215 protein-coding genes, 7 tRNA genes, 1 other RNA gene and 4 pseudogenes (1 of these 227 cut by a window edge) are annotated in these 227,293 nt (G+C 71.5%); 134 read left to right on the forward strand and 93 right to left on the reverse strand.

Annotated features, from left to right (window positions below):
* The 6 genes from O7635_RS09845 to O7635_RS09870 all read left to right on the forward strand — a co-directional run.
* On the forward strand, positions 1 to 607 hold the 3' portion of the coding sequence (locus O7635_RS09845) for a protein kinase family protein (protein ID WP_278080111.1). The gene continues 956 nt to the left of window position 1, outside the view; 607 of the gene's 1,563 nt are visible here — the last part of the coding sequence; the start codon falls outside the window, past its left edge; its stop codon occupies positions 605 to 607.
* 44 nt (positions 608 to 651) lie between these two features.
* Positions 652 to 1,332, forward strand: a complete 681-nt coding sequence (gene sigM, locus O7635_RS09850) for an RNA polymerase sigma factor SigM (protein WP_278080112.1) — start codon at positions 652 to 654, stop codon at positions 1,330 to 1,332.
* Entirely contained in the window at positions 1,329 to 2,513 is a 1,185-nt protein-coding gene (locus O7635_RS09855) for a hypothetical protein (protein WP_278080113.1), read from the forward strand. The genes sigM and O7635_RS09855 overlap by 4 nt, the downstream gene beginning before the upstream one ends.
* A 120-nt stretch (positions 2,514 to 2,633) precedes the next feature.
* The gene (gene trxB / locus O7635_RS09860; protein ID WP_278080114.1) at positions 2,634 to 3,587 is read left to right on the forward strand and encodes a thioredoxin-disulfide reductase; all 954 of its coding nucleotides are present in this window, start codon (positions 2,634 to 2,636) and stop codon (positions 3,585 to 3,587) included.
* A 99-nt stretch (positions 3,588 to 3,686) separates the two neighbouring features.
* Positions 3,687 to 4,010 carry a thioredoxin gene (gene trxA, locus O7635_RS09865; protein ID WP_203702045.1) on the forward strand — a complete coding sequence of 108 codons (324 nt, stop codon included), beginning with the start codon at positions 3,687 to 3,689 and terminating at the stop codon, positions 4,008 to 4,010.
* A gap of 132 nt (positions 4,011 to 4,142) precedes the next feature.
* Positions 4,143 to 5,327, forward strand: coding sequence for an N-acetylmuramoyl-L-alanine amidase (locus O7635_RS09870; protein WP_278080115.1), 1,185 nt, complete (start codon positions 4,143 to 4,145; stop codon positions 5,325 to 5,327).
* Between the two features lie 226 nt (positions 5,328 to 5,553).
* Here O7635_RS09870 and O7635_RS09875 read toward each other — a convergent pair whose 3' ends face one another.
* A complete protein-coding gene (locus O7635_RS09875) occupies positions 5,554 to 6,210 on the reverse strand; it encodes a GNAT family N-acetyltransferase (RefSeq protein WP_278080116.1) in 657 nt (218 codons plus the stop codon).
* A 282-nt stretch (positions 6,211 to 6,492) separates the two neighbouring features.
* Between O7635_RS09875 and O7635_RS09880 the strand changes: the two genes are divergently transcribed.
* The gene (locus tag O7635_RS09880) at positions 6,493 to 7,809 is read left to right on the forward strand and encodes a PLP-dependent aminotransferase family protein (RefSeq protein ID WP_278080117.1); all 1,317 of its coding nucleotides are present in this window, start codon (positions 6,493 to 6,495) and stop codon (positions 7,807 to 7,809) included.
* Positions 7,810 to 7,817: 8 nt separating this feature from the next.
* Positions 7,818 to 8,786: a D-alanine--D-alanine ligase gene (locus tag O7635_RS09885; protein ID WP_278080118.1), complete on the forward strand. Its 969-nt coding sequence runs from the start codon at positions 7,818 to 7,820 to the stop codon at positions 8,784 to 8,786.
* Here O7635_RS09885 and O7635_RS09890 read toward each other — a convergent pair whose 3' ends face one another.
* The 11 genes from O7635_RS09890 to rpmH form a co-directional block, all read right to left on the reverse strand.
* Complete coding sequence (locus O7635_RS09890; RefSeq protein ID WP_278080119.1) at positions 8,787 to 9,305, reverse strand: GNAT family N-acetyltransferase; 519 nt, start codon at positions 9,303 to 9,305, stop codon at positions 8,787 to 8,789.
* A 3,202-nt stretch (positions 9,306 to 12,507) separates the two neighbouring features.
* On the reverse strand, positions 12,508 to 12,774 hold the full coding sequence (locus O7635_RS09895; RefSeq protein ID WP_278080120.1) for a hypothetical protein: 267 nt from the start codon (positions 12,772 to 12,774) through the stop codon (positions 12,508 to 12,510).
* Between the two features lie 849 nt (positions 12,775 to 13,623).
* Positions 13,624 to 14,634, reverse strand: a complete 1,011-nt coding sequence (locus O7635_RS09900) for a hypothetical protein (protein ID WP_278080121.1) — start codon at positions 14,632 to 14,634, stop codon at positions 13,624 to 13,626.
* Positions 14,635 to 15,116: 482 nt separating this feature from the next.
* Positions 15,117 to 16,235, reverse strand: a complete 1,119-nt coding sequence (locus tag O7635_RS09905) for a ParB/RepB/Spo0J family partition protein (RefSeq protein WP_278080122.1) — start codon at positions 16,233 to 16,235, stop codon at positions 15,117 to 15,119.
* Positions 16,232 to 17,533: a ParA family protein gene (locus tag O7635_RS09910; protein ID WP_278085425.1), complete on the reverse strand. Its 1,302-nt coding sequence runs from the start codon at positions 17,531 to 17,533 to the stop codon at positions 16,232 to 16,234. The genes O7635_RS09905 and O7635_RS09910 overlap by 4 nt, the downstream gene beginning before the upstream one ends.
* Positions 17,534 to 20,677: 3,144 nt before the next feature.
* Positions 20,678 to 21,406 (reverse strand): 16S rRNA (guanine(527)-N(7))-methyltransferase RsmG, encoded by a 729-nt coding sequence (rsmG, locus tag O7635_RS09915; RefSeq protein ID WP_278080123.1) that lies wholly within the window; start codon positions 21,404 to 21,406, stop codon positions 20,678 to 20,680.
* A 75-nt stretch (positions 21,407 to 21,481) separates the two neighbouring features.
* Positions 21,482 to 22,135 (reverse strand): R3H domain-containing nucleic acid-binding protein, encoded by a 654-nt coding sequence (locus tag O7635_RS09920; RefSeq protein WP_278080124.1) that lies wholly within the window; start codon positions 22,133 to 22,135, stop codon positions 21,482 to 21,484.
* Between the two features lie 118 nt (positions 22,136 to 22,253).
* Positions 22,254 to 23,399, reverse strand: a complete 1,146-nt coding sequence (yidC, locus tag O7635_RS09925) for a membrane protein insertase YidC (protein WP_278085426.1) — start codon at positions 23,397 to 23,399, stop codon at positions 22,254 to 22,256.
* Between the two features lie 18 nt (positions 23,400 to 23,417).
* Entirely contained in the window at positions 23,418 to 23,726 is a 309-nt protein-coding gene (gene yidD, locus O7635_RS09930) for a membrane protein insertion efficiency factor YidD (protein WP_278080125.1), read from the reverse strand.
* Positions 23,723 to 24,109 carry a ribonuclease P protein component gene (gene rnpA, locus O7635_RS09935; protein ID WP_278080126.1) on the reverse strand — a complete coding sequence of 129 codons (387 nt, stop codon included), beginning with the start codon at positions 24,107 to 24,109 and terminating at the stop codon, positions 23,723 to 23,725. Before rnpA ends, yidD begins: the two co-directional genes overlap by 4 nt.
* A gap of 42 nt (positions 24,110 to 24,151) precedes the next feature.
* Complete coding sequence (gene rpmH, locus O7635_RS09940; RefSeq protein WP_203702036.1) at positions 24,152 to 24,289, reverse strand: 50S ribosomal protein L34; 138 nt, start codon at positions 24,287 to 24,289, stop codon at positions 24,152 to 24,154.
* Positions 24,290 to 24,909: 620 nt separating this feature from the next.
* Here rpmH and dnaA point away from each other — a divergent pair.
* The 5 genes and pseudogenes from dnaA to O7635_RS09965 all read left to right on the forward strand — a co-directional run.
* Positions 24,910 to 26,886 (forward strand): chromosomal replication initiator protein DnaA, encoded by a 1,977-nt coding sequence (gene dnaA / locus O7635_RS09945; RefSeq protein WP_278080127.1) that lies wholly within the window; start codon positions 24,910 to 24,912, stop codon positions 26,884 to 26,886.
* 826 nt (positions 26,887 to 27,712) lie between these two features.
* Complete coding sequence (gene dnaN / locus O7635_RS09950) at positions 27,713 to 28,846, forward strand: DNA polymerase III subunit beta (RefSeq protein WP_278080128.1); 1,134 nt, start codon at positions 27,713 to 27,715, stop codon at positions 28,844 to 28,846.
* Positions 28,847 to 28,898: 52 nt separating this feature from the next.
* Positions 28,899 to 29,771: a phosphogluconate dehydrogenase (NAD(+)-dependent, decarboxylating) gene (gene gnd, locus O7635_RS09955; RefSeq protein ID WP_278080129.1), complete on the forward strand. Its 873-nt coding sequence runs from the start codon at positions 28,899 to 28,901 to the stop codon at positions 29,769 to 29,771.
* Between the two features lie 3 nt (positions 29,772 to 29,774).
* Positions 29,775 to 30,896 carry a DNA replication/repair protein RecF gene (recF, locus tag O7635_RS09960; protein ID WP_278080130.1) on the forward strand — a complete coding sequence of 374 codons (1,122 nt, stop codon included), beginning with the start codon at positions 29,775 to 29,777 and terminating at the stop codon, positions 30,894 to 30,896.
* Between the two features lie 274 nt (positions 30,897 to 31,170).
* Positions 31,171 to 31,677: pseudogene (locus tag O7635_RS09965) on the forward strand (DciA family protein); the annotation flags it as partial.
* Between the two features lie 199 nt (positions 31,678 to 31,876).
* Here the strand turns inward: O7635_RS09965 and O7635_RS09970 are convergent.
* The gene (locus tag O7635_RS09970) at positions 31,877 to 32,431 is read right to left on the reverse strand and encodes a hypothetical protein (RefSeq protein WP_278080132.1); all 555 of its coding nucleotides are present in this window, start codon (positions 32,429 to 32,431) and stop codon (positions 31,877 to 31,879) included.
* A 52-nt stretch (positions 32,432 to 32,483) separates the two neighbouring features.
* Here O7635_RS09970 and O7635_RS09975 point away from each other — a divergent pair, with 52 nt between their 5' ends.
* The 8 genes from O7635_RS09975 (at position 32,484) to O7635_RS10010 (ending at position 39,461) form a co-directional block, all read left to right on the forward strand.
* Positions 32,484 to 32,666: a hypothetical protein gene (locus O7635_RS09975; RefSeq protein ID WP_278080133.1), complete on the forward strand. Its 183-nt coding sequence runs from the start codon at positions 32,484 to 32,486 to the stop codon at positions 32,664 to 32,666.
* 371 nt (positions 32,667 to 33,037) lie between these two features.
* Complete coding sequence (gyrB, locus tag O7635_RS09980) at positions 33,038 to 34,984, forward strand: DNA topoisomerase (ATP-hydrolyzing) subunit B (RefSeq protein ID WP_278080134.1); 1,947 nt, start codon at positions 33,038 to 33,040, stop codon at positions 34,982 to 34,984.
* Positions 34,985 to 35,125: 141 nt separating this feature from the next.
* The gene (gene gyrA, locus O7635_RS09985; RefSeq protein WP_278080135.1) at positions 35,126 to 37,651 is read left to right on the forward strand and encodes a DNA gyrase subunit A; all 2,526 of its coding nucleotides are present in this window, start codon (positions 35,126 to 35,128) and stop codon (positions 37,649 to 37,651) included.
* A gap of 3 nt (positions 37,652 to 37,654) precedes the next feature.
* On the forward strand, positions 37,655 to 38,494 hold the full coding sequence (locus O7635_RS09990; RefSeq protein ID WP_278080136.1) for a DUF3566 domain-containing protein: 840 nt from the start codon (positions 37,655 to 37,657) through the stop codon (positions 38,492 to 38,494).
* Positions 38,495 to 38,592: 98 nt separating this feature from the next.
* Positions 38,593 to 38,666, forward strand: a tRNA-Ile gene (locus tag O7635_RS09995).
* A 46-nt stretch (positions 38,667 to 38,712) separates the two neighbouring features.
* The gene (locus O7635_RS10000) at positions 38,713 to 38,841 is read left to right on the forward strand and encodes a DLW-39 family protein (protein ID WP_278080137.1); all 129 of its coding nucleotides are present in this window, start codon (positions 38,713 to 38,715) and stop codon (positions 38,839 to 38,841) included.
* A 27-nt stretch (positions 38,842 to 38,868) separates the two neighbouring features.
* Positions 38,869 to 38,944, forward strand: a tRNA-Ala gene (locus O7635_RS10005).
* Positions 38,945 to 38,999: 55 nt separating this feature from the next.
* Positions 39,000 to 39,461: a hypothetical protein gene (locus O7635_RS10010; RefSeq protein ID WP_278080138.1), complete on the forward strand. Its 462-nt coding sequence runs from the start codon at positions 39,000 to 39,002 to the stop codon at positions 39,459 to 39,461.
* Here the strand turns inward: O7635_RS10010 and O7635_RS10015 are convergent.
* The gene (locus tag O7635_RS10015) at positions 39,448 to 40,140 is read right to left on the reverse strand and encodes a helix-turn-helix transcriptional regulator (protein WP_278080139.1); all 693 of its coding nucleotides are present in this window, start codon (positions 40,138 to 40,140) and stop codon (positions 39,448 to 39,450) included. The two genes, O7635_RS10010 and O7635_RS10015, sit on opposite strands and share 14 nt — an antisense overlap.
* A gap of 65 nt (positions 40,141 to 40,205) precedes the next feature.
* Here O7635_RS10015 and O7635_RS10020 point away from each other — a divergent pair, with 65 nt between their 5' ends.
* Entirely contained in the window at positions 40,206 to 40,643 is a 438-nt protein-coding gene (locus O7635_RS10020) for a DinB family protein (RefSeq protein ID WP_278080140.1), read from the forward strand.
* Between the two features lie 60 nt (positions 40,644 to 40,703).
* Here the strand turns inward: O7635_RS10020 and O7635_RS10025 are convergent, their stop codons facing one another.
* The 9 genes from O7635_RS10025 to O7635_RS10065 form a co-directional block, all read right to left on the reverse strand.
* Positions 40,704 to 41,069: a hypothetical protein gene (locus tag O7635_RS10025; protein WP_278080141.1), complete on the reverse strand. Its 366-nt coding sequence runs from the start codon at positions 41,067 to 41,069 to the stop codon at positions 40,704 to 40,706.
* A complete protein-coding gene (locus O7635_RS10030; RefSeq protein WP_278080142.1) occupies positions 41,066 to 41,935 on the reverse strand; it encodes a mechanosensitive ion channel family protein in 870 nt (289 codons plus the stop codon). Before O7635_RS10030 ends, O7635_RS10025 begins: the two co-directional genes overlap by 4 nt.
* A gap of 77 nt (positions 41,936 to 42,012) precedes the next feature.
* Positions 42,013 to 42,696: a hypothetical protein gene (locus O7635_RS10035; protein WP_278080143.1), complete on the reverse strand. Its 684-nt coding sequence runs from the start codon at positions 42,694 to 42,696 to the stop codon at positions 42,013 to 42,015.
* A complete protein-coding gene (locus tag O7635_RS10040; protein WP_278080144.1) occupies positions 42,693 to 43,532 on the reverse strand; it encodes an ATP-binding cassette domain-containing protein in 840 nt (279 codons plus the stop codon). The genes O7635_RS10035 and O7635_RS10040 overlap by 4 nt, the downstream gene beginning before the upstream one ends.
* Positions 43,529 to 43,867 (reverse strand): PadR family transcriptional regulator, encoded by a 339-nt coding sequence (locus O7635_RS10045; protein ID WP_278080145.1) that lies wholly within the window; start codon positions 43,865 to 43,867, stop codon positions 43,529 to 43,531. The genes O7635_RS10040 and O7635_RS10045 overlap by 4 nt, the downstream gene beginning before the upstream one ends.
* 45 nt (positions 43,868 to 43,912) lie before the next feature.
* Positions 43,913 to 45,088, reverse strand: coding sequence for an ABC transporter permease (locus O7635_RS10050; RefSeq protein WP_278080146.1), 1,176 nt, complete (start codon positions 45,086 to 45,088; stop codon positions 43,913 to 43,915).
* Positions 45,085 to 45,753, reverse strand: coding sequence for an ABC transporter ATP-binding protein (locus tag O7635_RS10055; RefSeq protein WP_278080147.1), 669 nt, complete (start codon positions 45,751 to 45,753; stop codon positions 45,085 to 45,087). The genes O7635_RS10050 and O7635_RS10055 overlap by 4 nt, the downstream gene beginning before the upstream one ends.
* On the reverse strand, positions 45,750 to 46,778 hold the full coding sequence (locus tag O7635_RS10060; RefSeq protein WP_278080148.1) for a peptidoglycan-binding domain-containing protein: 1,029 nt from the start codon (positions 46,776 to 46,778) through the stop codon (positions 45,750 to 45,752). The genes O7635_RS10055 and O7635_RS10060 overlap by 4 nt, the downstream gene beginning before the upstream one ends.
* Entirely contained in the window at positions 46,775 to 47,293 is a 519-nt protein-coding gene (locus O7635_RS10065; RefSeq protein ID WP_278080149.1) for a hypothetical protein, read from the reverse strand. Before O7635_RS10065 ends, O7635_RS10060 begins: the two co-directional genes overlap by 4 nt.
* A 126-nt stretch (positions 47,294 to 47,419) precedes the next feature.
* Between O7635_RS10065 and O7635_RS10070 the strand changes: the two genes are divergently transcribed.
* Together O7635_RS10070 and O7635_RS10075 are read left to right on the forward strand one after the other, a co-directional pair.
* Complete coding sequence (locus O7635_RS10070; protein ID WP_278080150.1) at positions 47,420 to 48,076, forward strand: response regulator transcription factor; 657 nt, start codon at positions 47,420 to 47,422, stop codon at positions 48,074 to 48,076.
* Positions 48,073 to 49,320: a HAMP domain-containing sensor histidine kinase gene (locus O7635_RS10075; RefSeq protein ID WP_278080151.1), complete on the forward strand. Its 1,248-nt coding sequence runs from the start codon at positions 48,073 to 48,075 to the stop codon at positions 49,318 to 49,320. The genes O7635_RS10070 and O7635_RS10075 overlap by 4 nt, the downstream gene beginning before the upstream one ends.
* Here O7635_RS10075 and O7635_RS10080 read toward each other — a convergent pair.
* Positions 49,277 to 50,104 carry a MerR family transcriptional regulator gene (locus tag O7635_RS10080; protein ID WP_278080152.1) on the reverse strand — a complete coding sequence of 276 codons (828 nt, stop codon included), beginning with the start codon at positions 50,102 to 50,104 and terminating at the stop codon, positions 49,277 to 49,279. The genes O7635_RS10075 and O7635_RS10080 overlap by 44 nt on opposite strands.
* A 47-nt stretch (positions 50,105 to 50,151) precedes the next feature.
* Between O7635_RS10080 and O7635_RS10085 the strand changes: the two genes are divergently transcribed.
* Positions 50,152 to 50,469, forward strand: a complete 318-nt coding sequence (locus O7635_RS10085) for a nuclear transport factor 2 family protein (protein ID WP_278080153.1) — start codon at positions 50,152 to 50,154, stop codon at positions 50,467 to 50,469.
* Positions 50,470 to 50,481: 12 nt separating this feature from the next.
* Here the strand turns inward: O7635_RS10085 and O7635_RS10090 are convergent, their stop codons facing one another.
* On the reverse strand, positions 50,482 to 50,838 hold the full coding sequence (locus O7635_RS10090; protein ID WP_278080154.1) for a hypothetical protein: 357 nt from the start codon (positions 50,836 to 50,838) through the stop codon (positions 50,482 to 50,484).
* Between the two features lie 894 nt (positions 50,839 to 51,732).
* Here O7635_RS10090 and O7635_RS10095 point away from each other — a divergent pair.
* Positions 51,733 to 52,275 carry a YbaK/EbsC family protein gene (locus O7635_RS10095; protein WP_278085427.1) on the forward strand — a complete coding sequence of 181 codons (543 nt, stop codon included), beginning with the start codon at positions 51,733 to 51,735 and terminating at the stop codon, positions 52,273 to 52,275.
* A 31-nt stretch (positions 52,276 to 52,306) separates the two neighbouring features.
* On the opposite strand, the gene O7635_RS10100 is transcribed toward O7635_RS10095, so the two are convergent.
* The 4 genes from O7635_RS10100 to O7635_RS10115 all read right to left on the reverse strand — a co-directional run bounded on the left by O7635_RS10100 (position 52,307) and on the right by O7635_RS10115 (position 56,294).
* Entirely contained in the window at positions 52,307 to 52,948 is a 642-nt protein-coding gene (locus O7635_RS10100) for a DsbA family oxidoreductase (RefSeq protein WP_278085428.1), read from the reverse strand.
* A 19-nt stretch (positions 52,949 to 52,967) separates the two neighbouring features.
* On the reverse strand, positions 52,968 to 53,387 hold the full coding sequence (locus O7635_RS10105) for a SufE family protein (RefSeq protein WP_278080155.1): 420 nt from the start codon (positions 53,385 to 53,387) through the stop codon (positions 52,968 to 52,970).
* A gap of 680 nt (positions 53,388 to 54,067) precedes the next feature.
* The gene (locus tag O7635_RS10110; protein WP_278085429.1) at positions 54,068 to 54,472 is read right to left on the reverse strand and encodes a CBS domain-containing protein; all 405 of its coding nucleotides are present in this window, start codon (positions 54,470 to 54,472) and stop codon (positions 54,068 to 54,070) included.
* Between the two features lie 52 nt (positions 54,473 to 54,524).
* On the reverse strand, positions 54,525 to 56,294 hold the full coding sequence (locus O7635_RS10115; RefSeq protein WP_278080156.1) for a proline--tRNA ligase: 1,770 nt from the start codon (positions 56,292 to 56,294) through the stop codon (positions 54,525 to 54,527).
* 134 nt (positions 56,295 to 56,428) lie between these two features.
* Between O7635_RS10115 and O7635_RS10120 the strand changes: the two genes are divergently transcribed.
* The 11 genes from O7635_RS10120 (at position 56,429) to O7635_RS10170 (ending at position 72,828) form a co-directional block, all read left to right on the forward strand.
* A complete protein-coding gene (locus O7635_RS10120) occupies positions 56,429 to 57,199 on the forward strand; it encodes an SGNH/GDSL hydrolase family protein (protein WP_278080157.1) in 771 nt (256 codons plus the stop codon).
* Positions 57,200 to 57,234: 35 nt separating this feature from the next.
* Positions 57,235 to 58,530, forward strand: a complete 1,296-nt coding sequence (locus O7635_RS10125) for an aminotransferase class V-fold PLP-dependent enzyme (RefSeq protein WP_278080158.1) — start codon at positions 57,235 to 57,237, stop codon at positions 58,528 to 58,530.
* Between the two features lie 25 nt (positions 58,531 to 58,555).
* On the forward strand, positions 58,556 to 59,458 hold the full coding sequence (locus tag O7635_RS10130; RefSeq protein WP_278080159.1) for a sulfurtransferase: 903 nt from the start codon (positions 58,556 to 58,558) through the stop codon (positions 59,456 to 59,458).
* Positions 59,459 to 59,583: 125 nt separating this feature from the next.
* Positions 59,584 to 60,198: a TetR/AcrR family transcriptional regulator gene (locus O7635_RS10135; RefSeq protein WP_278080160.1), complete on the forward strand. Its 615-nt coding sequence runs from the start codon at positions 59,584 to 59,586 to the stop codon at positions 60,196 to 60,198.
* Positions 60,199 to 60,252: 54 nt separating this feature from the next.
* Entirely contained in the window at positions 60,253 to 61,590 is a 1,338-nt protein-coding gene (locus tag O7635_RS10140) for a biotin carboxylase N-terminal domain-containing protein (protein ID WP_278080161.1), read from the forward strand.
* Between the two features lie 187 nt (positions 61,591 to 61,777).
* On the forward strand, positions 61,778 to 62,857 hold the full coding sequence (locus O7635_RS10145; protein WP_278080162.1) for a hypothetical protein: 1,080 nt from the start codon (positions 61,778 to 61,780) through the stop codon (positions 62,855 to 62,857).
* Positions 62,858 to 63,124: 267 nt separating this feature from the next.
* Positions 63,125 to 64,429, forward strand: a complete 1,305-nt coding sequence (locus tag O7635_RS10150; protein ID WP_278080163.1) for a chaplin family protein — start codon at positions 63,125 to 63,127, stop codon at positions 64,427 to 64,429.
* Between the two features lie 117 nt (positions 64,430 to 64,546).
* The gene (locus tag O7635_RS10155) at positions 64,547 to 66,076 is read left to right on the forward strand and encodes an acyl-CoA carboxylase subunit beta (RefSeq protein ID WP_278080164.1); all 1,530 of its coding nucleotides are present in this window, start codon (positions 64,547 to 64,549) and stop codon (positions 66,074 to 66,076) included.
* A 16-nt stretch (positions 66,077 to 66,092) separates the two neighbouring features.
* The gene (locus O7635_RS10160) at positions 66,093 to 67,235 is read left to right on the forward strand and encodes an acyl-CoA dehydrogenase family protein (protein WP_278080165.1); all 1,143 of its coding nucleotides are present in this window, start codon (positions 66,093 to 66,095) and stop codon (positions 67,233 to 67,235) included.
* 753 nt (positions 67,236 to 67,988) lie between these two features.
* Positions 67,989 to 70,193 carry an MMPL family transporter gene (locus O7635_RS10165; RefSeq protein WP_278080166.1) on the forward strand — a complete coding sequence of 735 codons (2,205 nt, stop codon included), beginning with the start codon at positions 67,989 to 67,991 and terminating at the stop codon, positions 70,191 to 70,193.
* Between the two features lie 97 nt (positions 70,194 to 70,290).
* Positions 70,291 to 72,828, forward strand: a complete 2,538-nt coding sequence (locus O7635_RS10170; protein ID WP_278080167.1) for a tetratricopeptide repeat protein — start codon at positions 70,291 to 70,293, stop codon at positions 72,826 to 72,828.
* Between the two features lie 236 nt (positions 72,829 to 73,064).
* Here the strand turns inward: O7635_RS10170 and O7635_RS10175 are convergent, their stop codons facing one another.
* Positions 73,065 to 73,574 (reverse strand): MarR family transcriptional regulator, encoded by a 510-nt coding sequence (locus tag O7635_RS10175; protein ID WP_278080168.1) that lies wholly within the window; start codon positions 73,572 to 73,574, stop codon positions 73,065 to 73,067.
* A 100-nt stretch (positions 73,575 to 73,674) separates the two neighbouring features.
* Here O7635_RS10175 and O7635_RS10180 point away from each other — a divergent pair, with 100 nt between their 5' ends.
* Together O7635_RS10180 and O7635_RS10185 are read left to right on the forward strand one after the other, a co-directional pair.
* Positions 73,675 to 74,259, forward strand: a complete 585-nt coding sequence (locus O7635_RS10180; protein ID WP_278080169.1) for a YceI family protein — start codon at positions 73,675 to 73,677, stop codon at positions 74,257 to 74,259.
* A 201-nt stretch (positions 74,260 to 74,460) separates the two neighbouring features.
* Complete coding sequence (locus O7635_RS10185) at positions 74,461 to 75,939, forward strand: glutamate--cysteine ligase (RefSeq protein ID WP_278080170.1); 1,479 nt, start codon at positions 74,461 to 74,463, stop codon at positions 75,937 to 75,939.
* A gap of 18 nt (positions 75,940 to 75,957) precedes the next feature.
* Here O7635_RS10185 and O7635_RS10190 read toward each other — a convergent pair whose 3' ends face one another.
* Positions 75,958 to 77,175: a hypothetical protein gene (locus O7635_RS10190; RefSeq protein ID WP_278080171.1), complete on the reverse strand. Its 1,218-nt coding sequence runs from the start codon at positions 77,173 to 77,175 to the stop codon at positions 75,958 to 75,960.
* Between the two features lie 129 nt (positions 77,176 to 77,304).
* On the opposite strand from O7635_RS10190, the gene O7635_RS10195 reads away from it, so the two are divergent.
* On the forward strand, positions 77,305 to 78,219 hold the full coding sequence (locus O7635_RS10195; RefSeq protein ID WP_278080172.1) for a PASTA domain-containing protein: 915 nt from the start codon (positions 77,305 to 77,307) through the stop codon (positions 78,217 to 78,219).
* Positions 78,220 to 78,499: 280 nt separating this feature from the next.
* Here the strand turns inward: O7635_RS10195 and O7635_RS10200 are convergent, their stop codons facing one another.
* Together O7635_RS10200 and O7635_RS10205 are read right to left on the reverse strand one after the other, a co-directional pair.
* Positions 78,500 to 79,285 (reverse strand): hypothetical protein, encoded by a 786-nt coding sequence (locus O7635_RS10200; protein WP_278080173.1) that lies wholly within the window; start codon positions 79,283 to 79,285, stop codon positions 78,500 to 78,502.
* 108 nt (positions 79,286 to 79,393) lie between these two features.
* Positions 79,394 to 79,678 (reverse strand): hypothetical protein, encoded by a 285-nt coding sequence (locus O7635_RS10205; protein WP_347405271.1) that lies wholly within the window; start codon positions 79,676 to 79,678, stop codon positions 79,394 to 79,396.
* Between the two features lie 316 nt (positions 79,679 to 79,994).
* On the opposite strand from O7635_RS10205, the gene O7635_RS10210 reads away from it, so the two are divergent.
* The 3 genes from O7635_RS10210 to O7635_RS10220 all read left to right on the forward strand — a co-directional run bounded on the left by O7635_RS10210 (position 79,995) and on the right by O7635_RS10220 (position 81,628).
* The gene (locus tag O7635_RS10210; protein ID WP_278080174.1) at positions 79,995 to 80,876 is read left to right on the forward strand and encodes a helix-turn-helix transcriptional regulator; all 882 of its coding nucleotides are present in this window, start codon (positions 79,995 to 79,997) and stop codon (positions 80,874 to 80,876) included.
* The gene (locus tag O7635_RS10215; protein WP_203705228.1) at positions 80,840 to 81,064 is read left to right on the forward strand and encodes a DUF397 domain-containing protein; all 225 of its coding nucleotides are present in this window, start codon (positions 80,840 to 80,842) and stop codon (positions 81,062 to 81,064) included. Before O7635_RS10210 ends, O7635_RS10215 begins: the two co-directional genes overlap by 37 nt.
* 174 nt (positions 81,065 to 81,238) lie before the next feature.
* Positions 81,239 to 81,628: a hypothetical protein gene (locus tag O7635_RS10220; protein WP_278080175.1), complete on the forward strand. Its 390-nt coding sequence runs from the start codon at positions 81,239 to 81,241 to the stop codon at positions 81,626 to 81,628.
* Here O7635_RS10220 and O7635_RS10225 read toward each other — a convergent pair.
* Positions 81,599 to 82,180, reverse strand: coding sequence for a hypothetical protein (locus O7635_RS10225; RefSeq protein WP_278080176.1), 582 nt, complete (start codon positions 82,178 to 82,180; stop codon positions 81,599 to 81,601). The two genes, O7635_RS10220 and O7635_RS10225, sit on opposite strands and share 30 nt — an antisense overlap.
* Positions 82,181 to 82,392: 212 nt before the next feature.
* Here O7635_RS10225 and O7635_RS10230 point away from each other — a divergent pair, with 212 nt between their 5' ends.
* Positions 82,393 to 84,267, forward strand: coding sequence for a S8 family peptidase (locus O7635_RS10230; RefSeq protein ID WP_278080177.1), 1,875 nt, complete (start codon positions 82,393 to 82,395; stop codon positions 84,265 to 84,267).
* Positions 84,268 to 84,405: 138 nt separating this feature from the next.
* Positions 84,406 to 86,274, forward strand: coding sequence for a S8 family peptidase (locus O7635_RS10235; RefSeq protein WP_278080178.1), 1,869 nt, complete (start codon positions 84,406 to 84,408; stop codon positions 86,272 to 86,274).
* Here O7635_RS10235 and O7635_RS10240 read toward each other — a convergent pair.
* The 3 genes from O7635_RS10240 to O7635_RS10250 form a co-directional block, all read right to left on the reverse strand.
* A complete protein-coding gene (locus O7635_RS10240; protein ID WP_278080179.1) occupies positions 86,271 to 87,077 on the reverse strand; it encodes a WecB/TagA/CpsF family glycosyltransferase in 807 nt (268 codons plus the stop codon). The two genes, O7635_RS10235 and O7635_RS10240, sit on opposite strands and share 4 nt — an antisense overlap.
* Entirely contained in the window at positions 87,074 to 88,147 is a 1,074-nt protein-coding gene (locus O7635_RS10245; RefSeq protein ID WP_278080180.1) for an NAD-dependent epimerase/dehydratase family protein, read from the reverse strand. The genes O7635_RS10240 and O7635_RS10245 overlap by 4 nt, the downstream gene beginning before the upstream one ends.
* Positions 88,148 to 88,221: 74 nt before the next feature.
* Positions 88,222 to 88,307, reverse strand: a tRNA-Leu gene (locus tag O7635_RS10250).
* Positions 88,308 to 88,531: 224 nt separating this feature from the next.
* Here O7635_RS10250 and O7635_RS10255 point away from each other — a divergent pair.
* From O7635_RS10255 to pknB, 7 genes are all read left to right on the forward strand, one after another.
* Entirely contained in the window at positions 88,532 to 89,326 is a 795-nt protein-coding gene (locus O7635_RS10255) for a DUF3662 and FHA domain-containing protein (protein WP_278080181.1), read from the forward strand.
* 4 nt (positions 89,327 to 89,330) lie between these two features.
* Complete coding sequence (locus O7635_RS10260; protein WP_278080182.1) at positions 89,331 to 89,816, forward strand: FHA domain-containing protein; 486 nt, start codon at positions 89,331 to 89,333, stop codon at positions 89,814 to 89,816.
* Positions 89,813 to 91,258: a PP2C family serine/threonine-protein phosphatase gene (locus O7635_RS10265; RefSeq protein WP_278080183.1), complete on the forward strand. Its 1,446-nt coding sequence runs from the start codon at positions 89,813 to 89,815 to the stop codon at positions 91,256 to 91,258. The genes O7635_RS10260 and O7635_RS10265 overlap by 4 nt, the downstream gene beginning before the upstream one ends.
* A 115-nt stretch (positions 91,259 to 91,373) precedes the next feature.
* Entirely contained in the window at positions 91,374 to 92,756 is a 1,383-nt protein-coding gene (locus O7635_RS10270) for an FtsW/RodA/SpoVE family cell cycle protein (RefSeq protein ID WP_278085430.1), read from the forward strand.
* A complete protein-coding gene (locus tag O7635_RS10275) occupies positions 92,753 to 94,258 on the forward strand; it encodes a penicillin-binding protein 2 (RefSeq protein WP_278080184.1) in 1,506 nt (501 codons plus the stop codon). The genes O7635_RS10270 and O7635_RS10275 overlap by 4 nt, the downstream gene beginning before the upstream one ends.
* A 1-nt stretch (position 94,259) precedes the next feature.
* Positions 94,260 to 95,720 carry a serine/threonine-protein kinase gene (locus O7635_RS10280; protein ID WP_278080185.1) on the forward strand — a complete coding sequence of 487 codons (1,461 nt, stop codon included), beginning with the start codon at positions 94,260 to 94,262 and terminating at the stop codon, positions 95,718 to 95,720.
* On the forward strand, positions 95,717 to 97,528 hold the full coding sequence (gene pknB / locus O7635_RS10285) for a Stk1 family PASTA domain-containing Ser/Thr kinase (protein ID WP_278080186.1): 1,812 nt from the start codon (positions 95,717 to 95,719) through the stop codon (positions 97,526 to 97,528). Before O7635_RS10280 ends, pknB begins: the two co-directional genes overlap by 4 nt.
* 166 nt (positions 97,529 to 97,694) lie before the next feature.
* On the opposite strand, the gene O7635_RS10290 is transcribed toward pknB, so the two are convergent.
* From O7635_RS10290 to O7635_RS10305, 4 genes are read right to left on the reverse strand one after another with little or no spacing between them, the layout of a single operon-like run.
* Positions 97,695 to 98,345 (reverse strand): aminodeoxychorismate/anthranilate synthase component II, encoded by a 651-nt coding sequence (locus O7635_RS10290; RefSeq protein WP_278080187.1) that lies wholly within the window; start codon positions 98,343 to 98,345, stop codon positions 97,695 to 97,697.
* A 4-nt stretch (positions 98,346 to 98,349) separates the two neighbouring features.
* Positions 98,350 to 98,643 (reverse strand): hypothetical protein, encoded by a 294-nt coding sequence (locus O7635_RS10295; RefSeq protein WP_278080188.1) that lies wholly within the window; start codon positions 98,641 to 98,643, stop codon positions 98,350 to 98,352.
* A gap of 4 nt (positions 98,644 to 98,647) precedes the next feature.
* A complete protein-coding gene (locus tag O7635_RS10300) occupies positions 98,648 to 99,847 on the reverse strand; it encodes a class E sortase (protein WP_278080189.1) in 1,200 nt (399 codons plus the stop codon).
* A 13-nt stretch (positions 99,848 to 99,860) separates the two neighbouring features.
* Positions 99,861 to 100,610 (reverse strand): DUF881 domain-containing protein, encoded by a 750-nt coding sequence (locus O7635_RS10305; RefSeq protein WP_278080190.1) that lies wholly within the window; start codon positions 100,608 to 100,610, stop codon positions 99,861 to 99,863.
* Between the two features lie 211 nt (positions 100,611 to 100,821).
* Here O7635_RS10305 and O7635_RS10310 point away from each other — a divergent pair, with 211 nt between their 5' ends.
* The 4 genes from O7635_RS10310 (at position 100,822) to O7635_RS10325 (ending at position 105,228) form a co-directional block, all read left to right on the forward strand.
* Positions 100,822 to 101,085: a cell division protein CrgA gene (locus tag O7635_RS10310; protein WP_278080191.1), complete on the forward strand. Its 264-nt coding sequence runs from the start codon at positions 100,822 to 100,824 to the stop codon at positions 101,083 to 101,085.
* Between the two features lie 117 nt (positions 101,086 to 101,202).
* Positions 101,203 to 103,398 carry a (Fe-S)-binding protein gene (locus O7635_RS10315; protein ID WP_278080192.1) on the forward strand — a complete coding sequence of 732 codons (2,196 nt, stop codon included), beginning with the start codon at positions 101,203 to 101,205 and terminating at the stop codon, positions 103,396 to 103,398.
* A 49-nt stretch (positions 103,399 to 103,447) separates the two neighbouring features.
* Complete coding sequence (locus O7635_RS10320) at positions 103,448 to 104,593, forward strand: histidine kinase (RefSeq protein ID WP_278080193.1); 1,146 nt, start codon at positions 103,448 to 103,450, stop codon at positions 104,591 to 104,593.
* Positions 104,584 to 105,228, forward strand: a complete 645-nt coding sequence (locus tag O7635_RS10325; protein ID WP_278080194.1) for a response regulator transcription factor — start codon at positions 104,584 to 104,586, stop codon at positions 105,226 to 105,228. Before O7635_RS10320 ends, O7635_RS10325 begins: the two co-directional genes overlap by 10 nt.
* Here the strand turns inward: O7635_RS10325 and O7635_RS10330 are convergent.
* The 4 genes and pseudogenes from O7635_RS10330 to O7635_RS10345 all read right to left on the reverse strand — a co-directional run bounded on the left by O7635_RS10330 (position 105,225) and on the right by O7635_RS10345 (position 108,869).
* Positions 105,225 to 107,177, reverse strand: coding sequence for a glycosyltransferase (locus tag O7635_RS10330; RefSeq protein WP_278080195.1), 1,953 nt, complete (start codon positions 107,175 to 107,177; stop codon positions 105,225 to 105,227). The two genes, O7635_RS10325 and O7635_RS10330, sit on opposite strands and share 4 nt — an antisense overlap.
* 84 nt (positions 107,178 to 107,261) lie before the next feature.
* Positions 107,262 to 107,904, reverse strand: a pseudogene (locus O7635_RS10335) (DedA family protein); the annotation flags it as partial.
* 69 nt (positions 107,905 to 107,973) lie between these two features.
* Positions 107,974 to 108,642 (reverse strand): GPP34 family phosphoprotein, encoded by a 669-nt coding sequence (locus O7635_RS10340; RefSeq protein WP_278080196.1) that lies wholly within the window; start codon positions 108,640 to 108,642, stop codon positions 107,974 to 107,976.
* Positions 108,639 to 108,869, reverse strand: a complete 231-nt coding sequence (locus O7635_RS10345) for a hypothetical protein (RefSeq protein WP_278080197.1) — start codon at positions 108,867 to 108,869, stop codon at positions 108,639 to 108,641. The genes O7635_RS10340 and O7635_RS10345 overlap by 4 nt, the downstream gene beginning before the upstream one ends.
* Positions 108,870 to 108,988: 119 nt before the next feature.
* Here O7635_RS10345 and O7635_RS10350 point away from each other — a divergent pair, with 119 nt between their 5' ends.
* From O7635_RS10350 to O7635_RS10360, 3 genes are all read left to right on the forward strand, one after another.
* Complete coding sequence (locus O7635_RS10350) at positions 108,989 to 110,323, forward strand: hemolysin family protein (protein ID WP_278085431.1); 1,335 nt, start codon at positions 108,989 to 108,991, stop codon at positions 110,321 to 110,323.
* Positions 110,316 to 111,368: a hemolysin family protein gene (locus tag O7635_RS10355; protein ID WP_278080198.1), complete on the forward strand. Its 1,053-nt coding sequence runs from the start codon at positions 110,316 to 110,318 to the stop codon at positions 111,366 to 111,368. Before O7635_RS10350 ends, O7635_RS10355 begins: the two co-directional genes overlap by 8 nt.
* A gap of 106 nt (positions 111,369 to 111,474) precedes the next feature.
* On the forward strand, positions 111,475 to 112,428 hold the full coding sequence (locus O7635_RS10360) for a C40 family peptidase (RefSeq protein WP_278080199.1): 954 nt from the start codon (positions 111,475 to 111,477) through the stop codon (positions 112,426 to 112,428).
* Between the two features lie 48 nt (positions 112,429 to 112,476).
* Here the strand turns inward: O7635_RS10360 and dcd are convergent, their stop codons facing one another.
* Positions 112,477 to 113,064 carry a dCTP deaminase gene (gene dcd, locus O7635_RS10365; protein ID WP_278080200.1) on the reverse strand — a complete coding sequence of 196 codons (588 nt, stop codon included), beginning with the start codon at positions 113,062 to 113,064 and terminating at the stop codon, positions 112,477 to 112,479.
* 44 nt (positions 113,065 to 113,108) lie between these two features.
* Here dcd and O7635_RS10370 point away from each other — a divergent pair, with 44 nt between their 5' ends.
* Entirely contained in the window at positions 113,109 to 113,669 is a 561-nt protein-coding gene (locus O7635_RS10370; protein ID WP_278080201.1) for a pyridoxamine 5'-phosphate oxidase family protein, read from the forward strand.
* Positions 113,670 to 113,724: 55 nt separating this feature from the next.
* On the opposite strand, the gene O7635_RS10375 is transcribed toward O7635_RS10370, so the two are convergent.
* Positions 113,725 to 114,702, reverse strand: a complete 978-nt coding sequence (locus O7635_RS10375; protein ID WP_278080202.1) for a zinc metalloprotease — start codon at positions 114,700 to 114,702, stop codon at positions 113,725 to 113,727.
* Positions 114,703 to 114,869: 167 nt separating this feature from the next.
* On the opposite strand from O7635_RS10375, the gene O7635_RS10380 reads away from it, so the two are divergent.
* The 4 genes from O7635_RS10380 to O7635_RS10395 all read left to right on the forward strand — a co-directional run bounded on the left by O7635_RS10380 (position 114,870) and on the right by O7635_RS10395 (position 117,227).
* Positions 114,870 to 114,943: transfer RNA gene (locus tag O7635_RS10380), tRNA-Gly, on the forward strand.
* 652 nt (positions 114,944 to 115,595) lie between these two features.
* Positions 115,596 to 116,066, forward strand: a complete 471-nt coding sequence (locus tag O7635_RS10385) for a hypothetical protein (RefSeq protein WP_278080203.1) — start codon at positions 115,596 to 115,598, stop codon at positions 116,064 to 116,066.
* Between the two features lie 33 nt (positions 116,067 to 116,099).
* On the forward strand, positions 116,100 to 116,894 hold the full coding sequence (locus O7635_RS10390; RefSeq protein WP_278080204.1) for a hypothetical protein: 795 nt from the start codon (positions 116,100 to 116,102) through the stop codon (positions 116,892 to 116,894).
* 33 nt (positions 116,895 to 116,927) lie between these two features.
* A complete protein-coding gene (locus O7635_RS10395; protein WP_278080205.1) occupies positions 116,928 to 117,227 on the forward strand; it encodes a hypothetical protein in 300 nt (99 codons plus the stop codon).
* Between the two features lie 37 nt (positions 117,228 to 117,264).
* Here O7635_RS10395 and O7635_RS10400 read toward each other — a convergent pair.
* A protein-coding gene (locus tag O7635_RS10400) for an IS3 family transposase (protein WP_278079640.1) occupies positions 117,265 to 118,433 on the reverse strand; the annotation gives its coding sequence in 2 pieces (ribosomal slippage) (positions 117,265 to 118,184 and positions 118,184 to 118,433; 1,170 coding nt in all).
* A gap of 149 nt (positions 118,434 to 118,582) precedes the next feature.
* Here O7635_RS10400 and O7635_RS38120 point away from each other — a divergent pair.
* On the forward strand, positions 118,583 to 118,771 hold the full coding sequence (locus O7635_RS38120) for a hypothetical protein (RefSeq protein ID WP_347405272.1): 189 nt from the start codon (positions 118,583 to 118,585) through the stop codon (positions 118,769 to 118,771).
* A 157-nt stretch (positions 118,772 to 118,928) separates the two neighbouring features.
* On the opposite strand, the gene O7635_RS10410 is transcribed toward O7635_RS38120, so the two are convergent.
* Complete coding sequence (locus O7635_RS10410) at positions 118,929 to 119,288, reverse strand: hypothetical protein (protein ID WP_278080207.1); 360 nt, start codon at positions 119,286 to 119,288, stop codon at positions 118,929 to 118,931.
* A gap of 85 nt (positions 119,289 to 119,373) precedes the next feature.
* Here O7635_RS10410 and O7635_RS10415 point away from each other — a divergent pair, with 85 nt between their 5' ends.
* From O7635_RS10415 to O7635_RS10425, 3 genes are read left to right on the forward strand one after another with little or no spacing between them, the layout of a single operon-like run.
* Positions 119,374 to 119,709: a metalloregulator ArsR/SmtB family transcription factor gene (locus O7635_RS10415; RefSeq protein WP_278080208.1), complete on the forward strand. Its 336-nt coding sequence runs from the start codon at positions 119,374 to 119,376 to the stop codon at positions 119,707 to 119,709.
* A complete protein-coding gene (locus tag O7635_RS10420; protein ID WP_278080209.1) occupies positions 119,706 to 120,158 on the forward strand; it encodes an SRPBCC domain-containing protein in 453 nt (150 codons plus the stop codon). The genes O7635_RS10415 and O7635_RS10420 overlap by 4 nt, the downstream gene beginning before the upstream one ends.
* The gene (locus tag O7635_RS10425) at positions 120,155 to 120,940 is read left to right on the forward strand and encodes an alpha/beta hydrolase (RefSeq protein WP_278080210.1); all 786 of its coding nucleotides are present in this window, start codon (positions 120,155 to 120,157) and stop codon (positions 120,938 to 120,940) included. Before O7635_RS10420 ends, O7635_RS10425 begins: the two co-directional genes overlap by 4 nt.
* Here the strand turns inward: O7635_RS10425 and O7635_RS10435 are convergent.
* From O7635_RS10435 to O7635_RS10455, 5 genes and pseudogenes are all read right to left on the reverse strand, one after another.
* Positions 120,927 to 122,115, reverse strand: a pseudogene (locus O7635_RS10435) (FAD-dependent oxidoreductase). The gene O7635_RS10425 and the pseudogene O7635_RS10435 overlap by 14 nt on opposite strands.
* Before the next feature lie 145 nt (positions 122,116 to 122,260).
* Positions 122,261 to 122,452, reverse strand: coding sequence for a DUF397 domain-containing protein (locus O7635_RS10440; RefSeq protein WP_278080213.1), 192 nt, complete (start codon positions 122,450 to 122,452; stop codon positions 122,261 to 122,263).
* Positions 122,453 to 122,650: 198 nt separating this feature from the next.
* Positions 122,651 to 122,851: a DUF397 domain-containing protein gene (locus O7635_RS10445; RefSeq protein WP_278080214.1), complete on the reverse strand. Its 201-nt coding sequence runs from the start codon at positions 122,849 to 122,851 to the stop codon at positions 122,651 to 122,653.
* Positions 122,852 to 122,882: 31 nt separating this feature from the next.
* Complete coding sequence (locus O7635_RS10450; protein WP_278080215.1) at positions 122,883 to 123,755, reverse strand: helix-turn-helix transcriptional regulator; 873 nt, start codon at positions 123,753 to 123,755, stop codon at positions 122,883 to 122,885.
* A 255-nt stretch (positions 123,756 to 124,010) separates the two neighbouring features.
* Entirely contained in the window at positions 124,011 to 124,460 is a 450-nt protein-coding gene (locus O7635_RS10455) for a DUF6232 family protein (RefSeq protein ID WP_278080216.1), read from the reverse strand.
* A 159-nt stretch (positions 124,461 to 124,619) separates the two neighbouring features.
* Here O7635_RS10455 and O7635_RS10460 point away from each other — a divergent pair, with 159 nt between their 5' ends.
* Positions 124,620 to 125,090 (forward strand): NUDIX domain-containing protein, encoded by a 471-nt coding sequence (locus O7635_RS10460; RefSeq protein ID WP_278080217.1) that lies wholly within the window; start codon positions 124,620 to 124,622, stop codon positions 125,088 to 125,090.
* Here the strand turns inward: O7635_RS10460 and O7635_RS10465 are convergent.
* A complete protein-coding gene (locus tag O7635_RS10465; RefSeq protein WP_278080218.1) occupies positions 125,087 to 125,656 on the reverse strand; it encodes a phosphoribosyltransferase family protein in 570 nt (189 codons plus the stop codon). The two genes, O7635_RS10460 and O7635_RS10465, sit on opposite strands and share 4 nt — an antisense overlap.
* A 165-nt stretch (positions 125,657 to 125,821) precedes the next feature.
* Between O7635_RS10465 and O7635_RS10470 the strand changes: the two genes are divergently transcribed.
* Both O7635_RS10470 and O7635_RS10475 read left to right on the forward strand, forming a co-directional pair.
* Positions 125,822 to 126,475, forward strand: a complete 654-nt coding sequence (locus tag O7635_RS10470) for a septal ring lytic transglycosylase RlpA family protein (RefSeq protein WP_278080219.1) — start codon at positions 125,822 to 125,824, stop codon at positions 126,473 to 126,475.
* A gap of 86 nt (positions 126,476 to 126,561) precedes the next feature.
* Positions 126,562 to 127,683 carry a PP2C family protein-serine/threonine phosphatase gene (locus O7635_RS10475; RefSeq protein ID WP_278080220.1) on the forward strand — a complete coding sequence of 374 codons (1,122 nt, stop codon included), beginning with the start codon at positions 126,562 to 126,564 and terminating at the stop codon, positions 127,681 to 127,683.
* A gap of 3 nt (positions 127,684 to 127,686) precedes the next feature.
* Here the strand turns inward: O7635_RS10475 and O7635_RS10480 are convergent, their stop codons facing one another.
* Positions 127,687 to 127,824, reverse strand: a complete 138-nt coding sequence (locus O7635_RS10480) for a hypothetical protein (protein ID WP_278080221.1) — start codon at positions 127,822 to 127,824, stop codon at positions 127,687 to 127,689.
* A 267-nt stretch (positions 127,825 to 128,091) separates the two neighbouring features.
* On the opposite strand from O7635_RS10480, the gene O7635_RS10485 reads away from it, so the two are divergent.
* Positions 128,092 to 129,933 carry an acyl-CoA dehydrogenase gene (locus O7635_RS10485; RefSeq protein WP_278080222.1) on the forward strand — a complete coding sequence of 614 codons (1,842 nt, stop codon included), beginning with the start codon at positions 128,092 to 128,094 and terminating at the stop codon, positions 129,931 to 129,933.
* A 22-nt stretch (positions 129,934 to 129,955) separates the two neighbouring features.
* Positions 129,956 to 131,779 carry an NHL domain-containing thioredoxin family protein gene (locus O7635_RS10490; RefSeq protein WP_278080223.1) on the forward strand — a complete coding sequence of 608 codons (1,824 nt, stop codon included), beginning with the start codon at positions 129,956 to 129,958 and terminating at the stop codon, positions 131,777 to 131,779.
* Here the strand turns inward: O7635_RS10490 and O7635_RS10495 are convergent.
* Genes O7635_RS10495 through O7635_RS10505 form a run of 3 tightly spaced genes read right to left on the reverse strand, consistent with a single transcriptional unit; the run spans position 131,770 to position 133,950 of the window.
* Entirely contained in the window at positions 131,770 to 132,528 is a 759-nt protein-coding gene (locus tag O7635_RS10495) for a 5-oxoprolinase subunit PxpA (protein ID WP_278080224.1), read from the reverse strand. The genes O7635_RS10490 and O7635_RS10495 overlap by 10 nt on opposite strands.
* Positions 132,512 to 133,351 carry a biotin-dependent carboxyltransferase family protein gene (locus O7635_RS10500; protein ID WP_278080225.1) on the reverse strand — a complete coding sequence of 280 codons (840 nt, stop codon included), beginning with the start codon at positions 133,349 to 133,351 and terminating at the stop codon, positions 132,512 to 132,514. The genes O7635_RS10495 and O7635_RS10500 overlap by 17 nt, the downstream gene beginning before the upstream one ends.
* On the reverse strand, positions 133,348 to 133,950 hold the full coding sequence (locus tag O7635_RS10505) for an allophanate hydrolase subunit 1 (protein ID WP_278085432.1): 603 nt from the start codon (positions 133,948 to 133,950) through the stop codon (positions 133,348 to 133,350). The genes O7635_RS10500 and O7635_RS10505 overlap by 4 nt, the downstream gene beginning before the upstream one ends.
* Positions 133,951 to 134,048: 98 nt before the next feature.
* Here O7635_RS10505 and O7635_RS10510 point away from each other — a divergent pair, with 98 nt between their 5' ends.
* Positions 134,049 to 134,729 carry a hemolysin III family protein gene (locus tag O7635_RS10510; protein WP_278080226.1) on the forward strand — a complete coding sequence of 227 codons (681 nt, stop codon included), beginning with the start codon at positions 134,049 to 134,051 and terminating at the stop codon, positions 134,727 to 134,729.
* A 43-nt stretch (positions 134,730 to 134,772) separates the two neighbouring features.
* On the opposite strand, the gene O7635_RS10515 is transcribed toward O7635_RS10510, so the two are convergent.
* Positions 134,773 to 135,072, reverse strand: coding sequence for a DUF6458 family protein (locus O7635_RS10515; protein ID WP_278080227.1), 300 nt, complete (start codon positions 135,070 to 135,072; stop codon positions 134,773 to 134,775).
* A gap of 90 nt (positions 135,073 to 135,162) precedes the next feature.
* Between O7635_RS10515 and O7635_RS10520 the strand changes: the two genes are divergently transcribed.
* Positions 135,163 to 135,669, forward strand: a complete 507-nt coding sequence (locus O7635_RS10520) for a histidine phosphatase family protein (RefSeq protein WP_278080228.1) — start codon at positions 135,163 to 135,165, stop codon at positions 135,667 to 135,669.
* Here the strand turns inward: O7635_RS10520 and O7635_RS10525 are convergent.
* Positions 135,666 to 136,304 (reverse strand): hypothetical protein, encoded by a 639-nt coding sequence (locus tag O7635_RS10525; protein ID WP_278080229.1) that lies wholly within the window; start codon positions 136,302 to 136,304, stop codon positions 135,666 to 135,668. The genes O7635_RS10520 and O7635_RS10525 overlap by 4 nt on opposite strands.
* A 413-nt stretch (positions 136,305 to 136,717) precedes the next feature.
* On the opposite strand from O7635_RS10525, the gene pdhA reads away from it, so the two are divergent.
* From pdhA to O7635_RS10550, 5 genes are all read left to right on the forward strand, one after another.
* On the forward strand, positions 136,718 to 137,842 hold the full coding sequence (gene pdhA, locus O7635_RS10530) for a pyruvate dehydrogenase (acetyl-transferring) E1 component subunit alpha (protein ID WP_278080230.1): 1,125 nt from the start codon (positions 136,718 to 136,720) through the stop codon (positions 137,840 to 137,842).
* Positions 137,839 to 138,828: an alpha-ketoacid dehydrogenase subunit beta gene (locus O7635_RS10535; protein WP_278085433.1), complete on the forward strand. Its 990-nt coding sequence runs from the start codon at positions 137,839 to 137,841 to the stop codon at positions 138,826 to 138,828. Before pdhA ends, O7635_RS10535 begins: the two co-directional genes overlap by 4 nt.
* Before the next feature lie 5 nt (positions 138,829 to 138,833).
* Positions 138,834 to 140,291: a dihydrolipoamide acetyltransferase family protein gene (locus tag O7635_RS10540; RefSeq protein ID WP_278080231.1), complete on the forward strand. Its 1,458-nt coding sequence runs from the start codon at positions 138,834 to 138,836 to the stop codon at positions 140,289 to 140,291.
* Between the two features lie 204 nt (positions 140,292 to 140,495).
* Positions 140,496 to 140,636: a hypothetical protein gene (locus O7635_RS10545; protein ID WP_278080232.1), complete on the forward strand. Its 141-nt coding sequence runs from the start codon at positions 140,496 to 140,498 to the stop codon at positions 140,634 to 140,636.
* A 195-nt stretch (positions 140,637 to 140,831) separates the two neighbouring features.
* Complete coding sequence (locus O7635_RS10550) at positions 140,832 to 144,329, forward strand: hypothetical protein (RefSeq protein ID WP_278080233.1); 3,498 nt, start codon at positions 140,832 to 140,834, stop codon at positions 144,327 to 144,329.
* 45 nt (positions 144,330 to 144,374) lie between these two features.
* On the opposite strand, the gene O7635_RS10555 is transcribed toward O7635_RS10550, so the two are convergent.
* Genes O7635_RS10555 through O7635_RS10565 form a run of 3 tightly spaced genes read right to left on the reverse strand, consistent with a single transcriptional unit; the run spans position 144,375 to position 149,112 of the window.
* Positions 144,375 to 145,592, reverse strand: coding sequence for a hypothetical protein (locus tag O7635_RS10555; RefSeq protein ID WP_278080234.1), 1,218 nt, complete (start codon positions 145,590 to 145,592; stop codon positions 144,375 to 144,377).
* 53 nt (positions 145,593 to 145,645) lie between these two features.
* Positions 145,646 to 147,346 carry a GTPase gene (locus tag O7635_RS10560; RefSeq protein WP_278080235.1) on the reverse strand — a complete coding sequence of 567 codons (1,701 nt, stop codon included), beginning with the start codon at positions 147,344 to 147,346 and terminating at the stop codon, positions 145,646 to 145,648.
* Positions 147,343 to 149,112, reverse strand: coding sequence for an ABC transporter (locus tag O7635_RS10565; protein ID WP_278080236.1), 1,770 nt, complete (start codon positions 149,110 to 149,112; stop codon positions 147,343 to 147,345). Before O7635_RS10565 ends, O7635_RS10560 begins: the two co-directional genes overlap by 4 nt.
* A gap of 146 nt (positions 149,113 to 149,258) precedes the next feature.
* Between O7635_RS10565 and dnaK the strand changes: the two genes are divergently transcribed.
* The 5 genes from dnaK to O7635_RS10590 all read left to right on the forward strand — a co-directional run bounded on the left by dnaK (position 149,259) and on the right by O7635_RS10590 (position 154,616).
* A complete protein-coding gene (dnaK, locus tag O7635_RS10570; protein WP_278080237.1) occupies positions 149,259 to 151,166 on the forward strand; it encodes a molecular chaperone DnaK in 1,908 nt (635 codons plus the stop codon).
* A 34-nt stretch (positions 151,167 to 151,200) separates the two neighbouring features.
* Entirely contained in the window at positions 151,201 to 151,950 is a 750-nt protein-coding gene (gene grpE / locus O7635_RS10575) for a nucleotide exchange factor GrpE (RefSeq protein WP_278080238.1), read from the forward strand.
* A gap of 39 nt (positions 151,951 to 151,989) precedes the next feature.
* On the forward strand, positions 151,990 to 153,186 hold the full coding sequence (gene dnaJ, locus O7635_RS10580) for a molecular chaperone DnaJ (protein WP_278080239.1): 1,197 nt from the start codon (positions 151,990 to 151,992) through the stop codon (positions 153,184 to 153,186).
* A gap of 7 nt (positions 153,187 to 153,193) precedes the next feature.
* Positions 153,194 to 153,658, forward strand: coding sequence for a helix-turn-helix transcriptional regulator (locus O7635_RS10585; RefSeq protein WP_278080240.1), 465 nt, complete (start codon positions 153,194 to 153,196; stop codon positions 153,656 to 153,658).
* A 100-nt stretch (positions 153,659 to 153,758) separates the two neighbouring features.
* A complete protein-coding gene (locus tag O7635_RS10590; protein WP_278080241.1) occupies positions 153,759 to 154,616 on the forward strand; it encodes an alpha/beta hydrolase in 858 nt (285 codons plus the stop codon).
* A gap of 28 nt (positions 154,617 to 154,644) precedes the next feature.
* Here the strand turns inward: O7635_RS10590 and O7635_RS10595 are convergent, their stop codons facing one another.
* From O7635_RS10595 to O7635_RS10605, 3 genes are all read right to left on the reverse strand, one after another.
* Positions 154,645 to 155,076, reverse strand: coding sequence for a hypothetical protein (locus O7635_RS10595; RefSeq protein WP_278085434.1), 432 nt, complete (start codon positions 155,074 to 155,076; stop codon positions 154,645 to 154,647).
* 153 nt (positions 155,077 to 155,229) lie between these two features.
* Positions 155,230 to 156,504, reverse strand: a complete 1,275-nt coding sequence (locus O7635_RS10600; protein ID WP_278080242.1) for a cation:proton antiporter — start codon at positions 156,502 to 156,504, stop codon at positions 155,230 to 155,232.
* Positions 156,505 to 156,511: 7 nt separating this feature from the next.
* Positions 156,512 to 157,012, reverse strand: coding sequence for a cation:proton antiporter regulatory subunit (locus O7635_RS10605; protein ID WP_278080243.1), 501 nt, complete (start codon positions 157,010 to 157,012; stop codon positions 156,512 to 156,514).
* Positions 157,013 to 157,083: 71 nt separating this feature from the next.
* On the opposite strand from O7635_RS10605, the gene O7635_RS10610 reads away from it, so the two are divergent.
* From O7635_RS10610 to O7635_RS10645, 8 genes are all read left to right on the forward strand, one after another.
* Positions 157,084 to 158,169 carry a hypothetical protein gene (locus O7635_RS10610; RefSeq protein WP_278080244.1) on the forward strand — a complete coding sequence of 362 codons (1,086 nt, stop codon included), beginning with the start codon at positions 157,084 to 157,086 and terminating at the stop codon, positions 158,167 to 158,169.
* 85 nt (positions 158,170 to 158,254) lie between these two features.
* A complete protein-coding gene (gene clpB, locus O7635_RS10615; protein ID WP_278080245.1) occupies positions 158,255 to 160,852 on the forward strand; it encodes an ATP-dependent chaperone ClpB in 2,598 nt (865 codons plus the stop codon).
* 85 nt (positions 160,853 to 160,937) lie between these two features.
* The gene (locus tag O7635_RS10620; RefSeq protein ID WP_278080246.1) at positions 160,938 to 161,645 is read left to right on the forward strand and encodes a hypothetical protein; all 708 of its coding nucleotides are present in this window, start codon (positions 160,938 to 160,940) and stop codon (positions 161,643 to 161,645) included.
* Between the two features lie 67 nt (positions 161,646 to 161,712).
* Positions 161,713 to 162,390 (forward strand): hypothetical protein, encoded by a 678-nt coding sequence (locus tag O7635_RS10625; protein ID WP_278080247.1) that lies wholly within the window; start codon positions 161,713 to 161,715, stop codon positions 162,388 to 162,390.
* 8 nt (positions 162,391 to 162,398) lie between these two features.
* Positions 162,399 to 163,166 carry an SDR family oxidoreductase gene (locus O7635_RS10630; RefSeq protein WP_278080248.1) on the forward strand — a complete coding sequence of 256 codons (768 nt, stop codon included), beginning with the start codon at positions 162,399 to 162,401 and terminating at the stop codon, positions 163,164 to 163,166.
* Positions 163,167 to 163,277: 111 nt separating this feature from the next.
* On the forward strand, positions 163,278 to 163,817 hold the full coding sequence (gene pyrE / locus O7635_RS10635; protein ID WP_278080249.1) for an orotate phosphoribosyltransferase: 540 nt from the start codon (positions 163,278 to 163,280) through the stop codon (positions 163,815 to 163,817).
* Between the two features lie 57 nt (positions 163,818 to 163,874).
* A complete protein-coding gene (locus tag O7635_RS10640) occupies positions 163,875 to 164,255 on the forward strand; it encodes a metalloregulator ArsR/SmtB family transcription factor (RefSeq protein ID WP_278080250.1) in 381 nt (126 codons plus the stop codon).
* Positions 164,256 to 164,259: 4 nt separating this feature from the next.
* Positions 164,260 to 164,928 carry a class II aldolase/adducin family protein gene (locus O7635_RS10645; protein WP_278080251.1) on the forward strand — a complete coding sequence of 223 codons (669 nt, stop codon included), beginning with the start codon at positions 164,260 to 164,262 and terminating at the stop codon, positions 164,926 to 164,928.
* A gap of 205 nt (positions 164,929 to 165,133) precedes the next feature.
* On the opposite strand, the gene O7635_RS10650 is transcribed toward O7635_RS10645, so the two are convergent.
* From O7635_RS10650 to O7635_RS10660, 3 genes are all read right to left on the reverse strand, one after another.
* Positions 165,134 to 165,925 (reverse strand): VTT domain-containing protein, encoded by a 792-nt coding sequence (locus tag O7635_RS10650; RefSeq protein ID WP_278080252.1) that lies wholly within the window; start codon positions 165,923 to 165,925, stop codon positions 165,134 to 165,136.
* Positions 165,926 to 165,988: 63 nt separating this feature from the next.
* Positions 165,989 to 166,612, reverse strand: a complete 624-nt coding sequence (locus O7635_RS10655) for a hypothetical protein (RefSeq protein WP_278080253.1) — start codon at positions 166,610 to 166,612, stop codon at positions 165,989 to 165,991.
* A 29-nt stretch (positions 166,613 to 166,641) separates the two neighbouring features.
* Positions 166,642 to 168,135 (reverse strand): hypothetical protein, encoded by a 1,494-nt coding sequence (locus O7635_RS10660; RefSeq protein WP_278080254.1) that lies wholly within the window; start codon positions 168,133 to 168,135, stop codon positions 166,642 to 166,644.
* A 160-nt stretch (positions 168,136 to 168,295) separates the two neighbouring features.
* Here O7635_RS10660 and O7635_RS10665 point away from each other — a divergent pair, with 160 nt between their 5' ends.
* Both O7635_RS10665 and O7635_RS10670 read left to right on the forward strand, forming a co-directional pair.
* Positions 168,296 to 168,793: a SigE family RNA polymerase sigma factor gene (locus tag O7635_RS10665; protein WP_347405273.1), complete on the forward strand. Its 498-nt coding sequence runs from the start codon at positions 168,296 to 168,298 to the stop codon at positions 168,791 to 168,793.
* A complete protein-coding gene (locus O7635_RS10670) occupies positions 168,790 to 169,836 on the forward strand; it encodes an LCP family protein (RefSeq protein WP_278080255.1) in 1,047 nt (348 codons plus the stop codon). Before O7635_RS10665 ends, O7635_RS10670 begins: the two co-directional genes overlap by 4 nt.
* Here O7635_RS10670 and O7635_RS10675 read toward each other — a convergent pair.
* Positions 169,833 to 170,039, reverse strand: a complete 207-nt coding sequence (locus tag O7635_RS10675) for a hypothetical protein (RefSeq protein WP_278080256.1) — start codon at positions 170,037 to 170,039, stop codon at positions 169,833 to 169,835. The genes O7635_RS10670 and O7635_RS10675 overlap by 4 nt on opposite strands.
* Before the next feature lie 100 nt (positions 170,040 to 170,139).
* Here O7635_RS10675 and O7635_RS10680 point away from each other — a divergent pair, with 100 nt between their 5' ends.
* The 4 genes from O7635_RS10680 to O7635_RS10695 all read left to right on the forward strand — a co-directional run bounded on the left by O7635_RS10680 (position 170,140) and on the right by O7635_RS10695 (position 173,267).
* Positions 170,140 to 170,526 (forward strand): phage holin family protein, encoded by a 387-nt coding sequence (locus tag O7635_RS10680; RefSeq protein ID WP_278080257.1) that lies wholly within the window; start codon positions 170,140 to 170,142, stop codon positions 170,524 to 170,526.
* A gap of 96 nt (positions 170,527 to 170,622) precedes the next feature.
* The gene (gene fbaA, locus O7635_RS10685; RefSeq protein WP_278080258.1) at positions 170,623 to 171,648 is read left to right on the forward strand and encodes a class II fructose-bisphosphate aldolase; all 1,026 of its coding nucleotides are present in this window, start codon (positions 170,623 to 170,625) and stop codon (positions 171,646 to 171,648) included.
* 76 nt (positions 171,649 to 171,724) lie between these two features.
* The gene (locus tag O7635_RS10690; RefSeq protein WP_278080259.1) at positions 171,725 to 172,252 is read left to right on the forward strand and encodes a hypothetical protein; all 528 of its coding nucleotides are present in this window, start codon (positions 171,725 to 171,727) and stop codon (positions 172,250 to 172,252) included.
* Between the two features lie 16 nt (positions 172,253 to 172,268).
* The gene (locus O7635_RS10695; RefSeq protein WP_278080260.1) at positions 172,269 to 173,267 is read left to right on the forward strand and encodes an SEC-C domain-containing protein; all 999 of its coding nucleotides are present in this window, start codon (positions 172,269 to 172,271) and stop codon (positions 173,265 to 173,267) included.
* Positions 173,268 to 173,270: 3 nt separating this feature from the next.
* On the opposite strand, the gene O7635_RS10700 is transcribed toward O7635_RS10695, so the two are convergent.
* Positions 173,271 to 174,455 (reverse strand): hypothetical protein, encoded by a 1,185-nt coding sequence (locus O7635_RS10700; protein WP_278080261.1) that lies wholly within the window; start codon positions 174,453 to 174,455, stop codon positions 173,271 to 173,273.
* Positions 174,456 to 174,630: 175 nt separating this feature from the next.
* Here O7635_RS10700 and O7635_RS10705 point away from each other — a divergent pair, with 175 nt between their 5' ends.
* Positions 174,631 to 175,053, forward strand: coding sequence for a DUF3151 domain-containing protein (locus O7635_RS10705; RefSeq protein ID WP_278080262.1), 423 nt, complete (start codon positions 174,631 to 174,633; stop codon positions 175,051 to 175,053).
* Here O7635_RS10705 and O7635_RS10710 read toward each other — a convergent pair.
* Together O7635_RS10710 and O7635_RS10715 are read right to left on the reverse strand one after the other, a co-directional pair.
* Positions 175,050 to 177,155 (reverse strand): chromosome partitioning protein, encoded by a 2,106-nt coding sequence (locus tag O7635_RS10710; RefSeq protein WP_278080263.1) that lies wholly within the window; start codon positions 177,153 to 177,155, stop codon positions 175,050 to 175,052. The genes O7635_RS10705 and O7635_RS10710 overlap by 4 nt on opposite strands.
* A gap of 77 nt (positions 177,156 to 177,232) precedes the next feature.
* The gene (locus O7635_RS10715; RefSeq protein ID WP_278080264.1) at positions 177,233 to 178,168 is read right to left on the reverse strand and encodes a hypothetical protein; all 936 of its coding nucleotides are present in this window, start codon (positions 178,166 to 178,168) and stop codon (positions 177,233 to 177,235) included.
* Between the two features lie 117 nt (positions 178,169 to 178,285).
* Here O7635_RS10715 and O7635_RS10720 point away from each other — a divergent pair, with 117 nt between their 5' ends.
* The 4 genes from O7635_RS10720 (at position 178,286) to O7635_RS10735 (ending at position 182,383) form a co-directional block, all read left to right on the forward strand.
* On the forward strand, positions 178,286 to 179,584 hold the full coding sequence (locus O7635_RS10720; protein WP_278080265.1) for an adenylosuccinate synthase: 1,299 nt from the start codon (positions 178,286 to 178,288) through the stop codon (positions 179,582 to 179,584).
* Between the two features lie 11 nt (positions 179,585 to 179,595).
* The gene (gene purD, locus O7635_RS10725) at positions 179,596 to 180,840 is read left to right on the forward strand and encodes a phosphoribosylamine--glycine ligase (protein ID WP_278080266.1); all 1,245 of its coding nucleotides are present in this window, start codon (positions 179,596 to 179,598) and stop codon (positions 180,838 to 180,840) included.
* Between the two features lie 81 nt (positions 180,841 to 180,921).
* Positions 180,922 to 181,518, forward strand: a complete 597-nt coding sequence (locus O7635_RS10730) for a hypothetical protein (protein ID WP_278080267.1) — start codon at positions 180,922 to 180,924, stop codon at positions 181,516 to 181,518.
* 10 nt (positions 181,519 to 181,528) lie between these two features.
* A complete protein-coding gene (locus O7635_RS10735; protein ID WP_278080268.1) occupies positions 181,529 to 182,383 on the forward strand; it encodes a zinc finger domain-containing protein in 855 nt (284 codons plus the stop codon).
* Here O7635_RS10735 and O7635_RS10740 read toward each other — a convergent pair.
* Together O7635_RS10740 and O7635_RS10745 are read right to left on the reverse strand one after the other, a co-directional pair.
* Positions 182,326 to 182,874 carry an N-acetyltransferase gene (locus O7635_RS10740; RefSeq protein ID WP_278080269.1) on the reverse strand — a complete coding sequence of 183 codons (549 nt, stop codon included), beginning with the start codon at positions 182,872 to 182,874 and terminating at the stop codon, positions 182,326 to 182,328. The genes O7635_RS10735 and O7635_RS10740 overlap by 58 nt on opposite strands.
* A gap of 104 nt (positions 182,875 to 182,978) precedes the next feature.
* The gene (locus tag O7635_RS10745; protein ID WP_278080270.1) at positions 182,979 to 184,184 is read right to left on the reverse strand and encodes a polysaccharide biosynthesis protein; all 1,206 of its coding nucleotides are present in this window, start codon (positions 184,182 to 184,184) and stop codon (positions 182,979 to 182,981) included.
* Between the two features lie 265 nt (positions 184,185 to 184,449).
* Here O7635_RS10745 and O7635_RS10750 point away from each other — a divergent pair, with 265 nt between their 5' ends.
* On the forward strand, positions 184,450 to 185,079 hold the full coding sequence (locus O7635_RS10750) for a DUF6230 family protein (protein WP_278080271.1): 630 nt from the start codon (positions 184,450 to 184,452) through the stop codon (positions 185,077 to 185,079).
* A gap of 34 nt (positions 185,080 to 185,113) precedes the next feature.
* A pseudogene (locus tag O7635_RS10755) lies at positions 185,114 to 185,446 on the forward strand (DUF6114 domain-containing protein); the annotation flags it as partial.
* A gap of 1,461 nt (positions 185,447 to 186,907) precedes the next feature.
* Here the strand turns inward: O7635_RS10755 and O7635_RS10760 are convergent.
* Positions 186,908 to 188,578 (reverse strand): DUF885 domain-containing protein, encoded by a 1,671-nt coding sequence (locus O7635_RS10760; protein ID WP_278080272.1) that lies wholly within the window; start codon positions 188,576 to 188,578, stop codon positions 186,908 to 186,910.
* 124 nt (positions 188,579 to 188,702) lie between these two features.
* On the opposite strand from O7635_RS10760, the gene O7635_RS10765 reads away from it, so the two are divergent.
* The gene (locus O7635_RS10765; RefSeq protein WP_278080273.1) at positions 188,703 to 189,677 is read left to right on the forward strand and encodes a DMT family transporter; all 975 of its coding nucleotides are present in this window, start codon (positions 188,703 to 188,705) and stop codon (positions 189,675 to 189,677) included.
* A 3-nt stretch (positions 189,678 to 189,680) separates the two neighbouring features.
* On the opposite strand, the gene O7635_RS10770 is transcribed toward O7635_RS10765, so the two are convergent.
* Positions 189,681 to 190,760: a PHP domain-containing protein gene (locus O7635_RS10770; RefSeq protein ID WP_278080274.1), complete on the reverse strand. Its 1,080-nt coding sequence runs from the start codon at positions 190,758 to 190,760 to the stop codon at positions 189,681 to 189,683.
* A 47-nt stretch (positions 190,761 to 190,807) separates the two neighbouring features.
* Between O7635_RS10770 and mtnA the strand changes: the two genes are divergently transcribed.
* Positions 190,808 to 191,779, forward strand: coding sequence for an S-methyl-5-thioribose-1-phosphate isomerase (gene mtnA, locus O7635_RS10775; protein WP_278080275.1), 972 nt, complete (start codon positions 190,808 to 190,810; stop codon positions 191,777 to 191,779).
* On the opposite strand, the gene O7635_RS10780 is transcribed toward mtnA, so the two are convergent.
* Entirely contained in the window at positions 191,724 to 192,743 is a 1,020-nt protein-coding gene (locus O7635_RS10780) for a prephenate dehydrogenase/arogenate dehydrogenase family protein (protein WP_278080276.1), read from the reverse strand. The two genes, mtnA and O7635_RS10780, sit on opposite strands and share 56 nt — an antisense overlap.
* Before the next feature lie 110 nt (positions 192,744 to 192,853).
* Here O7635_RS10780 and O7635_RS10785 point away from each other — a divergent pair, with 110 nt between their 5' ends.
* The 5 genes from O7635_RS10785 (at position 192,854) to tadA (ending at position 195,772) form a co-directional block, all read left to right on the forward strand.
* A complete protein-coding gene (locus O7635_RS10785) occupies positions 192,854 to 193,999 on the forward strand; it encodes a hypothetical protein (RefSeq protein WP_278080277.1) in 1,146 nt (381 codons plus the stop codon).
* Positions 194,000 to 194,053: 54 nt separating this feature from the next.
* A complete protein-coding gene (locus O7635_RS10790) occupies positions 194,054 to 194,410 on the forward strand; it encodes a hypothetical protein (RefSeq protein WP_278080278.1) in 357 nt (118 codons plus the stop codon).
* Between the two features lie 115 nt (positions 194,411 to 194,525).
* On the forward strand, positions 194,526 to 194,693 hold the full coding sequence (locus O7635_RS10795) for a hypothetical protein (RefSeq protein ID WP_278080279.1): 168 nt from the start codon (positions 194,526 to 194,528) through the stop codon (positions 194,691 to 194,693).
* A gap of 102 nt (positions 194,694 to 194,795) precedes the next feature.
* Complete coding sequence (locus O7635_RS10800) at positions 194,796 to 195,305, forward strand: tRNA adenosine deaminase-associated protein (RefSeq protein ID WP_278085436.1); 510 nt, start codon at positions 194,796 to 194,798, stop codon at positions 195,303 to 195,305.
* On the forward strand, positions 195,269 to 195,772 hold the full coding sequence (gene tadA / locus O7635_RS10805; RefSeq protein ID WP_278085437.1) for a tRNA adenosine(34) deaminase TadA: 504 nt from the start codon (positions 195,269 to 195,271) through the stop codon (positions 195,770 to 195,772). The genes O7635_RS10800 and tadA overlap by 37 nt, the downstream gene beginning before the upstream one ends.
* Here tadA and O7635_RS10810 read toward each other — a convergent pair.
* Genes O7635_RS10810 through deoD form a run of 3 tightly spaced genes read right to left on the reverse strand, consistent with a single transcriptional unit; the run spans position 195,746 to position 197,610 of the window.
* Complete coding sequence (locus tag O7635_RS10810) at positions 195,746 to 196,210, reverse strand: thioesterase family protein (RefSeq protein WP_278080280.1); 465 nt, start codon at positions 196,208 to 196,210, stop codon at positions 195,746 to 195,748. The two genes, tadA and O7635_RS10810, sit on opposite strands and share 27 nt — an antisense overlap.
* A gap of 3 nt (positions 196,211 to 196,213) precedes the next feature.
* Positions 196,214 to 196,846, reverse strand: a complete 633-nt coding sequence (locus O7635_RS10815; protein WP_278080281.1) for a TetR/AcrR family transcriptional regulator — start codon at positions 196,844 to 196,846, stop codon at positions 196,214 to 196,216.
* A gap of 56 nt (positions 196,847 to 196,902) precedes the next feature.
* Complete coding sequence (gene deoD, locus O7635_RS10820; protein WP_278080282.1) at positions 196,903 to 197,610, reverse strand: purine-nucleoside phosphorylase; 708 nt, start codon at positions 197,608 to 197,610, stop codon at positions 196,903 to 196,905.
* A gap of 90 nt (positions 197,611 to 197,700) precedes the next feature.
* Here deoD and O7635_RS10825 point away from each other — a divergent pair.
* The 3 genes from O7635_RS10825 (at position 197,701) to O7635_RS10835 (ending at position 199,188) form a co-directional block, all read left to right on the forward strand.
* Positions 197,701 to 197,787 (forward strand) — tRNA-Ser (locus O7635_RS10825).
* A 118-nt stretch (positions 197,788 to 197,905) separates the two neighbouring features.
* Entirely contained in the window at positions 197,906 to 198,247 is a 342-nt protein-coding gene (locus tag O7635_RS10830; protein ID WP_278080283.1) for a PadR family transcriptional regulator, read from the forward strand.
* On the forward strand, positions 198,244 to 199,188 hold the full coding sequence (locus tag O7635_RS10835) for a permease prefix domain 1-containing protein (RefSeq protein ID WP_278080284.1): 945 nt from the start codon (positions 198,244 to 198,246) through the stop codon (positions 199,186 to 199,188). The genes O7635_RS10830 and O7635_RS10835 overlap by 4 nt, the downstream gene beginning before the upstream one ends.
* 45 nt (positions 199,189 to 199,233) lie before the next feature.
* Here O7635_RS10835 and O7635_RS10840 read toward each other — a convergent pair whose 3' ends face one another.
* The 4 genes from O7635_RS10840 to O7635_RS10855 all read right to left on the reverse strand — a co-directional run bounded on the left by O7635_RS10840 (position 199,234) and on the right by O7635_RS10855 (position 201,163).
* A complete protein-coding gene (locus O7635_RS10840) occupies positions 199,234 to 199,680 on the reverse strand; it encodes a VOC family protein (protein ID WP_278080285.1) in 447 nt (148 codons plus the stop codon).
* 10 nt (positions 199,681 to 199,690) lie between these two features.
* Positions 199,691 to 200,233, reverse strand: coding sequence for a hypothetical protein (locus O7635_RS10845; protein ID WP_278080286.1), 543 nt, complete (start codon positions 200,231 to 200,233; stop codon positions 199,691 to 199,693).
* A 96-nt stretch (positions 200,234 to 200,329) separates the two neighbouring features.
* Positions 200,330 to 201,010, reverse strand: coding sequence for a uridylate kinase (locus O7635_RS10850; protein WP_278080287.1), 681 nt, complete (start codon positions 201,008 to 201,010; stop codon positions 200,330 to 200,332).
* A gap of 68 nt (positions 201,011 to 201,078) precedes the next feature.
* Positions 201,079 to 201,163, reverse strand: a tRNA-Ser gene (locus O7635_RS10855).
* An 80-nt stretch (positions 201,164 to 201,243) separates the two neighbouring features.
* On the opposite strand from O7635_RS10855, the gene ffs reads away from it, so the two are divergent.
* Positions 201,244 to 201,334: signal recognition particle sRNA small type (gene ffs / locus O7635_RS10860), an RNA gene on the forward strand.
* Between the two features lie 23 nt (positions 201,335 to 201,357).
* On the opposite strand, the gene O7635_RS10865 is transcribed toward ffs, so the two are convergent.
* Positions 201,358 to 202,341, reverse strand: coding sequence for a helix-turn-helix transcriptional regulator (locus tag O7635_RS10865; protein ID WP_278080288.1), 984 nt, complete (start codon positions 202,339 to 202,341; stop codon positions 201,358 to 201,360).
* A gap of 418 nt (positions 202,342 to 202,759) precedes the next feature.
* On the opposite strand from O7635_RS10865, the gene O7635_RS10870 reads away from it, so the two are divergent.
* The 8 genes from O7635_RS10870 (at position 202,760) to O7635_RS10905 (ending at position 213,436) form a co-directional block, all read left to right on the forward strand.
* A complete protein-coding gene (locus O7635_RS10870; RefSeq protein ID WP_278080289.1) occupies positions 202,760 to 205,882 on the forward strand; it encodes a DNA polymerase III subunit gamma and tau in 3,123 nt (1,040 codons plus the stop codon).
* Between the two features lie 53 nt (positions 205,883 to 205,935).
* Complete coding sequence (locus O7635_RS10875; protein WP_278085438.1) at positions 205,936 to 206,289, forward strand: YbaB/EbfC family nucleoid-associated protein; 354 nt, start codon at positions 205,936 to 205,938, stop codon at positions 206,287 to 206,289.
* A 12-nt stretch (positions 206,290 to 206,301) separates the two neighbouring features.
* On the forward strand, positions 206,302 to 206,895 hold the full coding sequence (recR, locus tag O7635_RS10880; RefSeq protein ID WP_278080290.1) for a recombination mediator RecR: 594 nt from the start codon (positions 206,302 to 206,304) through the stop codon (positions 206,893 to 206,895).
* Positions 206,896 to 207,375: 480 nt separating this feature from the next.
* Positions 207,376 to 208,380: an ABC transporter permease gene (locus tag O7635_RS10885; RefSeq protein WP_278080291.1), complete on the forward strand. Its 1,005-nt coding sequence runs from the start codon at positions 207,376 to 207,378 to the stop codon at positions 208,378 to 208,380.
* A 59-nt stretch (positions 208,381 to 208,439) separates the two neighbouring features.
* Positions 208,440 to 210,197: an ABC transporter substrate-binding protein gene (locus O7635_RS10890; protein ID WP_278080292.1), complete on the forward strand. Its 1,758-nt coding sequence runs from the start codon at positions 208,440 to 208,442 to the stop codon at positions 210,195 to 210,197.
* A 112-nt stretch (positions 210,198 to 210,309) separates the two neighbouring features.
* Entirely contained in the window at positions 210,310 to 211,323 is a 1,014-nt protein-coding gene (locus O7635_RS10895; protein WP_278080293.1) for an ABC transporter permease, read from the forward strand.
* A complete protein-coding gene (locus O7635_RS10900) occupies positions 211,323 to 212,363 on the forward strand; it encodes an ABC transporter ATP-binding protein (protein ID WP_278080294.1) in 1,041 nt (346 codons plus the stop codon). Before O7635_RS10895 ends, O7635_RS10900 begins: the two co-directional genes overlap by 1 nt.
* A complete protein-coding gene (locus O7635_RS10905; RefSeq protein ID WP_278080295.1) occupies positions 212,360 to 213,436 on the forward strand; it encodes a dipeptide ABC transporter ATP-binding protein in 1,077 nt (358 codons plus the stop codon). Before O7635_RS10900 ends, O7635_RS10905 begins: the two co-directional genes overlap by 4 nt.
* Here the strand turns inward: O7635_RS10905 and O7635_RS10910 are convergent.
* Together O7635_RS10910 and O7635_RS10915 are read right to left on the reverse strand one after the other, a co-directional pair.
* Positions 213,433 to 213,774 (reverse strand): hypothetical protein, encoded by a 342-nt coding sequence (locus O7635_RS10910; protein WP_278085439.1) that lies wholly within the window; start codon positions 213,772 to 213,774, stop codon positions 213,433 to 213,435. The genes O7635_RS10905 and O7635_RS10910 overlap by 4 nt on opposite strands.
* On the reverse strand, positions 213,657 to 214,295 hold the full coding sequence (locus O7635_RS10915; RefSeq protein ID WP_278085440.1) for an HNH endonuclease family protein: 639 nt from the start codon (positions 214,293 to 214,295) through the stop codon (positions 213,657 to 213,659). The genes O7635_RS10910 and O7635_RS10915 overlap by 118 nt, the downstream gene beginning before the upstream one ends.
* Before the next feature lie 121 nt (positions 214,296 to 214,416).
* Between O7635_RS10915 and O7635_RS10920 the strand changes: the two genes are divergently transcribed.
* Positions 214,417 to 215,901, forward strand: coding sequence for an MFS transporter (locus O7635_RS10920; RefSeq protein WP_278080296.1), 1,485 nt, complete (start codon positions 214,417 to 214,419; stop codon positions 215,899 to 215,901).
* Between the two features lie 49 nt (positions 215,902 to 215,950).
* The gene (locus tag O7635_RS10925; RefSeq protein WP_278080297.1) at positions 215,951 to 216,877 is read left to right on the forward strand and encodes a hypothetical protein; all 927 of its coding nucleotides are present in this window, start codon (positions 215,951 to 215,953) and stop codon (positions 216,875 to 216,877) included.
* A 61-nt stretch (positions 216,878 to 216,938) separates the two neighbouring features.
* Here the strand turns inward: O7635_RS10925 and leuA are convergent, their stop codons facing one another.
* Positions 216,939 to 218,675, reverse strand: coding sequence for a 2-isopropylmalate synthase (gene leuA / locus O7635_RS10930; protein WP_278080298.1), 1,737 nt, complete (start codon positions 218,673 to 218,675; stop codon positions 216,939 to 216,941).
* A gap of 231 nt (positions 218,676 to 218,906) precedes the next feature.
* A complete protein-coding gene (locus O7635_RS10935) occupies positions 218,907 to 219,695 on the reverse strand; it encodes a hypothetical protein (RefSeq protein WP_278080299.1) in 789 nt (262 codons plus the stop codon).
* Between the two features lie 226 nt (positions 219,696 to 219,921).
* On the opposite strand from O7635_RS10935, the gene O7635_RS10940 reads away from it, so the two are divergent.
* Positions 219,922 to 221,202, forward strand: a complete 1,281-nt coding sequence (locus O7635_RS10940) for an aspartate kinase (RefSeq protein WP_278080300.1) — start codon at positions 219,922 to 219,924, stop codon at positions 221,200 to 221,202.
* 5 nt (positions 221,203 to 221,207) lie between these two features.
* Complete coding sequence (locus tag O7635_RS10945; protein ID WP_278080301.1) at positions 221,208 to 222,272, forward strand: aspartate-semialdehyde dehydrogenase; 1,065 nt, start codon at positions 221,208 to 221,210, stop codon at positions 222,270 to 222,272.
* Between the two features lie 366 nt (positions 222,273 to 222,638).
* On the opposite strand, the gene O7635_RS10950 is transcribed toward O7635_RS10945, so the two are convergent.
* Positions 222,639 to 223,094 carry a GatB/YqeY domain-containing protein gene (locus O7635_RS10950; protein WP_278080302.1) on the reverse strand — a complete coding sequence of 152 codons (456 nt, stop codon included), beginning with the start codon at positions 223,092 to 223,094 and terminating at the stop codon, positions 222,639 to 222,641.
* Between the two features lie 25 nt (positions 223,095 to 223,119).
* Between O7635_RS10950 and O7635_RS10955 the strand changes: the two genes are divergently transcribed.
* From O7635_RS10955 to O7635_RS10975, 5 genes are all read left to right on the forward strand, one after another.
* Complete coding sequence (locus O7635_RS10955) at positions 223,120 to 224,013, forward strand: metallophosphoesterase (protein ID WP_278080303.1); 894 nt, start codon at positions 223,120 to 223,122, stop codon at positions 224,011 to 224,013.
* Positions 224,014 to 224,070: 57 nt separating this feature from the next.
* A tRNA-Pro gene (locus O7635_RS10960) sits at positions 224,071 to 224,144 on the forward strand.
* A 71-nt stretch (positions 224,145 to 224,215) separates the two neighbouring features.
* On the forward strand, positions 224,216 to 224,653 hold the full coding sequence (locus O7635_RS10965; RefSeq protein ID WP_278080304.1) for a hypothetical protein: 438 nt from the start codon (positions 224,216 to 224,218) through the stop codon (positions 224,651 to 224,653).
* Positions 224,654 to 224,662: 9 nt separating this feature from the next.
* A complete protein-coding gene (locus O7635_RS10970) occupies positions 224,663 to 225,082 on the forward strand; it encodes a pyridoxamine 5'-phosphate oxidase family protein (RefSeq protein ID WP_278080305.1) in 420 nt (139 codons plus the stop codon).
* Positions 225,083 to 225,247: 165 nt separating this feature from the next.
* Entirely contained in the window at positions 225,248 to 225,583 is a 336-nt protein-coding gene (locus O7635_RS10975) for a hypothetical protein (RefSeq protein WP_278080306.1), read from the forward strand.
* A 93-nt stretch (positions 225,584 to 225,676) separates the two neighbouring features.
* On the opposite strand, the gene O7635_RS10980 is transcribed toward O7635_RS10975, so the two are convergent.
* Positions 225,677 to 227,122, reverse strand: coding sequence for a diguanylate cyclase (locus O7635_RS10980; RefSeq protein ID WP_278085441.1), 1,446 nt, complete (start codon positions 227,120 to 227,122; stop codon positions 225,677 to 225,679).
* Positions 227,123 to 227,293: the final 171 nt, after the last annotated feature.

Here is a 227,293-nt window from a genome sequence, read left to right on the forward strand (position 1 = left end):
CGGGCTGCTGCTGGGCATCAGCGTGCTGGCCGATCCCGGCGACGACGACGCCGCGCCCGGGCCCGGCGTCGCGGCCACCGCGACCGACGAGCCGGCCACCGGCACGCCGGCGCCCGCCGCGCCCAAGGCCGTGCCGCTCACCCGTGACCAGGTCCGCATCGTCGACCCCGACGGCGACCGCACCGAGCTGGCCGACGCGGCCCTCATGGTCGACGGCAAGCGCGACACCGCCTGGGAGAGCGACACCTACCGCAACCTGCCGTTCGGCGGTAAGTCCGGCATGGGCGTGCTGATCAAGTTCCCGGAGCCGACCGACGTGACCTCGGTGCAGGTCAACCTGTCGGCGACCGGGGCGTCGGCCTCGCTGTTCACCGGCCAGGGTGACACCGGCAGCACGCCGGCGGGCGACCGGAAGATCCGCACCGACTACAAGACGCGGATCGGCGAGCCGATCGAGAACCACGAGGCGACCACGCTGACCTTCGGCGGGTTCCCGCCGGACGAGAAGCACCAGTACCTGCTGATCTGGTTCACCAAGCTGCCGACCACTCCGGAGGGTCGACTCCGGCTCGAGATCCAGGAGATCACGGTCCAGGCACGCGCCTGACGACGCGTACCGCACGGATGGCGTCGCGGCGATAAGGTGCTGCCGTGACCGCCGGCCGGCGCGACCCCGCACCCCTCGACGCGCTCGACGACGAGGCGCTCCTGCGCGCCCACGTCGCGGGCGATCCGGCGGCGTTCGCGGAGTTGCTGCGGCGGCACCGGGACCGGCTGTGGGCGGTCGCGCTGCGCACGGTGGGCGATCGCGAGGACGCCGCCGACGCCCTCCAGGACGCGCTGCTGTCGGCGCACCGGGCGGCCCCGAAGTTCCGCGGCGACTCGGCGGTCACCACGTGGCTGCACCGGATCGTCGTCAACTCCTGCCTCGACCGGATCCGCCGCCGCCAGGCCCACCCGACGGTGCCGCTGCCCGACGGAAGCGGCGATCCCGACCGGCCGGTGGGCGTCGAGCCCGCGGCGCCGGTCACCGACCACGACACGGCCCTGGTCGTACGCGAAGCGTTGGGCCGGTTGCCCGCCGACCAACGGGCGGCGCTGCTGCTGGTCGACGTGCAGGGTTATCCGGTGGCCGAGGCCGCCGTCCTGCTGGGCGTGGCCGAGGGCACGGTCAAGAGCCGGTGCTCACGCGGCCGGGCCCGGCTGGCGATGCTGCTGGGCCATCTGCGGCCAGTGCCGTCCGCCACGGTGCGGAACCGGCCGCCGGGCGGTGACGTCCGATCTGTGTCGGGCAGCGTGGTGTCCGACGGCGGCGGGGAGGGGGTGTCATGAGCGAGCCTGTGTCGGTCGACTTCGACCTGCTGGCCGACTACGTCGGCGGCGCGCTCGACGGCACGCCTGAAGGGGAGCGGGTGGCGACGTTGGTCGCCGCTGATCCCGATTGGGGTCGCGAGCATGCGGTGTTGGTCGCGGCTCTGGAGGCCACGGCGGGGGAGCTGGCGGTTTACGCCGAGCAGACCGCCGAGCCGATGCCGGACGAGGTGTTCGCGCGGTTGCTGTCCGCCCTGCAAGCCGCGCACGAACCAGCGGCGCAAGCCGCACACGAACCAGCGGCGCAAGCCGCACACGAACCAGCGGCGCAAGCCGCGCACGAACCAGCGGCCGAGACGGCGCACGAGTCGGCGGCTGCTGTGCCTTCGGCGGGGGTCGACGGCGAGGCCGCGGACAGCGCCCTCCGCACCACTTCCCTCGACATCAGCGACGAGCTTTCGGCGGGGCAAGACGCTGGGCTATCAGCGGCCGAAGAGGCGGCCGGTGAGCGGCGATCAGACGATGCCGACCGGGCGGCGGCGCGGGGGCAGCGGACCGGGCCCGCGCGGGACAGGCGGGGTCCCGGTGGTCGGCGGCCGCAGGACGGTGGGCGGCCGGGGAGTGGGCGGCGGCGGTCGCGGTGGCTCGGTTGGGCGGCGCCGATTCTGGCGGCGGTGGCCGTGGCCGGGTTCGCGGGCGTGTGGATCAACCAGTCCGTCGACAGCGGCTCGACGAACGAGAACTCGGCCGTCGCGGGCGCGGCGGATGCGCCGCAGGCCCAGGAGAACGCGCTGACTGTGCCGCGGTTTGCGAGCGGCAGGGACTACAGCGGCGCGGCGGTCGCGCAGGGCTTCGTGGCGCCGCTGCCGTCCGGGCGGGCCTTCTCGAGCGCGGGTCCGATGGCGGCCACCGACGCGGCCAATGAGCGCGACAACCAGGCCGCTGGTGCCGAGAAGGCGGTCGACCCCGAGCTGCTCCGGCTCTCGACCGGGGCCGCGCTGGCGGTCTGCGTCGAGGCGATCACGCGGGCGCACGGCCAAGGCCCGCTCACCGTCGACGCGGCCGACTTCGCTTCGTACCAGGGGCGTCCTGCGGTCCTGGTGTTCTTCAGCGACCCGAGCGGGGCGCGTTGGGGCTGGGCGGTCGGTCCGGATTGTGGCGCGAGCGGCCCAGACGACCTGTTCCGCTCCCGAGTAGGCTGAGACACGACGGCTCCGGACAGACCGGACGCGCGGCGTGAGGTTGTCCACGCACGGGAATCCTTGCCTCGTACCATGACGTTCTTCCTGGTGCGAGCGACGCCATAACTTCGGGAGACGGCAGTGGACGAGGTCCGCAATCTGATCATCATCGGCTCTGGTCCGGCCGGTTACACGGCTGCGGTCTACGCCGCCCGCGCCAACCTGAACCCCCTGGTGATCGAGGGTGTGCAGTCGGGTGGCGCGCTGATGACCACCACCGAGGTCGAGAACTTCCCCGGCTTCCCGGACGGCATCCTGGGCCCCGAGCTGATGGACGCCATGCGCAAGCAGGCGGAGCGGTTCGGCGCCGAGTTCCTGACCGACGACGTGACCCGGGTCGAGCTCGTCGACAGCGGGCAGCTGGGCGCCGGCGTGACCCAGGCGGTCTACGTCGGCGAGACGGTCTACCGCGCCAAGGCGGTCATCCTGGCCACCGGTTCCGCGTGGCGCCCACTCAACGTCCCCGGCGAGCAGGAATACCTCGGTCACGGCGTCTCGTCCTGTGCCACCTGTGACGGCTTTTTCTTCCGCGGCCAGGACATCGTGGTCGTCGGCGGCGGCGACTCGGCGATGGAGGAGGCGAGCTTCCTCACCCGGTTCGCGGCCAACGTGACGATCGTGCACCGCCGCGACTCGTTCCGGGCTAGCAAGATCATGGCGCAGCGGGCGCTGACCAACCCGAAGATCAAGGTCGAGTGGAACTCGATCGTGACCGAGATCGTCGGCGACGACGGCAAGGTCACCGGCGTCAAGCTGCACAACGTGCACAACGGCGAGGCCAAGGAGCTCCCGGTCGCCGGCGTGTTCGTGGCCATCGGTCACGACCCGCGCAGCGAGCTGTTCCGGGGCCAGGTCGACATGGACGACAACGGCTACGTGAAGGTGTCCGCGCCGACCACGCACACCAGCCTGCCGGGCGTGTTCGCGGCCGGTGACCTGGTGGACCACACCTACCGCCAGGCGATCACCGCCGCCGGCACCGGCACATCGGCGGCGCTCGACGCCGAGCGGTTCATCGCCGCGCTGGAAGTCTGATCTTCTGGCGGGCGTGAGTCCGGACACGACAGGCCTCCGGGGCTTCCCGGAAACTACATACTCGATTCAGCATTCGTTGGCCCGGAGGAGGGTTTTCAGGTGGGAGCGACCAAGTCGGTGACGGACGCCAACTTCGTCAACGACGTCCTGCAGGCGGACACGCCCGTGCTCGTCGACTTCTGGGCCGAGTGGTGCGCGCCGTGCCGCAAGGTCGAGCCGCTGCTCGAAGAGATCGCCAACGAGATGGGCGACAAGGTACGCATCGTCAAGCTCAACATCGACGAGAACCCGGAGACGGCCCGCGCGTACCGCGTGATGTCGGTTCCGACCCTGACCGTCTTCAAGGGCGGCGAGCCCGTGCAGTCGGTGGCCGGCGCCCGCCCCAAGGGTGACCTGGTCAAGCTCATCGAGGCCGCGTTCTGATCCAGTCCCTGGCGACGCCCCCGCATCCCGCGATGTGGGGGCGTTGTCGTGTCGGACGATCCTTCCAGCCCTGGCCAGGCGGCCACGATAGGCTCCGGAAGCGCGGCTTGTGTCACCCGGAGGAGGTAGTCCGTGCGTGTTGTCCGACGTGGTGACCGCGGGCCCGCGGTCACCGAGATCCGCGGCATCCTCGTGGGCCTCGGTCTCCTGCCGGGAGCGCACGCCACGACGCCGGGTTCCGAGTTCGAGTCGAGCGACTTCGACGAGATCACCGAACAGGCCGTACGGGCGTTCCAACAGAGCCGTGGCCTCAGCGTCGACGGCGCGGTGGGCGCCGAGACCTGGCGTGGTCTCGTGGCGGCCCGCTGGCGGCTGGGCTCCCGCACGCTCTACCAGGCCATTCCCGAGCCGCTGACCGGCGAGGACGTGCGCACGCTGCAGGAGCGCCTGCTGGAGATGGGCTACGACGTGGGCCGCGCCGACAGCGTCTACGGCGCCCGCACGGCCAAGGCGGTCGCCCAGTTCCAGCGCGAGGTCGGGCTCGCCCCCGACGGCGCCTGCGGCCCGCAGACCATGCACGCGCTGCGCCGGCTGGGCCGCAAGGTCACCGGCGGGCGGCCGCAGTGGCTGCGCGAGTCCGACGCGTTCCGCCACTCGGGTCCCAACCTGGTCGGCAAGACGGTGATCGTCGACCCGGGCCACGGCGGCCCCGACGCCGGCGTGGTCGTCCCCGAGGGCTCGCTGCGGTGGACGGAGGCGGAGCTGGCGTACGACATGGCCGCCCGTCTCGAAGGCCGTCTCGCCGCGGCCGGCATGCGGGTGCACCTGACCCGCGGCCCGGCCCCGACCGGCGAGCTGACCGACCTGGAGCGGGCGCAGCTGGCCAACGAGCTCGGCGGCGACCTGTTCATCTCGCTGCACATCGACGGCCACGCCAACCCGGAGGCCGATGGGGTGGCGACCTACCACTACGGCACCAACCATGGCTCCTCGTCGACGGTGGGCGAGCGGCTGGCGGGCCTGGTGCAGCGCGAGATCGTCGCCCGGACGGGGTTGCGCAACTGCCAGACCCACGCCAAGACGTGGGAGCTGCTGCGACTGACCAAGATGCCGGCCGTACGGGTCGAGGTCGGTTACCTGACCTCGCCGCTCGACCGGGCGAAGCTGGTGGATCCGCGGTTCCGTGACCAGGTGGTCGAGGCCGTGGTGGCGGCGGTACAGCGCATGTACTACCCGATCGACCAGGACGTGCCGACCGGGTCGATCGACGTGCGGGAGCTGCGGGCGGCGATCGCCGCGGCGGCCGCGCCGGCCTGATCTTGTTGCGCGGGCCCGGGGCAGCGTCGGCTGGCCTGGCCCCTCCCTTGGCCCGTCCTAACGGCGAAGCCCTTGGTCACGTTGGTGGGGTGGCCCGTCACGGCGGCCCGGCGCTGGCGGGTTGTGTCGCGCGGGCCTGGCAGCGAAGCGGAGCGAGCGATCCCCGGCGGGAGCGACGGTCGTGCCCCCGGCGGACCCGGGACCGGATCTTGATCTCCGCTCCTCGTCAGCTGTTGGTGGCTCGGGTGGCGGGGCGGACCGGGCGGAGGATGTTTTCCGGGCTCATGGAGCCGAGCAGCTTCTCGAGCGCGTATTCGACGTCGGACTTCCACGAGAGTGCCGTGCGGAGTTCGAGGCGGAGGCGGGGGTAGCGCGGATGCGGACGAACCGTCTTGAAGCCGACGGACAGGAAGAAATCGGCGGGAGCCAGGCATCCCGGCTCGTCGGGGGCGTCGCCGAACTTCGCGTCGCCGAAGGCTTCTATCGCTTTGACGCCACGCTTGATCAGGTCGCGGGCGACGCCCTGGACGAGCATCCGGCCGAGGCCGCCGCCGGCGAAGGCGGTGACGACGTGGGCGTTCATCAGGAGGGCGGCGTCGGCGGAGACCGGTGAGGTCGGGAAGGCCATCGAGCGGGGCACGTAGGCCGGCGGCGCGAACATGACGAAGCCCGCGGGCATGCCGTCGACGTAGATCAGCTTGCCGCAGGAGCCCCACTCGAGCAGGGTCTGCGAGACCCAGGCCTCCTTTTCCAGGCCGGGATCGCCGGCAGCGCAGGCGCGTTCGGCGGAGACGGGGTCGAGCTCCCAGTAGACGCACTGCCGGCACGGGCGCGGCAGGTCTTCCAGGGTGTCGAGCGTCAAGCTGACCAGGCGACGAGACATTGCGACCTCGAGAACCGCTCGTTGATGATCACGGTTATCGGAGCACGGTGGCGGTACCGTTTAACCCGGTCGTGACCGACCGGTCGCCGCGTGTCGCGCGCCTTGCCCCCAACGAGCGATCGTACGCCGGAAAGGCGCAAGAGGGGAGAGGTCGGACAGCGCGCGTCCGGCCGGAGGACCCCGCATTCCGCGATATGGACTGCCCTCGGATAACCCGAAGGTGGTCTCGGGACCCGCGGTCTACCATCAACCAACCAGCGCAGCCCGAAGGCGAGGTAGGGCATGACCGGGACGACGCTCGACGACTATACCGACCGCTACGCGCGGCGGGTTCGCGGCATGACGGCTTCTGAGATTCGAGCTCTCTTCGCCGTCGCCAGCCGTCCCGAGGTCGTCTCGCTCGCCGGTGGCGCTCCCTACATCGCCGCCCTGCCGCTCGACGCCGTCGGCGAGATGCTCGGCACGCTGGCGGCCGACCACGGCACGAGCACCCTGCAATACGGGATCGGCCAGGGGACCCTCGAGCTGCGTGAGCGGATCTGCGAGGTGATGGCGCTCTCCGGCATCGACGCGGCCGCCGGCGCTTCGCCGGACGACGTCGTTGTCACCGTCGGGGGCCAGCAGGCCCTCGATCTCGTGTCTCGGCTCTTTCTCGACCCGGGCGACGTCGTGCTCGCCGAGGGGCCGACCTATGTCGGCGCCTTGGGCGCGTTCCAGTCGGCGCAGGCGCAGGTCGTGCACGTCGCGATGGACGACGACGGGCTGATTCCCGCCGCGCTCGAGGCGGCGATCGCCGACGTGGCGCGCTCCGGGCGGCGGGCGAAGTTCCTCTACACGATCCCGACCTACCAGAACCCGGCCGGTGTCACGTTGTCCGATGCCCGGCGTGACCAGGTGCTCGACATCTGCTCGCGGGCCGGGCTGCTCGTGGTCGAGGACGACCCCTACGGACAGCTCTCGTTCGACGGTGAGGCCCCGCTGCCGCTGCGGGCCCGGCGCCGCGAGGGGGTCTTCTACCTGTCGACGTTCTCGAAGACGTTCGCGCCCGGCCTGCGGGTTGGCTGGATCCTGGCGCCGCACGCGGTCCGCGAGAAGCTGGTGATCGCGTCGGAGTCGCAGATCCTGTGCCCGAGCGCGTACGCGCAGGCGGCGGTTACCACCTACCTGTCGACGATGCCGTGGCGGGAGCAGATCAAGACCTACCGCGAGGTCTACCGGGAGCGGCGGGACGCGCTGCTCGACGCGATGCACGACCTGATGCCCGAGGGCACGACGTGGACGCGGCCCAGTGGCGGCCTGTTCGTCTGGGCGACCCTGCCGCCGGGTCTCGACTCGAAGGCGATGATGCCGCGGGCGATAGCGGCGCGGGTGGCCTACGTGCCCGGCACGGGCTTCTATGCCGACGGCACCGGTGGCGGCAACATGCGGCTCAACTTCTCGTTCCCGTCGCCGGAGCGGATCCGTGAGGGTGTGCGCCGGCTCGCCGGCGTGATGGAGCAGGACCTCGCCATGCGGCAGGTGTTCGGCGCGATCAGCGCGGTCGCCAATCGCCGCCGTGGGCAGGCCGGATCCGACACTCCCGGTCCCGACTTGGCATGATCTGACCCATGGGTACGACCGATCTGCGCGTCCTCGTCCTGGCCGGCGGGCTGTCCTACGAGCGCGACGTCTCGCTCAAGTCCGGCCGCCGGGTGATCGACGCGCTGCGCGCCGCGGGCATCGACGCCCAGCAGCGCGACGCCGACGTGTCACTGCTGCCGGCGCTGCGCTCCGACCCGCCGGACGCCGTGGTGATCGCTCTGCATGGCGCCACGGGCGAGGACGGCTCGCTGCGCGGCGTGCTCGACCTGTGCGACGTGCCCTACGTGGGCTGCGATGCTTTGGCGTCCCGGCTGGCGTGGGACAAGCCGTCGGCGAAGGCGGTGCTGCGCGAGGCCGGAATCCCGACACCCGATTGGGTGGCGCTGCCGCACGACCGGTTCTCCGAGCTGGGCGCGGTCGCCGTGCTGGAGCGGATCGCGTCGCGGTTGGGGCTGCCGTTGATGGTCAAGCCGGCGCAGGGCGGTTCGGGCCTCGGGGCGGCGGTGGTCCGCGACGAGAGCGCGTTGCCGGCGGCGATGGTCGGTTGCTTCGCGTACGACTCGACCGCGCTGGTGGAGCGCTATGTGACCGGGATGGATGTCGCTGTCACGGTGATCGATCTCGGCGATGGCCCGCAGGCGCTGCCGGCCGTGGAGATCGTGCCGCGCAACGGGGTCTACGACTACGCGGCGCGTTACACGGCTGGGCTGACGACGTGGCACACGCCGGCGCGCCTGGACTCTGCCGCGGCCGGCGCGGTTGCCTCGGCGGCGGTGGCGGCGCACAACGCGCTCGGCCTCCGCGATCTGTCGCGGGTCGACATGATCGTCGACGAGTCCGGGGCGCCGCATGTGCTGGAGGTCAACGTGGCGCCGGGGATGACCGAGACGTCGTTGATGCCGATGGCGATCCAGGCGGCGGGGTTGGACTTCGGCAAGGTGCTCGCGTCGATGGTGTCCCGGGCGGCGACTCGTACGGCCAGTCTCAGCTCATAGCTAGCCGTTCGTCGGTCTGCGCATGCAGATGCGGGGCCAGCGGTTGAGTCCGTGGTCGGCTTCGCGTCTTTGGATGGCTTCGAGGCCTGGCGTCAGGTCGTGTTGGTTGATCGCGGTGAAGCCGCAGCGTTGTTCGTAGTAGGGGGCGTTCCAGGGGACGTCGCGGAACGTGGTGAGGGTTAGCGCGGCGAGTCCCCGGGCGGTTGCGGCTTCGCTCGCGTGGTCGATCAGTCGGCGGCCGATGCCTTGGTGTGCGTGGGATGGGTGGACGGTGACCTGTTCGATGTGCAGGCTGCCGTCGACCTCTTCGGCGACGAGGTACGCGATTGCGTGGTCGGCGTCGTCGGTGGTCGCGACCCAGGCGGTGCCTGCCTGCTCGTATTTAGCTAGCTCCGTCAGCGTTGGGGGGTCGTCGTCGGCGATCTCTGGCATGCCGATGGTGCGGAAGAGGTGGCCTGCCGCGCGCTCGATGTTTTGGAGGGTGGGGAAGTCGCTCGGCTTCGCCGTACGGATTCGCACCCCTCCGATTGTGGTGGTGGTTGGTTTCACGTGAAACATGTTTCGGTGCTTGGCCGGGGCTGCCATGGTGAGTGGGGTGGTCGCACCCGCACGCCGGGAGCTCCACGAGACCACGAGGTTCGTGGGGCTCCACCCGGCGGACGCGGGAAGGCCTGCGGACCTCGCGGCCTGGCGCGGTCTTCGGTTGGTCGTGCGGTTTCGGTCAGCGGGAGCAGACACGACGGCCAACCGCGTCCCCCGATGCTTCGGTCGTCCGAATCACGGTTAGTCACGCGGAGGGCAGATGAGCCGAGCCACCCGACGTCCGTTCTGCGCGAGCGCGATCTGAGAGGCGCGGCCGCGTGGCGCGCGACTTCCTTTCGTGCTCTGGTGTCGGAGTTCCTCCCGGCCGCGCTGGGCGGCCGAGGCACGAAGAGACGCGCGCCGCAACGGATCGGCGCTGTAATCCCGGGTCGTCGATCGCGGACTCGGTGGAGAGGCGATTGCTGGCGTTGGCACCTCGCTCGCACCCGCACCCACGAGAGAGGCCGTTTAGCGAGATCGCGTGACTCCGCTCCCGAGGACCCAGCAACGACCACCGCTCGTTGGTCAGCGAAGCGTGCTCGGTTGCCCCGCCGCCGCGTTCCACCACAAGCTGCTGCGCCTTGCGAACCATTGGTGCCCACCTGAGCGCAGCGCACGGCGAAGTAGCCCAGAACGCTGACCGCAAATTGAGGCCCGCCCTTGCGCGCCTAACCCGCTTCGAAGCTCATGGTCCACTTCAGTCCATCTCCGTCGGACGAACTCCGCGGCGACACGCTCACCGCTCGTCACTCTCGGCCTCAGCATGCTGGCCCCTACGATGCTCGTGCTGTCGCGAGGCCCATGGACCACCGAACCGCCGAGGCGATCGTCTGATGCGCGATGATGCGGCGGCTTGAACAAGCGATCACTTCGTGAGCTAAGCGCCGCCCGCCGGCGGACTTAGGTCTCGCCGCCCAAGCGTTCTGCGTTGCTCGGCTCACGCGGTCGTTTCACGTGAAACCAACGCGGCGTGAGGCGAACTCCGTTGTTTCCGGCAGCGGCGAGAACCACTGCCATGGCCCTCAACGTTGACCAATGCTTGCGTCGCACCGACCGGATGCGGCGAGCTTCCGGCCCGAGACCGCCCGGCTGCCGGTCCCGTCGACCGCTCACAGCGCCAGCCGCTCCGAGCCTGCGCGAGTTGATCTCGCCTGGCCACCCTCGCTTCGACAAGACACGCAACAAGTACGCGCTACCCGAAGGCGCTCCAACACCATCCCCTGGCGGGTATATCGCCATGCTCTCAAGAGACCCTTGCTCTCCGTTCTACGTTTCACGTGAAACCAAGGGACCGGGCGGTCGCAGAACTGAATCAACCACACCGGGGCCAACGCAGGGCGCGGTCCGCTCGGCCGCTGACTCGCACGGGCGATCGGAGCCGACACGTGCTGCGAGCTGAACTCCATGGCGCCCGCTGAAGCGTGGGAATCGTGGGTGTGGGCCGCTGGGTGCGGGGCTGTGAGCGGAACAGGTCGGTTGGGGAAGGACGCGACCGCGGCAGACGCGGGCCATGCTGGCGCGGCAGCTCAGCCCGCGCATCGCTGTCGACCTGGGCGCAACGCATCCCGCGAGGCGAACGGCCTCGGGGCATGGGCATGACGCGACCAGCAGACGCCAACCGCAAGCCTCGGCGCTCGTTCCCTCGCTAGCGGCCCGCGCCTCACGCACACGGTGCTTTCGCTTTCGCCTAGCGGCATGACCTGGCGCCTCGCAGAGAGCGCTGCACCTCGCGCGCGGATGTCGCGTCGGTGCATCGCCAGGCCCTGCACACGAACTAGCGCCCGCTGGCCTGCGTCCATCTCCGGGCGCGGCCCGCACGTTCGGCCGGCACTCCGCGCCCTCGCGGCCCACCAGCTGGGGCCCCAGCCAGCGATCCCTCCCAACGTCCCGCTCCGCAGCCCGCAACTCCGCCCGCGCCCGCCCGGCTCGCGTCCCCTCACCGCGCCCGCTGCGGACCCTCAAGCCCTAGCCTCACAGCCAGCGGGCCCGCACCCAGTAGCCCGGCGCCGCGCAGTCTGTATTACCGCCCCCGCTCATGGGGCCGCGTCCGCAGCCCTACACGCCGCCCCCGCCGCCCGGCGCACGACCTCACGGCAGCGGTCTCACCCATAGCTCTTGAGGCGCAGCCACACAATCCGCACCACGCGGCCACACCGCCCCACGCTCATGCGGACCGCGTCCGCAGCGCGCCGCGCGGCGGCGGCACCGCCGCGCGCTCATGCGGTCCGTCCGCAGCCCCTACACGCCGCCCCCCGCCCACAGCGCACGACCTCACCGCCAGCGGTCTCACCCAATAGCTCTTCGGCGCGCAGCCACACAACCCACACCACGCGGCCACACCGCCCGACGCTCATGCGGACCGCGTCCGCAGCGCGCGCCGCGCGGCCGCGTCGCCCCGCGCTCATGCGGTCCGCGCCCGCAGCCCGTGCCGCTGCCGTGCGCCCCAGACCGCCCGACCCCACAGCCAGCCGGCCCCCACCCGCCAGCCCTTGGCACGCAGCCGGCTCGTTGCCCGGCCGCACCGCCCCGCCCTCATGCGGCCCGCACCACTCCTGCGCCGCCGGCCCGCACTACTCCCCGCGCTGCGCGGCCCGCACTACTCCCCGCGCTGCGCGGCCGCACCGCCCGCCCGCCTATGCGATGCGCGTCAGCGGCACGCGCCTGGCGCCCACAGCGCCCGATTCACGTCCGGTGGTCCGCCGACCCGCACCGCCGCCAGGCGCACGGGTCCGCGTCCGCAGCCCACGCCGCCGCCGCCCTGCGCCCACAGCGCCCGATCCGCATCCAGCGGACCCCCAACGGCCAACACCGCCCGCAGCGCCCCGCGCCGCCCGGTCCGCACCATCCTCGCGCTCATGCGCGGTTCCCGGGGGCCCACACTGCCCGCACCGTCTCGCGCCGCCCGGCCCCCACCACCCCCCGCGCTCATGCGCGGTCCGTGCGCGGACCTCACTCGCGACCGTGGCGGGCGTGGGTAGTGGCATGAGACCAACGCGCCGGCGCTGCCCCGGACGGCGCACGAGCACCAGACCGTTGAGCGCGAATCCGGAGCCATGGACGGCTCGGCGGCCGAGCAGCGGTGCGGCACCGGGGGGCGCAGGGCGCGGGCAGAGAAGAGACGCGGCGACGGACGCGGAGCTCACGGCATGCGGTCCGCACCGACAGAGCACAGGGCGGCGGCACGCAGAGCGCGCGTGTCGATCGCCGGCGACAACCCCGTGTGGACCACCTCCAGCAGGTCGAGGCGAAACAGGTGCATGCGGCCGCCGCTGTTCGCGGACAACGCCGACACCCTCGCCGCGACGGCCCGCGAGCTGCCGCAAGGGCTGGCCTTGTCAGCCCGATCGCCCAAGCCAATGTCGAGTGCCTCGGAGGTACAACATCTCCGCTGGACGCCCCATGCCATGCCGCATCCCGCCCAATCTGATCATCGCTCGCCGCACGAAGCCGGCGGGGGAGCGCCGCGCCACCGCGACGTCGAAGGTGCCGGCGCCCCGCTGGCAGACCGCGAGCGCCGCCCCGATCGGAAGCGACCCCCGCGTCGGTTTCACGGGAAACGCTGCCACGACATCGAGCCCATCTAGCCGAGCTCTCTTGCGCGCCACACTCCTGCTCTAGGCGCCGAAGCGTCGGAGACAGCCGGGGGGGAACCACAAGGCGACTACCGCTTGCCGGAGGGTAACGGCTGACGCAAGGGCTGTTTCACGGGAAACCCTGCGGTGCCCTACGTCCGACCGAAGCTCGCACCGTTCGCCGGACTCGCGGGGCTCCGAATCGGCCGCGTGCGTGAAGAGTCGGTCGACCGCGCAGCTCGCGATCAGATAGAGGCCGAGTTGTTCTGTGAGGCGGCAGCCGGCGGGCGGCGAGCGTGCTGTCGCCGGCCAGATGGGTCACAGCTCGACGAGGTGTTCCTGCACCTGACCTGGCGCCGCGGCCCGGGCCGGTCGAGCGGCTGCTGGTGGCGGTCGGGGTGCCCGACCACACAGCGGACGGCGAACGCGACCAGGCCCCAGCCGAGCAGCGCGGGGTGGTGCCGCTTGGGCAGCTCGGTGACCGCAGCGATCAGCAGGGCGCGCTGCAGCCCATCGCTGGAGCGAGACGACGGGCGTCTCCTAGGTCCGCTCGGCATGGCGGCCTCCAGCGCATCGGCACTACGCGGGTCGAGGGCCTAAGCGCCATCCCAGCGGGGGCGGTTTCACGGGAAACAAAGAGCGCACCGGATCACAGAGATCCGATGCGCTCTTCGCGCAAGTTGCTATGACTTGCTTGGCTGCGACGAGCCCGCGACCACCACCGGCCCTTGAGCACGCTCCGGCGCCTCGACCGCTGCAACCGCCTTCGGCCCGTCCGGCATGGCCCCCCGAGGAGCCGGGGCGACCGCCTTCACCGTGGCCGGACCGTCAGCCTCCGTCCCGTCGCCCTCGGGCGCCGCCTCTGGCTCAACGGCGACTGCGCCCTCCGGCCGGGCAACGCTCCCAGCCGCCTGCGTCCCAGCCACCTGCGTCCCAGCCGCCTGCGTCCCGTCCGCTGGCGTACCGTCCGCCGGCGTACCGTCCGCCGGCGTACCGTCCGCGTCCGGGACACCCTCCGGCGCCTCGGCGATCGCGACGGACAGCGGCTCCGCCGCCGACTCGGCCGCGGCGGCCACCGCGGCCGGAGCCGACTGGGGCGTCAGGCTCGACGGCGCCTGCCACTCGATGTGCGGCGGCTCGGCCAGCGGCGTGCCGCCGAACTCCGCGAGCCACGCCGCTACCAAGGCCAGGTTCTCCCGCCACACCGACTCAGCGATCGGCGGCAGGATGTCGTCCCACAGCGACAGGAACGTCCCGCGGAGCTGAAGTTGACCATAGGGCCGGGCCAGGAACCACATGTGCAGGTGCGCCGAGCTGTCACCCCACCGGTTCACGTGCACCCGGGCAACGCCGTCGAGGGAGCGGACTGCTCGCTCCAGGCGGACCGTCATCACCCCGAGTTCGGCGGCCAGGAGGTTCGGGAGGTCGCCGAGGTCCAGGTGCGACCGGGCCTCGAGGATGAGCACCATCGGCAGGCCCGTCGGGCGCTCCATGGCGCGGACGCGCCAGCGTTCGCTCACCCAGATGTACGCGTCGTCCGGGGTGTTGCAGGCGACGCAGTCGGCGGCGTCTTCGCCTTTGCGGCGCGGCTCGGCTTCGACCGGGTCGGCGAGTTGCTTGACGCGCAGATCGCCCTCGAACGGGAACGAAGGCCACTTGGTGTATGCGGGGACCGAGTCGGCGGAGTGAGGCACGAGGGTGACCCTATCGGAGGATGCGGGCCTCCGTCCTTCCCCATTTCGGGCGGTGGAAGGGCTCTCTCCACTTGTTCATCCACAGGCCAATAACGCCTCCGACACGGGGTTTCGCTCTTTTGGAGGGGTGCCTGTGGACAACGCCTGTGTAAAACTTCTGGGCCCCACAAGGTGGCCAAGGCGCCCCGACTTCACCCCCGCGCCGTTGCGATCAGACCGATTTCGGCCAGCAGCGATTCGCGATCGTTTCAGCGAGGGTGTGGGGCGGCCAGGCCCGGGGACCCTCACGGAGGCGCGCCCGGCCGGAGTAACACCGACGTTGCGGAACCCTCGGCTGGCCGCGCGCCGCCCAGAAAGGCGACGCTGAAGCCGAGCCACCCTTCGACACCGCCTGATCGTCTCGCTCACCGCAGACAAGGTTTCACGTGAAACGGCCGCGAACCCGAGAAGGGTTCGCGGCCGTCAGTGGCCTCGCGTCAGAGTCACTCCGAGGACGCAGCCTCATTCATCCCGATGATGCCGACGATCCGCTCAAGGTCGTCGACCGTCGCAAACTCGATCGATATCTTCCCCTTGTTGCGGCCGAGCTCGACCTTGACCCGCGTGTCGAAGCGGTCCGACAACTTGTCAGCCAGGTCCGCCAGCGCCGGCGCCACCGCCTTGACCCGACGCTTCGCGGAGGACGCCGGCTTGGCCGGGCCGTCCGCGAGCGCGAGGGTCACGAGCTCCTCGGTCGCCCGTACCGACAGACCCTCGGCGACAACCCGGTGCGCGAGCTCCTCCTGCGCCTGCGCGTCATCGAGACCGAGCAGCGCACGCGCATGTCCGGCCGACAGCACGCCAGCCGCAACCCGCCGCTGTACGACCGCCGGCAGATTAAGCAAACGAATGGTGTTGGAGATCTGGGGTCGGCTCCGGCCGATCCGCCGTGCCAACTCCTCGTGGGTGGCGCCGAACTCGTCGAGCAGCTGCTGGTACGCGGCCGCCTCTTCCAGGGGGTTCAGGTTGGCCCGGTGGATGTTCTCCAGCAGCGCGTCCCGCAGCATCGCGTCGTCACGCGTGTCGCGCACGATTGCCGGGATGGTGGTCCGGCCGACCGCCTGCGCGGCCCGCCACCGGCGCTCACCCATGACGAGCTCGTAGCGCCCACCTTCCTCGGTCTCCCGCACCACGATCGGCTGCAGGAAACCGACCTCCTGGATCGAGACCTTCAGCTCGTCGAGCGCCTCCTCGTCGAAAACCGACCGCGGCTGCCGCGCGTTCGGCACGATCGCGTCAACCGGAAGCTCAGCGAACCGCGCCCCCGGCACCGGCGCCAGATCCGGCTCCGGCTCCGGCTCGGGTTCGCTTGCCGCCGGCACAACGGCCTCAGCCGCCGGCGCGGGCTCCGAAGCTTCCTCGGGTACGACCGGCGCCGGCTCCTCGGCCGGGGGAGCCGACACCTGAGCGGGCGCCGGTGGAGCGCTGGGTGCGGGCGGCGCGGGGGGCGCCTCGGCCTCCGCCGGCGGCGGCGCGACCGCGACCGATGACGTGGGTGCCGGAGCGGTCGGGATCAGGGCTCCCAGTCCGCGCCCAAGACCGCCCCTCGGACGGTTCTTCATGCCTTGCCTCCCTTGACGCCACGCTCAGCGATCTCCTGGGCCGCCTCGAAGTAGCTGGTGGCGCCTCGCGAACCCGGATCGTAGGTCATGACCGACTGGCCGTAGCTCGGTGCCTCGGAGACCCGGACGTTGCGGGGGATGACCGCGCGCAGCACCTTGTCGCCGAAGTGGTTCCGCACGTCCTGCTCGACGGCATCGGCCAGGCGCGTACGGCGGTCGTACATGGTCAACAGGATCGTGGAAACGTCGAGCGTCGGGTTGAGGTGCTGGCGTACCAGATTGATGTTGTTGATCAGCTGGTTGAGCCCTTCCAGCGCGTAGTACTCGCACTGGATGGGGATCAGCACCTCCTGCGCCGCGACGAGCGCGTTGACGGTCAGCAGCCCGAGCGACGGCGGGCAGTCGATAAACACGTAGTCGAACGTGGCCGGGTGAGCGGCGATCGCCCGCGACAGGCGCGACTCACGCGCGACGACGGAAACTAGCTCGATCTCCGCACCAGCAAGATCGATGGTCGCGGGTACGCACCACAGGTTCGGGATGCCCTCGACCGCCTGGGCGACGTCGGACAGCGGCACGTTGTCGATCAGGCAGTCGTACACATCCGGGATGCCGGCGTGGTGCGGCACGTTGAGCCCGGTCGACGCGTTCCCCTGCGGGTCGAGGTCGACAACCAGGACGCGGTTGCCGTGCAGGGCCAGCGCGACCGCCAGGTTGACGGTGGTGGTGGTCTTACCCACACCGCCCTTCTGGTTGGCGACGCACATGATCCTGGTGTGGTCCGGGCGCGGCATGGTCACCTCGCCGCTCGGGTTCAGGATCTGGACAGCGCGTAGCGCCTCCATCGCCAACGGCGGATCGTCCTCGTCGCGCGAGTGTGTTTCACGTGAAACGTAGGCGTCGGTGTCGGTCACCGCTTCCTCCGGGGTCACCTCGGGTGCCACGGTGGGCGTGTCGATCCGAGGCTGGGCAGGCCGGGGCGGGGCGACATCGACCCGATCCGTGCTGGGGGCAGGCTGCGGACGGGGGGCCGGAGCCGGGGGGCGCTCGGCCACGTCGGGCCGGCCCGGGACGGCGGTGCCAGCACCACCCTCCGGGCTAGAGAATGGTACGGCGAGAGGAACTCGCGGCGCAGTCCCGGGGCCATCTCCAGCGGCAGTCACCGCCTCCGTCTGTCCACTTGCGACCCTCGGGTCCGGCACGGGCGCGCGCCGGCCGACGGACCAACCATCGGGCCCGGTTTCACGTGAAACATGAGGCATCGTCGCGCCGGGGTCGTGGTTGCCGTTGTCATGCACGGTGTCGTCCCTGTCCGCTCGGGGTGTATCGGCTTCGCCAAAGCTCGAGGTGATCGCGTGTGGCGACATCGCTCCGGCCGGCTCAGCCGGGGCAGTGCGCATCTGGTCGGCCGGCGCAGGGGAGTGAGTTCCCGCCGCACGCTCCGCGCTGTTGCCGCGCGGCCAGCCTACGGCCGAACTCCGTTCAAGGCCACGGCTGTTCGGCTCGTCGGTGCTTTCGATACCCGAGTGTGGAGGGACAAACACCAGGAAGCCGTCAACAAGGCGCAGGTAGCCGCCCCGTCGCGGTGTCGCCACCGGCGGCCAACCAGTGCCACCGACCGGTACGCGACGGGAACCTGACACGTTGCCACGCCGATTAGCAGCCTTCGTACGCTGATCGACCGCGTCCGCATCCTCCTGGTCGACCTCGACGTCCGCCGCCGGCCGCGGCGCCTTGTTGCTCGGCCGCGGTGGCCGCACGCCGGGGTCGCCGGGTGATTGATTCTTGACCTCTCGCCGCATGTCAGGCGTCGGCTGCTCGGACCGGTTCTCCTGTGGAGCCGACTTCTGCCGCGCCACCGAAGGTCGGGTCGTCAGCTCTTCCTGGTGAGTTTCACTAGTCCGTTCCACGTAGTTAGCCGCCTTACGACCAGCCCCGCCCGTTGTGTGCCGGCGGTCGGCCCCGCCCGGCTCACCGCCCCGCATAACCGAACCAGACACCGCAGAACCTCGACTCGAATCGCGCGATCCCCTGCTTTTACCTGCTCCACCCAACTCGCCCTCAGAACGAGCCGGGCCGACATCTGTGCCGGACCTCGGCTTACGCGCGGCTTTGCGCGCCTTTGTGGCCGGCTCCTGCCGAGGAGCGGCGTCCGCAACCTCCAACTGCGGCGCCGCTTGCTCCGAGTCATCGACCGCCGCCTTCGAACCCCGCCGGTCAGCCACCCCTGCGGCGCCCGTCGAACCCCGCCGCTCAGGCACCACTGCGGCCTTCCGACGCGACGCCGAGGCCCCACGTCGAGCTCCCGCATCAGCGACCTTGCCAACTTCCCCATCAGGCGCCGACGATGCTTCAGACCCGGCTGCGACCGACGCCTTCGAAGCACGCCGCCCGGGCACTCCGGCGCCACCCCGACGCGAAGCCGACGCCGGGCGCCGGGTCCCCGCGTCAGCGGCCTCCGCAAGGTCCGTATGCGGCTTCGCTTGCTCCGAGCCATCAGCCCCAGCTACCACCGCCGCCTTGGAACCCCGCCGCTCAGGCACCCCCGCGGCACCGGTCGAGCCGCGTCGCTCGGACGCATCCGCGGGTCCCTGACCCGAAGCCAATGGCCCGCGCCGAACTCCCGCATCAGCGACCTCGGCAACGTTCGTGGGCGGCGCCGCGAGCCCCGAGACTTCAGACTCGGCTGCGACAGACGCCTTCGAAGCGCGCCGCCCGGACACCCGCGCCCCAACATGACCCTTAGCCGCCGACCTACGCCGAGCTTCTCCGTCAGGGACCTCGGCGCCAGGCGCGGCGCCCGCCAAACGCTTGGACCTGGACTGTGATGCTGCAGCCGCCCTGCGCTGGCCAACGGCGCCGCGCTTGTCAGGTGCAGCTGCCTGCTGCGGGGTGGTCTCGGCACCACCCGCGACCTTTCCTGCGGTCCTCAAGCCAGCAGACGCAGCCGGTGCCGTGGCTGCGGTCTCTGACGTCAGCGCTGGCGTCTTGCCGCGTTGGCCAGCACCACGCTTCGCCGCCGGGACCTGGCGGGCTTTGCGTCCGCCGGGGCCGACAGCGGCAGCGCGGTCGGTCTCGCGCCGGGGTGTCCGCCCGGACTCGGGTGCCGGCGATGCGGCACCGCTAGCACCCACCTCCGGCCCTGCACTGCTTCGAGCAGCGCCGGCCCGCACACGCCGGCCCTGTTTGGCGGCAGGGGAGTACGCAGCGTCGGGGAAATCAACCGAGAGGCGGGCATCGGCGCTGGCAGCATCAGCGCCAGCTGGCGTTATTGGAGAGCGATCGGGAGAAGCGGCCTGACTGCCGCGCGCGCCACTGCGGCGGCTATTCGCACGCGCCTGCGGCGCTGACTCCGCCACGACATCGGCAGAGCCCTTCTTCGCCGCTGCGGCCGGCTGCGCGACACTCTCGCTGACCGCCGTCTGACGGCGACCCGGAGCAGAAGCACCGCTTCTGGTCCTCGGGACCTTGGGAGCGGCCTCTGCCACCACCTCCCGGGCCGACGCAGGAGCGGACGCCTCCTTCTTCGCCTTCGCCGGCGCCAACCGGCCCGCGCCCTGCCGGGGTGCGGAGCCGCGCGCGGCCGCCGAGGGAGAGCGACGGCGACGATTCGACGCCGGCGGGGTTCCGGGCCCGCCGGCGTCGCGCGCATCCACCGCATCCGGCGCCTGGCTGCCTTCGGCTCGCCGCTGGGAAGCCGCCTCGAGACCCGGCACATCATCAACCGAGGCCGCCGCCCCGATCCGCCGGCTCGGCGAAGAACCACGAGACCTACCAGCCGGCACATCATCAGCCGAAGCCACCGCACCAACCCCGCGGCCCGACGAAGAAGCCCGAGACCTACCAGCCGGCACATCATCAACCGAAGCCGCCACACCAACCCGGCCACCCGACGAAGAGCCCCGAGACCTACCAGCCGGCACATCATCAACCGAGGCCGCCGCACCAACCCGGCGGCTCGGGGAAGAAGCCCGAGACCTACCAGCCGGCACACCATCAGCCGAAGCCACCGCACCAACCCGGCCACCCGGCGAAGAACCCCGAGACCTACCAGCCGGGACGTCGTCGGACGGGGGCGCCGCACCAACCCGGCGGCTCGGGGAAGAAGCCCGAGACCTACCAGCCGGCACATCATCAGCCGAAGCCACCGCACCAACCCGGCCACCCGACGAAGAGCCCCGAGACCTACCAGCCGGCACATCATCAACCGAGGCCGCCGCACCAACCCGGCGGCTCGGGGAAGAAGCCCGAGACCTACCAGCCGGCACATCATCAGCCGAAGCCGCCGCACCAACCCGGCCACCCGGCGAAGCCGACCGGGCCGCGTCACCCTCGGCCGCAGACGCACCGGTCCGCGAGCGCGGCGTCCGCCGGGGCGGGCCATCATCCGGAGATGGCGGGGAAGAGGATTCGAATCCAGCTGCTGGTCCCCGCCGACCCATTTAGTCCCTCCGGGTTCTCCCACGCCCTCGACCGCCGTCCGAGGTGGGACGGCGGCGGTCCCGGCCCGCGGGCCGGGGGTGTGTCGGCACGACGCGCTCCCGGATGACTTCCACGACGGTCGTCGGCGGGTCGACCAGGCCGACCCCGCAGTGCCGGACGACCGGCGTGGCACCACCCAGTCGACCGATCTCGGTCTGGTGTTCCGCGATCTCGTCGGAGGCCGACGCGCCCTTCAGGGCGAGCAGCCGTCCGCCGGGTGCGGTGAGGGGGAGACACCAGCCGGCTAGTCGGTCGAGCGGCGCGACCGCCCGTGCGGTGACCACGTCGGCGGGGACAAGGGTGTCCCGCACCTCCTCCGCCCGGCCACGGACGACCGAGACAGCGTCGTCGAGGCCCAGCTGAGTCACCACTTCCGCCAGGAAGGCAGTCCGTCGTGCCAGTGGCTCGACCAGGACCATGGTGAGATCCGGACGCGCCACCGCAAGCACGATACCGGGCAAACCCGCCCCAGACCCCACGTCAACCACCGAAGCGCCGGACGGGATCAATTCGGACATCACGGCGCAGTTGAGCAGGTGGCGGTCCCAGATCCGCGGGGCCTCGCGCGGGCCGATCAGGCCACGGACCACACCCTCCGTCGCCAGCAGCGACGCATAGGACTCAGCCAGCGGCAGCCGCGCCCCGAACACCGAGGCGGCCGCGGCAGGCGGCGGGGGCAGATCACTCACCGAAACGACACTCCAGACACGATTCGGCCCGGACGGCAACCAAACCGCCCGGGCCGAACAAGCAGAAAGAAACCCTCAGCCCGCCGGGCGTACGACGATCCGGCGGTGCGGCTCGACGCCCTCGGACTCGCTCTCCACACCGGCCAGCGCGTTGACCACGTCGTGCACGCACTTGCGCTCGAACGCCGACATCGGCTCGAGGCGCACGGCCTCGCCGTACTCCTTGACCTTCTCGACCGCGTTCTTGGCCACCGCGGCGAGCTCCTTGCGCCGGTTGGCGCGATAGCCGCCCACGTCGAGCAGCAGGCGGCTCGGGGAGCCGGTCTCGCGGAAGACGGCCAGCCGGGTCAGCTCCTGCAGCGCCTCCAGCGTGGCGCCTCGCTGGCCGACGAGCGGCTGCAGCCGGCCACCGACGACCTCCACCACCGGCCGCCCACCGGACACCAGCTCGTCGATGTCCCCGTCGTAGTCGAGGATGTCGAGCAAGCCCTCGACGTAGTCCGCGGCGATCTCGCTCTGCCGGAACAGGTCGTTGTCGCTGGTCTCCTTCGCCTCGGCGCCATCCGCCTCCGCGGCCTCTCCGTCCGCGTCGCCGTCGGCCTCGCCGTCGGCGTCCGCAGAGCCATCCGCCTCGTCAACGTCGTCAGCGGCCTCGTCCGCACGCGCCGCGGCCTCGTCGTTCTCCTCGTCGAACGGCTCGTCGGTGCGGGGGATGCTGGTGTCGGTCACGGTTCATCTCCGTATGTCTCTCGCCGGACCCCCGGGGTCCGCTGGTCAGCCCGGCCAGGAGCCGGGCACGTCTGTCGTCGCGAGGCGCGGCCGGCGGAGGAGACGCCGGCCGCCGCGCTCATTTGCGCTTCGCCGGGCGGCGGCCGCCGGCCTTCTTCGGGTTGACCGGTTTCGCGCCGGGCTTGGGCGCGAGCGCCTTGCCGTCGACGGTGGGTTTCGCTTCGGGCTGCTTGCCGTTCGACTTCGCGCCCTGGCGGGCCGAACCGGCGCGGGCCGAGCCACCCGCCGCGCCCTTGCCGACGGCCTTCGGGGCGGCGCCCGGCGTGGGGGCGGCGGCCGACTTGGCGGCGTCGGTGAGGCGGCTGAGCAGTCCACCGGACTTCTGCTGCGCCTGGGACTCGCGCGCGGCCGCGGCGGCCCGCGCCTTCTCGCCGGCCTCCGAGTAGCGGTTGACCGTGCCGGCCGTGCTGATCGCCGGCGGCGGGAACTTGCGCAGAACCCACTGCTGCTGCCCAAGGGTGAACAGGTTGTTCGTGACCCAGTAGATGATCACGCCGATCGGGAAGATCGCGCCGGAGATGAGCAGCGACGCCGGGATGCCGTACAGCATGATGCGTTGGAGCATCCGCTGCTGCGGGTCCTCGGCCCACCCGGTCTTGAGGATCATCTGGCGGCTGGTCAGGTAGGTGGTCAAGATCATGATGACGACCAGGATTGCCGCAATGATCTTGACAGTCACGACGCTCGCGGACAGCGGGGCCAGCTCAGCGGCGCTCGAGCCGAACCGGCCGGAGATCGGCGCGGTGAACAGGGTCGCGTGCGACGCGCTGTCGAACTGCGCGGCCGTCCAGCCGTAGAGCTCCTTGGCCTGGTTGTTCGGGTTGAGCCGTTTCAGCACGTGGAACAGGCCGAGGAAGACCGGAATCTGCAGGAACATGGGCAGACAGCCCATGAGGGGGTTGGCCTTCTCCGACCGGTACAGCTCCATGATCTCTTTCTGGAGCGTTTCCCGGTCACCCTTGTGTTTCTCCTGCAGCTCCTTGACCTTGGGTTGCAGGGCCTGCATCGCGCGTTGCGACTTGATCTGTTTGACGAAGATCGGGAACAGGATCACCCGGACCGTGACGACCAGGAAGAAGATGGCCAGGATCCAGGACCAGGTGGTGCCGAGCACCGGCCGGTCCGGCACGCCGATGGCATCCCACACCCCGTGCCAGCGCAGCAGGATCCACGAAATCGCGTAGTAGATCCAGTCGAGACTGATGTGCACCAAGGGCTCCCGTCACTCGGCCAGGGGGTCCGCCGTGCTGGCGGGGCGACGACGGCCCGGTTCCGGCACCGGGTCGTAGCCACCGGGGTGGAAGGGGTGGCAGCGCAGCAGCCGCCAGACCGCCAGGCCGGTTCCACGGATCGCGCCGTGCCGCGACACGGCCTCGAGGCCATAGGCGCTGCATGACGGATAGAACCGACAGCGGGCCGGCAGTGCCGGGCTTATCCACCGACGGTACGCGATGATGCAAAAAGCCAGCACGCGGGCGGGGATGGAGAGGCCCGGGGGTGTCGTGTTGCTGATGGTTTCGGGAGAACTCATGACCCCTCCCGTCTCTTGCGTGGGCCGCGGACGGCGGCGAGCGCCTTGTCGAGATCGACGCCGAGCCCTTGGTACGAGCGGTCGGCGGCGGCGGGCAGCGCCCGCACGACAAGTGTCGCTCCGGCCGGCAGTGTGCCGATGCGCTCCCGCGTCAGGTGACGCAGGCGACGCTTGACCTGGTTGCGGACCACGGCGCCACCGACGGCCTTGGACACGACGAAGCCGGCGCGCGCCGTTGGTGCGGCGGACGCCGGCTCGTCGAGGTCAGCTGGAGAGGGAAGGCTCAGGTGCACGACCACCGCGCCACGGCCGGCTCGACGGCCCGCACGGAACGCGGTGGTGAACTCGTCGCGGCGCCGGAGGCGCTGCGCGGCGGCCAGCATCGCTGCCCTACTTCCATCCCGGTGCCGGACTGAGGCGAAGGCTCAGGCCGACAGCTCCTTGCGGCCCTTGGCCCGGCGGGCGGAGAGGATCGCGCGGCCGGCGCGGGTGCGCATGCGCAGCCGGAAGCCGTGGGTCTTGGCACGCCGGCGGTTGTTCGGCTGGAAGGTGCGCTTGCTCACGTCAGGCTCTCCGTCGTCGGGCGGCCCTCGCGAAGGGGGCCGGGTTTCTGGTTCAGTGCGCGACGCGCCTCGGCGCGTCGGTCAGCGTGCTCAAGATGCGTTAGACGCCTAACGCAACTACGCAGCAAGCATCCGCCACCCTACCAGAGGGCGACGGAGCGGCCGCTCAAGCCTACGCACGCCGCCCAGCACCGTCAAACACCGGCAAACGGCGCGTCGTCGCAGGCCCGGGCGGGTACGCCGCGTCGTGCACCTGCCCCCTTTTGCGTATACCGAGAAGGCAGTTCTGTGGACAACGGTTGTAGGGGTGTGGACAACGCTGTTAGCGTGCCGGGTTGCTGGTCGGCGATCTGGGGGGCTCACGGCTGCCAAACGGGGCAAAACCGGGCGAGGTGGTCAATCGTTCGGCACGGTGTAGCCACACCGCTGCCGGATCGGCTGACTCCGGTTTCGTCAGTTCGTACAGGTACGGCGCCACGATCGGCCAGCACACAGGCTGTGGACAACTTGTGGACAGCGGTCAGGCCAGCCGCCCGTACGCGGGGGACTGTGCCAGGTGGCAGCGGGTCTGACCTGGCCCGCCGCGGCCGAGCACATGGAGCGAGGGGGGTGGCAACGGGGTGTCCGAGACGATCGATCTCGCCGGCGTCTGGCTGGCGGCGACCGACGAGCTCGCGGACGAGATCGTCTCCGCCCAGCAGCGTGCCTACCTCCGGCTGACCCGGCTCCGGGCGATCGTCGAGGACACCGCGCTGCTCTCCGTGCCGGACGCCTTCACCCGCGACGTCATCGAGTCCCGGCTGCGGCCCGCGATCACCGAGGCGCTGTCCCGGCGAATGGGCCGCGCGATCCAGGTCGCCGTCACGGTCCGCGCCCCCGAGGACGGCCAGGTGCGGCCCGCACCGACCGGCTTCCCGCCGGGGCCGGGGCCGGGGCCGGCGCCGGACGAGGGCGGCGGTTTCGCGTACCCGCCGCAGCAGCGGACCACCCCACCGGACACCGCGGGCCCGAGCGCCCCGGCCGAGCCGGCGGCCAAGCCGGGCCCGGCGACCACGCCGCCCGCTCCCCGCCAGCCCGGCACGCCGCCCCAGCCCTCTGTCCGACCGCCCGCTGTCCCACCGCCGCCCCCGGCACCCCAGGACAAGCAGGACCCGGTCACCGCGCTCAACGCACCGACCGCGCTGCACAGCGTCATCCAACCCCGGCCCAACCCCCCGGTGGAGGCGGCGCCCACCAGCCCGGCCGCTCCGAACGCCGGCAGCGCCAGTCGCCCGGCCGGCAGCGGCGCCGTCGGCAAGGCCCGCCCCCAGGTGCCCGCTGCCAACCCGACGCCCCGGGACGCCGAGCGCGACCGCCAGGACGCGCTGTTCAGCACCCCCTACCCGCCGGCCCCGCCCCAAGCCGTCCCCGGCTATTCGAGCGGCGGCACCACCTACGGGACGCCGTACCAACCGCGCGAGGAAGCGCGACCCATCGCCGACGAGCCGCCGACGCAGCCGTTGCGCCGCGAGGGCGGCGACAGTGGCCCCGGCCGTCGCGACGACCGCCGGACCGGCGGGGACGCCGGCGGCAACCGGCTCAACCCGAAATACATGTTCGAGACGTTCGTCATCGGCTCGTCCAACCGGTTCGCGCACGCCGCGTCGGTGGCGGTCGCCGAGTCGCCCGCGAAGGCGTACAACCCGCTGTTCATCTATGGCAGTTCCGGGTTGGGCAAGACGCACCTGCTGCACGCCATCGGCCACTACGCGACGACGCTGGGCAACGCGCGGTCGGTGCGCTACGTCTCGACCGAAGAGTTCACCAACGACTTCATCAACTCGCTGCGCGACGACAAGACGAGCGCGTTCCAGCGGCGCTACCGCGACGTCGACATCCTGCTGATCGACGACATCCAGTTCCTGGAGAACCGCGAGCGTACGCAGGAGGAGTTCTTCCACACCTTCAATACGCTGCACAACGCCAACAAGCAGATCGTCATCACGTCCGACCGGTCGCCGAAGCAGCTGGCCACATTGGAGGATCGGCTCCGCACCCGGTTCGAGTGGGGCCTGCTGGCCGACATCCAACCGCCCGACCTCGAGACGCGCATCGCGATCCTGCAGAAAAAGGCGGCACAGGAGCGGCTGTACGCGCCACCGGACGTGCTGGAGTTCATCGCCTCCCGGATCGCCAACTCGATCCGTGAGCTCGAGGGCGCGCTGATCCGGGTGACCGCGTTCGCGTCGCTGACCCGTTCGCCGGTGGAGCTCGCGATCGCCGAAGAGGTGCTCCGCGACTTCATCCCGGACGGCTCAGGCCCGGAGATCACCGCCGACCAGATCATGGTGTCGACCGCGGACTACTTCGGCGTCTCGCTCGAGGACCTGCGTGGCCACTCCCGCTCGCGGGTGCTCGTCAACGCCCGCCAGGTGGCCATGTATCTCTGTCGTGAGCTGACCGACCTCTCGCTGCCCCGGATCGGGCAGGCGTTCGGCGGCCGCGACCACACCACGGTGATGCACGCCGACCGGAAGATCCGCCAGCAGATGGCGGAACGGCGCTCGCTCTACAACCAGATCGCCGAACTCACCAACAGGATCAAACAGACCTCCTGAGTGCACGCGGTTATGCACAGGTAAAACAGTCTGTTCACAGGCGGGCGTCGATCCACAGGTCGGCGCCCTTTTCCACATCCCATCCACAGCTGTGCACCCAGCCATGTCCACAGGACGGGAAATCATTGCTGTCCGCGTTTCCAGTATTGTCCGGATTAGGTTGTTTACTACGATCAGTCTGGATCAGCCTGCGTCCCCAGAGTTGTCCCCAGGTAAGGAGTGGTTATCCGCAGAACACACAGGTGACTCGCGTTCATCCACAGTTCCCACATCGAATCCACAGCCGCTGTCCACCGTCGTGGACAGCGCTTCGGTCGTGCTCGTCGATGTCCACACAGGCTGTGGACGAGGGCTGGGGACAGAGCTGTGGACGTCGGGTCATGCATCCACAGCGGTGCACACCATGTGCGGAGTGTGTTGAAGGTTCTGGGGATACACCGAAGATGATCTCCGGGGGCCTGGGGAGAAACGGTGGGTAAACCCCGTGGACAACCGGTGGACAACTCGGCGTCGCTGTGTGCGAAGGATCGGCTGTGGATCGGCGGCCGAGTTACGCGCAGGTTCCTCCACACGTTCGCCACCGGTGGATAACGTGTCTGAGCAGCGGAAACGCGGGTTCTCCACAGTTCGCACAGCACCGATGAAGACGACTAGATATCTCTTTAGAGAGAAGAAAACCAATCATCACGTCTGGGGATTTGTGCATGCGGCTGGAACCTCGCCAGAAACCTCGGGGTCGGGCGCACGTCAGAGCAGGCCCCGCCTTAAGGTTCGTGTGGCACCTTGTATCCGCAGCGGCCACGTCCGAAACGACCGGAGGCATCGCATGAAGTTCCGTGTGGAGCGCGACGCGCTCGCCGACGCCGTCGCCTGGACGGCCAAGAGCCTGCCGAGCCGTCCCTCCGTGCCAGTGCTCGCCGGAGTGATGCTGCGGGTCTCCGACGGCCGGCTGGAGGTCTCCGGCTTCGACTACGAGGTCTCCAGTCAGGTGACCGTCGAGATTCAAGGTGACGCCGACGGCGCCGCGCTCGTCTCGGGCCGCCTGCTCGCCGAGATCACCAAGGCGCTGCCGGGCAAGCCGGTCGACATCGCGGCCGTCGGCGCCCACCTCGAGCTCGTCTGCGGCAGCGCCCGGTTCACCCTGCCGACCATGCCGGTCGAGGACTACCCGAGCCTGCCGGCGATGCCGGCCAGCGCCGGGACGATCGACGCCGCGGTCTTCGCCACCGCCGTCGCCCAGGTCGCCATCGCCGCCGGGCGCGACGAGACGCTGCCGATGATGACCGGTGTGCGGGTCGAGCTGTCCGGCAGCAACATCGCCCTGCTGGCCACCGACCGCTACCGGTTGGCCATGCGCGAGCTGGAATGGCGTCCCGAGGACCCGGAGATCAGCCTCAACGCGCTCGTGCCGGCCCGCACCCTCAACGACACCGCCAAGACGCTGGGCCCGCTCGGTGGCGAGGTCACGATGGCCCTCGCACACGGCGGCGCCGGCGAGGGGATGATCGGTTTCGCGGCCGGCACCCGGCGCACCACCAGCCGGCTGCTCGACGGCGCCAACTACCCGCCGGTGCGGTCCCTCTTCCCGGCGAGCCACAACGCCGAGGCCCGTGTGTCGGTGCCGGCCCTCGTCGAGGTCGTCCGCCGCGTCGCCCTGGTCGCCGAGCGCACGACGCCGGTGCTGCTCAGCTTCGGCCCCGACGGGCTGGTCGTCGAGGCCGGCGGCAGCGAGGAGGCGCGGGCGAGCGAGGCGATGGAGGCCACCTTCACGGGGGAGCCGCTGACCATCGGCTTCAACCCGCAATACCTCATCGACGGTCTGCAGAACCTGCTCGCGCCGACGGCCGTCCTCTCCTTCGTCGACGCGTACAAGCCTGCCGTGATCTCGCCTGCCGGCGACGACGGCGAGATCGTTCCCGGATATCGCTACCTGATCATGCCGATCCGGGTAACCCGCTGATCCTGCGGGTAGGGCAGGGGCAACAAGCACGTCAACGGGAGGGGAACCCGCTATGCAGCTGGGGCTCATCGGCCTGGGCCGGATGGGCGGCAACATGCGCGAACGTCTGCGCGCCGCCGGTCACGAGGTCGTCGGATTCGACCACAAGCCAGAGATCTCCGACGCGACGACCATGGCCGAGCTGGCCGAGAAGCTCGCCGCGCCCCGCGCGGTCTGGGTGATGGTCCCCGCCGGTGTCACCGACAGCACGATCGACGAACTGGCCACCCATCTCAGCCCCGGTGACTTGATCATCGACGGCGGCAACTCCCGGTTCAGCAACGACGCACCCCGGGCCGAGCGGCTCGACGGGCAAGGCATCGGCTACGTCGACGTCGGCGTCTCCGGCGGCATCTGGGGCCGGGAGAACGGCTACGCGCTGATGGCCGGCGGCTCCGAGGACCACATCCAGCGGCTCATGCCGATCTTCGAGGCGCTCAAGCCCGCTGGCGAGTTCGGTTTCGTGCACGCCGGGCCGGTCGGCGCGGGGCACTACGCCAAGATGGTCCACAACGGCATCGAATACGGGCTGATGCACGCCTACGCCGAGGGCTACGAGCTGCTCGGCGCCTCCGAGCTGGTGACCAACGTGCCCGGTGTCATCAAGTCGTGGCGCGAGGGCTCCGTCGTCAAGTCCTGGCTGCTCGACCTGCTCGACCGCGCGCTCGACGAGGACCCCGGCCTCAAGGGCATCAAGGGCTACGCCGACGACACCGGCGAGGGCCGCTGGACGGTCGAGGAGGCGATCCGGCTGGCGGTGCCGATGCACGTCATCGCGGCGTCGCTGTTCGCCCGCTTCGAGTCGCGGGAAGACGACCCGCCGGCGATGAAGGCGGTGGCCGCGCTGCGCAACCAGTTCGGCGGGCACCCCATCCACAAGAGCTGATCGGTGCACGTCCAGCGGTTGGAGCTGGTCGACTTCCGCTCGTACGAACGAGTGGCGGTCGACCTGCCCGCTGGGGCGAGCGTGCTGGTCGGTCCCAACGGGGTCGGCAAGACCAACCTGCTGGAAGCGCTGGGCTACGTGGCGACCCTGGACAGTCACCGGGTCGCCACCGACGCCCCACTGGTGCGGGCCGGCGCGGCCGCGGCGGTGATCCGCTGCCTGGTCGTCCACGATGGACGCGAGCTGCAGGTCGAGCTCGAGATCGTGCCGGGCAAGGCCAACCGGGCGCGGTTGGGCCGGTCACCGGTCCGCCGCGCCCGCGACGTGCTCGGCGCGTTGCGCATGGTGCTGTTCGCGCCGGAAGACCTGGAGCTGGTCCGCGGCGATCCCGCCGAGCGCCGGCGCTACCTCGACGACCTGCTGGTCGCCCGGCAGCCGCGATACGCCGGCGTGCGCGCCGACTACGACCGGGTCGTCAAGCAACGCAACGCCCTGCTGCGCACCGCCTACCTGGCCCGCAAGACCGGCGGCACCCGCGGCGGCGACCTGTCCACACTGGATGTCTGGGACGCGCACCTCGCCCGGCACGGCGCCGAGCTGCTGGCCGGGCGCCTCGAGCTGGTCAGCGCGCTGGGCCCGTTCGTGTCCAAGGCCTACGACGCGGTGGCGGCGGGCCGCGGCGCCGCGGGCATCGCCTATCGGTCCGGCGTGTCCGGCGCGGGCCGGACCGAGCTCGAACAGGCCCTGCTGGCGGCGTTGGTCGAGGGACGGTCGTCCGAAGTGGAGCGTGGCGTTACGCTGACCGGCCCGCACCGCGACGACCTGACGCTGACGCTGGGCGAGCTGCCGGCCAAGGGCTACGCGAGCCATGGCGAGTCGTGGTCCTACGCGCTGGCGCTGCGGCTGGCGGCCTACGACCTGCTGCGGGCCGACGGCATCGAGCCGGTGCTGGCCCTCGACGACGTGTTCGCGGAGCTCGACGCCGGCCGGCGCGACCGGTTGGCCGAGCTCGTCGGCGGCGCCAGCCAGTTGCTGGTCACCTGCGCGGTGGCAGAGGATGTCCCGGCCGCCTTGCGCGGCGCCCGCTACGAGGTCGCCGAAGGGACGGTTCGCCGTGTCGACTGACCAACCGTCCACAGGAGACGGCTCCGAAGGCCGGCTCACAGGACGCGGCTCCCGACGGCGCGCGCGGAGGCCTGACGGCGGCGAAGCCCGAGCGGACGGACCGCGCGGCGCGGCAGGGTCCGGCGGCGGCGAAGCCCGAGCGGATCGACCGGGAAGCGCGGCAGGGGCGGATGGACCGCGCGGCGCGGCAGGGCCGAATGGACCGGGCGGCGCAGCAGGGCCGAATGGGCCAGGGGGCACGGTAGGGTCCGACGCCACCGGCGGATCCGGCGAAGGGCTGGCTGGTCCGGAGCTGGCCCGCGCGGCATTGGACGCGGCATTGGCCAAGCGGGGCGCGGCCGCACAGAGACGCCGCCCGGCGGTCGGCTCCGGTGGCGGCGGCCAGGGCCGCCGCTTGCGCGGCTATTCCGGCCCCGGCCCGGACCCGCGCGACCCCCAGCTCTTCGGCGACGTGCTGCAGCGCCTCGTCAAGGCCCGCGGCTGGCAGAAGCCGGCCGCCGAGGCCACGGTCTTCGGCGCCTGGGAGAAGGTGGTCGGTCCCGACATCGCCGCCCACTGCCGCCCCATCAAGCTCGCCGACGGCGAGCTCACCGTTGAGGCCGAGTCGACGGCCTGGGCCACCCAGCTCCGCCTGCTCGCCGCCAACCTGCTCAAGCGCATCGCCGGCGAGGTCGGCCACAACGTCGTCAAGAAGCTGCACATCCACGGCCCGGCCGCCCCGTCCTGGAACCGCGGCCCGCGCCGCGTCCAGGGCCGTGGCCCCCGCGACACCTACGGCTGATCGGTCGTCAGGGCTGGGCCTCGGTCCGCCCCCAGGACGGGGTGGCCCGTCCTCCGCCGGCGTTCCGGCACTGCCGCCACCGGGCGCACGACGTGCTCGGGGTGTGCGCCGCGGACCCGGCAGGGCCGCGGCGGCGCAGCCGGCCGTGGCCCGGTGCGCGCGGGAGCGAGCGGTCCGCACCACCGCGGACGCGCGCAGATCAGTAGTCGGCGTAGACGGCGAAGCCGCGGTCGGCGCAGCGGCGGTAGAAGCGGGACAGGACCGCGAGCTCGCTGCGGGCGAAGCTCCACTGCGGCGCGTCGCCCGACTCGTCGCGCAGGGAGTCGAGCCGGCCCTCCAGCCACCGCAGCTGCTGGTCGGCCAGCCGGCCGCCCGACAGCGCCGTCCGCAGCACGTCGCCCACCGAGTCGAAGGTGACCGACTCGCCGTGCGGTCGATGGCCGTCGACGAACCGTTCCAGCCCGCCGGCGATCCACGCGCACCCGTCCGGGTCGATCACCGGGTCCTCGTCCTCCGCGGCGGCCTCTGTGGCGTAAAGCACACCTGCGAGGCCGAGCAGCAGGTCGACGAGCTCGGTGTAGGCGGTGGCGCGGACCGTGCCGGTCTTGGCGATGTGGCCGGCCAGGGCCGCGGTGGGCGCGGCCACGTCGGGGTCGTCCGCCAGGTCGGCGAAGTCGACGAACTCGGCCGGAGCGACCGGGTCGTAGAAACGCCCGGTGCGCGGCCACTGGACGGCGACGTTGTCCAGCCCCATCGGGCCACCCTTTCTGCGCTGAGCAGCATCCCGACACCGGCTAGGTGGGGGCGTGAGCGTATCCCACGGCGGCGTGCTCGCCCCGATCGGATCGCGCCGCAGAAACTACGGCACGGTGACCGGTTCGCGCGACCCCCGGATGGGCACCATTGGAGTGCGGATCATGGCCCTCAAATCCGATTTGCCGGGATCACTGCTCCCGGTGGCCACACCGGCCACCGAAGGCGCCTCATGATCTGAAGTGAAAACGGGCCGGCACGCGGCTGGCTCGCGCGGAAGGGCCTTTCGTGTGGGGGGAGTCGCGGATACGGAGGATCGCGCCGCTGTGGCGCTTCTAGCGCCGTTTTAGGGGTGCGCCGGATGGGTGTTCGGGCCTCCCGCCCGGTAAGATTGGTAGCAGACGAAGGACGACGCGCGGACGACCGCATCGGGTCCTCCCCGACCCGGGGCCGCCCGCGTGTCATGTCCAGCCGATCGTGACCGCGGGAGGGCGCGGCGAACGGCGCGCCCAGACCCCGGTCGCGCCGGTCGTTGGTGGCCGTCCCGCCATACCCGCGCACCAGCGTCGGTCAGCCGACGCTGGGGCGGCGCGAGAAAGTGGCCAAGGTGGCAACGCAGAAAAAGCAGGAGTACGGCGCCGAATCGATCCAGGTGCTCGAGGGCCTCGAAGCCGTCCGAAAGCGCCCTGGCATGTACATCGGCTCGACCGGCGAGCGCGGCCTGCATCACCTGGTCTGGGAGGTCGTCGACAACGCGGTCGACGAGGCCCTGGCCGGCTACTGCGACACGATCGACGTCGTGCTGCTCGCCGACGGTGGCGTGCGGGTCGTCGACAACGGCCGTGGTTTCCCCGTCGACCTCCACCCGAAGCTGAAGAAGCCGGGTGTCGAGGTCGCGCTGACCGTCCTGCACGCCGGCGGCAAGTTCGACGGCAAGGCCTACGCCGTCTCCGGCGGTCTGCACGGCGTCGGCGTCTCCGTGGTCAACGCCCTGTCCACCCGGATGGAGGTCGTGATCCACAAGTCCGGCCACGTCTGGCGGCAGTCCTACACCAACTCCAAGCCGTCGCCGCTGGAGAAGGGCGAGACCACCAACAAGACCGGCTCCTCGGTCTCCTTCTGGCCCGACGCCAAGATTTTCGAGACCACCGAGTTCGCCTTCGAGACGATCTACCGGCGGCTCCAGGAATATGCGTTCCTCAACCGCGGCCTGACCATCCACTTCCGGGACGAGCGCCCGAGCAGCGAAGAGGACGGCAAGGCCCGCGAGGTGACCTTCCTCTACAAGGGCGGCATCGCGGACTTCGTGCGGCACCTCAACAACACCAAGTCGCCGATCCACAAGTCGGTCGTCGAGTTCGGTGGCGAGGAGGAGGGCATGGCGGTCGAGATCGCCATGCAGTGGAACGAGTCCTACGGCGAGTCGGTCTACACGTTCGCCAACACGATCAACACGCACGAGGGCGGCACCCACGAGGAGGGCTTCCGCGCGGCGCTGACCGGTGTGGTCAACAAGTACGGCGCCGAGAAGAAGATCCTCAAGGGCGACGAGAAGCTGACCGGTGAGGACATCCGGGAAGGGCTCGCGGCGATCGTCTCGGTCAAGCTGGCCAACCCGCAGTTCGAGGGCCAGACCAAGACCAAGCTGGGCAACACCCCCGTCAAGAGCTTCGTGCAGCGGGTCTGCAACGAGTGGCTCAACGACTGGCTCGAGCGCAACCCCAGCGAGGCCAAGACCATCATCACCAAGGCGACCCAGGCGTCCCGCGCCCGGATCGCCGCGCAGCAGGCCCGCAAGCTGGCCCGCCGCAAGTCGCTCCTGGAGTCGGGCTCGATGCCGGGCAAGCTGGCCGACTGCCAGTCGACCGACCCGCGCGAGTCCGAGGTGTTCATCGTCGAGGGCGACTCGGCCGGCGGCTCGGCCAAGCAGGGCCGCGACCCGCGCGTCCAGGCGATCCTGCCGATCCGCGGCAAGATCCTCAACGTCGAGAAGGCCCGCATCGACCGGGTGCTGAAGAACAATGAGGTCCAGGCGCTGATCACGGCGCTGGGCACCGGCATCCACGACGACTTCGACATCGAGAAGCTGCGTTACCACAAGATCGTGCTGATGGCCGACGCCGACGTCGACGGCCAGCACATCCAGACGCTGCTGCTCACCCTGCTGTTCCGGTTCATGCGCCCGCTGGTCGAGCTCGGCCACGTCTACCTGGCGTCGCCGCCGCTCTACAAGATCAAGTGGAACAAGAAGGGCGACGACGCGCAGTACGCGTACTCGGACCGCGAGCGCGACGGGCTGATCCGGCTCCGCCAGGAGACCAAGCCCAACGCCAAGCCGGACGACATCCAGCGGTTCAAGGGTCTGGGCGAGATGAACTACCCGGAGCTGTGGGAGACCACGATGAACCCGGCGACCCGCACCCTGCGCCAGGTGACGCTCGACGACGCGGCCACGGCCGACGAGCTGTTCAGCGTGCTGATGGGCGAAGACGTCGAGGCCCGGCGCTCGTTCATCCAGCGCAACGCCAAGGATGTGCGGTTCCTCGACATCTGACGCAACGTTCCGGGGGTCGGCGTGCGTCTTGCATGTCGGCCCCGGACGTGAGTGAGCGCTGAAGTTATCCACAGACAGGTCGGTTTCCACAGCCGTTATCCACAGGATGAAAACGGCATTTAGGGCGAAAAAGGATTAATTGTGACGGATAACCCCGAGGCCTACGAGGGCGAGGAGCTCGAAGCCGCGGCCGCCGCGGTCGGCAGCCGCGACCGGGTCGAGCCGGTCGGGCTCGAGGTCGAGATGCAGCGCTCCTACCTCGACTACGCGATGAGCGTGATCGTCGGGCGCGCGCTGCCGGACGTCCGTGACGGCCTCAAGCCGGTTCACCGCAAGATCCTTTACGCGATGTACGACTCGGGCTACCGGCCCGACCGTGGCTACGTGAAGTGCTCCCGGGTCGTCGGCGACGTGATGGGTCAGTTCCACCCGCACGGCGACTCCGCGATCTACGACGCCCTGGTCCGGATGGCGCAGACCTGGTCGCTGCGCTACCCGCTGGTCGACGGCAACGGCAACTTCGGCTCGCCGGGCAACGACCCCGCCGCGGCCATGCGATACACCGAGTGCAAGCTCGACCCGCTGGCCATGGAGATGCTCCGGGACATCGACGAGGACACCGTCGACTTCCAGGACAACTACGACGGCCGGGCCAAGGAGCCGGTGATCCTCCCGTCGCGGATCCCGAACCTGCTGGTCAACGGCGCTGAGGGCATCGCGGTCGGCATGGCCACCAAGATCCCGCCGCACAACCTGCGCGAGATCGCCGACGCGGTCAAGTGGTGCCTCGACAACCCGGACGCCGACGAGCCGACCACGTTGGAAGCACTGCTCGGCATCGTCAAGGGCCCCGACTTCCCGACGTACGGCCTCATCGTGGGCACGCAGGCCATCCAGGACGCGTACCGCACGGGTCGTGGCTCGATCCGCATGCGCGCGGTGGTCGAGGTCGAGGAGGACAAGAAGGGTCGCGCCTGCCTCGTCGTCAGCGAGCTGCCCTATCAGGTCAACCCCGACAACCTGGCCGAGCGGATCGCCGAGCTGATCCGCGAGGGCAAGATCGCCGGCATCGCCGACATCCGGGACGAGTCCTCGGGCCGCACCGGTATGCGGATCGTGATCGTGCTCCGCCGCGACGCGGTCGCCAAGGTCGTGCTGAACAACCTCTACAAGCACACCCAGCTGCAGGAGACGTTCGGCGCCAACATGCTGGCGCTGGTCGACGGCGTGCCGCGCACGCTCAACCTCGCGCAGTTCATCCGCTACTACGTCGAACACCAGATCGACGTCATCCAGCGGCGCACCGCCTATCGCCTGCGCAAGGCCGAGGAGCGCGCGCACATCCTGCGCGGCCTGGTCAAGGCGCTGGACGCGCTCGACGAGGTCATCGCCCTGATCCGGCGCTCGCCGACCGTCGAGGACGCCCGCGGCGGCCTGCGCGACCTGCTCGACATCGACGACATCCAGGCGACCGCGATCCTCGACATGCAGCTGCGCCGCCTGGCTGCCCTCGAGCGGCAGAAGATCATCGACGAGTTGGCGAAGATCGAGATCGACATCGCCGACCTGCGCGACATCCTCGCCAAGCCGGAGCGCCAGCGGAAGATCATCTCTGACGAGCTCAGCGAGATCGTGGCCAAGTGGGGCGACGACCGCCGCACCAAGATCGTCCCGTTCGACGGCGAGGTCTCCATGGAGGACCTCATCGCGCGCGAGGACGTGGTCGTCACCATCACCCGCACCGGGTACGCGAAGCGCACCAAGGTCGACCTCTACCGCTCGCAGCGGCGGGGCGGCAAGGGCGTCAGCGGAGCCGGGCTGCGGCAGGACGACATCGTCAGCCACTTCTTCGTGTGCTCCACACACGACTGGATCCTGTTCTTCACCAACAAGGGCCGGGTCTACCGGGCCAAGGCGTACGAGCTGCCCGAAGCCAGTCGCACCGCCCGCGGCCAGCACGTGGCCAACCTGCTGGCCTTCCAGCCGGACGAGCACATCGCACAGGTGATCGAGATCGCCAACTACGGCGTGGCGCCCTACCTGGTGCTCGCCACTCGTGGGGGCCTGGTCAAGAAGACCAAGCTGGAGGAGTTCGACTCCAACCGGTCGGGCGGCATCATCGCGATCAACCTGCGCGACGAGGACGAGCTGGTCGGCGCCGGGCTCGCGGGTCCCGACGACGATCTGCTGCTGGTCTCCAAGATGGCGCAGGCGATCCGGTTCAACGCGACCGACGACGCTCTGCGCCCGATGGGCCGCGCCACCTCGGGCGTGATCGGCATGCGGTTCACCGGGGCCGACGAGCTGCTGGCCATGGAGGTCGTCCGCGAGGGCATGGACGAGCTGGACGTGCTGGTGGCGACCAACGGCGGCTACGCGAAGCGCACGCCGATCGGTGAATATCCGGTGCAGGGGCGCGGCGGCAAGGGTGTGCTGACCGCTAAGCTCACCGAGCGTCGGGGTGGTCTCGTCGGGGCGGTGGTGATCAGTCCTGACGACGAGCTGTTTGCTATAACCAGCAACGGTGGTGTTATCCGGACTCCGGTGAAGCCTGTACGCCGAACGCGCGATCGGAACACAATGGGGGTCAAGCTCATGGACCTTCCGGACGGCGTAACCATCGTGGCCATCGCTCGCAATGCCGACGAGCCCGACGAACAGGACTAGTTGATGACGGAGACACAGGCGAAGTCGGGGACTGCGGGGGCCTCGACGACCCCGGTCGAAGGCGAGTCCGCCGAAGGCGGCGCCGCGACCGGCCGCGCGGCGGTTGGCCGAGCGGCAGTCCCCGCGGACGCACCGTCGCCCAAGTTCACCCGGGCCCCGGGCATGGCACCGCCCCCGGACAAGCCCTCCGACAGCGACGGCAAGCCCGAGGCACCGGCCGCCGCCGGCGCCAAGTCCTCGCCCGGCGCGCCGCCCACGATCACGCGTCCGGGTGCGTCGGCCCGGCCGGCCGAGGCGCCTGGTCGGCCCACCGAGGCGACGGCCACGATGACCCGTCCGGGTGCCGCTCCCGGCCCGGCGCCGGCCGGTGGCCCCGGCCAGGCCGCTTCCGGCCAGGCGTCCGCGGTGGGCGCCGCCCGGGTGACCGAGGCGGTCCGCACGGCCCGTTCGACGGTCGCCGGTGGCGCCGCGCGCGGCCCCCGGCGGGCCCGGCTCAACGTCAAGCGGATCGACCCGTGGTCGGTGTTCAAGTTCTCGTTCGCCGTCTCCCTGGTGCTCTTCATCGTCGTCATCGTGGCGACGTCGGTGCTCTACCTGGCGCTCGACGCGATGGGCGTCTTCGAGAAGGTCAACACCAGCCTGGGTGACCTGATCAGCGCCAGTGGCGGCAACGAGGGCAGCACCTTCAAGATCACGGCCAAGGGCGTGATCGGCACGTCGGCGCTGATCGGCGTCGTCAACGTCGTGCTCTTCACCGCGCTGGCCACCCTCGGCGCGTTCATCTACAACGTCTGCGCCGACCTGGTCGGCGGCGTCGAGCTGACCCTCGCCGAGCGCGACTGACGTTCTCCTTCGTGGTGATACCGGTGTGGCGCCCAGCGCCATGCCGGTATCCAAGTTGGGGGAAGCGGAGCGGGTACGGTAACCTTGCCCGGTCGCACGGGGCTATAGCTCAGTCGGTTAGAGCGCAGAGCTGATAACTCTGAGGTCGCTGGTTCGATTCCAGCTAGCCCCACTTCAGACGGTCCGGAAGCCTTGAGAGCGCGAGGGGTCGACCCCAGATGTTGAAGAAGCTCCTGATCATCGTCGGTGTCGTGGGCGTCGCCGCCCTGGTGGCCAAGAAGGTCAAGGAGTCCAGCGACGAGCGGGCTCTCTGGCACGAGGCGACCACCGCTCCCGACCTCCGATAATCCCAACCGGCGGCTCCACCCGCCGTCGGGGCCGTAGCTCAACTGGCAGAGCACTGCCTTTGCAAGGCAGGGGTTAGGGGTTCAAGTCCCCTCGGCTCCACCACATCGAAGCCGAAGAGACGAGCGTGGCTCGGCGAAGCCCTCGGTACGCTGCGGCCGTGAGTTATGACCTCATGTTCCTCCGCCGGCAGCCCGGGCAGGGATGGGAAGAGGCGCTGGAAGCCGCCGAGGACTATCAGGACTTCGGCGCCGGGCCGGACGACGAGATCTGGCAGCGGGTGCTCAACCGCGCGAAGCTGCTGCTCGGTGAGGTGTCGACCTGGCTGACCGACGACGCCGGCGAGATCATCCATGAGCGCACCGGGATCCAACTCACCCTCTATGCGGACTCCGCCGAGATGAGCGTCCCCTACGGCGACACCGGCGACGCCGCCACCGCTGTGCTGCGGACGATGTTCCTGCTCGGCCAGGTGGTCGAGGAGGAGACCGGGCTGGAGGGCTTCGACCCGCAGGTCGACATGCCGATCCGCGAAGCCGCCGCCAACCTCGACCTGGGCGCGGCCTCGTTCGAGATGGTCGCCCGCATGCTGAGCCGGCCCGGCGGCGCTACGGCGTCGTGACGTTCCAGCGCTTCGCGAGCTGACGGCGGCCCTCGTCGGTGATGCGCAGCGCCCGATGGCCCGGTGCGCGCCGCACGAACCAACCCTCGGCCAGAGCGTGGCCGCACACCGCGGCGCCCAGCGCGCCGGCGAGGTGTGGGCGGCGTTCGGTGAAGTCCAGGCAGGAGCGGGCGAACGCGCGCCGCGACGCCCGCGCGGCGGACACGTCGACGCCCGCGTCGGCCAGTGCCTCCGCGCCGGCCGGCGTCAGTGTGAACCCGTCACCGCCGGCGACCAGGATCGACTCGGCCACGAACGCGTCGACCAGGGCGACCGCGATGATCCCGGCGAGGTGGTCGTAGCAGGTGCGGGCCAGGGTCATCGCCTCGTCCGTGCGTGACTGGCGCAGCGAGCGGATCGGCCGGGGCGGGCTGATCGCGCCCAACGCCTCCAGGGCGTGCGCGACGTCGGGCGACGCGAGCCGGAAGTAGCGGTGCCGGCCGCTGTGGGTGACCTCGACCAGGCCCCCGTCGACCAGTTGGGCGAGGTGGCCGCTGGCCGTCGAGGCCCGTACGCCGCCGGCGCGGGCCAGCTCGCCGGCCGCCAGCGCCTGCCCGGACAGCAGCGCGTCGAGCATCGCGGCCCGGGCCGGCTCGGCGATGAGCCGGGCGGCGGCGGCCAGGTCGACGTCGGTGGTCATCGCTCCACGGTAGGCCTGGGACAGTTCGGCGCCGACCGAAGCGTCCCGCACCTAGCGTCAGGCCCATGATCACTGAGCTGATTCCCACCGCCGTCGGCGAGGTGCTGGACCGGGCCGCCGGCTGGCTGGGCTGGGACGGACGCCCGGTCAGCCGCGACGGCAACGCCTGGACGCCGCACAAGGCGATGCGCCGCGTCGCCGACCACCTGCTCGACCACCTCGCCGAGATCGACTGCCGGCTGGCCGGGCTGCCGACGATCCCCGACGAGTGGCACGGCCGGCGGGTGACCACGCACGCCGACTTCGCGCCGTTCACCGAGGTCGACCTCGACGAGGCCCGGAGCCGGCTGACCCGGCTGGCCGCCTGCTACCGCGCCCGGCTCGAACGGCTCGACCCCGAGACCCTGGACCACGAGCCCGCGGACGGCGCGTGGTCGATCCGCAAGGTGGTCGAGCACGTCGCGAACGTCACCTACTACGCCCGGATGCTCGACCCGGCCTGAGGGGCGCCGCCCGACGAACCACGCCTGTGCCCTCGGGCCGGATCGTCCGTTCGGGTGGCGCTAGTCGCTCGGTGCCTCGGACGGGCCCGAACCGGGCGGGTCGGGCGTCGGGGTGGGCGCGGTCGACGGCTCGTCCGGCGTCGGCTCGGCGGGCGTGGATGTCGCCGGCTGGGTCGTGCGCGGCGTCGGCGAGGGCGACCGGCTCGGCGACCGCGAGGGCCGCGGCGACTCGCTCTCCCGTGGAGTCGGCGAGGTCGAGTGGCTCGGAGGCGGGTCCTTCTCCTGCTGCCTCGACGTGTCCGGGCGCGACTCGCCCCGAGCGACCTGGGGCTCGGGACGCAGCAGCAGGTAGCCGGCGAACGCGAGCAGGAACACCAGCGCCAGCACGATCGTGGAGAGGCGGACCTTGCCCAGGTGGCGGCTCATGAGGCGGCCATCGGCTCGGCGGTGTCGACCGCGGCGGCGACGCGTACGCCCTCGTGCTGGAAGGCGATCGCCACCCGCGACCGCAGCTCACGCCCCACGTCGAACTGCTTCCCCGGCAGCGTGCGGGCCACGATCCTCAGGTGCACCGAGTCGACCTCGAGGCTCTGCACGCCGAGCACCGTCGGCGCGTCGAGCAGCAGGCCGCCCAGGTTCGGGTCCTCGACGGCCGCGGCCGTGACCTCCTGGAGGATCTCCCGGGCCCGGGTCAGGTCGACGCTGACCGGCACCGGCACGTCGATCACCGCCCGCGCCCAGTCGCGCGACATGTTGATGACCTGCACGATCTGGCCGTTGGGCACGATCACCACCTCGCCCTGCAGCGTACGCAGGCGGGTGATCCGCAGGGTGACCTCTTCGACCGTGCCGGTCACGCCGCCCTCGGAGCCCAGCGTGCCGATGCGGATGGTGTCGCCGAAGCCGTACTGCCGCTCGAAGATGATGAACGTGCCGGCCAGGATGTCCTGAACGATGCGCTGCGCGCCGAAGCCGAGCGCCACACCGAGCACCGCCGCGGGCGCCACCAGGCCGGTGACCGGGATGCCGAGCTGCTGGATGACGAGCACGGCCGCGATCGAGTAGATCAGCACGATGACCACCCAGGTCAGCCCCTGGGTGACGACGTGGCGGTGCTTGGCGCCCTCGTCGGCGATCTGGTCGGCGCTGGTCGGCTTGGCGTCGATCCGCCGGTAGATGCGACCGCTGACCCACCGCGTCAGCCGCGACAGCAGGATCGCGCCGGTGACGAACAGGACGATCAAGAGACCGCTGCTGCGGAGCCAGTCGGTCAGATCGTCCACCGGAGCCATCGCCACCACCATGGCGACCAATCCTGACATGGGCGCCCGACGACCGCACCAAGCTCAGTCGGCGGACGTAAGAAGCATCACGACAAACGGACGTGCGGACGGCGGCGCAGGCGCACACCGAACGCGACGGTCACGACCACGAGCAGTAAGGACGCGGTGACGGCGCCGTGCAGCAGGCCGCGGTCGAAGTAGCCGGCCGACGTGTGGTCGATCGCGTAGGTGCCGATCTCGCGACTGAACCAGAACGGCAGCAGCCGGGCCGCGTTGCCGGCCGGGTCGAGGATCATCTGCAGGCCCACGATGGTCAGCAGGATCAGCATGCCCTCGAGGTCGCGGGGGAGCAGGGCGCTCAGCGCCAGGCCGAGCAGTGGCGCGACCAGCACGCCGAGCAGCATGATGACCGCGATCGCGCCATAGCGCACGTTGTGCTGGTCGAAGCGGATCAGCAGGAAGTACGGCGTGGAGAGCGCGAGACCGAGCGTCCACAGCGCGACCAGCCGGCCGAGGAAAAGGTGGTGCGTGCGGTAGCCGGAGAGCCGCAGCCGGGGCTCGAGCGACCGGGCCGCCGAGCCGACGAACAGCGCCGCGGTGGCCAGCACCCAGCTCAGCCCGAGGCAGACGAACCGGATCGACTGTCCGAGGTGGTCGCCGCGCCGCGCGAGATAGAAGGCCAGGGGCAGGATCAGCAGCAGCACGAGCACGCCGCGTCGGCGGGCCGTCTCGCGCAGGGTCATCTCGGCGATCGTCAGGGTGCGGTTCATGCCGCCACCCCCGCGCGGCCCGCGGACAGGTCGAGCACCACGTCGACCCGGTCGAGCTGGTTGAGCAGGTGGGTGACCACGACGACGGCCCGGCCCGCGTCGCGCCAGCGCCACACCTCGTGCCAGAAGTCGAGATAGGTGCCCCGGTCGAAGCCCTGATAGGGCTCGTCGAGCAGCAGCACGTCCGGGTCGCCGAGGTCGGCCAGCACCAGGTTGAGCTTCTGCCGGGTGCCGCCGGACAGGTGCCGGGCTTGCTCGCCGCCCGGCGTCCAGTCGAGCGCGGCGGCCTGCCGGGCGCCGGACCGGGCCGCCTCGCCCCGCTGCAGACCACGCCCGGTGCCGATCAGCGCGAAGTGCTCGCCGGCGGTCAGGAAGTCCGCGGTGCCGCCGGCCTGCGGGCAGTAGCCGACCCTGCCGTGCAGCTCGACGTGGCCGCGGTCGGCGCCGACCAGGCCGGCGCAGATCCGCAGGAACGTCGACTTGCCAGAGCCGTTGGCGCCGACCACCGCGGCGACCTGGCCCGCGTGCAGGGTCAGCGAGACGCCGGAGAGCACCGTGCGCCGCCCGTAGCGCTTCACGATGTCGACTGCCCGGAGCCGCACGGGCCCGACCGCCGCCCGCCCGCGCGCCGGCGCGGTGGCCGTCGCCGGGCCGCCGACGCTGTCCGCGACGGCGGCGGCGTACGCCTGTGGTGGTCCGAACGCCCGCAGTGGTGGCTCGCCGCTGTCCCGCAGGTGCGCGGCCGCCTCGGCCACCACGTGCCCGGCCAGGTCGGGCCCGATGCCGTGGCGCCGGAGCTCGTCGGTGAGCGCGGCCAGCCAGATCTCGTGTCTCACCGGGCCGTCCTTTCGTGGAGTATCCCGCCGACCCCGCCCGCGAACGCCGACCACTGCGCGGTGGCCTCCGCGAGAACCGCGAGGCCCGCGGCGCTGATCTGGTAGTACTTGCGGGCCGGGCCGCCGCCGCCCTCGCGCCAGTAGACGCTGACCAGGCCGGAGCGCTGCAGCCGCAGCAGCACGGGATAGAGCGTGCCGCCCTGGATCGTGCCGAGCCCGGCGGTCTGCAGCGACTGCGCCAGCTCGTAGCCGTAGGAATCGCCGCGCGCGAGCAGCCCGAGCACGCACAGGTCGAGCACGCCCCGCAACCACTGCGCCCGGCGATCCTGATCCACGGTGGAGCACGCTAGCACGGCTATCTAGATAGCGGAACCATCTAGTTAGGGCGCGGCCAGCGCGGCGGTCGGGGCCAGCCGGGCCGCCCGTACCGCGGGATAGAGCCCCGCCACCGCGCCGATGAGCACCGTGGCACCGAGCGCACCCAGCGACGCCCACGCCGGCACGACCGCGGGCCAACCCTGGGTCACGGCGTACGCCGTCGTCACACCGATGCCCAGCAGCACGCCCCCGACCCCGCCGAGCGCGCACAGCAACAGCGACTCGGCGAAGAACTGCGCCCGGATCTGCCCCCGGGTGGCGCCGAGCGAGCGGCGCAACCCGATCTCTCCCCGCCGCTCGAGCACCGAGATGACCATCGTGTTGGCCACCCCGACGCCACCGACCAGCAGCGCGACCGCGCCGAGGCCGAGCAGCAGCCCGGTGAACGCGTCGTCGGCGGCCCGCCCGGCGGCCAGCGCGTCCGACGGCCGCGACACCTGCACCTCGCTCGGCGCCTCCGGGTTGGCCGTGTTGGCCAGCACGGCGGCCACCGCCTCCACCGCGGCCTCGTCGGCCCGGGTGTAGATGGTGGTCGCATGCCCGTCGAAGCCGAGGTAGTCGGCCGCGGCCGTCCAGCCGACCAGGGCCGACGAGTCGAGCTCCGGCGCCAGGGGCACCGGGCCGAGCACGCCGACCACGGTGAACCAGGCTTCGCCCAGCCACACCGGTTGCCCGACCACCGCGCCCAGCCGGTCGGCGGCCACCCCACCCAGCACCGCCGTCGGGTAGCGCGCGGTCGCCTCGTTGAGCCAGACCCCGCGAGCCACCGTGGCGCCCACCGTCCCGGGCAGGTCCAGATAGCTGGCGACCACCGCGATGCTGCCGTTCTCGGCCGCCGGCATCCGGTCTGTGCGATAGACCTTGGCGTCGACCCGGCCGGTGGCGCTGACCGAGGTCACCGGCCCGATCCGGCCGACCATCGCGACGGCCTCGGTGGGCAGTGTGGCGGGTTCGTCGGCGAACAGCTTGCTGCCCGGTCCGACCGTGAGCAGGTTGGTGCCCAGCCGGTCGAGGGTCCGGTGCAGCTCGGCCCGGCTCGACGCCGACACTCCGACGACCGCGGTCATGGCGGCGATGCCGATCGCGATGCCGAGCGCGGCCAGCACCGCCCGCAGCGGGCGGGAACGCAGGCCGGCGGCGCCGAGGCGGGCGAGGTCCGTGAAGCGCAGGCGGGTCACCCGGCCACCTCCGTCAGGCGGCCGTCGCGGATCTCGACCCGGCGGGGCAGCTGGGCCGCGATCTCCCGGTCGTGGGTGATCACGATGACGGTCGTACCGGTCGCGTGCAGCCGGCGCAGCAGGTCGAGCACCGCCGCGCCGGAGGCCGAGTCGAGGTTGCCGGTCGGTTCGTCGGCGAGCAGCAGCGCGGGCCGGCCGACCACGGCACGGGCGATCGCCACCCGCTGCCGCTCGCCGCCGGAGAGCTCGTGCGGTCGGTGCCGCATCCGGTGCGCCAGCCCGACCGTGGTCAGCGCCTCCCGGGCCCGCTCCAGCCGCTCGGCACGGCGGACACCGGCGTAGAGCAGGCCGTCGGCGACCGCGTCCAGCGCCGGCACACCGGGCGCCAGATGGAACTGTTGGAAGACGAAACCGATCCGGCTGGCCCGCAGCGCGCTGAGCCGGCGGTCGGAGAGCGTGGCGACGTCGTGCCCGGCGATCTCGACCGTGCCGGAGGTGGGTGTGTCGAGCGTGCCGACCAGGTGCAGGACGGTCGACTTGCCGGAGCCGGACGGTCCGACGACGGCGACCAGCTCACCCTCGCCCACCGACAGCGAGATGCCGTCGACCGCGACCACGCCGCCCGGGTACTCCTTGCGCACGTCGCGCAGCGCCACCAGGGTCATGACGGCATCCCCACGGTCATGCCCTCGGTCAGGCCCGTGCCGCTGACCTCGACCCGACCGCCAGCGAACAGGCCGGTGTCGACCGCCAGGAACCGGCCGGCGCCGCCGTCGAGGACCTGCACGCCGTAGCCACCCTCGGCCAGCGCGACCAGGGCGGCGACCGGCACGGTGAGCACGTCGGCCCGGCTTTCGGCGGTGAGTGCGAGGTCGACCGGCGCCTCCCGCAGATCCCCGAGCGCCTTCTGGTCGGCGACGGTGACGGTGACCTGGACCGTCGGGTCGCCGTCCGGCTCGGCGGCCGTCGCGACCGCGCCGACCGTCGCCACCTTTCCCCGGGCCGTCTTCCCGTCCGGCAGTTCGACGGTCGCCGCCGCGCCGGCCACCGCGAGGTCCCGGTCGCCGACCGGCAGGTCGATGGTGACGAGCCGGGTGGTGCCGGTGTAGCTGAGCACCGTGCCGCCGGCCGGTGCGCCGACCTCGGTGGCATGGCTCGCGATCCGGATCGGGCCGGCCGCGTAGGCCACGTCCGTGACCGTGCCGGTCTCGTCGACGCCGAGGTCGTCCTGCCACTCGCGGACCGCGTCGGCCGTGGCTCCGGTGTAGTCGTCGTCGACCGTGAAACCGTCGTAGCCGAGGGCGGCCAGGTTCTGTTCGAACTGCCGCACGTCCGGGCCCGCTACGCCCGGTGCCAGCGGCCGCCAGAGGGGCAGCGGGCCGTAGAGCAGCACGACTGGGGCGCCGTCGGACCGGTAGATCGGCTTGCCCCGCGACACCGTCGCCCCTTCGGCGGCCAGCCAGGTCACCATGCCGCCGCCGCCGCGCAGCGCGACCGGTTCGCCGTAGCCCAGTTGGCCGTCGAACTCCTCCGTGGCGACCAGCGTTTCCCGGGTCACCGGCGCGCTGGTGGGCGGCAGGTCGCCGGCGTGCGCCGTACTCCCGTCGTCGCCGCCGAAACCGACCGCCGCGGCGACCGCGGCCCCGGCGGCGACCACCGCGATGCCGGCCGCGACGACCGCCCGCCTCACTTGCCACCCGCCGGCCGGCTGCTGGGGGTGGGCAGCACGTCGCGGCACTTCTCCAGCGCGGCCAGCACGTCGTCGTCGTGCTTGTCGAGGATGTACTCGCGGACCGTCGCGCCCGCCGGATCCGGGTCCGGGAAGTCCGGCACCCCGTTGGCCCGCATGCACACCGCCAGCTCGCGCTGCTTCTCGAGCTGGTCCGGGTTGAGCTTGACGTCCTTGCCACCGCCGGGCATGAACTCGCGGCACGCGTCGACGGCGTCGAGCACCTTGTCCTTGTCGAGCTTGTCCAGTTCGATGCCGGTCTTGGCGCCGGGCTGCGGGTCGGGCATGTCGACGCCGTTGTCGCGCATGCAGGCGGCGAACGCGCGACCGCGCTCCTCGTCGCTCGCGGCGGCGCCGGCGCTCGCGGTCGGCGTGGCCCCGCCGGCGGTGGCCACCCCGGGAGTCGTCTTCCCGCTGTCACAGGCGGCCAGGCCCAGACCCAGGACCAGCAGCAGGGGTACGACGGCACGTCTCATCGGCTCCTCCTCAGGAGTGCGTTCGCTGGGTGCAGCACGCAGTCCAGCGGCCCGGGGATAAGGCCGGCATCAAGGCGGCGCGAACGCTTATGGCGGCTTTATCCGCTGGTCGGCGACCATGGCGGGGTGCGAGTGCTGGTGGTGGAGGACGAGCGGTTGCTGGCCGACGCGGTCGGTGAAGGGCTGCGGCGCGAGGCGCTGGCGGTCGACGTGGTGTACGACGGGGACGCGGCGCTCGAACGCCTCGGCGTCAACGAGTACGACGTGCTGGTGCTCGACCGGGACCTGCCGGTCGTCCACGGCGACGACGTCTGCCGGGCGGTCGTGGCCTCCGGCGCTCACACGCGGGTGCTGATGCTGACCGCCGCCGTCGACGTCGCCGACCGGGTGGCCGGGCTCGGGTTGGGCGCCGACGACTACCTGCCGAAGCCGTTCGCGTTCGCGGAGCTCGTGGCCCGGGTGCGGGCGCTCGGCCGGCGGGCCCGACCGGCCGCGCCGCCGCTGCTGTGCCGGGCCGGCCTGGAGCTGGACCCTGGCCGCCGCGCGGTGACCCGGGACGGGCGGTCGCTGGCGTTGTCCCGCAAGGAGTTCGCGGTGCTGGAGGAGCTGCTGCGGGCCGACGGCGCCGTGGTCAGCGCCGAGCAGCTGCTGGAAAGGGCGTGGGACGAGCACATCGACCCGTTCACCAACGTGCTGCGGGTGACCGTCATGACGCTGCGGCGCAAGCTCGGCGAACCGCAGGTGGTGCTGACCGTGCCGGGAGTGGGGTACCAGATCCGATGAGACGGTGGACGGTGCGGGTGCGGCTGACGGCCGCGTACGGGCTGGTGTTCCTGGTGGCCGGGGTGGCGTTGCTCGGCGTGACCTACGTGCTGATGGACGCGACGCTCGACCGGCAGACTGTCGACGTGTCGACGGTCCTCGACAAGGTCAGGGGCGAGCAGCTCCCGGCCAGCGCCAAGGACCTGCTCGGCGGGCTGGCGGTCGACAAGAAGGTGATCAACAACGCGCTGCAGGCCCGGCAGCTGACCCAGGCCGAGCGCGAGACCGTCCTGGAGAACCTCGAGTTGGCCCAGCGGGTCCAGGAAGACCTCAACCGGCGCACGCTGAACTCGCTGATCACCCGGGGTGGCATCGCCGTCGGGATCGTCACCGTGGCGGGGCTGTGGGTGGGCTGGCTGCTGGCCGGCCGCACGCTGCGCCCGCTGACCCAGATCACCGCGACCGCACGCCGGGTCGCCGACCGCAACCTGCACGAGCGGATCGGGCTGTCCGGGCCACACGACGAGCTGCGCGAGCTGGCCGACACGTTCGACGACATGCTGGCCCGGCTCGACGCGGCGTTCGACGGCCAGCGGCGGTTCGTGGCGAACGCGTCACACGAGCTGCGTACGCCGCTCGCCGTGAACCGGACCGTGCTCGAGGTGGCGATGGGCCGGCCCGGGGCACCGCCGGAGCTGGTCACCTTGGGTGAGACGTTGCTCGAGGTGAACGCCCGGCACGAGCACCTGATCGACGGCCTGCTGACGTTGGCGCGCTCCGAACAGGCCGTGGCGGACCCGGTGCCGGTCGACCTGGCCGAGGTGGCGGAGCGGGTGCACGAGCAGTTCGCCGCGTCGGCCCGGGGGCTGCGGTTCTCGCGGTCAGGGTCTTCCGCGCCGACCGCGGGCGATCCGGTGCTGCTGGAGCGGCTCGCGCAGAACCTGGTGGAGAACGCGATCCGGCACAACGTCGCGTCCGGCTCGGTGACGGTGACCACGGGGTCGTCGGCGTCCGAGGCGGTGCTGACGGTGACGAACACCGGGCCGGTCATTCCGGCGTACGAGGTGCCCGGGCTGTTCGAGCCCTTCCGGCGGCTGACGGATCGGGTCGGTTCGGCGCGCGGCACGGGGCTGGGGTTGTCGATCGTGCGGTCGGTGGCCCGGGCGCACGGTGGGGACGTCGCGGCCGTGCCCCGTCCGGAGGGTGGGCTCGAGGTGTCGGTCAGCCTTCCGCTGGCGCCGGTCGGGGCTTCGTCTCGGGGGTGACGCGGAAGACGGGCCAGCCGATCTCGGTGCGCCAGTCTTCCTCGTTGTCGGTGTCGCGGGGGCCGAAGAGGTACGTCTCGTGGATCGGGCCGTCGACGGCGAGCGCGTGGTCGACGACCCAGGCGCCGAGGCGGCCGTAGGTGACGTCGATGTCGTCGTGCGGGCCGTGGTGGACGGCGACGGCGAGGTCGACGGGTGGCAGCTGCTCCGCGCTGTGGTGGACCGGATGGAACACGGTCATCACGCCGACGCCTTCGGTGAACAGCTCGTTGGCGTAGCGGCCGCCGGGTGGGCCGGTGCGCTCGTAGGGCGGGACTTCCGCGTCGAGCTCGGCCATCGCTTGTGCGTACCAGCTGACTGAGTCGTGGAGTTCGACCTGCGCGGTTCTCGTGATGACGGGGCGGGCCGGCAGTGAACGGAGCTCGACGTCGAGGTCGGCCGGGTCGGGGCCGAGGAGTTGGCGCAGGGAGACGACGGCGGCCCGCTTGCGGTCGAGCTCGTCCTCGAGGCGTCGCATGTGGCCGGCGATGAGGTCGGTGCGGCGCTGCGGGTCGTCCGTGGCGAGGATCTTGGCCACTTCGGCGAGAGGCACGTCGAGCTCACGGAGGCGGTGGATGACCTGGGCGGGTGGGATCTGCTCGGTCGTGTAGTAGCGGTAGCCGGATCGCGGGTCGACGCGCGCGGGTTCGAGCAGGCCGGCCTCGTGGTAGCGGCGCAGCGTGCGCACGCTGAGGTGGGTGAGGGCGGCGAACTCGCCGATCGTCAGTCCGGGTCCGGGCCGCATCAGGCCAGTTTGACCCTCTCCCCGGGAGAGGGTGCACCTTTGGCGCCATGGACGTGATCACCACTTATCTGGCGGCGCACGAGGCGCGCGACCTCGAGCGGGCGATGCCGCTGTTCAGCCCGGACGCGGTCGTGATCGACGAGGGCCGCGCGCATCACGGTCGTGAGGCGATCCGGGGTTGGCTGGCAGGAGCGGCCAGCGAGTTCACGTGGACCACCACGCTGGTCTCACTGGTCGCGCTCGACGAGGCGCGATATGACGCGCTGAACCACCTCGAGGGCGACTTCCCGGGCGGGGTGGTGGACCTGCACTTCCGGTTCACACTGGCGGACGGACTGATCAAGCGGCTGGTCATCGAGCCGTGAGCCGCTTCTTTCCTAGTCGGCCTGGGCCAGTCCGTAGGCGACCAGGAAACCGGCCACGGTGATCAGCCCGATGAGCAGGTGGGCGTCCTCGAACGCCTCCGGGATCATGGTGTCGGCGATCATCGCGAGCCCGCTGACGACTGCGATGCTGGTCCACACGCCGAAGACGTACGCCTTGGATCGTCGGGCGTTCCGCACGCCCGCGGCGCTGGAGAGACCTTCAGGCACGTTGCTGATGAAGCAGGCTGATCCCGCCACCGCCGAGCCGGAGCCACCTTGCTCGTCCTCGGAGGGCTGCTGCGGGCCGGACCGTTTGCGGTGCCGGGCGGCCCGGCGGGCAAGGAGCACGTTGCAGCCGGTGTAGAGCACGGCGCCACCGACCGCGCCTAGCGCCGTCGGGGTTATGCCGGCCCGGCTCGTGCGCTTCGGCGATGAGCTCGAACGCGACCGCGGACAACAGCACGCCGGCCCCGAACGCCATCACGGAGGCAATCACCTTGCGTGGGACGGCGGCCAGGTAGCCGACCGCCGCGCCGATCACCGGGGCGCCTCCCGCGAGCAGTCCCCACCCACCCGCCGCCAACCATCCAGGCATGCCCGCAACTGCCCGACGAGCCGGGCCCACAAACGCCTTGCCTCTTTGCGTGTGGCGGTGCGGCGCTCGGCCAGCCAGTGCTCGGTTGACGCCGCTCGTCCGTTTGAGCGTCGCGCTCGCCGACCGCCGATCGCAGCCTCGCCAGCGTGTGGAACATTTCGCTTGCAACGCTCGCCCGGGGCTGCCAGCTCGAATGGGTGCGCCCCGCACGGTGGTTGCCGAGTTTCGAAGCGGATCGTTTCAGCCATCGATATCAGCAGGTCTCGTCCTCGCCACCGACACCTGGCTGCGCCGCGCGATCTTCGAGGTCGAGCAGATCCGGTCACGCCGCCTTGAACGCTGCCGGCAGGACCTCCTCGACGGCCACGTCGTCCTGATGGTCCATCTGCGGGTGAGCCCGGCGGACCAACCGTCGGCACCGCAACGGGCGGGCTGCGATGATCAGCCGACCGTTACGCCGGGCCGGGGAGGATGTTGCTGGCGCGTACATGCCGAAGCATGTACGCACACGTTTTGGCATGTGCGGCTCGCGCACCCTTGCCCCCGGCCTGGCGTGGTCAGCCGGTTTCGTCTGCATTCGGCATTAGCGAGACCGGTTCCAAGCGGCGGCGCTTCGGCCTTGGCGTGTATGTGGCTGCGAGCGGAGGCGTGGCAGGATCGGTGCCGTGTTGGGAACTTTGAAGACCGAGCCGGCGCGTGGGCGGGCTGACCTGCTGGCCAAGCCGGTTGTTGAGGCGCTCGAGAGCTGGCCGGCCGACGGCGACACGCCGGTCGACGACGTGCTGGTAGCGCCGATCGACCCCGAGTTGGCCGATACGGCTGCCTTCTGCGAGGCGTACGACGTCGGTTTGGACGTGTCCGCCAACTGCGTGATCGTGGCGGGCAAGCGCGGTGGCGAGGCTCGCTACGCCGCGTGCCTCGTGTTGGCGACCACGCGGGCTGACGTCAACGGTGTCGTGCGCAAGATGCTCGACGCGCGCAAGGCAAGCTTCGCCCCGATGGACGAGGCGGTGGAGCTGACAGGGATGGAGTACGGCGGGATCACGCCGATCGGGTTGCCGGCCGACTGGCCGATCCTGGTCGATGCCCGCGTCGCCGGCACGGCGCGGGTGATCATCGGGTCCGGGGTGCGGCACAGCAAGATCGAGCTGCCGGGTGCCGCGCTGGCGGGGCTGCCCAACGCGCAGGTGGTCGAGGGCCTCGCGCGCTGAGGCGGTTCATGTTCCACGTGGAACATGAAGATCAACTAGTCGCGCCGGCTGCCTCGCGCTTCTCGACCTCGGCCAGGACCTCCAGCAGGGTGGCCGGCTCCTGGGCGCCGCTCACGCCGTACTTGCCCGCGAAGATGAACATCGGCACCGCCGTGATGCCGAGGTCCCGCGCCTCGGCCAACGCCGCACGCACCTCGTCGGCGCCGCCGCCCGACTCCAGGTAGGCAGCCACCGCCGCCTCGTCGAGTCCGATGGTCCCCGCCAGCCGCGCGAGCTGCGCGTGCGACCCGACGTCGACGCCATCGACGAAGTGGGCCTCGTACAACGCCTCCACCATCTCGCCCGACTTGCCCTCCTCGTCGGCGAGCCGCACCACCCGATGCGCGTCGAACGTGTTCGCGGTCAGCGACTTCGCGAAGTCGATCTCCAAACCGTCCATGGCCGCGGTCTTCGCGGTGTGCTCGGTGATCTGCCGAGCCCGCGCCGGACCGCCGAACTTGCGCGCCAACGCCTCGATGGTCGGCTCGGGATGCGAAACGGGGGAAGGGTCAAGCTGGAACGGCCGGTAGCGGACGCGCACATCGCGGGGGTACGACGCGAGCGCCTTCTCGAGCCGGCGCTTGCCGATGTAGCACCACGGGCAGACGACATCGGCGTAGATTTCGATTTCCACGCTCACGCCAACCCGCGGTTCAGGAGATCTGTTCCCTGACCTGCCGCTTGAGCCGAGCCAGAATCGCGCTGCCGCCACGTACCCGCAGCGGACTGATCGCCTGCGCCAACCCCATCTGCTGGTAGAGATCGTCGGGCACGGACAGCACCTCGTCGGCGGTCGCGCCGGACAGTCCCTCGGCCAGGATGCCCGCGAACGCCCGCGTCGTCGGCGCCTCCGGCGGGCAGTCGAACCAGGTGGTCACGGTCTTGTCCGCGGCCACCTCGACCTTGAGAAAGAACGGCGTCTGACACTCGGGTACGGGCTCCATCCCCGCATGCCCCGCCATCTCCGCGGGCAACTCGGGCACGGCATCGGAGTACTCGAGCAACATCTCCAGCACCACATCACGCGGCGCTGACCGAAACTCCTCGACGATCTCAGCCAACTTCGGCGGCATGCCCCCACGTTAGTTCGACCGCCCGCCAACGCCACATCCAGCCGCCCCGGACGAAGGAGTGTGCGCCCGAAGTGCGCGCCCGAACCGGCGCGCCCGCAACGCAGCACCAGAGGCGCCGTGCCAATGGCCGGGGGGCCGAGGTCGCGCCCGACGGCCGGGCGGACGTCGCCGGCGAGCCCACCCCGGCTGCTCCTTTCGGTCCTGGACCAGGTTTCCGGGCCGGCCTTCGAGCCCGACACCCGACTCCGCCTTGTGCCGGACCGGAGGGAGGCACCGGGGCACCGAGCCTGACGGCTGGGCGCGAAGGCCGGCTGGGGCCCGGTGGCTGGGCGCGAAGGCCGGCCCCGAGGGCCTGACGGCTGGGCGCGAAGGCCGGCTGGGGCCCGGTGGCTGGGCGCGAGGCCGGCCGGACTGACGGCTGAGCCCGAAGCCCGGGCTCGGGGCGCCGACCGACGGTTGTCAAGACCGGCCTTGGGGGCCCGACGGAGCGGCGCGAGGGCCAGACCCGTGACGAGTGGGTTCAAGACCGGGCTCGACGGCGCGGCCCCAGGGCCAGCCTCGTGACGACCGCCGGGCTGGTCTGATGGCCGGACCGTGGGTGCCGCGCCCGCCCAGAGCGGGGCCGCGCCGCAGGGCCGCGGAATGGCCTCTAGCGCCGCGCCCCAAGGGCGACCCGCCGGCTAGTTGCGCTGCGCCGACACGGCGGTCTCGTGGATGAGGGCCAGATCGCCCATGGCGATGATCCCCACCAACTGCCGCTCGGCATCCGCGACCAGGATGCGGCGCACCGCGCGTGCCCGCATCAGGTCCGCCGCTTCCTTCAGCGTCGCCGCCTGTTCGATGATCACGATTTCGCGGACCGCGACCTCTCCGAGCGTCACGGAAGACGGCTTGCGGTTGGTGGCGACCGCGCGGACCACGATGTCGCGGTCGGTGACCATTCCGGCCAGGTTGGCGCCGTCGGTCACCACGACGTCCCCGATGTCGGCTTCGGCCATCGCGCGGGCGGCCTCGTCGAGGGGTGTCTCCGCCGGCAGGTAGACGATTCGTTTGGTCATCACGTCCGCAACACGCACAGTGGCCACGACGCCTCCCCGCTCCCCCAGTGTCACCGGCGACCGACCGATACCGCTCCGGCTAAGCCGACGGTACGCCGGAAATGGCCGCGCGAGTCGCAATCACTTCAGCAACCTCCTCCACGGCGATGTCGGTTCGTTCACCGGTCGCCCGGTCGCGCAGCTCGACGTAACCCTCCGCGAAACGGCGGCCGACCACCACCGCGGTGGGGATGCCGATCAGCTCCGCGTCCGTGAACTTCACGCCCGGCGACACGTTGGCGCGATCATCGACCAGGACTCGCAGGCCCAGGCCACTCAACCGCTCACCGAGCGCCAGCGCGCCCGCGACCTGGTCGCCCTTGCCCGCCGCGATCAGGTGGACGTCGACCGGCGCCACCGCGGCCGGCCAGACCAGCCCGCGGTCGTCGTGGTGCTGCTCCGCGATCGCGGCGATCGCCCGTGAGACGCCGATCCCGTAGGAACCCATCGTCGGCCGGACCGGCTTGCCGTCCACACCGAGTGCGTCCAAGGAGAACGCGTCGGTGAACCGGCGGCCCAGCTGGAAGATGTGCCCGATCTCGACGCCCCGCCGCATCGTCAAGGACCCGAGACCGCCGCACGATGGGCACGGGTCGCCGGCCCGCACCTCGGCCGCCTCGATCGTCCCGTCGGCGACGAAGTCGCGGCCATGGGTGACGTTGACCGCGTGCTGACCCGGCGAGTTGGCACCCGTCAGCCAGGCCGTGCCGACCGCCACCCGCGGGTCGACGAGATAACGGATCCCGAGCCCGGCCAGCACCTGCGGCCCGATGTAGCCCCGCACCAGCGACGGATGCGCCGCCCAGTCGTCGAAGAGTGAGACCGTCGCCGGCTCGAGTGCGGCCGCCAACCGCTTGAGGTCGACCTCGCGGTCGCCGGGCACCCCGATCACCAGCGGCGCGCCCTTCCCACCCGGCGGCGTCACCGTGACCACGACGTTCTTGAGCGTGTCGGCCGCCGTCCAGTCGGTGCGGCCGCCGAGCGCGCGGGCGTTGGCCAACGCCACCAGCGACTCGATGGTCGGCGTGTCCGGGGTGTCATGCGTCGTGGCGGCCGGCCGCGCCGCGGGATCCGACGCCGGCGCGGGCGGCGTCACCACCGCCTCGGTGTTGGCGGCGTAGTCACACGCCGCACAGGCGACATAGGTGTCCTCCCCGACCGGAGTCGTGGCCAGGAACTCCTCGGAGGCCGACCCACCCATCAGCCCTGACATGGCCCGCACGATCACGTAGCGCATGCCCAACCGATCGAAGATCCGCTGGTACGCGGCCCGCATGTGCGCGTAGGACTCGCGCAGCCCGTCGTCGGTCACGTCGAACGAGTAGGCGTCCTTCATCAGGAACTCCCGCAGCCGCAGCAGGCCGGCCCGGGGCCGCGCCTCGTCGCGATATTTGGTCTGCACCTGGTAGAGCAGCACCGGATAGTCCCGGTAGGAGCTGAACAGGTCGCGCACCAGCAGCGCGAACATCTCCTCGTGGGTCGGCGCCAGCAGGAACTCGGCCCCGCGCCGGTCGGTCAGCCGGAAGATGCCGTCGCCGTATTCGGTCCAGCGCCCACTGGTCTCGTAGGGCTCGCGCGGCAGCAGCGCCGGGAACTGCACCTCCTGCCCACCCACCGCGGCCATCTCCGCCCGGACCACCTCGGTCACCCGGTCGACCATCAGCTTGCCGAGCGGCAGCCAGGTGAACCCGCCCGGCGCCGCGCGCCTGATGTAGCCGGCCCGCACCAGCAGGCGGTGGCCGGCGACCTCGGCGTCAGCCGGATCCTCGCGCAGCGTGCGGAGGAACAGCGTGGTCATGCGGAGCAACATTCGCGCAGCTTAGGCGCGACAAGCGCACGGATCGACCGAGTTTGCGGGCCACCGGCCAACTACCTGCATTAACACAGTGATGTTGCTGACACGTACGGGTGTCGTACACCCCTGCCAGTGCCAGAATGCGGCTCGTGCGTTGGGGAAGTTTCGTCGCGGTCGGCGACAGTTTCACCGAGGGAATGGACGATCCCTACCCGGACGGCAGCTACCGCGGGTGGGCCGACCTGGTCGCTGCGCGGCTCGCCGTCGACCGGCCTGACTTCCGTTACGCCAACCTGGCGATCCGCGGCCGCCTGTTCCCGAACGTCGTGGCCGAGCAGGTGCCGGCCGCCGTCGCGATGCGGCCAGACCTGGTCAGCTTCGCGGCCGGCGGCAACGACGTGCTGCGCCGCTCGTTCGACCCGGCCACGCTGATGGAACGGTTCGACGCCGTGGTGGCCGAGCTGCGGGGGACCGGGGCCGACGTCGTCGTGTTCCGGTTCGCCGACGTGACGGCCCGGCTGCCCGGTCAACGGATCATCGGCCCGCGGGCGGCGGTGCTCAACCGCGCGGTGGGCGAGACCGCCGAGCGGCACGGGGCGCACCTGATCGACCTGTTCGCCGACGACGAGTTCCGCAACCCGGTGATGTGGGGCCCGGACCGCCTGCACCTGTCGGGGGCCGGCCACCGCCGGGTCGCCGGACACGTGCTGACCTCGCTCGGCGTGCAGTCGAATCCGGAGTGGATGATCCCGCCGGACAAGCTGCCGTCGGCGCGCTGGCTCGCCGCCCGGGCCGCCGACGCCCGCTGGGCCGGCCGGCACCTCGCGCCCTGGATCAAGCGCCGCCTGACCGGCCGCTCGTCCGGTGACCTGGTCACGGCGAAGCGCCCCGAACTGTCGCCCTTCGGCGAGATCGGGTGACCCGCGTGTGACCTCGGCGGTGTTCACTGTGGTCCATGCCACAGTTGACCCGTCGATCGCTGCTGACCGCCACCGCGGCCGCCGGCCTGGTGGGTGTCGCCGCCTGTGAGGCGGACGGGCAGCAGACCGCCGGCCGCACACCGCCGTTCGATCCGCGTGACTGGGCGAGCGTCCGGGCCCAGTTCGCTTTGGACCCGACCGTGGCGCACCTGTCCACGTACGTCTTCGCCCCGCACCCGGCCCCCGTGCGCGCCGCGATCGAGCAGCACCGCGCCGGCCTCGACCGCGACCCGATCGGCTATCTCCACGCGCACGAGGCCGACGCCGAAGCCCGGGTGGCCGGCGCCGCGATGCGCTACCTGGGCACGGGCGCCGACGGGATCGCCTTCACCGACTCGACCACGCTCGGGCTCGGCCTCCTCTACGGCGGGCTGCGGCTGAGCAGGAACGACGAGGTGGTCACCACGACCCACGACTTCTACGCCACCCACGAGGCGCTGCGCCTGCGGGCCGACCGCGACGGGGTCACGGTGCGGCCGGTCGAGCTCTACACCGACCCCGCCACCGCCAGCGTCGACCAGATCGTCGGCAAGCTGACGGCGGCGGTAGGCCCGCGGACCCGGGTGGTCGCGGTGACCTGGGTCCACTCCAGCACCGGCGTCCGCCTGCCGATCCGGGCGATCGCCGACGCCCTGGCCGGCAAGAACCTGCTGCTCTGCGTCGACGGCGTGCACGGCTTCGGCGCGGTCGACGCGACACCGGCCGGCCTGGGCTGCGACTTCCTCGTCTCCGGTGGGCACAAGTGGCTGCACGGCCCGCGCGGCACGGGGCTGGTCTGGGGCTCCGAACGCGGCTGGTCCCGGTTCACGCCGAGCGTGCCCTCCTTCGACGGACGCAGCCTGGCCGCCTGGGTGACCACGGGCCGGGCCGCCGCCGCCACGACTCCGCCGGGCCCGCTCGCCACCCCTGGCGGCTACCACAGCTTCGAACACCGGTGGGCCCTCGCCGACGCGTTCCACCTGCACGACAGCATCGGCCGTGGCCGCGTCGCCGGCCGGGTCCGCGAGCTGGCGACCCGGCTCAAGGAGGGCCTGGCCGGCATCAAAGAGGTCACCGTCGTGACGCCGCGCGATCCGGAGCTCTCCGCCGGCCTGGTCTGCTGCGCAGTGGGCGACCTGCGGGTCGACGAGGCGGTCGGTCGGCTCGCCGCGGCCAAGGTGGTCGCCAGCGCGACTCCCTACCGCGACTCGTACCTGCGGTTCGGTCCCGGCATCGCCAACAGCGAGGAGCATGTCGACGCCGCACTGCGAGCGGTTCGCGACCTCGTGTGACGGTTGCGGGAGTAGCGTTGCGGTCATGCCGGTTTCCCACGACCCGGACCCAAGACTGCGGGCGTACGCGCACCCCCAGTCACTCGTCACCACCGAGTGGCTGGCCGACAACCTGGGCCGCGACGGCCTGGTCGTCGTCGAGTCCGACGAAGACGTCCTCCTCTACGAGTCCGGGCACATCCCCGGCGCGGTCAAGGTCGACTGGCACACCGAGCTCAACGACGAGGTGACCCGCGACTACGTCGACCCCGAGGGGTTCGCGGCGCTGTGCGCGGCCAAGGGCATCAGCCGCGACGACACGATCGTCTTCTACGGCGACAACTTCAACTGGTGGGCGGCGTACGCCCTCTGGGTGTTCTCCCTGTTCGGCCACCCGGACCTGCGCCTGCTCGACGGCGGCCGGCAGAAGTGGGTCGCCGAGGGCCGCGAGCTGACCCGCGACCGCACCCAGCGCCCGCCGACGCCCTACCCCGTGCCGCGCCGCGACGACGCCCGGATCCGCGCCTTCCGCGAGCAGGTGCTGACCCACGTGCAGGCGGGCCGGCCGCTGGTCGACGTGCGCTCGGCCGACGAATACACCGGCAAGCTGCTGGCCATGGAGGCCTACCCGCAGGAGGGCGCCCTGCGCGGCGGCCACATCCCGGGCGCGGTCAGCCAGCCGTGGAAGTCGGCGGCCAACGACGACGGCACCTTCAAGTCGGCCGACGAGCTGCGGGCGATCTACGAAGACCAGCTGGGACTGTCCGAAGGGGACGACGTCATCGCGTACTGCCGGATCGGTGAGCGGTCCAGCCACACCTGGTTCGTGCTCCAGCACCTGCTCGGCTTCTCCCACGTCCGCAACTACGACGGGTCGTGGACCGAGTGGGGCAACCTGGTGCGGTCGCCGATCGTGCGGGGCGCGGAGCCGGGCAGTCTGAAACAGTGAGACACCGAACGTGACCTGTGGCACGCCCGACCGCCGGACAAACCGCCGCAGAAGGCTTCGAAACCCCCCGGAAAATTCAAGATCACGACACATTGTTGGTCTTGACAGCTGGCTAGGCTGGCCACGTGACGCTGGAACAACAAGCGGACCCCGCCACCCCGAGCGCCGCGTCCACACCACCCAAGCGCCGGACCCGGCGTGACGAGATCCTGGAGATCGCGGTCGGCCTGTTCGCCGCCCGTGGCTACCACGGTGTCTCGATGGACGACATCGGGTCGGCGGCCGGGGTGACCGGCCCCGCGCTCTACCACCATTTCGCCGGCAAGGAAGCCATGCTGGCGGCCGCGCTGATCCCGGTCAGCGAAGGGCTGCTGGTCGGCGGGCGGGAGCGGGTCGCGCTGGAGGAGGGTCCGGCCGCCCTCGCATCGCTGGTCGAGTTCCACGTCGACTTCGCCCTGGCCAACCCCGCGGTGATCGCGCTGCACCTGCACGAGCTCGACCGGCTGCCCGACGAGCCGCGCCGGGAGATCCGCCGGCTGCAGCGCCTCTACGTCGAGGAGTGGGTCAAGGTGCTGCAGCGGATCCGCCCGGAGCTGACCGCCCCCGAGGCCCGCGCGCTCGCCCACGCCGCCTTCGGCCTCATGAACTCCACGCCGTTCCTGGGCGGCGAAGTCAACCGGGACCGCCTCGCCGAGCTCCTGCGCGCCGCCACGATGGCGGCGCTGCGTCCCGGCCCCTGAGCCGAACGCATACTCTCCAGCTGGGCACAGCCGCCCGCCGAAAGGGGAGTCCTGATGATCGAGTCTCTGCTGGTCGCCAACCGTGGCGAGATCGCCCGCCGGGTGATCCGCACCGCGCGCCAGCTGGGCGTGCGGACCATCGCCGTCTTCTCCGAACCCGACGCGGACCTGCCGTTCGTCCGCGAAGCGGACGAGGCGGTGCTCCTCGGCCCGGCCAACGTGGCGCAGAGCTACCGCAACGTCGAGGCGATCCTGGCGGCCGCGAAGACCACCGAGGCCCAGGCGGTGCACCCGGGCTACGGGTTCCTCTCCGAGAACGCCGACTTCGCCCGCGCGGTCGGGGCGGCCGGGCTGATCTGGGTCGGACCGAGCCCCGAGGCGATCAGTGCGATGGGCGACAAGATCAACGCGCGCAACCTGATGGCCGCGGCCGGCGTACCGGTGGCTCCCGGCACCACCGACCCGGCCTCCTCGGCGGACGCGGCGGTCGAGGCGGCCGGCGCGATCGGCTATCCGGTGATGGTGAAGGCCGCGGCGGGCGGCGGGGGCATGGGGATGGGCGTCGCGGCCGACGAGGCCGCCCTGCGCACCGAGTACGCCAAGGTCCAGGCATTCGCCGAGCGCATGTTCGGCGACGGCGCCGTGTTGATCGAACGGTTCTTCCCCCGCGTACGCCATGTCGAGGTGCAGATTCTCGGTCTGGCCGACGGCACCGTCGTGGCGCTCGGCGAGCGGGAGTGCTCGGTGCAGCGCCGCAACCAGAAGCTGGCCGAGGAGTCGCCGTCACCGGCCGTCTCGCCGCAGCTGCGAGACCGGCTGCTGGCGGCCGCGGTGCGGGCCGGCGAGGCGGTCGGCTACCGCAACGCGGGCACGGTCGAGTGTCTGCTGGACCCGACGACCGGCGAGTTCTTCTTCCTCGAGATGAACACCCGCCTGCAGGTGGAGCACCCCGTGACCGAGCTCGTCTACGGCGTCGACCTGGTCGAGGAGCAGCTGCGGGTGGCGTCGGGCCTGGCGCCGAACTTCGACCCCACCGCGCTGGCGCCCCGCGGCCACGCCATCGAGCTGCGGATCAACGCCGAGGACCCCAAGCGCTTCCTGCCCGGTCCCGGCGCGATCACGACCTGGGTCGAGCCGACCGGCGAGGGCGTCCGGGTCGACTCGGGGTACGCCGCCGGGACGACAGTGACGCCGTTCTACGACTCGTTGCTGGCGAAGCTCGTTGTCTATGGCGACGACCGCGCGCAGGCGCTGGAGCGGGCCCGGGCCGCGGTCGCCGGGTTCGAGATCGTGGGTCCCAAGCAGAACCTGCCGTTCTTCGCGGAGCTGCTGGACAACGCCGAATTCGGTTCGGGCGACTACGACACGGGCATCGTGTCCAGGATGCGGTAAGAACGACCAGTTTTTCCCATTCACCGGCGTGACCCCGTTCAGGCCAGTTCGTTACCTAGAGCAGTGGCGGTCATAACCGGTCAAATCAGGCCGGACCGCCACCGCTAACGAACCGGCGAGCGGAAGGCGGGCCATGATTCGGTCGGGAGTCGCGCGCATCTCGCGCAAGGCTTCGCGACGGGTTCTGGTGCGCACGCTCGTCGTCGGTGGTCTCGCGGGAGCGGCCTGGCTGCTCACCGCGTCGGCGGCCCAGGCCGCCGCCGCGGAGCCGGGTGTCGATCACGGTGCGGAGCCCGTCCTCGCACCGCTGACCGGCGTGCTCGAAACCGCGAAGCCGGTGTTGAGCACGACGACCGGCCTGCTCGGCGCGGCGTTGACGCCGGTGACGGCGCAACCGCTCGTCGAGCAGCCGGTGTCGACCGGCCGGGCCACCGTGCGGCGGGCGATCTCCGACCCCGCCACCGCCGTCGTCGCGCCCAGCACGACGGTGGACCGTTCGATCTCCATCGCGGGCGCGCCGCCGGCAGACCAGCCGACGCGCATCGCCGCCCGTACGGCCGACCGCGCCGGCGTCGACACGTCGGACCGCTCGGCCGACCGGCCCGCGACCCGCGTCAGCGGGCTGGCCGGAACCTCCGGACCGGTCGCTCCGCTCGGGGTAACCCGTGCGCTGGCCGTCCCCGGCGCCCTGCTCACCCCCGTGACCCAGGTCGCCCTGCCGGTTCTCACGCCGGTGACCGCGCTGCTCCGACCCATGACCTCGATGCTGCGGCTGTTCGCGGCGCCGCTGGTCCGGACGGTCGGCGCGGTGACCAGGACCGTGATCGGCGCTCTGCCCGGCCCGCGTGGCCGGCCAGCCTCGGCTGTCACGCCCGTCGACGACCTCGGCGTGTACGGACTCGTGCCAGCCGGCACGACCGGCACGACCGTTCCCGGTGCGGCGGTCGTCGCCGCGCCGCGGGCCGCTCACACCGAGACGAACACCAGCCGGCTGCACGCCGGCCGGCCGGAACGCGCGGTGCCGACCGCGTCGTCCCGGAACACGGGAGAGGCGCCCCGCCTGCCTGATCCCGCCCCATCGCGGGGTGAGGGCAGCGCGTCGGGCATCCCGGCCACCGCGTCGGGTTCCCCGGTGGGGGGTGGTGCGTTCGCCACCGTTCCCTCGTCGGTCATGGGCAGCATGGTGGCCTACCAGCTGCTGCCGAGGCCGGCGGACACCGCGGTGCCCCGGCACGACGCCGAGGAACCGACCGTCTCACCTGACTAGTGATGGAGGACCTGCACCGTTGCCACAACGGGCAGGAGCCACAGCCCCGCCCGGGCCTTCCGGCCCGTGGCAGCGCGGCAGACCAGGAAATCCCCAGCCCGCTCTGACTAGCGGCGAGATCCCGGCCGGACCATCACGAACCACACCTGGGCGCATGTCGACAGGCGGAGTCAGGACATCGGCACCGTCGCGCCCGGAATACAGCGACACACCGCAACACCCAGCAACACCCTCTTACTGACATTTCTTGAAAGGTCTCTTCACCCAATGAAGACTTGGGTTCGCAAGTCCATCAGCGTCGGCGTCATGGCGGCTGGTGGCCTTCTGACGGCGCAGGCCGCGGCGCAGGCCGACATCGTCACCACCAACAACTTCGGCGCGCTCAACGGCACGCAGGTCGTGGTGCCGATCCAGGCCCCGATCAACCTGTGCGGCAACAGCATCGCCCTCATCGGCGGCGCGTTCGCCGACTGCGGCGGCGGCGCGGTCGCGGTCAACGGTGGCGGCGGGCAGGAAGACCCCGACGACAACGGCTACGACAGCCGCCGGCACGCCGACGACGAGTTCGCCAAGGCGGCCGAGGGCCAGAAGAAGAAGCACGCCAAGAACAACCGCGGCGCTGCCCTGGCCGGCGGGTCCAACATCGTCTCGTCGGGCAACTACGGCCTGCTCAACGGCACCCAGGTCGTCGTGCCGATCCAGGCCCCGATCAACATCGCCGGCAACGCGATCGGCATCATCGGCGGGGCGTTCGCCTCGGCCGACGGTGGCGCCGTTGCCGTCAACGAGAGCGCCCGCGCGGAGAGCACCAGCCGCGAGGAAGCCAACCTGGTCAGCACCAACAACTTCGGCGCCCTCAACGGCACCCAGCTGTACGCGCCGATCCAGGTTCCGATCAACGTCTGCGGCAACGCGATCGCCCTCATTGGTGGCGCGTTCGCGTCCTGCGGCGGCGGCGCGGTCGCCGTCAACGAGAGCGCCCGCGAAGAGGGTGGCCGCGAAGAGGCCAACCTGATCAGCGCCAACAACTTCGGCCTGCTCAACGGCACGCAGCTGTACGCGCCGATCCAGATCCCGATCAACGTCTGCGGCAACGCGATCGCCCTCATCGGCGGCGCGTTCGCGTCCTGCGGCGGCGGCGCGATCGCCTTCAACGGCGAGAGCGCGAGCACCGAGTCGGCTCGCGACGAGGCGCTGCCGCTGGTCGGCTCGCTGCCGGCCGTCGCCGGCCTCCCGGTCGTCGGCCAGCTGGCCGGCGGGACCGCCGCCCCGGCGGCCCCGAAGATGGACGCTCCCGGTGCCCGCTCCGGCGCCACCGAGGGTGACGACTACGACGGTGACCGGCACGGCAAGAAGCACGGCAAGCGTGGCGACGACCGGGGCGGCTTCGGCGGCGCCGTGGCCGTCAACCGCACCGGCAACATCGTCAGCTCGAACAACTTCGGCGCGCTGAACGGCACCCAGGTCGTGGTTCCGATCCAGGTTCCGGTCAACGTCGCGGGCAACGCGGTCGGCGTCATCGGCGGCGCGTTCGCCCAGGCGACCGGCGGGGCGCTCGCCGTCAACGGCTGATCAACCGCACCATCGCACCACCGGCACAACCGGGGCCCCCGCTACCAGCGGGGGCCCCTTCGTTTTCGGGATGTAGTACCTTAACGATAGTTCAGTCGCGTTGGCGAAGGGGTCGGTGTGGCACTCGACGACGAAGAGCTCGAGCAGCTCGGCAAGCGCGTCCGGGCCGGTGGGGCCGAGCGTTACCACGCGTCCAACGCGGCCAAGGGCAAGCTGTTCGCCCGCGAGCGGGTGGCCCGGCTGGTCGACGAGGGCTCGTTCGTGGAGGACGGGCTCTATGCCAACGCCCTGGCCGAGGGCCTGCCGGCCGACGGTGTGGTGACGGGCCAGGCGACGATCGACGGCCGCCGGGTCTGCCTGATGGCCAACGACTCGACGGTCAAGGCCGGTTCCTGGGGCGCCCGCACCGTCGAGAAGATCATCCGGATCATCGAGCGGGCCTACCAGTCCGGTCTGCCGATGGTCTACCTGGTCGACTCGGCCGGCGCCCGGATCACCGACCAGGTCGACCTGTTCCCCGGCCGGCGCGGCGCAGGGCACATCTTCTGGAACCAGGTGCGCGCCTCGGGCTCCATCCCGCAGGTCTGCGCGCTGTTCGGCCCGTCCGCCGCCGGCGGCGCCTACATCCCGGCGTTCTGCGACGTGGTCGCCATGGTCGACGGCAACGCCAGCATGTATCTCGGCTCCGACCGCATGGTCGAAATGGTCACCGGCGAGAAGACGACTCTCGAGGCGATGGGCGGCGCGGCCGTGCACACCCGCGAGTCCGGCGTCGGCCACTTCCTCTGCAAGACCGAGGACGAGGCGCTGGAGACGGTCCGCCGCTACCTGTCCTACCTGCCGGCCAACTACACCGAGCAGCCGCCGGCCGCCGAGGCGGTCGCCCCGCCCTCGACCGACCTCGCCGCGATGGTGCCGCCCAACGAGCGCCAGGCGTTCGACATGCGCCGGTTCGCCAAGGGCCTGCTCGACGAGGGTTCGTTCTTCGAGATCCAGGCGCTCTGGGCCAAGGAGCTGACCATCGGCTTCGGTCGCCTCGACGGCCAGGTCGTCGGCGTGGTGGCCAACAACTCGATGTTCAAGGGCGGGGTGCTGTTCGTCGACTCCGCCGACAAGGCCACCAGGTTCGTCCAACTGTGCGACGCGTTCAACGTGCCGCTGCTCTTCCTCTCCGACGTACCCGGCTTCATGGTCGGCACCGCAGTGGAGAAGCAGGGCATCATCCGGCACGGCGCCAAGATGATCACCGCGATCAGCGAGGCTACGGTGCCGAAGATCTGCGTGGTGGTGCGCAAGGCCTACGGCGCCGGCCTCTACGCGATGGCCGGTCCCGGCTTCATGCCGGACGCGACGATCGCCCTGCCCACCGCGAAGATCGCGGTGATGGGGGCCGAGGCGGCGGTCAACGCCGTCTACGCCAACAAGATCGCCGCCATCGAGGACCCGGACGAGCGCGCCGCGTTCGTCACCGAGCGGCGCGAGGCCTACGAGCGCGACATCGACATCGTGCACCTCGCCAGCGAGCTGGTGGTCGACGCGATCGTGCCACCCGAGCACCTGCGCGCCGAGCTCGTGGCGCGCTACGCCGCCGCCCACACCAAGGACCGCCATTTCTCTCGCCGTCGTCACGGCGTGACCCCTGTCTAGAAACAAGGAGCCGGCCATGCTCAACGAGGAGCACGAGGCGCTACGCGAGAGCGTGCGGGAGTTCGCCCGCGAGGTGGTCGCGCCAGTGATCGCCAAGCACTACGACGACCACACCTTCCCCTACGACGTGATCGCCCAGATGGGCAAGATGGGCCTGTTCGGCCTGCCGTTCGCCGAGGAATACGGCGGCATGGGCGGCGACTACTTCGCCCTCTGCCTTGCCCTGGAGGAGCTGGCCCGGGTCGACTCCAGCGTGGCCATCACCCTCGAGGCCGCGGTCTCGCTCGGCGCCATGCCGGTCTACCGGTTCGGCACCGAGGAGCAGAAGCGCCGCTGGCTGCCACAGCTGCTGCGCGGCGAGGCCCTGGCCGGCTTCGGCCTGACGGAGCCCGGCTTCGGCAGCGACGCCGGAGGCACCGCCACCCGCGCGGTCCTCGACGGCGACGAGTGGGTGATCAACGGGTCCAAGGCCTTCATCACCAACTCCGGCACCGACATCACGGCGTTCGTCACGGTCACGGCGGTGACCGGCACGCGGCCCGACGGCAGCAAAGAACTGTCGACCATCATCGTCCCGTCGGGCACGCCCGGCTTCACGGTGGCGCCGGGCTACTCCAAGGTCGGCTGGTGCGCGTCCGACACCCACGAGCTGACCTTCGAGGACGTACGCGTACCGGCCGAGAACCTGCTCGGCGCCCGCGGCCGCGGCTTCGCCCAGTTCCTGCGCATCCTCGACGAGGGCCGCATCGCGATCGCCGCGCTGGCCGTCGGCCTGGCCCAGGGCTGCGTCGACGAGTCGGTGCGCTACGCCCAGGACCGGCACGCCTTCGGGCAGCCGATCGCGGGCTTCCAGGCGATCCAATTCAAGATCGCGGAGATGGAGAAGCGTACGCACCTGGGCCGGCTGGCCTACCACGACGCGGCGCGCGAGATGCTGGCCGGCCGCGACTTCAAGCGCCAGGCTGCGATCGCCAAGCTCTACGCGAGCGAGAGCGCCGTCGACAACGCCCGCGACGCCACCCAGATCCACGGCGGCTACGGCTTCATGAACGAGTTCCCGGTGGCCCGCTTCTGGCGCGACTCCAAGATCCTGGAAATCGGCGAAGGCACGTCGGAGATCCAACGCCTCGTCATCGCCCGGGAGCTGGGCATCGGCTGAGCCGGCTACGACGGGAGAGGGCGTGCCCTCTCCCGCCTTAGCTGCCCCTGCAAAGAGGGCGCGCCGCGCCCTGGAACCCGCTCTGTGGGGTCGGCCTTCTGCGGGACCGGCCCGACCGTAGTTGGGGTCGGGCTTCTGCGCGACCGGCCCGACCGTAGTTGGGGTCGGGCTTCTGCGCGACCGGCCCGACCGTAGTTGGGGTCGGCCTTCTGCGCGACCGGCCCGACCGCGGTTGCGGGTTGACCGTTCGAACGTCGGCCTATGACCCGGGCGCTGATCCAAATGGGGAGCTGACCGCGAGTCGGCCCGCGTCGAGCGCGAGCAGCCGCAGTTCGGCCGCGGCCGCCCACGCAGAACGCCACCCAGACCCGAAGCTGCCTTCGGATCGCTGTCTGGCCGCGCCGCTGATCGGATCCTCTGATCATGTGCAGCAGGTCCAGAATGGTGGGCAGTCGATCGCATGATCAGGTGCAAATCATCGGGACGCCCTGCTGCGTGTCGCCCAGACCTGCTGCGCACGATCGTGCTGCGCCGCGGTTTCGAGCCAGTCTAGATGCGCACGATCAAGCAGACCATCGGTTCCGCCGAGCCCCGCACGGATGCAAGGCCGCACCACCTGGTCGGGCATGTGCGCTCCCGGGCGCCCAGTCACCGGCAGGCGGATATCCGACCGCAAGGCCGTCCGAACGCCCAGTGGTGTGGGGGAGTTCCAGGTGCTTGCATTCCCCGGTACTGATCCGGGGAGGTCCACTCATGTTCGGTGCGCTCGGGCGGGCGATGGTGCGGTGGCGGTGGGCGGTGCTGGCCGCCTGGCTGGTGTTGGTCCTCGCCGGCGGCCTTTTGGGCGGCCGTGTGTTCGATCGGCTCGCCACCACCGACAACCTGCGGCCCGACGCCGAGTCGCAGCAGGCTGATCGGCGCGTCCAGGAGCTCAAGCCCGAGGGCGACAAGGTCGTCGCGGTGATCCGGGACCGTGACATCTACGACCCGCCGCTCGTCGAGAACGTGCAGAAGATCGCCAACGAGATCCGGGGGATCGCCGGCGTCGTGTCGGTCGACGACCTCTACAGCGCCCCCGGCGGGCGGATCGGCGCCGACAACCGCAGTTCGCTGGTCGAGGTCGAGCTGCGGCCCAACCTGCCCGACGCCCAGCGGGAGGAGACCGAGGACCTGGTCGCCGCGGCGCTGCACCGGATCGACGCGCCGCAGGTGCTGGTCGGTGGCGAGAAGCTGGCCGAGCGCGAGTTCGCCGACCAGGCCATCAAGGACGCGGCGGTCGGTGAGAGCATCGCGCTCGGCGTACTCCTGATCGTGCTGGTCCTGATCCTCGGTGGTTTCGTCGCCGGGCTGATCCCGCTCGCCGCCGCCCTCGCGTCGGTCGCGGCGACGCTGCTCGGCCTGCTGCTGCTCACCGCGCTCGGCGACGTCGGCGAGTTCACCGTCAACGTGGTGACGCTGCTCGGCATCGGGCTCGCGGTCGACTACGCGCTGCTGATGATCGCGCGCTTCCGCGAGGAGCGCGCGGCGGACCCGCAGGCGAGCACCCACGACCACCTCGCCCGGACGACCGCCACCGCGGGCCGGACCGTGCTGATCTCCGGCCTGGCCGTCGCCGTCGCGATGCTCGGCCTGTTCGCCTTCGCCGAGCCGCTGCTGGCCAGCATGGCCCTCGGCGGTGCGGTCGTCGTCGTGCTCGCCACCCTCGCCGGGCTGACCGCCGTGCCGGCCCTGATCGCGGTCGCCCACCGCAGGATCCCGGCCCACGGCACGCGACACCGGCTCCTCGACCGGCTGCCAAGACCGCGCACCGCCCTGCTCCCGCGCCTCGCCACCGCCGCGCAGGCCCGCCCGGGCCCGGTCGCGGTCGGCGTCGCCGTCGGGCTCGTCGTGCTCTCCCTGCCGTTCGTGCTCGGTGCCAACCTCGCCAACTCCGACGCCCGCGCCCTGCCCAAGGACACCGAGGCGCGCCAGCTCTACGAGGTGGTCCAGCGCGACTTCAACGTCAACCGCGCGGAGCCCATCGTCGTCGTGGTCGACGCCGACCCGGCCACCGCCGCCGTGCGCGACCTGCTCAACCAGCTCAACGGGATGCCCGGCGTCGTGCTCATGCAGCCACGGCCCGACGTCACCGGCCCGGCCGCGATCATCGACGTCACGCCCGAGGGCGCCACCGGCGACCGCACCTCGCGCGACCTCGTCCGGCAGATCCGCGCCCTCAACACCCCGGTACCGCTGCTGGTCGGCGGGGCGGCGGCCGAGCTCGTCGACTACCAGGAGTCGGTCGCGAGCCGACTGCCGCTGGCCGTCGTCGCGCTGTTCCTGGCCACCGCGATCCTGCTGTTCGTGCTCACCGGCTCGCTGGTGATCCCGCTCAAGGCCCTTCTGATGAACGCGCTGACCCTGCTCGGCACGCTCGGCGTGCTGGTCGTCGTGTTCCAGTGGGGGGTCGGCGACATGCTGCTCGGCTTCGACTCGTGGGGCGCGATCGACGTCACCACGCCCGTGCTGCTCTTCGTGTTCATCTTCGGGCTGTCGATGGACTACGAGGTCTTCCTGCTGGCGCGGATCAAAGAAGAGTGGGACCAGCGCGTACGCCGCCGGCGCCCCGATGCCGACGCCGCCGCCAGCGACCGGGCGGTGCTGGCCGGCATCACCAGGACCGGACCGGTGGTGACGACCGCCGCGCTGTCCATCTCGGTCGTCTTCCTCGGCTTCCTGCTCGGCGGGCTGACCGCGGTCAAGGAGATCGGCTTCGGCATGGTGGTCGCGGTCGTGCTCGACGTGACCGTGGTGCGCGGGCTGCTCCTGCCCGCCCTGATGAGCCTGCTCGGCGAGTGGAACTGGTGGGCGCCCGGCCCGCTGCGCCGCCTGCACGAGCGTTGGTTCCACACCGCCAGCGGCGCTCCGGTGCGGGCCACCGCGACCGTGCCGAGCCCGAAGCAGACGATTTCCACCTGACAATCACTATTGCTCTGTCAGAAATTGGGCGTTCACCGGTCAGTGACGCGACGTTGTGGTTCCCGGTCGGGGGCTGCGCTGCGTAGCCTTCCTGGCCATGACCGCGGATCACGGCGCTGACCAGGGTTTCGACGCCCTGCTCAAGGCCCGCCGCCGAGAAGCCGGGTTGACCCAGCACGAGCTCGCGACCCGGGCCGGCGTCGGCGTACGGACGGTTCGCGACCTCGAACGCGGCCGCGCGTCCCGGCCGCAACGCACCACAGTGGACCTGCTGGCCACCGCGCTCAACCTGACCGGCCTCGCGCGCACCGAGTTCCTCGCCGTCGCGCGCGGCGCGGTGGCGACCCCGACGGAGGACCGGCCCGCCGTCGCGGCGATGACCCAGCTGGCGCCGGCGTCGGTCTCGGCCAGCCGCGGCCGCGGCCTCCCGCCACCGGGACCGCTGGTCGGCCGCGACCTCGACGTCGCCGAGGTGGCGCTGACCCTGCTGCGCGGCGACGGCCTGGTGACCCTCGTCGGCCTCGCCGGCGTCGGCAAGACCAGCGTCGCGCTGGCCGTCATCGAGCGCGTCAAGGAACGCCACCCGGGCGGCGTCGCCGGCATCCTGATCACCGAGGGTTCGACCGAGAGCGACGTGCTGACGGCGGCCGCGACGGTGCTGGGCGTGGCCCGCGCCGACGAGCTGGCCGGCCGGCTGGCGGGGGCGCCGAGCCTGCTGCTGGTCGACGCCGTGGAGCGGGCCCCGGGCGCGGCCGCCGAGGCGCTGCACAAGCTGACCGCCGTCGCGCCCTCGCTGCGCATCCTGGCCACCGGTCGGCACCCGATCGGACTGCCGGGCGAGCGCGTCTGGCCGGTCGTACCGCTGGAGGTGCCGCCGGCCGACGACCTCGACCTGGCCGCGGTGTCGAACTATCCCGCCGTCGCGCTCTTCCTCGACCGGCTGCGCCGCGTCCGCCGCGATCCGCTGGAGAAGGGCGAGGTCGGCGCGCTGATCAGGCTGGTCCGCCGGCTGGGCGGGCTGCCGCTGGCGATCGAGCTCGCCGCCGCGCGAGGCCGGGTGCTCGACATGAACCAGATCCTCGACCGGTACGGGCACCGCCTGCTCGACCTCGCCGGCCCGGAGACCGCGCCGGGCAGCGCCTACGAGGCGGTCGCGGTGAGCCTGCGCGACGCGGTCGCGGCCAGCTACCGGCTGCTGGAGCCCGAGGAGCAGCTGGCCGTGCGCCGCCTCTCGCCGTTCCGCAACCGCTGGTCGGTCGAGCTGGGCGAGGCCATGCTGGCCGACACGGCCGCGCCGGGCGGCGCCCTCGACACGGACCCGGTGCCGTTGCTGGACCGGCTGGTCGCGCTCGGCCTGCTCGGCATGCGCGGCGCCGGCTCGATGCGGTTCCGCCTGCTCGACGTGGTCCGCGACTACGCCGAGGAGCAGGCCGCGGCCGAAGGCGAGCTTTCCGCGATCCGGCGCCGGCACGCGCTGGTGATGGCCCGCTTCGCCGCCCGGATCGCGCCCGAGCTGGCCGGCGGCACGTTGCCCGGCGCGGTGGCCCGGCTCGACGAGGTGACCAGCGACCTGTGGGGCGCCCTGGCCCACTCGGCGATCGACGACCCGCACACCGCGCTGCTGCTGGCCGCCAACCTGCCCCGCTGGTGGCGGTTCCGCGGCCGCGACGCCGCCGGCCGGCAGTGGCTGCGCCGCCTGCTCGACGACCCGCGCACCGCCGACGCCGACCCGGTGCTGCGGGCCTGGGCGCAGCTCGGCGTGGCCCAGCTCGCGGCCGAGCACAGCGCGGGGCCGAGCGAGCTGCCCGCCGCCGAGGCCGCGCTCGCGACGTTCCGCGAGCAGGGCGACGTCTCCGGCGAGCTGGCGGCCCGCAACCAGCTGTCGGGGCTGTGGATGTCGACGGGCGGCTACGACGAGGCCCGCCGGCACGGCGCGGCCGCGCTGGCCCTGGCCACCCGCACCGGACGCACCCGGGACATGGCGGTCGCCCAGAACAACCTGGCGTGGCACGAGATCCGGATCGGCGACCTGGCCGCCGCCCGCCGGCGGATGGCCGCGGTCGACCGGCTCGCCGCCCAGTGCGGCGAGGATCGGCTGCGCGCCCTGGCCCTGGCCAACGTGGCCGAGGTCAACCGGCTCGACGGCCGGCACGACGACGCGGTGAAGATGGGCCGTCGCGCGATCGCGGCCCTCGAGCGGCTGGGCGACCCGGGTCACCGGGCCCGCGTGCTCGGCACCATCGGGCTCGCCTCGGCCTTGGCCGACCGGCCCGACGAGGCGCTGCGGGTGCTGGCCCAGCTGCGGGCCGCGGCGGTCGACGCCGACCCGGGCGTCGGCGCGGCGCCGCCGAGCGACGTGCACGGCCCGAGCGCGATGATCGAGGCGACGCTGGCGGCCAGGCGCGGCGACCGCGTGCTGGCGGCGGAGTGGTTCGGCGTCGCGGTGCAGTCCTATGCCGGCGGGCGCGACCTGCGGGACGTGGCCGAGGCGCTGGTCGGGCTCGCGTCGGTGACCGACGACGAGATGAACCGGGCCGCGGTGGTCGAGCGGCTCGAAGCGGTCTGCAAAGAGGGCGGGATCACGTTGCTCCCGGCCGAGCGGCAGAGGGCCGAACGTCAGGACAGCCGGCGCTGACTGCCCTCCCAATCAGTCAGCACCGGCTGCCTTCCACCCCCGCTCGACGCGGACTGGCCCGCCCCCCGACGGACCTCGGTGAAACACCCGCGTCGCGCCCCCGTGGCGCTTGCTGTTGAGTACCGTATCGGGAGTCGCGCGCCGGACGTACCAAATGTGGCTTTTGGCGATTGGGGTCGATCGGTTCTGCCGGTCTTTCTGCCGGTAACGTCCGGCGGGGCTGAGCGGCAGGAAGGTCAGGCGCTGATCGCCTCGGGGCGGTCGGCCTCTGGAGCACCGTCGGCGCCGGCTGTCGCGCACGGGTTGACCGCGTCGCGGATCCGGCGCACGTAGCCCAGGAACTGCTCCAGCTCGGCCGGCTCGAGTTGGCCGGTGAACCACTGCTCGATCAGCTCGAGGTGGCCGGGGAGGGTCTCGCCGAGCCGCTGCAGGCCGGCGCTGGTGACGCCGGCGTAGGAGCTGCGGCGGTCGGTCGGGCAGGCGCGCCGGCGGAGCAGCCCTTCGCGCTCCATCCGGTCGACGACTCGGGTGACGCCACTGGTAGACAAGGTGGTCTGGGCCGCTAGGTCGCTCATCCGCAACTCGTGCCCCGGCGAGCGGGCCAGCCGCATCAGCACCTCGAACTCGACCCCGGAGAGGTCGTGACCGGCCAACTGCGCGGCGAACCGGGCCGAGAGCCCGGTGAAGGCCTCCGCCAGCAGCCCGATCGCGGTGATCCGGGGATCGTCGTGCAGGTCACTCACCACTTCAGTGTAGCAGTCCTTGACGCGCGGAATATTGCGCGCGATATAGTTGCTTCATCAAGTGTTCGGCCCACACGATGAGCATGCTGAAGGAGCACCCCCGATGACCGACACGGCCACCAACAACACCCGCGTCTGGAACGGCGTGACCATTCCGACCGCCGGCACCTACGAGCTCGACGCCGCCCACAAGCTGGTCGGCTTCGTGGCGCGCCACATGATGGTGGCCAAGGTCCGCGGTCACTTCGACGAGGCGTCGGCCACCATCACCGTCGCCGAGGACCCGACCGAGTCCTCCGTCAGCGCGACCATCAAGGCCGCCAGCATCACCACGGGCGTCGCGGACCGCGACAACCACCTCCGCAGCCCCGACTTCCTCAAGACCGAGGAGTTCCCGACCATCGAGTTCCAGAGCCTCGGTGGCGTCAAGGAGGTCAACGGCACGGAGTTCGTCCTGCCCGGCGAGCTGACCATTCGCGGCGTTACCCGCAAGGTCGACCTGAAGGTCGAGTTCGAGGGCGCCGGTCGCAACCCGTACGGCATGGACATCTTCGGTTTCTCGGCCAGCACCGAGATCGACCGTGAGGACTTCGGCCTCACCTGGAACGTCAACCTGGAGACCGGTGGCGTTCTGGTCGGCAAGAAGGTCCGGATCGAGATCGAGGGCGAGGCCGTCCGCCAGGCGTGACCTTGGCGTCGACCGACCACATCGCGAGGCCCCGGCAGCTGATCACAGCCGCCGGGGCCTTGGCGTATCGTGAACTGAACGCTTTGATCCGCTTACAAAGGGTGATAAGTATCTGGTTTGTCCCTGGCCGAGCGCTCTCGGCCCTCCTACCGTGAAGGGTCCACTCGCCAGTCATACGGGGCCGTGCGCCGGGGAGGGCACATGGGCAAGGACGTGTCGCCGGTTGGTTTCTCCCGCGAAGACCGCGTCCGGTATCGGCAGAAAGTCCGTCGATGTCTCGATGTCTTCGCGCTGATGCTCGACGACTTCGAGTTCGACGCCGAACGGCCGACGACGGGTCTCGAGATCGAGCTCAACCTGGTCGACAAAGACGCCGAGCCAGCCATGCGCAACGCGGAAATCCTGGCCAACCTCTCCGATCCGACGTTCCAGACGGAGCTCGGGCAGTTCAACCTCGAGCTCAATGCCCGACCGCGGCTGATCGAGGGCGACGGTTTCGCCGACTACCAGCACGACGTCCAGGCCAGCATCGGTCGCGCCGAGGATCGCGCGAACAAGGCCGACGCGACGATCGTGCTGATCGGCATCCTGCCCACGCTCACACCGCGCCACCTCGTGCTCAACAACCTCTCCAGCAACGAGCGCTACTGGGCGCTCAACGAGCAGATCGTCGCCGCGCGCGGTGAGGACATCGGGCTCGACATCCGTGGCGTCGAACGGTTGCAGACCTTCACCGACTCGATCGCGCCCGAGTCGGCCTGCACCAGCGTGCAGTTCCACCTGCAGGTCGCGCCGGACACGTTCGCCGACTACTGGAACGCCGCGCAGTCGATCGCCGGCATCCAGGTCGGCATCGGCGCCAACTCGCCTTACCTCTACGGCAAACAGCTCTGGGCCGAGACCCGGATCGCGCTGTTCGAGCAGGCCACCGACACCCGCCCCGACGAGCTGAAATCCCAGGGTGTACGCCCGCGGGTGTGGTTCGGCGAGCGATGGATCACCTCGATCTTCGACCTGTTCGAGGAGAACGTGCGCTACTTCCCGCCGCTGCTGCCGATCACCGATGACGAGGACCCGGTCGAGGTGCTGCACAACGGCGGTGTGCCCCGGCTCGGCGAGCTGCGGCTGCACAACGGCACGATCTATCGCTGGAACCGCCCGGTTTACGACATCACCAACGGCCGCCCGCATCTGCGGGTGGAGAACCGCGTGCTGCCGGCCGGCCCGACGGTCATCGACATGCTGGCCAACGCGGCGTTCTACTTCGGACTCGTGCGTGACCTGGCCGAGGCCGACCGTCCCATCTGGAGCCAGCTGCCGTTCACCAAGGCAGAGGAGAACTTCCACGCCGCCGCCCGCCGCGGCCTCGACGCCCGGGTCTACTGGCCCCGCCACGGCGAGGTCCGGATCGCCGACCTCGTGCCCGAGGTGCTGCTGCCCCGGGCGGCGGCAGGGCTGGACCGGTTCGGGGTGGCGCCGCGGTTCCGCGACCACCTGCTGGGCATCATCGCCGACCGGTGCCGCACGGGCCAGAACGGCGCGGCCTGGCAGACGGCGACCGTCTGCGCCGCGGAGAGCAAGTGGGGCATGGACCGCACGACCGCGCTGCACCACATGCTGACCCGCTACGGAGAGCTGCAACGCACCAACGACCCGGTGCACACCTGGCCCATCGACTGAGGCTTCGCCTGTGCCGGGTCAGCTGTTGCGACGGCCCAACCGTCGCTTGCGCTCGGGTTTCGGCGGTGCGACGTCGTCGCCGGGCGCGGTGCCCTCCGGCCACAGTGGAGTGGCGACCGAGGTGCGCGTCGTGCCCGTGGCGTCGGTGTCGTAGGTTTCCCGGTCGTCGGGCCGGCTGCCGTGTGCGCCTCGGCCGCGCGGCTCAGTGTCGGCGCCGCCGGAGGGGGTCGACAGGTCGCGATCGTCGGGCCGGATGCCGGAGGCGCCCGAGCGGTCGCCGGCGGGCGTCCACGGGGCCGCATCGTCGTCGGTGGCGTGCGTCCGCTGGGCGGGCACGTCGAGCCGGGCGCGGTCGGCGCGTTGGGCGAGCGCGGTCACCAGGACCGAGCCGGCGAGCCCGGCCAGCACCGCGTAGGGCGCCAGCAGGTGCGCCGAGACCTGCTCCGGGCGGATGCCGGAGAGGCGCGGCGCGGCCAGGAAGTAGGCGGCCGCCACGACCAGCGGGCCGGCGATGCCGGAGACGGCCGCGCCCACGCGGTGGAACGGGTCGGCCGCCGGGCCGCGGGCGACCAGGGCGCCGATCACGAACGCCGCGCCGAGGGCGAGGGCCGCGCCCGGCCAGTAGAGGTAGTCGCGGAACCAGAACGCCTCACTGCCGCTGCTGATCTGCCAGACGCCGAGTTGCGCCGGCGGCTGGTCGCCGCCCGAGACCACCCCCTCGATCACCGACACCACGGCGAGCAGCCAGAGCCACCCGATGGTCGCGATGATGTTGCCGGCGGCCGAGCGCGACGACAGGGCCCAGATCGCGAAGACCAGGCCGACGAGTACGCCGATGACCGCGTAACCGGCGGCGATGGTCTGCGGTGAGAACGTGTCGGCGCGGACGGCGGCACGGGCCGGCACGGCGACCAGTGCGACCGTGACCAGGGCGCCGACCGCGGCGGCGACGACGAGCGAGAGGCGGCCGAGCAGCGCGGCCCCGGACGACTCGCGGTCGCCCTCGGCCGGCTCGGCCAGTCGCTGCGCGCCGATCGCGCCCGCCACCGTCGACGTCGCGGCGATCCAGGCGGCCCAGGCGAGACTGGCCGCCCACGCGGCCTCGCCGGCCCGGTCCGACGCCGGCAACCAGGTGATGATGCCCAGGCCGTAGCCGAGACCGAGCTGCGCCGCGCCCGCGCACGCGGCAACGCCGATCGCCGCGGCGACCGATCCTCCCCAGCCTCGTACGGCCATGCCGGGCAGCGTAGCGTCCGGTCGCTGCGCGGGCGAGCCTTGCCGCCGGCGGGCACCGCGGCCGGAGCGGTCCGAGGTTCGGCAGGCTAGGGTCGGTGCCGGATCTTTCCGGCGGCGAAGGGATCGAGGATGGCCGACCAGCCCAAGGACCCGCGGAGTGACCGCGGTTCCGGCTCGGACGACCGCGATCAGCCGCTGGACCACACGGCGCCGTTCGACCCGATCCAGGACGACGGAGACGACGACGCGGGTACGGATCCCGACCGCACCCGGCCGTTGCAGGACGACCCGGACCGGACCGCCCCCGTCGAACCGCCGGCCGCCGACCGCACGCAACGCATCGACGACGCCGACCGCACCACCCAGATCTCGCCCACGGACCGCGGCGACCGGATGCCGCCGGCCGACGACCGCACCACGCGGATCCAGCAGCCGGGCGACACTCCACGCAACGCGATCCCGCCGCACGACGGCGCCTGGGCCGGCCGCGCCGGCATCCCGCAGCCCGGTGGCCCGGGCGAGCCACCCGACGACGGCCCGCCCGACTACTGGCAGCCCGGCCCGCCCGACGGCGGACGCCGCTGGTGGATGCCGATCCTGATCGGCATCATCGCGCTGATCCTGCTGGGCGTGCTCGCCTTCGGCATCTGGCTGATCCTGCGCGGCGACGACAGCACGCCGACCCCGGAGCCGAGCCGCACGACGGCGGCGGCGACCACCGCGCCGCCGAGCACGGCGCCGCCCAGCACCAGCGCACCGTCGCCGACGGCCACGACGCCCGCGGCCGTGCCTGTGCCGCCGCTGGAAGGGCTGACCGTGGCCGAGGCCGGCCAGCGCCTGGCCGCCGCGGGCCTGACGGCCCGCCTCAACTTCGTCGACTCCGACGAGCCGTCGGGCACGGTCGTCGACTCCGACCCGGCGGCCGGCACCGAGGTCGCACCGGGCTCGACGGTCACCCTCGACGTCTCCAACGGCCCGGCGCCCACCACGCCACCCGCCACGACCCCACCCACCACCTCACCGAGCATCCCGCCGGGCCCGTAAGGCCGGACGATCGCCCTCGAAGCCCGCGCGGTCGGTGATGTCGCGGTCCAGATCAGGCGGCCGGTTTCGCGCCGTCCGCGCGTCCAGCGCCGCCTGACGGGGGCCGAGCGCGGAGCGCCCCACGGCGGTCGATGCACGCGCCGCGGGCGGCGCACTGCCGCAAGGCGTGTCGCCGCGCCGGCGATGCATGTTCGGCGGGCCGACATGCTTCCCGGTGTGCGCACATGCCAAAGCATGTCGGCTCCGGGGAACACCTGGCCGCGCTCGGGCGGGTCCGACATCACCAGCCGCGGCGGCGGTTGAGGACGATGCCGATGCCGATGGCGGAGACGAGCATGCCGGCCAGGCCTGAATAGATCAGTGGGGGGCCGTAGCCGGCCGGCTCCGCCTTGGTGGGCGCTTCCCGTGGGTTGCCGGCCGCCGGTGTGTCCGTCGACGGGCGGTCCGGGAAGAGTTCGTCCAGGCCGCGAGTGTCCGCCGGCGAAGGGGTGGGCTTCTGGGTGCGCGGAGGCCGGGGCGACGGCTTGATCGGCGCCGGTCGGGGTGCGCTCCCACCCTGGGCCGGTGGCGGCGGGGCAGTGGGGCGCGCCGGCGCGGCCGGGGCGGGCGGCGCGACCGCGTCCGGCTTGACGGGTGCCGGTTCCTCCGGCGGAGCGGGAGGCGGACCAGGACGGTCCTCGTCCGAGTCCGAGTCCGGCTCGGGGTCGGGCTCGGCCGGCGGCCGCGGGTCGTCGGGTTCCTCGTTGTCGAACCACCCGTCCGGGTCGAACGGTTGTCCGGCCACGCCCGGGCCGACCTGGGGGACGACACCCGGCAGCACCGGGACGAGCGGCGGCAGGCGCAGCCCGCCACCCTCCAGCATGGGCAGGTCGATCGCGGGCACGCCGAGGGTGGGCAGGCCGGGCACGTCAGGCAGACCGCCCGGCTGGGCGACGGCGGAGCCGCGCGAAGCCAGCGCGACGCCGGGCAGGGCGACCGCGGGCAGCGTGACGCCGCCGAGGACGAGCGCGGCCGCGAGGCACAACGGGGCACAGCGGATCAGCGGTCGCGCCGGTGGCTTGACCATGTGTGACCCCCAGGATTAGGGGTCCTGGTCACGCCTGGGAAGAACTGTTCGGTGGGTATGCCGAGTCTAGAGCCGCGAAGCCCCGCCCATGCCCGGAATGGGTAAGGGTCAGCCCGCGCGGGCGGCCACCTGCATCGGCGGCGCGTTGACCCGCCGCGGCGCCGCGCGTAGGTCGTTGGGGGAGCGCAGCTGGCGCAGGCCGTTGACCTGCACGAAGATCGAGCGCCGCTCCACCGCGTCGCCAGCCGCGTTGAGCTCGTAGCCGTCGAGCCAGACCCAGCCGTCATAGGTAGGCCAGTCGTGGACGCGGATGACGCGGAAGAGAAGTGGGTCGATGAACTGGACGCTCGCCGCGCGCGTCACGTGCAGCACGTCACCGGAGCGAGGAAGCACAGCTACTCCTGTTCCGAAGCCGAGCGATCGGGGGGAACTGAGAAAGCGCCGTCGGGCCGAACTGATCTTTCAGAAACGCTGAGTAACCCGTGGCATACGCACAGAGTGCACCAACAACATGATCAATGCAAGTTGCACTTTGGTAGTGCTTTCGCCACTTCTAACCGCCGGTATGGTCCTTGATGTCCGGCCGATCGTCGCGTCAGACTGAACGCGCATGACAACAGCCGCGCATTATGCACGGCGCACCACTTTCGTCCGATTAGGTCCGTTCCCCCGAATAGGTGCGGACGCCCGCACCTGCCGGAGGTGACCGGTGACCGAGCGCCGGAGCCCGACCATCCGTCGCCGGCGACTAGGCGCCGAGCTACGCCGCCGTCGCGAAGCCGCCGGCGTCACCATCGACGGGGTGGCTGAGCGGCTCGAATGCTCCGCGTCGAAGATCTCCCGGATCGAAACCGGTCACACCTCGGCGACCCCGCGCGACGTGCGCGACATGCTCGCCATCTACGACGTCACCGGCCCCGAGTGCGAAGAGCTCGTCCAGATCGCCCGGGAGGCCCGCCAGAAAGGCTGGTGGCACCCGTACGGTGCGGTGCTCGCCGGCGCCTATGTCGGGCTCGAGGCCGCGGCCCATTCCATCCGCGCCTACGAACAGCAGGCGGTCCCCGGTCTCCTGCAGACAGAGGACTATGCCAAGGCGATGATCCGCGCTGCACGACCGGACTTCACCACCGATGATGTGGACAGAAGGGTGAGTGTCCGTCGCGCTCGTCAGTCGTTATTGAAAGAGGACGACCCGATCGACCTCTGGTTCGTTCTGGATGAAGCTGTGGTGAGCCGGCCTGTAGGCGGTGATGCCGTCATGCGGGCCCAACTGGAAAGGCTTGTGAAGGCGGCAGAGTTCCCTAATGTGACCTTGCAGATCCTGCCGTTCGAGGCAGGAGCTCACGCCGGCATGGACGGCACGTTCGCCATTCTGGAGTTCCCCGAACCGAGTGACCCTGAAGTGGTCTACGCGGAGAACGCCACCGGGGGCCTCTTCATCGAGAAGAGCGACGAGTTGCGGAAGTACGTCTTCATCTTCGACCACATCAGAGCGGCCGCACTCCGTCCCGAGGAGTCGGTCGACTACATCGCAAAGCTAGCTAAGGAGCCACTGTGGAAGGCGAGACCAAGGGGTTCGACGTCGACCTGACCGGCGCGGTCTGGCAGAAGAGCACCCGTAGCGGGCCCAACTGCGACAACTGCGTCGAGGTCGCCTTCGTTCCCGGCGCGGTTGCCGTGCGGGACTCGAAGAACCCGACCGGACCGGCCTTGCTGTTCACCATCGACGAGTGGGACGCCTTCGTCGGCGGTGCCAAGGACGGCGAGTTCGACCTCTAGCCCCCAGCCCCGAAAGTCAGGCGCTCTCCAGCCCCGGAGGGCGCCTGTTTCGTTGCCCGACACGCCTCTGACCGTCGCCCCCACCAGTTCGGGTCGTTGTACCAGAAGACCGGGCAAATGCCAGGTCAACCCGCCGAGCGGGTTAATCCGAACGAGCAGGCAGGCGACAGACGAATGACCATGCCCGACAACCTCGGAAACGGTTCGGCGACGCAGGAGCGGTTCACCGGCCCGTACCGCAAGGCCCGGCGCGAGGCGTCCCTCACCATCGAGGCGCCGGCGGAGCGCGAGCCGGAGCGGGTCGTCCGCCAGGGCCTCCCGTCGGACCTCAGCGCGGCCGGCGGCAAGGACCTCCCGTCGCTCGAGCCCGTCTACCCGCCGCAGTGGGTCAACGGCGAGCCGGAGGCGCTGATCGCGGACCACCCGCTGCTGCGTGGTCTGCTGCTGGAACTGCCGCCCAAGGGCAGCATCCCGACCGCCGGCTGGCTCGACCGCTGGTTCGAGGCCGCGCGCTCCATTTTGGAGCTGCTCTACCTACAGGACGCCAACCGGCCGCGCGGCTAGGCGTTCCGGCCGGGCCACGGCACCCTCGGCGAGGCGGCTGTGCCGCAGCGCGTCTCGCACGCCGATGCCGGCGACCAGCAGCCCGGCCGAGGTCAGCACCACACCCAGCACCGCGGGCACGGTGAGCGCGACGAGGCCGGCGGCGGCCAGCACGGCCGCGACGCCCGCCAGCGCGGTCACCTGGATCGGCAGGGCGAGCAACGGATGCGCGGCCGCGGCGCGCAGTCCGGGCGGCGCGGGAGTGTGCGGCGCCGTCGCGAAGGCGGCGGCTCCGCGCCGCACCCGGCCGAGCCGGCGCATGGAGACCAGGGCGACGGCGAGCGCCGGCACGCCCAGCGGCAGAACCGCCGGCGCCAGGTCGCCGTAGCCGGCCAGGCCGGCCAGCGCGACAGCGGCCAGCGCCGCGAGCAACCCGCCCACCAGCAGCTGCAGCCGCGCCGCGCGGCGGCGCAGGACGGCGGCGCTCGTGGCGCGCGGCAACAGGTCGGCGAGGGCGGCCGCGGCGAGCGCGGCGGCCGCGACGGCGGTGGTCAGTGCCAGTTCGGTCCCCATGCATACGAGACTCGTCCAGACGACGGCCGGACACATCGGGGCCGCACCCGGGTGCGACCCGCAGAACCGTCCCGTAGGGGCACCGCGCAATATTGAAAATTCGACATCTGTTCACGTCTTCCTCCTCCGCATAGCCTCACCAGAGATCGGTGGACGCCGATATCCCGCCACGAGCGGGCCGGCCGGTCCACCGATCGGAGGGGAGGAGGGAGATGAAGCTCCCGCGCAAGTCCATCCTGGTCGGGGTCGGTGCCCTGACCGCGTTCGCGTTCGCCGCACCCGCGGCCGCGGCCGAACCGAGCGGCACGGTGCTCAACGCCGGCGGCGAGACCGCCGTCGCCGGCAGCTACATCGTCGTGTTCAAGGACACCGCGGTCGCCCGCACCTCGGTCGACGGCAGCGCGACCACCCTGGCGAGCCGGCACGGCGGCAGCGTGGTCCGCACCTATCGCGCGGCGCTGCGTGGCTTCGAGCTGCGCGCCACGGAAGCCCAGGCGAAGAAGGTCGCGGCGAACCCCAACGTGGCGTACGTCGAGCAGAACCACACGGTGCACGCGCTGGGCACCCAGCCGAACCCGCCGTCCTGGGGGCTGGACCGCATCGACCAGCGCAACCTGCCGCTCAACCAGTCCTACACCTATCCGAACACGGCCGCGAACGTGCACGCGTACATCGTCGACACCGGGATCCGCACGACGCACCAGGACTTCGGTGGCCGGGCCGTCAGCGGGTTCGACGCCGTCGACGGCGGCGCGGCCGACGACTGCAACGGGCACGGCACGCACGTTGCCGGCACGGTCGGCGGCGGGGCGTACGGCGTGGCCAAGGGTGTGCGGCTCGTCGCCGTGCGGGTGCTGAACTGTCAGGGCAGCGGCACCAACGCACAGGTGATCGGTGGCATCGACTGGGTCACCGCCAACGCGGTCAAGCCGGCCGTGGCCAACATGAGCCTCGGCGGCGGCGCCAACACGTCGATCGACAACGCGGTCAACAACGCCATCAACTCGGGCGTCACGTTCGCGATCGCGGCCGGCAACGGCAACATCCTGGGGCAGCGGCAGAACGCCTGCAACTACTCGCCGGCCCGGGTGCCCAACGCCATCACGGTCGGCGCCACCCAGAACAACGACGCCGCGGCCTCGTTCTCGAACTTCGGCACCTGCGTCGACATCCTGGCGCCCGGCGTCAACATCACCTCGAGCTGGTCGACCGGCGACACCGCCACCAACACCATCAGCGGCACGTCGATGGCGACGCCGCACGTGGCCGGCGCGGCCGCCCTGGTGCTGTCGGCCAACCCCGGGTGGAGCAACCAGCAGGTCCGCGACTACCTGGTCAACAACTCGACGCCCAACGTCGTGACCAACCCCGGCACCGGCACCCCCAACCGGCTGCTGTTCGTGGTCAACGACGGCACACCGCCGGCCAACGACTTCGCCGTGTCGGTCTCACCGGCCGCCGGCTCGGTGACGGCCGGCGCCTCCGCCACCACCACCGTCAACACCGCCACCACCTCGGGCACGGCGCAGACCGTGTCGTTCTCCGCGAGCGGGCTCCCGTCCGGTGCGACCGCGAGCTTCAACCCGGCCTCCGTCACGTCGGGCGGCTCGTCGACCCTGACCATCACGACCTCGGCGGCGACACCGTCGGGCACCTACTCCGTGACCGTGACGGGCACCGGCGCGGCCGGCGCGCGGACGGCCACCTACGCGCTCACGGTGACCGGCGGCACCGGCGGCGGGTGCTCCGGGACCAACGGCACCGACGTGGCGATCCCCGACAACAACACCAACGTGGCCAGCACGATCGGCATCGCCGGCTGCGGCCGGGCGCCGTCGGGCACGTCGACGGTGGCCGTCAACATCGTCCACACGTACCGCGGTGACCTGGTCATCGACCTTGTCGCGCCGGACGGCACGGCCTTCCGGCTCAAGAACAGCAGCGCGTTCGACAGCGCTGACAACGTCAACGCGACCTACACCGTCAACCTGGCCGGCGAGTCCGCCGACGGCAACTGGCAGCTCCGGGTGCGCGACGTCTACAGCACCGACACCGGCTACATCAACACCTGGACGCTGACCCTCTAGCGGCCATGGGCGGCCCCGTCACCAAATGGCGGCGGGGCCGCACCAAAAGGCATCTATCCACGCGTTGCCGCACCGCATACCCTCTCCCATGATCCGCGAACGCGAAGCGTGTTCGGGGATCCGAAGGAGAGGAGGGAGATGAAGCTCCCACGGGGGTCCATTGTGGTCGGGGTCAGTGCCCTGACCGCGCTGGCGTTCACCGCACCCGCGGCCGCCGCCCAGCCGTCCGGCGCCGTCGGGCGCGCGGGCGCGGAAACCGCCGTCACCGGCAGCTACATCGTCGTGTTCAAGGACGCCGCCGTCGGCGGCACGGCCGTCGCCGGCCGGGCGAAGACCATCACCGGTCGGGCCGGTGGCAAGGTGGGGCACACCTACCGGGCCGCGCTGCGCGGCTTCGAGCTCCGCGGCACCGTGGCGCAGGCGGCCAAGGTCGCGGCCGACCCCAGCGTCGCCTACGTCCAGCAGAACCAGAAGGTGCGGGCCTACGGCACCCAGCCGAACCCCCCGTCGTGGGGGCTGGACCGGGTCGACCAGCGCAACCTGCCGCTGAACCGGTCCTACACCTACCCGAACACGGCGACGAACGTGCACGCGTACGTCATCGACACCGGGATCCGGACCAGCCACCAGGACTTCGGCGGCCGGGCTTCCAGCGGGTACGACGTGATCGACGGCGGCGCGGCCGACGACTGCAACGGGCACGGCACGCACGTCGCCGGCACGGTCGGTGGCAACGCGTACGGCGTGGCCAAGGGCGTCAAGCTCGTCGCGGTGCGGGTGCTCGACTGTAATGGCGACGGCACCGACGCCGGAGTCCTCGCCGGCATCGACTGGGTCACCGCCAACGCGGTCAGGCCCGCCGTGGCCAACATGAGCCTCGGCGGCGGTCCGAGCGCCGCGCTGGACACCGCGCTCAACAACTCGATCAACTCCGGCATCACGTACGGGGTCGCGGCCGGCAACGGCAACCTCCTCGGCCGGCGGCAGGACGCCTGCAACTACTCGCCGGCCCGGGTGCCCAACGCGATCACCGTCGGCGCCACCGCGGCCGACGACGTGGCGGCGTCGTTCTCGAACTTCGGCACCTGCGTCGACCTGCTGGCGCCGGGTGTGGCGATCACGTCGGCCTGGGCGAGCGGCGACACGGCGACCAACACGATCGACGGCACGTCGATGGCGACCCCGCACGTCGTCGGCGCGGCCGCCATGGTGCTGTCCGCCAACCCGACCTGGAGCAACCAGCAGGTCCGCGACTACCTGGTCACCAACTCGACCCCCAACGTCGTGACCGACCCGGGCACCGGCACCCCCAACCGGCTGCTGTTCGCGATCGCGCAGGGACCACCCGCCAGCGACTTCACGGTGTCGGTGTCCCAGCCCTCCACCGCGGTCGCGCCCGGGGGCTCGACCGCCGTAACGGTGGCCACCGGCAACACGGGCACCGCGCAGCAGGTGTCGCTGGCGGTGACCGGCCTGCCGGCCGGCGCGACGGCCGGCTTCAACCCGGCCACGGTCACCTCGGGCGGCTCGTCGACGCTGACCATCAGCGCGTCGGCCGCGACGGCACCGGGCACCTACCCGCTGACCGTGACCGGCACCGGGACGTCGGGCACCCGGTCGGCGACGCTCACGTTGACGGTGATCTCGGGACCGGGCGGCTGCTCCGGCGGCAACGGCGTCGACGTGGCGATCCCGGACGCCGGCGGGCCCGCGGCGACGAGCACGATCACGGTCGCCGGCTGTGACCGCAGCCCGTCGACGACGTCGAAGGTCGCCGTCGACATCGTGCACACGTTCCGCGGTGACCTGTTCGTCGAGTTGGTCGCTCCGGACGGCACGGCCTACCGCTTGAAGGCGGCCAGCCCGTACGACACGCGGCCCGACGTCAACGCGACCTACACGGTGAACGTTGCGGGTGAGTCGCCCAACGGAAACTGGCAGCTCCGGGTGCGGGACACCTTGGCGTCCGACACCGGCTACGTCAACAACTGGACCTTGACGCTCTAGACCGGGAACTCGGAGAGCGGCTCCGTCGCCGGTGGCGGCGGGGCCGCTTTCCACAGGCCCGTCTTCTGCGCGAAGAGCCGGGACAGATAGGCCGGGTTGAGGATCACGTAGCGGCGCCACAGCCGGCGGGGTTCGAGACCCAGCCGCCAGAGCCACTCGAGGCCGGCGCGCTGCATCCACGGCGGGGGCTTGCGGAGCAGGCCGGCGTGGTAGTCGAAGGCGGCCCCGACGGCCAGTTGCGGCATGTCGAGCAGCGGGCGCATGGCGTACGCGAAGATCTCCTGCCGTGGGCAGCCGAGCCCGACCAGCACCACGCGGGCGCCGGAGGACCGGATGCGGTCGGCGATCTCGACGGCCTCGCCCGGGCGGGCGGTGCGGAACTTCGACGGCTCGTAGCCGGCGAACTTGAGCGCCGGGAACATCTTCTCCAGCGCCGGCACCAGGCGGCCGAGCGTCTCGTCGGTCGAGCCGTAGAGGTAGACCGGCAGGCCTTCGGCGGCGCATCGGGCCAGCACCCGCAGGGTCAGCGTCGGGCCGTAGACCCGGTCGGTCAGGCCGACGCCGTGCAGCAGGTTGAGGCCCCAGCGGACCGGCTGCCCGTCGGGGGTGACCACGTCGAACGAGTTGAGCCGGGCGTTGTGCGGCGGGTCGAGCACGCCGGTCATCACGCCGTGCACGGCGAGCGCGGTCAGCGCCAGCGGCCGCCGTTCGTGCGCCGCCTCGATGACCCGGGCGGTCGCGGTCTCGTAGTCGACGGCGTCGACCAGGACGCCGAGGACGCTGTGCCGTCCCTTGTCGATCACGACCCGGGGACCCAGCGGTCGACGTTGGCGTCGTGGATCTCCTGCAGGATCATCGGGACGTCGTAGGTCTGCGTCCACTCGGGGTAGTGCTCCTGGAACCGGGCCATGCTGCTGATCCACCACTGGTGGTCGCCGACCCGGGCCTGCTCGACATAGTTGATCTTCGCCTTGCGCCCGGAGATCTGCTCGGCCAGGGCGAACGCCTCGATGTGCGAGGTGTTGGAGTGCCGGCCGCCGCCCAGGTTGTAGATCTGGCCGGAGCGCGGGGCCCGGAAGAACGCCTCGAACGCGGTGAGCACGTCGTGGGAGTGGATGGCGTCGCGGACCATCTTGCCCTTGTAGCCGAAGAGGTTGTAGACGCGCTCCTCCATCACGCAGCGCATCACGTAGCCGAGGAAGCCGTGGAGCTCGGCGGCCGAGTGCGCCGGGCCGGTCAGCGTGCCGCCGCGGAACGCCGCCGTCTTCATGCCGAAGTAGCGGCCGTATTCCTGGACCATCACGTCGCCCGCGACCTTGCTCACACCGAAGATCGAGTGGAGGCAGTCGTCGATCGACATCTCCTCGGTCACGCCCTGCGCGAACGGGTGGTCGGGCGCGATTTCATAACGAGTTTCCTGCTCGATCAGCGGCAGGCTGTTGGGCCGGTCGCCGTAGACCTTGTTGGTCGAGCAGAAGATGAACGGGGCCTCGATCGCGTGCAGGCGGGTGTTCTCCAGCACGTTGAGGGTGCCGACGGCGTTGACGTCGAAGTCGGTGAACGGCTCCTTGGCAGCCCAGTCGTGCGAGGGCTGGCCGGCAGTGTGGATCACCACGGAGATGTCGGCGCCGTACTTCTTGAAGATCTGCTCGAGCCCGGCCCGGTCGCGGATGTCGGTCTCGTAGTGCGTGTAGGCGCCGCCGAGATCCTGGCCGAGGCGCTCGATGCTCCAGGCGGTCGAGCCGTCCTCGCCATAGAAGTAGCGCCGCATGTCGTTGTCGATGCCGACGACGTCGAGACCAAGGCCGGCGAAGTGCCGGGTGGCCTCCGAGCCGATCAAGCCTCCGGAACCGGTGACCAACGCGACGGACACGCCTCAACTCCAGGTGCTCGGCGAACAAGGGGCGCATAACGTTAGGGCCCCGCGTGTCGCGGAGCCCAACGTCATGGTGGGGAAGGGGGGAGTTGAACCCCCACGCCCTTTCGGGCACACGGACCTGAACCGTGCGCGTCTGCCATTCCGCCACTTCCCCGGGAACAGCTGCCGGCACATATTACGCTATCCCTGCCGGTGGCCGTGGGCGGTTGCCGCTCGCGGCGCCTGGGAAGACTAACACGGCGTTGTCCGCCACTCCGGTGGCGGGCTCGGTCCCCCAGACGTCTCGTGCGACAGCGCTCCCACGGCGTTCCACGGAGACCGGCGTAGACCGTCGGCCGGTCGCCATGCGCGCTGCATGTGCCCCGGCCGGATACCATCATGGCCTCGGAACCCGAGGAGGAGCCGGTGAGCGTGCTGCAACGCTTCGAGAAGCGTTTGGAAGGCCTGGTCGAGGGGGCCTTCGCCAAGGTGTTCAAGGGGGTCGTCCACCCTGTGGAGATCCTCAACGCCATGCAGCGGGAGGCGGAGGCGCACAAGGCTATCCTGGCCGGCGGGCGGACTCTGGTGCCTAACCGCTACGTGATCGACCTATCTCCCTATGACCACAGCCGGCTGGCGCCCTACGCGGCCGCGCTCGCCCAGGAGCTCGCCCAGTCGCAGGCGGAGTTCATCGGCGAGCAGGCGTGGACGGTCTACGGCGACGTGATCGTCGAGATCGAGCGCGGCGACGGCCTCGACACCGGCATGTTCCGGGTCACGGCCGAGGTCTACACCGGCGGCGACGTCGCCCCGGTGCAGCAGGGCTACGACGCGCCCGGCGGTGGCTACCAACAGCAGCAACAGCCCTATGACCAGGGCTACGGGCAGCCGCCGATGCACGGTGGCGGCGGGCGCAACATCCGCCTGGTCTCCGGTGACGGCCGGACCTACCCGCTGCAGATGGGCTCGACCGTGATCGGCCGGGGCGACCAGGCCAACCTGCGCCTGCCCGACGTCGGGATCTCGCGCCGGCACGCGCGCCTCGACTTCGACGGCGCGCAGGTCGTGCTCACCGACCTCGGTTCGACCAACGGCACGATGGTCAACGGCCAGCGCGTCTCGGCCGTGGCCCTCAACCCCGGTGACATGATCCAGCTCGGCACGACGACGCTGACGTTCCGCGTGGACGGTTAGCCCGTTGGCCGGAGATTTCGTCGTCGAGGTCGCCCGGATCGGATTCATCATTCTGCTGTGGATCTTCGTGTTCACGGTGGTGGGTGTGATCCGGCGTGACCTCTTCGCCGGGGCCCGATCCAGTCGGCTGGTCGCCGCGCCACGGGGGGTGGGCGCGTCGACCGGCCAGTCGCGGCCGGCCAAGGTGAAGCGTGGACGCGCGGCTCACCAGCTCGTGGTGACCGCGGGTCAGCTCGCCGGCACGCGAATCACGCTCGGTGACGGCCAGATCACGATCGGCCGCGCCGAGGACTCGACACTGGTGATCACCGACGATTACGCGTCGGCGCGTCACGCCCGGCTTGTTCCCAGGTCAGGGCAGTGGTTCGTGGAAGACCTGGGCTCGACGAACGGGACGTATCTCGATCGCGCTAAGGTCACCGGACCGACCCCCGTCCCCCTCGGCGTGCCGATCCGCATCGGCCGCACTTCACTCGAGTTACGGCCATGACACTGACACTGCGTTACGCGGCCCGCAGTGACCGCGGTCTGATCAGGGACGGAAACCAAGACTCCGTCTACGCCGGACCGCGGCTGCTCGCCGTTGCCGACGGAATGGGCGGCATGGCCGCCGGTGACGTCGCGAGCAACATCGTCATCGGCGCCATGGCCCCGCTCGACGAGGACGTCCCTGGTGACGCCCTCGTCGACGCGCTGCGCACGGCCGTCGACACCGCCAACCAACAGCTGCGCGACACCGTCGACGCCAATCCGCACCTCGAGGGCATGGGCACCACGCTCACCGCCATCCTGTTCTCGGGCAGCAAGATCGGCATGGTGCACATCGGCGACTCGCGCGCCTACATGCTGCGCGACGGCGAGTTCGCGCAGATCACCAAGGACGACACCTACGTCCAGATGCTGGTCGACGAGGGCCGGATCAGCGCCGAGGAGGCGAGCAGCCACCCGCAGCGGTCGCTGCTCACCCGGGCGCTCGACGGCCGCGACATCGACCCCGAATACTCGGTGCGCCAGGTGCTGCGCGGCGACCGTTACCTGATCTGCAGCGACGGCCTCTCCGGCGTGGTCAGCGCCGACACCATCGCCGAGTCGCTGCGCGACTACACCGACCCGCAGCAGTGCGTCGAGCGCCTGGTCGCGCTCGCCCTGCGCGGTGGCGGCCCCGACAACATCACGGTGGTCATCGCCGACGCGACCGACCAGGACATCGTCGAGGCGGCCCCGATCGTCGGCGGCGCCGCGGCCCGCGACCGGGGCAACACGACCTCGGCCAACCCGGACACGCCGGCCGCCCGCGCCTCCGCGGCGCTCGCCGGCCCGCGCGCCGCCGCGCCGGAGCAGAACCTGCCCGCCGACGCCAACGGCCGGGGCGGGTCGCACGAAGACGACACCGACCGCCGCCGGCGCCGACCGCTGCGCACCGCGGTCCTGCTCGGCGTGCTGCTGATCATCCTCGGCGGCGGCCTGTGGGCCGGCTGGCGGGTGACCCAGCAGCAGTTCTACGTCGGCGCGACCGACGACGGGCAGCTGGCGGTGTTCCGTGGCGTGCCGGGTCAGATCGCCGGCGTCGACCTGTCCAGCGTCCAGTCGACCAGCGGCACCAACCTCGACGACCTCACCTCGGTCGCCCAGGAGCGGGTCAAGCAGGGCATCCAGGCCGACAGCGAGGCCGACGCGCAGCGCCGCCTGGCCGAGCTGACGACCGACGAGCCGACCAATCCCAACCTCAAGCCGGCCTGCCCGGCGAGCCCGACGCCGGTCGCCGAGCCGACCGGGACGGCGGCCACCCCGCCGCCGAACCCGACCGCGACGCCACCGGCCACCGGCACGCCGACGACCGGTGTCGGCGCTCCGACCTCCGTGCCCGACGCGCCACCGACCGACACCGTCCCGCCGGTCATCGACCCGGCGGACTGCCGGCCGTCCGACTGACATCGTGAGCTCGCAGGCCGGTCCGGTTAACACACCCGCAGCGACGGGTGAGCTTCCGCGCATCCGCGACGTGCAGACGCGGCGCAACGCGGAGCTGGCCCTGCTCGGCTTCGCGATGGCGCTGGTCGCTGCCTACGCCGCGACGATCCAGCTCACCATGTTCGACACGATCACCGGCAACTTCTGGGTGCCGACGGCCGTGCTCAGCGCGCTCTTCCTGGGCCTGCACCTGGTCGTCCGCTACACGGCGCCCTACGCCGACCCGGCCCTGATCCCCGCGGTCGCGCTGCTCAACGGCATCGGCGTGGGCTTCCTGCGCCGGCTCGACCTGGCCGAGGCGCCGGCCGCCGAACGGCTCAACTACCCGATCTTCGCCGGTACGGGTGGCCGCCAGCTCGCCTGGACGCTGATCGCGGTCGTGTTCGCGGCCCTCGTGCTCCTGGTCGTCAAGGACCACCGCGCGATCTCCCGCTACGCGTACACGCTGGGGCTCGGCGGTATCGTCCTGGTCCTGATCCCGGCCCTGTTGCCCGGGCGGTTCTCCGAGATCAACGGCGCCAAGCTGTGGATCAGGGTCGGCGGCTTCCAGATCCAGCCGGGTGAGTTCGCCAAGCTGGCCCTGCTCGCCTTCTTCGCCTACTACCTCGTGCGCAAACGCGAGGTGCTCTCGCTGGCCAGCCGCCGCGTGCTCGGCGTCGACTTCCCGCGCGGTCGCGACCTGGGGCCGGTGCTCGCGGTCTGGGCGGTCTCGCTGCTGGTCCTGATCTTCGAGAAGGACCTCGGCACCTCGCTGCTCTATTTCGGCATGTTCGTGGTCACGCTCTACATCGCCACCGAGCGGGTCAGCTGGCTGATCATCGGTCTGCTGCTGTTCTTCGGCGGGGCATACAGCGCCTATCTCCTCGGCGCGTCGGTGGGCGGCCCGTTCGCCAACTTCTACGACCGCGCGGAGATCTGGCTCGACCCGTTCTCGGACCCCTACGAGCGCGGCTACCAACTGGTGCAGTCGCTGCTCGGGTTGGGCAGCGGCGGGCTGTTCGGCGCGGGTCCGGGTGGCGGCCAGCCGACCAAGATCCCCGAGGTGCACAACGACTTCATCTTCGCCGGGATCGGCGAGGAGATCGGCCTCTTCGGGCTCTCCGCGCTGCTGATCGTCTACCTGCTGATCGTGCAGCGCGGCCTGCGTGCCGGTCTGGCGGTGCGGGATTCGTTCGGCAAGCTGCTCGCCGGCGGCCTCGCCTTCACGCTGGCCTTGCAGGTGTTCGTCATCGTGGGTGGGATCAGTCGGCTGATCCCGCTGACCGGCCAGACCACCCCGTTCCTGTCGGCCGGCGGTTCGTCGCTGATGGCCAACTGGATGCTGATCGCGGTGCTCCTGCGGGTGTCCGACGCGGCGCGCCGACCGGTCGACGCCTCGGTGTCGGCCCGGCCGAGTGGCGCGACAGCGAGCGCACCCGCGCAGTTGCACGGGGCGCCCACGGAGGTGATCAAGCCGTGAACGCACCACTGCGCCGGGTCGGCGTCGTCGTCCTGGTCCTCTTCGCGCTGCTCTTCGTCAACCTCAACTGGGTGCAGGCCTACAAGGCCGACGAATACCGCAACAGCGACTACAACGGCCGGGTCCAGATCGCCGAATACGAGCGCGAGCGCGGCGTCATCGAGGCGGGCCGCACCGCGCTGGCGACCAGCAAGCCCACCGACGGCGAGCTCAAATACATCCGGCAGTATCCGACCGACGAGACCTACGCCCACGTCGTCGGCTACAAGCCGGTCAACCTGGCGGCCACCGGCATCGAGCGCAGCGAGGACGAGTTCCTCGCCGGCACCTCCGACGCGCTGGTCGCCGACCGCATCTCCGACCTGTGGACGGGCGAGAAGACCCCCGGCGGCAGCGTGCTCCTGAGCCTGTCCAAGCGGGCGCAGGAGACGGCCTTCAAGGAGCTGAGCAACAACCGGGTCGGCGTCGACAAGGGCGCGGCCGTGGCCATCAACCCCGAGACCGGCGCCGTGCAGGCCCTCGTGTCGATGCCCAGCTTCGACCCGAACCCATTGGCCAGCCACGACACCGCCGCGGCCGAGGCGGCCTTCAACAAGCTCGAGAAAGACCCGGACAAGCCGCTGATCAACCGGGCGCTGAGCGAAACGTACCCGCCAGGCTCCACGTTCAAGGTGATCGACGCCGCGGCGGCCCTGGAGAACGGCTACACGCAGCAGACCCAGATCTCGGCCGGCTCCTCCTACACGCCGCCGACCTCGGGCACCGACATCCGCAACGCGGCCGCGTCGATCTGCCCCGAAGCCCAGGTCAGCCTCCGCGAGGCGCTGACCGAGTCCTGCAACACGGGCTTCGCGAAGCTGGCGGTCGCGCTCGGCGCTGACAAGATCAAGGACGAGGCCCGCAAGTTCGGTTTCGGCCGGACGGACCTGACCTGCGGGCGGCTCAACGCCGAAGGGCTGCCGGTCGCGCCCAGCGAGACCGGCGACATCAAGAACCCCGACGGCGGCGACGACCCGGCCGCGCTGGCCCAGAGCGGCATCGGCCAGAACAACGTCCGGATGACGCCGATGCAGGGCGCGCTGATCGCCGCGGCGGTCGCCAACAACGGCCGCCAGATGCGGCCTTACCTGGTGTCGAAGCTGCTCGGCCCGGACCGCACGACCTCGCACTACACGGCGACGCCGAAGGAGCTCAACGGCTCCGTCGTCAGCAGCCAGGTGGCGGCCGACCTGCAGGACATGATGGTCAACGTCGTCGAGAACGGCACCGGTCGCAACGCCCAGATCGACGGGGTGGTGGTCGGCGGCAAGACCGGCACCGCCCAGTCCGCGGCCGACCGGGAAGACCACGGCTGGTTCATCGGCTTCGCGATGAAGGACGGCAAGCCGGTCAGCGCCGTCGCGGTCTTCCTGCAGGAGGCCGGCAGCGGCGGCAGCGCCGAGGCGGCCCGGATCGGCGGCCTGATCATGCGCGCGGTGGTCACCGACGCGGAGGGCAGCTGAGGTGATCAGTCCCGGGGTCATGCTCGGCGGCCGCTACCGCCTCGACGAGCGCATCGCCGGCGGCGGCATGGGCGACGTCTGGCGGGGCACCGACGAGGTGCTGGGCCGCACGGTGGCGGTCAAGATCCTGCTGCCCGCGCTGCTCGACGAGCCCGGCTTCGCCGAGCGGTTCCGCGGCGAGGCCCGCACGATGGCCACGATCAACCACCCGGGCGTGGTCGATGTCTACGACTACGGCAGCGACCAGCAGATCGCCTTCCTGATCATGGAGTACGTCGAGGGCGACGCGCTGTCCCGGACGCTGAGCCGGGTCGGCCGGCTCACCCCCGCCCGCACGATGGCCCTGGTCGCGCAGGCGGCCGACGCGCTGCAGGCGGCGCACGAGAAGGGCATCGTGCACCGCGACGTCAAGCCCGGCAACCTGCTCGTGCGCCCCAACGGCACGCTGGTGCTGACCGACTTCGGCATCGCCCGGTCCGACATCGTGGGCCAGCTCACAGCGGCCGGCTCGGTGCTCGGCACCGCCTCCTACATCTCGCCCGAGCAGGCCGCGGGCGCCATCGCCACCCCCTCGTCCGACGTGTACGCCCTGGGCGTCGTCGCCTACCAGTGCCTCTCCGGGCGGCGGCCGTTCGAGGGCGACAACCCGCTCGAGATCGCGATGAAGCACGTGCGGGAGCTGGCCCGGCCGCTGCCGCACGACATCCCGCCGGCGATCCGGTCGATCGTCGAGCGCGCGATGGCCAAGGATCCGGGCGCGCGCTGGCCGACCGCCTCGGCCTTCTCGGCGGTGGCCCGCCAGGCGGCGGCGACGCTGGCCGCACCGTCCCAGCCGCACCGGCCGCTGGCCCCGTCCGCGCCGCCCAAGGTCGGCCCGATCTCCGGGGCGCCCGCCTCGCCGGCGCTGGCGCCGAGCGGCCGGGCGACGGTGCCCGGCCCGGTCAACCCGAACCCGGCTGCGCCGCGCGGCGGCCCCGTCAATGCGAACCCGGCCGCGCCGCGCAGTGGCCCGGTCAACCAGAACCCGGCGGCGCCCCGCAGCGGCGGTGGCCACCCGACCCCGCCGCACCACGCTCCGCCGCCGGTCAACAGCGGCCCGCCGGCGCGCAGCGGATATCCGACCATGCCGGCAAATCGGCCGCCGGCGCCCGCAGGATACGGTTATGCGTCGGTGCCATCCGCAGCCGAACCCAGCAGCGGAGGGCGGCGGTTACTGGTCGTGTTGGCAGTGATACTCGGCGTGCTGGTGCTGGTCTGCGCAGGGGTCATCTCCTACATGCTCAGTCAGCGCAACAGCGACGGCGGCAACGGCGGCGGTTCGAGTTCGATGGCCCCCATCGAGAAGGTAACGACCACGCTTCATCTCCCCGTCGGTGGAACCGAGGCGGCTGATGGCCCGTACCGTCTTGGAGAGCGAATCCTCCACATCGGGATGACGAGCGAAGGAATGTTGACGAGATGACGCAGGCCCGCCTGCTGGGTGGCAGGTACCAGGTCGGCGAGCTGCTCGGATACGGCGGCATGGCCGAGGTGCACCGCGGCCGCGACCTCCGGCTCGGCCGCGACGTCGCGATCAAGATGCTTCGCACCGATCTCGCCCGCGACGCGACGTTCCAGATGCGGTTCCGGCGCGAGGCCCAGAACGCCGCCTCCCTCAACCACCCGGCGATCGTCGCCGTCTACGACACCGGCGAGGAGATCGCGCCCACCGGCGAGACCCTGCCGTTCATCGTCATGGAGTTCGTCAACGGCCGCACCCTCAAGGAGGTGCTGGCCGCCGAGGGTCGGCTGATGCCGCGCCGGGCCCTGGAGATCACCGCCGACATCTGCGCCGCGCTCGAGTTCAGCCACCGGCACGGCATCATCCACCGTGACATCAAGCCCGGCAACGTGATGCTCACGCAGAACGGCCAGGTCAAGGTCATGGACTTCGGCATCGCCCGGGCCCTGGCCAGCGGCGCGACCACCATGACGCAGACCAGCGCGGTGATCGGCACGGCACAATATCTTTCGCCCGAGCAGGCCCGCGGCGAGGCGGTCGACGCCCGATCCGACGTCTACGCGGGCGGTTGCGTGCTCTTCGAGCTCCTCTGCGGCCACCCGCCGTTCGTCGGCGACAGCCCGGTCAGCGTGGCCTACCAGCACGTCCGGGAAGACCCCCGGGCGCCGAGCGAGATCAACCGCGACGTGACGCCGCCGATCGACGCGATCGTGCTCAAGGCACTGTCGAAGAACCCGCTCAACCGCTACCAGAGCGCCGGCGAGATGCGCGCCGACCTGCTCCGCGCCGCCAGCGGCCGGCCCGTGATGGCCACGCCGGTGATGCGCGACCAGGAGACCATGCCGATGGGCGCCGCCGGCGCGGCCACCACGGTGGTGCGGCGGCCGCAGGGCGGCCCCCAGACGCGCGCGATCCCGGCCGCCCGGGTCGGCGACGCGCAGGCCCGCAAGCGGTCCAACTGGGTGTTGGCCGTGCTCAGCGTGCTCGGCGTGCTGGCCGTGATCGCCCTGGTCGCCGGCCTGCTCGTGCAGAACGGCCGCAACGAGAAGCTGGACGTGGCGTCCGTGGTGGGCCAGCCGGTCGCCGACGCGCGGAACGCGCTGACGCAGCAGGGCTTCGCGGTCCAGACGACGCCCAAGGAAGAAGAGGACTGCAAGGAGAACACGGTCACGGCGCAGGATCCGGCGGGCGGCACCAAGGCCGACAAGCAGAGCACGGTGACGCTGACCGTCTGCGCCGGCCCCGGGACCGTGCAGGTGCCGGATCTGAAGGGCCTGCCTAGGTCGGCCGCCGAGGACCAGCTCGAGCAGGCCAAGCTCAGAGGCGACTTCGACGTGGTCGACAGCTCGTTGCCCAAGGACCAGGTGATCAGCAACGACAAGGCCGGCACCTCGGTCAAGCCCAACTCCGTGATCAAGGTGAAGATCTCCAACGGCGAGCTCACCTCGGTGCCCAACGTGGTCGGCAAGAGCCGGGAAGTCGCCGAGGCCCTGCTGCGGGAGAAGGGCTTCGACGTCAACGTCGAGGAAGGCCGGGTCGTGCGTGACGAGAACCTCGCCAACCTGGTGACCGACCAGGACCCGAACGGCGACGTCGAGAAGAAGAAGGGCACCACCGTGACCATCGAGGTCTCGGTGTTCGAGGAGCCCGACGACGACCCGACCGGCACTCCGACCGCTCCGCCGCCGGGCAACAACGGCGGGATCGGCGACATCCTGCCGGGCGTCGGCGGTGGCCGTCCGATCGTCGGCGGCGACCGCCAGAACTAGGGTCTGTCTCGAGTCCTGGCCGGGCTGCGGCGGACCCAGACGCCGCCTGGAACCACGCCGGTCACGACCGGATACAACACCGGTATCCGGCCGCGCCCGGCGCGGTCCCAGCCGACGCCTGGGCCTCGCCTCGCTCCGGCCATGCCTTCGAGACAGACCCTAAGCGTCAGGCCGCGGCGAACGCGGCTCGGCGCCGGGCGTCGACCTCGGCCGACAGCTCCGGGGCGCGCTCCAGCGCGGCGCGGTAGCCACACGCGGCGAGCCAGTTGGCCAGCATCAGGTGGCCGCCCTCGGTCAGCACCGACTCGGGGTGGAACTGCACGCCCTCGATCGGCAGCGTGCGGTGCCGCATGGCCATCACGATGCCGGACTCCGTGGCGCCGGTCACCTCGATCTCGTCGGGCAGCGTCTCCGGCAGCACCGCGAGCGAGTGGTAGCGCGTCGCGGTGAACGGGTCGGGCAGCCCGTCGAGCACGCCCGCCCCGCGGTGGTGCACCAGCGAGGTCTTGCCGTGCAGCAACTCCGGCGCCCGGGTGACGGTCGCGCCGAACGCCGCCCCGATCGCCTGGTGCCCCAGGCAGACGCCGAAGATCGGCAGCTTGCCGCCGTATTCCTGGATGACGTCGATGCAGATGCCCGCCCGCTCGGGGGTGCCCGGGCCGGGGGAGAGCAGGACGCCGGCCGCGCCGGACCGGCCGACCGCGGCGAGGTCGATCTCGTCGTTGCGCCGCACGTCGCACTCGACGCCCAGCTGCCCCAGGTATTGCACCAGGTTGAAGACGAACGAGTCGTAGTTGTCGATCACCAGGACGCGCATGGCGTCACCTCGGGCTCGGGTTGTCGGTCTCGGTCGAGTACGGGATGTCGTGGTCGTCGAGGCCGGACTCCCGTGGGTCGGCGCTCGGTCCCACCATGCCAGGGTCCTCTGCGCCGGGCCCGGCCGGCACCCCACCCTCCTGGGTCACCTGCACGTCGTCGAAGGGCAGCAGCGGCTCGGCCCACGGGAACACCACGAACCAGAACAGCGCCAGGATGCCTGTGACCAGCACGATCGAGGTCGCGAACTTCCCGAGGAAGCCGTCGAACGGCAGCTTGCGCCAGATCCACGCGTACACGGGATCAGCCTCCCAGCTCGGCCGGGTCGCCCTGCGACTTCGGCTGGGTGCGGACCAGCTCGCCGTGGACGATCAGGCGCTGGTAGTTGTCGAACTTCGGGTTGCAGGTGGTCAGCGTGACCATCGCCTTGGTCGGCTTGGAGCCCGGCAGCATCGGCACCGGCGCCACCACCTCGACCTGCGTCGGCAGCACGATCCGCGTCTTGACCACGTGGTAGACGTACCAGTTGCTCTTGTCCTCGACGACGATCGCGTCACCGTTGTCGAGCTCGTCGAGCCGCCAGAAGGTCGCCCGGTTGCGGTGGCCGGCGACGGAGAAGTTGCCGATCTGGCCCGGCCCGGCCGTGTCGGGATAGTGCCCGGGGGCGTAGCGGATGTCGGCCTGGGTGACCCCGTCGACCACCACCCACTGCTGGCCGAGCTTCGGAATGTAGAGCTTGGCGATGCCGGCCGTCTTGGAGCCGAGCCCGCCGGTGCCGGCGGTGGGGCCGACCGTCGGGTCGTCGCCCGGCTCGTTGGCCCACTGCTGCTCCAGCGCGCCGGCGAGGGCGTCCTGCTTGCCGCCCTGGACGACCCCGACACCCCAGACCTCGTACGCGGCGAAGAGCAGCACCACCAGGCCGAAGGTGATCATCAGCTCGCCACCGACCCGGATGCCGCTGCGGATCCGGGACCAGACGGTCGGCCGGGTCAGCTCCGAGTAGACGCTCCGGTAGTCGTCACCGACGTGCTCGGCCCGCAGGCGCACGACCCGCTCGCCCCGGCGCGGCTTGACCGGCGGGGGCAGCTCGGACGGGTGCGGCTTGACCGGCGCCGGTGGCACGGCCCCCATGACGGTGGTCATGTCGGGCGCGGTCACCTTGGGGATGACCGCCGTCTGGTCCGGTGCCGCGCCGCCGGTGCCCGGCACGACGACCGGGCGGGCCACCTTGGGGATCACGGCGGTGGTGTCGACCGCCTTCGGGATGACCGCGGTGGTGTCCGGCGAGGGCTCGGGCGCGGGCGGGCGCACGGCCGGTGCCGGCTGGCGGGACCCGGCGGACGCGTCGAGCGGGCGCGGGTGCGGGCGGGCCGTCGAGGCCGGCTGTTCGGTGATCCGGCGGGGCAGCGGACTCGGCGCCGGCCCGTCCACCACCCGCGGGATGACCGCGGTCGCGTCGCTGGTGTCCGGCGCCCGATGGCGCCCGTTCTGGTCGCCCGTCATGACGGCAAAAGCCTCATGAAGTCACCTTTGCTGATCGAAGGGCACTCGACCCCTCGAACGCCGGTATCGTCACGTCCTTCTCCACCGTCTCTTGATAGCCGAGCTGGAAGTGATCGACAGCGTCTTTGAAGAGACGTACGCCATCGGATTCGCCCAAAGCGCGTTGCATAGCGCTGGGATCACCGATCGCCGTGATCACGAACGGTGGTGAGTAGACGCGTCCGTGCAGGAGCAAGGTGTTGCCGACACAGCGTACCGCGCTGGTCGACAGCACCCGGACACCCATGATCGACATAGCTTCGGCGCCACCGGCCCAGAGCGCGTTGACCGCCGCCTGCACGTCACTCTGGTGGACGACCAGGTCATCCGGCCGTACGCCGTCCGGGCGATCCCCCGGCCGCTGCGGCGCGTCGTCGAGCCGCACCGTCAGCCCCGGACCGTGCACCGCGGTGAACCCGGCCGCCGCCTCCATGCCCTTGGCCCGCTCGCTCTCGGCCCGGATCGGCCCGTCGGTGCGGGCCAGCGCGTCGGTTTGCCCGCGCACCGCCTCGGCCAGCTCCCGGGCCCGCTGCTGGCTCGCCGTCACCCGGTTGCGCTCCTCGTCGACGACCTGGGCCAGCCGGGGGCGCCGGTCCTCGCGCAGCGCCGTACCGTCGGCGGTCTTGGCGCTCGTGGTGAACAGCAACCCGGCGGCCAGCGCGATCAGCGGCACCAGGGCCGACCAGGCGTTGCGCGGCTTCCGGAGGCGTGTGATCCGGCGCACCGCAGGTCGCCATGCTGACGAGTTGGGCACCAGGGTCCTCCTCCGTGCACGCTGGTCGATGCGGATGCCGGGGATTATTCCCATAAACCCGGTGCCGCCCGTCCATGGCCGCGACGCGCCGCGTTGATTACGCTAGCTGGCGAACATTATTGGCCATGGACCGTCGCCGGTTGACAGGCCCGAGCGAGGACCACAACCAGGAGAGAGCGTCGTGCCCAAGTCGCAGGTTCGCAAGAAGAAGGTCTACACCCCGCCGACCGACGTGCGTCCGTCGGCGGCCGCAGCGAGCCGCAAGCCCAGCCCGAGCTGGCTTCCGATCACGGGCGTCGCCCTGATCGTGTTCGGCATCGCCTGGTTGGTCGTCTACTACCTCTCCGACACCAACTACCCGGTGGCCTCGTGGAGCTACTGGAACCTGGCGATCGGCTTCGGGGCGATGGTCGCCTCCCTCGCGGTGTTCAGCCGCTGGCGCTGATCTCTTCCCGGTTAAGGTGAGATCCGAAGACCAGGTGCGGCATACCTCACGTTACTGACCAGTAACTAGTGCCGTAACCTGGTCCTCAGTCACACCTAGCCAACGGAGGCTGTGCGCATGGGCGTCGTCGAGGTCATCTGCACGACCATCGCTGGTCTCATCACGCTCGTCGCCGTCGCGCTCGCCGCCCGCGCTGTCACGCGGATGCTGAGCGTCGTCCGCCTCGGGCAGCCCGATCCGGCCCGGCTCGGCTCCTGGGGTGCCCGCACCAAGGTCATGCTCAAGGAGACCGCCGGCCACACCCGGATGCTGAAGTGGTCGGCCGTCGGCGCGGCCCACTGGTTCGTGATGGTCGCCTTCGTCGTGCTGTCGCTGCTGGTGCTGGAGGCCTACTTCGAGGTCGTCTCACCATCGGGCGGCATCCCGTGGCTGTCCGGCTGGGTGGTGTTCGGCTTCGTCACCGAGATCATCGGCATCCTGGGCATCCTCGGCATCGCTTATCTGATCTCAGTGCGGCTGCGGAACCGGCCCGGCCGGGCCCGCGGGCTGTCCCGGTTCACCGGCTCGACGATGTGGCAGGGCTACTTCGTCGAGTGGGTCATCGTCGGCGTGCTGATCTGCGGGTTCCTGATCCGCGGCTTCAAGGCCGCCACCGACCACCTCGAGTTCCCGACCTGGGCGGCCCCGCTGTCACACGGCCTCGGCTCGATCCTCCCGGCCTGGGAGTCCGGCGCTCCGGTCGTCGCCGCAATCAAGATCGTCATCTCGATGACCTGGCTCATCGTGATCTCGCTGAACATCACCATGGGCGTCGCCTGGCACCGGTTCCTGGCGTTCCCCAACATCTTCTTCAAGCGCGACCCCGCCAAGCCCGCCGGCTCCGGCTTGGGCGCGCTCAAGCCGATGACCTCCAACGGCGCGCCACTCGACTTCGAGGAGGCCGACCCGGAGAAGGACCAGTTCGGCGTCGCCCAGGTCGAGCAGTTCACCTGGAAGGGCCTGCTCGACTTCTCCACCTGCACCGAGTGCGGGCGGTGCCAGTCGCAGTGCCCGGCGTGGAACACCGGCAAGCCGCTCTCACCGAAGCTGCTGGTGCTCTCGCTGCGCGACCACGCGTACGCGAAAGCCCCCTATCTGTTGGCCGGCGGCGGCAAGGACCTGACCGGCGAGGAGAAGGCCACCGCGGAGCAGCTGGCCGGGGTCGACGTGCTGGCCATGGCCGAGGCGGACCGCCCGCTGATCGGCGGCGCCTCCGACGGCGGTGTGATCGACCCCGACGTGCTCTGGTCGTGCACGACCTGTGGTGCGTGCGTCGAGCAGTGCCCCGTCGACATCGAGCACGTCGACCACATCGTCGACATGCGGCGCTACCAGGTGCTGATCGAGTCGTCGTTCCCGTCCGAGGCCGGCGTGATGCTCCGCAACCTGGAGAACAAGGGCAACCCGTGGGGCGCCCCGCCGAACACCCGCGAAGACTGGACCAAGGGCCTCGAGTTCGAGGTCAAGCGGGCCGGCGCCGGCGACGACTTCGAATACCTGTTCTGGGTCGGCTGCGCGGGCGCGTTCGAGGACCGGGCCAAGAAGACCACCCGCGCCGTCGCCACGCTGCTGCACGAGGCCGGCGTCGACTTCGCGATCCTCGGCGAGGGCGAGACCTGCACCGGAGACCCGGCCCGCCGCATGGGCAACGAGTTCGTGTTCCAGATGCTCGCCCAGCAGAACGTGGAGACCCTCAACGAGGCGGGGGTCAAGAAGATCGTCGCGTCCTGCCCGCACTGCTTCAACACCCTGCGCAACGAGTACGGCGCCCTGGGCGGCTCGTTCGAGGTCGTGCACCACACGCAGCTGCTCGCCGACCTGGTCGCCTCCGGGAAGCTCACCCCGGTGCAGCCGGTGGACGGCGGCGTCACCTTCCACGACCCGTGCTACCTGGGCCGGCACAACCGGGTCTTCACGCCGCCGCGCGAGGTGCTCGAGGCGTCCGCCGGTGGTGCCGACGTCACCGAGATGCCCCGCAACAGCGAGCGCTCCTTCTGCTGCGGCGCCGGCGGCGCCCGGATGTGGATGGAAGAGCGCATCGGCAAGCGGATCAACATCGAGCGGGTCGAGGAGGCCATCTCCACCGGCGCCCACACGATCGCGGTCGGCTGCCCGTTCTGCTTCACGATGATCAGCGACGGCGTCACCGCCAAGCAGGCCGCCGGCGCCACCGACGGCGTCGAGGTGGTCGACGTGGCCACCGTGCTGCTGCGCTCGGTCAAGCCGGAAAGCCCGGCTTCGCCGGCCGAGCCCGAGGTCACCGCCGCCGGCTGACAACCACAGCCCGCGGGCTGCGGTAAACCGCAGTTGTAGCGTGCAGTCCATGTGGAGCGCGGTGGGCGGGGTGCTGTCGGCGGGTGGCCGGCTGTTCGTCGGCGTCTCCGTCGGCGCCGCCACCGCCGTCGCCCAGCTCGCCTTCCTCGGCTGGGCCGCACTGGTCGCCCTGCTCGAGCTGCTCCGCGGCCGGCGGCCGGAGGGCATCGAGCGCCCGGCCCGCCATCTGGTCGAGGTCGAGCGCTGGCGGATCGCGGCGTTCCTGCCCGGCGGCGCCGAGGTCGAGCACCTCGACGACTACCCGTCGCGCCGCGCCGTCGCGTACCTCGGGGTGCGGTGGCTCGTCGGTCTGCTCGGTGGGTTCGTCGCCCTGCTCTTCCTCTATGGCCTCGGCACCGGCGCGATCTGGGCCCGCGACCTGTTCGTCGGCCGCAGCAGCACGCTGCTCGTGGTGGCCCAGGTGGTCGGCGGGCTGGTGCTGTTCTTCCTGGCGGTGCAGGGCTTCCTCGGCGTGGCGGCGCTCGACCGGTGGCTGGCCCGCCGGCTGCTCGTGCCCAGCGACCGGGCCCGCTACGAGCGGCGGATCAGCGAGCTGGCGGCCAGCCGGGCCGGCGTGGTCGCGGCCGTCGACGCCGAACGCCGGCGGATCGAGCGGGACCTGCACGACGGCGTGCAGCAGCGGCTCGTCGCCCTCGGGCTGCTGCTCGGCCAGGCCCGGCGCGGCACCGACCGTTCCCGGTCCGACGAGCTCGTGCGGCAGGCGCACGACGAGGCCCGGGAGATCCTGGCCGAGCTGCGGGACGTGGCCTGGCGGGCGTACCCGGCCGATCTCGACCACCTCGGGCTGGCCGAAGCGCTGGCCCGGGTCGCCGAGCGCGGCCGGGTGCCGGTGACGGTCGACTGCCGGGTGGGCCGGCTGCCGTCCGCGGTGGAGACGGCGGCCTACTTCGTGGTCTCGGAGGCGGTGACCAACGCGGCCAAGCACGCGCCCGGCAGCCGCGTGTCGGTGTGCGTCGTGCCGGTCGACGGGGGAGTGCGCGTGACGGTGACGGACGACGGGCCCGGCGGCGCCGACGCCGGGGGCGGAGGGCTCTCGGGCCTCGCACGTCGGGCGGCGGCGCTGGACGGCTCCCTGCTCGTGGACAGCCCAGCCGGCGGCCCGACCACCGTGACGGCGGAGCTGCCATGCGCGTGATCCTCGCCGAGGACTCGGTCCTGCTGCGGGCCGGCCTGGCCCGGCTGCTCACCGACGAGGGGCACGAGGTGGTGGCCGAGGTCGGCGACGCGGTGTCGCTGCTCGCCGCGGTTGCCGCCGACCAGCCCGACGTCGTGGTGGCCGACGTGCGGATGCCGCCGAACCACCGGGACGAGGGGCTGCGGGCCGCGGTCGAGATCCGGGCCCGCTGGCCGCGGGTGGGCGTGCTCGTGCTCTCCCAGTACGTGGAGCGCCGCTACGCGGTCGAGCTGCTGACCACCCGCAGCGACGGGGTCGGCTACCTGCTCAAGGACCGGGTCGCCGAGGTGGGCGAGTTCCTGGAGGCGCTGGACCGGGTGGCCGCTGGCCGCGCCGCGTTCGACCCGGAGGTGGTGCGGCAGCTGCTGGCCCGCACCTCGCACACGGACCCGCTGCGCCGGCTGACCGCGCGCGAGGCCGAGGTCCTGGACCGGATGGCCCAGGGCCACACCAACGCCGGGATCGCGGCCCAGCTGCATGTGTCACAGAGCGCGGTCGAGAAACACGTCAACGCGATCTTCGACAAGCTCGACCTGTCACACACGACGGGCTACAGCCGCCGCGTGCTGGCGATCCTCCGCTACCTCGGTTCTTAGATTTTCTCGTAGGAGGCGAAGGGCTCGCGGGCGCGGTCGAGGTCGCCGTGCAGGAGGTCGGTCCAGGCGGCCAGCACCGCGGCCGGGTCGTAGCGCCGGCGCATCTCGGCCTTGGCCGCCGCCGACCGCTCGGCCCAGACGTCCGCGTCCGCGTTGGCCAGCAGCGCGGCCGCGGCGTCGTCGACCGACTGGTGGATCCAGTGGCCGTCGTAGACCTCCTGGACGCCCGGCCACGGCCGGAACACCGGGACAGCGCCCGAGGCCATCGCCTCGGCTGCGGCCAGGTGCACGCCCTCGATGTCGCTCATCGACAGGAACGCGCCGACCCGCCGGTACCAGCGGGCCATGTCGCGCCCCGGCGGCTCGAAGACGACGCCGCCGCGCAGGTGCGGGTCGCGCTCGATCCGGTCCTGACACCAACCGGCGTACTCCTGCTCCTCCTTGCTCGACCAGACGTGCTGGCTGTCCCAGGGCGCCATCGACCGCACGTGCAGCGAGAACCGCGGGTCCTCGCGCCGCACCGCGGCCACCACGTCGAGGGCCAGGTCGAGCCGCTTGAGGAACCGCTCGATGCCGACCATGCCGATCGCGAACTGCGCGCCGGGCAGCTTCGGCCGGTCGAGCCAGTCGATGTCGAGGTAGTTCGGGATGTAGACCAGCTTTTCCTTCGGCCAGCCGATCTCGTCGCGGATCCGGGGGCCGAGGGCCGGCGCGATGTAGACGACGGCGTCGACCTTGTCGATGTCGATCGTCTTCGGGTACGGCGCGTCGAGCTCGAACCGGTGCAGCCGGACGACGAGGTACTGGTCGGGACGCTTGCGCTCGGCCAGCCACTTGGCGCTCGGCCGGGCCCACTCGCCGACCACCGTGTCGGCCTTCTCCAGCAGCTCCGCGGTCTCGTCCGTCTCGTGCGAGACCCACTGCCACTCGTCGAGCGAGACGCTGAAATCGGCCCGGTCGTCGAGCCGGGCGCCCAGCTCGCGGATGAACTTGAGGTCGAAGCCGGAGATCAGCACGTCGCGGGCCGGGCGACCCGGCGCCCCCTCGACCGGCAGCGTCGCGGCGACCAGCTCGGCGGCGCCCCGGTCCTGCGCGGCCGCGCTCCACTCGGCCGGGGTGTCCGGCAGGCTCGGCCGGGGCCAGGCGTGTCCCTGCTGGTCCCAGTCGAGCCAGGCCGTCGGCGCCCACTGCGCGTCGAGGCCACGACGACGGGCCATCGGGAAGGAGTACGTGTCGGACGGCTGCCGCCACGCCGTCAGCTGGGCGACCGTGGCCGCCGTGTCGGGGTCGAGGCCGTCGGGCACCGCGGCGTCACCGGAGTGCGCGCACGGGCGGTCGTCGGCCACGGGCGGCAGGATGACCACCCGCGGCCGGCCGCTGGTGGCGGCCCGCTCCACCGCGTCGCGCCCGAGCTCGCTGTCGGTGACGAAGCCGGCGACCCGCGGCGCGAGCGCGTTGACCAGCTTGCTGAACGCCGTCTCGCCGCCCTGCAGCGTCCGCGTCGGCGGCAGGGCGAGCGCCCACACCCGGTCGCCGGGGGTGCCCCGGTCGACCACCGCGAGCGCCGCGGCCAACGACTCGGCCACGATGATCTGGGCGTCCTCGGTGCCCGGCACGGGCGGCGGTGGCGGGGGCGGCGGCGGAGGGGGCGGCGGCGGAGGCGGCGGGACGACGAGCCGCTTGACGCGGCGGCCGACCTTCACCGGGATGGCCAGGCCGAACCGGACCGGGCCCGGCAGCCAGGCCGCCACCGGCTGCTTCTTCGGCGGGGCGACCGGCGCCGGCTTCGGCTTGGCCACTTCGGGCTCGGGGGCCTGCCAGGTCACCTGGGTGACGGCCGTGCCGGCGGCGCCGAACGCGGCGGCGGCGCCCGCGCGCCAGCAGCACACGCCGGGCACGTCGGGCCACCGGCTGTCGCGCAGCAGGACCAGGCGCGGGGTGGTCGCCATCGGGTTCGCCTCCGGGTTCGGATTAGCAGGCAGGGCGGCAACCTACCGTACGCGCGCCGGCCGGTCGATAGGCCTGTCCCGATCAACTCCGCCCGTGCCGGCCGACGGGTCGGCGGAGGCGGTTGGCGACGAACCAGACGACCAACACGACGACCGCGCCGATGACGATCTTCTGCAGCACACCCGCGTACGCCTCGACGCGCCACCACGACTCGAGCTGGTAGCCGGCCAGCACGAAGACGGTGTTCCAGATCAGGCTGCCAGCCGTGGTGAGCGCGAGGAACGTCGGCACGGACATGCGCTCCACGCCGGCCGGCACGGAGATCAGGCTCCGGAAGATCGGGATCATGCGGCCGAAGAACACGGCCTTGGTGCCGTGCTGGGCGAACCAGGCCTCGGTGCGGTCGATGTCGTGCAGCCGAACCAGTGGCAGTCGGGCGGCGATGGCCCGGACCCGCTCCCGGCCGACCACGGCGCCGACGAGATAGAGGGCCAGCGCGCCGACCACCGAGCCGGCCGTCGTCCAGAACAGCGCCGACCACAGGCTCATGTCGCCCTGGCTCGCGGTGAACCCGGCGAGCGGCAGGATGACCTCGCTGGGCAGGGGCGGAAACAGGTTCTCCAACGCGATGGCCAGGCCGGCGCCGGGCGCGCCGAGGCGCTCCATCAGGTCGACGGCCCAGGCGGCGATGCCGCCCGCGGTCTGCGGTTCGCTGGTGAGGATCATGCCGTCGACGCTATGGACGCGCCTGGCCGCTCACCATGAAGCTGACCCCCGGGCCGACTGCGGAAAACCTCAGGAGCTGCCGGCGGTGGTCGCCGGGACGATCACCGCCACCATGATCGCGGCGTGCATCTCCTCGATGGCCTTCTTCACCGCCGTGGCCGCCCAGTCCGCCTGGTCGATTTCCTTGAGTCGGGCTTCGACCTGGTCCTTCGGCACGTCCGGGAAGGTGCGGCGCTCGAAGTTGGTCGCGCGCACGAGAGACAGCAGCGCCGCCGTCCGGGGCTCGACCGGCCCGGTGGACCTGATCGCCCGGTCGAGGCGGCCGCGCAGCTCGGTTTCGACGGATGGCTCCAGGCCGCCGGGCGACGGGTAGCGGGTGGTCTTGAAGACCCACAGCACCTTGTCGGTCGTGCGGCTGACCAGGCCCGCCTCGACCAGGCCGGCGAGCACCCGCTCAGGCAGGCCCTTGGCCAGGTTGGTCACCCACTCCTTGGGCTTGCGCCGCTTCTGGTCACCGGCGATGCGGGCCAGGGCCGTGTCGACGAGGGGAGCGCCGGTCGGAGTCGGGTCGGCGATCCGGACCCGGCCGTCATCGACCACCACGCGGCCGGCCAGCGCCAGCTCGATCAGCAGCGCGCCGCCCAGCGCGTACCCGAAGCCCGGGCTGGCCATGCGGTTGACGCCTTCGTCGTCGTGGGCGAGGAGGGCGAGCTCGTCGGCGAGGGTGAGCGTGATCATTGGCTCTGTACGTACCCGAAGACGGCCGCGCCGAACAGGACCGCGACGATGATGATCCGGCCGGCGACCTTGCGGAAGTGGCCCCACATGGCCTTCTGCATGCCCGGTAGGCCTTTCTTGACGCTGCGGTAGTCGGAGCGGGCCCGGCGGTAGCGCTCGCCCATCCAGCCCATCGTCCAACCGAGGACGACCGCCCCCATGAACGTCGCCAGCACCGCGCCAGCCATCAGGCCTCCCGCGAAATGATCACCCGCCGTGTCTGAGCCGTGCCCGACAGCATTGCCCTCCGTAGCCGTGAAGGTCAATACGTCGAACCGTGAAACAATCTCGCCGAGGTGAACCGATCATCGACGACGTCCTGCTCACCACGATCCTTCCGCTGGTCGGGTTCGTACTCCTGACCGGCGCCAACGCGTTCTTCGTCGCCGCCGAGTTCGGCCTCGTCACCGTCGACCGCGCCGAGATCGACCGGCGGGCCACCGGCGGTGACAAGCGGGCCGGCACGGTGCGTAAGGCTTTGCACGAGCTGTCGTTCCAGCTCTCCGGCGCCCAGCTCGGCATCACCATCGCCGCGCTGCTGACCGGCTACCTGGCCGAGCCGGCGCTGGCCAAGCTGTTCCGGCCGCTGATCGAGCCGCTGGCCGGCGACTCGACCCGCACGGTCACCACGTTCCTCGCGCTGGCCCTGGCCACCCTGCTGTCCATGCTGTTCGGCGAGCTCGTGCCCAAGAACGCGGCGCTGGCCCGGCCGATGTCCGCCGTGCTCGGCACGGTGGTGCCGTTGCGGGTGTTCTCGGCGACCTGCCGTTGGCTGATCGCGGCGCTCAACGCCTCGGCCAACTGGGTGGTCCGGCGCCTCGGGGTCGAGCCGCAGGAGGAGCTGGCCAGCGCCCGGTCGCCCGAGGAGCTGGGGTTGCTCGCCGCCATCTCCGCGCGGGCCGGCGCCTTGCCCACCGACACCGCGATGCTGCTGCAGCGGACGATCCGGTTCGGCGACAAGCGTGCGGCGGAGGCGATGACGCCGCGGGTCGACGTGGTCGCGCTGCGCGGCACGGCCAGCGTGGCCGCGCTGCTCGAGGCGGCGCGCGAGACCGGGCGCACCCGTTTCCCGGTGTACGAGGACACCCTCGACCTCGTGACCGGCGTGGCGGCGGTGCCGGACGCGCTCGGCGTACCCCCGGCCCGGCGGGCGACGACGACGGTGGCCGCAGTGGCCCGCGAGCCGGTCTACGTGCCCGAGAGTCTCGATCTCGACGGCGTCCTCGCCGCGCTGCGCACCGCGGACGCCGACCTCGCGATCGTCGTCGACGAGTACGGCGGCACCGACGGCGTGGTGACCATCGAGGACCTCGTGGAGGAGCTGGTCGGTGAGATCGCCGACGAGTTCGACGTCGAGGCGGTGGAGGAGACCGGCGCCGTCGAGCTGACCGTGCCGGGCGGCGAACGCACCTTCCTCGTCGACGGGATGTTGCGCGCCGACGAGCTGGCCGAGCTGACGGACTTCCGGCTGCCCGACGGGCCCTACGAGACGCTCGCGGGCTTCCTGATGGCCCGCCTCGGGCACATCCCGGTGGCCGGCGAGACGATTCACGACGCGGGTTGGGAGTTCACCGTCGTCGAGGTCGAGCGGCACCGGATCGAGCAGGTGCGGGTGGTCAGCCCGGAGGCCGAGCATGCTTAACCTGCTGATCACGCTGGTCCTGATCCTGGGCAACGCGTTCTTCGTGGGCAGCGAGTTCGCGCTGATCGCGTCGCGCCGGACGGTCATCGAGCCGATGACGATGACGTCGCGGCGGGCGCGGATGGCGCTGTCGGCCATGAACCAGATCCCGCTGATGATCGCGGGCGCGCAGCTCGGCATCACGATCTGCTCGCTCGGCCTCGGCGCGATCGCCGAGCCGGCCATCGCCCACCTGCTGGAGGGCCCGTTCCACGCCGCCGGCCTGCCGGACGCCGCGGTGCACCCGGTCGCGTTCGTCTGCGCGCTGATGATCGTGGTCTACCTGCACACCGTCATCGGCGAGATGGTGCCCAAGAACATCGCGATCGCCGGACCGGAGACCTCGGCGCTCTGGCTCGGGCCGGCGATGCTGGCGTTCTGCGTGGCGACCAAGCCGCTGCTGGTCGCGCTGAAGTGGGTGTCCCGCCTGGTGCTGCGCCTGTGGCGGATCGAGTCGGCCGACGCGGTCAAGACCGTGTTCACCGCCGAGGAGCTGGCAGGTCTGGTCTCCCAGGCCCGCACGGAAGGCCTGCTCGGCTCGGAGGAGCACGCCCGGATCACCGGCGCGCTCGCCCTGCACGACCGCACCGCCGCCGACGCCATGCGGCCCTGGTCGTCGGTGACCACAGTGGCCGAAGACGTGTCACCGGCCTCGCTCGAGGTGCTGGCGACCCGCACCGGGCGGTCGCGCTTCCCCGTCGTGCAGCGCAGCACGCGCCGGGTGCTGGGCTTCGTGCACGTCAAAGACATCCTCGGGTACGCGGGCGCGAGCCGGACCGCGGCGGTGCCGGCCGAGGTCGTGCGGCGGCTGACCGTGGTCCCGCCGGAGCGGAGCCTCGCCGATCTGCTGCTGTCGATGCGGCGTGAGCGGCAACACATGGTGCTCGTCTCCGACGGTCGGTCGCCCCTTGGAGTAGTGACTCTCGACGATGTGTTGAATGCGGTTGTCGGTCAGGGCAATTCGGGCTTTCCTGGCGGAGGTGTTACACCGCCCGTACCCGCCTGACAGCGCAGCGAATGCGGCCTTGCGGGCTGTTTCGCCAATCCCTAATGTGTTTCCTCGGCGGCGTACCCCCCACGCCGATTTCGTCTCACTACGGGAGGCAATCGCCTTGCGCGCGTCCCGGCGGTCTGTCCACGTTCTACTGGCGCTTGCCTTCGGCCTGGTCGCCGCAGTGCTCCCGGCCGGCCTCGCCGCTGCCGAACCGAGCCCGCAGCAGATCGAAGCCGAAATCGACAAGAAATGGCGTCAGCTAGAGCCGGTCATCGAGCAGTACAACAAGGTCCACTCGGACCTTCAGAAAAACCAAAAGAAAGCCAAAGACTTACAAAAGAAAATCGAGCCGTTGTCGCTGAAGGCCGACATCGCGCTCGACCGGATCGGGGTCATCGCGGCCCAGCACTACAAGACCGGTCCGACCAGCGAGCTGAGCATGCTGCTGAGTGGCGCCAAGTCCGGCGACCTCACCGACCAGCTCGCGATGATCGACCTGCTGGCCCGGCACGAGCAGGCGCAGATCGCCGACGTGGTGGCGGCCCGCGACAAGTTCAACACCGAGAAGGCCAAGCTCGACGCGATCGTGGCCGACAACAAGAAGAAGGACACCGAGCTCGCGGCGCGCAAGAAGCAGATCGCCGCTGACATCAAGAAGCTAGAGAACTCGTTGCCGCCCACCCGGGTCAGCGTCTCGGGGTGTCCGCGGATCACGACGAAGACGACGGCCGAGGCCACCGCGGTCAAGACCGCCTGCCAGCAGGTCGGCAAGCCCTACGTGTTCAACACCGCCGGGCCGAGCACGTTCGACTGCTCCGGGCTGACGCTCTATGCCTGGGGCAAGGCAGGCGTGTCGCTGACCCACTACACCGGTGACCAGTGGGACGAGACCTACGCGGTGTCCAGCCCACGGGCCGGCGACCTGGTCTTCTTCTACAGCCCGATCAGCCACGTGGGGCTCTACATCGGCAACGGCCAGATGGTGCACGCGCCACGGGCCGGCAAGCCGGTGCAGGTGTCCAGCGTCAACCAGATGCCGATCACGGGCTATCGATCGGTGAAGAAACGCTGAGTGTGCTGCTTGTCGGCGGGGGCCCTGTTCGCAGGGCCCCCGCCTTCGTCATTGCTGGGGCGCGGTGGGCCAGGTGCGCCAGTTCTGCCAGGCGCGGCTCGGGGTCGGGCCGCGCTGGTTCTGGTAGCGCGAGCCGTAGACCGCGGCGCCGTAGGGGTGCTCGGCCGGTGACGAGAGCCGGAAGATGCAGAGCTGGCCGATCTTCATGCCGGGCCAGAGCATGATCGGCAGGTTGGCCACGTTGGACAGCTCCAGCGTGACGTGGCCCGAGAAGCCGGGGTCGATGAAGCCGGCGGTCGAGTGGGTGAGCAGGCCTAGGCGGCCCAGGCTCGACTTGCCCTCCAGCCGGCCGGCGAGCCGGTCACCCAGACTGATGACCTCCATCGTGGAGGCGAGCACGAACTCGCCCGGGTGCAACACGAACGGCTGACCGTCGGGCACCTCCACCAGCGAGGTCAGATCGTCCTGCTGGGTGGCCGGGTCGATGTGGGTGTAGAGGTGGTTGTTGAAGACCCGGAACAGCCGGTCGAGCCGCACGTCGATGCTGGACGGCTGCACCAGCGCGGGCTCGAACGGCTCCAGCGTCAGGGCGCCCGACTTGATCTCCGTGACCAGGTCACGGTCCGAGAGCAGCATTGAATCACCCTATGGTTCGTACGTATGTACGATAGGATCGCTCCATGGCTTCCTGGTCTGAGTTCGCCGCCGATGAGCCGCGACTTGCGCGGGCGATCCACGCCCTCATGCACCAATACGGGCCCGGCCTGGGCTACCTGGCGACCGTCCGCGCTGACGGCGGTCCGCGGGTGCACCCGGTCTCACCGGTGATCAACCACGACGGGCTCTTCTGCTTCGTCGTCGACTCGCCCAAGCGGCGCGACCTCGAGCGCGACGGGCGCTACGCGCTGCATTCCTTCCCACCCGAAGACAGCGACGACGAGGCCTATGTCGCCGGCCGGGCCGTGCCGGTCACCGACCCGCGGCGGATCGAAGCCATCGCCGCCGAGCTACGCGCGGAGCCCCGGGTCGACTGGCGGTTGTTCGAGCTGACGATCGAGGCGGCGATGCTGGCGCGTCGGGGTGGCGCGGCTTCGGGGTCGGGGTCTTCTTCGGCGTCGCCTGAGGTGCGCATCTGGCTCGACCCGGCTGGGCGGCGCCGCCGATCATCGCCGGCGTCGGCGCGGCAGGCCGCTCGATGGCGGCGGCCGGCGGCTCGCGAGCTGCTCGAGGTCGCGACCTGACCTGCCTGACCCGATCCGCGCCGCCGGCCCTTCGATGCCGGCGGCGCGGTCTCGGTCAGGGTGCGCGGAAGGCGTTCCAGGCGCGGTTCATCCGCTTCACCTGGCCCGCGGTGAACTGATACATGCAGTAGTCGTCGGTGTAGTCCATGAAGTTGTGGATCGGGTCGAGCCCGGGAGCGGTGCAGGTGTCGGCGCCGATCGGGCACTCGAACTGCGGCTCCGCCTCGGCGGGGGTGTCGGCGACGTGGTCGCCCTTGCCCTCACAGCCGTTCTCGAACGTGTGCATGAGGTTGAGCCAGTGCCCGACCTCGTGCGTGGCGGTGTCACCCTCGTTGTAGGGCGCCGCGGTGCCACCCGGCAGCGACTCGGAGAGGATCACCGCGCCGTCGTACGTGGTGATGTTGCGCTCCGGATAGGTCGCCCAGCCGAGCAGACCCGGGTCGATCAGACCGAAATACATGTTGAGCGTCTCGGGGCCACCTTCGCGCAGCTGGCGCTTCATCTGCCGCTCGGCCGGCGTCTCGGCGAGGATCGGCGACCAGGCCGGGTTGACGACCCGGTTGACCTTCTTCAACTTGAACCGGAAGGGCGAGGCCGCGCCGCCGGTGAACCCGCCGTACGCCTGGTTGAGCACGTTCATCTGCGCGTCGATCATCGACCGCGGAATGTTGCCGGTCGCCCGCGTCCCATCCTCCGACACGACGTGCACGACCACCGGAACGGTGATCGTCCTGCCACGAGCCGACTCGTCGGCCACCCCACCCGACCGTGCCGCAACCGCCGCGTCGAACGCGGCCTCCCGCGCGACGACCTCTTCAGCCGACAGCTCGTTGGGATCGTGCCGCTGCGCGGCACCCTTCATCACCCTGAGATCGACGTGCGTGTCACCGGCACAGTCGGCAACGGCTGGGCTGGCCCCGCCGGCTGACGCTGGCTTGGCCAGCCCGGCAGCGCCGGCGCTGAGCACCAACGCGAGCGCAGCACCCGCGGTAGTAGCCGCCCGCCACGCCCACCGTGTTCCGTGAAGCGTCATTGCTCACCTCTTCCTCCCCGTGGAACAGATGTGAAGGACGTTACCGATGAGCATGATGGGAAGGAACGGCCCGAAACCCTGCCCGTGCCCTAGTCGCGCCCCTAGCCGAGGGCCCGGTCGAGGGGTAGCTGCGCTGCCTGCGCTGATTGGGTAGAGTGGTCCCGCCTGCGGGTGTAGTTCAATGGCAGAACATCAGCTTCCCAAGCTGACAGTGCGGGTTCGATTCCCGTCACCCGCTCCATCGCTCATGTCCGCCACGAACGCGGACATGAGCGTTTCCGCATTCCTACTCCGGGGCCGAGCCCCGGACCCCACGGTCTGGTGGTTGCGGCTCGCGCGTTTGGGTCGCCTGCTTCGTGGCTCAGGTCGGTAACGACGCAGAGGTTGCCGAGCCCCGGACGCCCCGAGGTCTGGTGGTTGCGGTTGCTGCGTCGGCAACAGGCAGCGCTCCCGCGCCGTCCCGCGTCTCCGCGCCGTCCCGCGTCTCCGCGCCGTCCCGCGTCTCCGCGCCGTCCCGCGTCTCCGCGCCGTCCCGCGTCTCCGCGCCGTCCCGCGTCTCCGCGCCGTCCCGCGTCTCCGCGCCGTCCCGCGTCTCCGCGCCGTCCCGCGTCTCCGCGCCGTCCCGCGTCTCCGCGCCGTCCCGCGTCTCCACGCCGCCCGCCTCGCGGGTTGGTGTTTGCGCTTGTTCGGTTGGCTTTGGTCTGGTCCTGATTCGGCGGCGACCTTTTCGTCGCCCGCTTCTTCGCTCAGGTCCGTAACAATGCGGACGCTGGCGGTCTGCTCTAGGTCGTGTCGTGGACCTCGTGGCGTTGTGTGTCCGGTGGTTGGCCCCGATGACGCTCGGCGCGAATTCGGCTCGCTCCGCCTGTTCGGAGTGCGGGAGCATCAGGGGTGTGGATGTTGTCGTGCAGCGGGTTTGTACGACGTGGAGTAAGCGGGCGCGTGGGGGTTCGCTTGCCGCGGCGCGGAATGCCGCGGCCGTCGCGTTTGAGCTGCCTGCCGAACGGGCGCCGCTGTTTCATGACGTCGTGCAGGACGAGGAGGACGACTTCGTTCCTCGGGCGCGAGTGCTCTTCGAGTGCCCGCCGCCCGCCTCCTTCGGTTTGCGGCTGGTTGGCGGCTCGCTTCGAGTGCGGCTGCCTGACGGCTTCGGGGCGCCCGTCCGCGCTCATCGGCCGGTGGTGATGGTGGGACCCGGCGAATGGCTTCGGTGGCAGACCAACAATCGCTACTCCTCGTCGACCGGCATGGCCGGCTGGCACTACAACCTCGTGACCGTCAACATCGCCTTCGGGGCAGTCCCTCGCGACACCTTTCTGGGTCGGCCGGCCCACCTCATTGACGAGCGCGCGGCCCTGCGGTGACGCTCGAACGGTCGATCGCCGAGGGAGGCTTGCGTGCGGGTGGTGATGGCGACCTCGGCCGGGGAGGTCGGGGCGGTCAACGAAGACCTTTTTGTCGCCTTGCCGCAGGCGGCGGTGTTGCTCGACGGGGCCGGCATGCGGGGCATCGAGGAGATCTGTCGGCACGGGGTCGCCTGGTACACCGCTCGCCTCGGCGGTGAGCTGATCGCCCGCTTGGCCCTCGACGACGGGCGCGAGTTGACCTCCATCGTCGGTGAGGCGATCGGGGCCGTGGCTGACGCTCATCGGGAAACCTGCGACCTGGGCGATCCGAGCAGCCCGTCGGCGACCGTCGCGATTCTTCGGGTGACCGCCGGCCGGGCCGATCATTTCGTGCTCGGCGACTCCGTTCTGTTGCTGGACGACGTCGTGGTGCACGATCGCCGGGAGGTCGACGTTCGGGAGCGGTTCGGGGCTGACTACGAGGCCGCGGCCGACGGCAGCCGCGAGAAGGAACGGGCGCGGGAGGCGTACATCCGGGAGTTGCGGGCCCGCCGCAACCAGCCCGGTGGGTTCTGGCTCGCGAAGGAAGACCCGGCCGCGGCGGCCGAGGCGATCATCGGCACCCGGCCCGTCGCTGATCTCACCGACGCCGTGCTGCTCACTAACGGGGCCAGCCGGATCGTCGATCGTTTCGGGCAGACCGACTGGCCGGGTGCGCTGGCGATCATCCGCGACGACGGCCCAATGGAGATCATCAGGCGGGTACGCGAGGCCGAGCGCGCCACCGGCGTACCCCCGGATGATGCGACCGTCGCCCACTGCACCGACCTCGCCAACGCGCGCTGAGCCCCGGCCTATGGTCGGAAGGGGAGGCGACCAATGGCCAGCTCATGGAAATCGCTGCCGGGCGCCAAGGCCTACCGGGTGCTCGAATCCGGGCCCACGATCCTGCTCTCGACGCGCAACAGAGCCGGGCGGGCCGACCTGATGACCGTCGGTTTCCACATGGTGATCTCGCACGAAGGGGTGCTCGGCGCGGTCGTGTCGCCGGGGGACTTCTCGCAGGCTTCGCTCGCGGAGACCGGTGAGTGCGTCATCGGGGTGCCGGGCGTCGACCTCGCGGAGAAGGTGGTCGACATCGGGAACTGCTCGGGGTACGACGTCGACAAGTTCGAGTGAGCTTGACCCGGTTTCCCGGACACTTCTGGTGTGGTGATCACGCCGCGGTGGCTAGATCGGTGTGGTGTCGTTCGTAGTCGATCGGGGACAGGTTGCCAAGGGCCGAGTGCCGTCGGCGTGGGTTGTACCAGGCCTCGATCCACTCGAAGATGGCGTTGGCCAGCTCCTGACGGTTGCCCCAAGGTTGGCGGTCGAGGAGCTCGAGCTGCATGGAGCCGAAGAACGATTCGACCAGGCTGTTGTCGTAGCAGTCACCGATCGAGCCCATCGAGCCGAGCAGCCCGGCCGTGCGTAGCCGGTGCCCGAACGCCCAACTGGTGTATTGGGTGCCGTGGTCGGAGTGGACCACGGTCTGTCCGGCCACCGGTCGGCGGCGCCAGCGGGCCATGTCCAGGGCGTCGACGACCAGCTCCGTGCGTAGGTGGTCGGCGATCGACCAGCCCACGACCCGGCGGGCGAACACGTCCAGGACGACCGCGCAGTAGACCCAGCCCTGCCCGGTGCGGTGTTGGGTGATGTCGGTGACCCACAGCGCGTCTGGACGGTTGGCGACGAACCGGCGGTTGACCAGATCCGCTGAGGGTGTGGCGGCCGGATCCCTGACGGTGCAACCCCTTCGCCGCCGCCGATACACCCCTTCGAGGCCGTCGGCGCGCATCAGCCGAGCGACCCGTTTACGGCCGCATCGGACCCCGGCCGCCAGGCGCAGCTCGGCATGGACCCGCGGCGCGCCGTAGCTACCGCGGGACATCTGATGGATCTCGCGGATCGTGCGGGTGAGCGCCTCATCGGCCATCGCCCGCCGGCTGGGCCCACGCCGGCGCCAGTGGTGGAACCCGGCCCTCGACACGCCCAGCACCCGGCAGCACACCGCCACCGGTATGCCGTCGGCGGTGAGCTCTACGACGACCGGGTAGATCATTTTGGGAGGACGTTCTCCCGCGCGAAATAGGCCGCGGCCCGGCGCAGGATCTCGTTCTCCACCTCCAGACGCCGCTTCTCCTTACGCAGCGCGGCCAGCTCCTTGCGTTCCTCGCTGGTCAACCCCTCACGCCTGCCGGCGTCCCGGTCAGCCTGGGCCAACCAGTTACGCAGGCACGACTCGGAGATCCCCAAGCCTTTCGCGACCTGCGCGATCGGCTGCTCCCTCAACCGGGCCAACTCGACCGCACGCTCACGGAACTCCGGCGGGTGTGGTGCAGGCATCCGAACTCCTCCCTCGGCGACAGTCTCGCCTCAGATCAGGTGTCCGGGAAAGCGGGTCAAGCTCAGAGCGGTTCGAGCTGACGCAGAAACCTGGCTGTCGCGTCGACGCCCCGCTGGTCGACGAGTGTCTGGCCAATGTGGAGTGCACGGTGCTGGACGACTCGCTCGCCGACGCGTACAGCGGGCTCGTGATCCTCAACGCCGAGCAGGTCTGGGTCAACCAGGGCCGCGGCGAGCACCGGACCTTCCACCACAACGGCGACGGCACCTTCAACGCCGACGGTGACCTGATCGACCTCCGCGACCACATGGTCCTCTGGAAGGCCTACCAGGACTAAGTGTTTTGCCCAGTGCGGCCTGCGACGGGCCAGCCGCGTCTGGTGGTGGCCCGGAATCACCCGCATACAACACCGGTATCCAGGCAATTCCGGGCCACCCCCAGACGACACCTGGACTCCGTCTCGGCTCACGCTGATCGGCAGGACAGCCCTTAGCTCACCAGATGACCACCGCGCCGCCGGCCTTGCGGGCGCGGGCTATCGCGGTGGCGATGTTGCGCACGTGCTGCGCCACGAAGGAAGGGTCGCGGCCGACCGAGGCCGACACGTAGCCGAGGTTGTCGAGGAGCAGGGCGCAGTCGGCTTCCAGGGCGTCGAGCTCGGCCGGCGTTTCCGCATAGACGTCCTGGGTCGCCAGCGTCGGCAGCATGCGCGCGCCGAGGGCCACCACGCACGGTGAGCCGTAGATGCTGGTGCGGGCCGTCGTCGGGCCGGCCAGGTCGGAGCCGGCCGGGCCGTCGAGGAAGACCATTTCGTCGGCCGGGCCGCGGACGTATGCGTGCACGAGGAGGCTCATCGCCGTCGATAGTTACATACCGGCGACGCTCCGCGTATACAACTAGGTGGTTGTGCAAAGGGCTGGTTGTGGATAGGGTCGACGAGTGACCACCGACGAGCTCAGCCTGGTCTTCGCCGCCCTGGCCGATCCGACCCGGCGCGCCATTCTTGAGCGACTCGCGAAGGGTGACGCCACCGTCAACCAGCTCGCCGAGCCGTTCGCGATGAGCCAGCAGGCGATCTCCAAGCACGTCAAGGTGCTGGAAAAGGCCCGGCTGGTGTCGCGTACGCGGGACGCCCAGTCCCGGCCCTGCGCGCTTGACGCGGTCCGGCTCGACGCCGCCGCCGGCTGGATAGCCGAGCACCGCAAGGTCTGGGCGGACCGCTACGACCGGCTCGACGAGCACCTGACAAGCCTGCGCACGAAGGAAGCAGAATGACTGAGACCGGCGAGTTGACCTACCGCCGCGTGCACGACGCGCCGCCAGACTTGATCTTCGAGTGCATGACCACGCCGGAGCACCTCACCCATTTCTGGGGGCCGACCGGCACCACGACGCCACTCGACGGGATCGTCGTCGACCTGCGACCCGGCGGCGCCTTCGAGACGACCATGGTCAACGACCGCGACGGCAGCAGTTACACGATGCGGGCGACCTACGTCGAGATCGAGCGCCCGCGCCGGCTCGTGTGGGTCGAGGCCGAGTCCCACGGCGGCATGCGGACCACGGTCACCTTCAGCGCGCTCGCCGACGGCCGCACCGAGGTGGTCACCCACCAGACCAACGTTCCTGAGGCATACCGCAGCGCCGCGGCCCAGGCCGGCTTCCAGACCAGCCTCGACCGCTTCGCGGCATACCTCGACACCTTCAGAGGGGGTACGCAATGAGCAAGCTGACATCAACCGACGGCACGACGATCGCGTACGAACGCAGCGGCAGCGGCCCGCCGGTGATCCTGGTCGACGGGGCGATGTGCTACCGCGCGTCCGGCCCGATGCGCCCGCTGGCGGCCGTGCTTTCCGACCATTTCACGGTGTACGCGTACGACCGCCGTGGCCGGGGCGACAGCGGTGACACGGCGCCGTACGCGGTGGCGCGCGAGATCGACGATCTGCGTGCACTGGTGGCCGAGGCGGGTGGCGACGCGTACGCGTACGGCATCTCGTCGGGCGCCGCCCTGCTGCTGCACGCCGCGGCCGCCGGAGTGGCCTTCGAGAAGTTGGCGCTGTTCGAGCCGCCGTTCGTCTCGGAGACCGACGGCGGGTCGTGGAGCCGCGACTACACGGAGCGGCTGACCCGGCTGCTGTCGGCCGGCCGCAACGGTGACGCGATCGAGCTGTTCATGACCTCGGTCGGGATGCCGGCGGAGATGGTCGCGGGGATGCGCGGGCAGCCGTTCTGGGCGGTCTTCGAGGCGGTGGCGCCGACCCTGGCCTACGACAACGCGGTGATGGGCGACTCGTCGGTGCCGCGCTCGGTCGCCGAGCTGGTGCGGGTGCCGACGCTGGTGGCGGCCGGTGGAGCGAGTCCGGACAACCTCAGGGTCGCGGCCAAGGCGACGGCGGACGCGGTCCCCGGCGCGGTCCATCGTGAACTCGCCGGCCAGACGCACGACGTGCAACCCGATGCGTTGGGTCCGGTGTTGCTGGAGTTCTTCACCGGCCGATAGGGCCGACGTGCTCAGGTCGGACGCCGAGGCCGACGACCCGGGCGGCGAGTTGCTGCAATCGGGGGGTCCGGTCGACGAGCCGCACAGGGCGCGGCACGTTGACCGGCCCGGTTGCGTGCAAAAGGGGATCGACGATGCGGCGCTGCGCGAGCCGCTGCCCGGCCTGGGTCACCGCGGTCGGGAACCGCCGACGCCGCTCCACCTTGGACAGATCACCGTCGGTCAACGTGCCGGCGGGCCAGCGCCGGACCGAGGATGCGGGCTGCCGCCACGGCGTCCTGGACAGCGAGGTTGATCCCGACGCCGCCGATCGGCGACATGGCGTGCGCCGCGTCGCCGATCAGCAGGGCACCCGGCGCCCACCAGCGGCGGAGCCGGTCCAGCTTGACGGTCAACAGCCGCACGTCGTCCCAGCTCCTCAGCTCGCCGACGCGATCGCCGAGGTGCGGCGCCCGGGCGGCGACACGGTCGCGGAAGGCGTCGAGCCCGGCGGCGCGTACCTCGTCGTAGCCGCCCTTGGCGATCACATAGGCGCACTGGAAGTAGTCGCCGCGGTCGATGCAGAGCATGAGCCCGCCGGCGCCGACCCGCATGTCGAGCCCGGCCGGCTCGTCGGGCCGGCGGGAGATGCGAAACCGCAGCACATCCATCGGCGCCCCGAACTCACGGGAGGCCAGGCCGAGCCGTTCCCGGACAACGGATGTGCGCCCGTCGCAGCCAACGGTGAGCCGGGCCCGTACCTCGCGGCCGTCCTTGGTCCTGACGCCGGCCACCCTGCCGTCGCCGTCGCGCAGCAGGTCGACGACCTCGGTCGAGCGCAGCAGGGTGAAGTTCGGCAGCTTGGCCGCCTCGTCGGCGAGGAGGTCGAGGAAATCCCACTGCGGCAGGAACAGGATGTACGGATGCCGCCCGGGCAACCGGCTGAAGTCGGCGACCCGCACGGTCCCGTCGTCGAACGTGGCCCGCAGCGCGTCCACCTTGCGCCCGGGCCGCTCCGCGATGGCGGCGCCCAGACCGATCTCGTCGAGCAGCGTCAGCGTCGACGGGTGGACGGTGTCACCGCGGAAGTCGCGCAGAAAGTCGGCATGCTTCTCGAGCACGACAACCTCGACACCCTGCCGCGCGAGCAACAACCCCAGCACAACCCCGGCCGGCCCACCACCGGCAACACACACCGTTGTCTCGACGACGTCCTCCTAGATCAGACGTCACCACGCTATGACCACGAACCGCGCAACGCATCCGCTGGGCGGCCGGGGCGTGCGCGAGGGCTGCGGGATACGAGGACCTACGGCCGAGCCGATGGCTCGCCGGAGCGCGCTAGCGGCGCACTTCTCCCTCGCGGACCCCGTCGAGGAACTCGCTCCACGCTGAGCGAGAGAACGCCATGACCGGCCCTTCACGGTCTTTCGAGTCACGCACGAGCACCCGACCGTCGAGCGCGGCGACCTCCACGCATGCGCCGGTCGAGCACCTACTAAGCCATTTGACCCGACTCTGATCTTTGGACATGAGTCACGCTCCCTAGTAGTGACCTACGCACAGCGTAAGCAACGACTGGAACGCAGGGAACGTGAGTGAACGCAGTGAGTGCTGGCAATGTCGGGGATTGCGGCGAAATGCGATTTTTGTGGTAATTGGAACGACCTGGATTGTGAGCCGCGTTCGGCGCTGTACCGAGTACGCGAAGTTCACGGCTCACAACCGCCACTAGTTTGCGTGGAATCGGCCAGCCTTGATGTCAATCATGAAGTCGGTCCAGACACCCTTGGGGAAGGCTAACGGCGTGCCTTCGGGCGACTTGGAGTCCCGCATGAGCACATTCTCCACCGCATCGGCGACTTCGACGCAGGCGCCGGACGCGCATCGGCTGCTCTTGCGCCATGAGATGGCCGCACTCGACTCGTTCAACGTTCTATGCCTTTCGTTCGCTATAGGTTGGTCAGGCCAACGCGGTGGCGTGGTCCTTGATTAGCCCCGCCGAGGTTGTCTCGTCGTGCGCACTGCTCCACAAGCGGTCGAAGATTCCCCGATGCCGCTTGATTTTCTCCTTGTCCTCGACGATCTCGTCGAGAATGTCACTTTCCCTGTAGAGCAGCGCGTCATCGTCCTCGTTTCCGAGACTGATGAGCTCAAAGGTCCCCAGCATGGGAATCGTCGCCTGCTCGACGAAGGGAATGATTTTGACGGCGATTCGCCCTTCGCCGACGAGGTTCAGCAGATGCTCGAGCTGGTCTCGCAACACATCGGCGCCGCCGACCTGGCGGGAAAGCACGGACTCGTCGAGCAGCACGTAGACGGCGGTTGACCGGTCCGCCGTGAGGAACTTCTGCCGGCGCATCTCGCGAACGCGCAACCGCGCCTCTATCGCATCTTCGCTGAGCTCCCCGGCGAAGGTGTGCAGCACCGCCTGGGTATAGGCGGGCGTCTGAAGGCGGCCCGGCACGACCATGGGATAGAAATAGCGAATCTCGGTGGCCTCGACCTCGAGTTGCACCAGCTGCACCATGTTGGCGGTGAGGAGGTCGCGGACGGCCGGCTCCTCCCACCATTGGCGACGCTGCTTCGACAACTTCGCGGAAGTGACCAGCGCTTCGACCTGGCTCCTATCCTTGATGCCAAGGAAGCTGAGAAGGGGCCTGAGGTCGTTCTGCGAGATGGTGACTTCGCCGTTCTCGATGCGCATCACTTTGGACAGTGACCACTCCATGGCTTCGGCCACGTCACCCTGGGTAATGCCTTTGGCTTCGCGAGCCCGCCGGACTGCCAGACGCACGCGGCGGCGTGCGCCGGCTGGCGAGTCGCTCGAGGCCATCAGTGGCGCTCCTGTCCAGCTAAGAGCGCGCGTCGGCTTACGGCGGGAAGCCGTGTCGCTGTCTGCGCCAACTCGGGCAGTGAGGTCGCTTGCCAGCGTAAGTTGCGCGGATGTCGCCTGTCTGCCGGACGCGCGGGTCAGGCACATTATGCATCGCGAGGTACCTCACCGCTATCCCGCTACCAGCTATATCGCAGATCGGCACATGAGACGCCGAGGGTGGGCCGGTCCACCCTCGGCGCCGTTTGGGGCAGCTCAGCGTTCGAGCTCGCGTAGCCACGTTTTGGTCAGGCTCTGGCGGTGGTGCTCTTCGACCGCTCGCACGAGGGCCCGCCGGACCTGGCCGAAGCGCGTCGCGTGGGTGGTGCTGTAGAGGCAGATGTCCGTCGCGCCGTGGACGGCCCGCAGTTGGTAGGTGCGTGGGGCCACCCGTAGGCAGGCGCCGGTTGCCAGGACGGGCACGGCCACCGCCAGCAGCATGGCGGTGTGGACCAGCACTGAGTCGTGCAGTGGCCAGGCGACGGTGCCGGCCACGACGGTGCCGATGGCGAAGCGGCCGGTCACCACGCCGGCGGGGTGTCGGTCGCCGCGGACGACGTAGGGGTCGGCCAAGTCCTTGATGGGGAAGTGGACCGGGCAAGAGCCCAGGACGGTGAACGCCTTGTCGGTGATCCACACGTCCGGACCGGGATAGTAGGTGGGCATCTGACCTCCTCCCGGGTTGTAGCTACGTCTATTGCACCTGGGAACCCCGCTCTCCGCTAGATGCCAATCTGCGATATAGCAGATAGCGCCATACCCATCTGTGATCTCCCGGGGTGATAGCTGGCTCTAGCTGCGCAAACCTCGGTCTAAGGTGCCTGAGTGCCAACTCCGCGCTTCATAACCGACATCCGCCACCAGATCGGACACGCCCCGCTCTGGCTGCCGGGCGTCAGCGCCGTCGTCCGCAACGACCGCGGCGAGATCCTGCTCGGCCGCCGCGCCGACACCGGCCGCTGGTCACTCATCTCCGGCATCCCCGAGCCGGGTGAGGAGCCGGCCGCCGCGATCGTGCGGGAGGTCGAGGAAGAAACGGGCGTACGCGTCGCGCCCGAGCGGATCACCTCGGTGACCGTCTCGCCGGAGGTCACCTATCCCAACGGCGACCGATGCCAGTACCTCAACATCACCTTCGCCTGCCGGGCCCTGACCGCGGACGCGACCGTCAACGACGACGAGTCGCTCGACGTCGGCTGGTTCCCCGCAGACGACCACCCACCGCTCGACGAGATCGCCACCCTGCGGCTCGCACGCGCGCTGGCGGACGAGACCGCCGCCTGGTTCGCGATCTAGCCGAGGTCGGCCGCCGTCAACAGCGACCGGAGGCGAAGCGAGCGCGCCAACGACGGCGGCGCCGCGTCGACGATCGCCGCGCACCCGACGGCGGTCGCACCCCGCGCCGCCACCACCTCGTAGAGCGCCCGCACCTGCGCCCCGGTCGCCACCCAGTCGTCGACCACCAGCACCCGGTCCGACGGCCGGATCTGCCGCTCCCGCACCCCCAGCCGCAGCTCCCGCCCGCGATAGTCCGGCGGCGTACGCGCCCACGTCACCCGGTCGACCAACCGCCGATCGCCGCCGTCCTTGACGGCCGGCGCGAAACCGACGCCCAGCGCCACCGCGACCAGCGGCCCGACCAGGAACCCGGTGACCTCCGGCGATACCACGAGCGTCGGCGAGGAATCGGCGTACAGCGCCGCCAGCGCCGGCCCAACCGACGCCAGCAACGCCGGCGAATGCCACCAACCGGACACATCGGAGACCAGGTGATCCGAGAACGCTCCCGGGTCGAACCAGTGGAACGCCTCGGCGAGGGCGGCGCGCAACGACTCGTCCCGCAGTGGTGGAGAGGTGGCCACAAGACCATCCTGCACACCGGCACCCAAGGACCACCGCGGGGTCAGTCGATCGGTTGAACGTTTCGGTCCATATTCGGGCGAAAGCCAATGATCACGTTGACATCAGACGTACCACTCTGCGTACGGTCCGTGGCGGTTCACCCCCGGCGGAAGGAGCCCGAGATCGTGGCGGGTAGGCATACCAGGCAGCGGGCCACAGCGTCGCTGTTCGGACCGCTGGCGACCGCGGTGGTCGTCCTGGCATTGCTGGTCAGTGGCGCTTTCGGCGCGCTCAAGCTGACCGAGGAGAAGGCCGCGCAGACGGTCGGCACCATGGATGTTCCACAATCGACCGACCCGGCACCCCCTGCGGACGAGCCGTCACCCAGCGTGACAAGCGCCGCGCCGACGCCTACGACGAGCCCCAAGCCCAAGCCGAGCAAGACCCCCGAGCACGCCTCCCGCGGCAGCGTCCGCGCCCCGGCCAGCAAGAAGCCCACGCCGGCGAAGACGTCGAGCAAGCCAACGGAAAACAGCGACAGCGGCGACGTGGTCGGCAGCGGCAGCTGCGGCGCCTCCTACTACGACGAGGGCCAGCTCACCGCCAACGGCGAGACCTTCGACCCCGAGGCGCTCACCGCCGCGCACAAGACCCTGGCCTTCAACACGCGCGTACGGGTGACCAACCCGAGCAACGGCAAGTCCGTGGTGGTCCGCATCAACGACCGCGGCCCGTTCGTCGACGGGCGGTGCATCGACCTGTCCCGCGCCGCGTTCCGCGCCATCGCCAACCTCAGCCAGGGTGAGTTGACCGTCAAGTACGAAGTGCTGGGCAACTGACGGAGGCACCCGACAGGACTGACCGAGACGGTCAGAACCGGATGTCCGAGGGGCCAACTTCGTTCAGTACGGCACGTGGATCAGGCATGCTGTTCGGCGTACCCATGCAGTTCTCCCCGCCGGGCCGCCGCCCGCTCAGCCCTGGATCCCGCGCCGGTCTCGGCGCGGCCGTCGTGCTGCTCGCGATCGTGTCGGCCGTGGAGATCGCCGACGGCAGTGGCGCCAACTACGTCGGCCTGGTCGCCGCGGCCCCGTTCCTGGCGGCCGCGTTCGCCTCGTGGCGGATGGTGCTGGTCGTCGGCGTGCTGGCCACGGTGGTCGGGATCGGGTTCGCCATCGCCGCCCGCGGCGTCACCCTGGCGACGGGCGTCAACGTCGTCGGCGTCGCGCTGGCCACGGCGATCGCGGCGGTGGTCGCGGTGATCCGCGAGCGGCAGGCGACGCGGATCGCCGAACTGTCCAAACTGGCCCAGGTCGCCCAGCAGGCGGTGCTCCGCCCGATCGAGCCGCAGATGGGCTCCCTCTCCGTCGCCGGCCGCTACATCTCGGCCACGGCGACCGCCGAGATCGGCGGCGACCTCTACGAGTGCCTGGATACGCCGTACGGCGTCCGCATCATCATCGGCGACGTGCGCGGCAAGGGCCTCGACGCCGTCCGCACCGCGAGCATCGTGCTCGGCTCCTACCGGCACGTGGCCTACGAGCGGGCGGACCTGCGGGCGATCGTCGCCGACCTGGACCGGGCGGTGGCGCGCAGCGTGGGCGACGAGGACTTCGTCACCGCGGCCATGGTGGAGGAACGCGGCGGGACGCTGACGATCGTCAACTGTGGGCACCCGGCGCCGCTGCTGCTGCGCCGGGGCGAGGTCATTCCCCTCGAGCCGCCGGCGCCGGCGCCGCCGCTGGGTTTCATGCCGGTCGTCCGCCCCCGGGTCGAGCGCCTCGAGCCGGGCGACCGGCTGCTGCTGTTCACCGACGGGCTGGGCGAGGCGCGCCGGGAGGGCGAGTTCTTCCCGATCGCCGACCGCGCGTGGCGGCTGCTCGGCCACGGCACGGTCGGCGACGGTCTGGCGTCACTGGAGACGGCGCTGGTCGAGTGGGTGCACGGGCGGCTCGACGACGACATCGCCGTCGTCCTGCTCGAGTACGCCGGTCAACGCCCGGTCACCACCGTCAGCGTCCCCAGTTGGGAAGTCGGCAGCGAGTAACGTTCAGGGCTGCTTCGCGGCCGCCAGTCGTGGCACCTGGACCGCGGCGATGGCCCGGGCGGTGGTCTCGGGCGCGCGGTGCCGACCGACGTAGCCGGCGCGCGGGTTGAGCAGCAGGGCAGCGAGATGGGCGAGAGTCATCGGGGACCTCCTGCGTCGTGCGCCCTCGGGCGCGGGTAACCACCAAACGACCCCGCGCTGCGTACGGTGACGCAACTGTCGGCGCGCCGACTTGACTCCACCCAATATCGACCCCCATAAGCCGATAAAGCGCTTCAAAAGGGACGCCACGATGTGATTACTGTGGCACCGGTCACCAAGGACGCCCCTTTGTGAGTCCTACTCGCAGGTAATAACCTGGGTTACTGACGGGTAACCAACGCCGCTGGGATCGGGGAACCGACGCACATGACGCACTACAAGAGCAACCTGCGCGACATCGAGTTCAACCTCTTCGAGGTCTTCGGCGCCGGTCAGGTCCTCGGTCAGGCGCCGTTCGCCGACATCGACGCCGACACGGCCCGCAACTTCCTGGTCGAGCTCGACCGGTTCGCCCGCGAAGACCTGGCGGCCAGCTACACCGACAGCGACCGCAACCCGCCGGTGTTCGACCCGGCCACCCACAGCGCGCCGCTGCCCGAGGCCTTCCGCCGCTCGTACCACCGCTTCATGGACGCCGAGTTCTGGCGCCTAGACCTGCCGACGGAGCTCGGCGGCACCTCCGCGCCGCGCGCCCTGTGGTGGTCGCTGGCCGAGCTGATCCTGGGCTCCAACGCGCCGATCTGGATGTACGCGTCCGGCCCGTCGTTCGCGACCACGCTGCACCGCGAGGGCACCGACCGGCAGAAGAAGTGGGCCGAGCTGTTCATCGAAAAGGGCTGGGCGTCGACCATGGTGCTCACCGAGCCCGACGCCGGCTCCGACGTGGGCGCCGGCCGCACCCGGGCCGTCCCGCAGCCCGACGGCTCGTGGCACATCGAGGGCGTCAAGCGGTTCATCACCTCCGGCGAGCACGACCTGAGCGAGAACATCGTCCACTACGTGCTGGCCCGCCCGGTCGGCGTCGAGGGCGTCGGCGGTCCGGGCACCAAGGGCCTGTCGCTGTTCGTCGTGCCGAAGTTCCACTTCGACGAGGAGACCGGTGAGCTCGGCGAGCGCAACGGCGTGTTCGCCACCAACGTCGAGCACAAGATGGGCATCAAGGTCTCCAACACCTGCGAGCTGACCTTCGGCGAGCACGGCGTCCCGGCCAAGGGCTGGCTGATGGGCGACGTCCACGAGGGCATCCGGCAGATGTTCCTGATCATCGAGTACGCCCGGATGATGGTCGGCACCAAGGCCATCGCGACGTTGTCGACGGGCTACCTCAACGCGCTGGACTACGCCAAGGAGCGCGTGCAGGGCGCCGACCTCCTGCGCCAGGCCGACAAGGCCGCGCCGCGGGTCACCATCGCGCACCACCCGGACGTACGCCGGTCGCTGATGCTGCAGAAGTCGTACGCCGAGGGCATGCGCGCTCTGGTGGTCTACACCGCGAGCTGGCAGGACAAGATCAAGCTGGCCGCGCACGCCGGCGACGCCGAGGCGGAGAAGCTGGCCAAGCGGGTCAACGACTTCCTGCTGCCGATCGTCAAGGGTCTCGGCTCGGAGCGGGCCTACGAGCTGCTCGGCTCGGAGTCCCTGCAGACCTTCGGCGGTTCGGGCTTCCTGCAGGACTACCCGCTGGAGCAGTACGTCCGCGACGCGAAGATCGACACCCTCTACGAGGGCACGACCGCGATCCAGAGCCTCGACCTGGTGTTCCGCAAGATCGTCAAGGACCAGGGCGGCGCGCTGATGGCCGTGGCCGGCGAGATCCAGCAGTTCATCGAGTCCGAGGGCGGCAACGGCCAGCTCAAGGAGGAGCGGCTCGCGCTGGGCAAGGCGCTGGTCGAGGCCCAGACCATGCTGGGCGTGATGACCGGCTGGCTCGGCGAGGCGGCCACCGACCCGCGGGCGATCTACAAGATCGGCCTGTCGAGCCGGCGGTTCCTGCTCGCGGTCGGCGATCTGATCGTCGGCTGGCTCCTCCAGCGGCAGGCGGACGTGGCGCTGCGCAAGCTGGCCGAGGGCCCGGATGCCTTCTACACGGGCAAGGTCGCCGCCGCCCGGTTCTTCGCCCGCGAGGTGCTGCCCCGCCTCGGCGCCGACCGCCGCATCATCGAGAACACCACGCTCGACCTGATGGACCTCCCGGAGGAATCCTTCTAGCCGGCGCTGGCACGATTGACGGGTGACTCCACGCGTACGGGCGCCCCAGCTGAAGGGCCGCGGTTGGCTCAACACCGGCGGCCGGGGACTGTCGATCGGCGATCTGCGCGGCAAGATCGTGCTGCTCGACTTCTGGACCTTCTGCTGCATCAACTGCCTGCACGTGCTCGACGAGCTGCGTCCGCTCGAGGAGAAGTACGGCGACGTGCTCGTCGTGATCGGGGTGCACTCGCCGAAGTTCGAGCACGAGCGTGACGCGGAGGCGTTGCGGGCCGCGGTGGAGCGCTACGAGGTGCACCACCCGGTGCTGGACGACCCGGAGCTGGTCACCTGGGACCAGTACGCGGCCAAGGCCTGGCCCACGCTGACCGTCGTCGACCCCGAGGGTTACGTCGTGGCGACGATGGCCGGCGAGGGCCACGCCGAGGGGCTCGGCCGGCTGGTCGACGAGCTGGTCGCCACCCACGAGGCCAAGGGCACGCTGCACCGCGGCGACGGCCCTTACGTCGCGCCGGAGGCGGCGCACACGACGTTGCGCTTCCCGGGCAAGGCCGTCGTGCTGCCCGACGGCCACCTGCTGGTCTCGGACTCGTCCCGGCACTCGCTGGTGGAGCTCGAGGCCGACGGCGAGACCGTCGTGCGGCGGATCGGCACGGGCACCCGCGGGCGCGCCGACGGCGGCCCGGACAAGGCCGAGTTCGCCGAGCCGCAGGGCCTCTGCCTGCTGCCGCCGGAGCTCGCCTCCACCGTCGGCTACGACGTCGTCGTCGCCGACACCGTCAACCACCTGCTCCGCGGCCTCACGCTGGCCACCGGCGAGGTCGTCACCCTCGCCGGCAGCGGGCGGCAGTGGCGGTCGACCGTCGACGACCACGCGCACGACGCGCTGGCCAGCGACCTCTCCTCTCCTTGGGACGTCGCCTGGTACGACGACCAGGTCGTCATCGCGATGGCCGGCATCCACCAGCTCTGGTGGTACGACCCGATCAAGCGCACCACCGGCGTCTACGCCGGCACCACGGTCGAGGCGCTGCGCGACGGCCCGCTGCCCGACGTCTGGATGGCCCAGCCCTCCGGCCTGTCCACCTCGGCCGACGGCCGCCGGCTGTGGGTGGCCGACAGCGAGACCAGCGCCCTGCGCTACGTCGAGGACGGCGCGCTGCACACCGCGGTCGGGCAGGGCCTGTTCGACTTCGGCCACATGGACGGGCCGGCCGACCAGGCGCTGCTGCAGCACCCGCTCGGCGTCTGCGCGCTGGCCGACGGGTCGGTGCTGGTCGCCGACACCTACAACGGCGCGGTGCGCCGCTTCGACCCGGTCGCCGACGAGGTCTCGACGCTGGCCGACGGGCTGGCCGAGCCCAGCGACATCGTCGTCACCCCGGCCGGCGACCTGATCGTCGTCGAGTCGGCCGGGCACCGGTTGACGGCGCTCGCGGCCCGCGGTGCGACCGCGCCGGGCACCCGGCACCGCACCGAACGCCCGCCGACCGTGGTGGCCGCGGGCGAGGTCACCCTCGACGTCATCTTCACGCCGGCGCCGGGCCAGAAGCTCGACGAGTCGTTCGGTCCGTCGACCCGGCTCACCGTTTCGGCGTCGCCGCCCGAACTGCTGCTCGAGGGCGACGGGGCGACCACCGACCTGAGCCGTCGCCTGGTCATCGCCGAGGGCGTCGACGGTGGCGTCCTCCAGGTGGTCGCCCAGGCCGCCACCTGCGACGCGGAGGCCGAGCACGCGGCCTGCCACCTGACCCGACAGGACTGGGGCGTCCCGATCAAGGTCAGCGCCGACGGTACGCAGCGTCTGGCGCTCGTCCTCCGCGGCCTCGACGAGACTCAGGCCTGACCCGCGAACGGCGCCAGCGGGATGCCGGCGCCGGTGAGGGCGTCGCGGATCCGGCGGGCCAGGTCGGCCGCACCGCGCGTGTCGCTGTGCAGGCAGATCGACGCCACGCGCAGCGGGATCACCGAGCCGTCGACCGCGGTCACGGTGCCTTCGCGGGCCAGCCGCAGGGCCCGGTGCACGACCGCGTCCGGGTCGTCGACCACCGCGCCGGGTTGGCTGCGGGAGACCAGCCGGCCGTCCGGCTCGTACGCCCGGTCGGCGAAGCCCTCGGCGATCACGCTGAGGCCGGCGCCCACGGCGATCTCGGCCAGCGTGGAACCAGGCCCGCACAGCAGCGGCAGCGAACGGTCGTAGTCGCGGATCGCCGCGACCACCGCCGCCGCCTGGGCCTCGTCGACCGCGGCCACGTTGTAGAGCGCGCCGTGCGGCTTGACGTACCGGACCGCCTTGCCGGCCACCCGGCAGAACGCGTCGAGGGCGCCGATCTGATAGATCACGTCGTCGCGCAGCTCGTCGAACGCGTAGTCGATCCGTCGCCGCCCGAACCCGACCAGGTCCCGGTAGCTCACCTGGGCCCCCACGGCGACTCCCCGGGCCGCGGCCGTCGCGCAGACCCGCCGCATCGTCGCCGGATCGCCGCCGTGGAAGCCGCACGCGACGTTGGCCGACGTGATCACGTCGAGCAGGGCGTCGTCGTCACCGAGCTTCCAGACGCCGAAGCCCTCGGCCATGTCAGCGTTCAGGTCCATGAAATCTGACGGTACTGCCCGGGCGGGCCTGAGCCAGGGCGGTTACGTCGGTGACCACCGCGATCACCGGATATCCGCCGGTGGTCGGGTGGTCGGCCAGGAACACCAGCGGCTGACCGTCGGCCGGCACCTGCACCGCACCGAGCACGACGCCCTCGCTGGGCAACTCGCCGGCGTCCGCGCGGGCCAGCGCCGCGCCGGCCAGCCGGGCGCCGACGCGGTTGCTCTGCGGACTCACGGCGTACGCCGTGGTCAGCAGCGTCTCGACCGCCTCGGCGGTGAACCAGTCGTGCCGGGGCCCGAGCACCACCGGCAGCACGATCTCCGCGGGGGCCGGCGGAGTTGCCTTCAGGCGAGCGACGGCCCCGACCGGCGACCCCACGCGGAGCAGGTCGCCGTCGCGGAGGCGGGGAGGGCCGAGGCCGGAGAGCGTGTCGGTCGAGCGGCTGCCGAGCACCGGTGGCACGTCGAGCCCGCCGGCGACCGCGACGTAGGAGCGCACTCCGGCCGTCGCCCGCCCGACGTCGACCAGGGCGCCCGCCGGCACCTCGACCGCCTCGTCCGGGCCGACCTCGGCGCCGTCGACGCGGACCCGCGCGGTCGCGCCGGTCACGGCGATCGTCCCGTCCGCGACCAGCCGGAACGCGCAGCCGGTCAGCGTCGTCTCCAGGCCGGCCGCACCGGGCGGGTTGCCGACCAGCGCATTGGCCCGGCGCAGCGCCGGCCCGTCCAGGGCCCCGGACCGCGGGACGCCGAGATGCGCGTACCCGGGGCGACCGAGGTCCTGCACCGTCGTGAGCGCACCGGCGCGGACCACCCTCATGCCCGCACCAGCCGGACCCGCGTGCCGGGCGTGAGCAGGGCGGGCGGCTCTCGGTCGACGTCGAACAGGGTGACCTCGGTGCGGCCGACCAGCTGCCATCCGCCCGGGGACGCGGTGGGATAGATGCCGGCGTAGGGGCCGGCCAGGCCGACCGAGCCGGCCGGCACCGACGTGCGGGGCGAGGCGAGCCGGGGCACCGACAGCGACGGCGGCAGCCCGGTCAGATAGCCGAAGCCCGGAGCGAAGCCGCAGAACGCGACGCGGAACTCGGTGGCGGCCAGACGCGAGATCACCGTGGGTACGGGCAGCGACCACAGCGCGCCGACGGCCTCGAGGTCCGGTCCGTCGTACACCACAGGTATGGAAAGGAGATCGCCCGACGATTCCGCCGCTGCCGGCGGCGGCGCCCAACTGGTGACCAGCGAGGCCGCCCGCGGGTCGATGCCGTCGAGCAGCACCGTGCGCGCCCCCGGGACGATTTCGGTCACCGCCAACTCGCCCGCGGCCCGGCGCCGCCACAGCTCCGCCCGCCAGGACTCGACCTCGTCCGGTGGGCACTCGATCAGGAGTCCGGTCGCGCCGACCCGATGGATGCGCAGCACCGTTCCATTGTCGACGCGGCGCGTGGCAACCTTCACACCGGTGAAGCCGCGCGGACTTACAGACTCCTGTCAGCCCAGGTCGGTAGCCTGATCCGGTGACGACGTCCACCCGATCCCGGATGCGGCCCGTCGACCTCGGCAAGCCGCGCATGCGTGGCTGGTTGCACGCTTACGCGTCCTTTGTCGCGGTCGTGGCCGGGGTCGTGCTCTGCGCTATCGCGGCGACCCGCCCGGGCTGGTCCCCGTTGGTCAGCTGCGTCGTCTACAGCATCACCGTGTGTGCGCTGTTCGGCACCAGCGCGTTATATCACCGCCGCGTCTGGTCGGAGCGCGGCTACCAGGTCATGCGCCGGCTCGACCACTCGATGATCTTCATCTTCATCGCGGGCACCTACACGCCGTTCTGCGTGCTGCTGCTGCCGACCCGCACAGCGACGATCATCCTGGGCATCGTCTGGGCCGGTGCCGTGGGCGGGGTGATGCTCAAGCTTTTAAGACCGCACGGTTCGCGGTGGCTGTCGGCGCCCCTCTACCTCGCGCTCGGCTGGGTCGCCCTGGCCGTCCTGCCCGACATCGCCCGCAACGGCGGGCTGGCCTGCCTGTTGCTGCTGCTCGCGGGCGGCGTGGCCTACACGGTCGGCGCGATCTTCTATGCGATGCGGCGCCCCAATCCCTGGCCGACCGTCTTCGGCCACCACGAGTTCTTCCACGCCTGCACGCTGATCGCGGCCATCTGCCACCACGTCGCGATCTACCTGGCCCTGTTCGCCACATAGTTGTGGCCCCCCGCCAGGTGGGGGGCCACAAGACTATTGAGCGTCAGTACGCGCGATCGTCGCGCCGCACCTCGTGGTACTCCTCGACCCGGCCCTGGGCGGGCGGGGGCGGCGGAGCCGCGGGGCTGTAGGGCGGGGCGGGGGGAGTGGCGCGGGTGTCCCGCACGACGGTGGTCCGCCGGCGGCTCTGCCAGAACCACGTGGTCAGGAGCAAACCGACGAGGCCGGCCAGCATGAGCACCACGCCAACCACGTCGAGGTCGAGCCAGCCCACGTTGACGTCCAGCGCGAACGTGAAGATCGCCCCGACGGCGATGAGGAAGATGCTGCCACCAATGCCCACTGTGGTCGCCTCCTTCGTGATGCGTAGAGCGGGCGGGCACAGTCCGTCTTACCCATGTGCGCCGGAGCCCAATCAGGCAAGCTGTCAGGCATGACGGAGCGGAGGATCCTGCTGGTCCGGCACGCCAAGGCCGACCGGCCCGAGGGCGTCGCCGACGTGGACCGCCCGCTCACCCCGCGCGGGCACGCCGACGCGGGTGCGGTCGGCGCCTGGCTGGCGCACCGTGGCTACCGGCCCGAGCTGGTGATCTGCTCGCCGGCGAAGCGCACCCGGCAGACCTGGCACGGCATCGCGCTCGGGTTGGCCGACGCGGCCGGCGCCGAGGCGCCGTCACCGGAGGTCGACTACCGTCCCGAGGTCTACGACGGCGAGGCCCCGGAGTTCCTCGAGCTGCTCCAGGGCGTCGACGACGCGGTCGGCACCGTCATGGTCATCGGGCACAACCCGTCGGTGTCGGTCGTGTCCGAGCTGCTCGACCCCGAGAACGGCGCCGACCTGCGTACGAGCGGGATCGCCGCCCACGGCTTCGAGGGCGCGTGGGACCAGGCCGGCCCGGGTCGCGCGCCGCTGATCGAGACGCACACCGCCCGCGGTTAGGGGGTGCCCGGCGGCCGCCACTGGGGTCGCAGCACGGCCGGCGGGCGGTCCCAGAGCTTGCGGATGACCGGCGGGCGGGGCGCTCGGAGCCGCGGCGGCCGGACCGGCGGCGGGGCGAGCCGCGGGACCTGTGGCCTGCGTACCCGTGGGCGATGGGGGATTTCGACATCGCGGACGATCCGCTGCGGCCGCACCCGTGGCCGGGTCGGCCGATGCTTCGGCGCGGGGCATTTCGGCCGGTGGGCGCGCTCGGCGGCGCGGGCGGGCGGCCCGGCGGCGGCGCGCGCCGGCCGGGGGACCCGCTGCCGCACCGGCTCGCGCGCGGGCGCGGCGGCACCGGTCGGCGCCGGTGCGGTGGCCAGCGGCACGGGCGGCTCGACCACTCCCGGCCGGATCGGGATGACCACGACCGGCCCGGGCGACGGCGGCGGGATGAACGGCGTGGTCCCACCGAACTCGTCGCCGGCCACCGCGTCACCGACGGACCCGGCGCCGGGACCGATCGCGGCCAGGATGGGCAGCGACGACGTCACCGCCAGGGCCAGCACGATCAGGGCATAGCGGCGGCCCGGGCCGCTCAGGCCGGCGGTGCGATGTCGGCCGCCCGGCGGCGGCCAGGGGGCGTGGTCGGGCACGACCGAAACTCCTCGTCTGCAGACAAGACGCGGCGAAGAACCGGGGTAAAGAGTCCTATTCGGTCATCGCGTCCGGCCACCAGGGTTGCGCAGTTACGCTCGGTTTGCCAGTCATCTACAGCGTGTCTATGTGCCAACTTCAACAAAGCGTTTACCAGGCAGGGTCGATCATGGAGAGTGTCAACCAGCCTGTGGGACCGCCCCCGGCAATGCGAGGATGGAGACGACGGCAACGTGGCCGTGGCCTCAAGCACATCCCTGCGGCGGGCACGGAACGCGATGTCGGCTCCCAACCGCGCGGCGGCCCCACCGGGTCAGGCGCGGTGAGGTAGGGCCGGTCGGCGAAGCCGGCGGGCGACGAAGCTGCGCGGTCGGGACACCCCCGGCACCGCACCACAGACAGGGAGACACGGATGGCCAAGGGAGGCTCGCCCCCCGACGGGGAGCTTGTCCAGTTGCTCACCCCAGAGGGTGAGCGGATCGAGTCGGTGACCGGATCCGACGGCACGGTCTACCGGGCCGACTTCACCGATGAGGAATACCGCGGGCTCTACCGCGATCTGGTGATCGTCCGGAAGCTGGACGCCGAGGCCACCGCGCTCCAGCGCCAGGGTGAGCTGGGCATCTGGGCCAGCCTGCTCGGCCAGGAAGCCGCCCAGGTCGGCTCCGGCCGCGCCCTGCGCGCCCAGGACATGGCGTTCCCGACCTACCGCGAGCACGGCGTCCTCTACTGCCGCGGTATCGACCCGATCATGCCACTTGGCCTGTTCCGCGGTGTCGACCAGGGCGGTTGGGATCCCAACGAGTTCAAGTTCAACATGTACACGATCGTCATCGGGGCGCAGACCCTGCACGCGACCGGGTACGCCATGGGCGTGACCATGGACGGCAAGACCGGCACCGACGACGGTGAGGCGGTCATCGCCTACTTCGGCGACGGCGCGACCAGCCAGGGTGACGTCAACGAGGCGTTCATCTGGGCCGGCGTGTTCAACGCCCCGCTGGTGTTCTTCTGCCAGAACAACCAGTACGCGATCTCCGAACCGCTCGAGCGGCAGACCCGCATCCCTCTCTACCGTCGCGCCGCCGGTTTCGGCTTCCCCGGCATCCGCGTCGACGGCAACGACGTGCTCGCGTCGTACGCGGTCACCCGCGCCGCGCTCGACCACGCCCGGCTCGGCCAGGGCCCCACCCTGATCGAGGCCTACACCTACCGGATGGGCGCGCACACCACCAACGACGACCCGACCCGCTACCGCATCGCCAGCGAGGTCGAGGCCTGGCAGGCCAAGGACCCGATCAAGCGGCTGCGCGCCTTCCTCGAGAAGTCGCAGGTCGCCGACGCGGCGTTCTTCGCCGAGGTCGACGAGCAGGCCAAGCGGGAGTCCCTGCACCTGCGCGAGCGGGTGCTCGAAATGCCCGACCCGTCCCCGATGACGTTGTTCGACAACGTCTACCCCAACGGCTCACCCCTGGTCGACCAGGAGCGCGAGCGGTTCGGGCAGTACCTTGCCTCGTTCGAGGGGAGCGCGCACTGATGGCCGAGAAGCTCACGATTGGTAAGGCGCTCACCCACGGCATGCGGCGCGCCCTGGAGAACGACCCCAAGGTCGTCATCATGGGCGAGGACGTCGGCAAGCTGGGCGGCGTCTTCCGGATCACCGACGGCCTGCAGAAGGACTTCGGCGAGGACCGGGTGATCGACACGCCGCTGGCCGAGTCCGGCATCATCGGCACCGCCGTCGGCCTCGCGATCCGTGGCTACCGCCCGGTCTGCGAGATCCAGTTCGACGGCTTCGTCTATCCCGCGTACGACCAGATCGTCTCGCAGGTCGCGAAGATGCACTTCCGGTCGCAGGGCAAAGTGCGGCTGCCGATCGTCATCCGGATCCCGTTCGGTGGCGGCATCGGCGCGGTCGAGCACCACTCCGAGTCGCCGGAGGCCTATTTCGCGCACACCGCGGGCCTCAAGGTGGTCGCCTGCTCGTCGCCGGAAGACGCGTACTACATGATCCAGCAGGCGATCGCGTCCGACGACCCGATCGTCTTCCTGGAGCCGAAGCGGCGCTACTGGGAGAAGGGCGAGGTCGACCTCGACCGCGATCTGTCGTCCGCCTACCCGCTGCACGCCTCGCGCACGGTGCGCTCCGGCACGGACGTGACCGTGCTCGCGTACGGGCCGATGGTGCGCACCGCGCTCGACGCGGCCGCGGCGGCGCAGGAGGACGGGCGGTCGATCGAGGTGATCGACCTGCGCTCGCTCTCGCCGCTCGACATGGGCCCGGTCTTCGAGTCGGTCCGGCGCACCGGCCGGTGCGTGGTCGTGCACGAGGCGCCGAGCAACGTCGGCATGGGCGCGGAGCTCGCGGCCCGGGTCACCGAGGAGTGCTTCTACTCCCTGGAGGCCCCGGTGCTGCGGGTGACCGGCTTCAACACGCCGTACCCCGCGGCTAGGGTCGAAGAGGAATACCTGCCCGACCTTGACCGCGTGCTCGACGCCGTCGACCGCTCCTTCGGCTGGTGACCGCGATGTCCCGCATGAAAACGTTCAACCTGCCCGACCTCGGTGAGGGGTTGGTCGAGGGCGAGATCATCAAGTGGCTCGTCGGAGTCGGCGACGAGATCGAGCTCAACCAGCCGATCGTCGAGGTCGAGACGGCCAAGGCGGCGGTCGAGATCCCGGCGAAGTGGGCCGGCAAGGTCGTCGAGATCCACCACCCCGAGAGCACGACCGTCGAGGTGGGCAGCCCGATCATCACGATCGACACCGACCCGGCCGCGGGCGCCGCCCCGGAGCCGTCGGCGGCCTCGCTGGCCGCGGTCGACGTGGCGCCGGCCGAGGGTTCCGTCGAGCCGGGGCTGATCGGCAGCCCGGCGCCCAAGGCCGACGCGGTGCTGGTCGGTTACGGGCCCAAGGCGCCGTCGGTGAAGCGGCGGCCGCGCAAGACCGATGGCGTTGCGGCAGCGGCTCCGGCCGCGCCCGCTCCGGCCGCACGGGCTCAGGCCGCGCCGGCTCGGGTGGCGCCCGCCGCTACGGCCCCCGCGGCTCCGGTTGTGCCGGCGCCGGCCGCGCCCGTCGAGGCACCGGCACCCGCCCCCGGCGCCGGACGCACCGATCAGGTGGCGCTGGCGAAGCCCCCCGTCCGCAAGCTGGCCAAGGACCTGGGCGTCGATCTCGGCGCGCTGGTCGGCTCGGGTCCGCTGGGCTCGATCACGCGTGACGACGTGCTGGCCGCGCAGAACGGCAGCACCGCTCCGGCCGCGCCGGCGGTGACGCTGCCGGCCGGCGAGCGGGAGCAGCGCATCCCGGTCAAGGGCGTGCGCAAGTTGACCGCGGAGAACATGGTGGCGTCGGCGTTCACCGCGCCGCACGTCACGGTGTTCCTCACCGTCGACATGACCCGCACGATGCAGGCGATCGAGCGGCTGCGGGCGCTGCCCGACTGGCGCGAGGCGCGGATCTCCCCGCTGCTCCTCGTGGCCAAGGCGGTGCTGCTGGCCGCGAAGCGGCACCCGATGGTCAACTCGACGTGGGCCGGCGACGAGATCGTCGTCAAGGACTACGTCAACCTGGGCATCGCGGCGGCGACCGAGCGCGGGCTGATCGTGCCCAACATCAAGGACGCGGGGCGGCTGTCGCTGCGCGAGCTGGCGGATGCGATGACCGCGCTGGTGCAGACGGCCAAGACGGGCAAGACACCGCCGGCCGACATGTCCGGCGGCACGCTCACCATCACCAACGTCGGCGTGTTCGGCGTCGACGCGGGTACGCCGATCCTGCCGCCCGGTGAGTCGGCCATCCTCGCGTTCGGAGCGGTGCGCGATACGCCGTGGGTGCACGAGGGCGAGATCCAGATCCGCAAGGTCACGCAGCTCGCTTTGTCGTTCGACCACCGCATCATCGACGGTGAGCTCGGCGCCAAGTTCCTGCGCGACGTGGGCGCGTTCCTCAGCGATCCCGAGGCGACGCTGCTTGCTTGGACCTGATTCGCGGCATTTGTCGGAGCCGGCGTGGTCTGCGGACCACGCCGGCTCCTTCGTTTCTTCTTCCGTCTATCTAGTCGATGACCTTCGTTTGTTCGGCGCGTGGCGCGGCTCACCTAATAATCAATGGCAAAGGACGGGTGGATGCGCTTCAATGGACAGTGACACCGGTTGGGGGCGACCGGTGCAGACCAGGGGAGCATCGCAATGAGCACCATGATGGACCGTTACCGCACGCACCGTAACCGGATGCGCCACATGCGCGCCCTCGAGCGCGCGCTGAGCGAGACCAACTCGCCGGCCGTCCGCGCCGAGATCATCGCGATCTCGCAGCGCACGCAGCGATAACTACGCCGCGTCAACCGCAGGCCCGTCCGGCTCGTCCGGGCGGGCCTTTCGTACCGGGACGGTTACCGAATCCGCCGTAGCGGTGCTGGTCACAGCACCGGGATTCCTACCTGTGGCACCGCCCGGTACGGTTGGTCCGGCTGCCCGCCGTCGGCTCGACGGCCGGGTCGCTGTTCCGCGATGGAGGAGGCGCAGATGACGTCCGAGGGTTCGCAGCACCCCGGCTACGAGCCGGACGAGGCTGCCCCGGACGCTGACGGTCCCCGGTTCGGCGAGGGTGACGCCCGACGTCGTGCGGCCGAGGCGTGGGCCCCGCCGGGTTACGACCGGCCACAGCGGACCGACCAGTGGAACCCCCCGGCCCCCCCGGCGTGGGGCTCCGCGCGCCCCGGCGACGGCTACGGCGACCAGGGCCCGGTCAACGGCCGCGACCCGGGTGCGCACGATGCTCCGCCGGCGCCCTATACGCCCGCTCCCGCGCCGATCCCGCAGGCGCCCGAGCCGACGCCACTCCCACCGCAGCAGACCCGCGTCCCGGGCGCGTCGTTCGGCGCGTTCCCGCCCGGCGAGCCGCCGTCCGACGGCTTCGGCGCCATCGACTACCACGGCAAGGCCGACTACCCGCCGAGCGTTCCGCAGCCGCGCACGTCGAGCGACAGCTCCGCGAGCGGCCGCGTGCAGATCCCGCAGCCGATCGACCCCGGCAACAACGAGCCGTCGTCCGGTGCTGGACCCAACGGTTTCCCCGGCCCGAGCGGCTGGAGCCCGCCGCCGCGCGACGACGGCCCCGGTTTCCCCGGCTTCGCGTCCGGCGGCGTTCCGCCGCAGGGCAGTGCGCCGACGAGTGGTGGACCGGCCAGCGGTGGTCCGGCCAGTGGTGGTCCGGCCAGCGGCTCGGCGTCGGTCGGCTCCGCGCGGGTCGGCGGCGCCGCCTCCGTGCCGATGGGCGCGGTCCGGGTCGACCCGGGCCAGTTCGCCGCGGCGGAACAGCCCGGCGGCGCACCCAACCGGTTCGGCGACGAGTCCGACGAGCGCTCCGGCCACGTGCCCAGCCAGGGCGGGCCGACGTCCGGTCCGCCGAGCGGCACTCCGTCGGCCGCCGGGCGCGGGGTCAGCGCCAGCGCTTCCGTGCCAACCGCGAGCCGTGTGCAGCCGGCCAACGACCAGCCGTTGCCGCCGACCGCGGGCGCGCCGCCCAAGCCGCGCGTCTACGGCCGGGCGGTGAGCGCCCCGGCCGAGACGCCGGAGGCGCCGTCGTTCGGCGGTGGTCCCGCCGGATTCGGCGACCAGTCGGGCGACGAGGGCTTCGGCCGGCCGGTCTCACCGGCCGGCGGCAACCGGTTCGGCGCCGCTCCAGATGGTGGCAGCTTCCCCGGCTTCGGCGAACCGCCGAGCCGCGAGGGCTTCGGCGGCCCGCAGGGCTTCCCAGGTGCACCGGCGCGGGGCGGTGCTCAGCCGGGCTTCCCGGGTGGTGCCGGGCGCAACGACGAGAGCGGCTTCGCGGGCCCGCAAGGCTTCCCGGGCCGCGGCGACGACGGTTTCGGCGGGGCGCAAGGCTTCCCGGGCTCGCCGGCCCGTGGTCAGCGTGGCGATGAGGGCGGCTTCGGCGGCCCGCAGGGCTTCCCGGGCCGTGACGACAGCGGTCCGCAGGGCTTTGCCGGTGGGCCAGGTCGTGGTGGCGAGGGTGGTCCGCAGGGCCTTGCCGGCGGGCCTGGTCGTGGCGGCGATGGTGGTCCGGGCTTCCCGGGCCGTGACGACAGCGGTCCGCAGGGCTTTGCCGGCGGGCCGGGTCGTGGCGGCGAGGGCGGTCCGCAGGGCTTCCCGGGCCGTGACGACAACGGTCCGCAGGGCTTTGCCGGTGGGCCCGGTCGCGGTGGTGAGGGCGGCCCCCAGGGCTTTGCCGGCGGGCCGGGTCGTGGCGGCGAGGGTGGACCTCAGAGCTTCCCGAATTCGCCGGACGGTGGTCCCCGCTTCCCGGGTGCGCCGGGACGCGGCGAGGAGGGCTTCGCGGGTCAGGCGGGCTTCCCGGGCCGGGGCGACGAGGGCGGCTTCGGTGGCCCCCAGGGCTTCCCGGGCGGCCGCGAAGGCGACGGCGGCTTCGCCGGTCGCGGCGAGGACGGCGGGCCGCAGGGCGCGCCGGGTCGCGGTGGCTTCGGCAGCCGTGCCGACGAAGGTGGCCCTCAGGGTTTCCCGGGTCGCGACGGCGACGGTGATTTCGGTGGCCGTGGCGACGAGAGTGGTCCGCAGGGTTTCCCGGGCGCGCCGGGCCGTGGTGGAGACGGTGGGCCGCGGGGCTTCGCGGGCGGGCCGGGTCGCGGCGATGGCCCCGGCCGGGACGACCAGGGCGGCTTCGGCGGCGGCCAGCCAGGCCTAGCCGGCCGCGGTGGCGAAGGCTTCGGCACAGCCGGTCGCGGTGGCGAAGGCTTCGGCACAGCCGGTCGCGGTGGCGACGAGGGCTTCGGCGGCTTCCCCGGCCGCGACGACAACGGCCGCCCGCAGGGCTTCCCGGGCGCCCCGGACCGGGGCGACGACGGTGGTTTCGGTGGGCCGCAGGGCTTCCCCGGGCGCGGTGACAACAACGGTCAACCGAGCTTCCCGGGCCCGGGTCAGTTCGGCCCCGGTCAGCCGGGCATGCCCGGCCGCGGTGGCGACGAAGGCTTCGCGAACCAGCCGGGCTTCCCGGGCCGCGATGACGATGCCCGTCCGCAGAGCGGACCGCCGGGCTTCCCCAGTGCGCCGGGCCGCGGCGACGACCGTGGCTTCGGTGGCCAGCCGGGCTTCCCGGGTGGACCGGGCCGCGGTGGCGACGACGGCGGCTTCGGCGGCCAACCGGGCTTCACCGGCCGCGGCGACGACAGCGGCTTCGGCGGACCGCAGCGCTTCCCTGGACGCGACGACAACGGTCAGCCCGGCTTCCCGGGCGGCGGCCAGTTCGGGCCCGGCGACCCGCAGGGCCCGCCGACGGCGTTCGGGCCGCCGATCGAGGTGCCGCCTCCGCCGCCTGGGCCGCCGGGTAGCTACCGGTCGAGCGCCCGGGTGGCGCCGCCGGACGCGGGGCCGGAGGGGTCCCAGGGCATCCGGCCGCCGGGTGGGTTTGCCGGCAGCGCCGGCGTGCCGCCGGCGCCCGGCCAGGGTGGGCCGCAGGGGCGGATCAGCGGTCCGCTGAACTCCGGCCGTCCGCTGGGTGGGCCCAACGCCAACCGGCCCGGCAACCCCGGTGGCCCGCCGACCGCGACGTGGACCGCTGCGCCCGGAGAAAGCGACCAGGACCGCTTCGACGCGTTCCGGCCGGACGACGCCGCGCCCGCGGGTGCGCCGGCCACCGACGACAAGCCGGATCCGCCGGCCAAGGAGCGCAACGGTCGCGTACTCGCGATGGTGCTCGCGGCCGCGGTCCTGCTGCTGGTGATTCCGCTGGCGATCGTCTACCTGTTCACGCGCGGCGGCGGCGAGGCCTTCAACCCGGCAGTGGGCGAGTGCGTTCAGCAGTCCGGCGAAACGGCCGTCAAGGCCGACTGCAACGAGCCCAACGCGTTCCAGGTCGTCTCGCGGGTCGACGACGCGGCCAAGTGCCCCGACAAGGGCCAACCGGTCGTCGAGGTGTCCGGCGGGCGGTCCGACAACGTGCTGTGCCTGAAGGCCGCCGCGCCGGCGGCCGGGGGCGGCAGCCCTTCGGCGCCGCCGACGAACTGACGGGACCGGCCCGGGCGCCACGAAAGGCGCCCGGGTCGGGTCAGGTCACTCGCCCAGCCGGTCGCGGTTCTCGGCCAGCCACGCGTCAAGGGCCGCCGGGTCGTTGAGGTCGACGCCCTCGGCGATGAGCTGCGCGACCGCGGCCGTCGCCGGGCTGCGCCGCTCGCCGGTGGTGTAGAGCCGCACGAACTCCGGGACCGTGTCCTCCACGGCCTGGTCGGTGGCGGCCACCGCTTCGGCGGGCAGGCCACGGACCCGCGACGCGTACGCCGCCCACGCCCGGACCACCCGCGGCAGCAGCGCGGCGTCGTCCATGTCGAGCACCGCGCGCCGGTGCACCCAGTCGAGCAGGAACAGCTCGACCACGATCGGGCTCCACCGCATCGGGTCGGCGTCGGGCAGGCTCGCGGCGTGGTCGAGCACCAGGCCCAGGCAGAAGTGCAGCGAGCCGAGGTCGGCCTCAGGCACACGGTCGAGCTCGAACCGGGCCGCCTCCGGCGCGGACAGGAAGGTCCGGATCAGCGCCGACCGCTCCTCGTCGCCGAGCGGTTCGGGTAGGTCCGGCACGGGGCTCAACGCCGGCGCGGGCAGCAGCGCCAGCCGGGCACCGACCAGCGCGCGGTCGGTGGCCAGAGAACCCTCGCCGGGCAGGTCGCCCAGCTCGTCGGTGATCCGCAGGTGCCGGGCCACCTCGTTGCGCAGTGTCCGCGGGTCCTCCTCGCGGAACCAGGTCAGCCCGTCGGCGGCGCACATCCGCCGCACCTGGCCGAGGATCCGCTCGGCCGGCCCGCCGACGAACACGTCCTTGGTGATGCCGATGTTGTGGTCGACCAACGCGACCACGGCATGCTCGGGCCCGCCCTCGGCGTCGTCCTCGTAGGCGAACGTCGCCAGGTAGGAGGTCTGGTCCCCGTAGACGTCGCCGTAGGCATAGGTGCCCGTCGGCCGGACCCGCCCGAGCTGGCCCGACCACGATGGCGCCTGCGCGCCCGGCTTGACCGTCGCCGCACCGGGCGCGTCAGGGACGAGGGAGGCGAAAACGGACCGGATGGTGGTGGCCGCCGCGGCCCGGCGGCGGGAGGTGGCGGTCAGGAAACCTTCGACGAAGGTACGCACGGCGCCCGCACGGTCTTCCTCGGCGACCGCGTAGACGCTGCCGAGCAGCGCGGTGCCGAGCATCTCGGCGTCCAGCGCGCAGTCGAGCTTGTCGACGTCACGCGCGGCCTTGAGCACGGCCTCATATGGGGTCTGTGGCGTCGCCATGGAACGACCCTACGCTGCGGGAGCGGGAAGGGCACGATGCCCGAAACCGGGCTTTATCGGGGCGGCCCCGCGGCGGCGTACGCGTCGCGGGCGGTGGCGTAGTCGCGCAGCACCAGGCGGACCGGGTCGATGACGTGCTCGCGGCCGACCTCGGCGACCGACTCCCGCATGCGCGCCTCGGCCCGGCGCCGGGCGCGTCGGGCACCCCATCGGATGAACGGCTTCACCAGCAGGGCCAGCAGGAGGCCGGCGGCCAGCCCGCCCAACAGGCCGAGGGTCGGCATGGGCACCTCGCCCACCATCGGGTAGTCGAACCGGGGCAGCCCCAGCGCGCGGACGATGTAGCCCGCCACCAGCCAGCCGAGCCCGGCCACGGCGACCAGGGTGAACAGCCACTGCAGCAGCCCGACCAGCCGCCACCACGCGCGCTTGCGCTCGACGCCCAGCTCGGTGCCGGCGACCGCCTTGTCGAGCGCGTCGGGCACGTCGCCGAGCCGGGACTTGGTGGCGTCGCCGACCGCGACCCGCCATTCCTCGGGCAGATCGCCGGCGGTGTTGTCGGTGACGTCGCGCAGCGCGATGCCGAGCGCGGCCCGCTGGGCGGCAGTGGGGTCGGGGAGCGAGGTCGCGGCGGGGGTCGGCGTGGCGCCGTCGGCCGGGGCGAGCTCGGTGCCGACGACCGCCGGCGTCTGCAGGTGCAGCCGGCGCAGCGGGTCGGGCCGCAGCTTGCGCCAGCCCTTGACCAGCGGCCAGCCGGTCGCCGAGCCGGCCCGGTGCCGGTAGGCCCGCTCGGTCGCGTCGGCCACGGCCGGCACGCCCGCGACGCCGGCCAGCGCGTCGGCGAGGCCGCGGGCGGTGGCCCGGTCGACGTCGTCGGGCGCCGGCTGACCGACCAGGTCGTCGAGCCCGACCAGGGCGGTGTCGACGTCGCTGTTGAGCCGGCGCAGGGCCGCCTGCCGCTCGGCGACCGTGCGCTCCAGCGTGCGGCGCAGCTCCACCATGGCCGCGTCCTGGACGGCCGCGGTGGCCAGCACCGGCACGCCGGGAAGCCCGTCCTCGTCGAGCAGCCGGCGCAGGTCGCTCAGCACCTTGGGGAGGTCGGCGCTGGACAGCCGGTCGGCCTGGTTGAGCACGACCACGGTTACGTCCTTGTGCCGGTGGAACTCCCGCAGGTAGGCGTCGTGCACCACGCGGTCGGCGTATTTCTGCGGGTCGACGACCCAGACGATCAGGTCGACGAGCCCGAGCAGCCGGTCGACCTCGACCCGGTGCGAGGCCTCGACGGAGTCGAAGTCGGGCAGGTCGAGCAGGACCAGCCCGCGCAGCGCGGCCTCGTCGTCACCGTCGAGCGCGCTCTCGCGGGCGAACCGGTTGCGCGGCAGCACGCCGACCCAGTCGAGCAGCCGGCCGGCGTCGTCGGCCGCGCCCCAGACGCAGGCGAACGCCTGCCCGGTGGTCGGGCGGCGCACGCCGACGGGCGAGAGGCGCATGTGCGCGAGCGCGTTGAACAGGCTGGACTTGCCGCTGCCGGTGGCGCCGGCCAACGCGACCAGCGTGTGGTCGCGGGACAGGGCGAGCCGACCGGTGGCCCGCTCGACCAGCGTGTGCGCGGGCACCAGGCGTTCGGAGGGCAGGTGGCCGTCGGCGGCGTCGAGGAAGCCGCGCACCGACTCGAGGCGGCCGAGCAACGCGTCGGGGTCGACGCGGCGGTTGCCGCGCAGGGCCTCTCGGACCCGGCCGACGAACTGGGTCACCGCCGGTCACCTGACTCCCGGTCGGGGAGCGCCAGCCGGACGCCGCCGGTGAGCGCCGCCGCGGACCGGGCCCGCTCGACCTCGTCCGCCGCGGCGCGCAGTTCACCGCCGGGGTCGGCGTCGACGCCGACCGCCTCGATCCGGTCGAAGTAGCGCGCGGCCTCGTCGGCGAGCAGCACGTCGACCCGGTCCAGCAGGTCCTGCCGGGCCTTCGCGGCGAGCCGCCGGATCGCCTGGTCACCGAAGATCGCTTCGAGCACCTTCTGCGCGGCCAGGGTCGTGCCGGCAGCGGTGCCGATCTCCAGGCCGGTCGGGATGAACGCCGTCGAGGCGAACACCGCGATCATCACGGCGAGGCCGGTCGCGTTGACCGCGTAGGCCGCCGTGCGGGCCACGAACCGCTTGTCGCTGCCCTCCTGGCGGACCAGCTCGAGCACGCCGCGCTGCCAGTCGCGGACGAGCCGGTCGGCCCGCTCGGTCAGGTCGGGCGTGGGCCGGGCGAGCGAGGGCTCGAGCAGCGCGGCCCCGGCCGGATGGGCCTGCCACCCGGTGTACGCGTTCTCGGCCGCGTCGGCCGCCACGCCCCGCAGCAGCGTGGTCAGCTGCGACTCGATCGCCGACTTGAGCTGGTTGCCGGGCTGCGGCCGGCCGGTGACGGCGGCCGTGATGCGGTCGCGCAGCCGCCCGATCCGCGCTTCGAGACCCCGGAAGAACTCGCCGGTGCCGACGAACTCGTGCCAGCGCGAGAGCACCTCGCCGCGGAGCAGCCGGCCGTCCTTGAGACTGCGCTCGACGGTCTCGGCGCTGCCGCGATAGGCGCTGCGGACCCGATCGCGCAGGGCCCGGGCCGCCGCGGCCTGCTCGTCGGCCGCGGCCGCCAGCCCGTCGGCGGCCGGCCGCAGCGCGGCGACCGCGCCGTCGAGCGTCTGCCGGACCACCGCGGCGCGGGCGTTGGCATCACTGGCGAGCCGCTCGAACCAGGCCCGCAGCTCGGCGGTGTCGCGGTGTGGCAGCAGGCCCTGGCCGTCGACCTCGGTCTCCGGCAGCACGAACAGCGGCGCCTCGGCGAGGTCGTTGGCCTCGAGCATCTCGGCCAGGTGGGCGGTCACCTCGTCGCCGGCCTCGGCGGGCACCCGATCGAGCACGAGCGCGATCACGGTGCCGCGCAGCTGGGCGGTGCGCAGCAGCTCCCACGGCACGGCATCGGCATAGCGGGCAGCCGTGGTGACGAACAGCCACAGGTCGGCGGCCGCGAGCAGCTGGGCGGCCAACTGCCGGTTCTGGTCGACGACCGAGTCGATGTCGGGCGCGTCGAGAAAGGCCAGCCCGGGCGTGAGCGCCGGCGCCGCGACCAGCTGCAGGGTGTGCGGGTCGTCGCTGGGCCGGGTGGTGCGGGTCAGGCCGGGCAGCAGGTCGCCCTGGCGGAACCACTGGCTGTCGGCGGGGTTGCAGACCAGGACGGGGGCCCGGGTGGTCGGGCGGAGGACGCCCGGCGCGCTCACTCTGGCCTGGACGAGGCTGTTGACCAGCGTGGACTTGCCCGCGCCGGTGGAGCCGCCGACGACGACCAGCAGGGGCGCGTCGAGCCGGGACAACCGGGGCAGCAGGTAGTCGTCGAGCTGGGCCACCAGGGCGGCGCCGACCTTGCGGGCCTCGGCGGCCGAGGTGAGGGACAGGGGGTAGTCGGCGGCCTCGATCGCCGCCCGTAGTCGGCCCAGCGCGCTCGGCAGCCCCTCGGGGACCACCGGCGCCACCTGCGTCGTCACGGGTAAAGCGTGCCCGATCTATTCCGCCTGGACAACAGGAACGCGGCCGAAGGAGTTGCGCGTACCACACTCAACCCGATTTGACGGCTGGTGTGATCGTGGCATCATTGAGCCCGGTCCACTCAACTTGAGATAAGGAAGTAGCCATGGCACGTGCGGTCGGCATCGACCTCGGCACGACGAACTCGGTCGTCAGCGTCCTCGAAGGCGGTGAGCCCACCGTCATCGCCAACGCGGAGGGTGCGCGCACGACCCCCTCGATCGTCGCGTTCGCCCGCAACGGCGAGGTGCTCGTCGGTGAGGTCGCCAAGCGCCAGGCGGTGACCAACCCGGACCGGACGATCCGTTCGGTCAAGCGGGAGATGGGCACCAACTGGTCGATTGACATCGATGGCAAGAAATACACCTCGCAGGAGATCTCCGCGCGGGTGCTCATGAAGCTCAAGCGGGACGCCGAGGCCTACCTCGGTGAGCAGATCGCCGACGCGGTGATCACGGTCCCGGCGTACTTCAACGACGCGCAGCGGCAGGCCACCAAGGAGGCCGGCGAGATCGCGGGCTTCAACGTGCTCCGCATCGTCAACGAGCCGACCGCGGCCGCCCTGGCCTACGGGCTCGACAAGGGCTCCAAGGAGCAGACCGTCCTGGTCTTCGACCTGGGTGGCGGCACGTTCGACGTGTCGGTGCTGGAGCTCGCCGAGGGCGTCGTCGAGGTGAAGTCGACCTCCGGTGACAACCACCTCGGTGGCGACGACTGGGACGAGCGGGTCATCGAGCACCTGGTCAAGACGTTCCGCGGCCAGCACGGCATCGACCTCTCGCAGGACAAGATGGCGATGCAGCGGCTGCGTGAGGCCGCCGAGAAGGCCAAGATCGAGCTTTCCGCGGCGACCACCACCAACATCAACCTGCCCTACATCACCGCTGGTGAGGCCGGCCCGCTGCACCTCGACGTGAGCCTGTCCCGGTCCGAGTTCCAGCGCATGACGCAGGACCTGCTGGACCGCACCAAGGGCCCGTTCGAGCAGGCCATCAAGGACGCCGGCGTCAAGGTCGCCGACGTCGACCACGTCATCCTGGTCGGCGGCTCGACCCGGATGCCCGCGGTGACCGACCTGGTCAAGCAGCTCACGGGCAAGGAGCCCAACAAGGGCGTCAACCCGGACGAGGTCGTCGCGGTCGGCGCCGCGCTGCAGGCCGGCGTGCTCAAGGGCGAGGTCAAGGACGTGCTGCTCCTCGACGTCACCCCGCTGAGCCTCGGCATCGAGACCAAGGGCGGCATCTTCACCAAGCTGATCGAGCGCAACACCACGATCCCGACGAAGCGCTCCGAGGTCTTCACGACGGCCGACGACAACCAGCCGTCCGTGCTGATCCAGGTCTTCCAGGGCGAGCGCGAGATCGCGGCCTACAACAAGAAGCTCGCGACGTTCGAGCTGACCGGGCTCCCGCCGGCGCCGCGTGGCGTGCCGCAGATCGAGGTCACCTTCGACATCGACGCCAACGGCATCGTCCACGTCAACGCCAAGGACCTGGGCACCGGCAAGGAGCAGTCGATGACGATCACCGGCGGCTCGGCGCTGCCGAAGGACGACATCGACCGGATGATGCGCGACGCCCAGGACCACGCCGACGACGACAAGCGTCGCCGCGAGGAGGCGGAGACCCGCAACCTGGCCGAGCAGCTTCAGTGGCAGACCGAGAAGTTCCTCGCCGAGAGCGGCGACAAGCTTCCGGCCGAGTCGCGTGACCAGATCAGCGAGGCGCTGGGCGACCTGCGCAGCGCGCTCGGTGGCACCGACATCGAGAAGATCAAGTCCGCCCACGAGAAGCTGGCGCAGGTCTCGCAGCAGGCCGGCTCGCTGCTCTACTCGCAGCAGCAGGCCGAGCAGGCGGGTCCCGGCGCGGCCGGTCCCGGCACCGACGGCCCGACCGGCGGACCGACCGGCGGACCGGGCGCGACCGGTGGCCCCGGCGCGACCGGCGCTCCCGGCAACGGCAGCGGTCCGGACGACGTTGTCGACGCCGAGATCATCGAGGACGACAAGAAGTGACCCGAGGGCACCGGACGTCAGTGAGGATGTCGGCATGACGGAAAAGCCACGAGCCGCCGACCCGGCCGACGCCGGGTCGGCGCCGGGTGGCGACGAGCGCGACCAGGCCGACGGCAAGGTAGCGGAGCGGATCGTCATCCGGGACAAGCGACGGATCGACGCGACAGGCAAGGTCAGGAACGAGAAGGACGAGCCCGCGGAGCCCGCGGCGGACGAGGGCGCCGAGGTGCCCGGTCCCGCCGCGCCGGCCGAGCAGCAGCCCGTCGACACACCGGCCCCGGCGGCTGACGCCGGCGACGACGAGCAACCGGCTGAGGCGCCGGCGGAGCCCGAGGCCGCCGGCGGCCTGGGCGCCGAGCTCGAGTCGCTGCGGTCCGACCTGGAGGAGCGCACGCGCGACCTCCAGCGGGTGTCGGCGGAATACGCCAACTACCGCAAGCGGGTCGACCGCGACCGGGGGCTGGCGGCGGAGCAGACCACCGGGCTGGTGATCAGCGCGCTGCTGCCGGTGCTCGACGACCTCGACCGGGCGCGGGAACACGGCGACCTGGTCGGGCCGTTCGGAAGTGTGGCGGAACAGCTCGTCACGGCCCTGGGCAAGTTCGGGCTGACCGCGTTCGGTGAGAAGGGCGACCCGTTCGACCCGACCCGCCACGACGCGGTGGCCCACCTGACCTCGGGCGAGGTCACGGAGCCGACGTGCATCGACGTGATGCGCCGCGGCTACCAGCTCGGTGATCGTCTGCTGCGACCAGCCCTGGTCGCGGTGGCCGACCCCGAGTGACCCGAAACGCACGGGCTTCTCGGATGGGAGGTGGATGACATGGGCTCCAAGGACTGGCTGGAGAAGGACTTCTACGCCGTGCTGGGCGTTCCGAAGTCCGCCTCCCCCGAGGAGATCAAGCGCAGCTACCGCAAACTCGCGCGGGAGCTGCATCCCGACCACAACCCGGGCAACACCGAGGCCGAGGACCGCTTCAAGGCGGTCTCCGAGGCGTACGACGTGTTGTCCGACGCCGGTCGCCGCAAGGAGTACGACGAGATGCGCTCGCTCTTCGGCGCGGGCGCGTTCCGGCGGGGCGCCCGCACCGGGGGCGGCCCCGGCCCGGGCGGCTTCGACCCCTCGGACCTCTCGGATCTCTTCGGCGGCTTCGGTGGCGGCGGTGGCGGCCCGACCACGGGCACCGGCCGCGACGGCCGGTTCGGTGGCGCGGGCTTCTCCGACCTGTTCGGCTCGATCTTCTCGGGCGGCGGGCGGAGCCAGCCGCGCGGCCCGGCCCGCGGTCGCGACGTCGAGGCCGAGGTCACGCTCGACTTCGGCGACGCGGTGCGGGGCGTGACCCTGCCGCTGACGTTGCGGGCGCCGGGCGTCTGCGACACCTGCCACGGCAGCGGCGCCAAGCCGGGCACCCAGCCGCGCACCTGCCCGCAGTGTCAGGGCTCCGGGCTGATCACCCGCAACCAGGGGTCGTTCAGCTTCTCGGAGCCGTGCCGCGAGTGCCAGGGCGTCGGCACCATCGTCGAGGAGAAGTGCCCGGAGTGCCGCGGCACCGGCGGCGTCACCAAGGCCCGCACGCTCAACGTGCGGTTCCCGGCCGGCGTCTCCGACGGGCAGCGCATCCGGCTGGCCGGCCGGGGCGAGCCCGGTGACCGCGGCGGTCCCCCCGGTGACCTCTACGTGCTGGTCCGGGTCCGCGCCGACAACATGTTCGGCCGGTCAGGCAACGACCTGACGATCACCGCTCCGATCACGTACCCCGAAGCGGTGTTCGGCACCGACCTGCGGGTGCCCACGCTGGACGGCTACGTCACGCTGCGGGTGCCGCCGGGCACGCCGAGCGGCCGGGTCCTGCGGGCCCGGGGCAAGGGCGTGGCCAAGCGCGACGGCCAGACCGGCGACCTCCTCGTCACGATCGAGGTGGCCGTGCCGACGGCGCTGACCGACGAAGCCCGCGAGGCGCTGGAGAAGTTCGCCGTCCTCTCGCCGGACGCGGGTCGCGACACGTTGTGGCGGAGGTGATCGTGCGATGCAGCCCTTCGAGGAAGAGGAAATCTCGATCACGGTCGAGGCGTCGTCCGACGACAAGATCCTGATCATCTCGGTGGCGGCGCGGATGGCCGGGATGCATCCGCAGACGCTGCGGCAGTACGACCGGCTCGGGCTGGTGCAGCCCGGTCGGGCGGCCGGCGGCGGGCGCCGCTACAGCGCCCGCGACGTCGCGCTGCTCCGCGAGGTGCAGCGGCTCAGCCAGGACGAGGGCATCAACCTGGAGGGGATCCGGCGGATCATCTCCCTCGAGCAGACGGTGGGTGACCTGCGCGAGCAGATCGCCGAGCTGGAGGCGGCGCTCGGCGCGGCCTATCAGCGCATCGCGGAGCTCGAGACGGTCGGCCGCGGCTATCCCCGGGCCGACCTGGTGCCGACCGGGCGTTCGTCGACCGCGCTGGTGGTATGGCGACCACGCCGGCCGGCCGACCCGCCGACGCGATAAGCGCCCGCGAAAGTCGACGAAGGACTAACCTCACCATATCGGACAAAGAAGGCCGGGATCCACGGGGGGTCCCGGCCTTCCGCGCCCGGGGAGTTGGTGAGTGGACATTCAACATCGCCGGCTCGCGGCGAACGACGCCGTGCACCACTACGCGGTCGTGGGCGATGGCCCGCCGCTCGTCCTGTTGCACGGTTTCCCGCAGACGTGGCGGGCCTGGCTGCGCGTCGCGGAGCGGCTGGCCGGCGAGTTCCGGATCGTCATGCCGGACCTGCGCGGCCTCGGTGGTTCGCCCGGCCCGGCCAGCGGCTACGACAAGCACAGCCTGGCGGCCGACGTGCGGGCCATCGCGCGCGCGGAGTTCGGCGTCACGCCGGCCGTCGTCTGCGGCCACGACCTCGGCGCGTACGTCGCCTTCGCGTACGGGCTGAGTCATCGCGACATGACCGCCGCGCTGCTGCTGGTCGAGGCGGCGCCGCCCGGCACCTCGCAGCTCGACCACCAGATGACCAACCCGCGCAGCTGGCACCTGGCGTTCCATGCCGACGCCGACGTCGCGCACCTGCTGATCGGCGGGCGGGAGCGGGCGTACATCGACTTCTTCATCCGGTCCCGGATCTACGACGCCGGGGCGATCAGCGCGACCGAGGTCGATCGTTACGCGGAGGCGTACGCGGCGCCCGGCGCCCTGCGGGCCGCCCTGGAGATGTATCGCTCGCTCGCCCTGGACCGGCAGCTCAACCTGGCCGCGCTGGCCGAGGACGGCCGGCTGCCGATGCCGGTGACCGCGGTCGGCGCGGGGCCGGGCGCGACGCCGTCGGTGCTGCGGGAGATGGTCGCGGAGATCGCCACCGACGGCCGGGCCGAGGTGGTGGCCGACACAGGCTTCTGGATCCCCGAAGAGCAACCGGCCGCGCTGGCCGACGTCATCCGAACCGCCGCTCGCCGCGCTCCGCGTTGATCGACGTTAGGAACGGGCCGTTCCTTTCTCAGGACAGGCGGCGGCCCGAGCGGACCAGGCCGCCCTCACACCAGTCGCGGTAGTCGAACAGCTCCGGCTTGGCCAGCAGCACCCGGCTGTTGTGGGCCCAGGTGCGCATCTGGTCGTCGCCCAGCGTCTCGGCCTGCTGCACCAGCTTGCGCAGTCGGCGCTTGGGGTGGGCGCGGAACTTCGTGCGGATGCCGTCGGCCGCGTAGATGTAGAGGCAGTGCAGGGCGAACCGGCGCGCCGGGCACGAGCGGTCCATCGCGAGCTCGAACAGCGTGGTGACCAGGTGGTCGCCGGAGACGAGCAGATCCCAGTCGGGCGGCATCGACTGCAGCGCCACGGCGTCGGGATGGTAGGCCCAGGCCCGCAACTCCGCCGGCGTCGGATCGACCGGATTGGCGAAACCGCTGAACGACGTCGACTGCACGCTCACGGACACCTCGCTCCGCATGGTCATGCGTCGATCTCGCCCAATGGTCGATCTTCCGCTGCCAGACCCCTCTGCGGCGCGACATTAACGGTTGCCGAGGACCGGCGGAAGGGGTCAAAGGTTAAGACCCGGGCACGATCGGCTGAGCGCGCTCAGTTACTTGGCAGTAGCGTCCGGTGTGTGTGGAGTTAACGTTCCTTCAGGGTCCGGCTGCGCCGGCACGGTGGGCAGATCGCCGGTCGCGAGCGCGGGGGCGGCGGCCGTCCGCCGCCGGATGAGCGCCTTGAACCACTCGAAGTCCGGCACCCGGGCGATGACCGGGCCGACCACGACAGTGATCAACACGTACGCGGTCGCGAGCGCGCCGAGCTCCGGGACGATGCCGGGCGTGGCGACGGCCAGACCGGCGATGACGATCGAGAACTCGCCGCGCGGGGTCAGCGCGAAACCGGCCCGCCAGCGGCCGCGCACCGCGATGCCGGCGCGCCGCGCGGCCACGTACCCGGTGAGGGTCTTCGTCGCGATCGTGACCACCGCCAGCCCGATCGCGGGCAGCAGCACCGGCGGGATGTCGGCCGGGTCCGTCGTCAGCCCGAAGAACACGAAGAACACGGCGGCGAAGATGTCGCGCAGCGGCGAGAGCAGGCGGGTGGCGTGGTGCGCGACGGGCCCGGAGACCGCGATGCCGACCAGGAACGCGCCGACCGCGGCGGACACCTTGAGCTGCGCGGCCAGGCCGGCGACCAGCAGGGTCAAGCCGAAAACGCCGAGCAGCAGCGCTTCCGGGTCGCGCGCGGAGATGGCGTTGGAGATCCAGCCGCCGAACCGGATCGCCACGACGAGCACGATCGACACCGTGCCGACGGCGATGACCAGCGCGACACCGCCGCCCAGCAGCCCGGTGCCGGCCAGCAGCGCGGTCAGCAACGGCAGGTAGAGCGCCATCGCCAGGTCTTCCATGACGAGGACGGAGAGCACCACGGGCGTCTCCCGGTTGCCCAGCCGGCCGAGGTCGGCCAGCACCTTGGCGACCACGCCCGAGGAGGTCACCCAGGTGACGCCGGCGAGCACCACCGCGGCGACCCAGCCCCAGCCGAGCAGCAGGGCGAACGCCGCGCCGGGCAGCGCGTTGAGCACCGCGTCGAGCAGTCCGACCGGCGCGGCCGCGCGAAGGTTGCCGACGAGCTCGTCGGCCGAATATTCCAGGCCGAGCAGCACGAGCAGGAGGATCACGCCGATCTCGGCGCCGACGGAGAAGAACTCCTCGCTGGCGTTGAGCGGCAGGAGCCCACCGTGGCCGAAGGCCAGGCCGGCGAGCAGGTAGAGCGGGATGGGCGAGATGCCGAACCGGCGGCTGAGCCGCCCGAGCAGGCCGAGGAGGAACATCAGCGCCCCGACCTCGATCAGGAGGACCGTCGTGCTCTCGTGCATCGCCGGCTCAGCCGTCCGGATCGTTGTCGGCGAGGATGCGGGTCAACGCGTCGAGGCCCTTGCGGGTGCCCACCGCGACCACGACGTCACCGCTCTCGAACCGGAAGTCCGGGCCGGGCGACGGGATCACCCGGGCGGCGCGCAGCACCGCGACGATGGAGGCGCTGGTGCGCGTGCGGGCACGGGTGTCGCCCAACGGCCGCCCGACGAACGGCGAGCTGGCCGGCAGCGCGATCTGCTCGGTGAGCAGGCCGGCGGCCTGGTCGCGCAGCCCGGCGAGCTGGCCCAGCATGAGCGACGCGCCGAGCAGGTCGGCAAGCGCCTCCGCCTCGTCGTCGGTCAGCGGGATCGCGGCCAGGCGCGCGTCCGGGTCGTCGCGGTCGTAGACGATCAATGCCCGGCGACCGTCGCGATGCGACACCACGCCGAGCCGCTGGCCGGACTCCGAGACGAAGTCGTGCCGGACCCCGATCCCGGGTAACGATGTCTGTTCCACCCGTACTCGCACGGTGGCAACCTATCCAAGGATCGGGAACCGTGCCCATCTCCCGTGACTCGATCGCACGCGGGGAGGTGTCCATGCGTGGACGGAAGCTGGCGGCGGTGGCCGGCGTGGTCTGGCTGCTGGCGGGCTGTGCGATCGGCGACATCCGGCGGCCGCCGCCTCGCCCGCCCACGCCGGCGCCCGCCACGACGCACGCGGGGTTCGAGACGCGCGCCGGCCAGATCCCCGCGCCGCCCAGCTTCCACCTGCAACAGGTCGAGTTCGTCGACCAGGCCCTCGGGTACGCGCTCTTCGCGCGCTGCGGTTCAGGCAGTGCGGCGCCCGGCCCGGCCGAGACCTGCTCGGCCGCGATCGTGCGGACCGACGACGGCGGCCGGACCTGGCACCAGGCCTACAACCCGTCGCCGGCGGCCAAGGGCTTCCAACTGGAGGCCGACCGGCAACGGCTCGTGCTGTACGCCGATCCCGCCGGCTACTACGTGTCGCGCGACCTCGGCGTCACCTACGAGTTCGTGGGTGACGACGTGGGCGCCGTCCGGGGGTTCCACGGCGACTACCAGGTGCTGCTGGACGGCAATCGGTCCCAGGTCGTGCGCGTGGATGCCGACGGCAAGCCGACGCCGACCCGGGCGCAGCCCGACGTGCCCAGCCTCCGCGCCGTCGGGTCCGCGCTGCACTGGCTGTTCGCGGCCGGGGTGGACGGCAACGGCCGGCCCGTCACGGCGGTCTCCAACGACCAGGGCGCGACGTGGCGTCAGGTGCCGGTCGGCGGCTCGAGTGGCCGGATCGGTGGGCTTGCGATAACCGTCGACCGCGACGGCACGTACGCCTGGTTGATCGGGCAGACCGATCTGATCTCCTGGCCGGACCTGTGGTTCTTCGACGGGCAGGGGTGGCGCTCGATGGGTGCGACCGCCCACCCCGACCGGTTCACCTCGGCGGTCCCGCTGCAGGACGCCAGCCTCGCGGTCACCACACCGGAGCGCCCCGGCCTGGTCGCCGGCGGCGCCTTCCAGTGGGTCGACTGGCCGATCGGCGGCTGCCACCTGCGGATGCTGGCCGACGGGACGCTGTTCTGCGCGGCCGGCGCGGTCAACTGGCTCGGCGTCGGCCGTCCGGGAGACTGGAAGTGGATCAGGGTGCTCGTCGGCAACGAGTGACGCAGATCACAGGCATGAGGTTGAGCGGAATAGACTCAACTCTGGTTTCGTCGTTCCTAGTGGACGCCAGCAACCAGGGGAGCCCATGAACACCGAACGTCTGACGACCAAGAGTCGTGAGGTCATCACCGGCGCCGCCGCCACCGCCACGCAGCGCGGCAACGCCACGGTCGAGCCGTGGCACCTGCTGCTCTCGCTGCTCGACACCGGTGGCTCGACGGCGGCCGGTCTGTTGCGTGCCGTCGGCGCCAACGCCGCCGACATCCGGCGCGCCGCCGCCCGCGCGATCGAGAGCCTGCCCACCGCGCAGGGCCCGAGCGTCGCCGAGCCCAGCCTGTCCCGCGAGTTCGTCAACGCCATCGGCGCGGCCGAGCAGATCGCCCGCCCGCTCGGCGACGAGTTCGTCTCCACCGAGCACCTCCTCGCCGGCCTCGCCCGGGTCGGCGGCGCGGTCGCCGAGCTGCTCAAGCAGCAGGGCGCGACCGAGGCCAACCTGGTCGCCGCCTTCCCGACCATCCGGGGTGGCGACCGCCGGGTCACCAACGCCGATCCGGAGCAGACCTATCAGGCGCTGGAGAAGTACGGCGTCGATCTCACCGCGCGGGCCCGGGACGGCAAGACCGACCCGGTGATCGGCCGCGACTCGGAGATCCGCCGGGTGATGCAGGTGCTGTCCCGCAAGACCAAGAACAACCCGGTGCTGATCGGCGAGCCGGGCGTGGGCAAGACCGCGATCGTCGAGGGCCTGGCCCAGCGGATCGTGGCCGGCGACGTGCCCGAGTCGCTGCGCGACAAGAAGCTGGTCGCGCTCGACCTGGCCGCGATGGTGGCCGGCGCGACCTACCGCGGCCAGTTCGAGGAGCGGCTCAAGTCCGTACTCGAGGAGATCAAGAACTCCGACGGCCAGGTCATCACGTTCCTCGACGAGCTGCACACCGTCGTCGGCGCCGGCCGCGGCGAGGGCTCGATGGACGCCGGCAACATGCTCAAGCCGATGCTGGCCCGGGGCGAGCTGCGGATGGTCGGCGCGACCACGCTCGACGAATATCGCGAGCACATCGAGAAGGACCCGGCGCTGGAGCGCCGGTTCCAGCCGGTGGTGGTCGGGGAGCCGTCGGTCGAGGACACGATCGGCATCCTGCGTGGCCTCAAGGAGCGCTACGAGGTGCACCACGGCGTGCGGATCACCGACGCCGCGTTGGTCGCCGCAGCCGCGCTCTCGGACCGCTACATCACCGACCGGTTCCTCCCCGACAAGGCGATCGACCTGGTCGACGAGGCCGGCTCCCGGCTGCGCATGGAGATCGACTCGCGGCCCGTCGAGGTCGACGAGGTCGAGCGGGCCGTGCGCCGGCTCGAGATCGAGGAGATGGCGCTGGAGAAGGAGCCCGACGTGGCCTCCGCCGAGCGTCTCGAGCGGCTGCGCAAGGAGCTGGCCGACAAGCGCGAGCAGCTGACCGCGCTCTCCGAGCGGTGGCGGCTGGAGAAGGAGCACATCACCAAGATCTCCACCGCCAAGGAGGAGCTCGAGCGCCTGCGCGGCGAGGAGAGCCTGGCCGAGCGCGACGGCGACTTCGCCCGCGCGTCGGAGCTGCGCTACGGCCGCATCCCGGAGCTCGAGGGCGAGCTCACCGCGGCCGAGGCCGAGCTGGTCTCGCTGCAGGCCAGTGGGGCCATGCTGAAGGAAGAGGTCAGCGCCGACGACATCGCGACCGTCGTGGCGTCGTGGACGGGCATCCCGGCCGGGCGGCTGCTCGAGGGCGAGACGGCCAAGCTGCTGCGGATGGAGGAGTCGCTGTCGTCCCGCGTCGTCGGCCAGCCCGAGGCGGTCGGCGCCGTGGCCGACGCGGTCCGCCGCGCCCGGGCCGGCATCGCCGACCCCGACCGGCCGACCGGCAGCTTCCTGTTCCTCGGCCCGACCGGTGTCGGCAAGACCGAGCTCGCCAAGGCGCTCGCCGGTTTCCTGTTCGACGACGAGCGCGCGATGGTGCGCATCGACATGAGTGAGTACGGCGAGAAGCACAGCGTCGCCCGGCTCGTCGGCGCGCCGCCCGGCTACGTCGGCTACGAGGAGGGCGGGCAGCTGACCGAGGCGGTGCGCCGCCGGCCGTACTCGGTGATCCTGCTCGACGAGGTCGAGAAGGCCCACCCGGACGTCTTCGACGTGCTGCTCCAGGTGCTCGACGACGGCCGGCTGACCGACGGCCAGGGTCGCACCGTCGACTTCCGCAACGCGATCCTGATCCTCACGTCCAACCTGGGCTCGTCGCTGATCGCCGACCCGACGCTGAGTGAGGAGCAGCGGCGCGAGGCGGTGCTGGCGGTCGTCCGGGCGCACTTCAAGCCGGAGTTCCTCAACCGGCTCGACGACATCGTGGTGTTCTCGGCGCTGTCCGGGCCACAGCTGCGGGCGATCGTCGACATCCAGCTCGACCTGCTGCGCAAGCGGCTGGCCGAGCGGCGGCTGACCCTCGACGTCACCGAGGCCGCCCGGACGTGGCTGGCCGAGCACGGCTACGACCCGATCTACGGCGCCCGACCGCTGCGGCGGCTGGTGCAGTCGGCGATCGGCGACAGCCTGGCCAAGGCGTTGCTGGCCGGCGAGATCCGCGACGGCGACACCGTCTCGGTCGACCTGGCCGACAGCAAGGACGGCTTGACCGTCATGGCGTTGGTCAACTGAGCGCTGGGAAGTCCCGGGGCGACAGACTGGCGCGGTACCGGTACCTTGATCTTCACTCATTGTGATGTATCGAGGAAGGAGTGCCGTGTCGGAGATCGCCCCCGGTCCGGACCGTGCCCGACCGCCGGGCACAGTCCGGATTTCCAGCTACCTCCTCTACGCCGTCGCGGTCATCGAGGTCATCAGCCTGATCGTGACGCTGTCCACGCTCAGCACGCTGCGCCAGGCCCTGAACGACGCGTACGTCGGCACGGAGCTCGAAGGCAGCGCGGACACCGCCGCGGTCGCGGTCGCGATCGGCGGCGCCGTCATCGCGCTGGGCATCGGCATCGGCCTCGTCGTGCTCGGGTTCCTGAACCTGCGCGGCAAGAACGCGTCCCGGATCGTCACCTGGGTGCTGGGTGGCCTGTTCGTGCTCTGCTGCGGGCTCGGCTCGCTGGCGGGCCTGGCCGGCGGCGCCATGAACCTCGACAGCTCCGGTGACGTGCCCGACGTCCAGGGGAAGGTCGAGGCCGCGATGCCGGGCTGGTACAACCCGGTCAACACCGTGCTCGGCGTCGTCCCGATCCTGTTGGTGCTGACCGCGCTGATCCTGCTGGCGCTGCCCGCCTCCAACGAGTGGTTCAAGCCGCGCGCGGCCAACTGGGAGCCGCCGAGCCCTGGCTACCCGGTGATGCCGGGTTCCAGCTACCCCACCCCGCCGTACCCCCAGCAGGGTGGCGAACCGCCGCTGCCGCCCGCGCCCCCGGCGCAGGGCAGCGAGCCACCGGAGACGCCGGCGCCGCCGCGCTGACCCGACAGGCAGCATGACCGGGGCCTTCCGAGTAGGTTCCTCCACAACGGATCTACCGGAGGGCCCCGTGTCGTACCCAGCGCAACTGCCGCCACCGCCGGTCGCGACCCCGCGCCGGCCGCCCGGCACCGTCCGTGGCGCGGCCGGCGTCCTGATCGCGATGGCCGTCGGCGGCCTGGTCTACGGCGGCCTCGGGCTCGCGCTGATGCCCGGCATCGTCGACCGCTTCCGCGCCGCGGCCGCCGTCGCGGGCGTGCCGGCCGACGACATCGACGGCGGCAGCCAACTGTTGCGTGGCGTGCCGATCGCGGCGGCCTTCGTCAGCGTCGTCGCGGCCGTGCTGCTGGTCGCGCTCGCGGTCGGCATCGTGCGCGGCCACGCCGCGGTGCGGATCGCGGCCTGGGTGGTCTGCGGTCTCGGTCTGGTCGGCGGCTGCCTCGCGGCGCTGTTCGGGGTCGGGCAGCGCGTCGGCTCGTTCTCCGACGACCTCGTGCTGAGCGCCATCGAACAGGCCCATCCGACCTGGTGGCCGTGGACCAGCGCGATCCTTTCGGTGCTGCAGATGGTGGGCTACCTTCTGGTGGCGTTGCTGCTGGCCGCGCCGTCGGCCCGAGCCTGGTTCCAGCGCACGCCGTCGCTGCCCCCGAGCCACACCGGCGCGCCGCCCCCGCCACCCCCGCCCCCGGTCGACCCGACGGACTGGCAACGCCCCGAGCCGCCGGCGACCACTCCCGCCGCCATGTGAGGTCCCCCGTGCCCACCGCACTCGTCACCGGCGCCAGCTCAGGCATCGGCGCCGCGTTCGCCCGCCGGCTCGCCGCCGATGGTTACCGGCTGGTGCTCGTGTCCCGCGACGCCGACCGCCTGACCGCCCTCGCCGCGGACGTCGGCGGCCCCGCCGAGGTGCTGCCCGCCGACCTGGCCACCGAGGCCGGCGTGGCCGTGGTCGCCGAACGGCTGGCGGGTGAGGTCGACCTGTTGGTCAACAACGCCGGCTCCACTCTCAACCGGTCGTTCCTCAAGACCGCCGCCACCGACGAAACGGCGTTGTTGCGCCTCAACATCGAGGCCGTCATGCGGCTCACCCATGCCGCTTTGCCGGCCATGACCAGCCGCGGCAGTGGCGCTGTGATCAACGTCTCGTCCGTATCCGCATTCGCGCCCGTCATGCCCGGCTCGACTTATCCGGCGAGCAAGGCGTGGGTCACCCATTTCAGTGAGTCGATCGGTCAGGCCGTCGGCCGGCACGGGGTCCGCGTGATGGCGCTGTGCCCCGGCTACACGCGCACTGAGTTCCACGACCGGGCGGGCATCGACATGTCGAAAACCCCTTCCTGGTTGTGGTTGCAGGCCGACGAGGTGGTCGCGCACGCGTTGCGCGATCTGGCCCGCGGCCGGCTGGTCAGCGTCCCGAACTGGAAATACCGCGTGGCCGTCTTCGGCATGCGGCACGCGCCGCGCGCCGTCTTCACCCGCGTCGCCAACGACACCCGCGGGCGGCTCGGTCGCGACACCCTGTGACGACGCGCACCGGCGTCCGTGATCTGACAGGGTTCGCTATCGGGCGAAATTTCCCGATCGCTGGTGGGGCGCCCAGCAGCTTCACAGGATCGACCAGTACGCTTCTCCCCCATGGGGGACCACGACGACCTGCGTAAATTCATCACTGAACTGGCTGTGGTGCACGGCCGGGTGGTGCTTTCCTCGGGACGTGAAGCCGACTGGTATGTCGACCTTCGTCGCGTGGCCCTTCACTATGCGTCCGCACCGTTGGTCGGACGCGTCATGCTCGACCTGACTTCCGACTGGGACTTCGACGCGGTGGGTGGCCTCACCCTCGGTGCCGATCCGGTGGCGACCGCCATGCTCCACGCGGCGGCGTCAACCGGTCGGCCGCTCGACGCGTTCGTGGTCCGCAAAACGGCCAAGGCGCACGGTCTCCAACGCCGGATCGAGGGTCCTGATGTCGCCGGACGGCGGGTGCTGGTCGTGGAAGACGCCTCCACGACCGGGGGAAGCCCGCTGACCGCCGTCGAGGCGCTCCGGGAAGCCGGGGCTGAGGTGGTTGGCGTAGCGGTTATCGTCGATCGGGGCGCGGCTGACGCCATTCGGGCGGCCGGCCTCCCCTACAAGGCGGCCTACTCGATGGCTGACCTCGGCCTAGTGGCGTAAAAGTTTGCCGATTCGGACCTGCTCATATGCAGGCGGGTCGATGCTGTAAGTGGAAGGATGGAAAACGTGGGAACTGCGTTGGCTGAAATGACCATGCCTCAGATCTCGCCGCTAGCCGGCGAGCCAATCGAACGCGCCGACGCCGAGCGCCTCGCCGGGGTGCTCAAGGCGCTCGCTGACCCGGCCCGACTGCGGCTCTTGAGCCTCATCCAGTCGGCACCGGAAGGCGAGGCCTGCGTCTGCGACCTGACCGCACCACTCGGCTTGTCCCAGCCGACCGTGAGCCACCACCTCCGGATCCTGACCGAGGCGGGGCTGCTCGAGCGGGAGAAGCGCGGCGTGTGGGCCTACTACCGGCTCGTGCCGTCGGCCATCGCGACGATCGCCGATCTGCTCACCCCGCCGCGCAAGCGGGCCACCAAGAAGGCCCCGCGCTGACTCGGTGACGACAACCGGCCCGGCGTCGCCGTTGAGACTCGACGCCGGGTCCGATGACGAGCGTGACCTGCGCGACCAGCTCGCGGAGGTGGGTGCCGCGGTTGTCCGCGCCGGCCTGGTGGTCGGCTCCGGTGGCAACCTGTCGGCCCGGCTGCCCGGCGGCGACACCTGCTGGGTGACCGGCGCCGGCACCTGGCTCGACCAGCTGCACCGCTCGTCGTTCGCGCGCGTCCGGATCGCCGACGGAGCTCCGTCGGCGTCGACTCCTGCGCCGAGTTCCGAGGTCGCGCTGCACCTCGCCACCTATCGGGCCCGCCCGGACGTGACCGCGATCGTCCACCTGCACCCGCAGACGGCGCTGCTGCTCGACGCCCTCGGCGAGCGGATCCGCCTGCTCACCACCGACCACGCGTTCTACGTGCGTCGGGTCGCCACCGTGCCGTTCTTCCCGCCGGGCACGCGTGAACTCGCCGAAGCCGCCGCCTCCGCGGCCGCCGACGGCACCAACTGCCTCGTGCTGAGCCGCCACGGCTGCTCGGTGCTGGCCAACAGCGTCGAGCTGGCCCACAAGCGGGCCCACAACCTCGAGGAAGCGGCGCAGCTCACCTATCGCGCCCTGGCCCTCGGCCGGGCCGCGGAGCTGACCGACCAACCACCACCCGCCGGCGCCTGACCTCGCCCCACCCCGGCCCGCCCGCTGCGCGAGCAAGCAAGCAACGGTCCGTTACCAACGCTTTCCGCAGAGGAACGGACCGTTCCTAACGTCGGCGGCGCCGACGCCTGGTCGTGTGTCGCGGGCCTGGCAGCGAAGCGGAGCGAGCGGTCCCCGGCGGGAGCGACGGTCGCGCCCCCGGCGGACCCGGGCCGATGATCTGCTGTTACTCCGCGCGGTGGCTGCCGCGGTGGCCGCGGTGGTCCTCGTTGAGGTCACCGATGGCGTCGGCGATGCCGGCCACGGGCGAGACGCCGATGACCGCCATCTCCTTGGCGCGCTTGCGGGCCTTCCGGTCGCGGATCACCTCGATGATGATCGGCAGCACCGAGAGCAGGATGATCAGGGCGACGAACGGCAGGATGTAGCGGTCGATGTGGGTGCCGATGGCCTCGTAGATCCGGTCGGCGAGCAGGTAGCCGACCAGCAGGATGCCGTCGGTCCAGAGGATGGCGCCGACCACGTTCCAGATGAAGAACTGCTTGGCGGGCATGCCGAGCACGCCGGCCACCGGGTTGAGGAACGTGCGGACGATCGGGATGAAGCGCGCCAGCACGACGGCCTTGGCGGGGCCGAACTTCTGGAAGTAGTGCTCGGCCTTCTCCACATATTCGCGCTTGAACAGGCGGGAGTCGGGCTTGTCGAACATCCGGGTGCCGTAGCGCGCGCCCAGGAAGTGCCCGAGTTGGGCGCCGACGATCGCGCAGATGGGCGCGCCGATCAGCAGGCCGGCCAGCGACAGCTTGGTGCCGTCGCCGAAGATGGCGTCGGCGACCGGGGTGGCGGCCACGCCGGCCAGGAACAGCAGCGAGTCACCGGGGAAGAAGAAGCCGACCAGCAGGCCCGTCTCGGCGAAGAGGATCGCCCAGACCCCGTAGAGGCCAAACGTGTGGACCAGGTCTTTCGGGTCCAACGGGTTGAAGGCGAGGTTCTCGGCTAGGGCGCGGGTCGTCTCCACGGGAGCAAAGGCTACCGGGCTGCGCAAGCCCGGGCCGGCAGGGCGGCCGAACGCGCCGCCCGGTCAGTCGGCGGCCCGCCCGCGCCGGCGCCCGGCCACCACCGCGCCGACCAGTCCCGCGAGCACGAGCAGGCCGCCCGCGCCGAGAGCGAGACCGGCGGTGGGCGGGCCGTGGTCCTCGGCGCCCCCGCCACCGCCACCAGCAGCGGCGGCGACCACCTGGATCGGCGCGGTGTCGTTGCCCGCGTTGGCGTCGATGGTGTCGTCGTCGCAGTCGCACGGCAGGTTGATCCGCACCGCCCCGGCATCGGTCGGCGGAGCGTCGATGCGCAGCGTGAAGGCGAACGTGATCGTCTGCCCGGCCGTGACCAGCGAGCCCGGCGAGCAGCGGTACTTCGCCGGGCCCGCGGCGCGGCAGTCGGCGGGCGCGGCGACCGCGGTCGTTCCCGCCGGCAGGAGCACCTCGACGACCGAGACCTGCCGGGTGTCGGCGCGCCGGTCCACCGCGGCGGGCCCGTCGTTGCGGAAGCCGAGCTTGATCTCGGCCTGGTCGCCGACGGCGCCGGTGATCCGGGCGCCCTGCGCGACGAAGTCGAAGTCGACCGGCGCCGCGGCCGCGACCAGCGCGCCGGCGACGCCGAGCCCGGCGAGCGCGGCCAGCGCGCGCCAGGCAGGGGTGGTTCGCATGATGGTGGTTCTCCCCGTGTGAGTGGAGCTCAGCCGGCGCGGGTGCGCGCCAGCACCACGGCGGTCAGACCGCCGAGGATCAGCAGTGCGCCCAGCCCGAGCAGCGCGCTCGCCGGCGCGCCCGTGATGGGCAGCCGACCGCCCGCGACGGGTGGGGCGGTGTCGGTGCCGGTGGCCGGGTCGTTGACGGTGATCGCGGCCCGGTCGTTGCCCGCGCCGCCGGTGCCGGCGCCGGTCAGCCGGATCGCGCCGTCGGCCGGCCGCGCGCGGTCGATGCGCAGCTCGAAGCTGAACTCCAGGCTGGTGTCGGGATAGAGCAACGCGCCGGGCTTGCAGTGGTATGCCGCCGCGCCCGGCACCCCGGCGGCGACGGGATCGCCCGGCGGAGCGCACTCCGGCGGCACCGCGGTCGCCGTGGTGCCCGGCGGGATCGTCACCTCGACCGTGGCGACGTCGCCGCCCGGCTGCTCCGCCGCGGCCGGACCGAGGTTGCGCACGCCCACCGTCACCGGCCGCCGCTCGCCGACCGCGCCCCGCACCGCCGCGCCGAGGGCGGCCAGGTCGATCCCGTTGTGGCCGGCCACCGTCACCGACAGGCCGGTGCGGTTGTTGTGCGGCACCGTGTCGGCCTGGTCGGCCAGCAACTCGAGCTCGCCGGTCAGCGTGAGCTCGCCCTCGGTGCCCGGCTCACCACCCGAGTAGCCGTGGCCTGCGAGGAACGACTCGTAGTCGGCGGCCTCGGCCGCGGTGAACCAGGTCGCCTCGAGACCCTTGGTGCCAGGTGCGGCCGTGTCGGCGCCGAGCAGGAACGGCAGCACGGCGGTGTAGGCCGCGCCGGGCGTGAACGTGCCGTCGAACCAGCAGTTGCGGATGTGGTCGAGCACGTAGAGGCAGTTGGTGAACTTCCGGGTGGCGCGGAACGCGTAGGTCTCCGTGAAGTAGACGCTCGGCCGCTCGACCGCCACCGTGCCGGCCACGTCGACCTTGAGCGGCAGGGTGAACGACTCGCCCGGCCGGCGGGTCAGCGCGGTCGACGGGCCCGCCACCAGGTCGACGCCGGCGCCGACCCGCACCCACGAGCCGGCGGAGACGAACGGCAGGCCGGCCGCCTCGACACCCAGCTGCAGCGGACCCTCGCCGAGCGCGGCCCCGTCGACGGCGCGCACCAGCACGTCGAACTGGCCCACCAGCGGTGCGCTGCCGAGCCGGACCTGGTCGCGGTGGCAGGCCAGGACGGTCTTGTCCACAAGGGAGCAGTCGGCGCCCGCCGGGGCCACCACCTCGACCAGGTCCGCCACCGCGCCGAAGTCGTAGGTGACCACCACGTCGTCGAGGACCACGGGCTGCGCCGAGATCAGCGTCGCGCTGGCGACCATGCCCGGATGTCCGTCGGCCAGGGTGATGTCGCGCATGCTCAGCGACACGATCTCGGGCGCCGCGATGGCCGGCGCCGTGGTGAGGGCGAGCGCCGCACCCGCAGCGCCGCCAACGGCGACGAGCCGGCGGATCAGCCTGCGCAGCATCCAGCGTCCTCCCCAGGGATCGAGGCGGAGCCTAGTCACGGGAGATCACGAGCGCGATACCACTGTCGCCTACTCTGGCCGTTCGGTTGAATATCGGTGATCTTCGCAGCGCTTCGCGCCCTCGCACGCGTCGTCCTGGCAGAGCCACCCGGAGGTACGCGTGACGCCGCTGACGTACGAGGAGTTCGCCGATGTCCAACTCGGCGGGCTGCTCCGGTACGCCGTCATGCTCAGCGGTGACCCGCACCTCGCGCAGGACCTGGTGCAGGAGACGATGATCCGGGTCCAGCTCAACTGGCGGAAGGTCGTGCGGGCCGAGGCGCCGGAGCGCTACGTCCGCCGCATGATCACCAACCAGTACCTCGACTGGCGGCGCGGCTCGTGGCTCCGGCGCGTGCTGCTCCGGGCCGAACCCGACGAGTCGGCCACGGTCGTGCCGGTCGACCACGCCCAGGTCACCGCCGACCGGGACCAGATCTGGTCCTGGCTGGCCCGGTTGCCCAAGGCGCAACGCGCGGCGCTGGTGCTGCGTTACTACGAGGACCTGCCCGATGCCGAGATCGCCGAGATCCTCGGCTGCGCGGTCGGCACGGTGCGTTCGTCGATCTCGCGGGCGCTCGCGACGCTGCGGGCGGAGATGGTGGAGACAAGCCCATGATCGAAGAGCGACTACGGGAGACGTTCGACCGGCACGAGCCGCTGGTGCCGCCGTCGGCGCCGCTGCGGGCGGCCATCGACGGCGCGGTGCGGCGCCGCCGCCGGCGGCACCGGATCGGCCAGCGGCTGGCCGCCGCCGCGCTCGCCCTGGTCGCCATCGGGTCCGTCCCGCTGGCGCTGCGTGACAAGGTCGAGCCGCCGTCGATCGCCGAGCAGCTGTTGCCGGGCAGCGCGGCCGTGGTCGACCGGCCGCTGACCGTCGCCGTGCTCGGGGTCGACGACGACGGCGGGCGCAGCTACCGGGCCGACACCGTGCTGCTGGTGCACGTGCCCGCCGCCAGCCACACCGCCTACCTGCTCTCGCTGCCGGGCGACCTGCTGGTGGAGATACCGGGCAAGGGGCGGGCCCGGCTCGGCGAGGCCTTCTACTTCGGCAGCCAGCGGCGGGGCGACGGGCCGGATCTCGGCGCCGGCGCGGCGTTGACGGCCGGCACGATCACGGCGACCACCGGCCTGCCGATCGACGCGACCGTGAGCGTGCGCTACTCGGGGCTGCGGGCGGTGACGGACGCCCTCGGTGGCGTGGAGATCTGCACGGACCGGGTGGTGACCTCGCGTCACAGCGGGCGGGTCTATCCGGCCGGCTGCCAGCGGCTCGACGGGCGGGCGATGCTCGACCTGCTGCGCCAGCGCTACGGCCTGCCGCACGGCGCCTACGACCGGGACGCCAACGGTCGGGCGTTCGTCCGGGGGCTGCTCGGGGCGGATGCCCGGGACCCCGTGCGGTTGGCCCGCGTGGTGCAGGCCGCCGCCGGCGGGATCGACGTGGCGGGCAGCGGCGTCAGCACCCCGGAGCTGCTGCGCGTGGCCACCGGGATCGAGACGGTCAGCTCGATCGACATCGGGTCGACGTTCCGGGGCACCACCATCGACCGGGTCTCCTACCAGCGGCTCGATCCCGCGCTCAGCGCGCCGGTGTTCGCCGCGATCAAGGAGAACCGGCTCGCCGCCTGGGTCACGGCCAACCCCCGGCAGGTGCGCTAGCGATAGAAGTCGTCGTCGGGCCCGACGCCCCGGGCCTGTTCGACGGCGTCTCCCTCGGAGACCTCCGGGCCGTCGGGGCCGAGGCGAACGGGCTCGTCGCCCGGGTCGTCGCGGTCGGAACCGGCCGGGGTGGCCTGCTCCGTCGCGTCGGCCTCGTTGGCTTCCGGGTCACGCTCGTCGAGTGTGCGGTCGGGCTCGGTCATCGGCGCCGCCTCCTTCCCTGTTCACCGTACGGCGGGTCCGCGCCGCCGGCTCGGCAAACCTGGGGCACCTCGACGTGCGGCCCGGTGCCACGATGGGGCCATGGGAATGCTGATCCGGGTGATCATCAACGCGATCGCCCTGTGGATCACGACGCTGGTCGTGCCCGGCATCGACGTGGGCGGCGACACCGCCGGCCACACCGCGCTGACCATCCTCGTCGTGGCGGTGATCTTCGGGGTCCTCAACGCGATCCTGAAGCCGATCATCAAGGTCGTCGGGTGTGTCTTCTACATCCTGACGCTGGGCCTGATCGCCCTCGTCGTCAACGCGCTGCTCTTCCTGCTCACCGACTGGATCGGCCACCAGTTCGACCTGCCGTTCGACATCGACGGGTTCTGGCCCGCGTTCTGGGGCGCGATCGTCATGGCCGTGGTGAGCTGGGTGCTGAGCCTCGTCGTGCCGGAGCCCCGCGGCGACGCCGACTGACCTGCCTGTCAGGGCGTTCCGCGGTTGCGGGATACTTCCCTGTGGAGGACAGCGCGGTCCGGCATCCGTGACCGGATAAGACAAGGAGCGGCAGACATGCCCATCGCTTCGCCCGAGGTGTACGCCGAAATGCTCGATCGCGCCAAGGCCGGCGCGTTCGCGTACCCCGCCATCAACGTGACGTCCTCGCAGACCCTCAATGCGGCGCTGCGCGGGTTCGCCGAGGCGGAGAGCGACGGCATCATCCAGGTCTCGACCGGTGGTGCCGAATACCTCTCCGGGCCGACCGTCAAGAACATGGTGACCGGGGCCGTCGCCCTCGCCACCTACGCGCACGAGGTCGCCAAGAACTACCCGGTCAACATCGCGCTGCACACCGACCACTGCCCCAAGGACAAGCTCGACTCGTACGTCCGGCCGCTGCTCGCCATCTCCCGGGAGCGCGTGGGCCGTGGCGAGACGCCGCTGTTCCAGTCGCACATGTGGGACGGCTCCGCGGTGCCGCTGGAGGAGAACCTCGACATCGCGGCCGAGCTGCTCGACGAGGCGGCCGCGGCGCACATCGTCCTCGAGATCGAGGTCGGTGTGGTCGGCGGCGAGGAAGACGGCGTCGAGAACGCGATCAACCACAAGCTCTACACCACGGTCGAAGACGGCCTGGCCATGGTCGACAAGCTCGGCCTGGGCGAGAAGGGCCGCTACATGGCCGCCCTGACCTTCGGCAACGTGCACGGCGTCTACAAGCCGGGCAACGTCAAGCTCCGCCCGGAGATCCTCAAGGAGATCCAGGACGCCGTCGGCGCCCGCTCCGGCAAGGACAAGCCGCTCTCGCTGGTCTTCCACGGCGGCTCCGGCTCGCTGCTGTCCGAGATCCGCGAGGCGCTCGACTACGGCGTGGTCAAGATGAACATCGACACCGACACGCAGTACGCGTTCACGCGGCCGGTCGCCGACCACATGCTCAAGAACTACGACGGCGTGCTCAAGATCGACGGTGAGGTCGGCAACAAGAAGACCTACGACCCGCGCGCCTGGGGCAAGTCGGCCGAGGCCGGCATGGCCGAGCGGGTCTCGCACGCCTGCGAGAACCTGCGCTCGACCGGCACCACGCTCTCCAAGTAACCCGTTCGGAGCCCGGTCCCTCCAGGGGCCGGGCTTCGTTTTGTGGTCTCCTGACCGATTTCGGTACGATCGACCGATGTCTGTGGCATTGGCGCTCGAGGGCTACGCGCCGCAGTGGCACCACAAGGCCCGCACCCTGGCCGCCGTTCACCGCGCCCGGTGCAGCCGGCTGATCGGCCGCGCGCTGGCCGGGGCGTGGGTGCTGTGGGACGAGGACCGGCAGTCCTGGTTCGCGGAGGGCCCGGTGATCCTCGGCTTCGGCGACACTAACGTCGAGATCACCCACCGCAAGTTCGACGAGTGCGGCATCACCTGGGACCAGGTCGACATGTCGACACCGTTGGACTGGCCCGGTCTGCGGCTCGACTGGCGGGCCGGCGCGCATCCGGCCCTGGCCGCGGTGACCGGACGCCGGCTCCGCGAGGTCAATGTGATCGAGCGGATCATGCCGAACCGGTGGCGCCCCCGGCTGCTCGACGCGATCGAGTTCCGCTTCGAGGGCGCCCGGCTCGCCGTCTACAACGCGATGGACGAGAACGGCCTCTCCACCCGCCCGGAGGTCACCTGGCCGATCGGGTTCTGGCGGCGGGTGCCGATCGCTTGAGCGATACGGTGCACGCGTGACGACAAGCGCTTCGCTGACTCTCGAGGAACTCGCCGACATCGCCGAGGAGGCCAGCGCCCACGGCGACCTCAAGGCGGCCGCCGCCGAGCTGGTCGCCGCCGTCGACGACGCACGCCTGGCCGACAGCCGCGACGTGCCGGCCGCGCTGGGCATCGCGGCCGAGCTGCTCGACAACGCCGACGACCAGGCCGGCAGCCTCGTGCTGACCGAGCGCGCGATCGAGGTGCACCGCGCGATGGGCTCGGCCGCCGAGCTGCCGCGAATCTTCCGCGCCAGGCTGCTGTTCGGGCTCGGCCGGTCCGAGGAGGCCATGGCCGAGCTGACCGCCCTGCGGCCGCGTCTGCTGCACGACGCCGAGGTGCCGGCGGAGATGACGGAATCGCTCCTGGCCGGTGGACACGGAAAGACCGCCCTCGACTGGTTGACCGAGGCGGCGCGCGAGGCGCGCGACGCGTTCATGCGCACGACTTCGTTCGACGACGACGGTGAGCAGGCGACCGCCGTGCTCTTCGCCCTGTTGACGGAGCGCCACCACCTTCGCCACGACCTCGATCTGCCGCACGACTCGCTCGACGAGATGGCCGAAGAGCTGGAAGAAGAAGCGGAACGCGTCGAGCGGGCACGACTCGCGGAGGCGCTCGCCACGCCAGTGCTCTTCTTCCCTCGCGAAGAGTTCGTCGGGCTCGGCGAAAGCGTTCCCGGCATGGCGGCCTCCTGGGACGCGCACCGTGGCGACGTGGAGCGCCTCCTGGTGGCGCGCTCCGACGCAGGGCTCGGCATCGGCTGCGAGGTGGTCCCGGGCTCGGCCACCGAGCTGACCTCGCGGGTCGACCGCGCCGACGGCGGCGACCTCGACGACACCCTGGCCGACTACGCCAGGGACCTCGACGAACGTGGACTGGCTCGGTCCTGGCCGCCGGCCCGCAACGACGCCTGCTGGTGTGGCTCGGGCGCGAAATACAAGAAGTGCTGCCTGCCGAGATCGCGCGCTTGAGCCTCAGGCCGGCTTCGTCAGCACCTTGACGGCCTCCTGCACGTCGTCGGTGACGTGGATCGTGTCGGAGAGGTCGCCGAAGCGCGACAGGGCCATCAGCGGGCGGAGCAGCGACTCGATCGGCAGCGTCCGGGTCCAGTAGGCGCTGTCCAGGAACACGTAGGCGCCGCTGGCCCCGTCGGTGCCGTAGAAGGTCTTGGTCGCCGCCTGGAAGACCTCCTGCACCGTGCCGGCCCGGCCGGGGGCGAACACGATGCCGCCGCGGGCCAGCCGCAGGATCATGTCCTCCCGGATCGCGTTGGAGAAGTACTTCGCGATCCGGCCCGCGAACAGGTTGGCCGGCTCGTGCCCGTAGAGCCAGGTGGGGATGGCCAGGCCACCCTGGCGCGGCCAGTCGTCGCCGGTGGGTGCGAACCGCTCCCGGACCCGCAGCGCCGCCGCGGTGAACGGGTCGTGGTCGAGGAAGTCGGGCGCCGTCGCCAGCTCGTCGATCGCGCTGGTCAGGTCGTCGGCCGAGCGCGTGGAGAGGAACGAGCCGAGGTTGGCCGCCTCCATCACGCCGGGGCCGCCGCCGGTGACGACGAGCTGGCCGGCCCGGGTCAGCTCCCAACCCAGGGTCGCGGCGAGGCGGTACGCGGCCGAGCCGCGCGGCACCGCATGGCCGCCCATCACGCCGACCACCGTGTCGGCGCCGTGCTCGGCGATCCACGCGCGGGTCACATCGGCCAGGCCATTGTCGATCGCGTGGTCGTGGAGCCGCTGGGCGAGCGCTTCGCGCACCTCCGGCGTCCCGCCACCGGTCGCCCGGAAGTGCTCGTAGACCACCGTGTCGTACATGCCCGCGAAGCCGCCCGACGCGAAGCCGGCCGACAGGTCGGTCGGGGTGTAGAGGCGCGACGGGTGCGTCGGATAGGGCAGCGCGGGGAAGCCCGGTATGACGTGCGCACCGCGCAGGACCAGCGCGGCCTCGACCTCCGGGGTCTCGAACTGGCAGCCGATGAACAGCGCGCCGGTCAGGTGGACGTCGGCGAGCTGCGGGATCGGGTCGCGGTCGAGGCGCAGGCCCTGCACGGTCAGGCCGGCGAGACTGCCGCGGCGCAGGTGGTGGTCGAGCTCCTCCCGCGACTCGATCTCGTCGGGGGTCGAGTCGGGCAGGGCGACGATGTCGGCGGGGGGTGGGGTGGGCACGTCCCACAACGTACGCGAGGGCCCGGCGGCCGCCGAGCCCTCGCACCGGGTCCTGGGGAGGCTCCGGACTTCTATTTGTAGTCCTGGGCGCTCGTCCACACTTCGGCCGCACGCGTGACGAAAGCCTCAGCCGTTCAGTCAACGTCGCCCGCCGGTGGCGCGGTTGAATGTGCAGATGCAGAACCTGATGCCCGAGCCGCCGGCCACCTTCCTCCCGGTTGACGAGGCCGCCGCGGCCGCGCTGGAGGCGGCCGCGAAGGACGGCAGCGAGGCCGCCTACGAGCAGGCCGCGGCCGCGCATCCGACCTCGAGCGCGGCCTGGGCGGCGCTGGCCCAGCGGGCGTTCGACCAGGGACACGCGGTCACGGCGTACGCGTACGCCCGCACCGGCTACCACCGCGGTCTCGACCAGCTGCGCCGCAACGGCTGGAAGGGGCACGGCCCGGTGCCCTGGTCGCACGAGGGCAACCGGGGCTTCCTGCACAGCCTCTACGTGCTGTCGAGGGCGGCCGACGAGATCGGCGAGTCCGACGAGGCGGCGCGGTGCGCCCAGTTCGTCCGCGACTGCGACCCGGCCGCCGCGGACGCGCTGAGCTAGAGCCCTTCCGCCACCGCCGCGGCGATCTTCAGCCAGGCGTCGCGGCTTTCCTTGCTGACACCGGCGTACCGGATGGGTTCGCCGGTGTCGATCAACCGCTCGTAGGGCGCGAGCAGCACCGCCCGGGTGCGTGCCGCGAAGTGGCTCTCGATCGGCGGCAGGTCGATCTCGCGCCGGGACGGCGGCATCGAGACCACGGTGACCGCCTGCCGGACCAGCCGGTGCCGGCCCGTCTGCTCCAGGTGGTCGAGCATGCGGGCGGCGGTCTCCGCGGAGTCGTTACGCGCTGACATCGTCACCACGAGCTGGTCCGTCGCGTCGATCGCGGCCTGCCAGTTCTGCGCGCGTACGTTGTTGCCGGTGTCCACGAAGATCAACTTGTAGAAGCGGCTGACCACGTCCCGGATGTGCGCGAACGCGGCCGCGGTCAGCATCTCGCCCGCCGTGGCCGACTCGTCGGACGCGAGCACGTCGAACATGCCCTCGCCCTGCGCCCGCACGTACTGCGAGAGGTCGCCGACCCGCCCGTGCGCCCCACGGAACTGGGCCAGGTCGCGCATCAGGTCGCGCACCGTGCGGTTGTGGAAGTCCTGCTGGGCGCGCATGCCGAGGGTGCCCTGGGTCTCGTTGTTGTCCCAGGCCAGCACGTAGCCGCCGCGCTTCTGCCCGAACGTCATCGCCAGCAGCAGGATCGCCACCGTCTTGCCGGCGCCGCCCTTGGGGTTGACCACGGTGACCTGCCGCAGCCCACCGAAGTTGCGGCGGATGGTCTCGATGTCCTGGCGGCGCTCGCGCTCGTGCGCGCCGGGCGGCAGCTTGACCAGCCCGCTGCGGTTGAGCACGGCCCGCATGCCGGTCGTGGCGACCGGGTCCGCCGGGCGCAGCGCCCGGCGGCGGGCGAAGTCGTCGGCGGTCGGCACGGCGCCGTCCGGCGTCCACTCGGTGCGCGGGTTGGCGGTGGCGGGCGCCGTCGACGGCGCCGGCATCCGGTAGACACCCTGCTGCGGCACCTCGACCACGCCCGGCGCGATCTCCTGCGGTTGCTGCTGGTGGACCGCGGAGATGTCCGGGGGGAGCGGGTGCTCGTGCGGCTCGTCGGCCGCCGGCGGCCCGGCGTCCGCCGGGCGGACCGGGGCCTGGCCGGCCGGCGGCGGTGGCGGGGCGTCCGGCGGGCGGACCGGGGCCTGGCCGGCGGGCGGTGGCGGCGCGGCCGGTTGGTCCGCCGTGCGGACCTGGGCCTGGCCGGCGGCGGGAGGTGCCGGCGGCCGCTGCGGCGGTTGCGCCCACGGCGTGCCGGCGACCTGGCCGTCACCGTTGCGCTGCATCGGCACGGCCGCCGTCTGCTGCGCCGGGCCGCGCTGCTCGGGCGGCGTGGCGGACTCTTGCTGTGCGGCTGGAACCGGCCCGCCGGCGGGGACCGACGCGGAGCCGGTAGCCGTCGACGCCGGTCCGGGGACTGGTGCTGGTGCCGGCGACATGGGCCGCCCGGGTGCGGTCGGTTGCTCGGCCTGCGGCGCCGCAGGTTGAGCGTGCGGTGCTGTGGGCTGGCCGTGGCCCTGGCCCGGGTGCGGCGCTGTCGGTTGGCCCTGCGGCCCGGTATGCGAGCCGGCCGGCTGACCTTGCCCTGGCCCCGCCTGCGGTGCGGTCGGTTGGGCGATCGGTCGTCCGTGGGCCGCGACCGTGGGCGGCGCCACGGGCTGGCCGGGCGCGGGTGACGGCTGGCGGTTGGCCGGCGGGGGATAGGCGGGCCCGGGCTGTGGCGGGGCCGGCGGCCGATAGATGGGTGCGGCCGGTCCGCCGTGGGCCGGCGGGGCCGGCCGGCTCGTGGCCGGGGGCGGCGGGAAGCCGGCGGCCGGCGGTGACACGGGCGTGGCCATGCCGGGCCGGTTGATCGGCGGCGGCGCGGGCGGGGCCGGCACTCGGATCGGCGGGGGCGGCGGCGGCACCGGCGGCCCGCCGTGCACCGGGGCGCCGGGCTCGGCTGACGCCTGGTCGGCGGACCCGGGAGCGGGCTCCTCCGGCGGCCACGGCTGCTCGGCGCCCTCCCAGTGCGCCGCGCCGTTGCCGCTGGGCCGGTAGACCCGGTCCGAATCGTCAACCACTCCGGTCACCTCCACGAACTGTGGTCACAGCGTCCCAAGCGTAAGGCGAGTGTGCGCGGGCGGTCGCCCGCGGGACATCAGCCGGTGTGAACGGCCCAGGCGCCGGGCTCGATCCACCACGATCGTTTGCGGGTGAGGGTGCCGGCGACACCGTCGTCGACGTACGGCACCTGCTCGTCCCTGGGCAGCACCGCCACCGCACGGCCGCGGGCCCGGCGCACCTCGACGCGTACCGTCGACCGGCCCAGCAGCGACCGCTTCACCACCGGCACCGCCACCGCGACCTCGATCTGCCCGGACGCCGGGTCGGCGCCGGTCAACAGCGGCAGCCCGTCCAGCGACGCGTAGCCGGCCGCGTTGCCGACCGCGCAGGCCAGCACCCCTTCGTCGCCGTCGGTCAGCACCGCGTCGTCGACCTCGACCCGGCCGCGCCAGGTGAGCAGCTGACCTTCGGTCTGGCCGCCGATCAGGGCGCCGTCGAGGGTGACCGAGCCGGCGTCGGTGCGCAGCAGGTCGAGCCGCCGCACCTGGCTGCCGAGCGCCGCCGTTGCGACCGCCTCCGGGGTGCGCGGCAGCCCGAGCTGCGCGACGAGGTCCTGGGACGCGGGGCCCATCGGGAGGACGGCCAGTGCCGGCAGGTCGGGCACGGTCCGGTTGGTGGGGAGGTCCGCGGGGCGGCGGCTGGGCGGTGGCGCGTACCGCCGGACCAGCCGGCGCACCACGTGCCGCAACTGGCTGTCCGTCGCGATGGCCACCACGAGCCTCGTCTTGGTGTCGCCGTCGGGCCAGGTCAGGCCGTCGTCGCGGGCCGGGCCGTCGAACCGGGCCAGGACCGCGTCGATGTCCTGGTCGGAGTGGGCGGTGACCGTGTCGACCCGGGCGCCGGCCGCGCCGAGGGCGTCGAGGCAGGCCCGCACCGGCGCCCGCAGGGTCTCCGTGGTCGCGCAACCGGAGTCACCACAGCAGGCCTCGCCGGCCCCTTCGGCCAGGGTCAGCAGCACCACGTCGTACACGGTCGGTCTCCTCGCGCCCCAATCAAGTGTTGGGTCGTTTGTTGTTAGCCTGACATCTCGGGCTCGCCGAGCGGTCGCCACCCTGGCACCCGAGCCCCGTGGAGGCGGTCGAAAAAGATGCCAGCGATAGTGCTTCTCGGCGCGCAGTGGGGCGACGAGGGCAAAGGCAAGGTTACCGACCTGCTTGGCGCGCAGGTCGACTACGTGGTCCGCTACTCGGGCGGCAACAACGCCGGACACACGGTGATCACCCCGGACGGGCAGAAGTACGCCCTGCACCTGATGCCGTCGGGCGCGCTCTCGCCCAACGCGGTGATCGTCATCGGCAACGGCGTCGTGATCGACCCCAAGGTGCTGCTCGCCGAGATCGACGGGCTCGCGGAGCGCGGTGTCGACGTCTCCCGCCTGCGGATCTCCGGTGACGCGCATCTGATCATGCCGCACCACCGCGCGCTGGACCGGGTGGTCGAGCGCTACCTGGGCTCGGCCCGGATCGGCACGACGGGCCGGGGGATCGGCCCGGCCTACGGCGACAAGGTGGCCCGGATGGGCATCCGGGTGCAGGACCTGCTCGACCCGGGCATCCTGCGGAAGAAGCTAGAGCTCACGCTGCGGGAGAAGAACCAGACCCTGTTCAAGGTCTACAACCGCAAGGCGATCGACGCCGACGCGGTGGTCGAGGAATACCTGGCGTACGCGGAGCGCCTGCGGCCCTACATCGCCGAGACCCGGGAGATCCTCTGGTCGGCGCTGGAGCGCGGCGAGATCGTGCTGATGGAGGGCGCCCAGGCGACCATGCTCGACATGGACCACGGCACCTATCCGTTCGTGACGTCGTCCAATCCGACGGCCGGCGGTGCCTGTGTCGGCGCGGGCATCCCACCCACCGCGGTCACCCAGGTGATCGGCGTCGCCAAGGCGTACACCACCCGGGTCGGCTCCGGTCCCTTTCCGACCGAGCTGTTCGACGAGAACGGCCAACACCTGCGCAAGATCGGTGCGGAGTACGGCACGACGACGGGTCGTGAGCGGCGGTGCGGCTGGTTCGACGCGGTGGTCGCGCGCTACGCGGTGCGGCTCAACGGCATCACCGACCTGGTGATCACCAAGCTCGACGTGCTGACTGGTCTGGAGAAGGTGCCGATCTGCGTCGGCTACGAGATCAACGGTGAGATCCACTCCGACATGCCGATGTCGCAGACCGACTTCCACCACGCGGTGCCGGTCTACGAGGAGCACGACGGCTGGTGGGAGGACATCTCCAAGGCGCGCTCGTTCGACGAGCTGCCGGCCAACGCGCGGTCCTACGTGGAGCGGATCGAGCAGCTGTGCGGCACCCGCGTGTCGGTCATCGGCGTGGGCCCGGGTCGCGAGGAGAACGTGGTCCGCCACGAGCTGCTCCGCGCCGGGGCCTAGGATCGGACATCGTGCGCGTTCTTCTCATTGGTAGCGGTGGGCGTGAGCACGCCCTCGCCCTCGGTCTCGCGGCCTCGCCCGGTGTCACGCTGATCGCGGCGCCGGGCAACCCGGGCATCGCCCAGCTCGCCCAGGTGCAGCCGGTCGACCCGATGAACCCCGACGCGGTCGCCGCGCTGGCCGTCGAGGTCGCGGCCGACCTGGTCGTCGTCGGCCCCGAGGCGCCGCTCGTCGCCGGTGTCGCCGACGCCGTGCGGGCCAAGGGCATCCCGTGCTTCGGTCCGACCGCGGCGGCCGCCGAGCTCGAGGGCTCCAAGACCTTCGCCAAGGAGGTCATGCACGCGGCCGGTGTGCCGACCGCCGGCTCGGTGTCCACCTCGGACCCTGGCGAGGTCGCCGCGGCGCTCGACCGGTTCGGCACGCCCTACGTGGTGAAGAACGACGGGCTGGCGGCGGGCAAGGGCGTCCTGGTCACCGACGACCGGGAAGCCGCGCTGGCGCACGCCGCCGATTGCGGCCGGGTGGTGATCGAGGAGTACCTCGAAGGCCCCGAGGTGTCGCTGTTCGTCGTCACCGACGGCGAGACCGCCGTGCCGCTGGTGCCGGCGCAGGACTTCAAGCGGATCGGCGAGGGCGACACCGGGCTCAACACCGGCGGGATGGGCGCGTACGCCCCGCTGCCGTGGGCGCCGGAGTCCCTGGTGCCCGACGTGCTCGACCAGGTGGTTCACCCGACGCTGGCCGAGATGCGGCGGCGGGGGCGGCCGTTCGCCGGGCTGCTCTACGTCGGGCTGGCGCTGACCCGTCGCGGGCCGCGGGTGATCGAGTTCAACGCGCGGTTCGGCGACCCCGAGACGCAGGTCGTGCTCGCGCTGCTGGAGACGCCGCTGGCCGGGCTGCTGCGGGCGGCGGCGACGGGCACGCTGGCGGCCGAGCCGCCGTTGCGCTGGCGGGCGGGCGCCGCGGTGACGGTGGTCATCGCGTCGGCCGGTTACCCGGAGTCGTCGCGGTCCGGCGACTTGATCACCGGGGCCGACGGCGCGGGATTCATCCACGCGGGCACGGCCCGGGGGGCCGACGGTGCGCTCGTGACGGCCGGCGGCCGGGTGCTGAGCGCGACGGCCACGGGGGCCGACCTGGCCGCGGCTCGCGACGCCGCGTACGCCCTGGTCGATCGGGTCTCGATGGCCGGCGCGGTGGTGCGGCGCGACATCGCGCTGGCCGCGGTCGAGGGCCGGATCGAGGTTCCCGACTAGGGGGTGTCGTCGGGAACGCGACGGTGACGCGGCACGAAAGCGGGATTCGCCCGGCTCGATCGGTTCCTAACGTGGTCTCCCATGAGGACCTTCCGGACCCCGCTTCTCGTGGTTGCCGCCGCCGCGGCAGCGCTGTTGTCGGCCTGTGGCGACGGCAACGGCGCCAACCTGGGGTCGGGCACACCGTCGCCCGGCGCTTCCTATGAGATCGGCGACGACACGCTCACCGACGCCGACGTGCGCCCGAGCCCTTCGGCGACGCCGTCGGCGACCGGTGACTCGGGCAACTCCGGTGGCGACAACAACGGCGGCGGCGAGCAGCGGCAGGATCCGTGGATCCAGTACTTCAAGGTCAAGCAGACCCCGAAGTGCCCGTCCGGCGACTGGCCCAACGGGCGCGAGGTCGTCGTCGAGTGGAAGGTGACCGGCACCGACAAGGTCACGCTCTCCGTCGACGGGCCGGGCGTCTACGGCACCTACGGCGCGGCGGGCTCGCAGGAGCTGTCGTTCCCGTGCGGTGACTGGGGCCCGGGCGAGACCGCGAAGCACACCTACCAGCTGGCCACGGTCGGTGGTGGCCCCGTGGCGAAGAAGACCATCACGGCGACGGCTACGGTCAGCGGGGGTCCCACCAGCCCGCCGTCCTCGGGACCCGAGGCGGCGCCCGACGCACCCTGAGGTCGCCCGCATGCCGGAAGGTCACACGATTCATCGGTTGGCGGCCCGGCATCGCTCGCTCTTCGCCGGCCAGCGGGTCGCGCTGAGCAGTCCACAGGGGCGCTTCGCGGAGGGCGCGGCGCTCCTGTCCGGGACGGTGTTGGCGTCGGCCGAGGCCTGTGGGAAGCATCTGCTGCACCACTACGCGTCGGGTTTGACGGTGCACGTGCATCTCGGGCTCTACGGGCAGGTGACCGACGGCGTGGGGGCGCCGCCACCGCCGGTCGGGCAGATCCGGATGCGGATGGTGGGCGGCGGGCATTGGCTCGACCTGCGCGGCCCGACGGACTGCTCGGTGCTCTCGCCGCCGGAGGTTCGTGCCTTGCGGGCCCGGCTCGGCGCGGACCCGCTGCGTCCGGACGCCGATCCGTCGGCCGCGATCGCCCGGATCTCGCGCAGCAACGCCCCGATCGCGGCGCTGCTGCTCGACCAGTCGATCTTCGCCGGCGTCGGCCTGGTGTACGCGAGTGAGGCGCTCTTCCGGGCGGCGATCGGCCCGACCCGGCCGGGGCGGTCGCTCTCGGCCGAGCAGATCGGAGCACTCTGGACCGACCTGCGCGGGTTGATGGCCGAGGGCGTGACGCGGGGCCGGATCGACACGGTGCACAGCGCGCACCTGCCGGAGGCGATGGGCCGCGCGCCCCGCGTCGACCGGCACGGCGGCGAGGTCTACGTCTACCGGCGGACCGGCCAACCGTGCCTGATCTGCGGCACCCCGGTCGCCCGGGCCGGGTTGGCCGGGCGGAACTCCTATTGGTGCCCGACGTGTCAGGCGTCGGGGTCGCGCAGGCCGACGCAGTCCAGGGCCCAGAAGGGCTCGGCGTAGACGAGGGTGCCGGTCATCCAGGGTTCGTAGGCGCTGAGCGTGACCACCTGGAACGCGGCGTCGGGGATGCGCAGGCTGGGCTTGCGCAAGCCGAGCGGTTCGCCCGGGTGGAAGCCGCGCTCGCGGTAGTAGGCGGGGTCGCCCTCCAGGAACAGCAGCGGAGCGCCGGCCTTGTCGGCCTCTTCGATCGCGCGGGCGACCAGCAGCGTCCCGATGCCGCGCCGCTGGTGTGGCGGGAGGACGCCGAGCGGGGAGAGCACCAGCACGTCGACCAGCTTCCGGGGCGCGTCGAGCCAGGAGGCGGTGAGCATGACATGGCCGACGACCTCGCCGTCGACCTCCGCCACCCAGCCGCGCGCCGGGTAGGCCGCCGGGTGCTGTCGTAGCGCGGTGACGAGCCGTGGAACCAGCTCGTCTCCGAAGGCGGCGGCGTGGATGCGGTGCACGGCCGCGGCGTCGTCGGCGGTCTCTTCCCGGATGGAGAGGGTCAAGGTGGGTCCTGTCTGGTCGGGGGCGGGGCGGCACTCAGTGTGCCGAAGACCGCGGTCGGACGCCTCGACTTTTTCCTGGCGGGCAGGCCGTTGCCGGCCTTCTGCTAGCCGCGCGGTTTGCGGAGCAGGTCGCTGGTCGCGCTCAGCAGGAGCGCGAGCGCGGCGGCGCCCAATGCGCTCCACATGACGCCGGTGAGGCTGTGCGGCGCGATGAACTCCGCCACCACGACCAGGGCGGCGATCGCGATCCAGACCGGCGCCGACGCCCATCTGGTCGCGGTGGCGACGCGGTCGTTGACCAGCACGAAGACGACGGCATAGAGGGCGCCGGTCGCCGCGAAGATCGGAGCGTAGCGGCCCAGGTGGGTGTAGTCCGCGCCGCCGGCCAGGGCGAACGCGAACCCGCCGGCCACCGCGGACGCCGCCACGAGGACGGCGCCGCATTTCGCCACTAGTAGGAGCGCCTTGCGCAGGGCGCGGCGACTGCCCTGCGCCAGCCGGGGCAGGGCGAGCACGGTGACCACCTGCGGGGCCCACAGAGCGCCCTTGGTGAGGACGGTGCCGACGGAGTACGCCCCGGACGCGTCGGGCGTGAGCAGGTGCCGGGCGAGCAGGAGATCGGCGTACGAGGCGACCAGCATCGCCAGCGTCGCCGAGAACGCGGTAAGCACCTCGCGCGCCCGGATCGGATCGGCGACGTGCGGCTTTCGGCTGCGGCTGAGCACCCACAGCGCCGGCGGCACCAGCCAGGCCACGATCGCACCGGTGACCAGCGACGCGGTCAGGCCGGCGCCGGCGACCAGGCCGGCGATGAGACCGGCGTAGCGACCGACCGCGAGCACCGCCATGCCGGCCGCGAGCCGGAGGAAGCGCTGGTCGCCCTGCAGCTCGCCGAGCCAGCGGCCGGCCAGCACGGTGGGCACGGTGGCCAGCGCCGCCAGCAGCGTGTAAATGGCCGGCAGGTCGAAGAGCGGCACGAGTACGGGCGCCAGGATCAGCAGCGCGCCCCCGCCGACGACCGTGGTCGCGAGGCTGATCCCGGCCGTTCGGCCGGCCCCGTTGCGGGCCCGGTGCACCGCGATCGCGATCTGCAGGCCGAGGCCCGGCACCGAGGCGATCGCGGTCAGGCCGAGCACGGTGGCCAGCGCGCTCAGGTCGGCGCTGCTGAGCTGGCGGGCGCCGATGACCGGCACGAGGTAGCCGAGCGCGTTGGTCAGCGCGCCGGCGATGGCGACCGCCGCGCCGGCGGTGGCGATCCGCCGGCTGCGCGCTGAGGACTTGGTGGCCGGTTGGCGGGTCAGGGCAGACATGACGTCGTGCAGCCTAAGGCCCCCGGGTGGGCGTACCGCGTCGTTATCAAATCGTGACACGTCAATGTGTGTGTTACGGAGAGTCCTGTCGATGGAGTTGTTTGTCGTTTTTGCTCGGCTTTGCCGGCCGGTTGCTGCTCGCGGCGGGTGTTGGAAGCGCGGCGCGCTGGTTACCGCACGGTAACCGGCATCTTGTGACCTCGGTCGCACGGGAGCACCATCGGTCCGTTCCGGTTACCAGCGAGTAACACGCCGAGGAGGAACCGTGTCGGAACCCCATCACATCGTGCGGGGCAGGACCCGCTGGCGGCGGTTCGCCGCACTCACCCTGCCGGCCGTCGCGGCCGCCGGGTTCATCGTCTTCGGCATGGCCAACGGCGCCATCGCCGCGTCGTTCGCCGTCTCCGGCCAGACCTTCAAGGTCTCGGCGGATCGGCTGGTGGGCAACGGCTTCGTCCAGTACGGCAGCGTCGCCAGGGACGCCGAGGGCAACGACCACCCGGTGGCGGTGTCGGGCATCAACCGCGCGACGCTGACCAACCTGTGCCAGTCGGTGAAGGTGCCCGGCATGCCGGTCGTGCTGACCATCAACGCCGGCGGCAACGGCAAGCCCGCGACCGCCGTCAACATGCTCATCGACATGACCGAGCTGCGCGGCGACGCCACGTTCACCAACATCGAGATCGGCCGCGACGCCGGCACGTTGAACAAGGCCAACTCGAAGGGCCAGCCGGGTTCGTTCGGACAGCAGGCCGACAAGGTCGTCATCAACAACCTGAAGCAGGTCGCCTGGTCGACCTCGGCTGGCACGTTCACGCTCAACGGCCTGCGCATGAAGGTCAACGTTGGCGCCGACGCCAAGGAATGTTTCGAGGATGAGCAGCAGCAGCCGTAGCGCCACCCAGGTCCGGCCCGGTTTCGCGGGCCGGACCTGGCAAGGCTTCCGTCGCTGGCGGCGCACCCGCCCCTTCTGGGGCGGACTGTTCCTGATCGCCGGCGGCGTGGAGATCTTCCTGACCACGCAGATGAGCCTCAACGGCCTGAGCTTCCAACTCGGCCCGACGGGCTTCCTGTCGTGGCTGATCCCCGCGATCCTGGTCACCTGCGGCGCCCTGGCCTGGGCGAGCCCCCACCAACGCATGTTCTACGCGATCGTCGGCGCGGTCTCGGCCGTGTTCTCGCTGATCGGCGTCAACCTGGGCGGCTTCTTTCTCGGCCTGCTCCTCGGCATCGTCGGCGCCGGCCTGGTCTTCGCCTGGACGCCCGGCGTCGGCGCGGCACCGGTGATCCCGACCCAGCCGGGCCCGGACGACACGGCCGACGCCGACGACACGGGCGAGATCCCGGCCACCGGGTCGGCAAGCCCGGTCCCGGGCCTCGACGCCCGCGACCCCGAGCCGGACCACGACCACTCCACCACAGCGCCGCCCTCGCCCTGGTCCACCCGGTCGAGCGAGCCAGTGCCGCAGCCACGCGCGGCGACGCCGCCGGACTGGCCTGCGGCGGCAGCCGATCCGGCCGCGGACTCTGCGGAGTCGGCCTCTGCATGGTCCGCCCGTTCGGATGGACCGGCACCCGCGCCGCGCGCGGCGACGCCGCCGGATTGGCCGTCCGCGGACGGTGACCGGTCGCCGAACGACGAGAAGCCCGTGGCGGCGACGTCCTCCGGCGGTGACGCGGGCGACGACGGCACGGTTGGTGGGTCGCGTCGGGCTGAGCGGTCCGCGGACCCGGGCGGTGACGAGCGGGACGCGGTGTCGGGGCGGCGGTCGGCTGCTGCGCCCGACGCCGGCCATGCAGGCGGCGGGGAGCCGTCCGGGGAGACGGCGCCGTTGCCGCGGCGGGAGGGTCCGCGGTTCTACGCCGTGGTCGCCTTTCTGCTCGCGCTCGGGGTGAGCGCGGCGGTCGGTGTGCGGGCCGGTGGGCCCGCCTACGCGGCGCCGTCGTGTCCCAAGCCCGCCGGCTCCGCGACCGGCAAGCCGGCGAGCCCGAGTCCAAGCCCGACGCCGTCGCCGACGGCGACCGAGGAGGAGGACCGCGGGCTCATCGGCCGGATCATCGACGGGATCACCGACATCTTCGACGGTGACGACGACCAGCCGGGGCAGACCGCGGCGCCGACCCCGACCACCACCAGCAAGCCGCCGGCCCTCGGCAAGCCCAAGCCCGGCGACTGCCCCGCCGCCCGCGGTGGCGAGAGCCGGACCCAGGACGGCGCCAAGGCGACCGTTCCGCTGCTGGCCGACGATGCGAGCGTGCCCGAGGTCAACAGCCGGCCGTCGGTGCTCACCGGCACCAAGCTGACGATGTGGGGGTTGCGGCTCGACGGCATCTACACCCTGCACACGGCGGCCGGTGACGTGCGTTCGCTGAAGTTCAGCATGAGCCGGTCGCTGGTGCGGACGTTCGCCCTCGACGTGCCGCAGGGCGGCGGTTCGCCCCTCCTCATCAAGAGCGGCACGCTCACCGTCAGCGGCGACGTCGCCTTCTATACGACGCGGTTCGTCGGGTGGCTCGGCCCGATCAAGCTCACGCTGACGCCGGACTCGCCGCTGCCGCCGGACGGCATCCCGTTGACCCTGCCGCGGATCGACTTCACCGACCCGCGCATCGACCTGATGTTTGTCTCCTGCGACGAACTGCGGGCGCCCACGCTGGACGAGGCGTTCGGCTGAGTCGACAGTGGCTGCGCCGCCATGAACGGCGCAGCCACCGCGAAGACGCTAGAGGCGGGCCAGGGCGGCCTTGAGCGGGTCGAGCCCGATCGAGCCCAGGTCGAGGGCCTGGCGGTGGAACTCTTTGAGGTTGAAATCGGCACCCTTGCGGGCCTTGGCGTCGTCACGGGCCTGCAGCCAGATGCGCTCGCCGACCTTGTAGGAGGGCGCCTGCCCCGGCCAGCCCAGATAGCGGTTGAGCTCGAAGCGCAGCACGTCGTCCTGCACGCGGCAGTGGGCGCGCATGAACTCCCAGCCGAGCTCGGGGGTCCAGCGCTCGCCGGGGTGGAAGCCGAACGGGTTGTCGCGCGGGATCTCGAGCTCGAGGTGCATGCCGATGTCGACGATGACCCGCGCGGCACGGAACGCCTGGGCGTCGAGCATGCCCAGGCGGTCGCCGGGGTCGGCCAGGTAGCCCAGGTCGTCCATCAGGCGCTCCGCGTAGAGCGCCCAGCCCTCGCCGTGGCCCGAGACCCAGAGCAGCAGCCGCTGGTAGCGGTTGAGCAGCTCGGTGCGCACGGCGGTCTGGGCGACCTGGAGGTGGTGACCCGGCACGCCCTCGTGGTAGACGGTGGTCACCTCTTTCCACGTGGCGAAGTCGGTCATGCCGGCGGGCACCGCCCACCACATGCGGCCGGGCCGGGTGAAGTCTTCGCTCGGGCCCGTGTAGTAGATGCCGCCGTCGCTGGTCGGCGCGATCATGCACTCGATGCGCCGCACCTGCTCGGGGATGTCGAAGTGGGTGCCGTGCAGCTCGGCGATCGCCTTGTCGGCCAGGCCCTGCATCCAGTCGCGGAACGCCTCCTTGCCCTCGATGCGGCGGGCCGGGTCGCTGTCGAGCGCGTGGACGGCGTCGTCGATGGACGCGCCGGGGCCGACGATGTGGGCGGCGACCTTGCGCATCTCGCTCTCGAGGCGGGCCAGCTCTTCGAAGCCCCACGCGTAGGTCTCGTCGAGGTCGACCTTGGCGCCGAGGAAGTATTGCGAGGCGAGCTGGTAGCGCTCGCGCCCGGCGGCCTGCTTGTCGCGGCCGAGCGGGGCGAGCTCGTCGCGCAGGAACACGCCGAACGCCTGGGTCGCGGCCGTGGACGCCGCGGCGCCCTGCTCGAGCGCGGAGCGCAGCGCGCTGTCGGCCTCGAGCCGCTCGGCCAGACCGTGGAAGAAGTTGTCGCGGGCCGGGTCGGTCCAGATGTCGCACTGCTTGGCGACCTCGAGCATCTGGTGGCGGGAGCTGACGTGCCCCTGAGCGGCGGCCTCGCGGAGCGTCACCTGGAGCTGCTCGACCGCGTGCGGGAACGCGTTGAGGCGGGCCGCGATGTTGCCGACCGCTTCGGCGCCCTCGGTGGGCATGAGGTCGAACGCGCCGCGCAGCCCGTGCAGTGCGCTGGAGATCACATTGATCTCGCTGGTCACCTCGCCGGCGTCGTAGCGCGCCAGCTCGAGGCCCAGCCGCTCCTGCATGGCCTCTTTGGCGACCCGCTCGGACTCGCCTACGGGCTCGATCGCCGACAGCTCGGTCAGCGTGCGCCGGGTCAGGTCGGCGCCGGCCGCGAAGCCGTCAGGTGACAGGTCTTCGAACTTGTCGTCGAAGCCCTTGATGCCGACGAAGGTGGCACCGGCCGGGTTGAGCGGCGCCCACTCGTCGACGTAGCGGTTGGCGAGGTCATCGATTCGTCCCACGCGGTCGAATCTACGGCACCGGTCAGACGATTTTCGGCCCGCGGCGCGGGGTCTAGGGCAGCGTCGAGGGCCCCGTCCGAAAAGCGCGCGATTCTTGTCGTACCCATGAGGCAGAGTGTCACGAGTGACGACCGCAACCAGTCCTGACAAGGCCGACCCGCGCGGCTGGCTTCCGGGCTTCGTGCTCCTCGGTGTGATCTGGGGTTCGAGCTTCGTGTTCATCAAGGTCGGGGTGGCCGAGCTGCACCCGCTCTACGTGACGCTCGGCCGGGTCCTCGCCGGTCTGCTGACCCTGCTCGTGGTGCTCCTCGTGACCCGCGATCGGCTCCCTCGCGACCTGCGTCTCTGGGGCCACCTCGTGGTCACCGGCGTGGTGGGCACGGCACTGCCCTTCACCCTCTTCGGCTACGGGGAGGAGCGCGTCTCGTCATCCCTCGCCGGCATCTGGAACGCCACGACGGCCCTGCTCGTGCTGCCCCTCGCGGTCTACCTGTTCCGCACCGAGCGGATGACCACCCACCGGGCGACCGGCCTGCTCATCGGCTTCGTCGGCGTGCTGGTGGTGCTCGGCGTCTGGGAGGGCCTCGGCGGCGCCCAGTTCACCGGCCAGCTGATGTGCATCGGCGCGGCGGCCTGCTACGCGGTGGCGATCCCCTACACGAAGCGGTTCATCAGTGACCGCCAGGAGTCCGGGATCGCGCTGGCGGCGGGCCAGCTCGTCACGGCGACGCTGTCGTTGGCGATCATCGCGCCGTTGGCCGTCGGCGCGCCGACGCCGATCGCCGACCTGTCCGTCAAGGCGATCGCCAGCATCCTGACGCTCGGTGCGATCGGCACCGGCCTCGCCTTCGTGCTCAACATGCGCAACATCAAGCTGGCCGGCGCGACCACGGCGTCGATGGTCACCTACCTGATCCCGGTGTTCGCGGTCATCCTCGGCGTGCTGGCGCTCGACGAGCACATCACCTGGCACCAGCCGGTCGGCGCGCTGATCGTGCTGGTCGGCGTCGCGGTCGCCCAGGGCCTGGTCGCCCGCCGCAAGCGACCGACACCGACCCCGGCGTCCCCGGAAGCCGAGCTGGCCGTCGAACGCGCCTAGGGCCTATCCGGCGGCGTGCCCGGCGGCCCAGTCGACGAGCTGGTCGGCCTTCCAGGTGTTGACCACCCGGTCGGCCGGCACGCCGCACAGGGCCGCCCGCTCGCAGCCGAAGCGCTGCCAGTCGAGCTGACCCGGGGCGTGCGCGTCGGTGCTGATCGTGAACACGCAGCCCGCCTCGAGCGCCTGGCGCATCAGGCGCTTGGGCGGATCCTGGCGTTCGGGGCGTGAGTTGATCTCGACGGCCTTGCCGTGCTCGGCGCACGCCGCGAAGACGGCCGCCGCGTCGAAGTCCGACGGTGGCCGCAGCCGCTTGCGGTGGCCGCGGTCGCCGGGCCCTTCGGCGCCGGCCGGCCGGTTGGCGACCATCCGCCCGGTGCAGTGACCGAGCACGTCCATGTGCGGGTTCTCGATCGCCCGCAGCATTCGGCGGGTCATCCGCGCGCTCTCGTCGCGCAGCGCGCTGTGCACCGACGCCACCACCACGTCGAGCCGGGAGAGCAGCTCGTCGGTCTGGTCGAGCGAGCCGTCGGCGAGGATGTCGACCTCGATGCCGGTGAGGATCCGGAAGCCCTCCGGCAGCGCCTCGTTGACCGCGGCCACGTAGTCGAGCTGTCGCTTGAGCCGGTCCGCGGTCAGACCGCGGGCCACCTTGAGGGTCGGGGAGTGGTCGGTCAGCACGATGTACTCGTGGCCCAGCTCCACCGCCGCCAGCGCCATCTCCTCGATCGGCGAACCGCCGTCGGACCAGTCGGAGTGGGTGTGGCAGTCGCCCCGCAACGCCGACCGCAAGGCCGTGGCCGCGTCGTCGAGGTCGACCCCCTCGGTGGCGAGCAGCCGGCGCAGGTAGACCGGCTCCTCGCCGGCCAGCGACTCGGCGACGCACCGGGCCGTCACGTCGCCGACGCCGGACAGCTCGGTCAGCGTGCCGGCCGCGGCCCGCTGCGCGACCTCGGCGGCGGGCAGCCCGCTGAGCGTCTTGGCCGCCGAGCGGAAGGCCCGGACGCGGTAGGTCGCCTCGTTGGCCCGTTCCAGCAGGAACGCGATGCGCCGGAGATCGGCGACGGGATCACGCGCGGTCGTCACGCACCGAACCTATCGGTCCGAAAGCTCGGCGACCTACCGTGGGAACCATGCGGACGATCGACTGGGCCGACGGAGCCGTCGAGATCATCGACCAGACCCTGCTGCCCGGCCGGCTCGAGGTCCGCCGGATCACCACCGTCGAGGAGCTGGTCGCGGCCATCCGCGAGCTGGCGGTCCGCGGCGCTCCGGCGCTGGGCGTGGCCGGCGCCTACGGGGTGGCGCTGGCGGCCAAGCAGCACGGCGGCGATGCCGAGCGACTCGACGCGGCCGTACGCCTGGTGACCACCGCCCGGCCCACGGCCGTCAACCTGGCCCGCGGCGCCGCCCGCGCGGCGAGCCGGCTGCCCGGCGGTTTCGACGCCGTGCTGGCCGAGGCCGACGCGCTGCGCGACGAGGAGATCGCGGCCTCCGCCGCCATGGCCGCCCGCGGTGCCGACCTGTTGACGGAGCTGTGCGGCAACTCGCCCCGCGTGCTCACCCACTGCAACACCGGCGCCCTCGCGGCGGTGGTCGGCGGCACCGCGCTGGGCGTCGTCGCCGAGCTCCAACGTCGCGACACCCTCGGTCCGGTGATCGCCAGCGAGACGCGGCCCCTACTGCAGGGCGCCCGGCTCACGGCATGGGAGCTGGGCCGGCTGGGCGTCGACTTCCGCGTCGCGGTCGACAGTGCCGGACCGTTCCTGATGGCCCGCGGCGAGGTCGACGTGGTGGTGCTCGGCGCCGACCGGATCTGCGCCAACGGCGACACCGTCAACAAGGTCGGCACCTACTCCCACGCGCTCGGCGCCCGCCGGGCCGGCATCCCGTTCGTGGTGGTGGCGCCCGAGTCGACGGTCGACCTGGACACGGCGACCGGCGCCGACGTCGAGATCGAGGACCGCGCGGGCGCGGAGGTGGTCACCGGCGTGCCGGCGGTCAACCCGGCCTTCGACGTGACGCCGCACGACCTGGTGACCGCGATCGTCACAGATCGTCGAGTAATCCGTCTGGACCTTGGGGAGCGGGTCGCACCACGTTGACCGTCGCCCTGTCGGGGGCCACGGCCCGCACCCACCCGCCGGCGCGGCCGAGCCGCAGCAGCGCGTCGGGTCGGGCGGGGATGTCCAGCGGGGCGGCCAGCGGCGGGGGCCAGCCGGCGCGCATCGCGTGCCCGGGCGCGAGCCACGGCAGCAATGCCGCGATCGGGTCGGGCGCATCGAGCGCGGCGCGCGCTTCGCTCAGCGCCGCGATGATGCCGTCGAGAGCCGGCCCGACCGCGGGCGCGTTGCCGCCGCACATCGCGGCGATCAGCTCCGGCCTGGTCGCGGCGACGCGGGTGCCGTCGCGGAACGAACCAGCGGCCAGGGCGCTCGCCAGCGGGTCCGTCGCCGCCGCGGCGAGGGCGGTGGCCAACAGATGGGGTACGTGGCTCACGGTCGCCACGGCCCGGTCGTGCTCCTCGGCCGTGGCGGGCACCACCCGCGCGCCGAGACTGATCACCAGCTCGGCGAGGTCGAGCCAGTCGGTGAGCGACGTGCTGCCCGGCTCGAAGCAGAGCACCCAGGCGCAGTCCCGGAACAGCTCCTCGTCGGCCGCCGCGAAACCGGAGCTCTCCTTGCCGGCCATCGGGTGGCCGCCCACGAACCCGGCCAGCCGCTGGTGGCGGCCCTGCAGCCGTTGTTCGACCAGCATCCGCACCGGCGTCTTGACCGAGGTGACGTCGCTGACCAGCCCGCTGTAACCGGCCGCCGCGATCTCGTCGAGCACCCGCGGCAACGCCGGCAGCGGCACCGCGACCAGCACGAGCCCAGCCCCGCCGACGGCGTCCCGGATCGTGCCGGTGACCTGCCAGCGGCCGGACCGCGGCGCGCGGGCGGCGGCGGTGCGCGCGGTGGCCCGGGTGGCCGGGTCGGCGTCGTAGCCGAGCACCTGGTGCCCCCGGGCGGCCAGCGCCCGCAGGGCCGAACCGCCGATGAGCCCCAACCCGATCACCGCGATGTCCACGCGAGCGACTCTCGCACACCGTGGACCATCTGGGCGTACGGTCTCGGCACGCCGACGCCGTTCGCGTTTCGCGCGGCGGATCGGGCGGATCGTCCATATACGGTGTTTCAGTGAAATTTCGGGGCAAGTTTGCCGGTCTCATCGCGTTCGTCGCCGCCACCGCGACGCTGCTGTCGCCGGGTTCGCCGGCCCTCGCGGCCGTTGTCAAGGTCACGCCCGACCCGCTGCCGACGTTCAACGGCACGGTGCTGGCGACGGCGTACGCCGGTGACACGCTCTATGTCGGTGGCGACTTCACCAGCGTGACGTCCGGCGGCCGCACCTACACGCGGAACCGGTTGGCCGCGGTCAACGCCCGCACCGGCGCGCTGCTCGGTTGGGCGCCGTCCGCCAACAGCACGGTCCGGGCGATCGCGGTGTCGGGCCGGTCCGTCTTCGTCGGCGGCGCCTTCACGGCGATCGGCACGGCCGGCCGCGACTCCCTGGCGCGCCTCGACGCCAGCACGGGCGCGGTGCACAACTCGTTCAAGCAGTCGATGACCGGGATGCCGTACTCGCTCGCGGTGGCCAACGGGCGGCTCTACGCCGGCGGGTCGATGACCCACCTCAACGGGCAGGCCATCCACCGGCTGGCCGCGTTCGACCCCGACAGCGGAGCGGTGGCCGGCTGGCGGCCGCGCGCCGACGACACGGTCGAGTCGGTCGTCGCGGTGGGCAGGCGGATCTACGTCGGCGGCCAGTTCGACGGGATCAACGGCGCCGGCGGCACCCGGCACCTGGCCGCGCTCACCACCGGCGGCGCGGTGGACACCGGCTTCACCTCGCGGGCCAGCGACGCGGTGCACGCGGTGGCGGTCGGCGCGTCCGGCGTCTACGCGGCGATGGGCGGGCCGGGCGGGCGGCTCGGCGCCTTCACCACCTCGGGCGCCGGTCGGTGGACGCTGACCATGGACGGCGACGCGCAGGCTGTCACGGTGCTGGACCGGGTGGTCTACATCGGCGGCCACTTCGACAACGTGTGCAAGTCGGCCCGGACCGGCGACCACGGCTCCTGCATCGACGGCAACACCCGCCGGATCAAGCTCGCGGCGGCCAACGAGGCCGGCGGCGCGCTGCTGCCCTGGGCCGCGGACGGCAACGGGTCGAGCGGCGTGCACACGATGGCGGCGAGCACCCGGCTCCACAAGATCGTCGCGGGCGGGGCGTTCACCACGATCCGCGGTGCGGCCCGGGCCCGGCTCGCACAGTTCGGCTGACCGCCGGCCGGCGCTGGGTACGCTGAACCACACGGATCGGAGAGGGGGTCACCGGTGACGCAACAGGCAGGCGCTCCGCGTACCCCACCGTCGGGTCTGTTCCCTTCGGCGCGGACCCGACCGACCTATCGCGAGCCGCATCCGGTGCGCGGCGCCGCCGTCGCGGCCGGCGCCGGGGCGGGGGCGGTCTGGCTGCTGGCGTTCGGCGTGGTCGACTCGACCGTTCGTGGCTACGCCTACTGGACGCTGCTGGCCGGGGGCATCGCCTGGCTGGTGGCGCTCCTGCTGGCGAAGGTCGGTGACCGGGGTGTGGCGGTCGGGATCGCGGCCGCCACCGCCATCGGTTGGAGCATCGCCGCCGTCGTCGTGGGGGTCACCTGGGTGACCCGCGGCGACTGGCCGCTGTGGTGACCCGGCGTGGTCGCGCGACCACCTCTGGTTGACCGAAAACCGCACTGTGTACGGGATTCGCTGCGCAGCGCGACCGCCCTTGACTAACCGCTCGAGCATCGGAGACGCTGCCGCCATGGCTTGGAAAGTGCAGCGGCTGGACCCTGAGCGCAGCCGCCGCCGGATGCAGCTGCTGGCCGAACTCGCTGGTGCGAAGTCGGTCCGCGAGCGCACCCAACCGCGACGGGTTCAGGGCGACCGGCTGCGGGAACTGATCGCGACCCGCCGCCGGCTGGCCAGCTGACCCGTCCCTCCTTCGGGGCGTTGGGCGGGCCGGCATGGGCCCGACCGACTACCGTCACGTCGTAACGCGCTGTTCGTGCGGGGTCTTTGGGGGGCAATCGCCGTGTCGTACTTCGCCGCAGCCGCGGTGCGCGGCTCAACCGGCTGGTCCGCCGCCGAGGTCAACCTCCACGGCGTAGCGGATATCGAAGAGGTGGCCGACCGCCTCCGCGACGTCGACCTCGAGGCCGACATCTCGCTGTTGTTCGTCGAGTCCGACGACACCTACCTGGTCGTCATGCGCCTGGACGAGGGCGAGGACCTGCGGGTCTTCGGCTCCGACAGCGCATTCGCCGAGGAGTCCCGGCTGGGCGCCCTGCTCGTCGGCGACATCAAGGCGCCGGCCATCGAGATCGACGAGGTGGTCGAGCAGAGCGCCGACCCGGACAAGCCGGCCGCCGATCCCGACGCCGACCCGGTCGGTGACGCCGACCTGCTCGCCGACCTCGGGGTGCCGGCCCGCCGGCTGCTGGAGCTCTGCGCACACGAGGGTCTGCTCCCGGCGGACGTCACCGCCGAGGTGTGCCAGACCATCGGCTGCGGCGACGAGGTCGAGGAGCTGCGGGAGGCGTGACGGCGCCACGGCGCGACCGCCACGAGGAATGGATGCGGCGGGCGCTGGCGGTCGCGGCCGACGCGGCGGCCACCGACGCCGCCGATGTCCCGGTCGGCGCGGTGCTGCTCGATGCGGCCGGCAACGAGATCGCGGTGGGGCACAACGAGCGGGAGCTGACCGGCGACCCGACGGCGCACGCCGAGATCGTCGCGATGCGGCGGGCGGCGGCGGCCCTGGGCACCTGGCGGCTGGAGGGTTGCACGCTGGTCGTCACGCTGGAGCCGTGCACCATGTGCGCGGGCGCGCTGGTGCTGGCCCGGGTGTCCACTGTGGTGTTCGGCGCCTGGGAACCGAAGACGGGCGCGGTCGGCTCGCTCTGGGACGTGGTCCGGGACCGGCGGTTGACACACCGGCCCGAGGTCTACGGCGGGGTGCTCGCGACCGAGGCGGCCGACCTGTTACGACGCTTCTTCCGCGCCCACTAGCGCGGCCGGCTTGAGCAGGCTCGCGGCGACCTCGCGGGCCGCTTCCGTCCAGGCGGTCGGGCGCATGGTGCCGGGGTCGAGGCGCACGATCGTGCGGTGGCCCTCGGCGTGCGTGGTCGCGCCGTCGGCTGACGTGATCGTGAATCCGTAGACGCCGCTGCTGCGGCCGAACGAGTCGAGCCAGAAGTGGATCGCGACGTCGCCCGTGCCGCGGATCGGCGCCCGGTAGTTGATGGTGAACTCGACGACCGCGTGGAACGAGTCGGGCAGCGTCGGGCGGCCGTCGGCGAAGGAGAAGCCGCGCTGTTCCCAGTAGGCCGTCAGCGCGCGCTCCAGCAGCAGGGCGTAGCGGGCGTTGTGCACGATGCCCATCGCGTCGAGGTCGTCGTAGTGGATGCGGATCCGCTCGGTGTGGCCGTACGCAAGAACGGTTGTCATCTCTCAGGCCTCCGGCAGCAGGTCAGGATCGGTGGCAAGGGTGCGCAGGCGGTCGCGGGCGGCGCGGCGCGCGTAGTGGTAGGTGGGCTCGGGCGACTTGATGCGGGACAGCAGCACCGCGCTCAACGCGAAGGACTCGAGCTCGTAGGCCAGCTGGTGCGGGTTGGTCTCGTCGACGAGCTCGCCGGCCGCCACGGCCTCGCGCGCCAGACCCTCGACGAAGTCGGTCCAGATCGCGAAGTGCTCGGTCAGCCGGTCGCGAACGGTGCCGGGGCGGACGCTGAACTCGAACTGGACCTTGGCGAAGAAGCAGCCGCCGGGCAGATGACGGTCCTCGTAGAAGCGGATGCGGTGGTCGTGCAGCGACCAGAGCCGGCGGATGCCGCGCGGCGCCTTGAGGGCGGGGCGCACGACGTGCTCGACGAACTGCTCGCGAGCCTGCTCGACGGTGGCGAGCTGGAGGTCTTCCTTGGACCGCCAGTGCGCGAACAGGCCGGACTTGCTGACGCCCAGGTCGGTCGCGAGCTGGCCGAGGGACAGCCCGTCGAGGCCGTCCTCGGTGGCCCGGGCGACCGCGCGATCCAGCACGGCCGCCCGGGTGCGGTCGCCGCGAGCGATTCGGCCGTCGATCGTCACCCGGTCACCATACCGAGAAAACGACCGACCGGTCGTACGTTTATCTGTGGTTCAGGTCACGCGATCGCGGTGTCCAGCGCGATCTCGACCATCTGGCCGAAGGTCTGCTCGCGCTCCTGCGACGTGGTCTTCTCGCCGCGCTTGATGTGGTCCGAGACGGTGAGCACGGTGAGCGCGCGGGCCCGGAACCGGGCGGCGATCGTGTAGAGCGCCGCCGACTCCATCTCCACGGCCAGCACGCCGTAGTCGGCGAGGGCGTCGTAGAGGTCGGGGCGGTCGGTGTAGAAGGCGTCGGCGGCCAGGATCGGGCCGACCCGCATCGGGATGCCGCGCCGCTCGGCCGTGTCGACGGCCGTGCGCAGCAGCCCGAAGTCGGCAACGGGGGCGTAGTCGATAAGGCCGTCGAACCGGGCGCGGTTCATGTTGGAGTCGGTCGAGGCGCCGCTGGCCGCGATCACGTCCCGGAGCTGGAGCTCGTCGGCCAGGGCGCCGCAGGAGCCGACCCGGATCAGCGTCTTGACGCCGTAGTCGTTGATCAGCTCGTGGGCGTAGATCGACGCGGACGGCATGCCCATGCCCGACCCCTGCACCGAGACGTCGACCCCTTGCCAGCGGCCGGTGAACCCGTACATCCCGCGCACCTCGCTGTAGCACTTGGCGTCGTCGAGGTAGGTCTCCGCGATCCACTTCGCCCGGAGCGGGTCGCCGGGCATGAGGACGCGTTCCGCGATGTCGCCGGGCTCCGCCCCGATGTGAATACTCATGCGGGCGATACTGCCAGGTCTGACCAGGGGTTCCGGCCCGGGGCGGTGCCCCCGCGACCGGTGGTACGAGGGTCGGGTAACCTTCTCGGCGGTGGTGTGTCCGAGTGGCCTAAGGAGCACGCCTCGAAAGCGTGTGAGGGTTTACGCCCTCCGCGGGTTCAAATCCCGCCGCCACCGCTCTTCCTAGAAACGCCTGGCAGAGAGCCAGGCGTTTTCTTTTGCCCCCGTTGTGGTCTCCGTCGCACGATGATGCGCGGCTAGACAACAGTGTGTGGCACACACTATCGTGTGATGCATGCCCAGCGATGAGATCCTGCGGACCCACCTCCAGGAGTTGCGGCGGGGGACGGTCGTCGTGGCGAGCCTGGTCGCGCTGCGCCGGCCCGACTACGGCTACGCGTTGCTGCAACGGCTCACCGGTCACGGCTTCCCGGTGGACGCCAACACGCTTTATCCCCTGCTCCGGCGGCTCGAGGAGCAGGGGCTGCTGACCAGCGAGTGGAACACCGAGGAGAGCCGACCGCGCAAGTTCTACCGGACCAGCGAGGCAGGCGAGGAGATCCTCCATCGCCTGCTCGACGACCTGGCCGCTGTGCAGACCTCCATGACCGGCCTGATCGAAGGAGTGGACCGATGAGTTCCCTGACCGACCGCTACCTGGCCGCGACCCTCGGCGCGGTGCCGGCCGCGCGGCGCGCGGAGATCGACACCGAGCTGCGCGGCTCGATCGAAGACATGATCGAGGGGCGCGTGGCCGCGGGCGGGGACGCCGCCGTCGCCGAGCGCGAGGTGCTGACCGAGCTCGGCGACCCCGCCGCGCTGGCGGCCCGCTACGCCGACCGCCGGCTGCAGCTCATCGGGCCGGCCTACTACCTGATCTGGGAACGGCTGCTGAAGCTGTTGCTCTCCTTCGTGCCGGCGTTGGTCGGCGTGGTGGTCGGCCTCGCGACAGCCGCCGACGGCGACAACGCCGGCGCCGCGCTGGGTCAGGGCATCTCCGCCGCCATCCAGGTCGTCGTGCACATCGGGTTCTGGCTGACGCTCGTCTTCGCGGTGCTCGAGCGCACCAACGCGCGCCTGGACCTGCCGAAGTGGACGGTCGACCAGCTGCCGGAGAAGCGGCCGGAGCGGCAGATCGGGCTCGCCGACTTCATCGCGTCCGTAACGATGCTGGCGCTGTTCATCGCGTACCTGTTGCTGCAGCAGTTCCGGTCCTTCGTCGACGACGGCGACGGCGGCAACCTGCCGATCCTCGATCCGGCGCTGTGGAGCTTCTGGCTTCCGTTCCTGATCGCGGTGCTGGTCGCCACCATCGGTGTCGAGGTCGGCAAATACCGGGCCGGCCGGTGGACCTGGCCGCTGGTCGGCGTCAACGCGGCGCTGGACCTGCTGTTCGCCGCGCCGGTGGTCGGGCTGCTGCTGACCGACCGGCTGCTCAACCCGGACCTGGTCGCCCGGTTCGCGTGGCTCGGTCGCGGCGACAACCTCGACACCGTCGCGACGATCGCCGTCGTCGGCACGGTGCTGATCGTGCTCTGGGACATCGTCGACAGCGTCGTCAAGGCGCGCCGCGACTGATCAATGCGCGCCGGGTCCGGCAACGGGCCCGGCGCCGTCGCGCGGTCAGGACAGCGGCGCGGACAGCTCGATCATGTTGCCCCAGGGATCGCCGATCAGCGCGAGCCGGCTGTTGATCTCCTTGAGGTCGAACGGGCGGCCGAAGATGGTGACGCCGCGACGGTCGAGTTCGGCGAGGGCGTCGTCGATGTCGTCGACGCGGAGGCAGAAGTGGTGGTAGCCCGGTCGTTCCAGGCTGTCGATCACGTTGGTGTAATAGGTGCCCGGATCGGGATTGCCGCCACCGAAGATTTCCACGTGAAAGCTGTCGTCAGCTGGCGGCGCGAGATAGGCGAGTTGCAGGCCGGCCCACGGCCATTCGGCCACGACACGGAAGTCGAGCTTCTCCGTGTACCAGCGCTTGCCCTCGGCGTAGTCGGGAACCCGCACCGCGACGTGATGGCCGCGGGCGGAGGCGAATGGGCTGGACGGATTCTGCTCGGGCGCTGCCATGGCTCTCCCCTCAACAGTTGCCGACGCCGTAGGTGAACAGCCGCTGGACGTCGGCGGTGTAGCCCACCACGGTCTTCCGCACGGTCTGGCCGTCGTGCATGAAGAGATAGGCCCGGTCGCCGTTGGTGACCAGCAGCCCGTCGAACTGGTAGCTGCCCGCGGGCGCGGTCATCGTGGTCGCCTCGGGATAGGCCGCCCGCGTGTCGGCGACCGACGTGCCGACGCCGACACCCTCGGGCGTGGTGAGCGGCGGGTTGGCCCAGAGCATGACCAGCTGCCCGTCGGCGAAGACGGGATGGGCCGCGCTGACGCCGGTGAGGACCGGGCCGCAGGCGTTGACAGGTCTGGTCATCGCGCCGCCCTGCCTGAGCTCGGTGTCGGTCTGGCCGAGCCGCGCGTCGCGTACGCCGTCGAAGTCGACCATGTCGGATCGGGTCGCGCTCGACGTCGTGCTGGCGTAGGCCGGCGAACCACCTTGTTGCGTCGCATATCCGGCGAGCAGTGCGAAGAGGGCGAGCGCAACGACGACCAGGGGGATGAACCGTGGCTTCATGTGACCTCCCAAGCACACAACGTAGCCGTTATCCACAGGTTTATCCACAGCGTGTGGATAGAACGTGTGTACGAGCGACGCCGCGCTGAGCTGGGGTTATGCGCGCTGGTCAGTCAGCCGGGGCGCTTGGAAGTCGCGGTTGTCGACAACCAGCTGGGCCCGCTCCCGTGGCTGCACGTCCGTGAGATACCGGCGCTCGCCGGGGATGTACTTAGTGCGGTACCGCCGCTCCGCCTCCGCGGCCCCGGCCATCCACGCTTGGTCGCGGTCGATGCCCCGGCGCAGCACCTCGTCGAACGGGATGTCGACGAAAATCCGCAGATCCCAATGCGGGTCGAGCTCGGGCCGCTGCAGGAAGCAGCCGTCGGCGACCAGGACGGCGTCGTCCCTCGCGGTGCGCGGAGGCTCGTCGAGCGCGGTGAGCGCGGCGAAGTCCATCAGCGCCGGGCGATAACGCCGGCTGCCGCCCGGCCCGAGCGGCGCCAGCAGCTCATCGCGGATGCCTTCGTTGTCCCAGGAGTCGAGGTAGTAGCTCTCCGGGGAGTCCTTGGCGAACCGCGTCCGGCGCACGACCGCGCGCTTGAAGTGGTCGATGCTGACCCTGATCACCTCGCGCGTGGTGCGGGCCCGCAGCGCCTCGCCGAGCTCGTCGGCCAGCGTCGACTTGCCCGCCGCCGAGCAGCCGTCGACCGCCACCCGCACGGGATGGGGCCGCTCGACCTCCAGCACCGCGTCCGCCAACGCCGCCAACACGTCCGCCCGCCGACCCACGGCCACCCCCGGAGACGAAGGCGGGGCCGGCTCGCAACGGAACCGGCCCCACAGAGAAAGTCGCGGAAAGCGCGCGGAGGATACGAGATTCGAACTCGTGAGGGTGTGAACCCAACACGCTTTCCAAGCGTGCGCCCTAGGCCTCTAGGCGAATCCTCCGTCGCACAGGATACAGGTCCGCCCGAGGGGATCCAGGCCACCCCAAACCCGGCGACCGGTCGGTACGGGTAGGCTAGGGACACCCCTCGTGCGGCGTACAACCTGTGAACCTCCCCAGGGCCGGAAGGCAGCAAGGATAAGCGGGCTCTGACGGGTGCACGAGGGGCCTTTCGCTGTCTAGGCCCGCTGAGCCGTCAGGCCCACTCGGTCTGCGCGGCGTACCAGCCGAGTTGCATGCGGGTACGCACGCCGGCCAGCTCCATCATCCGTTGCACCCGGCGCTGGACCGTGCGCATCGACATGCCGAGCTGCGAGGCGATGGCGCGGTCGGTCAGGCCGGCGAGCAGCAGCGCCAGCACCTGGCGGTCGAGCGGGAACAGCGCGCCGTCGGTGGACTGCTCCTCCAGCGCGCCGTCCGGGCCCAGGGTGAGCGGCAGCGCGCGATGCCAGACCGCGTCGAAGAGGGCCTGCAGCGCGTCGAGGAGGCCGCTGCGGTGCACCACGATCGCGGTCGGCTGGTTGCTCTCGTCGGCCATCGGGAGCACGCCGATCGCCCGGTCAGCGATCACCAGCTTGATGGGTACGTGCTCCGCGACGCGTACCTCCTCGCCCGCGGCCAGGGCCGCCGCAGCGTCGGCGGCGCCGCCCTCTTGCTCGAGCACGGTCCGTTCGATGACGACGCGGTAGCGCACTCCCCGGCCGAGGCCCTCGATCTCGGCCGCGTTGTCGGCGCGGCTGACCGCCAGCGTGGTCGCGGTGACCAGGGCCTGCACCTCGTCGGTGGCCGTGGCTTGGAGCTGCGCGAAGCGGCGGGTGATCACGTCGACCCCGGTGACCACCTCGACCAGGTCGCCGGCGGCGCGGTCAGCCGCCGTCGCCCGGTAGCGGGCCGCCAGGTTCGCCAGCTCCAGCTCGGCGCGGCGCAGCTGGTCGCGGCGCTGGGTGACCAGCGGGCCGAGGGCGAAGGTCGGCGAGCTGGCGATGTAGCGGCCGCCGGAGCGGGCGGCCAGACCCAGGCCGTGCAGGCTGGTCAGGGCGGCGCCGGTCGCGGGCACGGTGGCGTCGAGCGCCGCGGCGAGCTCCTCCGTGGTGGCGGCGGGCCGGGCGACCAGCTCGCGGTAGGTCGCCTCTTCGATGGGCCGCAAGCCGAGCGCGGCGAGCGGCGAGGTGTCGGTCACTTACTTCCCCCAGGTCAAGCGCTGGCGAGTATGCGCCATGACCTAAATACGACGCAAGAGGAGCGTCCCGTCCCTGTCGTGGGTGTGCCAGGGTGAGCGCAGTCGGCGCAGGCCCCTCACCCCCCAACTGCGCCGGCTACCTCTTGTGATGTCCGGGCGTTGTCACTGTGTTGGCGACGCCCGGATCACCGTCACGGGGCGGGCGTCCTGTCGGTGCGGCGTGAGAGGCTTAGGGCCTGTTCTGCCGATCAACGCGGCCTGCGACGGGCCCAGCTGCCGCCTGGCGGCGTCCCGGAATCACCCGGATACAACACCGGTATCCGGGCAATTCCGGGCCACCACCAGACGACACCTGGACTCCGTCTCGGCTCGCGTTGATTGGCAGAACAGGCCCTGAACGCCGTTGGGGAGGGGACTCGTGGCGCTCGCGCTCTACCGCAAATACCGGCCGCGGACATTCGTCGAGATGGTCGGCCAGGAGCATGTCACCGAGCCGTTGTCGCAGGCCTTGCGCAGCGGCCGGCTCCACCATGCCTACCTGTTCTCCGGGCCGCGCGGCTGCGGCAAGACCTCCAGTGCCCGCATCCTCGCCCGCTCCCTCAACTGCGAGCGTGGGCCCACTCCCGAGCCCTGTGGGGTCTGTGAGTCCTGCCGGTCCCTGGCGCCCGACGGTCCCGGCTCGATCGACGTGATCGAGATCGACGCGGCCAGCCACGGCGGCGTCGATGACGCCCGTGAGCTGCGCGAACGCGCCTTCTTCGCCCCCGCGTCCAGCCGCTTCAAGATCTACGTGATCGACGAGGCGCACATGGTGTCGCCCCAGGGCTTCAACGCCCTGCTCAAGTTGGTCGAAGAGCCGCCGGACTACGTCAAGTTCATCTTCGCGACCACCGAGCCCGACAAGGTGCTCGGCACGATCAGGTCGCGGACCCACCATTACCCCTTCCGGCTGTATCCGCCGAGCGTCCTGCGGCCCTACATCGAGCAGCTCGCGTCGAGCGAAAACGTCAAGGTCGAGCCGGCGGTGTTCCCGCTGGTGGTCCGGGCCGGTGGCGGCAGCTTCCGCGACACCCTCTCCGTGCTCGACCAGCTGTTCGCCGGCGCCGGGCCGGAGGGCGTGAGCTACGCGCGGGCGGTGGCGCTGCTGGGTGTCACCGACGCCGCGCTGATCGACGAGATGTGCGACGCGCTGGCCGCCGGCGACGGCTCCGCCGCCTACGCGACGATCGACCGGGTCGCCGAGGCCGGCCACGACCCGCGCCGCTTCGCGTCCGACCTGCTCGAGCGGCTGCGCGACCTGATCGTCATGCAGCAGGTCCCGGAGGCCGCGGCCAAGGGCCTGATCGACGGCCCGGCCGACCAGCTCGAGCGGATGAACGCCCAGGCCGCGCGGCTCGGTCCGGCCACCCTGTCCCGCTGCGCCGACATCGTGCACAACGGCCTGATCGAGATGCGCGGCACCACCGCGCCGCGCCTGCTGCTCGAGCTGATCGCGGCCCGCATGCTGCTGCCGTCCGCCGACAAGGCGGAGAGCGGGCTGCTGCAGCGGCTCGAGCGCATGGAGCGCCGGCTGTCGATCGCGGGTGAGCAGAGCTACGCCGAGGACGAGCCCGAGGATTCCGGCCCGGCCGTGCTGGCCGAGCCCAGCACCCCGCGGCCGGCCGGCCCGGCGCCGGCCGGCGGCGGCGCGGCCGCGGCTCGCGCGGCCGCCGCCGCGGCGGCCAGCCGCGGCGCCCGGGCGGAGCGCGTCACCCGGGTCGGCCCTGCCGCTGAGGCCACCCCGGCGGATGAGCTTGCGGCTCCCGCCGGTGGCGCGGTCGCCGAGGTCGATCCCGCTGAGCCGCCCGGCGCGGCGCAGGCGGGCGGCGACGCCCGGCGCACCCGAGTCGTGTCCGCTGAGCCGCCCGGCGCGGCGCAGGCGGGCGGCGACCCCCGGCGCACCCGAGTCGTGCCCGCCGAAGACGACGAGCCGGTGCCGGTGGAAGCCGATCAGCCGCCGCGGCGCGTGCCGCCGCAGGGTGTGATGGCCGATCCGGCCACGCCGGACCCGGTCATCCCGGATGCCGGCGGCCCGGGCGCGCTCGACGCGGCCGCCGTCCGCCGGGTGTGGGACGAGATCGTCACCATGGTCCGCGTCACCAACAAGCGGATCGCCGCGCTGGCCAGCGAGGCCACGGTCCGCGACATCGACGGCGACACGCTGGTGCTGACCTTCCGCCACCAGTTCCACGCCCGCACGCTGGCGGAAAACGCCGAGCCGGTGTCAGACGCGGCCTACGAGGTGCTCGGCAGCCGGTGGCAGATCCGCTGCGAGCTGGCCGGCGACGAGCGGGCGGGCGGCGGCCCCGCGCCGGCCCGGCCGAGCCCCGCGGCCCGCGACCAGGGCGCCGGCGCGCCGGCGGCCGGTGGCCGCACCCCGACCAACGTGGCCCGCGACCAGGGCGACAGCGCGCCGGCAGCCGGTGGCCGCACCCCGGGCCAGGACCGCCGAGGCGGGCGCGAACGCTCGTCCAACGCCCACGGCGACAGCGGCGCATCCGGCGACCGCTCCTCCGACGACGACCACCCGGCCGGCCAACCGGATCACCCGGCGCCGGGCGATGGCGCGTCCACCGAGCCTCCGCGTGACTCGGGCATGGCAATCAAGGCGGAGCAGAGCGCCCGCGAAGACGGCGGCACGCCGATCGGCGCCACCGCCCGCGACGGTCGCGCTTCTGGCGATGCGTCCGCACGCGATCGCGGCCTAGGCAGCGCCGAGGCCGTGACTGACGGTCGCGCTGCCGGTGGCGGGTCCGCGCCGGCCAGCGCCGCTGGGTCCAGGCGCGACGACGGTGGTCGTCGGGCGGAGCCGCGTGGGGGTTCGGACCGGCGCGATGTCGCGCGGTCGGCCGCGGTCGCTGCGCCTGAGGTGGAAGAGGACTGGCCCGAGACGGCGCAGCCGGGTGGGCCGGCGGCCGGCCCGGCGGACGACTCCGACTGGCCTGAGATCGCGGCGATCCCCGCTTCCGGCGCCGACCGCGCCGGTGACGGCGACCGGGTCGCGTTCGCGGCCAGCGCGGTGGCCAGCGGCGTTGCCGTCGCCGCGCCCGCACCACCGATCAGCGCCACCGCGCCCGACCGGCCGGCCCCCGTCGACAACCGCGCGGCCACCCCGACCGCGGTGCCGACCCAGCCGGCCCCTACGGCCGCCCCCGCTCGACCGACGCCGAATCCGACACCAGCCCCGACCAGCGGTGGCGCGGCCGCCGCGGCCCGGGCGGCGGCCCGGGCCGCCGCCAACCGCGCCAGGGCCGCCACCCCGGCCGCTGCCCCCACCGCGACCCAACCCGCGGCCGACGCCGACTGGGCGGGGGAGCCGCCCTTCGACCCGGACTACGACAACCCGGGCAAGGTCCGCTTCGAGGGATTCGACCCGGGCGACGAGCCGACCGACGAGGTGATCGACGAGAAGACCGCGCGGCAGAGCAGTGAACAGCAGGCGTTCGCCCTGTTGCAGGAGGCTCTCGGCGCCGAGCGGATCGGTGAGATCGATCTCAAGTAGGCCTGGCCAGCGGTGGGCCGGATCACCCCACTACTCTCTTAAGTGACCGACGGATTCGGACGAAGGAGTCTCCCGTGCGCCCCGGTGGACAGCCCAACCTGCAGCAGCTGATGAAGCAGGCGCAGAAGATGCAGCAGCAGATCGCCGACGCGCAGGCCGAGCTCGCCGAGGCCGAGGTGACCGGCACGGCCGGCGGCGGTCTGGTCACGGTCACGCTCAGCGGCACCGGTGAGGTCCAGGCGGTCAAGATCGACCCCAAGGCGGTCGACGCGGACGACGTCGAGACCCTCGAAGACCTGGTGCTGGCCGCGCTGCGCAACGGCACCGAGGCGGTCCGTGCCCTCACCGAGGAGAAGATGGGCCCGGTCAGCGGCGGGATGGGCGGCCTCGGCCTGCCCGGCTTCTAAAAGGAAACCGCCGTGTACGAAGGCGCGATCCAGGACCTGATCGACGAGCTGGGCCGCCTGCCCGGCGTCGGGCCGAAGAGCGCCCAGCGGATCGCGTTCCACATCCTCTCGGCCGACCCGGCCGACGTCACCCGGCTGGCCACGGTGCTCAACCGGGTCAAGGACCAGGTCCGCTTCTGCACCACCTGCTTCAACGTCGCCGAGTCCGAGCAGTGCCGGATCTGCCGTGACCCGCGGCGCACGAACGAGGTGCTCTGCGTTGTCGAAGAGCCCAAGGACGTCGTGGCGATCGAGCGCACCGGCGAGTTCCGCGGCCGCTACCACGTGCTCGGCGGCGCGATCAACCCGCTCGAGGGCATCGGCCCCGACAACCTGCGGGTCCGCGAGCTGATGAGCCGCCTCGGCTCGGGCGAGGTCAAGGAGCTCATCCTGGCCACCGACCCGAATACCGAGGGTGAGGCCACAGCGACCTACATCGCCCTCCTGGTCAAGCCCATGGGCATCGACGTGACCCGGCTGGCCAGCGGACTGCCGGTGGGTGGCGACCTGGAGTACGCCGACGAGATCACCTTGGGCCGGGCCTTCGAGGGCCGACGTGCGGTCTGAGTCACTAAGCCGCCGCCACACGCCACAAATCACTGCGAAATAGACACTCTGAAAGCCACTCATAGGGCATATCGGGGCAAGCTGTCCGCTTCGAGACCGGGGGCCGGTGTGACACCGGCCGAACCGTGTGCCAGGCTGACCGTCACACCGAAGACGTTCTCACGTCCGGGCACAGCGTCATCCCCCGATTACCCGAGGTTCCGAGTTGGCAGGTCACATTGTCATTACGGGCAGGCCTGAAGTTGGTTACGCCCACCGCCCGCCCTTGACGCTGAGCGACGACGCGAGAAAAAGTTCGGTACGCAGCGGCACCACGTCGCTGACGTTCGCGCGCCCGTTCGGCTCACCCCAGTCGGGCGGTCATCACGAACTCTCCACGTACGCGCCAACCGATCGGTTGTCGACGCGGCGGGGGCCGGCCCGTGCTGCGGGCCGCACGGTCACCTGCGCGCGGCGGCCGGGGAAAGGACCGGGCAACTGATGGTCGTTGGCCCCGACGCGTCCATTTCCGATCAGGTCCCTGTCGGGGAGCCGCCGGCTGAGGCCGAGGGTTCCCAGAAGGCGATCGAAGGACGCTCCCTAGGCCAGATCGCCTGGCGCCGGCTCAAGCGGGACAAGGCCGCCATGGCCGGCGGCATCGTGATCATTCTGTTGATCCTGATCGCCATCTTCGCGCCGCTCATCGTCAACGCGTGGGGTTACGACCCCAACTCGTTCCATCAGGAGACGATGGACCCGACGACCCAGGCGCCCACGTCGACGTTCCCGTTCGGTGCGTTCGACTCCAAGCACCTGATGGGTGTCGAGCCGCCGTTCGGCCGCGACATCTTCAGCCGCGTGCTCTACGGCGCCCGGATCTCGCTGCTCATCGCCTTCCTCGCCACGCTGCTCTCGGTGGTCATCGGCGCGACGCTCGGCGTCATCGCCGGTTACCTCGGCGGCTGGGTCGACTGGGTGATCAGCCGGGCGATGGACCTGTTCCTGGCGTTCCCGATCCTGGTGTTCGCGATCGCGCTCGCCGGCGTCATCCCGGACAAGGCGTTCGGGCTCTCCGGCGACACGCTGCGAATAGTCCTGTTGATCTTCATTATCGGCTTCTTTAACTGGGGCTACATGGCGCGCATCGTGCGTGGCCAGACGCTTTCGTTACGCGAACGCGAGTTCGTCGACGCGTCGCGCAGCCTCGGTGCGCGCAGCGGCTACATCCTGCGCAAGGAGCTGCTGCCGAACCTGGTGGCGCCGATCCTGATCTACGCGACGCTGCTCATCCCGACCAACATCCTGTTCGAGGCCGGCCTGTCCTTCCTGGGCGTCGGCATCCGGCCTCCGACGGCGACCTGGGGCGGGATGCTCAGCGAGGCGGTGCGCTACTACACGATGCCGCACTTCATGTTCTGGCCGGGCCTGGCGATCTTCATCACCGTGCTGGCCTTCAACCTCTTCGGAGACGGCCTCCGCGACGCGCTCGACCCAAAGACGCGATGAGCTCGCAACGGAAATACCCCCCGAAGCCCCACCACCTCTCAACGAAGGGGAGCTAGTAGATGAAGAGAAGGATGGTGACTGGCGTCGCCGTTGGCGTCGCAGCCGCCCTCGCGCTCGCCGCCTGTGGCGGCGGGGGCACGGAAACCAACACCGACAGCAGCGGTGGCGGCACCACCACCGCCGCGTTCGACGCCGCCAACGGCAAGGTGTTCAACCCTTCTGACAAGAAGGGTGGCACGTTGAAGATGGCCATCTCGTCGGACTGGGACTCGGTCGACCCCGGCGACACGTACTACGGTCTGTCGTGGAACCTCGCCCGCCTCTACACCCGTTCGCTGACCATGTTCAAGGTCGGCCCGGGCAAGACCAGCAGCGAGCTGACCGGTGACCTCGCCGAAGGCCTGGGCGTGCCCAGCGAGGGCGGCAAGGTCTGGACGTACAAGCTGCGTCAGGGTCTGAAGTTCGAGGACGGCACCCCGATCACGTCGAAGGACGTCGAATACGGTGTGTCGCGTTCGCTGGAGAAGGCCACGCTGGTCAACGGCCCGACCTACTTCAACGACTTCCTCGACCTCAAGGGCTACAAGGGCCCCTACTCGAGCAAGGGTCAGGACAACCCGGCGATCGACACGCCGGACGACCAGACCATCGTGTTCAAGCTGAACAAGCCGTTCGGTGGCTTCGACTACTTCGCGCAGATCCCGGCCACCGCGCCGGTCCCGGCCGCGAAGGACACGGGCGCCAAGTACAAGGAGCACGTGGTCTCCTCGGGCCCCTACAAGTTCGAGAGCTACTCGGCCGGTAAGGGCTTCAAGCTGGTCCGCAACGACCAGTGGGACCAGTCCACCGACCCGAACCGCAAGGCTCTGCCCGACGCGTACGACGTGACGATCGGCGCCAACGCCGACGACATCGACAACCAGATCATCGACGGTTCCCTCGACGTCGACATCGCCGGCACCGGTGTGCAGCCCGCGGCTCTGTCCCGCGTGCTCGGCACCCCGGACATCAAGGCCCGCGCCGACAACCCGCTCAGCGCGCGTCTGAACTACGTCTCGATCAACCCGAACGTCCCGGCGTTCAAGAACATCGAGTGCCGCAAGGCCGTGGAGTACGCGGCGGACCGCACCACCTACCAGACGGCGTACGGCGGCCCCCAGGCCGGCGGCGAGATCGCGACGGGCCTCCTCCCGCCGCAGCTCCCGGGCTTCCAGAAGCTCGACGTGTGGTCGGCCGGCGCGGACAACAAGGGTGACCTCGACAAGGCGAAGGCCGCTCTGCAGGCCTGTGGCTCGCCGAACGGTTTCGAGACCAACATCGCCTACCGGGCCGAGCGTCCGAAGGAGAAGGCGACCGCCGAGGCGCTGCAGCAGTCCCTGGGCCGGGTCGGCATCAAGCTCACGCTCAAGCCGTTCCCGACCGGTGACTACTTCGCGCTGTACGCGGGCAAGCCGAGCTACCGCAACTCCAACAACCTCGGCCTGATGGTCAACAGCTGGGCCGCGGACTGGAACGACGGCTTCGGCTTCCTGTCGCAGATCGTCGACGGCCGGGTCATCCGGGAGACCGGTGGCTCGTCCAACCTGAGCGTCAACATCCCCGAGGTCAACAACATGATTGACCAGGCGATCGCCGAGACCGACACCGCCAAGCGGGACGCGCTCTGGGGCGCCATCGACAAGCGGGTCATGGAGGAGGCGGTGATCCTGCCGGGCGTCTGGGCCAAGCAGGTCACGGTGCGTTCGAAGAACACCACCAACGTCTTCGTCAACGACGCGTACGGCCAGTACGACTACCTGTCGATGGGCGTCCAGTAATCCGTCAGCGCTAAACCCCTTGGTTAGCAAGCACCCCAAGTGAGGTAGGTGAAGGCGAGCGGCGGCCGGCCCGTCCCGGTATGGGGCGGGCCGGCTGCCGGAGCCGAACTCCGTGGTCGCGTACATCATCCGGCGTCTCTTCGGCGCCGTGCTGACACTGGTCATCGTCAGCATGATCACTTTCGGCATCTTCTACCTGGTGCCACGCTGGGCCGGCGGCTCCGCCGAGGACCTGGCCTCCCGCTACGTCGGCCGCACGGCCAACCCGGAGCAGGTGGCCGAGGCGGCGAAAGGGCTCGGCCTGACCGACCCCTTCTTCATGCAGTACTGGGACTGGCTGCGGGCCATCTTCGTCGGGCGCGACTTCGCGTTCGGCGCCACGCAGGCGCACTGCCCCGCGCCGTGCCTGGGTTACTCCTTCATCGGTCGTAACCCGGTGCTGCCGGACATCCTCGACCGCCTGCCGGTCACCGCGTCACTCGCCTTCGGCGCGGCGATCATCTGGGTGATCTTCGGTGTGGCCACCGGCGTGCTGTCCGCCCTCAAGCGGGGCAGTATCTTCGACCGGCTCGCCATGGGCGTCGCGCTCGGCGGCGTCTCGCTGCCGATCTTCTGGACCGGCCTGGTCTCGCTGGTCATCTTCAGCTACACGCTCCACTGGACCAAGCCCGGTGGCGCCTACACACCGATCGAGCAGAATCCCGGCGAATGGGCGTACAGCCTGTTGTTGCCCTGGATCACGCTCGCCCTGCTGTTCTCCGCGGCCTACGCCCGGCTGACGCGGGCGGGCATGCTCGAGACGATGGGTGAGGACTACATCCGCACGGCGCGGGCCAAGGGACTCCGGGAACGGACGGTCGTGACCAGGCACGGCCTGCGCGCGGCGCTCACCCCGATCGCGACCATCTTCGGCCTCGACGTCGGCCTGCTGATGGGTGGCGCGGTGCTCACCGAGAGCACCTTCTCGCTGCCGGGCATCGGCAAGTACGCGATCGACGCCATCAACGCCAACGACATGCCCAAGGTGATGGGTTTCGTCATCTTCGCCGCGGGCTTCGTCGTCATCGCAAACCTGATCGTGGACGTGGTGTACGCGGTCATCGACCCGAGGGTGAGGCTGGCCTGATGCCTGCTCCAGATGCCTTCCTCGATGTGCGGGACCTGCGCATCCACTTCCCGACCGACGACGGCCTGGTCAAGTCCGTCGACGGCCTGACGTTCTCGCTGGAGCGCGGCAAGACGCTCGGCATCGTCGGCGAGTCCGGCTCCGGCAAGTCGGTGACGAGCCTGGGCATCCTGGGCCTGCACAACAAGCGCAATGCCCGGGTGTCCGGCCAGATCTCGCTCGACGGCACCGACATCGTCAACGCCGACCCGGAGACCGTGCGCAAGATGCGCGGCCGCCGGATGGCGATGATCTTCCAGGATCCGCTGTCGTCGATGCACCCGTACTACACGGTCGGTCACCAGATCATCGAGGCCTACCGGGTGCACAACAACGTGTCCAAGGCGGTCGCCAAGAAGCACGCCATCGACATGCTGGGCCGGGTCGGCATTCCGCAGCCGAACCGCCGGGTCGACGACTACCCGCACCAGTTCTCGGGCGGCATGCGGCAGCGCGCCATGATCGCGATGGCGCTCTCCTGCGACCCCGAGCTGCTGATCGCCGACGAGCCGACGACGGCGCTCGACGTGACGGTGCAGGCGCAGATCCTCGACCTCATGCGGGACCTGCAGCAGGAGTTCAACTCCGCGCTGATCATCATCACCCACGACCTCGGTGTGGTCGCCGAGCTCGCCGACGACGTGCTGGTCATGTACGGCGGCAAGTGCGTCGAGTACGGCTCGGCCGTGACCATCTTCGAGGAGCCCGAGCACCCGTACACCTGGGGTCTGCTCGGCTCGATGCCACGGCTCGACCGTGGCGTGACCAACCGGCTCATGCCGATCAAGGGCAACCCGCCCTCGCTGATCAACGTGCCGTCGGGCTGCGCGTTCCACCCGCGCTGCGCCTACGAGCCGCAGACCGGCGGGCTGGGCCGGACGGAGGTCCCGGAGCTCGTCGAGTCCGGCCGGGGCCACCTCGTGCGCTGCCACCTGCCGGTGGCCGAGCGCAAGCGGATCTGGCAGGAGCAGGTCCGTCCCAAGATGGAGGCAACATCATGACGGAGAGCATCGCCCGGGAAGGCGTGACCACGCAGACCCCGAAGCAAGAGGCGCTGCTTTCGGTCGAGGGGCTGCAGAAGCACTTCCCGATCACCAAGGGTCTCTTCAAGCGCCAGGTCGCCGCGGTCAAGGCCGTCGACGGCATCGACTTCGAGGTCTTCAAGGGCGAGACCCTCGGCCTCGTCGGTGAGTCGGGTTGCGGCAAGAGCACCACGGGCCGGCTGATCACCCGGCTGGCCGAGCCGACCGCCGGCCGCATCAGGTTCGACGGCTCGGACATCTCGCACCTCAGCACCGGCGCCATGCGGCCCTACCGGCGCGACATGCAGATGATCTTCCAGGACCCGTACTCGTCGCTGAACCCGCGGCACACGGTCGGCACGATCGTCGGCGCGCCGTTCCAGATCCAGGGCGTCAAGACCCCGCACGGCGTCAAGCGCGCCGTGCAGGACCTGCTCAAGCTGGTCGGCCTCAACCCGGAGCACTACAACCGCTACCCGCACGAGTTCTCCGGCGGCCAGCGGCAGCGCATCGGCATAGCCCGTACGCTCGCCCTCAAGCCGAAGCTGATCGTGGCCGACGAGCCGGTCTCGGCGCTCGACGTGTCGATTCAGGCCCAGGTCGTCAACCTGCTGGAGGACCTCCAGGAGGAGCTCGGCCTGACCTATGTGGTCATCGCGCACGACCTGTCGGTGGTGCGGCACATCTCGGACCGGGTCGCGGTCATGTACCTCGGCAAGATCGTCGAGTTGGCCGACCGCGAGTCGCTCTACCGCAACCCGCGGCACCCGTACACCGTGGCGTTGATGTCGGCGGTTCCGGTGCCCAACCCGCGTCGGCGCGAGAGCAACAAGCGCGAGCGGGTGCTGCTCACCGGCGACGTGCCGAGCCCCATCGATCCGCCGTCCGGCTGCCGGTTCCGCACGCGCTGCTGGAAGGCCCAGGACATCTGCGCCACGGAGGAGCCGCCGCTGGTCGTGCGGCCGGGCGACCTGCCGGGCCACCAGACGGCCTGCCACTTCCCGGTGGCCGACGACGAGGAAGTCGCCGGCCGCAGCAAGGCTGCTGTCTAGCCCTCGGGGCGGTTGAGCAGGCCGAGCGCGATCGAGTGCACGGCGTCGAGGTCGGCCGGATCCTTCAGGCCGGCCTTGCCGCCGGTCACCGTGTACCACTCGGCCGCGTCCTTGTATTGAACGCGCAGCACGACGGTGCCGTCGGTCAGCTCGGTGCGCAGCGTCAGGTCGCCGGTCACGACGCCGACCTCGTCGGTCATCACGCCGCCGGGGCCGGCGGTCAGATCGGACTGCTTAGTGCTTGGCTCGGCCATGGGCAGGTCTCCAGCATGTCGGCTAGCGCGTCCTTCTCCGCACTGGTCACCGTCAGCTTCCAGTAGTGCTTGACGGCGATCCAGTCCTGGGCATATTCGCACCAGAAGTCGCGCCTGCTCGGCTTCCACTGCGACGGGTCCTGGTCACCCTTTGCCCGGTTGCTCTGCAGCGAAACCGCGATCAGCTGCGGCCGGTCAAGGTCGTTGGCGAAGTCACCGCGCCGCTTGTCGTCCCACTCGTCGGCGCCGGACCGCCAGGCGTTGGCGAGCGGCACCATGTGGTCGATGTCCACGTCGGACGGATCGGTCAGCACCCGGTTGTCGTAGACGCTGTCCCATCGCCCGCCGACCACGTTGCAGCCAGCCCCCTCGACGCCCGTGCCGTCGCGCTTGAGCACCGTGTCGCGGACGTCACAGTTCTCGCCGGCCCGGCGCCAGTGCGGGAACCGGTCGCGGCTGTAGCCCTTCATCGAGCCCGCGCGGGCGACGGTCAACTGGTCGAGCAACCGGGTCGACTGGGTGGCGCTGGTGCCGTTGGCGCTCGGGCCAGGCGCGCCGGGCTCGATCGGGACGCAACCGGCGGCGCCGGCCAGGAGCAGGACCATGAGGACAATGCGGGGGGTACGCACGACCTAAGCGTGCAGTCCCCGCGCAACCCAGGCCAGAACCCCGAGTGCTTTCGGCGATTCGGTGGTAGTCCGTGATCGCGCGGGGCAGATTGGGCACATGACCGTCCCCACGCCACTGCGGCTCAAGTCCTCCGCCGGTCGTGGCGTGCTCTTCGCAACCATCCTGGCCTCCGGAATCGCCTTTCTGGACGGCACGATCGTCAACGTCGCGCTGCCGCACATCGGCGCCGACCTGGGCTCGACCGTCGCCGGTCTCCAGTGGACCGTCAACGGCTACCTGCTCACGCTGGCGGCGTTCGTCCTGCTGGGCGGCTCGCTCGGCGACCGGCTCGGCCGCCGAAGGGTCTTCGTGCTGGGCATCGTCTGGTTTACCGTGGCGTCGCTGCTGTGCGCGCTCGCCCCGACGATCGGCATGCTGATCGGCGCCCGTTTCCTGCAGGGCGCCGGCGCCGCGCTGCTCACCCCCGGATCGCTGGCGATCATCCAGGCCTCGTTCCAGGCCGACGACCGGGGACGGGCCATCGGGCTCTGGTCCGGCTTCTCGGGGATCTCGACCGCGCTGGGCCCGTTCGTCGGCGGCTACCTGATCGACGCGCTGTCGTGGCGCTGGGCCTTCCTGATCAACCTCCCGCTCGGGGTTATCTCCATCCTGGCGTCGGCCCGCTGGATCCCCGAGAGCCGCGCGCCCGCGGAGCACACCCGGTTCGACGTGACCGGCGCGGTGCTCGCCGCCCTCGCGCTCGGGGGCATCACGTTCGCGCTGATCGAGGCGCCCGACGACGGCTGGGGCGCGCCGTTGGTGGTCGGGGCGATCGGCGTCGGCGTGGCGTCGGCGGTCGGCTTCGTGCTCGTCGAGCGCCACAAGGGCGACGCGGCCATGACACCGCCCGCGCTGTTCCGCAGCCGCGTCTTCTCGGTGCTCAACCTCTATACCGTCGCCGTGTACGCCGCCCTCAGCGGCCAGAGCTTCTTCCTGGCGGTGACCCTGCAGAACGTCGCGGGCTACGACGCGTTCCAAGCCGGCGTCGCCACGTTGCCCGCCACCGTGCTGATGCTGCTGCTGTCGGCGCGCTCAGGCGACCTCGCCACCCGGATCAGCCCGCGATGGCAGCTCACCATCGGCCCGCTCATCGCCGCGGTCGGCGTGATCCTGCTCCGCCGCGTCGGCCCGGACACCAACTACCTCACCGACGTCCTGCCCGGCGTGCTGCTGTTCGGGCTGGGCCTGGTCACTCTCGTGGCCCCGCTGACCACCGCCGTGCTGGGCGCGGTCAGCATGCAGCACTCGGGCGTCGCAAGCGGCGTCAACAACGCGGCCGCCCGCGCCGGGGCACTCATCGCGATCGCCGCGCTGCCACTGCTGGTCGACCTCACCGGCGAGGCGTACGAGGTGCCGTCCCAACTCACCTCGTCCTTCCGCGCGGCGATGCTCTGGTGCGCGGGCCTGATGGTGGTGGGCTCGGGCCTGGCCCTGGTCTTCTGCGGCAACCTGCCGTCGCTGCTCTGGCACCGCGCCGTCACGGTCATGACGTCACCGCACCATTCGGTCCACCCGGTCGACGAAGGGGCAAGGCAGAGCTGACCGGGCGCACGGGGCAGCACGTGAACGATCGTCGAACTATCCTGCCCGCGTGCGAACCACTCGTAAGCTCGCCGTCCTCGCGGCCGCCCTGATCGGGACGGTCGGCGCCCTAGCCGTGGCGCCGGCGGCCCAGGCCGCGGCCCCGCCGGCGTCGCTGGGCACGTTCCAGCTGCTGGCCGCCGCCAACTACCACTACGTCAATGTCGCCTACGAGAGCTGGCCGGGCGAGTGGGACGTGGCGTGGCCCAACGCCCGCGATCCGCAGACCGAGGGCACCCACTTCACCTTCCGCGACGCCGGCGACGGTGACATCGCCATCGTCCAGGTCAACGGCAGCCTACTCACCTTGGTGAGCGAGGCGGAGCCACTGCGCTGGCGGCAACCCGCGACCCCGCAGAACCCCGACGAGATCGTCGACGCGCAGCGGTTCCGGATCGTGCCCAACTCGGACGGCACCATCAGCCTGCGCAACAAGGTCAACGGCAAACACGTCAGCGCCGAGAACAAGGGCGCGGCGCCGTTGCACGCCAACCGCGACTCCGTGGGTCCCTGGGAGAAGTTCCGGCGGTTCGCCGCCGGCTCCGCCCCGGGTCCGGTGCTCGCCTACGTCAATCAGCAATACGTGTCGGCCGACTCCGCCGGCACGAAGCCGCTGATCGCCAAGCGGCCCGAGATCGGGCTGTGGGAGCACTTCTTCGTCGAGGATCTCGGCAACGGCGAGATCGCGCTGAAGTCCCTGGTCAACGGCAAATACGTGTGCGCCGAGGCGCGCGGCGCCCAGCCGCTGATCGCCAACCGCGACGCCGTCGGGCCGTGGGAGACCTTCAAGTTGGTGCGCAACACCGATGGCACGCAGAGCCTGATCGCGAAGATCAACGGTAAGTACGTCTCCGCCGAGTCGGCCGGGACGAAGCCGCTGATCGCCAGCCGCACGGCCATCGGCGTGTGGGAGCGTTTCGACATCCACGCGCTCTAAAGGCCGGAGCCCGGCACCCGATGGTCGGGGTGCCGGGCTCCGGTCTTTCCGGGATCGCCGGTTACTTGCGGGCGCGGTTCACCGCGCTGGTGATGGCGCGCATCGAGGCGTTGACGATGTTGGGGTCGAGGCCGACGCCCCAGACGGTGGTGCCGTCGACGTCGCACTCCACATAGGCCGCGGCCCGGGCGTCGCCGCCCGAGGACATGGCGTGCTCGGCGTAGTCGAGCACGCGTACGCGGATGCCCATGGTCTGGATGGCGTTGACGTAGGCGTCGATCGGGCCGTTGCCGACCGCGGTCAGCACGCGCTGCTCGCCGGCGTAGCCCACCGTCGCCTCGACCTCGACCTTGTCGTCGACCGTGGCCGTGGCGTACCCGTGCAGGGTGATGTCGCTCGACCGCGGCGTGAGGTACTCGGCCGCGAAGATCTCCCACATCCGCTCGGGCTCGACCTCGCCGCCCGTGCTGTCGGTGTGCGCCTGGACCACGCCGGAGAACTCGATCTGCAGCCGGCGCGGCAGGTCGAGGTTGTGCTCCTCCTTCATGATGTACGCGACCCCGCCCTTGCCGGACTGCGAGTTGACCCGGATGACCGCCTCGTAGGTGCGGCCCACGTCGCGCGGGTCGATCGGCAGGTAGGGCACGCCCCAGGTGAAGTCGTCGATCGGCACGCCGGCGTCCTTGGCGTCGGTGGCCAGGGCGTCGAAGCCCTTCTTGATCGCGTCCTGGTGCGAGCCGGAGAAGGCGGTGTAGACCAGATCACCGGCGTACGGGTGCCGCTCGTGCACGGGCAGCTGGTTGCAGTATTCGACGGTCCGCTTGACCTCGTCGATGTTGCCGAAGTCGATCTGCGGGTCGACGCCCTGCGAGAACAGGTTGAGGCCCAGCGTGACCAGGTCGACGTTGCCGGTGCGCTCGCCGTTGCCGAACAGGCAGCCCTCGACCCGGTCGGCGCCGGCCAGCACGCCCAGCTCGGCGGCCGCCACGGCGGTGCCACGGTCGTTGTGCGGGTGCAGGCTCAGCACGACGCTGTCCCGCCGGGGCAGGTTGCGGTGCATCCACTCGATCGAGTCGGCGTAGACGTTGGGCGTCGCCATCTCGACGGTCGCCGGCAGATTGATGATCAGCGGGCGGTCCGGCGTCGGGTCGATCACGTCGATGACGGCGGAGCAGACCTCCAGCGCGTACTCGAGCTCCGTGCCGGTGTAGGACTCGGGCGAGTACTCGTAGAAGATCTGGGTGTCCGGGGTGTGGATCTCCGCATACTTCTGGCAGAGCCGCGCACCGCTCGTGGCGATGTCGGTGATGCCGTCCCTGTCGAGGCCGAACACCACCCGGCGCTGCAGCGTCGAGGTCGAGTTGTAGAAGTGCACGATCGCGCGCTTGGCGCCGCGGATCGACTCGAACGTGCGGTCGATCAGGTGCTCGCGACACTGGGTCAGCACCTGGATCGTCACGTCGTCGGGGATCATGTCGTCTTCGATGAGCTGGCGGACGAAGTCGAAGTCCGTCTGGCTGGCTGACGGGAAACCGACCTCGATCTCCTTGTAGCCCATCTCCACCAGCAGGTGGAACATCCGGCGCTTGCGCTCGGGCGACATGGGGTCGATCAGGGCCTGGTTGCCGTCGCGCAGGTCGACCGCGCACCAGCGCGGCGACCGCTCGATGCGACGGGTGGGCCAGGTGCGATCGGGGAGGTCGATGCCGAACTGCTCGTGGTACGACGCGTACCGCTGGAACGGCATGCGACTGGCGCGTTGGCGGGCGATCGGGTTCTCGGACGCTACGTCAGACATCGCGGAAGAGCTCCTGAGGCTGGAGAGTCATGGGCGCCATCGGGCGGCGTGGTCAACGGTTCGGTGTGCAGCGAACGGACGGCGCGACTCAGCTCCGCGACGGGGTGCCGGCCTAGAGGGCCCCGTCGCGGCAAGGAAGCAGGAGCTGCCGGTGCCACATGACACGATCACCCTACGTGAGCCCGTCGTGATTTGGCCAAAGCCCTTCCGCACTCTGAGACGAAAGTCTCGCTACGGGGTCGGTTGGGCACTCGCCGTGACGGACGGCGTCGGGGTGGGCGGCGCCTCCATCCCGAGCGGCTTTTCGTCGGTAACCGGGCCGGGCAGCGACACGCTCGCGGGGGCCGGACCGGGCGGACCCGCCAGCACCAGGTCGCCGTAGTCGAGGCGGGCCGCGGTCAGCGTGCCGTCCTTGTCGTAGCAGTAGATCCCGACGTCGAGCACGGCGTTGACCGAGGCGGTGGTGGTCTCGACCGCGAAGCACTCGCCCTTGGCACCCGGCACGGGCGCGGCGGTCGAGACGTCCAGCGGCGCGCCCTTGTCGGTCAGGACGTGGCGGACGGTCACCAGCGTGCGCTGCACCTGAGGGTCGATCGAGTGCGGCACGTCGGCGTCCTTGCCGCCGATCTTGACGCAGGTCGGCGAGATCGGCTGGTCGGCGGACGGCAGTGCGCACTGGAACAGGCCGATCTCGTTGCGCACGATCGAGATGTCGACGGTGCCGCCGAGGGCGAGGTCGGGCACGTCGACCCGCCAGCTGCCGTCGGGCGCGATCGTCAGCGAGACGCTGCGGTCCTGGCCGTCGGACTTGTAGCTGTAGATGGCGGTGAGTGTGCGGTCCTGCGCGGCGGCGGCGAGGGCGGCGAGCTGGTCGCGGGCGTCCGCGGTCGGCTGCTGCGTGCCGGTGGGGGTGGGCTCGGTCGGCTCCGGTGCGGGGTCGCCGCCACAGCCCGTGAGCATGAGCACGGCGGCCAGCGCGCCGGCGAACCACCGGCGCGGGCTCACCCCGTACGCCCACACGGGGTTCATTGTGCTGGCGTTGGCATGTAGACCGGTCCATGCGTACCGGCGTGTCTCGGGGCGGTTCGAACTTCTGATCGTGAACGGTGCGTGACGGTCCGTCAGATGGTGGGATCGCGACTCCCCTCACACCGGGGCCGCCGGTACCCTGACGGGGGAAAATCGCGCGCCGCCGGCGGCCAACCCGGCGGCGTTTGGCACGTTTGGCGAGAGGGAGCGACCCGCGGTGGCGCTTGTTGTGCAGAAATACGGCGGCTCGTCGGTCGCCGATGCCGAGCGGATTAAGCGGGTGGCCGAGCGCATCGTCGACGCGCGCAAAGCGGGCAACGACGTGGTCGTCGTGGTGTCCGCGATGGGCGACACGACCGACGAGCTGCTCGAGCTGGCCCACCAGGTGAGTCCGCTGCCGGCCGGGCGCGAGCTCGACATGCTGTTGACCGCCGGCGAGCGCATCTCGATGGCGCTGCTCGCGATGGCGATCCACAACCTGGGCTACGAGGCGCGGTCCTACACGGGTTCGCAGGCCGGCGTGCTGACCACGTCGGTGCACGGCCGGGCGCGGATCATCGACGTCACGCCGGGCCGGCTGCGCGGCGCGCTCGACGAGGGCGCGATCGCGATCGTCGCCGGCTTCCAGGGCGTCTCGCAGGACACCAAGGACATCACCACGCTGGGCCGGGGCGGCTCAGACACGACCGCCGTCGCGCTGGCCGCGGCGCTCTCCGCCGACGTGTGCGAGATCTACACCGACGTCGACGGGGTCTTCACGGCCGACCCGCGTATCGTGCCCAACGCGCGGCACATCAAAGAGATCACCTACGAGGAGATGCTCGAGCTGGCCGCCTGCGGCGCCAAGGTGCTGATGCTGCGGTGCGTCGAATACGCGCGGCGCTTCAAGGTGCCGATCCACGTCCGCTCGTCCTACTCGCAGAACACCGGCACTATCGTCACCGGATCGATGGAGGATCTTCCCGTGGAGCAGGCACTGATCACCGGAGTCGCTCACGACCGCAGCGAGGGGAAGATCACGGTCGTCTCCGTTCCGGACGAGCCGGGCGCGGCCGCGAAGATCTTCGAGACGGTGGCCAATGCCGAGATCAACCTCGACATGATCGTGCAGAACATCTCGACCGGTCAGCCCGGCGCGCACCAGACCGGCCGCACTGACATCTCGTTCACGCTGCCGCGGGCCGACGGTCCGGCCGCGTTGGCCGCGCTCAACCGGATGCAGGCCGAGATCGGCTTCGAGTCGCTGCTCTTCGACGACCACGTGGGCAAGGTCTCGCTGATCGGCGCGGGCATGCGGTCGCACCCTGGTGTCGCGGCCAAGTTCTTCGCCGCGCTGGCCGAGGCCGGCGTCAACATCGAGATGATTTCCACTTCGGAGATCCGCGTCTCGGTGGTCTGCCGCGACACCGACCTCGACGAGGCGGTCCGCGCCGTCCATGACGCCTTCGATCTCGGGGGATCCGAGGAAGCGGTGGTCTACGCGGGGACCGGGAGGTGAGCCCGGTGTCCGGTCTGCCTTCGCTGGCCGTGGTCGGCGCGACCGGAGCCGTCGGCACCGTGATGTGCGAGCTGCTGTCGGCGCGGAAGAACGTCTGGGGCGAGATTCGGCTCCTGGCCTCCGCGCGATCCGCGGGCCGCAAGATCTACTGCCGCGGCGAGGAGCTCACGGTCCAGGAGCTGTCGGAGTCGACGCTGGCCGGCGTCGACGTCGCGATGTTCGACGTGCCTGACGAGGTGTCGGCGTCATGGGCGCCGAAGGCGGCCGCGCTGGGTGCCGTCGCCGTGGACAACTCGGCCGCCTTCCGGATGGACCGCGACGTGCCGCTGGTCGTGCCGGAGATCAACCCTGAGCAGATCCGCAACCGGCCCAAGGGCATCATCGCCAACGCCAACTGCACCACCCTGGGCATGATCGTGGCGATCGCCCCGCTGCACCGCGAATACGGTCTGCGGGAGCTGGTCCTCTCGTCCTATCAGGCGGTGTCCGGTGCGGGCCAGGTCGGCGTCGACACGCTGCACGACCAGCTGAGCAAGATCGCGGGAGACCGGGCGCTGGGCTCGCGGTCCGGCAACGTCCGCCAGGCGGTCGGCGACGACCTGGGCCCCTTCCCGGCGCCGCTGGCGCTCAACGTCGTGCCGTGGGCCGGGTCCTTGAAGGACGCCGGCTGGTCGTCGGAGGAGCTCAAGCTCCGCAACGAGTCACGCAAGATCCTGGGCCTCCCGGACCTCAAGGTCTCGGCGACCTGCGTCCGGGTGCCGGTGGTGACCGGCCACTCGGTGGCGGTGCACGCCGTCTTCGGCGCCGAGGTCACGGCCGAAGGCGCCCGCGAGGCGCTGCGCAACGCCCCCGGCGTGATCCTCGTCGACGACCCGGCGGCGGGCGAGTTCCCGATGCCGATCGACGCGGTGGGCACGGACCCGTCGTGGGTCGGCCGGATCCGGCGGGCCATGGACGATCCCCGCGCGCTCGATCTGTTCGTGACCGGCGACAACCTGCGCAAGGGGGCGGCCCTGAACACGGCGCAGATCGCCGAGCTGGTGGCCGCGGAGCTCGCCGCGGCCAAGTAGTCGCGCAAGGAACGGACCGTTGCTCACGCTTTCCGCATAGGAACGGTCCGTTCCTAACGTCGCGGCGCGGTCGGCCGGCGCGCCGCGGCCGGGCGGCGCGGTCGGGCGGCGCGGTCGGGCGGCGCGGTCGGGCGGCGCGGTCGGGCGGCGCGGTCGGGCGGCGCGGCCGGGCGGCGCGGCCGGGCGGCGCGGTCGGGCGGCGCGGTCGGGCGGCGCGGTCGGGCGGCGCGGTCGGGCGGCGCGGCCGGGCGGCGCGGCCGGGCGGCGCGGCCGGGCGGCGCGGTCGGGCGGCGCGGTCGGGCGGCGCGGTCGGGCGGCGCGGTCGGGCGGCGCGGTCGGGCGGCGCGGTCGGGCGGCGCGGAGAGCTCAGGCGCCGAGTTGGCGGCGGACCTCGGCGGCGACGCGGCCACCCTCGGCCCGGCCGGCGACGGCGGCCTGGGCGGCCTTCATGGCCGGCCCCATCTGCGCCTTGCCGGTGAGCGACCCCGCGGCCAGCGCTTCCGACACGACGGCGGACAGGTCGTCGTCGGAGAGCTGCTTGGGCAGGTAGCGGTCGAGCACCTCGCCCTCGGCCGTCTCCTTCGCCGCCTGCTCGGCCCGGCCGGCGTCGGCGAAGGCGGTCGCGGCCTCGCGGCGCTTCTTGGCCTCGCGGGTGAGCACGGCGAGGATCTCGTCGTCGGTCAGGTCGCGCTTCTCCTTGCCCGCGACCTCGGCGTTGCCGATGGCGGCCAGGGCCATCCGGAGCGTCGACGTGGTGGTCTCGTCGCGCGCCTTCAGCGCCGTCCGCATGTCGTTGGTGAGGACGTCCTTGAGCGTGCTCATGAAGCCACAAACTACCCTGAGATCCATGCGAAAGCGCACGGTATACCGGCTGGCGGCCGGCACGGTCGTGGCAGGGGCGGCGACCCTCGGCTACGCCGCGCTGATCGAGCGAAACCTCTTCACCCTCCGGCGGTACGACGTGCCGGTGCTGGCCACCGACGCCGAGCCGCTGCGCATCCTGCACCTCTCGGACCTGCACATGATGCCCGAGCAGCGGCGCAAGCAGCGATGGGTGGCCGCGTTGGCCGGCACCGACCCCGACCTGGTCGTCGTCACGGGCGACAACATGGCCAACCCGGGCGCCGTACCCGGTGTCATGCGGGCCCTGCAGCCCTTGCTCGACGTGCCCGGCGCGTTCGTCTTCGGCTCCAACGACTACCGCGGGCCGGTCTTCAAGAATCCGTTCGGCTACTTCGCCAAGGACCGCGAGTACGTGCAGGGCGTCGACCTGCCGACCGAGGAGCTGCGCGAGGTGCTGGTCGGTGCGGGCTGGGTCGACCTCAACAACGCGCGGACCACGCTCAAGGCCGGCGGGCGGCTCGTCGAGCTCGTCGGGGTCGACGACCCGCACGTGGAGCGCGACGACTACCCGTCGGTCGCCGGGCCCGCCTCACCCGCCGCGGACCTCCGGTTGGCGCTCACCCACACGCCCGAGCCGCGGGTCCTCGACGCGATGGCCCGCGACGGCTTCGACCTGCTGCTCGCCGGCCACACCCACGGCGGCCAGGTCTGCGTACCGCTGGTGGGCGCCCTGGTGACCAACTGCGGCCTGCCCCGGTCGATGGCCCGCGGGCTGCACCAGTGGCCCGATAGCGCCGCCTGGCTGCACGTCTCGGCCGGCCTCGGCACGCACCCGACCGCCCCGGTCCGGTTCGCCTGCCGCCCGGAGGCGACGCTGCTCACGCTCATCCCACGCTGAGTCGGTATACCGAATTTGACCCGGGTGGGCGGTGGGCTAGTATTGCTCGGCACGCCTCGGGGTGTGGCGCAGTTTGGTAGCGCGCTTCGTTCGGGACGAAGAGGTCGTCGGTTCAAATCCGGCCACCCCGACAGATGCAAGGCCCTGACCAGCCGAAACGCCGGTCAGGGCCTTTCTTGTGCCACCGGCTGGAGGAGCCACGGTGCCTCGCTGCGTGACCCGGCTGGAGACGGAGACGCTCGTCTCGCGCCGCATGATCGTGCTGCTCGACGATGCCGGCGACTACGGGCTGGCCGGTGACGACTGGTTGTCGGTGACCCCGAACTGCGTGGTGGCGATCAGCGCCGGCGCCACCGACCACTACGCGCGCGTCAGCGTGGAGATCTGGGACGGCGTGCCGCCGCTGCTCGACGGGTGGGAGAGCGGCAAGGCCGGACGCGTCCGGCTGGACAGTGGTTACCTCGAGATCCAGCCGACCGATACGCACGTGCTGCGGATCGGGCCGCCCGGCCACTACGAGTTGCGTGCCTACAGCGCCGGTCGGGCGCGGATCGCCGCCGCCACGCCGCGGGCCGGCATCGAGGAACTGCGTGGCGTCGAGTCGTTCCTGTTTCAGTTCTGGGCCGCCGACCGTGCCTAGAGTTGCGGCATGTTCCGCGATGAGGATCTCGCCCTGCTCGCCCGGCCGCTGTACGCCTTTCTCACCGTCGCGCCCCGCGGTGGCCGGTGGCCCGCGCCGCGGCCGGTGTGGTTCGAGGTGGCCGACGACCGCACGCTGCGGATGTTCTCGGTGCCGGATGCTCCCAAGCTCGAGCGGCTCCGCGCGCAACCGCGGGCGTCCGTCGTGGTCGCCGCGCCGGTCGGTGAGCCTGAGCAATGGGTCGCGGTAGAGGGCTCGGTCACGCTTCACGACGACGGCGCCGCGGACCTCGCCGTTCGGCTCGCGGTCCGCTACTGGGACATGGACAACCTGGACCCGATGCAGCGGCAGCTGCTCGAGGACTACCGGACCGGCGGCATGGTGCGCATCGTGCTCCACCCGGAGAAGGTCAACCGCTTCACCGTCTGACCGTCAGGGTGACACTCCCGAGGTCATCGGCGCTGACCAAGTACGTGTCTCGCCGCCATGTCCAAAGTCGACTGTTTGAGCCTCCCGTTGACGGGCACTCACCGGGCCGAACCGGGATGAAGCGCCTGTTAGACGGCGTTTGCCCGCGAACTGGGAGGAGCTCGAATGACCACCCCTACGACCGGACACGTGACGAGCCACAGCACCGACGCTGACCGGCGCACTGATACCGGCTACGACGTCCGGGAGCGCCGTGTGCACGGCGACGAGACCAAGCCGTCGTTCAAGACCACAGAGCTCGTCCTCTACCTGGCCGCGGTGATCGGCGTGCTGATCGCGTCCGCCGTGACCGGCGACGTCGGCAACGAGAACGGCGGAGACGTCTTCGCCGCCGACAAGGCGTGGTGGTTCATCACGCTGCTGACGGTCGGCTACATGGTGAGCCGCGGCCTGGCCAAGTCCGGCAGCCGCAGCCGCGACACCGACCCCCGCAACCGGTAACTCCCCACGGACGCCGGACCGGTCGCCACCGCGACCGGCCCGGCGCACCCGGGTCAGCCGGCTGCTCCCGCGGCCAGGCGGGCGCGCTGCGGCTCAGCCGGTCTTGCCGGCCGCTGCTCCCGCGGCCAGGCGGGCGCCGTCACGACCGTCGCGCTTCACGCCGTAGAGCGCCGCATCCGCCCGCCGCAGTGTCCGTTCCGGTGGCTCGTCCGCGTCGACCAGCGCGACCCCGATCGACACCGTCCGTCCGATCGCCCGGGCCGCCGACGTGAGCCGTTCCGCGATCACCATCGCCTCGCCGGGGTGGCGTACCTCCAGAACAGCCACGAACTCGTCGCCGCCCAGGCGGAACAACTCGTCGACGTGGCGGAGGGCGTTCTGCAGCGCGCGGGCCACCGCCACCAGGACGGCGTCGCCTTCCTGGTGGCCGTACGTGTCGTTGATGACCTTGAACTGGTCGATGTCGATCGCGAGCAGGGCGGTACGGCCCGGTACGGCGGTGCGGATCCGCTCGCTGAACGGTCCCTGGTGCCGCAGCCCGGTCAGCGGGTCGGAGTTCGCCAGTTCGCGCAGCTGGGCCAGCGTGCGCATCCGGTCGAGGCAAGCCCAGGCCTGGGCGGCGAGCAGCTCCATCAGGTTGACCGTCGCCGGGTCCGGGTCGAGGTTGCGTTCGTCGGCGATGAGCATGACGCCGCCGGCGTCCGGTGGGCCGACCGGCACCGTGATCAGCGTGGCGACGCCCGCCTCGATCAGCGGTCGGTAGATCTCGGGGACGCAGTGCCCGGTCTCACCCAGGGTGTACGCGGAGCCGTGCCGGTGTGCCAGCGCGAGGCACTCGAACAGCACCGACTCGGGCTGCGCCGTCATCACGTCGCGCAGGCGCGCCTCGAACGCGTTGGGCAGCACCGTCGGCATGCCCAGCCGGACCCGATGGCCGTCGGCCACCACCAGCACCGCTGCCGACAGGCCGGAGATGTCGCGGGCGGCGTCGTTGGCGGCCGCCATCAGCTCCCACTCCGTCGACGCCGCGGTGAGCGCGCCGGCGTGCCGGAGCAGCTTCTCGCTGCGCTTCTCGGCGGGCGGGCCGCCGAGCCGGGTGATCCGGTCGCCGAGGCACGCCGCGACCGCCTCCACGACTGCCTGCGCGTCGGCGACGTCGGTGGGAGTGCGCCATTCGACGTTGAGCACGCCGACCGGCCGCTCGTCGGTGTCGAGGAGCGGGGCGCTGATGTCGAGGGTCACGTCGAGCGGACCGATGGGGATGTAGTCCGGGTCGTCCCGCACGTCGGTGACGACCTGGGTGCGACCCGAGCGGAACGCCCGCCCGCAGACGCCGCGACCGGACTGCACCGCGGTGAAGACCTGCCACGCGCCGGCTGCGGCGACGCACCGGAGGTGGTCACGCACCGGCAGGAGGACAGCCGTCATCGCACCCGTGTGGGCACTGAGGGCGGCAACGGTCACCCGGCTGGCTTCTTCGGCGGACGAGGCCCGGGTCAGGCGCGTCGTCACGTCGCGGACGATGCGTTCTTGATCCAGTCGCACGGCAACTTTCCGGTGACGATGTGCGGTCGTACGCATAGCTGCGGCAAGACGAATAAACTTCGGCAGCCTACCGACTGTAGCCGGGAGGTCGCTGGCCAGCGGCGGCACGTCCCGGACATACCGGTTCATCCCGGAAACAGCGTGACCCGTCTCACGATGTGGACG

The sequence above is a fragment of the Asanoa sp. WMMD1127 genome (assembly GCF_029626225.1).
Classification (GTDB): Bacteria; Actinomycetota; Actinomycetes; order Mycobacteriales; family Micromonosporaceae; genus Asanoa.

What these genes read in the sequence shown, in the direction of transcription:
- O7635_RS10920 (WP_278080296.1), top strand. Translation starts at nt 214,417, where the DNA reads ATGACCGTCCCCACGCCACTGCGGCTCAAGTCCTCCGCCGGTCGTGGC.
- O7635_RS10480 (WP_278080221.1), bottom strand. Translation starts at nt 127,824, where the DNA reads ATGACTCTCGCCCATCTCGCTGCCCTGCTGCTCAACCCGCGCGCCGGC.
- O7635_RS10655 (WP_278080253.1), bottom strand. Translation starts at nt 166,612, where the DNA reads ATGCGAACCACCCCTGCCTGGCGCGCGCTGGCCGCGCTCGCCGGGCTC.
- O7635_RS10440 (WP_278080213.1), bottom strand. Translation starts at nt 122,452, where the DNA reads ATGTCCAAAGATCAGAGTCGGGTCAAATGGCTTAGTAGGTGCTCGACC.
- dnaK (WP_278080237.1), top strand. Translation starts at nt 149,259, where the DNA reads ATGGCACGTGCGGTCGGCATCGACCTCGGCACGACGAACTCGGTCGTC.
- O7635_RS10140 (WP_278080161.1), top strand. Translation starts at nt 60,253, where the DNA reads ATGATCGAGTCTCTGCTGGTCGCCAACCGTGGCGAGATCGCCCGCCGG.
- O7635_RS10115 (WP_278080156.1), bottom strand. Translation starts at nt 56,294, where the DNA reads ATGTTGCTCCGCATGACCACGCTGTTCCTCCGCACGCTGCGCGAGGAT.
- O7635_RS10735 (WP_278080268.1), top strand. Translation starts at nt 181,529, where the DNA reads ATGCCGGAAGGTCACACGATTCATCGGTTGGCGGCCCGGCATCGCTCG.
- O7635_RS10355 (WP_278080198.1), top strand. Translation starts at nt 110,316, where the DNA reads ATGCTTAACCTGCTGATCACGCTGGTCCTGATCCTGGGCAACGCGTTC.
- O7635_RS10550 (WP_278080233.1), top strand. Translation starts at nt 140,832, where the DNA reads ATGACGTCCGAGGGTTCGCAGCACCCCGGCTACGAGCCGGACGAGGCT.
- pdhA (WP_278080230.1), top strand. Translation starts at nt 136,718, where the DNA reads ATGGCCAAGGGAGGCTCGCCCCCCGACGGGGAGCTTGTCCAGTTGCTC.
- O7635_RS10495 (WP_278080224.1), bottom strand. Translation starts at nt 132,528, where the DNA reads ATGGACCTGAACGCTGACATGGCCGAGGGCTTCGGCGTCTGGAAGCTC.
- dnaJ (WP_278080239.1), top strand. Translation starts at nt 151,990, where the DNA reads ATGGGCTCCAAGGACTGGCTGGAGAAGGACTTCTACGCCGTGCTGGGC.
- O7635_RS10395 (WP_278080205.1), top strand. Translation starts at nt 116,928, where the DNA reads ATGGCCAGCTCATGGAAATCGCTGCCGGGCGCCAAGGCCTACCGGGTG.
- O7635_RS10810 (WP_278080280.1), bottom strand. Translation starts at nt 196,210, where the DNA reads ATGACAACCGTTCTTGCGTACGGCCACACCGAGCGGATCCGCATCCAC.
- O7635_RS10220 (WP_278080175.1), top strand. Translation starts at nt 81,239, where the DNA reads ATGACCATGCCCGACAACCTCGGAAACGGTTCGGCGACGCAGGAGCGG.
- O7635_RS10555 (WP_278080234.1), bottom strand. Translation starts at nt 145,592, where the DNA reads ATGGCGACGCCACAGACCCCATATGAGGCCGTGCTCAAGGCCGCGCGT.
- O7635_RS10075 (WP_278080151.1), top strand. Translation starts at nt 48,073, where the DNA reads ATGAGACGGTGGACGGTGCGGGTGCGGCTGACGGCCGCGTACGGGCTG.
- O7635_RS10475 (WP_278080220.1), top strand. Translation starts at nt 126,562, where the DNA reads ATGCTGTTCGGCGTACCCATGCAGTTCTCCCCGCCGGGCCGCCGCCCG.
- O7635_RS10330 (WP_278080195.1), bottom strand. Translation starts at nt 107,177, where the DNA reads ATGGCGACCACCCCGCGCCTGGTCCTGCTGCGCGACAGCCGGTGGCCC.
- O7635_RS09970 (WP_278080132.1), bottom strand. Translation starts at nt 32,431, where the DNA reads ATGGGGCTGGACAACGTCGCCGTCCAGTGGCCGCGCACCGGGCGTTTC.
- O7635_RS10345 (WP_278080197.1), bottom strand. Translation starts at nt 108,869, where the DNA reads ATGGCTGGCGCGGTGCTGGCGACGTTCATGGGGGCGGTCGTCCTCGGT.
- O7635_RS10500 (WP_278080225.1), bottom strand. Translation starts at nt 133,351, where the DNA reads ATGAGGGTGGTCCGCGCCGGTGCGCTCACGACGGTGCAGGACCTCGGT.
- O7635_RS10720 (WP_278080265.1), top strand. Translation starts at nt 178,286, where the DNA reads ATGCCAGCGATAGTGCTTCTCGGCGCGCAGTGGGGCGACGAGGGCAAA.
- O7635_RS10905 (WP_278080295.1), top strand. Translation starts at nt 212,360, where the DNA reads ATGACGGAGAGCATCGCCCGGGAAGGCGTGACCACGCAGACCCCGAAG.
- O7635_RS10600 (WP_278080242.1), bottom strand. Translation starts at nt 156,504, where the DNA reads ATGCACGAGAGCACGACGGTCCTCCTGATCGAGGTCGGGGCGCTGATG.
- pknB (WP_278080186.1), top strand. Translation starts at nt 95,717, where the DNA reads ATGACGCAGGCCCGCCTGCTGGGTGGCAGGTACCAGGTCGGCGAGCTG.
- O7635_RS10065 (WP_278080149.1), bottom strand. Translation starts at nt 47,293, where the DNA reads ATGAGACGTGCCGTCGTACCCCTGCTGCTGGTCCTGGGTCTGGGCCTG.
- O7635_RS10450 (WP_278080215.1), bottom strand. Translation starts at nt 123,755, where the DNA reads ATGGCCTCGAGCGACTCGCCAGCCGGCGCACGCCGCCGCGTGCGTCTG.
- O7635_RS10180 (WP_278080169.1), top strand. Translation starts at nt 73,675, where the DNA reads ATGACCGACACGGCCACCAACAACACCCGCGTCTGGAACGGCGTGACC.
- O7635_RS10425 (WP_278080210.1), top strand. Translation starts at nt 120,155, where the DNA reads ATGAGCAAGCTGACATCAACCGACGGCACGACGATCGCGTACGAACGC.
- O7635_RS10520 (WP_278080228.1), top strand. Translation starts at nt 135,163, where the DNA reads ATGACGGAGCGGAGGATCCTGCTGGTCCGGCACGCCAAGGCCGACCGG.
- grpE (WP_278080238.1), top strand. Translation starts at nt 151,201, where the DNA reads ATGACGGAAAAGCCACGAGCCGCCGACCCGGCCGACGCCGGGTCGGCG.
- O7635_RS10200 (WP_278080173.1), bottom strand. Translation starts at nt 79,285, where the DNA reads ATGGTCAAGCCACCGGCGCGACCGCTGATCCGCTGTGCCCCGTTGTGC.
- O7635_RS10080 (WP_278080152.1), bottom strand. Translation starts at nt 50,104, where the DNA reads ATGCGGCCCGGACCCGGACTGACGATCGGCGAGTTCGCCGCCCTCACC.
- O7635_RS10230 (WP_278080177.1), top strand. Translation starts at nt 82,393, where the DNA reads ATGAAGCTCCCGCGCAAGTCCATCCTGGTCGGGGTCGGTGCCCTGACC.
- O7635_RS10670 (WP_278080255.1), top strand. Translation starts at nt 168,790, where the DNA reads ATGATCGAAGAGCGACTACGGGAGACGTTCGACCGGCACGAGCCGCTG.
- O7635_RS10290 (WP_278080187.1), bottom strand. Translation starts at nt 98,345, where the DNA reads ATGCGCGTCCTGGTGATCGACAACTACGACTCGTTCGTCTTCAACCTG.
- clpB (WP_278080245.1), top strand. Translation starts at nt 158,255, where the DNA reads ATGAACACCGAACGTCTGACGACCAAGAGTCGTGAGGTCATCACCGGC.
- O7635_RS10125 (WP_278080158.1), top strand. Translation starts at nt 57,235, where the DNA reads ATGCCACAGTTGACCCGTCGATCGCTGCTGACCGCCACCGCGGCCGCC.
- O7635_RS10610 (WP_278080244.1), top strand. Translation starts at nt 157,084, where the DNA reads ATGCGTGGACGGAAGCTGGCGGCGGTGGCCGGCGTGGTCTGGCTGCTG.
- O7635_RS10265 (WP_278080183.1), top strand. Translation starts at nt 89,813, where the DNA reads ATGACACTGACACTGCGTTACGCGGCCCGCAGTGACCGCGGTCTGATC.
- O7635_RS10900 (WP_278080294.1), top strand. Translation starts at nt 211,323, where the DNA reads ATGCCTGCTCCAGATGCCTTCCTCGATGTGCGGGACCTGCGCATCCAC.
- rnpA (WP_278080126.1), bottom strand. Translation starts at nt 24,109, where the DNA reads ATGCTGGCCGCCGCGCAGCGCCTCCGGCGCCGCGACGAGTTCACCACC.
- O7635_RS10085 (WP_278080153.1), top strand. Translation starts at nt 50,152, where the DNA reads ATGGACGTGATCACCACTTATCTGGCGGCGCACGAGGCGCGCGACCTC.
- O7635_RS10675 (WP_278080256.1), bottom strand. Translation starts at nt 170,039, where the DNA reads ATGACCGAGCCCGACCGCACACTCGACGAGCGTGACCCGGAAGCCAAC.
- O7635_RS10915 (WP_278085440.1), bottom strand. Translation starts at nt 214,295, where the DNA reads ATGGTCCTGCTCCTGGCCGGCGCCGCCGGTTGCGTCCCGATCGAGCCC.
- O7635_RS10420 (WP_278080209.1), top strand. Translation starts at nt 119,706, where the DNA reads ATGACTGAGACCGGCGAGTTGACCTACCGCCGCGTGCACGACGCGCCG.
- O7635_RS10320 (WP_278080193.1), top strand. Translation starts at nt 103,448, where the DNA reads ATGTGGAGCGCGGTGGGCGGGGTGCTGTCGGCGGGTGGCCGGCTGTTC.
- O7635_RS10950 (WP_278080302.1), bottom strand. Translation starts at nt 223,094, where the DNA reads ATGAGCACGCTCAAGGACGTCCTCACCAACGACATGCGGACGGCGCTG.
- O7635_RS10150 (WP_278080163.1), top strand. Translation starts at nt 63,125, where the DNA reads ATGAAGACTTGGGTTCGCAAGTCCATCAGCGTCGGCGTCATGGCGGCT.
- O7635_RS10105 (WP_278080155.1), bottom strand. Translation starts at nt 53,387, where the DNA reads ATGCCGCCGAAGTTGGCTGAGATCGTCGAGGAGTTTCGGTCAGCGCCG.
- O7635_RS10885 (WP_278080291.1), top strand. Translation starts at nt 207,376, where the DNA reads ATGGTCGTTGGCCCCGACGCGTCCATTTCCGATCAGGTCCCTGTCGGG.
- O7635_RS10270 (WP_278085430.1), top strand. Translation starts at nt 91,374, where the DNA reads ATGGCGCTGGTCGCTGCCTACGCCGCGACGATCCAGCTCACCATGTTC.
- O7635_RS09855 (WP_278080113.1), top strand. Translation starts at nt 1,329, where the DNA reads ATGAGCGAGCCTGTGTCGGTCGACTTCGACCTGCTGGCCGACTACGTC.
- pyrE (WP_278080249.1), top strand. Translation starts at nt 163,278, where the DNA reads ATGGGGGACCACGACGACCTGCGTAAATTCATCACTGAACTGGCTGTG.
- O7635_RS10545 (WP_278080232.1), top strand. Translation starts at nt 140,496, where the DNA reads ATGAGCACCATGATGGACCGTTACCGCACGCACCGTAACCGGATGCGC.
- O7635_RS10455 (WP_278080216.1), bottom strand. Translation starts at nt 124,460, where the DNA reads ATGCCCACCTACTATCCCGGTCCGGACGTGTGGATCACCGACAAGGCG.
- O7635_RS10840 (WP_278080285.1), bottom strand. Translation starts at nt 199,680, where the DNA reads ATGGCAGCGCCCGAGCAGAATCCGTCCAGCCCATTCGCCTCCGCCCGC.
- O7635_RS09895 (WP_278080120.1), bottom strand. Translation starts at nt 12,774, where the DNA reads ATGGCATGGGGCGTCCAGCGGAGATGTTGTACCTCCGAGGCACTCGAC.
- O7635_RS09990 (WP_278080136.1), top strand. Translation starts at nt 37,655, where the DNA reads ATGACGGAGACACAGGCGAAGTCGGGGACTGCGGGGGCCTCGACGACC.
- O7635_RS10585 (WP_278080240.1), top strand. Translation starts at nt 153,194, where the DNA reads ATGCAGCCCTTCGAGGAAGAGGAAATCTCGATCACGGTCGAGGCGTCG.
- O7635_RS10255 (WP_278080181.1), top strand. Translation starts at nt 88,532, where the DNA reads ATGGCCTCGGAACCCGAGGAGGAGCCGGTGAGCGTGCTGCAACGCTTC.
- O7635_RS10690 (WP_278080259.1), top strand. Translation starts at nt 171,725, where the DNA reads ATGTCTGTGGCATTGGCGCTCGAGGGCTACGCGCCGCAGTGGCACCAC.
- mtnA (WP_278080275.1), top strand. Translation starts at nt 190,808, where the DNA reads ATGCGGACGATCGACTGGGCCGACGGAGCCGTCGAGATCATCGACCAG.
- O7635_RS10325 (WP_278080194.1), top strand. Translation starts at nt 104,584, where the DNA reads ATGCGCGTGATCCTCGCCGAGGACTCGGTCCTGCTGCGGGCCGGCCTG.
- O7635_RS10035 (WP_278080143.1), bottom strand. Translation starts at nt 42,696, where the DNA reads ATGAACCGCACCCTGACGATCGCCGAGATGACCCTGCGCGAGACGGCC.
- dnaN (WP_278080128.1), top strand. Translation starts at nt 27,713, where the DNA reads ATGAAGTTCCGTGTGGAGCGCGACGCGCTCGCCGACGCCGTCGCCTGG.
- O7635_RS10055 (WP_278080147.1), bottom strand. Translation starts at nt 45,753, where the DNA reads ATGACCCTGGTGGCGCTGCGCGACGTGCGCAAGGAGTACCCGGGCGGC.
- O7635_RS10225 (WP_278080176.1), bottom strand. Translation starts at nt 82,180, where the DNA reads ATGGGGACCGAACTGGCACTGACCACCGCCGTCGCGGCCGCCGCGCTC.
- yidD (WP_278080125.1), bottom strand. Translation starts at nt 23,726, where the DNA reads ATGAGTTCTCCCGAAACCATCAGCAACACGACACCCCCGGGCCTCTCC.
- O7635_RS10730 (WP_278080267.1), top strand. Translation starts at nt 180,922, where the DNA reads ATGAGGACCTTCCGGACCCCGCTTCTCGTGGTTGCCGCCGCCGCGGCA.
- O7635_RS10485 (WP_278080222.1), top strand. Translation starts at nt 128,092, where the DNA reads ATGACGCACTACAAGAGCAACCTGCGCGACATCGAGTTCAACCTCTTC.
- O7635_RS10160 (WP_278080165.1), top strand. Translation starts at nt 66,093, where the DNA reads ATGCTCAACGAGGAGCACGAGGCGCTACGCGAGAGCGTGCGGGAGTTC.
- dcd (WP_278080200.1), bottom strand. Translation starts at nt 113,064, where the DNA reads ATGCTGCTCTCGGACCGTGACCTGGTCACGGAGATCAAGTCGGGCGCC.
- O7635_RS10835 (WP_278080284.1), top strand. Translation starts at nt 198,244, where the DNA reads ATGAGTTCCCTGACCGACCGCTACCTGGCCGCGACCCTCGGCGCGGTG.
- O7635_RS10315 (WP_278080192.1), top strand. Translation starts at nt 101,203, where the DNA reads ATGGGCGTCGTCGAGGTCATCTGCACGACCATCGCTGGTCTCATCACG.
- O7635_RS10660 (WP_278080254.1), bottom strand. Translation starts at nt 168,135, where the DNA reads ATGCTGCGCAGGCTGATCCGCCGGCTCGTCGCCGTTGGCGGCGCTGCG.
- O7635_RS10015 (WP_278080139.1), bottom strand. Translation starts at nt 40,140, where the DNA reads ATGACCACCGACGTCGACCTGGCCGCCGCCGCCCGGCTCATCGCCGAG.
- O7635_RS09885 (WP_278080118.1), top strand. Translation starts at nt 7,818, where the DNA reads ATGGGTACGACCGATCTGCGCGTCCTCGTCCTGGCCGGCGGGCTGTCC.
- O7635_RS09875 (WP_278080116.1), bottom strand. Translation starts at nt 6,210, where the DNA reads ATGTCTCGTCGCCTGGTCAGCTTGACGCTCGACACCCTGGAAGACCTG.
- O7635_RS10890 (WP_278080292.1), top strand. Translation starts at nt 208,440, where the DNA reads ATGAAGAGAAGGATGGTGACTGGCGTCGCCGTTGGCGTCGCAGCCGCC.
- gnd (WP_278080129.1), top strand. Translation starts at nt 28,899, where the DNA reads ATGCAGCTGGGGCTCATCGGCCTGGGCCGGATGGGCGGCAACATGCGC.
- O7635_RS10370 (WP_278080201.1), top strand. Translation starts at nt 113,109, where the DNA reads ATGGCTTCCTGGTCTGAGTTCGCCGCCGATGAGCCGCGACTTGCGCGG.
- O7635_RS10170 (WP_278080167.1), top strand. Translation starts at nt 70,291, where the DNA reads ATGACCGCGGATCACGGCGCTGACCAGGGTTTCGACGCCCTGCTCAAG.
- O7635_RS10020 (WP_278080140.1), top strand. Translation starts at nt 40,206, where the DNA reads ATGATCACTGAGCTGATTCCCACCGCCGTCGGCGAGGTGCTGGACCGG.
- O7635_RS10975 (WP_278080306.1), top strand. Translation starts at nt 225,248, where the DNA reads ATGACCACCCCTACGACCGGACACGTGACGAGCCACAGCACCGACGCT.
- O7635_RS10745 (WP_278080270.1), bottom strand. Translation starts at nt 184,184, where the DNA reads ATGTCTGCCCTGACCCGCCAACCGGCCACCAAGTCCTCAGCGCGCAGC.
- O7635_RS10025 (WP_278080141.1), bottom strand. Translation starts at nt 41,069, where the DNA reads ATGAGCCGCCACCTGGGCAAGGTCCGCCTCTCCACGATCGTGCTGGCG.
- O7635_RS10165 (WP_278080166.1), top strand. Translation starts at nt 67,989, where the DNA reads ATGTTCGGTGCGCTCGGGCGGGCGATGGTGCGGTGGCGGTGGGCGGTG.
- O7635_RS10375 (WP_278080202.1), bottom strand. Translation starts at nt 114,702, where the DNA reads ATGACGCTTCACGGAACACGGTGGGCGTGGCGGGCGGCTACTACCGCG.
- O7635_RS10190 (WP_278080171.1), bottom strand. Translation starts at nt 77,175, where the DNA reads ATGGCCGTACGAGGCTGGGGAGGATCGGTCGCCGCGGCGATCGGCGTT.
- O7635_RS10795 (WP_278080279.1), top strand. Translation starts at nt 194,526, where the DNA reads ATGGCTTGGAAAGTGCAGCGGCTGGACCCTGAGCGCAGCCGCCGCCGG.
- O7635_RS10955 (WP_278080303.1), top strand. Translation starts at nt 223,120, where the DNA reads ATGCGAAAGCGCACGGTATACCGGCTGGCGGCCGGCACGGTCGTGGCA.
- O7635_RS10185 (WP_278080170.1), top strand. Translation starts at nt 74,461, where the DNA reads ATGGGCAAGGACGTGTCGCCGGTTGGTTTCTCCCGCGAAGACCGCGTC.
- O7635_RS10000 (WP_278080137.1), top strand. Translation starts at nt 38,713, where the DNA reads ATGTTGAAGAAGCTCCTGATCATCGTCGGTGTCGTGGGCGTCGCCGCC.
- O7635_RS09880 (WP_278080117.1), top strand. Translation starts at nt 6,493, where the DNA reads ATGACCGGGACGACGCTCGACGACTATACCGACCGCTACGCGCGGCGG.
- deoD (WP_278080282.1), bottom strand. Translation starts at nt 197,610, where the DNA reads ATGAGTATTCACATCGGGGCGGAGCCCGGCGACATCGCGGAACGCGTC.
- O7635_RS10130 (WP_278080159.1), top strand. Translation starts at nt 58,556, where the DNA reads ATGCCGGTTTCCCACGACCCGGACCCAAGACTGCGGGCGTACGCGCAC.
- O7635_RS10410 (WP_278080207.1), bottom strand. Translation starts at nt 119,288, where the DNA reads ATGAGCCTCCTCGTGCACGCATACGTCCGCGGCCCGGCCGACGAAATG.
- leuA (WP_278080298.1), bottom strand. Translation starts at nt 218,675, where the DNA reads ATGTCTGACGTAGCGTCCGAGAACCCGATCGCCCGCCAACGCGCCAGT.
- fbaA (WP_278080258.1), top strand. Translation starts at nt 170,623, where the DNA reads ATGCCCATCGCTTCGCCCGAGGTGTACGCCGAAATGCTCGATCGCGCC.
- O7635_RS10540 (WP_278080231.1), top strand. Translation starts at nt 138,834, where the DNA reads ATGTCCCGCATGAAAACGTTCAACCTGCCCGACCTCGGTGAGGGGTTG.
- O7635_RS10640 (WP_278080250.1), top strand. Translation starts at nt 163,875, where the DNA reads ATGGAAAACGTGGGAACTGCGTTGGCTGAAATGACCATGCCTCAGATC.
- O7635_RS10705 (WP_278080262.1), top strand. Translation starts at nt 174,631, where the DNA reads ATGCAGAACCTGATGCCCGAGCCGCCGGCCACCTTCCTCCCGGTTGAC.
- O7635_RS10970 (WP_278080305.1), top strand. Translation starts at nt 224,663, where the DNA reads ATGTTCCGCGATGAGGATCTCGCCCTGCTCGCCCGGCCGCTGTACGCC.
- O7635_RS10340 (WP_278080196.1), bottom strand. Translation starts at nt 108,642, where the DNA reads ATGATCACGCTCACCCTCGCCGACGAGCTCGCCCTCCTCGCCCACGAC.
- O7635_RS10830 (WP_278080283.1), top strand. Translation starts at nt 197,906, where the DNA reads ATGCCCAGCGATGAGATCCTGCGGACCCACCTCCAGGAGTTGCGGCGG.
- O7635_RS10845 (WP_278080286.1), bottom strand. Translation starts at nt 200,233, where the DNA reads ATGAAGCCACGGTTCATCCCCCTGGTCGTCGTTGCGCTCGCCCTCTTC.
- O7635_RS10195 (WP_278080172.1), top strand. Translation starts at nt 77,305, where the DNA reads ATGGCCGACCAGCCCAAGGACCCGCGGAGTGACCGCGGTTCCGGCTCG.
- O7635_RS10030 (WP_278080142.1), bottom strand. Translation starts at nt 41,935, where the DNA reads ATGGCTCCGGTGGACGATCTGACCGACTGGCTCCGCAGCAGCGGTCTC.
- O7635_RS09905 (WP_278080122.1), bottom strand. Translation starts at nt 16,235, where the DNA reads ATGAAGAACCGTCCGAGGGGCGGTCTTGGGCGCGGACTGGGAGCCCTG.
- O7635_RS10235 (WP_278080178.1), top strand. Translation starts at nt 84,406, where the DNA reads ATGAAGCTCCCACGGGGGTCCATTGTGGTCGGGGTCAGTGCCCTGACC.
- O7635_RS10680 (WP_278080257.1), top strand. Translation starts at nt 170,140, where the DNA reads ATGGGAATGCTGATCCGGGTGATCATCAACGCGATCGCCCTGTGGATC.
- O7635_RS10300 (WP_278080189.1), bottom strand. Translation starts at nt 99,847, where the DNA reads ATGACGGGCGACCAGAACGGGCGCCATCGGGCGCCGGACACCAGCGAC.